The organism is Pseudoxanthomonas sp. UC19_8 (genome assembly GCF_042700505.1).
In the GTDB taxonomy this organism is placed as follows: Bacteria; Pseudomonadota; Gammaproteobacteria; order Xanthomonadales; family Xanthomonadaceae; genus Pseudoxanthomonas_A; species Pseudoxanthomonas_A winnipegensis.
The window spans coordinates 3150141-3374355 of sequence record NZ_CP170559.1 but is presented as its reverse complement, the minus strand read 5'-3'; the positions used below and the strand labels follow the sequence as shown (position 1 = coordinate 3374355).

Annotated in this window: 196 protein-coding genes and 12 pseudogenes (2 of these 208 only partly in view); 106 read left to right on the top strand and 102 right to left on the bottom strand. The window is 69.3% G+C overall.

The window, feature by feature from the left end:
* Positions 1–106, top strand: partial view of a BPSS1780 family membrane protein gene (locus ACFJIT_RS14980; RefSeq protein ID WP_130514829.1) — the end only. It extends 782 nt beyond the left edge of the window; 106 of the gene's 888 nt are visible here — the last part of the coding sequence; the start codon falls outside the window, past its left edge; it ends in the stop codon at positions 104–106.
* A gap of 419 nt (positions 107–525) precedes the next feature.
* Here ACFJIT_RS14980 and tatC read toward each other — a convergent pair whose 3' ends face one another.
* The 4 genes from tatC to ACFJIT_RS14960 all read right to left on the bottom strand — a co-directional run bounded on the left by tatC (position 526) and on the right by ACFJIT_RS14960 (position 3035).
* Positions 526–1290 carry a twin-arginine translocase subunit TatC gene (gene tatC / locus ACFJIT_RS14975; protein WP_130523913.1) on the bottom strand — a complete coding sequence of 255 codons (765 nt, stop codon included), beginning with the start codon at positions 1288–1290 and terminating at the stop codon, positions 526–528.
* Complete coding sequence (gene tatB, locus ACFJIT_RS14970) at positions 1271–1717, bottom strand: Sec-independent protein translocase protein TatB (RefSeq protein ID WP_379654090.1); 447 nt, start codon at positions 1715–1717, stop codon at positions 1271–1273. Before tatB ends, tatC begins: the two co-directional genes overlap by 20 nt.
* 63 nt (positions 1718–1780) lie before the next feature.
* Complete coding sequence (gene tatA / locus ACFJIT_RS14965) at positions 1781–2017, bottom strand: Sec-independent protein translocase subunit TatA (RefSeq protein ID WP_130514837.1); 237 nt, start codon at positions 2015–2017, stop codon at positions 1781–1783.
* 106 nt (positions 2018–2123) lie between these two features.
* Positions 2124–3035: a lipid-binding SYLF domain-containing protein gene (locus tag ACFJIT_RS14960; RefSeq protein ID WP_130514839.1), complete on the bottom strand. Its 912-nt coding sequence runs from the start codon at positions 3033–3035 to the stop codon at positions 2124–2126.
* Between the two features lie 166 nt (positions 3036–3201).
* Between ACFJIT_RS14960 and hemH the strand changes: the two genes are divergently transcribed.
* Together hemH and ACFJIT_RS14950 are read left to right on the top strand one after the other, a co-directional pair.
* Positions 3202–4194 carry a ferrochelatase gene (gene hemH / locus ACFJIT_RS14955; protein WP_130534996.1) on the top strand — a complete coding sequence of 331 codons (993 nt, stop codon included), beginning with the start codon at positions 3202–3204 and terminating at the stop codon, positions 4192–4194.
* Positions 4191–5045: an alpha/beta fold hydrolase gene (locus tag ACFJIT_RS14950; protein WP_379654089.1), complete on the top strand. Its 855-nt coding sequence runs from the start codon at positions 4191–4193 to the stop codon at positions 5043–5045. Before hemH ends, ACFJIT_RS14950 begins: the two co-directional genes overlap by 4 nt.
* Positions 5046–5221: 176 nt before the next feature.
* Here ACFJIT_RS14950 and ACFJIT_RS14945 read toward each other — a convergent pair whose 3' ends face one another.
* The 4 genes and pseudogenes from ACFJIT_RS14945 to ttcA all read right to left on the bottom strand — a co-directional run bounded on the left by ACFJIT_RS14945 (position 5222) and on the right by ttcA (position 8694).
* Positions 5222–6004 carry a M48 family metallopeptidase gene (locus ACFJIT_RS14945; RefSeq protein ID WP_379654088.1) on the bottom strand — a complete coding sequence of 261 codons (783 nt, stop codon included), beginning with the start codon at positions 6002–6004 and terminating at the stop codon, positions 5222–5224.
* A 55-nt stretch (positions 6005–6059) separates the two neighbouring features.
* Positions 6060–6959 (bottom strand): recombination-associated protein RdgC, encoded by a 900-nt coding sequence (locus tag ACFJIT_RS14940; RefSeq protein WP_130534929.1) that lies wholly within the window; start codon positions 6957–6959, stop codon positions 6060–6062.
* A gap of 135 nt (positions 6960–7094) precedes the next feature.
* Positions 7095–7781: a hypothetical protein gene (locus tag ACFJIT_RS14935; protein ID WP_379654087.1), complete on the bottom strand. Its 687-nt coding sequence runs from the start codon at positions 7779–7781 to the stop codon at positions 7095–7097.
* Between the two features lie 5 nt (positions 7782–7786).
* A pseudogene (gene ttcA / locus ACFJIT_RS14930) lies at positions 7787–8694 on the bottom strand (tRNA 2-thiocytidine(32) synthetase TtcA).
* Positions 8695–8810: 116 nt separating this feature from the next.
* Between ttcA and ACFJIT_RS14925 the strand changes: the two are divergent.
* The 5 genes from ACFJIT_RS14925 to ACFJIT_RS14905 all read left to right on the top strand — a co-directional run bounded on the left by ACFJIT_RS14925 (position 8811) and on the right by ACFJIT_RS14905 (position 11754).
* Entirely contained in the window at positions 8811–9017 is a 207-nt protein-coding gene (locus ACFJIT_RS14925; RefSeq protein WP_130514854.1) for a YdcH family protein, read from the top strand.
* Positions 9018–9210: 193 nt separating this feature from the next.
* Complete coding sequence (locus tag ACFJIT_RS14920) at positions 9211–9873, top strand: hypothetical protein (protein WP_130514856.1); 663 nt, start codon at positions 9211–9213, stop codon at positions 9871–9873.
* A 56-nt stretch (positions 9874–9929) separates the two neighbouring features.
* On the top strand, positions 9930–10553 hold the full coding sequence (locus ACFJIT_RS14915; protein WP_379654086.1) for a hypothetical protein: 624 nt from the start codon (positions 9930–9932) through the stop codon (positions 10551–10553).
* A complete protein-coding gene (locus tag ACFJIT_RS14910) occupies positions 10550–11164 on the top strand; it encodes a hypothetical protein (RefSeq protein ID WP_379654085.1) in 615 nt (204 codons plus the stop codon). Before ACFJIT_RS14915 ends, ACFJIT_RS14910 begins: the two co-directional genes overlap by 4 nt.
* Positions 11161–11754 (top strand): hypothetical protein, encoded by a 594-nt coding sequence (locus ACFJIT_RS14905; protein ID WP_379654084.1) that lies wholly within the window; start codon positions 11161–11163, stop codon positions 11752–11754. Before ACFJIT_RS14910 ends, ACFJIT_RS14905 begins: the two co-directional genes overlap by 4 nt.
* Here ACFJIT_RS14905 and ACFJIT_RS14900 read toward each other — a convergent pair.
* Genes ACFJIT_RS14900 through ACFJIT_RS14890 form a run of 3 tightly spaced genes read right to left on the bottom strand, consistent with a single transcriptional unit; the run spans position 11751 to position 16703 of the window.
* Complete coding sequence (locus tag ACFJIT_RS14900; protein WP_379654083.1) at positions 11751–13010, bottom strand: hypothetical protein; 1260 nt, start codon at positions 13008–13010, stop codon at positions 11751–11753. The genes ACFJIT_RS14905 and ACFJIT_RS14900 overlap by 4 nt on opposite strands.
* A gap of 10 nt (positions 13011–13020) precedes the next feature.
* On the bottom strand, positions 13021–15696 hold the full coding sequence (gene plsB / locus ACFJIT_RS14895; protein WP_379654082.1) for a glycerol-3-phosphate 1-O-acyltransferase PlsB: 2676 nt from the start codon (positions 15694–15696) through the stop codon (positions 13021–13023).
* Positions 15696–16703, bottom strand: a complete 1008-nt coding sequence (locus ACFJIT_RS14890; protein WP_379654081.1) for a hypothetical protein — start codon at positions 16701–16703, stop codon at positions 15696–15698. Before ACFJIT_RS14890 ends, plsB begins: the two co-directional genes overlap by 1 nt.
* A 777-nt stretch (positions 16704–17480) precedes the next feature.
* Between ACFJIT_RS14890 and ACFJIT_RS14885 the strand changes: the two genes are divergently transcribed.
* The 7 genes from ACFJIT_RS14885 to ACFJIT_RS14855 all read left to right on the top strand — a co-directional run bounded on the left by ACFJIT_RS14885 (position 17481) and on the right by ACFJIT_RS14855 (position 30274).
* Positions 17481–18512: a glucokinase gene (locus tag ACFJIT_RS14885; RefSeq protein WP_379654080.1), complete on the top strand. Its 1032-nt coding sequence runs from the start codon at positions 17481–17483 to the stop codon at positions 18510–18512.
* Entirely contained in the window at positions 18509–20839 is a 2331-nt protein-coding gene (locus ACFJIT_RS14880) for a beta-N-acetylhexosaminidase (protein WP_379654079.1), read from the top strand. Before ACFJIT_RS14885 ends, ACFJIT_RS14880 begins: the two co-directional genes overlap by 4 nt.
* A 174-nt stretch (positions 20840–21013) precedes the next feature.
* The gene (locus ACFJIT_RS14875) at positions 21014–24208 is read left to right on the top strand and encodes a TonB-dependent receptor (RefSeq protein ID WP_379654078.1); all 3195 of its coding nucleotides are present in this window, start codon (positions 21014–21016) and stop codon (positions 24206–24208) included.
* Positions 24209–24297: 89 nt separating this feature from the next.
* Positions 24298–25686, top strand: a complete 1389-nt coding sequence (locus ACFJIT_RS14870) for an APC family permease (RefSeq protein WP_379654077.1) — start codon at positions 24298–24300, stop codon at positions 25684–25686.
* 3 nt (positions 25687–25689) lie between these two features.
* The gene (locus tag ACFJIT_RS14865) at positions 25690–28374 is read left to right on the top strand and encodes a sugar-binding domain-containing protein (protein ID WP_379654076.1); all 2685 of its coding nucleotides are present in this window, start codon (positions 25690–25692) and stop codon (positions 28372–28374) included.
* A gap of 2 nt (positions 28375–28376) precedes the next feature.
* On the top strand, positions 28377–29429 hold the full coding sequence (locus tag ACFJIT_RS14860) for a LacI family DNA-binding transcriptional regulator (RefSeq protein WP_379654075.1): 1053 nt from the start codon (positions 28377–28379) through the stop codon (positions 29427–29429).
* Between the two features lie 8 nt (positions 29430–29437).
* Complete coding sequence (locus tag ACFJIT_RS14855; RefSeq protein WP_130534944.1) at positions 29438–30274, top strand: sulfotransferase; 837 nt, start codon at positions 29438–29440, stop codon at positions 30272–30274.
* Positions 30275–30361: 87 nt separating this feature from the next.
* Here the strand turns inward: ACFJIT_RS14855 and pyrF are convergent, their stop codons facing one another.
* Positions 30362–31081 carry an orotidine-5'-phosphate decarboxylase gene (gene pyrF / locus ACFJIT_RS14850; RefSeq protein WP_379654074.1) on the bottom strand — a complete coding sequence of 240 codons (720 nt, stop codon included), beginning with the start codon at positions 31079–31081 and terminating at the stop codon, positions 30362–30364.
* On the bottom strand, positions 31078–32004 hold the full coding sequence (locus ACFJIT_RS14845; protein WP_379654073.1) for a 5'-nucleotidase, lipoprotein e(P4) family: 927 nt from the start codon (positions 32002–32004) through the stop codon (positions 31078–31080). Before ACFJIT_RS14845 ends, pyrF begins: the two co-directional genes overlap by 4 nt.
* Positions 32005–32127: 123 nt before the next feature.
* On the opposite strand from ACFJIT_RS14845, the gene ACFJIT_RS14840 reads away from it, so the two are divergent.
* Positions 32128–32799, top strand: coding sequence for a YceH family protein (locus ACFJIT_RS14840; RefSeq protein ID WP_379654072.1), 672 nt, complete (start codon positions 32128–32130; stop codon positions 32797–32799).
* 63 nt (positions 32800–32862) lie between these two features.
* Positions 32863–34890: a hypothetical protein gene (locus tag ACFJIT_RS14835; protein WP_379654071.1), complete on the top strand. Its 2028-nt coding sequence runs from the start codon at positions 32863–32865 to the stop codon at positions 34888–34890.
* A gap of 538 nt (positions 34891–35428) precedes the next feature.
* Here the strand turns inward: ACFJIT_RS14835 and ACFJIT_RS14830 are convergent.
* Positions 35429–37408, bottom strand: coding sequence for a UvrD-helicase domain-containing protein (locus tag ACFJIT_RS14830; protein WP_379654070.1), 1980 nt, complete (start codon positions 37406–37408; stop codon positions 35429–35431).
* A 123-nt stretch (positions 37409–37531) separates the two neighbouring features.
* Here ACFJIT_RS14830 and ACFJIT_RS14825 point away from each other — a divergent pair, with 123 nt between their 5' ends.
* The gene (locus tag ACFJIT_RS14825) at positions 37532–38158 is read left to right on the top strand and encodes a thymidine kinase (protein ID WP_379654069.1); all 627 of its coding nucleotides are present in this window, start codon (positions 37532–37534) and stop codon (positions 38156–38158) included.
* A 16-nt stretch (positions 38159–38174) separates the two neighbouring features.
* Here ACFJIT_RS14825 and ACFJIT_RS14820 read toward each other — a convergent pair whose 3' ends face one another.
* The 5 genes from ACFJIT_RS14820 to ACFJIT_RS14800 form a co-directional block, all read right to left on the bottom strand.
* Positions 38175–38816, bottom strand: coding sequence for a hypothetical protein (locus ACFJIT_RS14820; RefSeq protein ID WP_379654068.1), 642 nt, complete (start codon positions 38814–38816; stop codon positions 38175–38177).
* Between the two features lie 20 nt (positions 38817–38836).
* The gene (locus ACFJIT_RS14815) at positions 38837–40981 is read right to left on the bottom strand and encodes a protein kinase (RefSeq protein ID WP_379654067.1); all 2145 of its coding nucleotides are present in this window, start codon (positions 40979–40981) and stop codon (positions 38837–38839) included.
* Between the two features lie 18 nt (positions 40982–40999).
* Positions 41000–41569 (bottom strand): ECF-type sigma factor, encoded by a 570-nt coding sequence (locus tag ACFJIT_RS14810; RefSeq protein ID WP_130514894.1) that lies wholly within the window; start codon positions 41567–41569, stop codon positions 41000–41002.
* 88 nt (positions 41570–41657) lie between these two features.
* Positions 41658–42470, bottom strand: coding sequence for a bifunctional DNA-formamidopyrimidine glycosylase/DNA-(apurinic or apyrimidinic site) lyase (gene mutM, locus ACFJIT_RS14805; protein ID WP_379654066.1), 813 nt, complete (start codon positions 42468–42470; stop codon positions 41658–41660).
* Positions 42471–42541: 71 nt separating this feature from the next.
* Positions 42542–43363, bottom strand: coding sequence for an ABC transporter ATP-binding protein (locus ACFJIT_RS14800; RefSeq protein ID WP_379654065.1), 822 nt, complete (start codon positions 43361–43363; stop codon positions 42542–42544).
* 132 nt (positions 43364–43495) lie between these two features.
* On the opposite strand from ACFJIT_RS14800, the gene ACFJIT_RS14795 reads away from it, so the two are divergent.
* The 5 genes from ACFJIT_RS14795 (at position 43496) to ACFJIT_RS14775 (ending at position 47930) form a co-directional block, all read left to right on the top strand.
* Positions 43496–44698: an acyl-CoA desaturase gene (locus ACFJIT_RS14795; RefSeq protein WP_379654064.1), complete on the top strand. Its 1203-nt coding sequence runs from the start codon at positions 43496–43498 to the stop codon at positions 44696–44698.
* A gap of 150 nt (positions 44699–44848) precedes the next feature.
* Positions 44849–45202 carry a hypothetical protein gene (locus ACFJIT_RS14790; protein ID WP_379654063.1) on the top strand — a complete coding sequence of 118 codons (354 nt, stop codon included), beginning with the start codon at positions 44849–44851 and terminating at the stop codon, positions 45200–45202.
* A 169-nt stretch (positions 45203–45371) separates the two neighbouring features.
* Complete coding sequence (locus ACFJIT_RS14785) at positions 45372–46229, top strand: EamA family transporter (RefSeq protein WP_337052915.1); 858 nt, start codon at positions 45372–45374, stop codon at positions 46227–46229.
* 228 nt (positions 46230–46457) lie between these two features.
* A complete protein-coding gene (locus ACFJIT_RS14780) occupies positions 46458–47366 on the top strand; it encodes a VOC family protein (protein ID WP_379654062.1) in 909 nt (302 codons plus the stop codon).
* 168 nt (positions 47367–47534) lie between these two features.
* Positions 47535–47930: a MerC domain-containing protein gene (locus ACFJIT_RS14775; protein ID WP_379654061.1), complete on the top strand. Its 396-nt coding sequence runs from the start codon at positions 47535–47537 to the stop codon at positions 47928–47930.
* A 34-nt stretch (positions 47931–47964) separates the two neighbouring features.
* On the opposite strand, the pseudogene ACFJIT_RS14770 reads toward ACFJIT_RS14775, so the two are convergent.
* From ACFJIT_RS14770 to zwf, 4 genes and pseudogenes are all read right to left on the bottom strand, one after another.
* Positions 47965–49675: pseudogene (locus tag ACFJIT_RS14770) on the bottom strand (ExeM/NucH family extracellular endonuclease).
* Between the two features lie 93 nt (positions 49676–49768).
* On the bottom strand, positions 49769–50287 hold the full coding sequence (locus tag ACFJIT_RS14765; RefSeq protein WP_130514913.1) for a cytochrome c5 family protein: 519 nt from the start codon (positions 50285–50287) through the stop codon (positions 49769–49771).
* A gap of 229 nt (positions 50288–50516) precedes the next feature.
* Entirely contained in the window at positions 50517–51224 is a 708-nt protein-coding gene (pgl, locus tag ACFJIT_RS14760) for a 6-phosphogluconolactonase (protein WP_379655781.1), read from the bottom strand.
* 2 nt (positions 51225–51226) lie between these two features.
* A complete protein-coding gene (gene zwf / locus ACFJIT_RS14755) occupies positions 51227–52711 on the bottom strand; it encodes a glucose-6-phosphate dehydrogenase (RefSeq protein WP_130534957.1) in 1485 nt (494 codons plus the stop codon).
* Positions 52712–52848: 137 nt separating this feature from the next.
* On the opposite strand from zwf, the gene ACFJIT_RS14750 reads away from it, so the two are divergent.
* A complete protein-coding gene (locus tag ACFJIT_RS14750; protein ID WP_130514919.1) occupies positions 52849–53598 on the top strand; it encodes a GntR family transcriptional regulator in 750 nt (249 codons plus the stop codon).
* 21 nt (positions 53599–53619) lie between these two features.
* On the opposite strand, the gene ACFJIT_RS14745 is transcribed toward ACFJIT_RS14750, so the two are convergent.
* Positions 53620–53883 (bottom strand): hypothetical protein, encoded by a 264-nt coding sequence (locus ACFJIT_RS14745; RefSeq protein WP_379654060.1) that lies wholly within the window; start codon positions 53881–53883, stop codon positions 53620–53622.
* A 458-nt stretch (positions 53884–54341) separates the two neighbouring features.
* Between ACFJIT_RS14745 and ACFJIT_RS14740 the strand changes: the two genes are divergently transcribed.
* Together ACFJIT_RS14740 and ACFJIT_RS14735 are read left to right on the top strand one after the other, a co-directional pair.
* Positions 54342–55484 (top strand): DUF3182 family protein, encoded by a 1143-nt coding sequence (locus ACFJIT_RS14740; protein ID WP_379654059.1) that lies wholly within the window; start codon positions 54342–54344, stop codon positions 55482–55484.
* Positions 55468–56310 (top strand): alpha/beta hydrolase family protein, encoded by an 843-nt coding sequence (locus ACFJIT_RS14735; protein WP_379654058.1) that lies wholly within the window; start codon positions 55468–55470, stop codon positions 56308–56310. Before ACFJIT_RS14740 ends, ACFJIT_RS14735 begins: the two co-directional genes overlap by 17 nt.
* Positions 56311–56373: 63 nt before the next feature.
* Here the strand turns inward: ACFJIT_RS14735 and ACFJIT_RS14730 are convergent, their stop codons facing one another.
* The 5 genes from ACFJIT_RS14730 to ACFJIT_RS14710 form a co-directional block, all read right to left on the bottom strand.
* On the bottom strand, positions 56374–56739 hold the full coding sequence (locus ACFJIT_RS14730; RefSeq protein ID WP_379654057.1) for a hypothetical protein: 366 nt from the start codon (positions 56737–56739) through the stop codon (positions 56374–56376).
* Positions 56740–56840: 101 nt separating this feature from the next.
* Positions 56841–60230 carry a GH92 family glycosyl hydrolase gene (locus tag ACFJIT_RS14725; protein ID WP_379654056.1) on the bottom strand — a complete coding sequence of 1130 codons (3390 nt, stop codon included), beginning with the start codon at positions 60228–60230 and terminating at the stop codon, positions 56841–56843.
* A 613-nt stretch (positions 60231–60843) separates the two neighbouring features.
* Entirely contained in the window at positions 60844–61638 is a 795-nt protein-coding gene (locus ACFJIT_RS14720; protein WP_379654055.1) for a siderophore-interacting protein, read from the bottom strand.
* 34 nt (positions 61639–61672) lie between these two features.
* Positions 61673–62023 (bottom strand): Fur family transcriptional regulator, encoded by a 351-nt coding sequence (locus ACFJIT_RS14715; RefSeq protein ID WP_130534963.1) that lies wholly within the window; start codon positions 62021–62023, stop codon positions 61673–61675.
* Positions 62013–62696 (bottom strand): PadR family transcriptional regulator, encoded by a 684-nt coding sequence (locus ACFJIT_RS14710; RefSeq protein ID WP_379654054.1) that lies wholly within the window; start codon positions 62694–62696, stop codon positions 62013–62015. Before ACFJIT_RS14710 ends, ACFJIT_RS14715 begins: the two co-directional genes overlap by 11 nt.
* Positions 62697–63060: 364 nt before the next feature.
* On the opposite strand from ACFJIT_RS14710, the gene aceE reads away from it, so the two are divergent.
* Complete coding sequence (gene aceE / locus ACFJIT_RS14705) at positions 63061–65754, top strand: pyruvate dehydrogenase (acetyl-transferring), homodimeric type (RefSeq protein WP_379654053.1); 2694 nt, start codon at positions 63061–63063, stop codon at positions 65752–65754.
* 246 nt (positions 65755–66000) lie between these two features.
* Here the strand turns inward: aceE and ACFJIT_RS14700 are convergent, their stop codons facing one another.
* The 3 genes from ACFJIT_RS14700 to ACFJIT_RS14690 all read right to left on the bottom strand — a co-directional run bounded on the left by ACFJIT_RS14700 (position 66001) and on the right by ACFJIT_RS14690 (position 67567).
* Positions 66001–66426 carry a type II toxin-antitoxin system VapC family toxin gene (locus tag ACFJIT_RS14700; RefSeq protein WP_379654052.1) on the bottom strand — a complete coding sequence of 142 codons (426 nt, stop codon included), beginning with the start codon at positions 66424–66426 and terminating at the stop codon, positions 66001–66003.
* Positions 66426–66686, bottom strand: a complete 261-nt coding sequence (locus tag ACFJIT_RS14695) for a type II toxin-antitoxin system Phd/YefM family antitoxin (RefSeq protein ID WP_379654051.1) — start codon at positions 66684–66686, stop codon at positions 66426–66428. The genes ACFJIT_RS14700 and ACFJIT_RS14695 overlap by 1 nt, the downstream gene beginning before the upstream one ends.
* A 218-nt stretch (positions 66687–66904) precedes the next feature.
* Entirely contained in the window at positions 66905–67567 is a 663-nt protein-coding gene (locus tag ACFJIT_RS14690; RefSeq protein ID WP_379654050.1) for a CPBP family intramembrane glutamic endopeptidase, read from the bottom strand.
* Between ACFJIT_RS14690 and ACFJIT_RS14685 the strand changes: the two genes are divergently transcribed.
* Positions 67546–68196, top strand: coding sequence for a hypothetical protein (locus tag ACFJIT_RS14685; protein WP_379654049.1), 651 nt, complete (start codon positions 67546–67548; stop codon positions 68194–68196). The genes ACFJIT_RS14690 and ACFJIT_RS14685 overlap by 22 nt on opposite strands.
* Here ACFJIT_RS14685 and ACFJIT_RS14680 read toward each other — a convergent pair.
* Together ACFJIT_RS14680 and ACFJIT_RS14675 are read right to left on the bottom strand one after the other, a co-directional pair.
* Positions 68189–68539 (bottom strand): hypothetical protein, encoded by a 351-nt coding sequence (locus ACFJIT_RS14680; RefSeq protein ID WP_379654048.1) that lies wholly within the window; start codon positions 68537–68539, stop codon positions 68189–68191. The two genes, ACFJIT_RS14685 and ACFJIT_RS14680, sit on opposite strands and share 8 nt — an antisense overlap.
* 1 nt (position 68540) lies before the next feature.
* Complete coding sequence (locus ACFJIT_RS14675; RefSeq protein ID WP_379654047.1) at positions 68541–68888, bottom strand: hypothetical protein; 348 nt, start codon at positions 68886–68888, stop codon at positions 68541–68543.
* 595 nt (positions 68889–69483) lie between these two features.
* On the opposite strand from ACFJIT_RS14675, the gene ACFJIT_RS14670 reads away from it, so the two are divergent.
* From ACFJIT_RS14670 to ACFJIT_RS14650, 5 genes are all read left to right on the top strand, one after another.
* The gene (locus ACFJIT_RS14670; protein WP_379654046.1) at positions 69484–70476 is read left to right on the top strand and encodes a hypothetical protein; all 993 of its coding nucleotides are present in this window, start codon (positions 69484–69486) and stop codon (positions 70474–70476) included.
* Positions 70464–71591: a hypothetical protein gene (locus ACFJIT_RS14665; protein ID WP_379654045.1), complete on the top strand. Its 1128-nt coding sequence runs from the start codon at positions 70464–70466 to the stop codon at positions 71589–71591. Before ACFJIT_RS14670 ends, ACFJIT_RS14665 begins: the two co-directional genes overlap by 13 nt.
* Positions 71588–72271: a hypothetical protein gene (locus ACFJIT_RS14660; RefSeq protein ID WP_379654044.1), complete on the top strand. Its 684-nt coding sequence runs from the start codon at positions 71588–71590 to the stop codon at positions 72269–72271. The genes ACFJIT_RS14665 and ACFJIT_RS14660 overlap by 4 nt, the downstream gene beginning before the upstream one ends.
* A 272-nt stretch (positions 72272–72543) precedes the next feature.
* On the top strand, positions 72544–73491 hold the full coding sequence (locus tag ACFJIT_RS14655) for a ParA family protein (RefSeq protein ID WP_379654043.1): 948 nt from the start codon (positions 72544–72546) through the stop codon (positions 73489–73491).
* 56 nt (positions 73492–73547) lie between these two features.
* Positions 73548–73925, top strand: coding sequence for a hypothetical protein (locus tag ACFJIT_RS14650; protein ID WP_379654042.1), 378 nt, complete (start codon positions 73548–73550; stop codon positions 73923–73925).
* Here the strand turns inward: ACFJIT_RS14650 and ACFJIT_RS14645 are convergent.
* Both ACFJIT_RS14645 and ACFJIT_RS14640 read right to left on the bottom strand, forming a co-directional pair.
* On the bottom strand, positions 73891–74562 hold the full coding sequence (locus ACFJIT_RS14645) for a hypothetical protein (protein ID WP_379654041.1): 672 nt from the start codon (positions 74560–74562) through the stop codon (positions 73891–73893). The genes ACFJIT_RS14650 and ACFJIT_RS14645 overlap by 35 nt on opposite strands.
* A 76-nt stretch (positions 74563–74638) precedes the next feature.
* Positions 74639–75586, bottom strand: a complete 948-nt coding sequence (locus ACFJIT_RS14640; protein WP_379654040.1) for an HNH endonuclease — start codon at positions 75584–75586, stop codon at positions 74639–74641.
* A gap of 276 nt (positions 75587–75862) precedes the next feature.
* On the opposite strand from ACFJIT_RS14640, the gene ACFJIT_RS14635 reads away from it, so the two are divergent.
* The 6 genes from ACFJIT_RS14635 to ACFJIT_RS14610 all read left to right on the top strand — a co-directional run bounded on the left by ACFJIT_RS14635 (position 75863) and on the right by ACFJIT_RS14610 (position 80773).
* The gene (locus tag ACFJIT_RS14635) at positions 75863–76249 is read left to right on the top strand and encodes an XAC0095 family protein (RefSeq protein ID WP_379654039.1); all 387 of its coding nucleotides are present in this window, start codon (positions 75863–75865) and stop codon (positions 76247–76249) included.
* The gene (locus ACFJIT_RS14630; RefSeq protein WP_379654038.1) at positions 76191–76724 is read left to right on the top strand and encodes a hypothetical protein; all 534 of its coding nucleotides are present in this window, start codon (positions 76191–76193) and stop codon (positions 76722–76724) included. Before ACFJIT_RS14635 ends, ACFJIT_RS14630 begins: the two co-directional genes overlap by 59 nt.
* 158 nt (positions 76725–76882) lie before the next feature.
* Positions 76883–77365, top strand: coding sequence for a hypothetical protein (locus ACFJIT_RS14625; RefSeq protein ID WP_379654037.1), 483 nt, complete (start codon positions 76883–76885; stop codon positions 77363–77365).
* Positions 77366–77392: 27 nt separating this feature from the next.
* Positions 77393–79201, top strand: a complete 1809-nt coding sequence (locus tag ACFJIT_RS14620) for an XVIPCD domain-containing protein (protein ID WP_379654036.1) — start codon at positions 77393–77395, stop codon at positions 79199–79201.
* Positions 79202–79389: 188 nt separating this feature from the next.
* Positions 79390–80325 carry an alpha/beta fold hydrolase gene (locus tag ACFJIT_RS14615; RefSeq protein ID WP_379654035.1) on the top strand — a complete coding sequence of 312 codons (936 nt, stop codon included), beginning with the start codon at positions 79390–79392 and terminating at the stop codon, positions 80323–80325.
* An 85-nt stretch (positions 80326–80410) separates the two neighbouring features.
* Positions 80411–80773, top strand: coding sequence for a VOC family protein (locus ACFJIT_RS14610; protein WP_379654034.1), 363 nt, complete (start codon positions 80411–80413; stop codon positions 80771–80773).
* 237 nt (positions 80774–81010) lie between these two features.
* Here the strand turns inward: ACFJIT_RS14610 and ACFJIT_RS14605 are convergent, their stop codons facing one another.
* On the bottom strand, positions 81011–82651 hold the full coding sequence (locus ACFJIT_RS14605; protein ID WP_379654033.1) for a tetratricopeptide repeat protein: 1641 nt from the start codon (positions 82649–82651) through the stop codon (positions 81011–81013).
* Between the two features lie 112 nt (positions 82652–82763).
* On the opposite strand from ACFJIT_RS14605, the gene ACFJIT_RS14600 reads away from it, so the two are divergent.
* Together ACFJIT_RS14600 and yjjJ are read left to right on the top strand one after the other, a co-directional pair.
* Positions 82764–82913, top strand: coding sequence for a hypothetical protein (locus ACFJIT_RS14600; RefSeq protein ID WP_379654032.1), 150 nt, complete (start codon positions 82764–82766; stop codon positions 82911–82913).
* Between the two features lie 335 nt (positions 82914–83248).
* Positions 83249–84628, top strand: coding sequence for a type II toxin-antitoxin system HipA family toxin YjjJ (gene yjjJ, locus ACFJIT_RS14595; protein ID WP_379654031.1), 1380 nt, complete (start codon positions 83249–83251; stop codon positions 84626–84628).
* A gap of 23 nt (positions 84629–84651) precedes the next feature.
* Here the strand turns inward: yjjJ and ACFJIT_RS14590 are convergent, their stop codons facing one another.
* A complete protein-coding gene (locus tag ACFJIT_RS14590; RefSeq protein WP_379654030.1) occupies positions 84652–85446 on the bottom strand; it encodes an EAL domain-containing protein in 795 nt (264 codons plus the stop codon).
* A gap of 321 nt (positions 85447–85767) precedes the next feature.
* Here ACFJIT_RS14590 and ACFJIT_RS14585 point away from each other — a divergent pair, with 321 nt between their 5' ends.
* Positions 85768–86514, top strand: coding sequence for a glucose 1-dehydrogenase (locus ACFJIT_RS14585; protein ID WP_379654029.1), 747 nt, complete (start codon positions 85768–85770; stop codon positions 86512–86514).
* Between the two features lie 159 nt (positions 86515–86673).
* Here ACFJIT_RS14585 and ACFJIT_RS14580 read toward each other — a convergent pair whose 3' ends face one another.
* Positions 86674–86829: a hypothetical protein gene (locus ACFJIT_RS14580; protein WP_379654028.1), complete on the bottom strand. Its 156-nt coding sequence runs from the start codon at positions 86827–86829 to the stop codon at positions 86674–86676.
* A gap of 145 nt (positions 86830–86974) precedes the next feature.
* On the bottom strand, positions 86975–88729 hold the full coding sequence (locus ACFJIT_RS14575; RefSeq protein ID WP_379654027.1) for an EAL domain-containing protein: 1755 nt from the start codon (positions 88727–88729) through the stop codon (positions 86975–86977).
* A 322-nt stretch (positions 88730–89051) separates the two neighbouring features.
* On the opposite strand from ACFJIT_RS14575, the gene ACFJIT_RS14570 reads away from it, so the two are divergent.
* Positions 89052–89870 (top strand): GAF domain-containing protein, encoded by an 819-nt coding sequence (locus ACFJIT_RS14570; protein ID WP_379654026.1) that lies wholly within the window; start codon positions 89052–89054, stop codon positions 89868–89870.
* Between the two features lie 108 nt (positions 89871–89978).
* Here ACFJIT_RS14570 and ACFJIT_RS14565 read toward each other — a convergent pair whose 3' ends face one another.
* Positions 89979–90200 carry a hypothetical protein gene (locus ACFJIT_RS14565; protein ID WP_130523854.1) on the bottom strand — a complete coding sequence of 74 codons (222 nt, stop codon included), beginning with the start codon at positions 90198–90200 and terminating at the stop codon, positions 89979–89981.
* A gap of 90 nt (positions 90201–90290) precedes the next feature.
* The gene (locus ACFJIT_RS14560; RefSeq protein ID WP_379654025.1) at positions 90291–90917 is read right to left on the bottom strand and encodes a YiiX/YebB-like N1pC/P60 family cysteine hydrolase; all 627 of its coding nucleotides are present in this window, start codon (positions 90915–90917) and stop codon (positions 90291–90293) included.
* Between the two features lie 177 nt (positions 90918–91094).
* Here ACFJIT_RS14560 and ACFJIT_RS14555 point away from each other — a divergent pair, with 177 nt between their 5' ends.
* A complete protein-coding gene (locus ACFJIT_RS14555; protein ID WP_379654024.1) occupies positions 91095–91550 on the top strand; it encodes a PA2169 family four-helix-bundle protein in 456 nt (151 codons plus the stop codon).
* 120 nt (positions 91551–91670) lie between these two features.
* Here the strand turns inward: ACFJIT_RS14555 and ACFJIT_RS14550 are convergent.
* The 5 genes and pseudogenes from ACFJIT_RS14550 to ACFJIT_RS14530 all read right to left on the bottom strand — a co-directional run bounded on the left by ACFJIT_RS14550 (position 91671) and on the right by ACFJIT_RS14530 (position 96908).
* Positions 91671–92135: pseudogene (locus ACFJIT_RS14550) on the bottom strand (GGDEF domain-containing protein).
* A 969-nt stretch (positions 92136–93104) separates the two neighbouring features.
* On the bottom strand, positions 93105–93755 hold the full coding sequence (locus ACFJIT_RS14545; RefSeq protein ID WP_379654023.1) for a hypothetical protein: 651 nt from the start codon (positions 93753–93755) through the stop codon (positions 93105–93107).
* Positions 93756–93903: 148 nt separating this feature from the next.
* Complete coding sequence (locus ACFJIT_RS14540; RefSeq protein WP_379654022.1) at positions 93904–94818, bottom strand: outer membrane beta-barrel protein; 915 nt, start codon at positions 94816–94818, stop codon at positions 93904–93906.
* 415 nt (positions 94819–95233) lie between these two features.
* Complete coding sequence (locus ACFJIT_RS14535) at positions 95234–96076, bottom strand: class I SAM-dependent methyltransferase (RefSeq protein ID WP_379654021.1); 843 nt, start codon at positions 96074–96076, stop codon at positions 95234–95236.
* A 55-nt stretch (positions 96077–96131) separates the two neighbouring features.
* Complete coding sequence (locus ACFJIT_RS14530) at positions 96132–96908, bottom strand: NAD(P)H-dependent oxidoreductase (RefSeq protein WP_379654020.1); 777 nt, start codon at positions 96906–96908, stop codon at positions 96132–96134.
* An 85-nt stretch (positions 96909–96993) separates the two neighbouring features.
* On the opposite strand from ACFJIT_RS14530, the gene ACFJIT_RS14525 reads away from it, so the two are divergent.
* The 3 genes from ACFJIT_RS14525 to ACFJIT_RS14515 all read left to right on the top strand — a co-directional run bounded on the left by ACFJIT_RS14525 (position 96994) and on the right by ACFJIT_RS14515 (position 101511).
* The gene (locus ACFJIT_RS14525; RefSeq protein ID WP_379654019.1) at positions 96994–97896 is read left to right on the top strand and encodes a LysR family transcriptional regulator; all 903 of its coding nucleotides are present in this window, start codon (positions 96994–96996) and stop codon (positions 97894–97896) included.
* A gap of 478 nt (positions 97897–98374) precedes the next feature.
* On the top strand, positions 98375–100588 hold the full coding sequence (locus tag ACFJIT_RS14520) for a M1 family metallopeptidase (RefSeq protein ID WP_379654018.1): 2214 nt from the start codon (positions 98375–98377) through the stop codon (positions 100586–100588).
* Between the two features lie 8 nt (positions 100589–100596).
* Positions 100597–101511 (top strand): hypothetical protein, encoded by a 915-nt coding sequence (locus ACFJIT_RS14515; RefSeq protein WP_379654017.1) that lies wholly within the window; start codon positions 100597–100599, stop codon positions 101509–101511.
* A gap of 88 nt (positions 101512–101599) precedes the next feature.
* On the opposite strand, the gene ACFJIT_RS14510 is transcribed toward ACFJIT_RS14515, so the two are convergent.
* Positions 101600–101767, bottom strand: a complete 168-nt coding sequence (locus ACFJIT_RS14510; protein ID WP_130536023.1) for an oxidoreductase-like domain-containing protein — start codon at positions 101765–101767, stop codon at positions 101600–101602.
* Between the two features lie 232 nt (positions 101768–101999).
* Between ACFJIT_RS14510 and ACFJIT_RS14505 the strand changes: the two genes are divergently transcribed.
* Positions 102000–103475 (top strand): SulP family inorganic anion transporter, encoded by a 1476-nt coding sequence (locus ACFJIT_RS14505; RefSeq protein WP_379654016.1) that lies wholly within the window; start codon positions 102000–102002, stop codon positions 103473–103475.
* Between the two features lie 40 nt (positions 103476–103515).
* Here ACFJIT_RS14505 and ACFJIT_RS14500 read toward each other — a convergent pair whose 3' ends face one another.
* Positions 103516–104046, bottom strand: a complete 531-nt coding sequence (locus ACFJIT_RS14500; RefSeq protein WP_130514985.1) for a M48 family metallopeptidase — start codon at positions 104044–104046, stop codon at positions 103516–103518.
* Between the two features lie 30 nt (positions 104047–104076).
* On the opposite strand from ACFJIT_RS14500, the pseudogene treA reads away from it, so the two are divergent.
* Together treA and ACFJIT_RS14490 are read left to right on the top strand one after the other, a co-directional pair.
* Positions 104077–105757: pseudogene (treA, locus tag ACFJIT_RS14495) on the top strand (alpha,alpha-trehalase TreA).
* 125 nt (positions 105758–105882) lie between these two features.
* On the top strand, positions 105883–106245 hold the full coding sequence (locus tag ACFJIT_RS14490; protein WP_379655780.1) for a response regulator: 363 nt from the start codon (positions 105883–105885) through the stop codon (positions 106243–106245).
* Here ACFJIT_RS14490 and ACFJIT_RS14485 read toward each other — a convergent pair.
* Positions 106242–109097, bottom strand: coding sequence for a PAS domain-containing protein (locus tag ACFJIT_RS14485; RefSeq protein WP_379654015.1), 2856 nt, complete (start codon positions 109095–109097; stop codon positions 106242–106244). The two genes, ACFJIT_RS14490 and ACFJIT_RS14485, sit on opposite strands and share 4 nt — an antisense overlap.
* 241 nt (positions 109098–109338) lie before the next feature.
* Here ACFJIT_RS14485 and ACFJIT_RS14480 point away from each other — a divergent pair, with 241 nt between their 5' ends.
* Positions 109339–110214 (top strand): DMT family transporter, encoded by an 876-nt coding sequence (locus ACFJIT_RS14480; RefSeq protein ID WP_379654014.1) that lies wholly within the window; start codon positions 109339–109341, stop codon positions 110212–110214.
* 19 nt (positions 110215–110233) lie between these two features.
* Here ACFJIT_RS14480 and ACFJIT_RS14475 read toward each other — a convergent pair whose 3' ends face one another.
* The gene (locus ACFJIT_RS14475) at positions 110234–111022 is read right to left on the bottom strand and encodes an SPFH domain-containing protein (protein WP_379654013.1); all 789 of its coding nucleotides are present in this window, start codon (positions 111020–111022) and stop codon (positions 110234–110236) included.
* A gap of 168 nt (positions 111023–111190) precedes the next feature.
* Here ACFJIT_RS14475 and ACFJIT_RS14470 point away from each other — a divergent pair, with 168 nt between their 5' ends.
* Both ACFJIT_RS14470 and ACFJIT_RS14465 read left to right on the top strand, forming a co-directional pair.
* Positions 111191–112159, top strand: a complete 969-nt coding sequence (locus ACFJIT_RS14470; protein WP_379654012.1) for a DNA ligase — start codon at positions 111191–111193, stop codon at positions 112157–112159.
* 99 nt (positions 112160–112258) lie between these two features.
* Positions 112259–113479 (top strand): aldose epimerase family protein, encoded by a 1221-nt coding sequence (locus ACFJIT_RS14465; RefSeq protein ID WP_379654011.1) that lies wholly within the window; start codon positions 112259–112261, stop codon positions 113477–113479.
* Between the two features lie 45 nt (positions 113480–113524).
* Here ACFJIT_RS14465 and ACFJIT_RS14460 read toward each other — a convergent pair whose 3' ends face one another.
* Positions 113525–113980 (bottom strand): MarR family winged helix-turn-helix transcriptional regulator, encoded by a 456-nt coding sequence (locus ACFJIT_RS14460; protein WP_130530384.1) that lies wholly within the window; start codon positions 113978–113980, stop codon positions 113525–113527.
* Positions 113981–114030: 50 nt separating this feature from the next.
* On the opposite strand from ACFJIT_RS14460, the gene ACFJIT_RS14455 reads away from it, so the two are divergent.
* Complete coding sequence (locus tag ACFJIT_RS14455) at positions 114031–115179, top strand: FAD-dependent oxidoreductase (RefSeq protein ID WP_379654010.1); 1149 nt, start codon at positions 114031–114033, stop codon at positions 115177–115179.
* 81 nt (positions 115180–115260) lie between these two features.
* The gene (locus tag ACFJIT_RS14450) at positions 115261–116277 is read left to right on the top strand and encodes an MBL fold metallo-hydrolase (protein WP_379654009.1); all 1017 of its coding nucleotides are present in this window, start codon (positions 115261–115263) and stop codon (positions 116275–116277) included.
* 30 nt (positions 116278–116307) lie between these two features.
* Here the strand turns inward: ACFJIT_RS14450 and ACFJIT_RS14445 are convergent, their stop codons facing one another.
* Positions 116308–117090, bottom strand: coding sequence for an alpha/beta fold hydrolase (locus ACFJIT_RS14445; protein ID WP_379654008.1), 783 nt, complete (start codon positions 117088–117090; stop codon positions 116308–116310).
* Positions 117091–117276: 186 nt separating this feature from the next.
* On the opposite strand from ACFJIT_RS14445, the gene ACFJIT_RS14440 reads away from it, so the two are divergent.
* The 4 genes and pseudogenes from ACFJIT_RS14440 to glpK all read left to right on the top strand — a co-directional run bounded on the left by ACFJIT_RS14440 (position 117277) and on the right by glpK (position 122384).
* Entirely contained in the window at positions 117277–118050 is a 774-nt protein-coding gene (locus ACFJIT_RS14440) for a DeoR/GlpR family DNA-binding transcription regulator (RefSeq protein WP_130515000.1), read from the top strand.
* A 333-nt stretch (positions 118051–118383) separates the two neighbouring features.
* On the top strand, positions 118384–119889 hold the full coding sequence (gene glpD / locus ACFJIT_RS14435; RefSeq protein ID WP_379654007.1) for a glycerol-3-phosphate dehydrogenase: 1506 nt from the start codon (positions 118384–118386) through the stop codon (positions 119887–119889).
* Positions 119890–120005: 116 nt separating this feature from the next.
* Positions 120006–120813 (top strand): annotated as a pseudogene (locus ACFJIT_RS14430) (MIP/aquaporin family protein).
* A 71-nt stretch (positions 120814–120884) separates the two neighbouring features.
* A complete protein-coding gene (gene glpK / locus ACFJIT_RS14425) occupies positions 120885–122384 on the top strand; it encodes a glycerol kinase GlpK (RefSeq protein ID WP_379654006.1) in 1500 nt (499 codons plus the stop codon).
* Between the two features lie 28 nt (positions 122385–122412).
* Here glpK and ACFJIT_RS14420 read toward each other — a convergent pair whose 3' ends face one another.
* Both ACFJIT_RS14420 and ACFJIT_RS14415 read right to left on the bottom strand, forming a co-directional pair.
* Positions 122413–124707, bottom strand: a complete 2295-nt coding sequence (locus ACFJIT_RS14420; RefSeq protein WP_379654005.1) for a hypothetical protein — start codon at positions 124705–124707, stop codon at positions 122413–122415.
* A gap of 454 nt (positions 124708–125161) precedes the next feature.
* Positions 125162–125470 (bottom strand): annotated as a pseudogene (locus ACFJIT_RS14415) (discoidin domain-containing protein); the annotation flags it as partial.
* Between the two features lie 296 nt (positions 125471–125766).
* Between ACFJIT_RS14415 and ACFJIT_RS14410 the strand changes: the two are divergent.
* Together ACFJIT_RS14410 and ACFJIT_RS14405 are read left to right on the top strand one after the other, a co-directional pair.
* Entirely contained in the window at positions 125767–126783 is a 1017-nt protein-coding gene (locus tag ACFJIT_RS14410; protein ID WP_379654004.1) for a hypothetical protein, read from the top strand.
* Positions 126784–126855: 72 nt separating this feature from the next.
* Complete coding sequence (locus tag ACFJIT_RS14405; RefSeq protein ID WP_379654003.1) at positions 126856–127614, top strand: AAA family ATPase; 759 nt, start codon at positions 126856–126858, stop codon at positions 127612–127614.
* 6 nt (positions 127615–127620) lie between these two features.
* On the opposite strand, the gene ACFJIT_RS14400 is transcribed toward ACFJIT_RS14405, so the two are convergent.
* The 3 genes from ACFJIT_RS14400 to ACFJIT_RS14390 form a co-directional block, all read right to left on the bottom strand.
* Positions 127621–129213 carry an EAL domain-containing protein gene (locus ACFJIT_RS14400; protein WP_379654002.1) on the bottom strand — a complete coding sequence of 531 codons (1593 nt, stop codon included), beginning with the start codon at positions 129211–129213 and terminating at the stop codon, positions 127621–127623.
* A 280-nt stretch (positions 129214–129493) separates the two neighbouring features.
* Positions 129494–130195: a glycosyltransferase gene (locus ACFJIT_RS14395; RefSeq protein ID WP_379654001.1), complete on the bottom strand. Its 702-nt coding sequence runs from the start codon at positions 130193–130195 to the stop codon at positions 129494–129496.
* A 173-nt stretch (positions 130196–130368) separates the two neighbouring features.
* Positions 130369–130947, bottom strand: a complete 579-nt coding sequence (locus ACFJIT_RS14390; RefSeq protein WP_130515013.1) for a hypothetical protein — start codon at positions 130945–130947, stop codon at positions 130369–130371.
* A 211-nt stretch (positions 130948–131158) separates the two neighbouring features.
* Between ACFJIT_RS14390 and ACFJIT_RS14385 the strand changes: the two genes are divergently transcribed.
* The 4 genes from ACFJIT_RS14385 (at position 131159) to ACFJIT_RS14370 (ending at position 136141) form a co-directional block, all read left to right on the top strand.
* Positions 131159–131497 carry a hypothetical protein gene (locus ACFJIT_RS14385; RefSeq protein WP_130530405.1) on the top strand — a complete coding sequence of 113 codons (339 nt, stop codon included), beginning with the start codon at positions 131159–131161 and terminating at the stop codon, positions 131495–131497.
* A 199-nt stretch (positions 131498–131696) separates the two neighbouring features.
* Complete coding sequence (locus tag ACFJIT_RS14380; protein WP_379654000.1) at positions 131697–131933, top strand: hypothetical protein; 237 nt, start codon at positions 131697–131699, stop codon at positions 131931–131933.
* A gap of 155 nt (positions 131934–132088) precedes the next feature.
* Complete coding sequence (locus tag ACFJIT_RS14375; protein WP_130523831.1) at positions 132089–133012, top strand: oxygenase MpaB family protein; 924 nt, start codon at positions 132089–132091, stop codon at positions 133010–133012.
* Between the two features lie 138 nt (positions 133013–133150).
* Positions 133151–136141 carry an EAL domain-containing protein gene (locus ACFJIT_RS14370; RefSeq protein ID WP_379653999.1) on the top strand — a complete coding sequence of 997 codons (2991 nt, stop codon included), beginning with the start codon at positions 133151–133153 and terminating at the stop codon, positions 136139–136141.
* Between the two features lie 21 nt (positions 136142–136162).
* Here ACFJIT_RS14370 and ACFJIT_RS14365 read toward each other — a convergent pair whose 3' ends face one another.
* Positions 136163–136561, bottom strand: a complete 399-nt coding sequence (locus ACFJIT_RS14365; protein ID WP_379653998.1) for an XVIPCD domain-containing protein — start codon at positions 136559–136561, stop codon at positions 136163–136165.
* A 142-nt stretch (positions 136562–136703) separates the two neighbouring features.
* Between ACFJIT_RS14365 and ACFJIT_RS14360 the strand changes: the two genes are divergently transcribed.
* Together ACFJIT_RS14360 and ACFJIT_RS14355 are read left to right on the top strand one after the other, a co-directional pair.
* Positions 136704–137948, top strand: coding sequence for a putative DNA modification/repair radical SAM protein (locus tag ACFJIT_RS14360; protein WP_130523828.1), 1245 nt, complete (start codon positions 136704–136706; stop codon positions 137946–137948).
* Between the two features lie 503 nt (positions 137949–138451).
* Entirely contained in the window at positions 138452–139873 is a 1422-nt protein-coding gene (locus tag ACFJIT_RS14355) for a UdgX family uracil-DNA binding protein (RefSeq protein ID WP_379653997.1), read from the top strand.
* Positions 139874–139887: 14 nt separating this feature from the next.
* On the opposite strand, the gene ACFJIT_RS14350 is transcribed toward ACFJIT_RS14355, so the two are convergent.
* The gene (locus ACFJIT_RS14350) at positions 139888–140199 is read right to left on the bottom strand and encodes a hypothetical protein (RefSeq protein ID WP_130536044.1); all 312 of its coding nucleotides are present in this window, start codon (positions 140197–140199) and stop codon (positions 139888–139890) included.
* 67 nt (positions 140200–140266) lie between these two features.
* Positions 140267–140671 carry a YciI family protein gene (locus ACFJIT_RS14345; RefSeq protein ID WP_337052851.1) on the bottom strand — a complete coding sequence of 135 codons (405 nt, stop codon included), beginning with the start codon at positions 140669–140671 and terminating at the stop codon, positions 140267–140269.
* 185 nt (positions 140672–140856) lie between these two features.
* On the opposite strand from ACFJIT_RS14345, the gene ACFJIT_RS14340 reads away from it, so the two are divergent.
* From ACFJIT_RS14340 to ACFJIT_RS14325, 4 genes are all read left to right on the top strand, one after another.
* Positions 140857–141276, top strand: coding sequence for a YciI family protein (locus tag ACFJIT_RS14340; RefSeq protein ID WP_379653996.1), 420 nt, complete (start codon positions 140857–140859; stop codon positions 141274–141276).
* Between the two features lie 24 nt (positions 141277–141300).
* Positions 141301–141729 (top strand): VOC family protein, encoded by a 429-nt coding sequence (locus ACFJIT_RS14335; RefSeq protein ID WP_130523822.1) that lies wholly within the window; start codon positions 141301–141303, stop codon positions 141727–141729.
* A 48-nt stretch (positions 141730–141777) separates the two neighbouring features.
* Complete coding sequence (locus ACFJIT_RS14330; protein ID WP_379653995.1) at positions 141778–142134, top strand: DUF1428 domain-containing protein; 357 nt, start codon at positions 141778–141780, stop codon at positions 142132–142134.
* A gap of 151 nt (positions 142135–142285) precedes the next feature.
* Entirely contained in the window at positions 142286–143548 is a 1263-nt protein-coding gene (locus tag ACFJIT_RS14325) for an RNA polymerase sigma factor (RefSeq protein WP_379653994.1), read from the top strand.
* A gap of 107 nt (positions 143549–143655) precedes the next feature.
* On the opposite strand, the pseudogene ACFJIT_RS14320 reads toward ACFJIT_RS14325, so the two are convergent.
* A pseudogene (locus tag ACFJIT_RS14320) lies at positions 143656–144136 on the bottom strand (Lrp/AsnC family transcriptional regulator).
* 116 nt (positions 144137–144252) lie between these two features.
* Here ACFJIT_RS14320 and ACFJIT_RS14315 point away from each other — a divergent pair.
* From ACFJIT_RS14315 to ACFJIT_RS14300, 4 genes are all read left to right on the top strand, one after another.
* Positions 144253–145182 (top strand): DMT family transporter, encoded by a 930-nt coding sequence (locus ACFJIT_RS14315; protein WP_379653993.1) that lies wholly within the window; start codon positions 144253–144255, stop codon positions 145180–145182.
* 233 nt (positions 145183–145415) lie between these two features.
* Positions 145416–146345: an ABC transporter ATP-binding protein gene (locus tag ACFJIT_RS14310; RefSeq protein WP_130515043.1), complete on the top strand. Its 930-nt coding sequence runs from the start codon at positions 145416–145418 to the stop codon at positions 146343–146345.
* Between the two features lie 8 nt (positions 146346–146353).
* Positions 146354–147115 (top strand): ABC transporter permease, encoded by a 762-nt coding sequence (locus ACFJIT_RS14305; protein ID WP_130524203.1) that lies wholly within the window; start codon positions 146354–146356, stop codon positions 147113–147115.
* A 57-nt stretch (positions 147116–147172) separates the two neighbouring features.
* Positions 147173–148816: a Na+/H+ antiporter gene (locus tag ACFJIT_RS14300; RefSeq protein ID WP_379653992.1), complete on the top strand. Its 1644-nt coding sequence runs from the start codon at positions 147173–147175 to the stop codon at positions 148814–148816.
* Positions 148817–148988: 172 nt separating this feature from the next.
* Here the strand turns inward: ACFJIT_RS14300 and ACFJIT_RS14295 are convergent, their stop codons facing one another.
* Positions 148989–149234, bottom strand: coding sequence for a DUF3297 family protein (locus ACFJIT_RS14295; RefSeq protein ID WP_130515047.1), 246 nt, complete (start codon positions 149232–149234; stop codon positions 148989–148991).
* A gap of 106 nt (positions 149235–149340) precedes the next feature.
* Here ACFJIT_RS14295 and ACFJIT_RS14290 point away from each other — a divergent pair, with 106 nt between their 5' ends.
* Complete coding sequence (locus ACFJIT_RS14290) at positions 149341–149871, top strand: hypothetical protein (RefSeq protein WP_130530433.1); 531 nt, start codon at positions 149341–149343, stop codon at positions 149869–149871.
* A gap of 137 nt (positions 149872–150008) precedes the next feature.
* Here ACFJIT_RS14290 and ACFJIT_RS14285 read toward each other — a convergent pair whose 3' ends face one another.
* Positions 150009–150293 (bottom strand): DUF4031 domain-containing protein, encoded by a 285-nt coding sequence (locus ACFJIT_RS14285; RefSeq protein WP_130524202.1) that lies wholly within the window; start codon positions 150291–150293, stop codon positions 150009–150011.
* A 101-nt stretch (positions 150294–150394) separates the two neighbouring features.
* Here ACFJIT_RS14285 and ACFJIT_RS14280 point away from each other — a divergent pair, with 101 nt between their 5' ends.
* Positions 150395–150799 carry an EF-hand domain-containing protein gene (locus ACFJIT_RS14280; protein WP_379653991.1) on the top strand — a complete coding sequence of 135 codons (405 nt, stop codon included), beginning with the start codon at positions 150395–150397 and terminating at the stop codon, positions 150797–150799.
* A gap of 10 nt (positions 150800–150809) precedes the next feature.
* Here ACFJIT_RS14280 and msrB read toward each other — a convergent pair whose 3' ends face one another.
* Together msrB and ACFJIT_RS14270 are read right to left on the bottom strand one after the other, a co-directional pair.
* Entirely contained in the window at positions 150810–151283 is a 474-nt protein-coding gene (msrB, locus tag ACFJIT_RS14275) for a peptide-methionine (R)-S-oxide reductase MsrB (RefSeq protein WP_130515053.1), read from the bottom strand.
* Between the two features lie 87 nt (positions 151284–151370).
* The gene (locus tag ACFJIT_RS14270; protein ID WP_379653990.1) at positions 151371–151937 is read right to left on the bottom strand and encodes a DUF3016 domain-containing protein; all 567 of its coding nucleotides are present in this window, start codon (positions 151935–151937) and stop codon (positions 151371–151373) included.
* A 460-nt stretch (positions 151938–152397) separates the two neighbouring features.
* Between ACFJIT_RS14270 and ACFJIT_RS14265 the strand changes: the two genes are divergently transcribed.
* The 4 genes and pseudogenes from ACFJIT_RS14265 to ACFJIT_RS14250 all read left to right on the top strand — a co-directional run bounded on the left by ACFJIT_RS14265 (position 152398) and on the right by ACFJIT_RS14250 (position 157082).
* On the top strand, positions 152398–152805 hold the full coding sequence (locus tag ACFJIT_RS14265) for a DUF3224 domain-containing protein (RefSeq protein WP_379653989.1): 408 nt from the start codon (positions 152398–152400) through the stop codon (positions 152803–152805).
* An 87-nt stretch (positions 152806–152892) separates the two neighbouring features.
* Positions 152893–153852 carry a Ku protein gene (locus tag ACFJIT_RS14260; protein ID WP_379653988.1) on the top strand — a complete coding sequence of 320 codons (960 nt, stop codon included), beginning with the start codon at positions 152893–152895 and terminating at the stop codon, positions 153850–153852.
* Positions 153853–153862: 10 nt separating this feature from the next.
* A pseudogene (ligD, locus tag ACFJIT_RS14255) lies at positions 153863–156320 on the top strand (DNA ligase D).
* An 84-nt stretch (positions 156321–156404) separates the two neighbouring features.
* Complete coding sequence (locus ACFJIT_RS14250; RefSeq protein ID WP_379653987.1) at positions 156405–157082, top strand: DsbA family oxidoreductase; 678 nt, start codon at positions 156405–156407, stop codon at positions 157080–157082.
* Between the two features lie 255 nt (positions 157083–157337).
* Here ACFJIT_RS14250 and ACFJIT_RS14245 read toward each other — a convergent pair whose 3' ends face one another.
* Entirely contained in the window at positions 157338–157550 is a 213-nt protein-coding gene (locus ACFJIT_RS14245) for a hypothetical protein (RefSeq protein WP_340649242.1), read from the bottom strand.
* A gap of 184 nt (positions 157551–157734) precedes the next feature.
* Between ACFJIT_RS14245 and ACFJIT_RS14240 the strand changes: the two genes are divergently transcribed.
* Complete coding sequence (locus tag ACFJIT_RS14240; protein ID WP_130515065.1) at positions 157735–158022, top strand: DUF3247 family protein; 288 nt, start codon at positions 157735–157737, stop codon at positions 158020–158022.
* A gap of 55 nt (positions 158023–158077) precedes the next feature.
* On the opposite strand, the gene ACFJIT_RS14235 is transcribed toward ACFJIT_RS14240, so the two are convergent.
* Both ACFJIT_RS14235 and ACFJIT_RS14230 read right to left on the bottom strand, forming a co-directional pair.
* A complete protein-coding gene (locus ACFJIT_RS14235; protein ID WP_165394625.1) occupies positions 158078–158341 on the bottom strand; it encodes a hypothetical protein in 264 nt (87 codons plus the stop codon).
* A gap of 147 nt (positions 158342–158488) precedes the next feature.
* Positions 158489–159145 carry an arylesterase gene (locus tag ACFJIT_RS14230; RefSeq protein WP_379653986.1) on the bottom strand — a complete coding sequence of 219 codons (657 nt, stop codon included), beginning with the start codon at positions 159143–159145 and terminating at the stop codon, positions 158489–158491.
* 28 nt (positions 159146–159173) lie between these two features.
* On the opposite strand from ACFJIT_RS14230, the gene ACFJIT_RS14225 reads away from it, so the two are divergent.
* From ACFJIT_RS14225 to ACFJIT_RS14190, 8 genes are all read left to right on the top strand, one after another.
* Entirely contained in the window at positions 159174–159896 is a 723-nt protein-coding gene (locus tag ACFJIT_RS14225) for an ABC transporter ATP-binding protein (protein WP_130523811.1), read from the top strand.
* Positions 159893–162400, top strand: a complete 2508-nt coding sequence (locus tag ACFJIT_RS14220) for an ABC transporter permease (protein ID WP_379653985.1) — start codon at positions 159893–159895, stop codon at positions 162398–162400. Before ACFJIT_RS14225 ends, ACFJIT_RS14220 begins: the two co-directional genes overlap by 4 nt.
* A gap of 212 nt (positions 162401–162612) precedes the next feature.
* On the top strand, positions 162613–164301 hold the full coding sequence (locus ACFJIT_RS14215) for an AarF/ABC1/UbiB kinase family protein (RefSeq protein ID WP_130530443.1): 1689 nt from the start codon (positions 162613–162615) through the stop codon (positions 164299–164301).
* A gap of 469 nt (positions 164302–164770) precedes the next feature.
* Positions 164771–165211 (top strand): EF-hand domain-containing protein, encoded by a 441-nt coding sequence (locus ACFJIT_RS14210; protein WP_379653984.1) that lies wholly within the window; start codon positions 164771–164773, stop codon positions 165209–165211.
* Positions 165212–165479: 268 nt separating this feature from the next.
* Positions 165480–166520, top strand: a complete 1041-nt coding sequence (locus ACFJIT_RS14205) for a class I SAM-dependent methyltransferase (RefSeq protein WP_379653983.1) — start codon at positions 165480–165482, stop codon at positions 166518–166520.
* Positions 166517–167227, top strand: a complete 711-nt coding sequence (locus ACFJIT_RS14200) for a pseudouridine synthase (protein WP_379653982.1) — start codon at positions 166517–166519, stop codon at positions 167225–167227. The genes ACFJIT_RS14205 and ACFJIT_RS14200 overlap by 4 nt, the downstream gene beginning before the upstream one ends.
* Positions 167224–167910 carry an HAD family hydrolase gene (locus ACFJIT_RS14195; RefSeq protein ID WP_379653981.1) on the top strand — a complete coding sequence of 229 codons (687 nt, stop codon included), beginning with the start codon at positions 167224–167226 and terminating at the stop codon, positions 167908–167910. Before ACFJIT_RS14200 ends, ACFJIT_RS14195 begins: the two co-directional genes overlap by 4 nt.
* Positions 167911–168010: 100 nt before the next feature.
* On the top strand, positions 168011–168829 hold the full coding sequence (locus tag ACFJIT_RS14190) for a plasmid replication/partition related protein (protein WP_379653980.1): 819 nt from the start codon (positions 168011–168013) through the stop codon (positions 168827–168829).
* Positions 168830–168847: 18 nt separating this feature from the next.
* Here ACFJIT_RS14190 and ACFJIT_RS14185 read toward each other — a convergent pair whose 3' ends face one another.
* From ACFJIT_RS14185 to otsB, 8 genes and pseudogenes are all read right to left on the bottom strand, one after another.
* Positions 168848–169651: an SDR family oxidoreductase gene (locus ACFJIT_RS14185; RefSeq protein ID WP_379653979.1), complete on the bottom strand. Its 804-nt coding sequence runs from the start codon at positions 169649–169651 to the stop codon at positions 168848–168850.
* A gap of 76 nt (positions 169652–169727) precedes the next feature.
* Positions 169728–170282: a DUF1415 domain-containing protein gene (locus ACFJIT_RS14180; protein WP_379653978.1), complete on the bottom strand. Its 555-nt coding sequence runs from the start codon at positions 170280–170282 to the stop codon at positions 169728–169730.
* Positions 170283–170292: 10 nt separating this feature from the next.
* On the bottom strand, positions 170293–170775 hold the full coding sequence (locus ACFJIT_RS14175; protein ID WP_340649231.1) for a YajQ family cyclic di-GMP-binding protein: 483 nt from the start codon (positions 170773–170775) through the stop codon (positions 170293–170295).
* Between the two features lie 68 nt (positions 170776–170843).
* On the bottom strand, positions 170844–171146 hold the full coding sequence (locus ACFJIT_RS14170) for a hypothetical protein (RefSeq protein ID WP_130515096.1): 303 nt from the start codon (positions 171144–171146) through the stop codon (positions 170844–170846).
* Positions 171147–171503: 357 nt separating this feature from the next.
* Positions 171504–172183: pseudogene (locus ACFJIT_RS14165) on the bottom strand (OmpW family protein).
* A gap of 819 nt (positions 172184–173002) precedes the next feature.
* Positions 173003–174370, bottom strand: a complete 1368-nt coding sequence (gene otsA, locus ACFJIT_RS14160) for an alpha,alpha-trehalose-phosphate synthase (UDP-forming) (RefSeq protein WP_379653977.1) — start codon at positions 174368–174370, stop codon at positions 173003–173005.
* A pseudogene (locus ACFJIT_RS14155) lies at positions 174367–176147 on the bottom strand (glycoside hydrolase family 15 protein). The gene otsA and the pseudogene ACFJIT_RS14155 overlap by 4 nt, the downstream one beginning before the upstream one ends.
* An 85-nt stretch (positions 176148–176232) precedes the next feature.
* A complete protein-coding gene (otsB, locus tag ACFJIT_RS14150; RefSeq protein ID WP_379653976.1) occupies positions 176233–176985 on the bottom strand; it encodes a trehalose-phosphatase in 753 nt (250 codons plus the stop codon).
* Between the two features lie 234 nt (positions 176986–177219).
* Between otsB and aceF the strand changes: the two genes are divergently transcribed.
* Positions 177220–178662 (top strand): dihydrolipoyllysine-residue acetyltransferase, encoded by a 1443-nt coding sequence (aceF, locus tag ACFJIT_RS14145; protein ID WP_379653975.1) that lies wholly within the window; start codon positions 177220–177222, stop codon positions 178660–178662.
* A gap of 15 nt (positions 178663–178677) precedes the next feature.
* On the top strand, positions 178678–180813 hold the full coding sequence (gene lpdA / locus ACFJIT_RS14140) for a dihydrolipoyl dehydrogenase (RefSeq protein WP_379653974.1): 2136 nt from the start codon (positions 178678–178680) through the stop codon (positions 180811–180813).
* Positions 180814–181169: 356 nt separating this feature from the next.
* Here the strand turns inward: lpdA and ACFJIT_RS14135 are convergent, their stop codons facing one another.
* Complete coding sequence (locus ACFJIT_RS14135) at positions 181170–181997, bottom strand: hypothetical protein (protein WP_130515111.1); 828 nt, start codon at positions 181995–181997, stop codon at positions 181170–181172.
* A 545-nt stretch (positions 181998–182542) separates the two neighbouring features.
* Here ACFJIT_RS14135 and ACFJIT_RS14130 point away from each other — a divergent pair.
* The 9 genes from ACFJIT_RS14130 to ACFJIT_RS14090 all read left to right on the top strand — a co-directional run bounded on the left by ACFJIT_RS14130 (position 182543) and on the right by ACFJIT_RS14090 (position 189935).
* A complete protein-coding gene (locus tag ACFJIT_RS14130) occupies positions 182543–182926 on the top strand; it encodes a hypothetical protein (RefSeq protein ID WP_234852646.1) in 384 nt (127 codons plus the stop codon).
* Positions 182923–183747, top strand: coding sequence for a F0F1 ATP synthase subunit A (atpB, locus tag ACFJIT_RS14125; RefSeq protein ID WP_379653973.1), 825 nt, complete (start codon positions 182923–182925; stop codon positions 183745–183747). The genes ACFJIT_RS14130 and atpB overlap by 4 nt, the downstream gene beginning before the upstream one ends.
* Before the next feature lie 64 nt (positions 183748–183811).
* Positions 183812–184090: a F0F1 ATP synthase subunit C gene (atpE, locus tag ACFJIT_RS14120; protein WP_130515115.1), complete on the top strand. Its 279-nt coding sequence runs from the start codon at positions 183812–183814 to the stop codon at positions 184088–184090.
* Between the two features lie 96 nt (positions 184091–184186).
* A complete protein-coding gene (locus tag ACFJIT_RS14115) occupies positions 184187–184657 on the top strand; it encodes a F0F1 ATP synthase subunit B (protein WP_130523792.1) in 471 nt (156 codons plus the stop codon).
* Positions 184658–184673: 16 nt separating this feature from the next.
* The gene (locus ACFJIT_RS14110) at positions 184674–185201 is read left to right on the top strand and encodes a F0F1 ATP synthase subunit delta (protein WP_379653972.1); all 528 of its coding nucleotides are present in this window, start codon (positions 184674–184676) and stop codon (positions 185199–185201) included.
* Between the two features lie 98 nt (positions 185202–185299).
* The gene (gene atpA, locus ACFJIT_RS14105) at positions 185300–186862 is read left to right on the top strand and encodes a F0F1 ATP synthase subunit alpha (protein ID WP_379653971.1); all 1563 of its coding nucleotides are present in this window, start codon (positions 185300–185302) and stop codon (positions 186860–186862) included.
* 116 nt (positions 186863–186978) lie between these two features.
* Complete coding sequence (gene atpG, locus ACFJIT_RS14100; RefSeq protein WP_130515123.1) at positions 186979–187842, top strand: F0F1 ATP synthase subunit gamma; 864 nt, start codon at positions 186979–186981, stop codon at positions 187840–187842.
* 119 nt (positions 187843–187961) lie between these two features.
* Positions 187962–189368, top strand: coding sequence for a F0F1 ATP synthase subunit beta (gene atpD, locus ACFJIT_RS14095; protein WP_130515125.1), 1407 nt, complete (start codon positions 187962–187964; stop codon positions 189366–189368).
* Between the two features lie 144 nt (positions 189369–189512).
* Positions 189513–189935, top strand: a complete 423-nt coding sequence (locus tag ACFJIT_RS14090; RefSeq protein WP_130515127.1) for a F0F1 ATP synthase subunit epsilon — start codon at positions 189513–189515, stop codon at positions 189933–189935.
* Positions 189936–190326: 391 nt separating this feature from the next.
* On the opposite strand, the pseudogene ACFJIT_RS14085 reads toward ACFJIT_RS14090, so the two are convergent.
* Positions 190327–190735 (bottom strand): annotated as a pseudogene (locus tag ACFJIT_RS14085) (GtrA family protein).
* Positions 190736–190806: 71 nt separating this feature from the next.
* On the opposite strand from ACFJIT_RS14085, the gene ACFJIT_RS14080 reads away from it, so the two are divergent.
* Entirely contained in the window at positions 190807–191745 is a 939-nt protein-coding gene (locus ACFJIT_RS14080; protein ID WP_379653970.1) for a glycosyltransferase, read from the top strand.
* Here ACFJIT_RS14080 and ACFJIT_RS14075 read toward each other — a convergent pair.
* Complete coding sequence (locus ACFJIT_RS14075) at positions 191696–192514, bottom strand: hypothetical protein (protein ID WP_379653969.1); 819 nt, start codon at positions 192512–192514, stop codon at positions 191696–191698. The two genes, ACFJIT_RS14080 and ACFJIT_RS14075, sit on opposite strands and share 50 nt — an antisense overlap.
* Before the next feature lie 219 nt (positions 192515–192733).
* Positions 192734–193288, bottom strand: coding sequence for a hypothetical protein (locus ACFJIT_RS14070; RefSeq protein WP_379653968.1), 555 nt, complete (start codon positions 193286–193288; stop codon positions 192734–192736).
* Positions 193289–193432: 144 nt separating this feature from the next.
* Between ACFJIT_RS14070 and glmU the strand changes: the two genes are divergently transcribed.
* Positions 193433–194803, top strand: a complete 1371-nt coding sequence (gene glmU / locus ACFJIT_RS14065) for a bifunctional UDP-N-acetylglucosamine diphosphorylase/glucosamine-1-phosphate N-acetyltransferase GlmU (protein ID WP_379653967.1) — start codon at positions 193433–193435, stop codon at positions 194801–194803.
* Positions 194804–195073: 270 nt separating this feature from the next.
* Positions 195074–195475 (top strand): RidA family protein, encoded by a 402-nt coding sequence (locus ACFJIT_RS14060; RefSeq protein ID WP_379653966.1) that lies wholly within the window; start codon positions 195074–195076, stop codon positions 195473–195475.
* 164 nt (positions 195476–195639) lie between these two features.
* Here the strand turns inward: ACFJIT_RS14060 and ACFJIT_RS14055 are convergent, their stop codons facing one another.
* The 21 genes and pseudogenes from ACFJIT_RS14055 to ACFJIT_RS13955 all read right to left on the bottom strand — a co-directional run.
* Positions 195640–196965 carry a sensor histidine kinase gene (locus ACFJIT_RS14055; RefSeq protein ID WP_379653965.1) on the bottom strand — a complete coding sequence of 442 codons (1326 nt, stop codon included), beginning with the start codon at positions 196963–196965 and terminating at the stop codon, positions 195640–195642.
* Entirely contained in the window at positions 196962–198302 is a 1341-nt protein-coding gene (locus tag ACFJIT_RS14050; RefSeq protein ID WP_130533844.1) for a sigma-54 dependent transcriptional regulator, read from the bottom strand. The genes ACFJIT_RS14055 and ACFJIT_RS14050 overlap by 4 nt, the downstream gene beginning before the upstream one ends.
* A 97-nt stretch (positions 198303–198399) precedes the next feature.
* Entirely contained in the window at positions 198400–198756 is a 357-nt protein-coding gene (locus ACFJIT_RS14045) for a hypothetical protein (RefSeq protein WP_306993784.1), read from the bottom strand.
* A gap of 46 nt (positions 198757–198802) precedes the next feature.
* On the bottom strand, positions 198803–199270 hold the full coding sequence (locus ACFJIT_RS14040; protein ID WP_379653964.1) for a nuclear transport factor 2 family protein: 468 nt from the start codon (positions 199268–199270) through the stop codon (positions 198803–198805).
* A 104-nt stretch (positions 199271–199374) separates the two neighbouring features.
* A complete protein-coding gene (locus ACFJIT_RS14035; RefSeq protein WP_379653963.1) occupies positions 199375–199806 on the bottom strand; it encodes a hypothetical protein in 432 nt (143 codons plus the stop codon).
* A gap of 29 nt (positions 199807–199835) precedes the next feature.
* Positions 199836–201077, bottom strand: a complete 1242-nt coding sequence (locus tag ACFJIT_RS14030) for an ABC transporter permease (protein WP_379653962.1) — start codon at positions 201075–201077, stop codon at positions 199836–199838.
* Between the two features lie 2 nt (positions 201078–201079).
* Positions 201080–202393 carry an ABC transporter permease gene (locus ACFJIT_RS14025; RefSeq protein ID WP_379653961.1) on the bottom strand — a complete coding sequence of 438 codons (1314 nt, stop codon included), beginning with the start codon at positions 202391–202393 and terminating at the stop codon, positions 201080–201082.
* A gap of 34 nt (positions 202394–202427) precedes the next feature.
* On the bottom strand, positions 202428–203654 hold the full coding sequence (locus ACFJIT_RS14020; protein ID WP_379653960.1) for an ABC transporter permease: 1227 nt from the start codon (positions 203652–203654) through the stop codon (positions 202428–202430).
* Positions 203655–203663: 9 nt separating this feature from the next.
* Positions 203664–204968 carry an ABC transporter permease gene (locus ACFJIT_RS14015; protein ID WP_379653959.1) on the bottom strand — a complete coding sequence of 435 codons (1305 nt, stop codon included), beginning with the start codon at positions 204966–204968 and terminating at the stop codon, positions 203664–203666.
* Positions 204969–204989: 21 nt separating this feature from the next.
* Positions 204990–206207 carry an ABC transporter permease gene (locus ACFJIT_RS14010; protein WP_379653958.1) on the bottom strand — a complete coding sequence of 406 codons (1218 nt, stop codon included), beginning with the start codon at positions 206205–206207 and terminating at the stop codon, positions 204990–204992.
* A 126-nt stretch (positions 206208–206333) separates the two neighbouring features.
* A complete protein-coding gene (locus ACFJIT_RS14005) occupies positions 206334–207650 on the bottom strand; it encodes an ABC transporter permease (RefSeq protein ID WP_379653957.1) in 1317 nt (438 codons plus the stop codon).
* A 15-nt stretch (positions 207651–207665) separates the two neighbouring features.
* Entirely contained in the window at positions 207666–208910 is a 1245-nt protein-coding gene (locus ACFJIT_RS14000; protein ID WP_379653956.1) for an ABC transporter permease, read from the bottom strand.
* 15 nt (positions 208911–208925) lie between these two features.
* Positions 208926–210230: an ABC transporter permease gene (locus tag ACFJIT_RS13995; RefSeq protein WP_379653955.1), complete on the bottom strand. Its 1305-nt coding sequence runs from the start codon at positions 210228–210230 to the stop codon at positions 208926–208928.
* Between the two features lie 15 nt (positions 210231–210245).
* Positions 210246–211481 (bottom strand): ABC transporter permease, encoded by a 1236-nt coding sequence (locus ACFJIT_RS13990; protein ID WP_379653954.1) that lies wholly within the window; start codon positions 211479–211481, stop codon positions 210246–210248.
* A gap of 121 nt (positions 211482–211602) precedes the next feature.
* A complete protein-coding gene (locus tag ACFJIT_RS13985; protein WP_379653953.1) occupies positions 211603–212907 on the bottom strand; it encodes an ABC transporter permease in 1305 nt (434 codons plus the stop codon).
* A gap of 15 nt (positions 212908–212922) precedes the next feature.
* Positions 212923–214149, bottom strand: coding sequence for an ABC transporter permease (locus tag ACFJIT_RS13980; RefSeq protein WP_379653952.1), 1227 nt, complete (start codon positions 214147–214149; stop codon positions 212923–212925).
* Positions 214150–214224: 75 nt separating this feature from the next.
* Positions 214225–215529 carry an ABC transporter permease gene (locus ACFJIT_RS13975; protein WP_379653951.1) on the bottom strand — a complete coding sequence of 435 codons (1305 nt, stop codon included), beginning with the start codon at positions 215527–215529 and terminating at the stop codon, positions 214225–214227.
* A 15-nt stretch (positions 215530–215544) separates the two neighbouring features.
* Positions 215545–216768, bottom strand: coding sequence for an ABC transporter permease (locus tag ACFJIT_RS13970; protein ID WP_379653950.1), 1224 nt, complete (start codon positions 216766–216768; stop codon positions 215545–215547).
* Positions 216769–216778: 10 nt separating this feature from the next.
* Positions 216779–218101, bottom strand: a complete 1323-nt coding sequence (locus tag ACFJIT_RS13965; RefSeq protein WP_379653949.1) for an ABC transporter permease — start codon at positions 218099–218101, stop codon at positions 216779–216781.
* Between the two features lie 17 nt (positions 218102–218118).
* Positions 218119–218838, bottom strand: a complete 720-nt coding sequence (locus tag ACFJIT_RS13960; protein ID WP_379653948.1) for an ABC transporter ATP-binding protein — start codon at positions 218836–218838, stop codon at positions 218119–218121.
* Between the two features lie 176 nt (positions 218839–219014).
* Positions 219015–220163: pseudogene (locus ACFJIT_RS13955) on the bottom strand (efflux RND transporter periplasmic adaptor subunit); the annotation flags it as partial.
* A gap of 696 nt (positions 220164–220859) precedes the next feature.
* Between ACFJIT_RS13955 and glmS the strand changes: the two are divergent.
* Both glmS and ACFJIT_RS13945 read left to right on the top strand, forming a co-directional pair.
* On the top strand, positions 220860–222689 hold the full coding sequence (gene glmS, locus ACFJIT_RS13950; protein WP_130533860.1) for a glutamine--fructose-6-phosphate transaminase (isomerizing): 1830 nt from the start codon (positions 220860–220862) through the stop codon (positions 222687–222689).
* 124 nt (positions 222690–222813) lie between these two features.
* Positions 222814–224215, top strand: the 5' portion of a protein-coding gene (locus ACFJIT_RS13945) for a diguanylate cyclase domain-containing protein (RefSeq protein ID WP_379653947.1). Its footprint extends 386 nt past the window's final position; only the first 1402 of its 1788 coding nucleotides appear in the window; it begins with the start codon at positions 222814–222816; the stop codon falls past the right edge of the window.

Here is a 224215-nt window from a genome sequence, read left to right as displayed (position 1 = left end):
GCTGCTGGCCGGCTGCGTGACCAGCGCCTGGAGCCAGCTGCTGGGCCAGCCTGGCGCCGTCGCGCCGACCGAGCCGCTGCCGCCGCCTTCGACCTTCGCGGCCTGACGTTCCTCCAAGCGGGTTTTTCTCTCGCCTGAGGGATCGCGATGTGTGGGCGTTCTTGGCTTCGGAAGGGCAGCGGTCCGGCGGGCGGTGGCCGCTTGTCCCTCAATCAGGGCATCCTGCCCTGATTCGGGCGCTCGGCATCCTGCCTCGCTAGGCGCGGCCACCGCCCGCCGGCCCGCTGCCGCAGGCGTTGCGCTAAGCGGCTTCGGCGCGCAAGAAGTCCTGATCCATCCTCAGCGGGGTCATCGGCCGGGTGCGACCCACGTGGGAGCAACCGTCTCCTGTAGAGCGGAGCTTGCTCCGCTGGGGCCTTCCCGACGAACCGAACGAAGAGCAGCGGAGCAAGCTCCGCTCTACACAGGCGGGCCGCTGCGGGACTTGGGGAGAGCGTTGCTCCCACAGGGGGGGGCAACGCCGCGTCAGGCTTGCGCGGCTTTGCGGGGGAGGACCCAGCGGCAGGCGAGGATGCCGAGCTCGTAGAGCAGGCACATCGGCAGGGCCAGCATCAGCTGGGAGACCACGTCGGGCGGGGTGATGATCGCCGCGATGATGAAGACGCCGACGATGGCGTAGCCGCGCGATTCTTTGAGCTGCTGCGGGGTGACCAGCCCCACCGCCACCACGATCACCATCGCCACCGGCAGCTCGAAGCTCAGGCCGAAGGCCAGGAAGATCACCACCACGAAGTCCAGGTACTTGGCCGGGTCCGGCGCCAGGGTGACCACGTCGGGGGTGAACAGCGTCAGCGCATGGAACACCGCCGGCAGCACGGCGAAGTAGGCGAAGGCGCAGCCGGCGAAGAACAGGGCGATCGAGGACACCAGCAGCGGCACCGCCAGGCGCTTCTCGTGCCGGTACAGGCCCGGCGCCACGAAGCACCAGGCCTGGTAGATCAGCCACGGCGAGGACACGAACAGGGCCAGGTAGAAGGCCAGCTTGATCGGCGCGAAGAAGCCCGAGGTCGGGTCGGCGGCGATCATCTTGGCGGCCTGATCGACCGGCAGCTGCGAGAGCAGGGGGCGCGCAAGGTGCTCGAAGATGCGCTTGGCGAAGGGCATGGCGATCACCAGCACCAGCGCCACGCCGGCCAGGCCCCGGATCAGGCGCGTGCGCAGCTCGAGCAGGTGCTCCATCAGGCTGCTTTCGGCCTCGTGCTCGGAACGGTCAGGCACGGGGGCGTTCATGGCCTGGCTCGGATGCGGCGGGTTCGGCGGCGGTCGACTCGGCGGCGGTGGATTCCACGGACGCATGCGGCGCGGAGGCGGCGGCCACGTCGGCGGCGGTGTCGGCGTTCGCCGCGGCGCCGTGATCGGTGCCGGCGTCCTTCACCGCGGTGCGCAGCTCGTCGAACTGCTGCTGCGCCTGGGCGCCGCCGCGGCGGGCCTGTTCCTCGGTGCGGCGCAGGGCCTCCTGGGCCTCGTGCAGATTGCGCTTGAGCTCCTCGGCGGCCAGCTCGCGCTCCAGTTCCTGCTTGACCGAGTCCCACTGGTTGCGCGCCCGGCGCACCCACAGCCCGGCGAAGCGCGCCGCCTTGGGCAGGCGCTCGGGGCCTAGCACCACCAGGGCGACCACGGCGATGACGATGAGTTCGGGAAAGCCGATCTCGAACATGACGCGGCCCTCAGCGTCCGCCGGGCCGGCGCGGGCAGGGGGCCAGCACGACCACGCCTGCGATCAGCGGGCGTCGCCGCTGCGTTCGCGCTCGCGCTCCTTGGCGGCGGCCTCGTCGGCGCCACGCGCCTCGTCGGACAGGCGCGCGACCGGCTTGTCCTCGTCGTCGCGCATGCCCTTCTTGAATTCCTTCACCGCGCTGCCCAGGTCCTTGGCGCCGCTGGTCAGCCGCTTGGTGCCGAACACCAGCAGCACGATGGCCAACACGATGATCCAGTGCCAGATGCTCAAACCGCCCATGTCGGACCCGCCGGGTAGAAGTGGACAGTCAGGATAGCCTACGCCGCGCGCGCTTGCGCTGACCGCGGCGACCGCAAGCGCGGTGCCGCGTGCCGGTCCTGTGCGTTCAGTTCAGCTGTTCGGTGCGGATTTCACCTTCGCCCACCGGCTGGAAGCCCTGCTGCGGCGCCGGCTGCGGCTGCGCGGGCTGCGGCTGGGCCGGCTGGCCGGCGCCGATCGGCGCGGTCTGCGCCTCGGGATAGGCCGGCGCGGCCGGCGGCGCGCTGGGCGTGCCGGTGGTCACCACCGGGCGCGCGTCGCCGCCACGGGCGGCGCGGGCGGCGGCGGTGGCTTCCTCCAGCTCGTCGCGGAAGCCCACCACCTGCGCGGAGGGGTGAGCGGTGCGCCCCTCGAAGATCGCGCGCGGCGTGGCGCCCGGCCCGTAGGCGGCCACGTTGGCATCGTCGTCGATGGACAGCACGGCGCCGTCCAGCGCGATGCCGGCGAACAGGCCGCGGGCGCGCGACCAGGACCAGATCTCGGCCTTGAGCTGGCCGTCGGTGGCGGCCGAGGCGTTGCGCCCGACCGGGCCGGCGGCCACGCCGGCGTCGGCGCCCAGGGTCACCTTGCCGTTGACGATGTTGTTGAGCGAGCGGTCGTTGCGGAACACCAGCACGATGTCCGAGGACTGCACGCCGGCCTGGAAGCCGACGCTGCCGCCGGTGAGCTTGACGAACACCGGCTGCGACCAGGTGCCGTCGGGATTCTTCACCGACATCAGGCCGTGGCCGCTGCGCCCGCCGAACAGCAGGCCGACCTTGAGCGAATCGGGGATGACGATGATCGCCTTGCCCTCGTCCAGCAGCTTGTCGGGGATGGACTCCTCGGGGATGCGCTGGATGTCGGTCAGCACGCGCGTGGCGTTGACGGCGCGGTCGTCCTGTTCGGTGCCGGCGAAGGCCTGCGTGGCGGCGAGGCTGGCCAGCAGCAGCACGCCCAGGCGGGCGAGGCGACGCGGCGCGAAACGGGACAGGGGCATGCGGGAGGCTCCGGGGGGAAGTGGCAGGACAACGCAGCGCGCGCCGACGATGCCATCGGCCGCCATGCAACGCCGCGAGCCTAGTGAGCGGCGAGTGAATCGGCCATGAGCCCGCGCGGCATCTGTCATCATGCCGCCCATGTCCGACGCCCCCCTCGCCACGGCCATGGGCCAGGCCGCCTCCTCCTCGTCCTCCGCCATCGCCGGCACCCTGGTGCTGGCCAATCTGGGCACGCCGACCGCGCCGACCGCGCCGGCGGTGCGCCGCTATCTGGCCGAGTTCCTCAGCGATCCGCGCGTGGTCGCCATTCCGCGCCTGCTGTGGCAGCCGCTGCTGCGCGGGGTGATCCTGCCGCTGCGCGGACCCAAGTCGGCCGAGAAGTACGCCAAGGTCTGGCTGGAAGGCGGCTCGCCGCTGGCGGTGTACACCACCGGCCTGGCCGCGCAGGTGCAGGCCCTGCTGCCGCACTGGCGCGTCGTGCCGGCCATGCGCTACGGCGAGCCCTCGCTGCGCGCGCTGCTGCAGCAGGCCCGGGACGAAGGCGGGCTGGTGCGGATGCTGCCGCTGTATCCGCAGTACTCGACCACCACCACCGCCTCGATGCAGGACGTGGCGCGCGCGGTGAATCCGGCCGCGCCGGACGCGCGGCTGCAGTGGGTCGAGGACTATTCGGACGATCCGGACTGGATCGCCGCGGTGGCCGAGTCGATCGCGCACTGGCGCGCGCGCCACGGCGCCGGCGCGCATCTGCTGTTCTCCTTCCACGGCCTGCCCCAGCGCGTGGCCAACAACGGCGATCCCTATCCGCAGCGCTGCGAGCGCAGCGCCGCGCTGATCGCCCAGGCGCTGGGTCTGGGCGAGGGGGAGTGGACGCTGACCTACCAGTCGCGCTTCGGCCGCGAACGCTGGCTGGAGCCGGCCACCGATACCGAACTGGCCGCCCTGGCCGCGCGCGGAGTGACCCAGGTCGACGTGGTCTGCCCGGGCTTCGCCGTGGACTGCCTGGAGACGCTGGAGGAAGTGGGCATGCAGTTCGCCGAGGGCTTCGCCCACGCCGGCGGCACGCTGCGCTATATCCCCTGCCTCAACGACGCGCCCGCCCATGCGCGCGCGCTGGTGGCGATGCTGGAGCGTCAGTTCGGGCCGATGCGGGCATGAGCCTGCGCCCGGTCACGGTGCCGACCCAGGTCGGTGCGCTGGCCGCGCTGCGCGGCGGCGATCCGCACGGGCCCAAGGTCATCGCCCTGCACGGCTGGCTGGACAACGCGGCCAGCTGGCTGCCGTTGTTCTCGCATCTGCCGCAGCCGCTGGACGTGCTCGCGCTGGACCTGCCCGGCCATGGCCACAGTCCGCACCTGCCGCCGGGCGTGGAGTATTCGCCGTTCGTGGCGATCAACGCCGTGCTCGACGCGGCCGATGCGCTGGGCTGGGCGCGCTTCGCGCTGCTCGGACATTCGATGGGGGCCGGGATCTCCAGCCTGATCGCCGCGGCCTGTCCGCGGCGCGTGCGTGCGCTGGTCTGCATCGAGGCGCTGGGCGGACTGGCCGAGGACGCGGCCGAGGCCGGCAGCCGCCTGCGCGATGCCATCGAGCGGGCGCGCCAGCCCGCGCGACGGCCGCTGCGCGTGTTCGCATCGCTGGACGCGCCGGTGCGCGCGCGCATGCAGGCCAACGGACTGAGCCAGGCCAGCGCGACCCTGCTGGTCGAGCGCGGCGTGCGCGCGGTCGACGCCGGCTGGGTCTGGAGCAGCGATCCGCGCCTGATGCTGCCCTCGCTGTATCGCGCCACGCATGCCCAGGTCGATGCCATCGTCGAATCGATCGACTGCCCGACGCGGGTGATCCTGGCCACGCCCGCCCAGCCCTACTTCCCCGAGCCGATCCGCAGCCAGCGCGCCGCGCGCCTGCGCCACGGCCAGACCTTCGTGCTGCCCGGCCACCACCATGTGCACATGGACGAACCCGCCGCCGTGGCGGCGTTGATCGGCGACATCCTCGCCAGCGATTGAGCCGGGTAGGTGGCAGCCACCGTCTCCCAATCGCGTTGCAGCCTCCTTGTAGAGCGGAGCTCGCTCCGCTGGGCCTTCCCGAAGGTCCGTCCGAAACGCAGCGGAGCAAGCTCCGATCTACAGGGTGGGGCCGCCATGACGGCTCCCGACCACATCACACCCGGGTGCCTGTTGCTTCAGGGCTGCAGCAAGGCGCGCAGCTGCGCCTTGAGGGCGCGGCCTTCCTGGTGGAAGTAGGCGCGCTCGGCGCGCCAGTCGGGGAAACGGCGTTCGACCTCGTCCCAGAACGCCTGCGAGTGGTTGGCCTGGGCCAGGTGGCACAGCTCGTGGACCAGCACGTACTCGAACGCGCTCGGCCGGGCCAGCACCAGCGACAGGTCCAGCGCCATCGTGCCGTCCGGGCTCAGCGAGCCCCACTGCGAGGACATGATCTTCAGCCGCAGCCGCGTCGGCGCGCGCGGCAGGCCGGGCAGGTGGCGCGGCATCCAGCGCGCCACGTCGCTGCGCGCCTGGGCCTCGTAGAACTCGCGCAGCGCGCGCGCCAGGGTGGCCTGCGAGCCGCGCGCCGGCCATTGCACGTGCAGGCCGTCCTCGCGCAGCTCCAGGCGCGCGTAGCGGCCGGGCTGCCAGTGCAGCGGGATCAGCGCGCCGCGCAGCGGCAGGTGCGTACTCTGGCCCGGCTGCAGCGGCTGCACCTCGCAGGCCTGCACGCTGCGGGCCAGCTGCTCGTAGAGCCAGTCGCGATGCAGGTCGAGGAAGCGATCGCCGGCGATGAGGCTGGCGCGCAGCGGCAGGGTCAGGCGCGCGCCGCGTTCGTCCACGCTGAGGCGGATGCGACGCGCGCGCGGATCGCGCACGCGCTGGATCTGCAGCGGGGCGCCGCCGTCGGCCGCCGGGTACAGGACGGTGTCGCGCTCGACGGTGCGGGTGGGTTTGGCGATGAGCCGGCGCAGCAGCATGGGGGCATTGTACGGACGCGCGTGACGGGTATTGGACCGCCCGCGCGCAGCGGCGCTACTCCACCTTGCTGAACTTCAGCGCGCCTTCCAGGATGAAGAACAGGCGCCGCACCTCGGCGCTCATCAGCGCGAAGCGCGCGTCCAGCTCGGCGCGCAGGTCGTCGATGTTGTCGTCCAGCTGATCGACCGCGCCATCGAGGAACTTGAGCTTGCGGATGATCAGGTCCTCGCCCAGGACGAAGGACACGTGGTCGTCGAGGTTGAGCGCCAGCTTGGTGACCTGCTTGCCGGCCTCCAGGTGCTTGTCGACTTCCTCGCTGCGCAGTTCCTGCTTCTGGCACTTCACCACCGCGCCGCCGTCGATGGGGTCCTTCATCTCGCATTCCTCGCCCAGGCTCAGGCCTTCGGGCAGGGGCTCGCCGGCGATCCAGCCGGTGAGGATCGCGCGCGGCGCGATCTCGGCGTTGATCGGCATGGCCGGGAAGCTGCCCATCACCCCGCGCAGCTCGGACACCACGTTCTCCGCGCTCTTGCGCGAGGACGCGTCCACGGCGATGAAGCCCGAGCGCGCGTCGATCAGTGCATCGGTGCGCGAGGGTTTGACGAAGGCGCGCGGCAGCAGCTCGTGCAGCAGGTCGTCCTTGAGCCGCTTGCGGGTCTTGCCGCCGGGGCGGCGCCCCTCCTTGGCCTCGATCTCGTCCAGCTTGCGCGCCAGCAGGTCGTTGACCACCGCGCCGGGCAGCAGCTTGTCCTCGCCGCCGACGCTGACCCAGATCGCGTCGTCGGCGCGATGGGTGGCGACGTCCTCCGAGCGGCCGAAGGGATTGATGAAGCCACGCGAGTTCATCTCCAGCGGGCCGACCGGCTTGAGCGGGGCCTGGGCGACCTGGGCGTCGAGTTCGGAGAAATCCAGCGAGGTGGGGAAGCGGAACAGGGTGAGATTGCGAAAGAACATGCGGGGGACCGGATGGGGCGCGCGGCGCGCTGGAAGCGGCGGACAGCGCGGCGAAAGGGATCGGGGATTATCACCGCTGCGGACCGCGCCGACAGCCTTGACACGTCGGTGCGGCGGCGGTGCCGAAAAGATTCTTCAGGGATGGGTGCCGACCAGCTGCACCGCGTCGATCGAGCCGGTCGGCGCGCCGGGCGTCACGGTCAGGCGCACGGCGCGGGTCTGGTAGGGCGTGGGCGCGAAGCGCGCCTGGAACCAGGTGATCTGCTGGGCGTCGCGCGGCGTGCGGTCCGGGCCGTTCCAGACCACGTGGCGCGCGCCGGTCTGATCGATCAGTTCGATCCGGCGCAGGCGGCCGGGCAGCCCGACCTGGCGCACGCGCACCGCGCTGGCCGACACGGCGGTGTCGTAGCGCAGCTCCAGCCATTCCGGCGCGCGGCGCTTGCCCGTGGCCTGCTCGGGCGCCCAGCCCTTCTCGGGATAACGCACGCTTTCGGCGTCGGGCGCGCCGGTGGCCGCCTCGGGCGTCCAGCGCCCGTCGTGGCCGGCCAGGGCGGTGGCATAGGTCGAGCTGGCCGTGGCGCTGATCGCCCATTGCCCGGCCGGATCGTCCAGATACTGCTGGCCGGCCAGGGCCTGCTCGATCTTGGCCTGGCGCTGGGCCGCCTGGCGGGCGCTCGCCGCCGGCGCGGCCAGGGTCGGGGTCGGCGTGGAGGTCTCGGGCGCGGCCACGGGCGCATCGGCGCCGGCGCGCGCGCAGCCGGCCAGCACGGCCAACGCCGACAGCGCGACCAGCGGGCGCGATGCGTTGTTCAGCCCACGCACCGCCATCAGTCCAGCCCGGGCGTCTCGCCGCGCAGCCAGGCGTGGGCATCGGGCTGCACGGCGCCCTCGGCATGGCCCAGGGCGGCGAAGTCGAACAGCTTGGCATCGGCCAGCTGCGAGGGCCGGATATCGCCCATCGCGCGGGCGATCTGCTCGATCCGGCCGGGGTGTTCCTTTCCCAGGCCTTAAGCATGTTGCCGACCTGGCGGCGCTGCAGGTTCTCCTGGCTGCCGCACAGGTTGCAGGGAATGATCGGGAACGCCCTGCGTTGCGCGTAGTCGACGATGTCGGCCTCGCGCACATAGGCCAGCGGGCGGATCACCACGTGGCGGCCATCGTCGGACAGCAGCTTGGGCGGCATGCCGGAGAGCTTGGCATGGTGGAACAGGTTCATGAAGAACGTGGCCACCATGTCGTCGCGGTGATGGCCCAGGGCGATCTTGGTGAAGCCGTGCTCGGCCGCGTAGGCGTAGAGCGCGCCGCGGCGCATGCGCGAGCATAGCGAGCACAGGGTCTTGCCGTCGGGCACCACGCGCGTGACCACCGAGTAGGTGTCCTGCTCGATGATGTGGAAGGGCACCCCCAGGTCTTTCAGGTAGGCCGGAAGTACGTGCTCCGGGAAGCCCGGCTGCTTCTGGTCCAGGTTGACCGCGACCAGCTCGAAGGGCACCGGCGCCTTGCGCTGCAGCTGCAGCAGGATGTCCAGCAGGGTGTAGCTGTCCTTGCCGCCGGACAGGCACACCATCACCTTGTCGCCGGCCTCGATCATCGCGTAGTCGGCGATGGCCTGGCCGACCTGGCGGCGCAGGCGCTTGGCCAGCTTGGTCTGCTCGCGGCGCGCGCGCGCATCGGCGCTGGCCGGCGTGGCCGGCGGCGCGCTGTCGATCAGCTGCAGGGGCAGGGGCGTGGACATGGGGGTCGGGCATTCTAGCCGGCCGCCGCCGTCCCTGCCCGGGCCGGCGCGCGCCGGGCGGTGCCGGGCGGACCCGTGCGCAACGCCCGCTGCGGTCTTCCGCGTATGCTTGGCCCGTGCACCAGGAGCTCACCAGCGATACGGTCAACCGGCTTGCCGCGCTGCGGCGGGAGCACCGCGATCTGGACGACCAGATCAGCCGCAGCATCGCCGAGCTGCACGCCGACGAGCTGACCATCAAGCGCCTGAAGAAGCGCAAGCTGTGGCTCAAGGACTGCATCACCCGCCTGGAAAGCGCGCTGATCCCCGACGAACCGGCCTGAGCCGCAGCGGCGGCTTGTGACCGCCACCGTCACTGGCGCTGTGCCCCGCGTTCCACGCAGGCTGGCGCGAAAACCCCGCATCGGCGCGCAGTTGCGTGTGCTCACCGGGTTTTGGCGGGAATTGGCCCGATGCTTGCTTCACAGTGGGTTACGGCCCTGCCTCGTCCGGGCGCTTGGTGTTGTTTGTCCGCCCATGTCTCCGATCGGCTCCGCCGCTTCCGCCATCGCCCTCCCCCCGACCGGGGCCGGGCTGCGCGTGGTGCGGCTCGGGCCGGGCCAAGCCGGGGCGCCGCTGCGGGCGATGCGCCGGCGCCTGGCGGCCGAACAGGGCCGTGAGCCCGAGCCCGACGACGCCCTGGAGGCCAGCGCCACCGTCGTGGCGGTGTTCGCCGGCGAGGCCATGGTGGCGGCGGTGCGCGTGCATGCGACCGATACCCCGCAGCTGCGGCGCGAGCTGGGCACGCTGCTGCAGCTGGACCGCTTCAGCGGCATCTGGGCGCCGGAGCACATCGTGGTCGGCTCGCGCCTGCAGGTGCTGGCCGACTTCCGCACCCGCCAGGTCATCGATGCGCTGCTGCGCGAGAGCTACCGGCTGGTGCGCGATTCGGACGTGCGCTTCGGCCTGATCGCCTGCGAGCCGGCGCTGCATGCGCTGTTCGCCTTCTACGGCTTCCGCGAATACCTGCCGCCGGCGATCCTGCCCGGCGATACCGGCGTGCTGCGCATGGCGCTGGTCTGCGAGGACGCCAGCACCTTCATCACCTGCGGCTCGCCGCTGGTGGATCTGGTCCAGCATCCGCAGCTGGGCCTGTCCGCGCGCGCCTGGCTGGAGCAGACCTTCCCCGTGCTGGTCTGAGCGTCGCCGCGGCGCGGGCGCGGTGCTAAGGTGCCGGCGCCGACGGAGCGCTGGATGTGGTTGGAAAGCAGGAACTCATCGACAAGGCACGCAATCCCTGGTGGCAGGCCGCCGCCGCGGTGGCCTTGCTGGCCCTGGTGCTCACCTTCGTCCTCGGGGGCTTCCGCGACGCCTCGGGCAAGGCGCATCCGCTGCCGCGCAGCGGCGCGGACAAGACGCTGCGCAGCGGGGCGATGGCGGTGACCCCGCGCCAGGCCTGGCTCGCGCACTACCCGCCGGGCGGCCGGGTCGATCCGGCCGATCCCCAGGCGCTGTATCTGGTGCTGGAGGCCGACGTCGAGAACCTCACCGAGCGCAGCTTCAACGGCTACGGCTTCCTGCGCGAGGACGTGGTGCTGGTCGATGCGCGCGGTGAGCCCACCCGGCCGGAGCTGCTCAAGCGCGCCGACGACCATAGCATCCTGACCGCCCTGCAGCCGCGCCTGCCCCAGCGGGTGGAGCTGGTGTGGCCGCTGCCGGCCGGCGCGACCGTGCCCGCGCAGCCGCTGTTCGGCCTGTTCGCCCGCGACTACGTGGCCAGGGCCTATCTCAACGACCAGGGTGGCTGGATGCAGGGCGCGCCGAAGGCCTTGATGCAGCTGCCCGTGCGCGACCTGCGCGATCGGGTGGTGGCGCCATGAACGCCGGGCCGTGGTCGCTGCCGCGCCTGCACTGGCGCCCGCTGCTGTGGGTCGCGCTGGCGCTGGTGGCGATCGTGGTCCTGCGCAAGCACCAGTCCAGCTACGAGCAGCGCGATGCGCCGCTGCTGCAGCCGGCGCCGGCGAGCGATGCGGTGGGGCGCAACTTCCGGGTCGAGGTCGGCGCGCTCAAGGTCGTCCATGCCTACCTGCTCAACGGCCCCTATCCAGGCGATGAGGCGCTGACCCTGCGCACGCCGGGCATCTGGCTGTCGGTCCTGGCCAAGGTCGAGGCCACCCAGACCCAGGGCATGCTCAACGCCCAGCTGCGCACCCGCAGCGGTCGGGTCTATGTCGCCTCCGGCGCCGAGCGTCCGCGCCTGCCGGCGTTCAACCTCTCCGGGCGCGAGCTGGCCCCGGGCCTGCAGGAGGTCGGCGCCTGGTTCTTCGAACTGCCGCCGGATCAGCTGCAGGGCGCGCACCTGCAGCTGTTCTGGGGCACCAGCCTGCCCGTGGGCGGCGACAGCCTGGTCGATGTCGACCTCGGCCTGGACGCGGCGCGCGCGCGGAGCATGCTCGAAGAGGCCAAGCCCGTCCTGGATCTGCGCCAATGAAGACAGCGGTCACGACCGGATGGTGGCGGCGCAACGCCGGCTGGCTGGCCGGCGCGCTGGTGCTGGGCGCCTTGGCGCTGTGGCTGCCCTACCGGCAGGCGCGCCAGGAGGCGCTGACCCTGCATCCGGACATCCCGGTGCGCGCGGCGCCCGGCCAATGGGCGAGCTTCGGCGGGGGGCGCTGGCGGCTGCTGGCGGCCGAGGTGGTGGAACCGGGCGACCGCCGCCTGCGCGGCTGGCTGCGCCAGGATGCGGTGGTCCTGCTGCTGCGCTACGAGGTTCTGCGCGCGCCCGGCGCCGATGTGACGCTGTTCGAGACCTGCCGTGGCGCGGTCACCGATGCGGCCGGGCGGCGCTGGGAAGCCGGCCCGAACGCCCTGCCGCGGCTGGCCGGCCCACGCCTGCCGACCGGCTGCGGGAGCGGCCTGGACGCGAACGGCAACCGGGTGACCATCGCGCCCGGCCAGCCGCTGCTGTTCCAGCACGCCTTCGTGCTGCCGCGCGGGCAGGAGGTGCACGGCCTGCATGCGCGGATCGAGCTGAGTCCGCGGGCCGGCGTGTCAGGCCACTATCTGGACGTGCCGCTCTAGCGCGCGGCCGGCAGCCGCGCGATGGCGCGGTCGAAGGTGGCCGCCAGCAGCACGGTGTGCAGCACGTCGGTCAGCAGTGAGGTGCGGAACGACAGCGGCGTGGTCAGGAACACCGCGTACAGCTGGCCCTGCACCTGCTGCACATCCGGCGACTGCGGCCCGATCAGCTGCCGCAACCAGTGCCAGGCCCAGGAGTCGACCCAGGCCAGCAGCTGCCAGCCCACGCACAGGGTCAGCAGCGCCGGCAGGCCCGCGCGCAGCACCAGGCGCAGGCTGTTGACCACCGGCACGCCCTTGTTGGTCCAGCCCTCGCTGACCTTGTCCACCAGCATGCGCAGGCCGAAGTGCAGCCCGCGGTAGCGCTGCACGAGCTGTTCCAGCCGGGTGTCGGCCTGGTCCAGGCGCTGGGCCTTCTTCAGGTCGATGCCGTAGATCAGCGCGGTGATCGCCAGCCAGATCAGCGGCAGCACCACCGCCCCGGCGGCCGTGGTCGCCACGTCCCAGAGCGGGTCCAGCAGGCGCCGGGCCGGCGGCAGCAGCGTGAACAGCGAGGCCGGGCTCTCCCACCAGCGCGTGGCCGCCACATAGACCGCCCGTTCGTGCCACCAGTCCATGGCCAGCCCGTGCAGCTTGCCGATGGCCGCCACGCCGACGAACACCCAGTACGCCTCGCACACGGTCACCAGCAGTTTCCAGCCCCAGCCCTCGCCGGCGGCAGCGCGGCGCTTGGCCGCCCAGCGCAGCAGCCAGGCGATGGCCAGCGCGATCCAGATGCCCTTCAGATGCAGGACGTTGGCCAGGTCCTCCTTGTCCCACACGCTGACCACATAGCCGGTGCGGAAGTCGCGGCGCAGGTTCTCCAGCAGGCCCCAGCCGGCGTAGTAGGCGAAGAACGGCAGCAGCGCCACCGCCAGCGCGCCGCTCCAGTGCGCGCGCGCCGGGTCCAGCTGCGGCGTGGTCGCGCCGCCGGCCAGCATCGGCAGCGAGGGCCGCAGCGACTGGAACATCATGATCGTGCCGGCCAGCTGGGTGACGATCAGCAGCGACAGCGCGGCGAAGGACAGCAGCGCGCTATAGCCGCCCAGCCGCACCGCCAGCTGCATCAGCGCGTCGTAGCACACGCGCATGGCGAAGAACCAGAACAGCAGCGCCGGCCAGTGTTGTACCAGCAGGCGCCCGGCCAGGCGCGGCACCTCCAGCCAGGCCGGCCCGCGGTCGCCGGCGATCTCGGAGCTTGCGGCGGGCTGGGACATCATGCGGCTGGCCTTATTCGGAGGGCGCCGGCGTCGGTTCCGGACGCGCGGCCTCGGGGCTGACGCGTTCGATGGTGTGGCGCAGCTCGCGACCCAGGATCACCTTGGCGTCGCGCGCCCACGCGTCCAGGCGCGCGTCGAACAGCAGCTTGCTGTGCTCGTCCGGCCACACCAGCTTGAGCTCGCGCAGCTTCTGGATGAAGCCGCGGAACAGCGTCCTGTCGAAGAACTCCGGCGCGGCCGGCGCGTAGAGCAGGCTCAGGCGCTGGGCGGCCTGCTGGCACAGGCTCTCCAGCTCGGCCGCGCCCAGCGTGCCGGGGCCGTTCTTCACCAGCACCGAGATGGCGATGTAATAGCGCTCGAAGGCCTGCTGCAGCGAGTGGCCGATCGCGCGCAGGCGGAACACCTCGTCGGTCTGCCCGGCGTTGCGCTGCAGGACGCCGCCATCGTCGTCGTTGACCCCCGATCCGGTCGGGGGCAGGTTCTGCTCGAGCAGGTGCGCCTCGATGAACACGTCGATGGTGTGCTCGATGCGCGAGGCGAACTCCTCGGCCGTCCACGGCAGGAACAGCTCGGCCTGTAGGAACGGATACAGCTGCTGGCCCAGCGCGATCAGCCGCGACCGCGCCATGCGCCGGTTGTTCTGGAAGCAGCAGGCGATCCACGACGCGGCGGTGAACAGGTGCAGCACGTTGTTGCGGTAGTAGCTCAGCAGCACCGCGGTGTCTTCGTCGACCACGTCCAGCACATCGCCCAGCGGATGGGAGATGCGGCGCAGCACGTTGATGTCCAGGCCGTGGGCGATGATCCGCTCGGGGCTGTGCGGGGTGACGGTGACGCGGTCCGAATACGGCAGGCGCGCCAGCAGGGTCTTGCTCAGCTCGATCTGCGCGATCAGATCGGCCTCGGCCATGGCGTGCTTGGGCGTGGACAGCAGCGCCAGCGCCAGCAGGTTGATCGGATTGACGTCGGCGGCGGCGTTGACGCGGGTGTTGATGGTGGTGGCCAGCGCATCGACGGTGTCCGACAGCCAGCGCGGCTTGTCGTCCTCGGGCAGCGGCTTGCCGTCCCATTCCGGCGCGTGCCGGGCCAGCATGTCGGTCAGCTCGATCGGCTCGCCGAAGTTCACCACAACCTGGCCGAAGTTGGAGCGCAGCACCTTGGGGATGGACCACAGCAGGCCCCAGATGGATTCCTTCTGCTTGGGCCGGCCGGACAGCTCGTCCAGGTAGCTCTTGCCCTCCATCAGCTTCTCGTAGCCGATGTACACCGGCTGGAACAGCACCGGCTTGCGCGGCTGGCGCAGGTAGGCGCGCACGGTCATCGAGATCACCCCGCCCTTGGGCGGCAGCAGCCGGCCGGTGCGCGAGCGCCCGCCCTCGACGAAGTACTCGATCGAATAGCCGCCGGCCACCAGCTGGGCCATGTATTCGGTGAACACCGCCGAATACAGCGGGTTGCCGCGGAACGAGCGCCGGGCGAAGAACGCGCCGCCCTTGCGCAGCAGCGTGCCGACCACCGGCAGGTTGAGGTTGATGCCGGCGAAGATGTGCGGCGGCACGATGCCGCGTTCGTACAGCAGGTAGCTCAGCAGCAGGTAGTCCATGTGGCTGCGGTGGCTGGGCACGTAGACGATCTCGTGCCCGGGCGCGGCGTCCTTGAACTTGTCCAGGTGATGCACCAGCACGCCGGCGTAGATGCGGTTCCACACGTGGCTGAGCAGGAAGCTGGCCGAGCGCACCACCGGGTTGGAGTAGTCGGCGGCGATCTCCCAGGCGTAGGCGTGGGCCTTCTTCCACGCCTCCTCGGGCTTGGAGTTGTCGCGGCGCGCCTGGTCGGCGATGGCTTCCTTGACCGGCTCGGCCGCCAGCACCTGGTCCACCAGCAGGCGGCGGGTGGACAGGTCGGGGCCGATCACCGATTCGCGGATGCGGTGGAAGTGCTTGCGCAGCACGCGCGAGAGCTTGCGTACCGTGCGCTCGGGCGGCAGCTGCTCGGCCACCGCATCGCGCACCGACACCGGCGCGGAGAAGCGCACGATGGTGCTGCGGCCGTTGAGCAGGATCGCCAGCAGGCGGCGGAACCGGCCCACCAGCGCCCAGTTCTCCGAGAACAGCACCGCGAACCAGCCGCTCTGCTTGTCCGGCGCGCGGCCGACGAAGATCGACACCGGCACCAGCTGCACGTCCAGCGCCGGGTTGGTGCGGTGCGCCTGCAGCAGGCGCGCCAGCGAATCGGAATGGGTCTTGGTGCTGCCGGCCTCGGGGATCAGCGAGCTGGCGATGCGCCGCGACAGGGCCAGGTAGGCGCGCTTGCGCCGCAGCGGGTCGCCCGGCACCGGCAGGGGCAGCAGCGGCGAGGGCAGGCCGGCGGCCTGGCAGGCGCGGTCCAGGATCAGGGCGTTGGACAGGCCGTAGTCTTCCAGCACGTAGCACACCGGCCGGCTGTCCAGCAGCGTGGACGGCGCCTCGGGTTCGATGTCCAGCTCGACCCAGGGGTCGACCACCTTGTGCAGCAGGCGTGCCCACAGCGGGGTCTTGCCGCTGCGGCCGATCGGGGCGGACACCGCCACCGGCAACTGCGCGGGGGCGGGCGCCGCGGCGTCCGCCCCCGCCGGCGGTGCGTCCTCGCGCTCGGGACGCGGGTCTTCGGGGAAGGGCAGGGGGTTCTGGTCAGGCATCGCGGTCATTATGCCCAATGGCCGTTGCCGGCCCCGGTGACCGTTCCGGCCACCTTGCCGTCCGGCGGCGGTGGCGAGGACGCCGGCGGTGCGGAGGGAGACGGCGCCTCGGGCGCCGGCGTATTCGGCGCGTCGGGCGCGGTGGGCGCCTGCTGTTCGAGGCGTTTGCGCAGGGCCGCGGCCTGGTCCATGTAATGGGCCACGTACCAGTGGCCGTCCTGGCGGCGCAGGGTCACCGTCAGCTGGATCGGCTTGCCGGCCAGCGGATAGGTCACCGCGACCTTGGCCAGGTCGCCCTCCTGGGTGACCTCGCCGACTTCCAGCTTGGCCAGGCTGTCGTCCAGCGACAGGCCGTAGTCGGCCAGCACGCCGCCGAGCGCGGCGAAGAACGGATCCAGCCGGGTCAGCGCGCCGGCCATCCCGGCCTGGGTCAGGTCGGCCTCCGAATCGATGCCGGTCGCGCGCGCGGCCGGCACCAGGGTGCGCAGGGCGGTGTGGGCGCGGGGGGCGTCGGCCAGCGGGGCGGACTGCGCCCAGGCGGTCAGCGCCGGCACGACCTGGCCGAAGTGCGCGCGCTGGTCGGGGGTGGACTCGCCCTGGCTGCGCACGTACTGGCCGATGAACAGGCCCAGGGTCTGCGCGGCGTTGCGCAGGTCGGTGACCTGGCCGGCCAGATTGCGGTCGTAGTCGATGCCCAGCTGGCGTTCGGCATCGTTGGCCGACAGCGCGGCCAGCATGGGCACCAGGCGTTCGGGCAGGGGCAGTTCGCTCAGCGGCCAGCGGCTGGCGCCGGCGGCCCAGCCGGCGGCGAAGGTCTGGTAGTCCTGGGCGGGCACGGCATCGCGGGCGAAGCCGGCCAGGTCGTACTGGCGCAGCTGTGCCGCCAGGTGACGCACGGTGGCGGCCGGGCCGTCCGGCCGGTCGTCGACCACCGGTTTGGGCGAGCGCTGGCACGCGGCCAGGACGGCCAGGGCACAGGCAAGGACAGCGGCGGGAATGCGCAGGGCCCGAGGCATGGGGGTTCTCTCCAGGTGGGGGGCATCTTGGCCGCTGCATGTGTCTGCGGGCAACACGCGGGGATGGGGCACGCTCAAAACCTTGCCGTCGCGCGAAGCCGGCCACCCGCCTCGACCCGGCCGGGCAATACGTCGCGTGCTCCTTGTAGAGCGGAGCTTGCTCCGCTGCTCTTCGGCCGGATCATCGGGAAGGCCCCAGCGGAGCAAGCTCCGCTCTACAGGCGGTGTCTTGCCCGCTGCCTATCCCAGAGACCGCGCAGCGTCCGATCTCTCGATCGGCAGAGGGATCAAAAAAAAACAGGCCCGGTCGAATGACGACGCACGGGCCTGGAAAATCCGGGTCGGGCCCGGAGGACATCGGTTGTGGCAACACTCCAGCCCAGGGGCCGGACGGCGCACAGCCTAACCGCTGAATAGAGGCAATGCAATACTTTAAGTATCTTTGCTTAAGTGTTTGTTTTTAGATAGAAATATCTGAACGACAGTGTGCCCCGAGGTCGGTGCCACGACGCGATCGGCAGTAGATGCGTCTCTCCGCGCACCGAACACGCTGCCGGGTCCGCGAAGCTGGCCTGATCCGGAGTGGGCCAAGCACCCCCATGCAGTTGAAGGCCCTCCGGGGATACCTCCCCAGCGACTTGGCTGTCCCTGATGAGCCCGGCCGCGCTGCTATCGGCACGGGCCGCGCTCACCCCTGGTCATGGCCGCGTCATCCCTCGTTGACACCGGTGTCATGTGGTGCTTAATCTCCCGCCGGGGCCTGTTGGGGAACACGGCATGGTGGTCACGGCATCGATGCGGTCGGTGGATCGGGGGAGCTCGGTGTTCCTGGCCGCCGACATTGGCGGGACCCATGCGCGGGTCGCGCTGATGCGCGCGTTGCCCGGCGAGGGCCACCGGCTCGAGACCCTGGCCTACCGCAGCTATCCCTGCGCGCAGTTCCCCTCGCTGGCCGCGCTGCTGCGCGCCTTCCTCGACACCGACACCCGGCAGCCGGTGCGCCACTGCGTGCTCGCCTGCGCGGGGCAGCTGGTCGGCGAGGAGGTCGTCAACGACAACCTGCCCTGGCCGATCGGCACCGGCGCCCTGCGCCAGGCGCTGGGGCTGGAGCATGTGGCGGTGCTCAACGACTTCGAGGCGCTGGGCTACGCGCTGGAAGGCTTCGCGCAGCAGCGTCGCCATCTGTGTGGGCCGACCGTCGCCGGCGATGGGCCGGTCCTGGTGATCGGCCCGGGCACCGGCCTGGGCGCGGTCGTCCATCTGCCGGGTGCGGCCGGCGGCGTGGTGCTGACCACCGAGGCGGGGCAGATGGCGTTCGCGGCGCATTCGCTGCGCGAGCGCGCGGTGCTCAGCGAACTGGCGCCGCAGGGCGGCTATGTCGAGGTCGAACGGATCGTGTCCGGGCGCGGCCTGCTGACGCTCTACGCGGCCCTGTGCGCGCTGGATGGCGTCGCGCCGCGCCTGCACGCGCCCGAGGCGGTGACCGCCGCCGCGCAGGACGATGCGCAGGCGGCCGAGGCGGTGTCGATGTTCTGCGCCGCGCTCGGTGGCCTGGCTGGCGACCTGGCCCTGGCGTTCATGGCGACCGGCGGGGTGTATTTGGCAGGCGGCTTCCTGTCCTCGATGCAGGCCGAACTGGCGCGCAGCGCCTTCCACCCGCGCTTCCTGCATGGCCGCAGCGCGCGCACCCTGCTGGCGCCGGTGCCGGTGTGGGTGGTCGAACACGGGCGCAACGGCGTGCTCGGCGCGGCGCGCTGGTATCTGGACAAGGGGCTGCCCGCGTTTCCTTCCGGCGGCCAGGCCGCATGAACGGCCTGCGCGCGGCGCTGCTGCGGCTGTGCATCGCCTTCGGCGGGTGCGCGGCCGGGCATGCCGCCGCCGCGCACGTCGCGACGCCCTGGCCGCTGCTGCCGGCGCCGGCGCAGGTAGTGCCGGCCGGCGCCGGGACGTTCGAGGTCGCCGACGGCGCCGCGCTGGCGGTGGAGGGGGCCGACGCCCGCGATGCGCGCTTCCTCGCCGACCATCTGCTGCAGCTGCTCGACGCGACCGGGGGCCCGCGCCTGCGCGTGGCCGGCGCGCACGGCGCGGCGCCAGCCATCCGCATCGTCATCGACCCGCGCGCCGCGCTGGACGAGGCCGGCTATCGCCTGCGCATCGAGGCGCAGGGCATCCTGGTCCAGGCGCGCACGCCGCGTGGCGCGTTCTACGGCGAGACCACGCTGTGGCAGTTGCTCACCCCACCGGGCCACGCGCGCGGTGCGGCGGTGGCGGTGGCGCAGGGCGCGATCGACGATGCGCCGCGCTTTGCCTGGCGCGCGCTGCTGCTCGATTCGGCCCGGCACTATCAGCGCGTGGCCGAGATCGAGCGCCTGATCGATGCCATGGCGCTGGCCAAGCTCGACGTGCTGCTGTGGCACCTCACCGACGACCAGGGCTGGCGCCTGCAGGTGCCCGGTTATCCCGAACTGACGCGCATCGGCGCCTGCCGCCCGGCCGCCGCCGACGGCAGCGAGCCGGCCGACCGCGCCGGTGCCTACTGCGGCAGCTACAGCGATGCGCAGATACGGCAGATCGTGCGCTACGCCGCGCGCCGCTACATCGAGGTCGTTCCCGAGATCGACATGCCCGGCCATGCGCAGGCGGCCATCGCCGCCTATCCGTGGCTGGGCGTCAGCGGGCGCCGCCCGGCGGTGTGGACCGACTGGGGCGTCAGCGCCTGGCTGCTGGCGCCCAACGCGCGGACGCTGCGCTTCGTCGATGCCGTGCTGGCGCATGCGACGCAGCTGTTCCCCTCACGCTACGTTTCCTTCGGCGGCGACGAGGCCGACCACGCGCAGTGGGACGCCTCGCCCGCGGTGCAGGCGCAGCGGCGCGCGCTGGGGCTGACCAGCAGCGATCAGCTGCAGGGCTGGTTCATGGCGCGGATCGCCGACCGGCTGCGCCGGCGCGGTCGCGTGCCGGTGGGCTGGGACGACGCGGTGGAGTCCGGCGTCGCGCTGCCGGACTCGCAGGTGGTGATGTCCTGGCACGGCCAGGATCACGAGCGCGTGGCCCTGGCCGCGCTGCGGCAGGGCCACCAGGTCGTGATCGCGCCGCAGGAGTCGCTGTACTTCGATCACGTGCAGTCCGCGCTGGCCGACGAATGGCCCGGTCCGCCGCCCGTGGTGAGCCTGCGCCAGGCCTACGACACGGCGGTCATTCCCGAAGGGGCCAGCCAGGCCGAGGCGCAGCGCGTGCTCGGCGTGCAGGGCGCGCTGTGGACCGAGCAGATGCCGAGCTTCGCCCACGTCCAGCACGCGCTGTTCCCGCGTCTGGCGGCGCTGGCCGAACTGGCCTGGTCGCCGGCGAGCAGCCACGACTGGGAGGGGTTCCTGGTGCGCCTGCCGGCGACGCTGGTGCGCGAGCGCGCGCTGGGCATCGCCGACGCGGACAGCGCCTTCGCGCCCGTCGTCGCGCTCGAGGCGCAGGCCGATGGCCGCATACGTGCGGTCGTGTCCAACCAGGTCCAGGCCGGCGCCATTCACTACACCATCGACGGCAGCACGCCCGACGCGCAGGCGCCGCTGTACACCGCGCCGCTGCTGCTCGCCCAGGGCACGACGCTGCGCGTGGCGACCTTCGATGCGTACGGCCAACCGCTCGCCGGCGTGCGCCGTCAGCAGGTCGACCGGCAGGCGCTGCGCACGCGTGCGGGCAGTGCGCTGGCGACGTGTTCGGGCGAGCCGCCCTCGCGGTTGAGCGGGGCCGTGCAGGCCGGCGCATCGCCGCCGGGGACGGTCTATTCGGTGGAGATCGGCAATGCCTGCTGGCGCTGGCCGCAGGCGCCGCTGGACGGCGCGCGCCGCGTAGCACTGGCGGCCGGGCGCGTGACCTGGCGCTTCGGCGACGAGGCCAAGGGCGCGGTGGTGCGGCGCCGGCATAGCCCCGACGGCGAATTCGAGCTGCATACCGGCGGCTGCGATGGCCCGCTGCTGGCGCGTCTGCCGCTGGACCACAAGGCGCAGTCCTCCGGACTGGCGCTGCTGGAGGCCGACCTGGTACTCCCCGATGCCGGTCGCCAGGACCTGTGCATCTTCGCCACGGGCGATCCGCGCCTGGGCCAGTGGGCGCTGGCCAAGATCCTGTTCTCCGGATAACGGCGGCGCACGCGCGGCGCACGCCGCGCCGCCGTCGCGCCGTTCGCGCGCGGCCAGAGGCAAGCCAGGACTTTCATCGTCTCCCGCGCAGGACCGCGCGACCCGGTCCCTCCCATCCCTGCAGTACCTCGGCTTCCTGGCGCCTGCCAAGCCACCATTACGAGGTCAATGCTCATGTCCACCGCTCACCGCATCCACCCGCTGGCCATCGCCGTCACCCTGTCCCTGTTCGCCGCGCTGCCGGCCGCGGCCGTTACGGCACCGACCGATCCCGCATCAGGCGAACAGGACACGCGCAGCGACGCCACGCAGGCCACGACGCCCGCCGCGGCGTCTACGCCGAAATCCAGCCAGAACCAGGACGGCAAGAATCCCGACGTCACCAACTTCACGGCGGTCACCGTCACCGGCGTGCGCGAGTCGCAGGCCCATGCCATCGACGTCAAGCGCGATGCGGCCAACATCCAGGACAGCATCACCGCCGAGAACATCGGCGCGCTGCCGGACACCACCATCACCGATTCCCTGCAGCGCATCACCGGCGTGCAGATCAATCGCGACGCCGGCGTGGGCACCTCGGTGGACGTGCGCGGCCTGCCGCAGGTGGGCACCATGCTCAACGGCGAGGTGTTCATCACCGCCGACCAGATCGACTCGCAGCAGCCGGACTTCACGATGCTGCCCTCGACGCTGTTCCAGGGCGTGGACGTGGTCAAGTCGGCCACCGCCAACGAGACCGCCTCGGGCATCAGCGGCGCCATCGACCTGCACACCTACCGGCCCTGGGACCTGCCCAGCGGCTTCACCTACAGCTATTCGGCCAATGGCGAGCGCGGCACCAGCAGCCGGCGCTGGGGGCCTGAGGCCAACGGGCTGATCTCCTACAACGACGACCACCACTGGGGCGTGCTGGCGTCGGTGGACTACTCGGACACCACGCGCTCGAACTCGCGCGAGGGCCTGGACCAGTACGGCGTGGTGCTCAACGGCGAGAACGCGGCCAGCGCCGGTGGCTACAACGGGTTCCTGACGCCGTGGAACGGCGCGCCGATCCCCTCGCAGATCGTGCAGAACGCCGACGGCACCGTGGACGTCAACGGCGACGGCAAGTCCAACGGCGTGTTCATGGGCAGCCAGGACATCAACCTGTGGCAGCAGTCCACGCGGCGCAAGCGCAAGTCCGGCAACCTGTCCTTCCAGGCCGATCTGGGCGGCGGCTTCAACCTGACCAGCGACTTCTTCTACTCCCAGCAGCACGAGTGGAACACCATCGCCGGCATCCAGTTCAACTCGACCAACTGGCAGGGCGCCACCTACGTGCCCAATGTCTCGCGCGACACCGGGCGCGCGGTCGCCGGCGCCTACGGCACGCCGGATCCGGACTGGGCCGGTTCGCAGATGTACACCACGCAGGTGTATCAGAAGTGGCCGGGCGATGTGGAGTCGTTTTCGGAGATCGCGCAGAAGGACTCGATCGCGCGCAACTTCAACCTGCAGCTGGACTACGACAACGGCGGGCTGTTCACCGGCAGTCTGCGCGGCCTGCATGCCAGCGCCACGCAGTCCAGCATCGAGACCGACGTCAACATCTCCAACTCCGACGGCGCGCTGTGGCCCAACCATCTGATGGACGGCGTGCCCGACGATGCGGTGCCGCCGGGCACGATGGTCTACCCGGCGCAGCTGGGCGGCAACCGCGTGTTCAACAGCAACGGCATGCCGCAGAACACAGTGCCGGTGCTGGCCGATTTCCGCGGTCGCTATCTGAAGATGGGCCTGCCGCAGGGGCTGGCCGACCAGTTCGCCAACCCGTACGGCTGGTCGCTCAAGACGCTCGAATCCTCGGGCGACTACGACCGCCAGGTCGCGCTCAACGCGCTGCGCTTCGACGGCAAGCTGCACTTCAACGATGGCCTGGTGCTGCAGTTCGGCGTGCGCAACAGCATCCGCAACGCCGGCAACCGCGGCTGGACGCTGGAGGCGCCGGTCTACGCCGGCATGGGCGCCAGCGATCCCAACGGCTGCCTGGTGCGCTACGTCGGCGCCGACGTGGTGCTGGACAGCGGCGCGTGTACCGCCGGCAACGACCAGGGTTACTTCCGCGCCGGTTCGCTGTCGGCGCTGCAGATGCCGCTGACGGCCGCGCCGCTGTCGCGGGCGTGGAAGAAGTACAACAACCTGCTCGGCTCTGGGCTCAACTTCTGGGCGATCAACCCGGATTCGATGATCAACCCGCTCGACTACTGGCAGTCGCTGTATCCGGGTACGGTCAAGGTGGGCGAGCCCGGCACCACCTGGGACGTGGGCCTGCACGAACTGTCCAGCTATCTGCAGCTGGACTTCGGTGGCGACCTGGGCCAGATGCCGTACAGCGGCAATGTCGGCGTGCGCGTGGTGCGCACCGGATTGAACGTCACCCAGTACCTCGGCGGCGCGCCGGGCGCCTATGGCGACGAGCCGGTCTTCGCCGGCACCGAGACCACCCATCGCAGCTATACCGACGTGCTGCCCGCGGCCAACTTCTCGCTGGACATCACCGAAGGGCTGAAGCTGCGCCTAGCCTACTCCAAGAACATGATGCCGCTGGACCTGAGCACCTGGGGCGGCGGCCTGCAGCTGGATTACTCGCTGATGGAGACGCCGGACGGGGCGATCTTCCGCGTCTCCAGCGGCCAGTCCAGCGGCAACCCCGATCTCAAGCCGTGGCGCTCGAGCAACTACGGCGCCTCGCTGGAGTACTACATCAACGCCAGCAGCATGCTCAGCCTGGCGCTGTTCCGCATCAACATGGAGAGCTTCATCAAGAACGGCTCGGTGACCAACTGCACCCTGCCCGACGAGGACGGGGTGGTGCGCAATCACTGCATCGTGATCACCGAGCCGGTGCAGGGCTCGGGCAACAGCATCCAGGGCGCCGAGTTCGACTACCGCCAGGGCTTCACCTTCCTGCCGGGCCTGCTGGCCAACACCGGCGTGGAGGTCAATGCGACCTATGCGCCCAGCGATTCGGGCGAGCGCGACCTGGCCGGCAAGAAGATCCCGTTCCAGGACAACTCGACCAAGTCCGGCAACCTGATCCTGTGGTACCAGGACGGCGCCTTCCAGACGCGCCTGGCCTACAACTACCGCTCGCGGCGCGCGGTGGGCGACAGCATCGGCGGCATCACCGGCATGGAGCTCTACGAGGCGCCGCAGAAGTACCTGGACGCCTCGGTGTCCTACAAGCTGAGCAAGTACGCCGAGCTGGTGATCAACGCCACCAACCTCACCAACGAATACCAGAAGTACTACCGCGTCTGGCCCGACCAGCCGGCGCATTCCAACTTCTCCGAGCGGATGTTCACCTTCGGCGTGCGCGGCCAGTGGTGAGCGCGCGCCGTGCGCGTGGCTTGAGGCGCTGCCGGCTCGCGGGCTGGCAGCGATAAACGGGAAGGCCCAAGACCTGGAAGAGGTGATGCATGCAGGACCACAACGCGCCCGAGGCGGGGCAGGGCGGCGGTTTCCACCGCTCCATCGGCCTGTTCTCGGGCACCGCGCTCAACATGACCCAGATGTGCGGCGTCGGGCCGTTCATCACCATCCCGCTGATGGTGGCCACGCTGGGCGGCCCGCAGGCGGTGGTCGGCTGGATCGCCGGTGCGCTGCTGGCGGTGGCCGACGGCCTGGTCTGGGCCGAGCTCGGCGCGGCCATGCCGGGCTCGGGCGGCACCTATGTCTATCTGCGTGAGGCGTTCCAGTACCGCAGCGGCAAGCTGATGCCGTTCCTGTTCATCTGGACGATGCTGCTGGCGATCCCGCTGCTGATGTCCACCGGCATCATCGGGCTGGTGCAGTACCTGGGCTACTTCGTGCCCGGGCTGGGCTGGTGGCCGGCGCATCTGATCGGGCTGGCGGCCACGGCGCTGGTGGTCTGGCTGCTGTACCGGCGCATCGAGTCGGTGCGGGCGATCACCATCGGGCTGTGGGTGATCATGCTGGTCGCGGTGGCCGGCGTGGCGGCGGCGGGGTTCTCCGACTTCGATCCGGCCCATGCGTTCGGCTTTCCGCCCGATGCCTTCGGCCGGCGCTTCTTCCTGGGCCTGGGCGCGGGGCTGGTGATCGGCATCTACGACTACCTGGGCTACAACACCACGGCCTACCTGGGCGATGAGCTGCGCGATCCGGGCCGCACCATGCCCGGCTCGATCATCATCTCGGTGGTGGCGATGATGCTGATCTATCTGGTGCTCAACATCAGCGTGCTCGGCGCCGCGCCCTGGCAGGAGATCGCGCGGTCCACCTCGGTGGCCTCGCTGGTGGTGGAGCGCAGCTGGGGCCATCTGGCGGCCGCGGTGATGACGGTGCTGATCGTGGTGACGGCCTTCGCCTCGGTGTTCACCGGGCTGCTGGGCGGTTCGCGCGTGCCGTTCCAGGCGGCGCAGGACAAGGTGTTCCTGGCGGTGTTCGGGCGCCTGCATGCCCGCCATGGGTTCCCGCACGTGGCCTTGCTGGTGATGGGCGCGGTGACCGCGGTCGGCACCTTCTTCGACCTCAGCGAGGTGATCAACATGCTGCTGACCGCGACCATCCTGGTGCAGTCGCTGGCGCAGATCGCCGCGCTGGTGATCCTGCGCCGGCGCCAGCCGGGGCTGAAGCGTCCTTACCGGCAGTGGCTGTATCCGCTGCCGTGCGTGGTCGCGGCGGCGGGCTGGATCTTCGTCTACGTGTCGGCCTCGACGCTGTCGCTGCTGCTGTCCAGCGCGTGGATCCTGGCCGGCATCGTCGCCTTCCTGATCTGGGCCAGGAAGACGGCGTCGTGGCCGTTCGCGCCGCTGCGCATCGAAGAACGCTATCTGGAGGAGCACTGAGCCATGCGACAGACCTGCAGGCACCTGCTGTGGTGGATGCTGGCCGCGGCCTCGACGGCCGGCGCGATCACGCCGTATTCCCCCACGAACGTTGGAGCGGACGCCGGGACCGTCACCCGCATCGCCCACTGGCAGATCCAGGACAGCACCAAGGCGCAGCAGCGCGGGGAGGAGATCTCGGCCGCCGACTTCTCCACGCAGGGCTGGTACGCGGCCAGTGCGCGCGCCACGGTGATGGCCGCGCTGCTGGAGAACGGGCTGTATCCCGATGTCTTCCATAGCGACAACCTGACCGCGGTGCAGGTGCCGGACGGCTCGGGCAATCTGGTGGTGACGCCGTGGTGGTATCGCAGCGAATTCGTCCTGGGCGCGCGCACGCCCGGGCAGCGCACGCGGGTGCGCACCAACGGCGTGATCGCCGCGGCCGACCTGTGGGTCAACGGCCATCTGGTGGCCGACCGCAGCGCCATCGCCGGCGCCTATCCGGTCAACGAATTCGATGTCACGCCGTGGGTGCACGCCGGCCGCAACGTGATCGCCCTGCGCGTGCATCCGGCCGATCCGCGCCAGAGCCTGAGCATCGGCTGGGTGGACTGGAACCCCACGCCGCCGGACAACAACATGGGGCCCTGGCGCGGCGTGGACATCGTGCAGAGCGGGCCGGTGGCGCTGGGCGACCCGCAGGTCGAGACCGCCCTGTCCGACGACCACGCCCGCGCCGCGCTGACCGTGCGGGTGGAGGCGCGCAACCTGGATACGGTCGCTCATGAAGTCGTTGTCAGCGGGCGCGTGGCCGACGTGCCTCTGACGCGCACCGTCACGCTGGCGCCCGGCCAGGTGCAGGAGGTCACCTTCGCGCCCGAAGACACGCCGGGCCTGGTGCTGGCGCATCCGCGCCTGTGGTGGCCGGCCGGCATGGGCGAGCAGCCGCTATACGCGCTGGCACTGCGCGCGGCGGTGGGTGGGACGGATTCGGATCGGGCGGCGACCGCCTTCGGCATCCGCAGCGTGGCGTCCGACCTGACCGCCGAAGGCTACCGGCGCTTCTCGATCAACGGCCAGCCGCTGCTGATCCGCGGCGCAGGCTGGGCGCCGGACATGTTCCTGCGCGACGACCCGGCGCGGCTGGAGACCGAGTTCGCCTACGTGCGCAACCTGGGCCTCAACACGCTGCGCACCGAGGGCAAGCTGGAGGACCAGCGCTTCTACGAGCTGGCCGACCGCGACGGCCTGCTGATCCTGGCCGGCTGGGAATGCTGCGACATGTGGGAGTCGGCGGCGCAGACCGGCGGCGTGCCCTGGGAGGCGCACGACTTCGACGTGGCGCGGGCCTCGATGGCCACCGAGGCGCGGCTGCTGCGCAACCATCCGTCGGTGATCGGCTTCCTGATCGGCAGCGACAACGCGCCGCCGCCGGCGCTGGCCAGGCTGTACCTGGATGCGCTGCATGCGGCGCACTGGTCGCTGCCCGTGATCTCGGCCGCCGCCGACAAGCCCGCCGAGGGCCTCGGCCCGTCCGGCATGAAGATGGCCGGGCCCTACGACTGGGTGCCGCCGGCGTACTGGTACGCCGACAAGCTGGGCGGGGCGTTCGGTTTCGATTCGGAGGTCAGCGCCGGCGCGGACATCCCGCGCATGGAGGACCTGCAGCGCATGCTGTCGGAGCAGGAGCAGGAGGCGCTGTGGAAGCTGCCCCTGCAGCGGCAGTACCACGCCTCGGCCGCCTGGTCGCCGTTCGCGGTGCTGACGCTGTTCGACCAGGCGCTGGCGCGTCGCTACGGCGCGCCGAGCGGGCTGGCCGATTACGTGGCCAAGGCGCAGCTGGACAACTACGACAACACCCGCGCGCAGTTCGAGGCGTTCAATGCGAGGATGGACGCCGACCATCCGGCCACCGGCGTCATCTACTGGATGCTCAACAACGCCTGGCCGTCCTTGCACTGGCATCTGTACGACTATGATCTGCATCCCGCCGGCGCCTACTTCGGCGCCAAGAAGGCCAACGAGCCCTTGCACATCCAGTACGCCTACGACTCGCGCGAGGTGGTGTTGGTGAACCACACGCTGCGCCAGGTCGAGGGCCTGCGCGCCACGCTCCGGGTGCGCGATCTGTCCGGCGCGGTGCGTTACCAGCGCCAGGTGGACGACATCGCGCTCGCGGGCAACCACACGCGCCGCATCGCCACGCTGCCGCCGCCCACCGGCCTGTCCACGACCTACTTCGTCGAACTGGACCTGGCCGCCGCCGACGGCGCCGCGCTCGGGCGCAACGTGTACTGGCTGTCCACCCGCGCCGATGTGCTCGACTGGGAGCACTCCAACTGGTACGCCACCCCGTCCAGCCAGGACGCCGACCTGCGCGGCCTGTCGACGCTGCCCCAGGTGTCCTGCCAGGTCGAGGCGGCAAGCCGGCGCGAGGGCGATCAGGAGCTCACCACCGTGACGCTGTCGCTGCCCGCCGGGGCGGCCGGGCCGGCGGTGTTCCAGCACCTCACCCTGCGCGATGCCGCCGGCCAGCCGCTCATGCCGGTGCTGTGGGACGACAACGACGTCACCCTATGGCCGGGCGAATCGCTCGTCCTGCACGCGCGCCATCCGCGCGCCGCGGCCGCGGCGGTCGTCGAGATCGAAGGCTGGAACAGCCCGCTCGCCCGCCTGCCCCAGGCCGCACCGGCCACTGCGCATTGAACATGGGCGGACCGGCGGCACGGGTCACCATCAACGACGTCGCCCGCGCCTCGGGCACGTCGAAGAAGACCGTCTCGCGCGTGCTCAACGACGAGCCCAACGTGCGCGAGGTGGTGCGCGCACGCGTGCTGGCGGCGATCGCCGAGCTCGGCTATCACCCGCTCGCCTCGGCGCGCAGCCTGGCCACCAACCGCTCGTTCACGGTGATGCTGCTGTACGACAACCTCTCGCCCAGCTACATCATGGAAGTGCAGGCCGGCGTGCTGCAGGCCTGCCAGGCGCAGGACTACAGCATGATGGTGCAGCCGCTGGCCTACCCCGCGCCGGAGCTGGTCGAGCGCGTGCGGCACCTGCTCTCGCGCCATCGGCCCGACGGCCTGATCCTCACCCCGCCGCTGACCGACCATCCGCAGCTGCTGGCGCATCTGCGCGCCACCGGGCTGCCGTTCGCCTCGATCGCGCCGGGCGACCCGCAGGGCTGCATCGGCGTCATGCTGCGCGAGCGGGAGGCGGCCGCGGAGATGGTCGATCACCTGGTGGCGCTGGGCCACCGGCGCATCGCCCACATCATCGGCGACCCGCGCCACGGCGCCGGGGTCTGGCGCCTGGCCGGCTTCCGCGATGGCATGCAGCGCGCGGGCCTGGAGGAGCGTGCGGACTACATGGTGCAGGGCCGCTTCTCCTTCGAATCCGGCGTGGCCGCCGCACGCCGCCTGCTGGCGCTGGCCGAGCGGCCCAGCGCGATCTTCGCCGCCGACGACGACATGGCCACCGGTGCCATCTGGGCCGCCGCCGAGGCCGGCGTGTCGGTGCCGCGCGAGCTGTCGATCTGCGGCTTCGACGACACCAACATCGCCACCCAGATCTGGCCGCCGCTGACCACCATCCACCAGCCGGTGCGCGAGATGGGCCAGTGCGCCACCGACCAGCTGCTGCTGCACATCCAGGGCCGCGAAGGCGCCAGCATGGTCGAGGTGGGCTACCAGATGCGCCTGCGCGCCTCGACCGCGCCGCCGCCGGACGCGTCCGGCTCCGACCCACGCTCCCGCCAGTGACCGCCGCCATGTCCGATCAGCCCGCATCGCCCCGCGCCTTCCATTTCATCTCCGGCCTGCCGCGCTCGGGCAGCACGCTGCTGGCCGCCATCCTCAACCAGAACCCGCGCTTCAGCGCCGGCATGACCAGCCCGCTGGCCGACATCATGGGCCTGGTGATGGCCGAGGCCAGTAGCCGCAACGACTTCGCCTTCGACGTCAGCGATGCGCAGCGCGCCGCGCTGCTGCGCGGGCTGGTCGAGAACTTCTACAGCGTCAATGCGGCGCCGCAGGTGGTGTTCGACACCAGCCGGCTGTGGTGCAGCCGCATGGGGCTGCTGGCCACGCTGTTCCCCGGCGCGCGGGTCATCGCCTGCGTGCGGCCGCTGGCCTGGGTGCTGGACAGCATGGAGCGCCTGGTGCGCGCCCAGCCGCTGAGCGTCAGCAAGGTCTTCCGCTACGACACCAACACCACGGTGTACTCGCGCGCGGAGGCGCTGACCGACCCGCGCGGCATGGTCGGCTTCGCCTTCCAGGCCACCAAGGAAGCCTTCTACGGGCCGCATGCCGCCCAGCGCCTGATGCTGCTCAACTACGACACGCTGGCGCGCGATCCGGGCACGGCGATGCGCGCGGTGTATGCGTTCCTGGGCGAGCCGTGGTTCGAGCACGACTTCGACCACGTGCACTACAGCGCCGACGAATTCGACGCCCGCGTCGGCATGCCCGGCCTGCATGCGGTCAAGCCGAAGATCCAGGCGATCGAGCGCACGCCGGTGCTGCCGCGCGAGATCTTCGCGCGCTTCGCCAACGAGTCGTTCTGGCTCGACCCCCGCAACAATCTCAACCAGGTCCAGGTGGTCTGAAGGCCGCGCGCCGCCGCGGCGGCGCGATTCCAGGTGACGTGATTGCGGTGCAGCGCGCCGCTGCGGCGCGCCCGCACCGGGCGACGCTTACGCGGTCTGCTGCGCGGCGAGGATCTGCTGCTGGATCGCCTCGGCCGCCGCGCGCGGATCGCTGGCCTGGCGGATCGGCCGGCCGACCACGATGGCATCGGCGCCGGCGGCGAAGGCCTGCGCCACGTCCAGCACCCGCTTCTGGTCGCCCACCGCGCTGCCGGCCGGGCGGATGCCGGGGCAGACGATGTCGAAGCCCGCGCCGGCCGCCGCGCGCACCGGCGCGGCCTCCAGGCCCGAGCAGATCACCCCGTCGATGCCGGCGGCCTGCGCGGCCAGCGCGCGCTGCACCACCACGGCCTGAGGATCGGCGTCGATGCCCATCGCGGCCAGGTCGCCGCGGTCCATCGAGGTCAGCACCGTCACCGCCAGCAGGCGCAGCTCGCCGCGGCGCGCCTGCGCGGCGGCCTGCATCATCGGCGCGTGCCAGCCGTGGATCGTGGCGAAGGTCACCGGCCAGCGCGACAGCCCGGCGATCACCCCGGCCACCGTGGCCGGGATGTCGAAGAACTTCAGGTCGACGAAAATCTTCTTGTCGCGCCTGGCCAGCGCGTCGAGCACGCTGAAGTAGTCGCCCGAGGCCAGCAGCTCCATGCCGATCTTGTAGAAGCCCACCGCATCGCCCAGACGATCGACCCAGTCCAGCGCCTGTGCGCCGGTGGGTTCGTCCAGGGCGACGATCAGGCGCTCGCGCGGGGCCAGCTGCAGCGCGCTCATGGCGCCACGTCCAGCTGCGCGCGCTTGGCGGCCCGACGCGCCTGCCGCGGCTGCTGCCAGTCGTTGTTGAACAGCGCCGGCTCCCACGAGCCGTAGGTCGGGCCGGCCAGCATCCACCAGCGCTCGCCGAACCAGTCGCGGTACTGGCCAAGCAGCTGCTCGCGGTCGGCCTGCGTGTTGGCCACCACCTGCACGAAGTCGCCCAGCTGATCGCCGAACTGCATCAGCACGCGGTACTGCTGCCCGGCCAGCTTGCGCCGGCAGTTCTTCTCGGTGCCGTTCTGCTCGCAGCCCGGCACGTTGGTGCCCAGGCCCAGGAACACGCTGTCGTCGGCCACCGGCAGGCCGACCGCCTTGAGGTTGGCGATGGTGGCGTCCTTGAGGTGCACGGCGCGGTTGGAGACGTACAGCAGGGTCACGCCCTTGGCGTTGGCGGCCTTGGCGAAGTCGACCACGCCCGGCACGGCCTTGGCCTTCTTATCGGCCACCCAGCGGTCCCAGCTGACCTCGTCGTATTCGGCGTTGTCGCGGATCAGGCGCGCCTGGTAGGGCGAGTTGTCCAGCACGGTCTCGTCCACGTCCAGGATCACCGCCGGCTTCAGGCCGGTGGCCGCGTTGCCGCGCTCCTCCGGCACCAGCGCGTCCCAGTGCTTCTCCTTCAGCGCGGCGTCCAGGTGGTCCGCGGCGGCGCGATAGGTCTGGATCGACAAGGCCTGGTATTCGACCGAACGCTGCACCCACAGCACCGCGTTGAGGTTGTCGTCGGCCGGCGCGGTGGGCGTGGTCGGCATGGGCTGGGTCGCCGCGGCGGTGGCCGGGGCCGGCGTGGAGGCGGCCGGCGCGGCGGCCGGTTCGGTGCGCTTGCAGGCGGCCAGCGCCAGCACGGTGCAGAGGCTCAGGAGCAGCGGTCGGGTTGCGGTCACTTGGGAGGGATCGACGCGAAGGAGACCGGCAAGTTTACCGGCTGGCGGTGACAGCCTCACTTCGGCGCCGGCCGCGCGCGGCGGCTATCCTTGCCGGCCCCTTGAACCGTTCCCAGGTGCCTTGTGACCGACGCCGCCGACCTGCCCGTGCTCGACACCGCCCAGGCCCGCCTGCTGGGCTGCCTGATCGAGAAGGAAGCCACCACGCCGGATGTCTACCCGCTGACGGTCAATGCCGCGGTCTCGGCCGCCAACCAGAAGACCGCGCGCGATCCGGTCATGAACCTGCAGGCCGGCGCCGTGCAGCACGCGCTGCGCGCGCTGGAGTCCCTGGGCCTGGCGCGCCAGCAGTTCTCCTCGCGCGCCGAGCGCTACGAGCACCTCACCGGCAAGGCCTTCAGCCTGCCCAACCAGCAGGTCGCGCTGCTCGGCCTGCTGCTGCTGCGCGGCCCGCAGACCGCGGGCGAGCTGCTGGCCCGCGCCGAGCGCCTGGCCTCGTTCGCCGATGCCGAGGACGTCCGTCATCACCTCGAGCGCCTGGCCCATCGCGAGCCGGCGCTGGTGGTGCAGATCCCGCGTGGCCCGGGCCAGCGCGAAGACCGCTGGATGCACCTGCTGGCCGGGCCGGTGGACGTGGCGGCGATCAGCGCGCGCGTCGCCACCGGCGCGGCCGGCGAGGGCGCGCCCAGCGCGCTGGAGCACCGCATCGCCGAGCTGGAGGCGCGCGTGGCCGACCTCGAGGCGCGCCTGGCCCAGCTGCAGCCCGCCGGGCCTTCGGTGCCTCAGCTGTCCTGAGCGCGCCGCCTTCGGCGTGACATTCCAGGACGCGCCCCGCGCGCTGCCCTCGGAATCGATCCAATGCGCACCCCTCTGACCGCCGGCGTCGTGCTGCTGCTGGCGCTGGCCGGCTGCGACCGCCCTCGGCCGGCCGCCGCGGCGGGCGATGCCGCGGCCGAGGAGGCGCTGCCGGACACGCCGGCCCCGCCGGTGACGGTGCGGGCCTCGTTCCAGTGCCCCAGGCCGGCGGTCGAGGGCGAGCCGGCCCTGCCGCTGGACGCGCCGCTGAGCGCGCTGCAGCGGCTGATCTGCGCCCAGCCCGACCTGGCCCTGCTGGACCGGCGCGTGCACGAGGCCTATCTGGCCACCCGCCTGCGCAGCGGCGTGGACCGCGGCAGCCTGGCCAAGCGGCAGACGCAGTGGCAGGCCGACCGCGACACCTGCCTGAAGGCGGCCGACCCGAGCGCGTGCGTGGACGAGGCGCTGCGCACGCGGCTGGTCGAACTGGCGCTGCAGGACCCGCAGACCGTGGCCGGCACGCGCGTGGCGTTCGTCTGCGAGGGCACCGGCACGCCGCTGACCGCGGCGTTCTACAGCCGCTTCGACCCGCCTTTCGCCGTGCTGGGCTTCGGCAAGCAGCAGGCGGTGGTGTTCCTGCGACCGACCAACGCCGGCCTCAAGTACGAGCGCAGCGGCGCCAACCTGTTCGTCCACCAGGGCCGGGTCGAGGTCGAGCTGTACGGCCGCACGCTGGACTGCGTGTTGCCGTCCTCGCCGCGGTTGCGGGCGCCGGCCCCGGCCCCGGCGGTGGCTGCGGCTGGGGCTGGGGCCGAGCGAACCGAAGCGGCGCCGGTGGCGGGAACCGTACGCGCCGAAGCAGCGCCTGCGGGCGGAGCAGCTGCCGTCCAGGGGAGGCCCGCGATTGGAGCAGCCTCCGTCCAGGCGACGCCCGCGACTGGAGCAGCGCCCATCCCAGCGGCGCCGGGGGCTGGCGCGGCATTGGCCAAAGCGACGCCTGGGGCTGGAACCGCATCGGCCAAGGCCGCGCCTGCGACTGGGACGGCGTCGGCCGAAGCCGCGCCTGTCGTGCCAACCCCGGCCGCTGCGTCCGCCAGGCCTGCCACCCCCGCCATCCCCGCGAGGCCTCCCGCGCCGGCGCTCATCGCGCCGACCGTCCCTGTGGTGACGCCCGCCGCTGTCGCGGCTCCGGCCTCTGCGGTCGCGGGCGCGCAGGGACCGCGCGCGACACCACCGCAGTCCGCAGCGCAGCGCCCGTCGACGCCCGCTTCGACCTCGACTTCGACACCCAGACCTGCGGCTACCAAGCCACCCACCACCGCGATCGCCACCGCTGCGCCATCCAGGCCTGCGCCAGCGGCCGTGTCAGCCGCTGCCGGTGCGGCGAGTGCCCCCGCGCCGGTCCGCGCACCGCCGACAAGACCGATCTCCGGCCAACCCCAGGCACCGTTGCTCGCACTGGCCTCCAGGCCGGCACCGGCCGCCTCGTTCTCCGCACCCGCGTGGTCGCTACCAGTTTCAGCCGCTTCGCCTGTCGCGGGCTCGGCGCCGACGGCCATTGCACAAGCCACGCCGCGCCACGCCGCTGCGCCAGCGCCAGTCCCAGCATCGGCACGCCCAACGACATCCGCCCCAAGCAGAGTCCCCACGGTGCTTGCACAACCCCCGTTGGCGCGTGCCTCCGCATTACCGTCACCGTCACCAGCATCACCGTCAGCACCCGATCTATCTGCGCCAACCGCGCCATCCGCAGCGAAGGCGCCGGTGGCCGCAACGCCCGCAGTCAATGCAGGAGCAGTGCCGAAGCCTGCGCCCCCGCTGCCTGTCGCCGTACCGATTGCCTCGGCCGCCTCGCCGATGGAGGCCCGTGCGGGTGGCGCAACTGCCGCGCCGATGGCACCCCCCAAACCGTCCAGGGCAGCTATCAACGCGGCGGCGGCTGCGGCTACGGCCGCGTTGATCCAGCAGGTGCTGGCCGAAGTGCAGGCCGGCTCGGCCGAAGCCGCGCGCGCCAGGTCTGCACCTGCTGCTGTGTCGGGTGCGGCCGCGGTGTCGTCTGCCGCGCCGACGCCCGTGCAGGCCGAGCCTTGAAGCCGCCGACAGCACCGGTGTCGTCGTTCGAAAGCCTGGAAAGCGAAAAGCAAAAGCACCCCACCCCGGCCCTCCCCTTCGCCTTCGGCGAAAGGGAGGGGGCAAAGCGCCGGCAGGCCAAACAGGACGGAGGTTAGTAGCAGGCTTCGCGGCTGGACGCTGCCGCTGGCCATCGCCGTATTCTCGCTGTAGCTGCTGGGCACTCACAGCTCAGCGTCCCTCCATTGCGCGCAGCGCAGCGGAGCTCGAGGTCGCGGCCAACGACTAAGGCGGGGGCCGGGCCTTTCTCAATTGGAAGAGGCCCCCAGCGATGCGCCCCCTCCCTTGCGCGTAGCGCAGGGGAGGGTTGGGAAGGGGTTAGGGGCTTTCCCGATTGAGCGTCAGCAACGACTGCGTCGGCGTTCCCGCGAAAGCGGTGAGTCCACGGGGACGTTGAAGACACCGGGTTTCCACCTTCGCAGTAGCGAAATGGTTTGTGCTGTCAGCGCCGAGTCTTAGCGCTTCTCAACACCTCAACGCCACTCCCAACCCCATCCCACTAATCATCAAACAACGCCTGGATCGCAGCCAGTCCCGCCTTGGCGCGTTCCTGCTTGTGCGCCGCGTCGGCCACCGGATCGGCACCGTCGCGCTGCAGTTCGGCCGCGGGCAGTTCGTCGAGGAAGCGGCTGGGTTGCAGGCGCATCAGCTCGCGGAACTTGCGCGTGGTGCGGCTGTGGCTCAGGTACAGGCCTTCCTTGGCGCGGGTGATGCCCACGTACATCAGCCGGCGCTCCTCCTCCAGCGAGCCTTCCTCCAGCGCGGTCTCGTGCGGCAGTACGCCGTCCTCGCAGCCGACGATGAACACATAGCGGAACTCCAGTCCCTTGGCAGCGTGCAGGGTCATCATCCGCACCTGGTTGCCGCCGTCGTCCTTGTCGTTGCGCGACAGCAGCGCCAGCTGCGCGGCCAGGTCGCCCGCGCTGGCGCCGCGCGGGCCGCCGCCGAACCAGTCGGCCAGCTCGTCCAGGTTGGCCTTGCGCCGCTGGAACGAGGCCTCGTCCTTGGACTGCACGCGCAGGTCGGCCAGCAGGCCAGAACGTTCGGCCAGCAGCCGCACCAGATCGGCCGCCGAGGTGCGCGGCGCCTGCTCGCGCAGGCTGCGCAGCGCGTCGTTGAAGCTGGCCAGGCCGTTGGCCGCGCGCGGCGGCAGCGCCTGCAGCGCGCCGGTGATCTCGGCCACGCGCGCCATCGGCAGGTGGCGCTGCTGGGCCATCTCGGCCAGGCGCGCCAGCGAGGTCGCGCCGACCTCGCGCTTGGGGTTCTGCACCGCGCGCAGGAAGGCCGCATCGTCGTCGGGATTGGCCACCAGCCGCAGCCAGCTCAGCGCGTCCTTCACCTCCTGCCGGTCCAGGAACGCGGTGCCGCCGGTGAGGTGGTAGGGGATGCGCAGCAGCTGCAGCGCCTTCTCGATCACGCGCGACTGGAAGTTGCCGCGGAACAGGATGCAGAACTCGTTCCACGGCACCTGCTTGGCCGCCTGCAGAAAGGCGATCTCCGCGGCGACCTTCTCCGCCTCGTGGTCGTTGTCGCGGCATTCCCACACGCGGATGCGCTCGCCATCGGCCTGGTCGGACCACAGCTGCTTGAGGTGCTCGTGCGGGTTGTGCGCGATCAGCGCATTGGCCGCGCGCAGCACGCGGTTGGAGCAGCGGTAGTTCTGCTCCAGCTTGATGATCTCCAGCTGCGGATAGTCGCGGCCCATCTGCAGCAGGTTTTCCGGGTTGGCGCCGCGCCAGGCGTAGATGCTCTGGTCGTCGTCGCCCACGCAGGTGAAGTCGCCGCGCGGCCCGGCCAGGGCCTTGAGCAGGCGGTACTGCGCGTCGTTGGTGTCCTGGCACTCGTCCACCAGCAGGTAGCCGATACGCTCGCGCCAGCCGGCGGTGATTTCGGCATTGCCCTCCAGGATCTGCACCGGCAGCCGGATCAGGTCGTCAAAATCCACCGCGTTGAAGCTCGCCAGCCGCGCCTGGTAGCGCGCGTACAGGGCGGCGGCCTCGACCTCGCGCGGGCTCTTGGCCAGCTCGGCTGCGGCCTCGGGCGAGAGGCCCATGTTCTTGGCGCGCGAGACCAGCGACTTCATCAGCTCGATCGCATCCGGCTTGGCGCCCGGCATCAGGTCCTTGATCTGCGCGGCCGAATCGTCGGCGTCGAAGATGGAGAAGTTGCGCTTCAGCCCGGCCGCGGCGTGCTCGATCTGCAGGAACTTCAGCCCCAACGCATGGAAGGTACAGATGGTCAGGCCTTCGGCCGCGTCGCCCTTGACCCGCTTGGCCAGGCGCTCGCGCATTTCCTTGGCCGACTTGTTGGTGAAGGTGATCGCCGCGATGCGCTTGGCCGGCATGCGCTTTGATGCGATCAGGTGCGCGATCTTCTCGATGATCACGCGCGTCTTGCCGCTGCCCGCGCCGGCCAGCACCAGCAGCGGGCCATGGACGTGCAGCACCGCGGCGCGCTGCGGGGGGTTGAGGAAATCCATGGGTCCAAAGCGCTACGAGAAACGAGGAAGGGCAGGAGCGTTCCCGCTGCGGGTATTCTCTCATCCCTTGAGGCGCGACCGCTGTCGCGCGTTTCTCGGCCCTTCCTCCTCGTTCCTCGCCTCATGGCCAAGCTCTATTTCTATTACTCGGCAATGAACGCCGGCAAGACCACCACGCTGCTGCAGTCGGCGCACAACTACCGCGAGCGCGGGATGCGGGTGCTGATCCTGACGCCGCGGCTGGACGATCGCGCCGGCACGGGCGTGGTGGCCTCGCGCATCGGCCTGCGCGCGGAGGGCAGAGCGTTCACGGCCGAGGACGACCTGCTGGCCGTGGTCGATGCCGATATCGCCGCGCACGGCGCGCTGCACTGCGTGCTGGTGGACGAGGCGCAGTTCCTCAGCCGCGCGCAGGTGTGGCAGCTGAGCGAGGTGGTCGACCAGCGCCGCATCCCGGTGCTGTGCTACGGCCTGCGCACCGATTTCCGCGGCGAGCTGTTCGAAGGCAGCCAGGCGCTGCTGGCCTGGGCCGACGAGCTCAGCGAGATCAAGACCATCTGCCACACCGGCGCCAAGGCCACCATGACCGTGCGCGTGGACGATCAGGGGCGCGTGGTCCAGGACGGGCCGCAGGTGGAGATCGGCGGCAACGAGTCCTACGTCTCGGTCAGCCGCGCCGAGTACAAGCGGATCACCCGCGGCGAGTCGTCCATGCAGCCGTTGCAGGTGCCGCTGCCGCTGCCCGAGTAAGCCGCCGGCACAAACCCTAGCGGTTGCCCGCCAGCAGGCGCGCATTGCAGGCCCGGGCGATGTCGTCGATCTCGCGGACCAGCGTGCCGCCTTCGGGCTGGGCCTGGTGCAGTTCGTCCTGCAGGGCCTTCAGGTCGGCCGCCGAGGGCGGCGCGGCGCCGTCGCAGCGCGATTCGGCCAGGTAGGCGCGGGCGCGCCAGACCAGGCGCTGGGTCTCGCTGGTGTCGACGGGCAGCTGCGCCACGGTGGCCAGCGCTGCCTGCGCCGGCGCGGTCTGGCCGAGCCGCGCCCGGTTGCGGGCCTGGGCCAGCACGGCGCTGCGCTGGCGCAGCGGCATCGCGGTCTTGGCCGCGCTCAGCCGCACGGCGCTGTCGAACCACGGCGCGGCCTGGTCCGGCGCGCCGGCGTCGGCCAGCGCCTGGCCGATCATGCGGTCGGCCTCGCCGACGATCTCGGACTGCGCGCCATAGCGCTCGACGCGCAGCTGGCGACACTCTTGGAACGCGCCCAGCGCCTGCTCGGGGTGGCCGGCGGCCAGCTGCGCCAGGCCGATGTTGAACAGGCCGCCGTGCAGCAGCCCCTCGTTGCCCGGCGCGCGCCAGATGGCGACGGCCTGTTCGATGTTGGTCAGCGCCTGGGCGCTGTCGCCGCGCTCCATGGCGATGATGCCCAGGCTGTTCAGGCCAGGCCGGTGTTGCGATGTTGTGGGCCCAGCCGCCGCTGCACGTTGGCCAGCAGGGTGCGCGCCTGACGCTCGGCCTGGGCGTAGCGTCCGCGATCCACGTCCAGCGCCATCAGATAGGCGCGCAGGTTGCCCACGGTCGGGTGCTGCGGGCTGTAGAACGCCTCGGCCAGGGTCAGCGCGCGGTTGAAGCTGGCCTGCGCCGCGTCGGTCTCGCCGCGCAGGCGCTGGGCCGCGCCGAAGCCGCGCAGCACGTCGATCTCCAGCGCCGTGTCGTTCTGGCCGTGCAGCTGGGCCAGCGCCTGGCGGTACAGCTCGAAGGCCGCCGGCTCGTCGCCGCGGTCGGTCGCCGTCTGCGCCAGGTCGAGCAGGCTCTGGGCCTGGTTGGTCGGCAGCCCGGCCAACTGCTGGCGCGCCAGCACCTGCTCGAACAGCGCCCGGGCCTCATCGCGCCTGCCGATCTGGCGCAGGCAGCGCGCGTACTGGGACAGGAACTCGTTGGCGACGCCCTGTTCGGCGCCCCGGCGCGACTGGGCCAGCGGTTCCAGCGGACCCAGCACGGCCACGCATTCAGCGCCGCGGTCCAACTGGACCAGGGCACGGCCGCGCTGGGTGGCCAGCTGCAGGCGCAGTTGCGCGGGCGGGTCGGGCGTGGCGTCCAGCAGCGCCTGGCCGCGCTTGAGCAGGGTCAGGGCCTGTTCGTAGTCGCCCAGGCCCAGGCGCAGGCGGCCGACCACGGCCAGCAGCTCGGCATGCGCCAGCGGCTGGCCGGCCAGCTCGCGCTCGCCGCGCGCCACGCCGTCCTCCAGCAGCTTGCGCGTGTCCAGCGCATCGCCGCGCGGGGCCGCGCCTGTGTTGTCGAACAGGCCGATCACGAAGTTCTGCATCGCCTGCGCGCGCTGCGCCTCGCGCATGGCCTCGCGCGCCTGGCGCAGGCTGACCGCCGCCGCGCCGACCAGCACGAAGATCGTCAGCGAGGCGGCTAGCAGCCACCAGCGCTGGCGGGTGGCGTACTTGCCCAGGCGGTAGGCCAGGCTCTGCCGCTGCGCCTGCACCGGCAGGCCTTCCATGTGCCGGCCCAGATCGGCCGACAGGGCCTCGACCGAGGGGTAGCGATCCTCCGGGCGCTTGGCCAGCGCCTTGAGCACGATACGGTCCAGGTCGCCGCGCAGGCGCCGCGCCTGGCGGTGCGCGTCCAGGCCGACCTCGCCGGTCTCGCTGGCGCTCAGCACCATCTGCGAGGGGCGCTGCGGGTCCACCGCGATGATGGCCTGCTCCCACTGCAGCGGGTTCTCGCCGCGCAGCCGATACGGCTTGTGGCCGGTCAGCATCTCGTACAGCACCACGCCCAGCGCGTAGACGTCGGTGCGGGTGGTGACCGGCTCGCCGCGGACCTGTTCGGGCGCGGCGTAGTGCAGGGTGAAGGCGCGCAGCTCGGTCCTGGCCACCGCACCATCGGGCGTGTCGAGCAGCTTGGCGATGCCGAAGTCCAGCAGCCGGGTCTGGCCGTGCACGGTGACCATGATGTTGGAGGGCTTCAAGTCGCGGTGCACGATCAGGTTGGCGTGCGCGTGGCTCACCGCCTGGCAGACCTGGCGGAACAGCGCCAGCCGCGCCTCCAGCGCCAGCCCGTGCTGGCGGCAGTAGTCGGTGATGGGCAGGCCTTCGACGTATTCCAGCGCCAGGTAGGGCTGGCCCTGGTCGCCGACGCCGGCATCCAGCAGGCGGCCGATGTGCGGATGCTCCAGCCGCGCCAGGATGTCGCGTTCGCGCGAGAAGCGCAGGCGCAGGCGGTGGTCGGCGAAGCCCGGGCGCAGCAGCTTCAGCGCCACCCGCCGCTGGTAGCCGCCCTCGGCGCGCTTGGCGCGCCAGACCATGCCCATGCCGCCTTCGCCCAGCACGTGTTCGAGCACGTAGGGGCCGATGCGCGTGCCGGGGCGCAGGGTGGGCTGCGGCTCGTGCAGCGGCGGCGGGAAGTTGTCGTCGGCGTCCTCTTCTAGCGCCAGCAGCGCGGCCAGCTCGTCGGCCAGTGCCGTGTCCTGCTGCCGCTGACGGGACAGCTCCTGCGCGCGCTGGGCCGGACTCATGTCCAGCAGCAGGTCCAACAGGGGCGACAGGCGCTGCCAGCGCGCGGGATCCATGGGTCTTGGGCTCGCGCGCTACTCGTCCTGCATCGCCGCCAGCAGGAACAGCCGCGCCTTCTGCCAGTCGCGGCGCACGCTGCGCTCCGAGCGCTGCATCAGCTCGGCGATCTCCAGCTCGGACAGGCCGCCGAAGTAGCGCATCTCCACCACCTTGGCCAGGCGCGGATCGGCATCGGCCAGCCGGTCCAGCGCGGTGTTGAGCGCCAGGGTGGTCTCGTCCAGGCGCAGCAGGTTGCTCTCCACGTCCTCCGGGATCTCGGCCACGCGCTTGAGGTCGCCGCCGCGCTTGCGCGCCAGCCGGCTACGGGCGTAGTCCACCACCACCGAGCGCATCGCCGAAGCGGCGTAGGCGAAGAAGTGCGCGCGGTCGTCGAAATGCGCCGCGCCCTGGGCGCCGAGCAGCTTCAGATAGGACTCGTGCACCAGCGCGGTCGCGTCCAGGGTGTGGCCCTGCTGGCCGGCCAGCTGGCGCCGCGCCATGCCGTGCAGCTCCTGGTAGAGCGTGGCCAGCACGCGGTCCAGCGCGGCGCGGTCGCCGCCGCGCGCCGAGTCCAGCAGCAAGGTGATATCGGTACCGACTTCCATGCGTCGACATCCTGAGTCGATCCCCACGAGGTCCGACTATAGCCGGTGGAACCGGAATCACCAGCACAGAATTTTCGTTACTTTTCCGCTACCGCTGGCAGCGCGGGCACCACACCGTGGTGCGCTGGCCGATCTGTTCGACCTTCAGCGCGGTGCCGCAGCGCTTGCAGGGCTGGCCCTGGCGCCCGTAGACCCACAGCTCCTGCTCGAAGTAGCCCGGCGCGCCGTCGGGGCTGATGAAGTCGCGCAGCGTGGTGCCGCCGCGGGTGATGGCATAGGCCAGGATGGCCTTGATCGCCGCGGCCAGGGCCTCGTAGCGCTCGCGCGAGACCTTGCCGGCCGCGCGCAGCGGGTGGACGCCGGCGCTGAACAGGCTCTCGGCCGCATAGATGTTGCCCACCCCGACCACGATGCGCTGGTCCATCAGGAAGGTCTTCACCGAGGCGCTGCGGCCGCGGCTGCGCGCGAACAGGTAGTCGCCGTCGAAGTCCTCCGACAGCGGCTCGGGCCCCAGTCCCTGCAGCAGCGGATGCACGCTGCCCGGTTCCTGCCACAGCAGGCTGCCGAAGCGGCGCGGGTCGTTGAAGCGCAGCACCCGGCCCCCGTCCAGGGCCAGGTCGACGTGGTCGTGCGCCTTCACCGGCGTGGCCGCCGGCAGCACGCGCAGGCTGCCGCTCATGCCTAAGTGCAGCAGCGCGCTGCCGGCCTGGGTGTCCAGCAGCAGGTACTTGGCGCGGCGGCGCACCGCGTCGATGCGCGCGCCGGGCAGCTGGGCGCGGACCTGCGGCGGGATCGGCCAGCGCAGGTCGTCGCGCCGCTGCAGCACCGCGTGCACCACCGCGCCCTCCAGGTGCGGGGCCAGTCCGCGGCGCGTGGTTTCGACTTCGGGCAGTTCGGGCATGGCAGGGCGCGCGAGGGGCGGGGCGGACTAGGCAAGATGGGTCTGCAACCGGCCCGCGGCAAGCCTGCCGCTCAGCCGGCGATGGCCCGGTACACGGCGCCGTCGCGCTGCACGCGCACCGGCGCGCCGTAGGCCTGCGACAGCCGCTGCGCGGTCAGCACCTGCGCGCGCGGGCCGTCGGCCAGGATCCGGCCCTCGCGCATCAGCACCACGCGGTCGATCTCCGGCACGATCTCCTCCAGGTGGTGGGTCACCAGCACCAGGGTCACGCCCTGCCGGGCCAGCTCGCCCATCAGCGCGCAGAACTGCTGCTGGGCCACCACGTCCAGGCCGGCGGTGGGCTCGTCCAGCAGCAGCGCCTGCGGCCGATGGACCAGCGCCCGGGCGATCAGCACCCGGCGCATCTGGCCGGTGGACAGCTCGGCCACCGGCCGGCCGGACAGCGCCTGGGCGCCGACCCGCTCCAGCGCCTCGACCGCCCGGGCGCGCATCTGCGCGGTGACGTCCTGGTCGATCGGCAGCACGAAGCTGGAGAAGAACCCGGTCACCACCGCATCGTCCACGCCCAGCTGCGGCATCTCCTGCAGCAGCGCGGTGGCATCGGAGGTGACCACGCCCAGGCGCGTGCGCAGCTGGGCCACGTTCCAGCGGCTCTGGCCGAACAGGCGCACCGGCGCCTCGCCCTCGCGCGCCAGCGGATACAGCTCGCGGTTGATCAGCTTGATGAAGGTCGACTTGCCGCAGCCGTTGGGGCCCAGCAGCGCGACGTGCTGGCCGAGCTGGATGCGCAGGTCCAGCGCCTCCAGCACGGGCGTGCCGCCGCGCACCACGGTGGCGCGGTCCAGTTCGATCAAGGGCTCGGAAAAGGGCGTTGAATCTGACGATGCTGACATAAGGCGGGCGCTGCGCCGGCGGGGCTGAACGCCATACGCGGGCGACGGGTGAAGTTTGCGGGGGCAGCCTGCATTATGGACGCCAGCGGTGGGCGTGTTGCCTGCGCTTTGGACTCCCTGGAGGGGGAACCCATGCATCCGTCCCTGATCGACTTCCTGACCGGCGGCCTGACCCAGTTCACCTGGTGGGAGCTGGCCCTGGTGCTGCTGGTGTGCACCCAGCTGACCATCTTCTCGGTCACCCTGTACCTGCACCGCAGCCAGGCCCACCGCGGCGTGGATTTCCATCCCGTGCTGAACCATTTCTTCCGGTTCTGGACCTGGCTCACCACCTCGATGATCACCAAGGAGTGGGTGGCGATCCATCGCAAGCACCACGCCAAGGTCGAGACCGAGGAAGACCCGCACAGCCCGCAGACGCGCGGCATCGGCAAGGTGTTCTGGGAAGGCGTGGAGCTGTACCGCGAGGCGCGCTGGAACCGTGGCGACATCGAGCAGTACGGCCGCGGCGCGCCGGAGGACTGGCTCGAGCGCCACCTCTACACCCCGCGCGCCAACTGGGGCCCGATCGTGCTGGCCGTGGCCTACGTGGTGCTGTTCGGCCTGCCGGGCGTGGCGATGTGGGCGATCCAGATGGCGTGGATCCCGTTCTGGGCCGCCGGCGTGGTCAACGGCCTGGGCCACTGGTGGGGCTATCGCAATTTCGAATCGGCCGACACCTCGACCAACCTGACGCCGTGGGCGTTCTGGATCGGCGGCGAGGAGCTGCACAACAACCATCACGCCTTCCCCAGCTCGGCGCGCTTCGCCATGCGCCGCTTCGAGTTCGACATCGGCTGGGCCGCGATCAAGGGCCTGGAGGCGCTGCGCCTGGCCAAGGTGCTGCGCGTGGCGCCGCGCCTGGACATCCGCCCCAACATCGCCGTGCCAGACGCCGACACGCTCAAGGCGCTGCTCTCGCACCGCTTCCAGGCCATGACCGACTACCAGCGCAACGTGTTCCGCCCGGTGCTGGCCGAGGAGGCCTCCATCGCCGGGCAGAAGCTGCGCCAGCTGCTGCCGCGCCGCCTGCGCCGCGGCCTGGTCGACGACGGGCGCTGGCTCAAGCCCGAGGCGCGCGACGCGCTGCAGCACTGGATCGCCCAGCGTCCGCGCATGGCCGCCCTGGTCGAGCACCGCAAGCGCCTGGCCACCCTGCTGGAGGCCCGCTCGCACGACGCGGCCGAACGCCTGCGCCAGCTGCAGGCCTGGTGCAAGGAGGCCGAGGAAAGCGGCATCGCCTCGCTGCAGGCCTATTCGCAGCGGCTGAAGGGTTACGCGCTGGCGCATCACTGATCGGGAGCAGGGGCCGGAGGCCAGGGGCCAGGGATCAGGGCTCTGTTTTTGCTCGTCATCCCCGCGAAGGCGGGGATCCAGTGGCTTTCCCGGCGCTCCCATCTCGCGCACGCGGCGTCCCAACCGCGCCATAGCTGCGACACTGCCGCCATGACCCGACGCCGCGTGATGCACGCCCCCCTGGCCGCCGCGCTGGCGCTGGCCTTCGTCCCCGGCGCGTCCGCGCAGCAGCCGGCCGGCACCGCCGACTACCTGGCGCGCATGGACAGCGACCACGACGGCCGGATCAGCGTCGAGGAGTACGTGTCCTGGATGACCTACGCCTTCGACGAACGGGACGCCAACCACGACGGCGTGCTCGAGGGCGCCGAGCTGCCCGGCAGCCGCGGCAAGCCGGTCACGCGCGCGGCGCTGGTGCAGCAGCTGCGAGCGCGCTTCGCCCGGCAGGACCGCAATCACGATGGCTTCCTCGACGCGCGGGAGCTGGCTGCCCCGCCGCAGTAGAAACACGGAAGCGGGCGACGCCTGACGAAGCGCCAGGCGCGTGGAGCTGAGGCGCTGCGCCTTGCGCGGGCTTCCGACCGCTTTCTTTTCGTCGCACACAATCCCGCCGCCCGAGCCAGCGCGCGCTGCGATAATGCGCGGCCCTGAAACACGCGCTCGGCGGTGATCGATGTGGTGGCTTGCCCTGGCGGTGCTGTGCAGCGTGGCGGTGTCGGTCCTGTTCCGCCTTGCGCCGCGCTGGCGGCTGGATGTGCCGCAGGCGGTGACCTGGAACTACCTGGCCGGCGTGCTGCTGGCGCTGGGCCTGCTGCATCCGCCGCTGCAGGCACTGGCCGGCGAACACGCGCCATGGCGCTGGTGGCTGCCGCTGGGCCTGCTGCTGCCCGGGCTGTTCCTGGTGCTGGCCGCCTCGGTGCGTCGCGCCGGCGTGGTGCGCACCGACATCGCCCAGCGCCTGTCGCTGCTGCTGTCGCTGATCGCCGCCTTCACCCTGTTCGGCCAGCGTGCCGGCGCGGCGCAGCTGCTCGGCCTGGCGCTGGGGCTGGTGGCCATCCCCTGCCTGCTGGCGCGCCCGCGCGGCGGGCCGACGCCGCAGTCCACCGAGTGGCGCCTGCCGCTGGTGGTGCTGGTGGGCTGGGCGACCACCGATGTGCTGTTCAAGCGCATCGCCGCCGATGGCGCGCCGCTGTCGGCCTCGCTGCTGGCGACCTTCGCCGTGGCCTTCGTGCCGATGCTGGGCTGGCAGCTGTGGCGGCATGCGCGCGGCGTGCGGCTGCAGTGGCGCAGCTTCGTCGGCGGGCTGGCGCTGGGCGCGCTCAACTTCGCCAACATCGGCTTCTACCTGGCCGCGCACCGCGCGCTGCCGCAGGCGCCGGCCACGGTGTTCGCGGCGATGAACATCGGCGTGGTGCTGCTCGGCACGGCCGTGGGCGTGGGCGTGTTCGGTGAGCGCCTGGGCCGGCTGAACCTGCTCGCCATCCCGCTGGCGCTGGCCTCCATCGTGCTGATCAGTCGCGGCATGGGTTGATCGTCGCGGCGCTGGCGGCGCCTCTTCGACGATCGCCCTCCCCCGAAAGAGGGAAGAGCCACCACACCGATCGTGGGTAGACGCCCCTGCGGCGGCGTTCGAGGATGCGTGACGCAGCGTCACCGTCCAGCTTTGGCATCGGTTGACGATTGCGTCCGTTCCGCACGGCGTTGAGTCCACTTCGCGTCGCGGCCGATGCGCCGATGTTTCTCTCGCTGGAGCACGCCCATGAAGCCTCGCCTACCGCTGCTGGCCGTCGCCCTGATCGCCATGGCCACGTCGTGGGCGCCGCCAGCGCGAGCCGGCACGCCTGCAGCCGACGCCTCCTATGCCGTCGGCCCGCAGTACGACTCCACCCACGTCTATGTGCAGGCGGAGGACTTCGATCGCTTCGTGCGCAGCTTCGTGGCGACCTTCGGCGGGACGGTCGGCAAGCAGGCCGTCGTCCAGGTCACGCCGACGCCGAGCCAGACGCTCTCGCAGCTGGTGCGCTCGCCCGTCGGCACGCTCTCGGTGTTCGGCTTCAAGACGCCGATTCCTTATCCCTTCGGCGTCGAACGCACCGGCTACCTGGTCACCGACATCGACGCGGCCACCGCCGCCGCCATCTCGCTCGGCGCCACGCGCCTGGTGGACACCTTCCCCGATCCGATCGGGCGCGACGTGGTGCTGCAATGGGCCGGCGGGGTCAACATGCAGTTCTACTGGCACACCGCGCCGTCGTCCTATGCCGCGCTGACCAGCGTGCCGGAGAACCGCATCTATCTCACCGCCGATGCGGCCGATGCGTTCATCAGGCAATGGCTTGCGTTCTCGCACGGGCGGGTCGTGTCCGATGAGGCCGCGGCCAGCGGGATGGAGATCGGCCGTCCCGACGCCACCGTGCGCCGGGTGCTGCTGCAGTCCGGCTACGGCAAGGTGCTGCTGCTGGTCTCCGATGGCCATCTGCCGTGGCCCTATGGCCGGGAGCTGACCGGCTACGAGGTGCAGGATCTGGCCGCCACCCTGGGCCGGGCCCGCGAAGCCGGCGCCGAGGTGCTGGTGGGGCCGTATGCGGTCGGCGGCCGGCGCGCGGCGATGCTGCGTTTCCCCGGAGGCTATATCGCGGAAGTCCACCAGCCCGGCGCCACGCCCTGACGACCAGCGCGTCGCGGCGGGGTGGATCGGCCAAGCAGCTGGCGACCGCTCGGGGACAGCCGAGCCCTATGACATCGCCCGCCTTGGTTTTGGTCGGCCGCCGCCCGTGTTGACATCGGGGCTTGACACCTCCTGTATTGTTACTAAGTAACAAATGGAGAAGTCGCCATGAAACTGTCCTCAACCCAGGCCGCCGATGCCTCGGCCATCGGCCTGTCGATGCTGTGCCTGGCCCACTGCCTGCTGCTGCCCGTGCTGGCGGCGCTGCTGCCGGTGTTCGGCGCCTGGGCGCACGCCGAATGGGTCCACATCGTGTTCGTCGCCATCGCCGCGCCGCTGGCCGGCTTCGCGCTGTGGCGCGCGCACCGGGCCCGGCCGCTGCCCTGGCCGCTGGCCGCGTTGGCCGCGCTGGGCCTGGCCGGGCTGCTCGCCGGCGCGGTCGGCTGGCCCTCGCACGAGGTCGAGACGCCCGTGACCGTGGCCGGCAGCCTGCTGCTGGCCAGCGCCCATGTCTGGAACTGGCGCCGCCGCCCGCACGCGCCGCCGTGCGAGGCCTGCCACTGAGCCTGCGCGGCCTCGTCGGCCGCGCGCTCACCCGCTAGAGATCGAACCCCAGCAGCATCGGGTCATGGTCCGAGCTGCGCCACGGGCCCGGCGTGGCGTCCCGCGCGTCGCCGCGCGGCTCGGGCTCGTCAGCGTTGACGTGCCATTCGGCCGCGCCGCGCAGCAGCGGCGCCAGCGCCGGCGAGAGCAGGGCGTGGTCCAGCCGCCCGCGCTGGCCGTCGTAGACATAGCTGTAGGGCGACGCCACGTGGGCCGCGGTGAAGGCGTCGGCCCAGCCGGCCTGGCGCAGCGTGCGCAGCGGCTGCTCCTGCGCATAGGCATTCAGATCGCCCACGATCAATGCGCGGGTCGCGCCGGTGCCGGTGGGGTCCGACTTGAGCCAGGCGTCCACACGCCTGGCCGACTCGGTGCGCGTCGCATTCCAGCAGCCGGCGCCGTCGTGCGCATCGGCGTCGCCGCCGCTGGCCTCATTGCAGCCCTTGGATTTGAAGTGGTTGGCCGCGACCACGAACAGCGCGCCGTCGCCGCGGCGGAAGGCCTGCGCCAGCGGCACGCGGCTGTGTTCGACGAACGGGCCGCCTTCCAGGATGACCGGCCTGCCCACCGGCGTGACCCGCGAGGCGCGGTAGATCAGGCCGACCCGGGATCGGGTTGTCGCCCGGGCCGCTGCCGGCATCGATGTAGCGCCAGTCGCCGCCGCCGGCGTTGAGCGCCTCGACGAACTGCGCCAGCGAGGACTGCGGCCCGTAGCCGTCGTTCTCCAGTTCCATCAGCGCGGCGATGTCGGCGCGCAGCGGCGTCAGCGTGGCCACCAGCCTAGCGACCTGGGCGCGGTATTCGGCCTCGGTTTTGGCGCCGCGCTTGGTCGGGAAGCCGCCGCCGGCGCCGTCGCCGTTGAACAGGTTCTCCAGGTTGAACACCGCGATCCTCACGCTGCCCGGCACGTCCGGCGCCGCCGGGCGCGCGGCCGCCTGCACCTGCAGCGGCGTCAGCGCCTGCAGGCGCCAGGCGCCGTGGCGGAAGTCGACCACCCCGCTCGCGCCGGTCGCGCTCGAGCCGCTGCGCACCGCGCCGCCGGGCAGGTAGGGCAGGACCGCCGGATCGCGGGCATCGCTGCCATCGTCCAGCAGCAGCCGGCGATGCGCGTTGTCCGCCGCGAGCGCGGCATAACCGGGCGTGCCCGGCACCTCTCGTTCGGACGGCGTCCACAGCGGCCCGCCGAAGCTGGCGATGGTCTGGCCGAAGCGGGTGTCGGTGCCGTTCAAGGTCAGCGGCGCGTCGATGCGCACCCGCATGCCTTCCAGCGCGGCCCAGTCGGCGGGCGGGGCGGTCAGCACAACGGGCGCGGGCGTGGCGATCGCCGCGCCGAGGGCCTTGGCGTCGGCGAGCTGCAGCGTGGTCAGGGTGTGCGGGCCATCGACGGTCTCGGCCACGGTGCCGGTGAGCTGCCAGCGCTGACCGGTGTGAATGTCCGGAAGCGCCCCGCCGGCGCCGGCCACGACCCACAGCGCATCGGAGGTCGCCGCATCGCCGTCGCCGGCGTCCTGCACGAAGAAGCCCTGCAGCCCTGCACGCAGGTCCGCGGTCACCGTGCCGGTGACCGTCACGGTCTGGCCCACCAGCGCACTGCGCGCCTGGCTGCCCTGGACCTGACCGATCGGCAGCGGCGTGTCTTTCGCGTAGGCCGGCAAGGTGCAGCACAGCGCCAAGGCGGAGGACAGCAGCAGCGGACGGATCGAAGGCATGCGGGATTTCCGTAAGACGCGAGCGAGGACGGCGGTGAACGCAAAAACGCCGCCCGAAGGCGGCGTTCTCGGCCAGGCATTGTGCCTGCGCGATTACTTCGATTGTTCGAGCATCCAATCCACGGTGGCGTGGATCTGCGCCTCGCTCAGCCCCGGGTTGCCGCCCTTGGGCGGCATCACCCCGCCGTCCGGGCCGGTGAAGCCCTCGATGGCGTGCTTGTAGAGCGTCTCCTTGCCCTTGGCCAGGCGCGCGCCGAAGCCGGCGGCGTTGAGCATCGGCGCATTGCCGATGCCGGCGGTGTGGCAGGCGGTGCACAGCTGGTCGAAGATGGTCTTGCCGTCCAGCGTGCCGCCGTAGGCGCCCTGCGCGGCGGCGGCGGCTTCGGCGGCCGCCTTGGCCGCGGCCTGGGCCGCCGCACCGGTGGCGCCGGCATAGACCGCGCCGACCGGCGCGATGCGCGCCTGGGTCTGCTTGGCCGCCACCGGCGAGACTTCGGCCGGAATGACCTTGGATAGGAAGAACGCGCCGACGATCAGGCCGACGGTGACCACCGCCAGGATGCCGATCACCATCGAAAAGCGCTTGAGGAACTCCAGGTCGTGATTGCGCACAGTCCACCTTTGGCAGCGCCGTTGCCGGCGTGGCTGAAAACACTCGTCGGTTGTTGCGAATGTTCCGGACGTGGGGGTGACCGGGATGCCGCACCGGCGAGCCGGGCGGCGGGGGGGATTATAAGCAGGCCCGTCGGGTGGGAGCGAGGAGTGCGTGGCAAGGCGAGGATCGAGCAAAGACCGATCCCGCTCTCGCTCACGCCTCACTCCTCTCCACGCACTCCTGGCTTCAAGGACACCAGTACGTCTGCACCGGCGTGCTGGCGGCACGCAGCATCACCGCGACCGGCGGCGGGTTCTGCGCGGCCAGGGCCTCCTGCAGCGTGCGCGCCTTCTGCTCGCCCTCGATATGCAGGTACAGGTGCCGGGCGGCGGCCAGCACCGGCAGCGTCAGGGTGATGCGCGCCTCGCCGGCGGCGGTGGCGTGCATGGGCAGCACGCGCGCGGTGCCGGCCGGGTCCAGCGCCTGGGCCAGGTAATCGCCGCCGGGGAAGAACGAGGCGGTGTGTCCATCGGTGCCCATGCCCAGCACGGCCACGTCCAGCGGCAGGGTCTGGGCCAGTTCGGCCTCCAGCTCGGGCAGGGCCGCCTCGGGGCCATCGTCGTAGCTGCGGTACAGCGGCACGAAGCGCGCCACCGCCGCCGCGCCGTACATCAGGTGCTGGCGCACCAGCGCGGCGTTGGAACGGGCGTTGGACTCGTCCACCCAGCGCTCGTCGACCAGGGTGATGGTGACCTGCTTCCACGGCAGCGGCTGCTCGGCCAGCGCCTGGAAGAAGCGCACCGGCGTGGTGCCGCCGGACAGGGCCACGGTGGCGCGGCCGCGCTCGGCCAGGGCCGCGCGCAGGTCGTCGGCCACCTGCGCGGCCAGCGCCTGCGCCAGCGCATCGTGGTCGGGCCAGGCGCGGACCTGGGTCAGGGTCTCATCGATCTGCAGGCTCACGTGCCGGCGTCCTCATGCCAGGTGCGGCCGTCGCGCTCGATCAGCGCCACGGCGGCGTTGGGGCCCCACGAGCCGGCCGTGTAGGACTTGGGCGCCTCGGGCAGCTGCTCCCACGCGTCCAGGATCGGGTCGATCCAGGCCCAGGCCGCCTCGACCTCGTCGCGACGCATGAACAGCGACTGGTTGCCGCGCACCACGTCCATCAGCAGGCGCTCGTAGGCCTCCGGCTGATGCACGCCGAAGGCCTCGGCGAAGCTCATGTCCAGCGGCACGTACTTCATGCGCAGCCCGCCCGGACCCGGGTCCTTGATCATCAGCCACAGCTTGACGCCCTCGTCCGGCTGCAGGCGCAGCACCAGCCGGTTGGGCTGGGCCGGGCCGACGCTGGCGTCGAAGATGGAGTGCGGCACCGGGCGGAAGGCCACCACGATCTCCGACACGCGCTCGGGCAGGCGCTTGCCGGTGCGCAGGTAGAACGGCACCCCGGCCCAGCGCCAGTTGGACACCTCGGCCTTGATCGCCACGAAGGTCTCGGTGCGCGAGTCGTTGCGGCCCAGCTCGTCCAGGTAGCCCGGCACGGCCGCGCCGCCAGAGGCGCCGGCGCGGTACTGGCCGCGCACGGTGACGTGGCTGACCTCGGCGGCGGTGATCGGCTTGAGCGAGCGCAGCACCTTGAGCTTCTCATCGCGCAGCGCGTTGGCCTGCAGCGTGGCCGGCGGCTCCATGGCCACCATGCACAGCAGCTGCAGCAGATGGTTCTGGACCATGTCGCGCAGCGCGCCGGAGGTGTCGTAATAGCCGGCGCGCTTCTCCAGACCGACGGTCTCGGCCACGGTGATCTGCACGTGGTCGATGCGGTTGGCGTTCCACAGCGGCTCGAACAGGATGTTGGCGAAGCGCAGCGCCAGCAGGTTCTGCACCGTCTCCTTGCCCAGGTAATGGTCGATGCGGAAGATCTGGTGCTCGGAGAACACCGCGCCGACCGCGTCGTTGATCGCCGCGGCGCTGGCCGAATCCTTGCCGATCGGCTTCTCCAGCACCACGCGCGCATTGCCGTCGTTGAGGCCGGCATCGCGCAGGCGCGTGCACAGGTCCACGAACAGGCTCGGGCTGGTGGACAGGTAGAACACGCGGATGCGCTCGGCCCCGGTCTGCTTGAGCAACTCGGCGAACTCGTCCCAGCCCTCGTCCTTGGTCGCATCCAGCGGGCGGTAGTCCAGCAGCTGCAGGAAGGCCGGGATGCGCGCGCGCAGCAGCGGATCGTCGCTGGCGACCTTCTCCAGCGCCTCGCCCACGCGGGTGCGGTAGTCGGCGCCGGTCTGCGGATCGCGCGCCACGCCGATGATGCGGCTGTCCTGCGGGATCTGGCCGTCGGCATAGCGGCGCAGCAGGCCGGGCAGCAGCTTGCGCAGGGCCAGGTCACCGGTGCCGCCGAAGATCACCAGGTCGAAGCTGTCCACGGGTACGGTCTTGGCGCTCACGGTGAAGCCTTGTCAGGATGCGGGGAGATCGGCACAGACGATACCACCGCCCTACCACGCGGCCCAGCCCTGCATATGAACGGGCCCGTGAGCGCCGCGTGATTGCACTCTTGGTATCCCATTGGTATTTTCGCGGCATGCTGTCTGCCATCGCCACCGAATACGCCCGCCTGCAGCAGGCCGAGACCAGCCGCACCCTGGCCTATCTGCGCCTGCGCCGCGCCCTGCAGCACCTGATCGACACCGGTGTGCTCGGCCCGGGCCACGGCCTGCCCAGCGAGCGCGACCTGGCCACTGGTCTGCAGCTCTCGCGCGTGACCGTGCGCAAGGCGCTGTCCGGGCTGATCGACCAGGGCCTGCTGAGCCAGCGCCAGGGCGCGGGCACCTTCGTATCCGAGCGGATCGTGCGCAGCTTCTCGCGCCTGACCAGCTTCACCGACGACCTGCGCGAGCGCGGGCTGGACCCGCAGGTGACCTTCCTCGAGCGCGGCATCGGCGGAGTCACCCCGGAGGAAGCGATGGCGCTGAACCTTTCGCCCGGCAGCGGCGTGGTGCGCCTGTACCGCCTGCGCCACGTCGATGGCGCGCCGATCGCGGCCGAACGCACCCTGGTACCGCACAGCCTGCTGCCCGATCCCGAGCGCATCGGCGCCTCGCTGTACGAGGCGCTGGACGCCTACGGCCATCGTCCGCGGCGCGCGCTGCAGCGCCTGCGTGCGGTGGCGCTGGAGCGCGAGGCCGCCACCCTGCTGCAGCTGGAGCCCGGCGCGCCGGGCCTGCTGGTCGAGCGCCGCGCCTTCCTCGCCGACGGGCGCGTGGTCGAGTTCACCCGCTCGTTCTATCGCGGCGATGCCTACGACTTCGTGGCCGAACTGCAGAGCGACTGAGGCGCCAGTCCGGCGGCGCGTTCAGCCCTGCGTGCCGGCACCGACTGGCAGCGGGCTGCGCTGGCCGGTGGACAGCAGCCGCTGCGCGTCCACGCCGACCGCATCGAAGATCGCATCGATCCGCTCGATCGCATAGCGCGCCTGGGCCGCGTTGTCCACGTGCGCCAGGATCGCCGAGGCCTGCGCCGCGCAGGCGTCGAAGAAGGCCTGGTCCAGGGGCGGCGCGCCGTCGGCCACCTTGTCGTGCAGGGCGTGCAATTGCCGGTCGAGTTGGTCCTGGCGCATCTGGGGCCTCCGGTGCGGGTGCGGCTTGAGGAAACACAGTGCCGCCTTTCGCGCGTTCGTGCGCACGCGGCGAGGCGTTTCTGGAACCCGTCTCACGTCGCGCCCTCGCTCGTCGCCACGTCCAGGTCGCGATGGTCATCAGCCCCGTCGCGATTGTCATGTCGGCGCCCGCGCGGCTTCGCACAGGATTTACGTGCCGCGGGAATACTCGGCGCCAGGGGATCGCGCCGCTGCGCAGGAAGCAGCAGGCAAGGCGGATCGTCCTGGCGTCACCGCAAGGGTCCATCGTCCAGTTCGCGCTCCACCCACGGTTGTACGCAGCCTCCCATCGGGCCCGTCGGCGGCCACCACCTGCAACACGCAGTCCCGCGCTCCACCGCCTGCGCCGCAGGCGCCTTCGCACCGGGCCGCTTCGTGTGGCCTGGCGCCTTCGCTCCTCCCACCCCCGAGGGAAGACCATGGTCGCCATCATCGAATCCCGTCCCGCGCCGGCCAACGCGATCACGCTGCCGCGTCCCTACGCGCCGGCGGTCACGCCGCTGTTCACCGATCCGCGCCGCGCCGCGCACGAACGCGCCAGCGTGGACTGCATGGGCCGCCGCCTGGCGCGGCTACTCGGGCGCGAGTTCCGTGCCCAGGCGCTGCCCGGCCTGCCCGGCTATTTCATCCCGATGGAAACGCTGACCCGCGAGGAAGCGGCGATGCGCGGCATCGGCTGCGCCGCGCATCTGTTCGGCGGGGTGGTGCCGCAGGCCTTCGTGGCCAGCAAGCTGGTCACCCATGGCCTGATCGAAGGCGGCGCACGCGCACCGGAGGGCTGGGCGCATGCGCTCGGCGAGGCACTGGGCGAGGCCGTGCTGCCGGGCTACTCGGTGTTCACCGACGCCGACCTGCGCAGCGCCGTCGCCCGCCTGCTGGAACGGGGCCGCGTGCGCTGCAAGCTCGCCCACGCGCGCGGCGGCAACGGCCAGCGCGTGGTCGATTCGCTGAGCGCGCTGGAGGCCTGGCGCGCCACGCTGGACGCCGATGAGATCGAAGCCGGCGTGGTGGTCGAGCTGAACCTCGAAGAGGCCGTCACCTTCAGCGTCGGCTGCGTGGAGGTGGGCGGCCAGTCCATCGCCTACTTCGGCACCCAGCACACGGTGCGCACGCCGCGCGGCGATGAGGTCTACGGCGGCTCGCGGCTGCGCGTGGCCCGCGGTGGCCTGGACCAGCTGCAGCACGTGCCGCTGCCGGCGCAGGCGCACGAGGCGATCGCCAAGGTGCAGCACTACGAGGCGCAGATCAGCGCGGCCTATCCGGGCTTCTATGCCTCGCGTCGCAACTACGATCTGGTGCATGGGTGCGATGCGCAGGGCCACGCGCGCTGCGGCGTGCTCGAGCAGTCCTGGCGCTTCGGCGGGGCCAGCCCGGCCGAGATCCTCGCCCTGGAAGCGCTGGCTGCGCAGCCGCAGGTCGCCTGGCTCGATGCGCTCACTCACGAGAGCTGGAGCGATGAGTCGGTGCCCGACGATGCGGTGGTGTACTTCGACGGGCAGGTGGGTTCACTCGGGAGACTGCTGAAATACGCTAGGGTCGCAGTCGATGGATGTCACCCTTGAGCACATCGCGTTCGAAGTAGAAGACGCCGCGCTGTCCGGCACGCTATTGGCGCCGGCGCGCGCGTTGCCCGGCGTGCTGTTCGTCCACGGCTGGGGCGGCAGCCAGGATCACGACCTGGCCCGCGCACGCGAGGCCGCCGGCCTGGGCGTGGTCTGCCTGACCTTCGACCTGCGCGGCCACGAAGGCGATGCGCAGATGCTGGAGCGGGTCACGCGCCAGCAGAACCTGGACGACCTGCTGGCCGCCTACGACTGGTTCGTGCAGCAGCCCAATGTCGATGGCAACGCGATCACCGTGGTGGGCATCAGCTATGGCGCCTACCTGGCCGCGATCCTGTCCTCGCTGCGGCCGGTGCGCTGGCTCGCCCTGCGCACTCCGGCGCTGTACAAGGACGAGGGCTGGGAGCTGCCCAAGCGCCAGCTGCACCAGGACCCGGACCTGATCCCGTTCCGTCATCGCCAGGTGGCCTGGAAGGACAACCGCGCGCTGCGCGCCTGCGCCGAGTTCCGCGGCGATGCGCTGATCGTGGAGGCCGAGCTGGACCAGATCATCCCGCACCAGGTGATCGAGAACTACATGGCCGCCTTCACCCGCGCCCGCTCGCGCACCTCGCGGGTGATCGCCGGCGCCGACCATGCCTTCTCCGAAAAGCCGGCCCAGCGCACCTACACCACGGTGCTGGTGAAGTGGCTGACCGAGATGGTGGTCGGCGCGCGCGAGCAGGCCGCCCGCGAGAAGATCGACGAGCGCAAGCGGGTGCGGGATGGGAAGGCCCCGTCCTCCTCGACGCACGCGGTGGCCAAGGCCGAGGCTTCGACGAAGTAGGGCGCGGACGCTCTACGCGCCGGGGCTTGCGGCGCGGATTGCCGGACGCGTGCGGCGCCTAAATCAGCATGAAGGCACCAGGTAGCGACGCAGCAGCGTGATCGCCTCCTCCAATGCCTGCGCCTGCGCATCCTGGCCGAGCTGTCGATAGGTGGCCGCGGCGTCGCGCCGGGTGCGGATTTCATCCTCGATCAGACGGCCCAGCGCAGCGTCGTCCAGCGACCGGCGCGGAACTTCCACCGCCGGGTCGCCGAAGGCATGGACCACGTAGGTCGCGTGGCGATCGCCCACCGCCACCGCCTGGGCATTATCGATCGCGGCGATCAGCTGACGCAGGGCCGCGACCTCGGCAGCGTTGCGGCTCCGCATCGCCACGGTCAGGTCGGCCTTGAGGCGCGCCACGAAGCGCTGGGCAGCATCGGCGGTCATCGCCGCATGATGGCCGCCCGGCGGAAGCGCACGCAACCGTGGCGCGCGCTCGATGCAGAACTCCCGCGCATCGGTGTGCCGTTGCGCGGGCCTGACTTGCGCTACTTCAACGACACCGGCACATGCGGGGCCAGCAGCTGGATCTCGGCCAGCTCGGTGCGCCCCGGTGCCCCCAGGCGCAGGCGGTACGCGTCGAAATTGCCCGGCTTGGCGATGCGGAAAGGCCGGGTCTGCAGCGTCCACGGGAAGGCCTCGTCGCTGCGTGTGTCGATTGCCTGCCAGTTGCCGTTGCCGCGCCGCGCTTCCAGCGTCCACTTGGCGTGCTCGATGGCGCGACCGCCGCTGGTGAGCGTGTAGAAGCTCGGCTGCGCGGGCTGGGTCAACGCGATGTCGATCTGCGCCTGCGCGCCGGGCAGGGCCATCACCGTGCTGCCGTCGTCGTCGACCAGGGCCGGCGCGTCCTTGCCCGCCACGGTCACGTGCGCGTCGCGGCCGATCACATCGGCCAGCGTGGTCGGCGCCTGGCCGGCCGGTGTCAGCGAGGGCGGCGCATCCTGCGGCGCGCTGCCCCACTTGGACGGCGTCGGCCCCATCACGAAGTCCAGCGTCGCGCCCTGCGCCAGCAGCGCGTGCGGGATCCAGGTCCGGGTCCACGGCTTGCCGTTGACCTTGAGCGACTGCACGTAGACGTTCGCGGGTGAGTTGTTCGCCGCGCGCACGATCAGCTCCCGCCCGCCGGGCAGCGCCAGCGTGGACTGTTTGAACAGCGGCGAGCCGATCACATAGTCCGGCGAGCCCATGCGCAGCGGATACAGGCCCATCGAGGCCAGCACATACCACGCCGACATCTCGCCGTTGTCCTCATCGCCCGGATAGCCCTGGCCGATCTCGCTGCCCAGGTACAGCCGCGACAGCACCTCGCGGGTGAGCGCCTGCGTTTTCCATGGCTGGCCGGCGTAGAGGTACATCCAGGCGATGTGGTGCGCGGTCTGGTTGCTGTGCGCGTACATGCCCATGCGCACATCGCGCGCTTCGGTCATCTCGTGGATCACGCCGCGGTAGGAGCCGCTGAACTTCGGGTCGGCCGTTTCCGGCGTGGCGAAGTACTGATCTAGCTTGCGCGCCAACGCCTCGCGACCGCCGTACAGCGCGGCCAGGCCGTTGCCGTCGTGCGCGGCGGTGAAGGCGAAGGTCCAGCCGGAGGACTCGGTGTAGTCGTTGCCCCACACGCGCGGATCGTAGTCCTTCGCGTCCACGCGCCAGTCACCGTCGGGCTTGCGGCCCTGGAAGAAGCCCACGCCGCGATCAAACAGATTGGCGTACTCGGCCGCGCGATAGCGGAAGTACTCGGCCTCCTCGTCGTAGCGCTGCCTGTCCTTGGCCGAAGACGCGGTCCTGGACAGGCCCTGGGCCATGGTGGCGATGCCGAAGTCGTTGAGCGTGCCTTCCAGCGTCCAGGACATGCCCTCGTGCGTCTCGGTGTCGGCGTAGCCACGGAACAGCGAGTGCGCCATGCCCTTGCGGCCGACATGCCGGTCCGGCGAGACCACCGTGGCGTTCTTCAGCGCCGCATCGTAGGCCAGCCTGGCGTCGAAGCCCTCGATGCCCTTGGCGTACGCATCGGCGAAGGCCACGTCCGAGCTGGTGCCCACCATCAGGTCGGCATAGCCCGGCGAGGACCAGCGCGCCACCCAGCCGCCCGCGCGGTACTGCTCCAGGAAGCCGTCGATCAGCGCGCCGGCATGCGGCGCATCCAGCAGGCCATAGGCCGGCCACGCCGTGCGGAAGGTGTCCCACAGCCCGTTGTTGACGTAGACCTTGCCGTCGCGGATCGGCGCGAAGCTGCGCACCGCGCTGCCTTCGGTGGCCGTGTCCGACCAGCTGTTCTGGCTGGCGTAGCGCCACTGCGGCTGCGCCTGGCTGCCCACGTTCTCGAAGGCGGAGTTGGGATACAGGTGCAGGCGATACAGGTTGGAATACAGCGTGGTGCGCTGATCCTCGCTGGCCCCGTCCACCTGCAGCTTGCCCAGCAGCGTGTCCCACTGTTGCTGCGCGCGCGCGGCCACGCTGGCCACGGTGTCGTCCTCGCGCACTTCCAGCGCCAGGTTGTGCCGGGCCTGGTCGAGCGAGATCAGCGAGGTGGCGATGCGCATGCTCACCTTGCGCGCGCCCTTGGCGAACTTGATGTAGCCGGTGGGCCGGCCGGTCTCGATGCGGCCACTGCGCTGCCAGGGCGCATCGAAACTCGCATACACGAACATGCGCGTGGCGCCGGTGGACAGGCCGCTGCGCACATCGGTATAGCCCGACAGCGTCTGCGTCTTGGCGTCCAGCGTCAGCCCGGCGCGCGCATCGACGTTGTCGAACAGCAGGTTGGCATCGCTGCCTTCGGGGAAGTCGAACTCGAACACCGCCGCATGATCGGTCGGCGCCAGCGCGGCGACGATGCCGTTGTCGAAGCGCACCCGATACTGCTGCGGGCGCGCCAGCTCGTTGTCGTGGGAGAAGGCCAGCGCCCGCTTGGCGCGGTCGGCCTCCGGCACGCCGCGCTCCAGCGACGGCATGATCTGGAAGGTCTGGCGATCGCCCATCCACGGGCTGGGTTCGTGGCTCAGCGCCAGCGCCTGCAGGCGCGGCCGGTTGGCGGCGTCGTTCTTCTCGTTCCAGTGGTAGAGCCAGGACAGCGAGCCGGCATCGGTCACCGGCGTCCAGAAGTTGAAGCCATGCGGCACCGCGGTGGCCGGGAAGTTGTTGCCGCGCGAGAAGGTGCTGTTGGCCTGCGTGCCGCGCGTGGTCAGCACCCAGTCGGTGGGCGCGCTGCGCTTGGGTTGCGCAAGCTCGCCCAGCGCGACATCGTCGATCCAGCCGCGCGCGGTCTTGCCGGCGCCGGGCTGCAGCTCCAGCTCGATCGCCACCACGCGCTTGCCGCGCAGCGCCGGCACATCGCCCAGCCGCACCGCCTTGCGCGCCCACTGCTGCGGATACAGCGACTTCGACTCGCCCTGCGCCTTGGCCCCCAGCGCGAAGCCGTGCTGATCGCGGGCCGGCGTGGCCGACACGCGCGTGCCATCGTCCAGCACCGCATCCAGCGAGACATAGGTGGAGGCCACCGTGTCGCCGTCGACGATCTCCGGCAGCACCAGCCACGACAGCGTGGTGTCCGCCCCGATGACCGTATCGACCTTGAACAGGGCCGTGCGCCCGCCGCTGCCGCTATAGCCCAGCGCCCTGACACCGCTGTAACCCGCATTGGCCTTGGCGGTGTACGGCGCCTGCGGCCCGCTGCCGATCCGCAGCTGCGTCCCGCTGCCTGCCGTCGCGACCGGAGCCGGCTGGCCCTCCTCGAACGACGTGGAGAACCCCGTCTGCGCCGAGGCGCCGACCGGAAGCCACAGCGCCGCCGCGACGGCCAGCGTCAGCAGACCGTGGCATCGAGCGTAAGCAGGCGCGCGACGAAGCGCGGACGAGGAAGGCGAGGCAGATGGGTGCATGTCAATTTAGATCGATTGAAATCGACCCGATCCTGCGTCAAACGCGCCCCACCTGCAATCCGCACTGCAGCGAAACTCCGCCTTCGCCCCCTCCCTTTCGCCGCAGGCGAAGGGGAGCTCGAAATCGCGGCTAGCGATTGAGGGGGAGGGGCGCTTTTGCTGTTGCCGTTGCTCCGCTTTGCGTGGACAGCGGCCGAGCGCAACAACAACAGCAAGAGCGACCCCCTCCCAGCCTCCCCCTTGCGCTACGCGCAAAGGGGAGGGGCCCCTCGGCGGCATCAGAGCGAGCTGGACCAGCCCCGGCTTCCGCCCCCTCCCTTTCGCCGCAGGCGAAGGGGAGGGCTGGGGAGGGGTTGGCTTTTGCTGTTGCTCCCACTCTTCGTCGGCAGCGGCCAAGCGCAACAACAGCAGCAACAGCAATAGCACCCCCTCCCAGCCTCCCCCTTGCGCTGCGCGCAAAGGGGAGGGGCGTGACTTCGGCTGCATCACGACGAGCTTCCAGGCTTCTCCTCTCCACGCACCTGGCTACGCACCGCACTCACGCTTACTCCTGCCCCCTTACCTCACCCACTCACACTTACTCCCCCCACTCACTCCACGCACTCGCACCCGCTCAATCTTCATCATCCTCACTATCCGCATGCTTCCAGTACCCGGTGGACTTGATCCACGTCTTGGGCACGCTGCGGTGGCCTTCGAGGAACTTGCGCATCACCCGCGCACGGCGCGATTCGCAGGCGATCCACCAGAACGTATCGCCGGCGGGCGACACATCGTCCAGCGCCTGCTCCAGCCGTTCGCTGCGCTGGGCGGGCACGCCGTTGCGCGGCAGCCAGTGCACGGTGGCCTCGGCCTGGGTGGGCAGATCCTGGCGGTCGGCGTCTTCGGGGATCTCGATCAGCACCGTGGCCTTGCGGCCGGCCGGCATCTCGCTCAGCCAGCGGCCGATGGCCGGCAGCGCCGTCTCATCGCCCACCAGCACGTAGTGATCGAAGTCGTCGGCCACCAGGAACGAGCCACGCGGCCCGCCCATGGCCAGCGCATCGCCCACCTTGGCCTGCGCGGCCCAGGTGCTGGCCGGGCCGTCGCCGTGCAGCACGAAGTCGATCGCCAGCGTGCCGGCCTGCGCGTCGTACAGGCGCGGGGTGTAGTCGCGCATCGGCGAGGGCGTCTTGCCGGGCGGGAACTCCGGGCCGTTGGGGCCGGGCGTGGGCGTGACGAACTCGCCGTCCGGGTTGGGGAAGAACAGCTTGACGTGGTCCTCCGGCGAGGCGCTCACGAAGCCTTCGAGCTCACGCCCGCCGACCACGATGCGGCGCATGTGCGGGGTAAGGTCGATCGCCTCCGTCACTTCGAGGCGGCGGAACACGACCGGGTGTTGAATCCTGCGGCTTTCATGCAAGGACATGGAATCACTCCAGAGAAAGGTAAGCCCGGCGCGGTCAGTGCAACGGCACCAGGCGATAGCCCAGCTCGGCGGCGAGCGAGCGCAACCAGGCGCTCGTGGCCGCCGCATCGAAGGGCGCGGAAGGCGCGGGCTGGCACAGGCGCCACAAGGTGCGGCCGTGCGGGCTGGCGATGGCAATCGCCAGCTGCCGGTCCTCCAGGACCCGCAGCAGGCGATACACGGTGCCCAGGCTCACGCGGCGGCCCTGGCCGCGCAGCTGCTGGTGCAGGGACATGGCGTCGCAGGCCACCGGCTGTTGGGCCAGCAGCGCCAGCAGCGCCCGGCGCGGCGCGGTCAGGCGCAGGCCGGCGGACTGCAGCGCCGCGTGGTAGGCGTCAGTCGCCACGGGGCACCTGCGCGATCTGCGCGGCGGCCTGCTGCAGGATCCGTGCGATCGCCTCGCCCGACTCCGCTGTCCAGTGACCGTGGTGGGCCAGCAGGGCGCGCTTGATCCCGCTCATGCCGCTGCGCACGGGCGCGGGCAGGCCGGCCTTGACCAGCGAGCGCGCGCTGCGCTCGGTGCGCAGGCGGGCGTGGTCCAGCGCCTCGGCATGGGTCTGGGCGAAGGCGCGGCCGGCATCGGTCAGCGCATGCAGGCGCCGCGCGCCGTCCTCGCTGCTCACCACCAGGCCGTCGTCCTGCAGCTGGGCCAGCGCCGGGTAGACCGCGCCGGCCGAGGGCGCGTACTGCCCCAGGAACATCTCGCCGATCAGCTGGATCAGCTCGTAGCCGTGGCGCGGCTGGGCCTCCAGCAGGCCGAGCAGCAGCAGACGCAGGTCGCCGTGGGCCAGCCGGCGCGGGCTGCGCGGCCCATCGCCGCGCTCGCCACGGCGGCCGTGACGCTCGCCGCGCTCATGGCGCTCGCGGCGTGCCTCGTCGGCTCCTGAGGCAGGGGCGCCCGCATCGGACAGGTCGGCGGCGGCGTCGCGACCGCGCCGCCCGCGACCCTCGCGCGGCGCGTGGCGGTCCAGGCCGTCCTCGTCGGGGATGCGGCCGCGATGGCGTGAACGTGGATGCATGGCAATCCCTCCTGGTCGGGCGCGGCACCGAAGGTCTGGGCACGGCGCGGGTGTTTGGACACCGGCATGGGCGAGGCCACAGGCCACGCCGCTCCGGCGGCGAACAAAAGATATATCTAAGTTTCGTAAAAAGATATATCTAATTGTGGCGCCGTCGCCACATCTGACACTTCCTCGTCATACGAAATCCTCACAACTGCAAGCTTCCCGACACCGTTGAGACGAAATCTCGTCAGAAGCGCCATCCCCAAGCGTCTACCTCCAAGGTCGAACCGACGCGCCCATGCGCCCTGGCTTACAATCGCCGGCTCAGACAGACACCGATGCCGCAAACACGTCGCGGCGCACAGGCGAGGAGATGGCAATGAATTGGTTGAACGAGATGCTGCAGAGCGATCCGGATCCGGCCGAGACCCAGGAGTGGATCCAGTCGCTCAAGGCGGTCATCGACGCCGAAGGCCCGCTGCGCGCCCACCAGCTGCTGGAGGATCTGGTCGAACTGACCCGCCGCTCCGGCGCCTACCTGCCGTTCTCGCCCACCACCGAGTACGTCAACACCATCGCCCCCAACCTGGAGGCCAAGAGCCCCGGCGACAGCGCGCTGGAGTGGAAGATCCGCTCGATCATCCGCTGGAACGCCATGGCCATGGTCGTGCGCGCCAACCGCAAGCCGGGCGACCTGGGCGGCCACATCGCTTCCTTCGCCTCGGCCGCCACGCTCTATGACGTGGGCTTCAACCACTTCTGGCGCGCCCCGTCGGAAAGCCACCCCGGCGACCTGCTCTACATCCAGGGCCACAGCGCCCCGGGCATCTACGCCCGCGCCTTCCTGGAAGGCCGCATCACCGAGGCCCAGCTGGACAACTTCCGCATGGAGTGCGAAGGCAAGGGCATCTCGTCCTATCCGCACCCCTGGCTGATGCCCGACTTCTGGCAGACCCCGACCGTGTCGATGGGTCTGGGCCCGCTGAGCGCCATCTACCAGGCGCAGTTCATGAAGTACCTCGAGCACCGCGGCCTGATCGAGAAGTCCGACCGCAAGGTGTGGTGCTTCATCGGCGACGGCGAGAGCGACGAGCCGGAGACCCTGGGCGCCATCGCCCTGGCCGGCCGCGAGGGCCTGGACAACCTGATCTTCGTGGTCAACTGCAACCTGCAGCGCCTGGACGGCCCGGTGCGCGGCAACGGCAAGATCATCCAGGAGCTGGAAGGCGTGTTCCGCGGCGGCGGCTGGAACGTGATCAAGCTGCTGTGGGGCTCGTACTGGGATCCGCTCCTGGCGCGCGACACCGACGGCGTGCTGCGCAAGCTGATGATGGAAACCGTCGACGGCGAGTACCAGAACTGCAAGGCCTTCGGCGGCGCCTACACGCGCGCCAACTTCTTCGGCAAGTACCCGGAGACCGCCGCCATGGTCGCCAACCTGTCCGACGACGACATCTGGCGCCTCAACCGCGGCGGCCACGATCCGCACAAGGTCTACGCGGCCTACCACGCGGCGGTGAACACCAAGGGCATGCCCACCGTGATCCTGGCCAAGACGGTCAAGGGCTATGGCATGGGCAGCGCCGGCGAGTCGCTCAACCCGACCCACCAGACCAAGAAGCTCGACGACGACGCGGTGCGCACCTTCCGCGACCGCTTCAACATCCCGTTGAGCGACAAGCAGCTGGCCGAAGCCGAGCAGGTGCCCTTCTACAACCCGGGCCCGGACTCGCCGGAAGTGCGCTACATGAAGGAGCGCCGCGCCGCGCTGGGCGGCTACCTGCCGCAGCGCCGCCGCAAGGCCGACAAGTCCTTCACCGTGCCGCCGCTTTCGACCTACGAGCGCCTGCTCAAGGACAGCGGCGAGCGCAAGTACTCCACCACCATGGCCTTCGTGCAGACGCTCAACATCGCCCTGCGCGACAAGGAGCTGGGCCCGCGCATCGTCCCGATCGTGGCCGACGAGGCGCGTACCTTCGGCATGGAGGGCATGTTCCGCCAGATCGGCATCTACGCCCCGTTCGGCCAGAAGTACAAGCCGGTCGACGCCGACCAGCTGATGTACTACCGCGAGGACCAGTCCGGCCAGGTGCTGCAGCAGGGCATCAGCGAGCCGGGCGCCATCTCGTCCTGGCTGGCCGCCGGCACCAGCTACTCGGTGTCCAACGTGCCGATGCTGCCGTTCTACATCTACTACTCGATGTTCGGCTTCCAGCGCGTGGGCGACATCGCCTGGCAGGCCGCCGACATGCGCACCCGTGGCTTCCTGCTGGGCGGCACCGCCGGGCGCACCACGCTCAACGGCGAAGGCCTGCAGCACGAGGACGGTTTCAGCCTGGTCATCGCCGGCTCCATCCCCAACGTGCGCAGCTATGACGCGACCTTCGGCTACGAGGTCACCGTCATCCTCCAGCACGGCATGAAGTCGATGATGGAAGAGCAGAAGGACGAGTACTACTACCTGACCCTGATGAACGAAAACTACACCCACCCGGAAATGCCGGCGGGTGCGGAGGAAGGCATCATCAAGGGCATGTACCTGCTGCGTGATGCCGGCAAGCCCAAGAAGGGCGAGCTGCGCGTGCAGCTGCTGGGCAGCGGCACCATCCTGCGCGAGGCCATCGCCGCGGCCGAGCTGCTGGACAAGGACTTCGGCGTGACCGCCGACATCTGGTCCTGCCCCAGCTTCAACGAGCTGCGTCGCGACGGCTTCGCCGCCGAGCGCTGGAACCGCCTGCATCCGGAAGGCGAACAGCGCAAGCCCTACGTCACCCAGTGCCTGGAAGGCCGCTCTGGGCCAGTCATCGCCGCCACCGACTACGTGCGCGCCTACAGCGACCAGATCCGCGCCTTCCTGCCCACCACCAACTACACCGTGCTGGGCACCGACGGCTTCGGCCGCAGCGACACCCGCGCCAACCTGCGCCGCTTCTTCGAAGTGGACCGCTACTACATCGCCCACGCCGCTATCGCCGCGCTGGCCAAGGACGGCAAGATGACCGGCAAGGACGTGGCCCGCGCGATCAAGCAGTACAAGATCGATGTGGAGAAGGTGAATCCGGACGGGGCTTGATGCCGCGTTGGGGTGAAACAGAAAAAGCGGCCTTCGGGCCGCTTTTTTCTTCTCTTCAGCGTGCGCCCATCTTTAGCGTGGAGCCCGACGGCTCCTTCTCCCCGCTTGCGGGGGAGAAGTGGCCCGCAGGGCCGATGAGGGGGGCTCTCGCTGGGGCCGGGAATCGGTCTCGACCGCCTTGTGCCTCGGCAGGCACGTATCAAAGCCGCTTCGCACATGGCGCCGGTGCATCCATGCCGGCGCTTGCTACGCCAGCTGATCCCAAGGATTGATCAGGGCAACGCCCAGCGCTGCGAAATCTTTGGTATTGCGCGTCACGACCGTCAATCCGTTCACAGCGGCGATGGCAGCCAGCTGTGCGTCGTTCTCCGGCCGATTGTGAGGGACGTGCATCTGGGCGCAGGCGCGCGCGCCTTCAAGATCCAGTGGCAGGATCCGGCCATCGAACCCGATCAGGATCCGCGTCTCGAACCAATGGCGCAGCACCTTGCCCTGCTGAGGGTCCTTTCGCTCCAGGTTGATCACCCCGCGCTCGATCTCCATGATCGTGATCACGGCCAGGTAGCACTGATCCAGATCGACCTGGTCGATCCAGCCCTGGAAGTTCGGATCGACTTTCGGCGATCCGCTGCGGCGCAGCTCGGAGACGACGTTGGTGTCCAGCAGGTACATCAGCCCAGATCGACCTCGCGCATCACCACATTCGACCGCACCGGCTCGAACTCGATATCGGCCACGTCAGGCATGCGCATCGCATCGCCAAGCGTGCGCTTGGGCTGGGCACCGATGAGCCGGTCGTAGTCCCGCTTGGTAAGCAGGACCAGTTCGACCACTTCGCGATTGGTCACAAAGACCGGCCCCTGGGCGACAGCGCGTTTCAGGGTGCCCGGCTCCTGGTTGTACTGGCGGCTGGTAAAGGTCTGGATACGCATCACGGCTCTCCCGCATCAATGTAGTTATGTTACTACCTTGGTGGCGCCCCGCAAGTCGCCGTCAGCCGGACTCCAACTCGCCACTCGGAGGGGAGGGTCTCCACGGGGGCACAATCTGGCGCGATTCCCGCAATACCGGCGCGATTCCGTCAGGATTTGGCGCGATTTGAATCGCTAAGGCCCCTTAGGTGTGGGAAAAGTGCACTTTGACCCCTGCTTCAGGCATAAGCCATCAGCGCAAGCAGGTCCATCAGCCCGTGGGCGATGATCGCGGGCCATAGCCGGCCGGTCCGCGCGAACCACCAGCCCAAAATCAGCCCCACGACGACCAGTGACATCGCGCCGATGGGGCCTTGATACAGATGGTACGAGGCGCGGATCGCCACGCTGACGTTCACTGCGAACGCCGGGCTGTGGCGTCGCTGCAGCACCCGGATCACATAGGCGCAGACGAACACCTCTTCGAAGATCGAATTGACCAGCGAGAGCGCCACCACCGCGGTCAGCGTCAGCTTTCCGGCCACCATCGCCTCCAGGGAAGGATTCACCCCCTCGGCCATGCCCGCGCCCAGCCACCTCAGCGGATAGCAGGCCACGATGCACGCCATCAGCAGGCCGATCGCCGGGTAGATGTCGCGCCCCTGCCACTGCAGCCCCAACGCCTGCGGCGTCCATCCGCGGAACCACAGCACGGGGATCAGCAGCGCCAGCACCACCAGTTCGTAGAACACCATGCCCCACAGGCCCGCCTCGGAAAACGACGGCTCGACGGTGGGCGCCAGCAAGGCCGAGAAGCTCGAGTAGATCAGCAGTCCCAGGGCGATCGCGATCACGACCACGAGTTCGCCCCAGCCGGCAGATGGCTTGTCGCTTCCTTGCATCGATCCCCTTTCTCATCCGGCTGTCCGCCGCGCAGTTCGCTGACGCGGCTGGCGCTCTAGTACAGCACGTCCTGCCTGCGTTTTGGCGGCGCCAGGTTTTAAGCGGCGGCACCAAAGTGGCCCTCGGCAGGAGGGGGGCAGAGTGCCTGCGCCAGTCAAGGCGCCAGGAGGACTTTCTACGCAGGGCCACGGCGCAGACGGCCGCGGCGGCGCAAGCCGATCCCACCTCCGTCGGCCTGATCCTGATGAACACCGCGCAGAGCCATTTCCCGGACGTGGCCTGGCTGATCGAGCGCTTCCCCGAGGCGCCGCGCGTCTTCACCAGCACCAGCCGCAGCGTGCAGGCGCAGATGTGCCTGCGCGGGCGCGGCCTGCCCGTGCTGCCGCGCCCGCCGGGCGATGCCACCACCGGCCTGCAGCGCATCGAAACGCGCGGCACCCCGCCCACCCGCGACACCCGGGTCGGCTATCACCAGGATCTCAGGGACATGGACCGGCTACGGGCCATGCTCGAGATCACGGACAAGCTGTTGGGCGGCGAGCCGCCTGGCAGCGGTCTGTTCTGCGCTGAAGGGCGTCGTGCGCGGATGCGCGCTTCAGTCGTGCGCCAGCGCTCGGGGCTTATTTAGAAGCCTTGCCCGTCGAGCGTGCGCCCGCGCGCTTGGCGACCTTCTTGGTCGTTTTCCTGGTCGCTTTCTTCGCGGTCTTCTTCGCCGTCTTTTTCACTGCCTTCTTGGCGGTCTTCTTGGCGGCTTTCTTCGCAGTCTTCTTGGTCGCCTTCTTGGCGGCTTTCTTGGTGGTCTTCTTCGCGACCGCCATGTTGTCGACCAGGTTGGGGTAGGGCCGGCCGGCCTTCTTCGCCCGGGACTTGGCCTGCGCCTTCTGGCCGCTGGAGAGCGTCTTGCTGGCCGACTTCTTGGCCGGGTTGGCCTTCTTCCAGGCGGCTTTCTTGGCTTGCTTGGTCGTCGCCATGTCAGGTCGCCTCCGCCTTGCGCATGCGCTGCTCGATCCGCTCGGCCCAGCGCTGGCCCGCATCGCCGCCCCACAGCAGCCAGGCGATATAGCCGGCGGACGGGTGCGTGCGATCGGCCCAGCCCTTGCCCTGCTTGTCCACGCCGTGGCGCGCGAAGTAGGAGGTCATGCGGCGCACCGTCGCCGGGGACAGCGTGGTCTGCGCCGCCAGGTCGCGCGCCCGCGCGACCCCCACCGCCGTGCCGCCCCGGCCATGCGCCTCCCGCAGCTTGAGGCCCCGGCTCGCCGCCTGCGCGGCGCCTTTGGGCGGGGTGAAGTCAATCGTGTCGTATCGGGTTGATCGGGCCACTGCGGAACCTCACATGTCGAAAAGTGAGCGTGAGTAGGTGGCTAAGGAGAGATCGTGAAAGAAGAGATCAGCGCAAGCTCCTATCGCGAAGTGTGACAGCGGCGTAGAAGCGAGGGCACCGTCCGACCCAGCCACAGCGACACACCCACCAATTTGAGTCACTCTGAGTAAGCTGTCCCTACATAACCCACGCCGCCATCGCCCGCGATATCCAAGCGCGGCAACATGGCCAGCAAGGGCGTGGTTCCCGCGATCAAGCGGGACATTTCGATGTGAGCAAGGTGAATCCCGACGGGTGTGAGGTTGCGTTGAGGCGGGACAAAGTAAGCCATCTTTTGGGCCGCACTCTATTCTAAAAAGATGATACTTTCACCGTGAGTGCCTGGCTTAGGCGTCGGAACGCTGAAGTTCAAAATACCAAGCGTGCCTCACAGACCTCCCACTTTCGCGGTGAAAGCTAGGCGTTACAAAGTTAGATCTTCTAGGAGGTGTTGCTTCTAGGTTTAGCCAAAATAAGTCCAGCCTTTCATAGACAGGTATGCAATTCGTGATTGGCTGAGTAACTGCTGATGGACAATGGAGTTATGAAGGGAATATGGCTGAGACTATAAATATTGCTGAAGTGGCGTCAAAAGTATGGAAAGAAGTCTTCAAGCCATTTGGATGGCATGCTCACCCACGACAAGATGACAATTTTTCCTGCGGCGATCCAAATCATCAAGGGAAAAATGAAAAATCAAAGAAAACGCATCCTACTGATGTTGTTTTCAGCTATCAAGATCCTTACTCCGGACGCCGGATCCATATTCTTACCGATCTAAAGAGCTACAAAGCGGACTCGATTACCAATCTAAAAATACGTAGCGCGCTGCAATCTTTGGCGATGGCCACCGAATGCGCCCAGGAGTCGGCTGAGTGGCGTGAGAAATATTCAGTTGACGTCGAGGAACTCAACGAAGTCCGAGGTATGCTGTTTGTCCATAATCATGACGGAGCATACGCAAAAAAATTCCATCAAGAAATGCGAAAAGTTAATGTGAGGACGCTCGAAATCCGTGCGGATGTGATCCTCCATTTCCTCGGGCCAGAGGATATAACTCGCTTGTTTAATGTTGCTAACGATGTATTGCGATTGATCGCAGGCGGCGACCTTCCCAAGGAATACACATTTTACTATCCGGACCTGGTTATGACCCGCCGCATAGGGGGGCTGTGGGAGCAACAGGCTACCTTCGAGGTGCTGGCCGGCCCTTTTATGATAATAAAGCATGAGTCTTGTGACGGCTGTCCGGCTGGATACTTGATTTACTACAATAGGTCGGGAGCCTCCGTAGAGGAATTCGAATATTTAATTGACTGCTTTTCTAGATATCAGATCCTTGACTCAGAAATGGGTATCCGAATAAGAGTCGTTGCGAACGACGTAGATGATGGATACAAATCAAAATTCCATAGCGCTTGCAACAAATATGTGAAATCCTGGGGCTTTGATCAAACGCGTGCTGAAAATCTTAGCAAGGTCACGATTGATAAAATAAATGCGGTATCGGCCGCGTATGACCCCGGAGACTGCGCATGGCGAGTCTGAATAAGTCACAGTTCGGTCCTTCTATATATTTTGCTACCGATAAAAATATCTTCGATGCTCTAAATGAGCATAAAGTTGATTCATCCACGATGGCGGAGCTGTTCTTAGACAGAAATACTATCGTGAGTGCCACGCGGGACAGAGTTTCGTTGGCATTTTACTTCTCAAAGATGAATCATGACTTCTACGATCACCAGAGGATCTCGCAACGATTAGGTGTAATTCCGCGTCGCGAAAGAATGACATCTGTTGAGCTGTTTGGTGATGTGGCCGCTGAAGAGCTTCGTGGTGCCATAGAAAAAATAAAGAACGACTACGAGGGTACCGGAGATAAGGTCACTGTTAGCAAGATGGCCGACGGATTTATGGTTGATATTCAATACTCTAAAATTGACTATAGAAAAAGCGAATTCAACCAGGTGCAGGTTCGGGACGGTTTTCTAGATATTCGTTCAAAAGACGGCAAGGTGATCATAAGAAGCAGCCAGAATTCTTACGTCGATGGATTCAGGGATAGTTTCGTAGGTAACTTGGAACGCGTAACGGATAAGGATCTCCAGAGATTTGATGTCTCACTCTTTGAGTTCACTTCGCCAAGTATTAGGTCTAAATTTTTTTACGATTTGTTCTCCGGATTGCCGGGATATGCTTTTCAGGACGTCACTGATGTATATGTTTACAAGCCTAGATCCGGAGTAATGAGCGGCGATGTCGACTTGGAGTCGCCTCAAGTTGAAAGAGTGGCGCTTAGGGGTAGCGGTGTAAGCAAGACAAAGATATTTAGAGATCTTGCTGCCGATGGGTATTACACCGTGCGCGTGACGTGGGTCGCTAAAAATATTTATGAGGAAGGACACCTCTATACTATTGAGGCGGTTTTCACAGATCCAGTTGCCTGCGCAGGCTTTTCATACGTCGTGCTAGGGGTTAATGAGCGTGACGGTGTCGAGTTTCGTAAAGCTCGCCGAACTCCAACCAAGGGTGAGTCATCGAGAATATCCAATGCAATAGAGGATTACGCTAGAACGTTGATTCTTGCACTCAAATCAAGTGAGCCTAAAGACGATAACAAGTCCATTGATCTTGGGGCCGACTCCGCTGAGGATGATGTATGAATTCCTACAGGTGGTATCGCCTGGGGGTCGGTCGAAGGCCTGTAAAGAGAGCAGAAGTACTTGCTCTATTTGAGCATCGTCCTCAATCCAGTTGCACGTTCTCACTGATTCGATCGGACAAAACAGGAATCTATGCTGATTTCAGTTGGCGACATTTCGTGATGCTAGAGCGCGTCAGTGACGAGGGGGAGTACTTTGAGGACCACTTGGAAGTTCGCTCTTCAATGCAGATCTCATTCCGTGGATCTTCTACCTTCCCTTTGCTTAGAGTGGTCGACGGTGGTCGAAACATACGAGTTCTGATAGACGCCCTCGAAGGTGCACTGGGGCATGAATTCTTTTTCGAATCAGTTCCATTTAACATGGATCTAGGTGCTTCTCTGGAGTCTAATAAACTCTTAGACAGTTGCAAGCTCGTAGGCGCGAAAGTCACAGACCTAAGAGTTGCGGATGGAGTTCTATCGCGAGTTGAATTCGCGGCGCGGCAGGGAATGAGTCTCTCATTGATTGATTTTCTGCGCGGAAAGGACTTCAAGATTGAGCTCATGAAGTACGAGGTCCTGCGATCTGGTATTCGTGGCGGCATTTCCTTTGGAAAATCTGGACGTGTTCTTGTTTCTGGGGCGTTGGAGGAATTTCTAGTTAACTTCGTGGAGTCGGAAGTAAATGCGGCTTCCTGAGGTGTTGCTCTGAATTTGGCGGAAAAGATGGGGATGAGAGTGCGGGATTTGTACCTGTTGGGTCGCCGGATTAGGACCGTGGCATCGGTCGACGGCGGGGCAGGCCGTTATAAAAGTGTATTCTGACTCACGCTCTAGCGTCGCCGGGGAGGGACGGCAAGATTACTATCATGGTTCGCGCGGTCGAATGGCATGCGATCGGCGGATAAGTAAGTCAGGACAGGGGTGCGATTTTTCAGTGATTCGCGCTCTTTATCACATAGGGAAGCTTTATGAAGGCGGCGGCTATAATAAATTTCAAAGGCGGAGTCAGCAAAACTACGTTGACTCTACATCTGGCTTGTCATCTGGCAAAGACGTCTCGTGTGCTAGTTGTTGACGTTGATCACCAGTCAAGTCTTTCTATAGTTGTCTTGGGGCAGCGTCTATGGGATAGACGCGTTGATAGTGGCTTAACGATTAATAGGGTTTTTGAGTCCTTTGCGAACCGCCGCATTCCCATGCCGGGTGATGAAATCGTCACTGCAAATGTATTTCATCAGCGTGATGATAGGTATAATATCTATCCTCGACTTGATTTCGTTTCTGCGCAGTTTGAGCTGGATGACACTGAGATTGATCTTGCCTCGACAAATTATGGTGTCGCTGCACTTTCAGACTGGGAGAAGCGAACGCTTGTCGCTACCTGGCTGGATAAAATAGACGCAGCTGCCAAGTATGACTATGTACTTTTTGACTGCCCTCCTGCCACCAAGATAGTCAGTCAAAATGCCCTCGCTGCGAGTGACTGCTACGTAGTTCCCGTTATTCCTGACGAGTTATCGAGTCGCGGCGTCACACATTTTCAGAATTTGGTAAAAAGGAAGATTGACGAAAAGCTTCTCTATCTTAGAGACTCGGCGAGAGTGCCCGAAGCCGAGGTGCCGGAAAGTTTTGTTGAAAGTACCGTCATGGCTGCTATTGTGCCCTCGCTTGTAAAGTCAGCTGGTAATGCAGCGTCAGGTATGACTAATATTCACACCGAACAACTTTCCGGTTTGCGTAGGAAATGGGGCTCGGCGATAACTAATAGTATCGGAAAGCACTATATAGGTGTGCCGGAAGCCATCAATGCGGGCTGGCCGGTGTGGGATTACTGGGGTGTAAATGCAACAGATGAGGTTAAGGCAATGATGATTTCTATTTGTACAGAGCTTAAAGAAAGGATTGATGCCTCGTGATCAGGCGTCGTTCCACAGAGAGTCCATATAGATTGATCGCGCGTCACTTGCGCGAAATGGCAGCGCTGATCGAGGTTTCAGGCGGCAAGGAGGAAGTGGTCTCTGCAATCGGAGAGTTGGCAACGTTCCTAGCCAAGGCGCCGATCTCGGAAATTGAAAAACTGGTATCTCGGAGACAACCAGAGCGAAAGCGAGTTTCTAGCCGGGAAGAGCTCGAGTCTCTTCGTTTTGAAGATATCGAAGGTATTGTAAGAGACCCGGAGACGCCGCGAAAGCTCTTAGAAGCTATCGCTGTGCTGAGGTTTGGTGTTCCTATAGGATCGATGAGAAGCTTCTCTAACATCTCAATACTTAGAGAGAAGTTAATTACCTTGATTGAGAACGAGCGTGCTCACACAGTTATTGAGGCGGCAGCGAGGCGGGGTGTGGACTAAATGCGATTTCAGTCGCAGGAGATCTGTCGATCGGGCTTCTATGCCTTTCGGAGAAGTCATTGATCTTTGAGATCCAGGCCTCACCGGATGCGTCAGCAATTCGTGCTGCGTCATCGAAAGAGAGTCCCGTCAGTGCGACGGCAAGTATTACGGTTGTAAGGGTTGCGTAAATCCATTGCGCGACTCCGCCTGAATTGTAAGCCTTAATCGCGGATGCGCTTCCGAGAAGGCATAAAAGGCTGTAGCGTAGCACTGGACCGTAGCGGCCCAGTCTGCGCAAGAAGGGATTGCGGTCTCGCTTGTAACGCCACTGAACAGTCTGAGTTGCCTCGTCGTATAGCAGGCGCGGCCACAGCGCGCATAAATCAAGCAGCGCTTTGCTGCTGTGGGAACTAGCGAGCGCGAGCCGGATGACGTGGGCCGGAAGGTAGGTTCCATAGAGCTGCCGGATGATCACTTCCAGCCAGAGATCATCATGTGCGCGGGCGTAGTCCCACCGCTCAAGGAAGTCCCGCCGATGCTCGCTCTTCTTTCCGTATAGCCCGAAGAATCCGCGAATGACATAAACGGCGACCGAGAACAGGATTGCAGGGATGAGTAGTCCCGCGCCGCCGGCCTCGACAAGATCCTTGAACATCCTTGCTCCTCCTTGCGTTTAGATCGGCTGGTTTTACGAGCTAACACTATGGTGACGTTGGCGCGGCGCGTTTTCTCTAGGCCTTGAGCTTTTCGTGGAAGCTACTTCGATGATGCCCTAGGAACACATGCTGCTCTCGCCTAAACGGCTCAACACGCGTTGCGCGGGGAATGCCCCATGCCTCCAGAACCTGGGGATCGAGTGAGGGATGCGTGTGCATTGCGCCGTCGTTCTCGAAGGTAATCAAGTGCTCGTCGAACAGGGCATCTACGTGGGGCGACAACATGATGCCGTTGAAGCCGTTAATTCGCTCCGTGTTGCTAGAGGCACGCCACGGCTTGATGTGGCTGGCGATCAGCAGGCGCGCATCCTCGACCCCAGTCACCTTGCATCTCGGGTCGACCAGCATCACGCACTTGCGGAAGAGTCCTTGGCCGATGCGCGCCTTCGCCAATTGCTCGCGCTGGGTCTCGGGCAGCGCGTGATCCCCTGCGATGTCGTCGAGATCGGCGAGCAGCTCGTTCCGAGGTTCGGGCTCCGCAACAAAAAAACTGGAGGCAAACACTGGATCCGCCTCGATCCCAAGCATGGCCAAGAGGATGTGGCCAAGCGCGTCAGAAATTCCGGCCAGATAGCACCCTTGATTGCCGTCGCCGTTCTTTTGGATGGGTGAGTACTTGTCTGGAAGTAGATCTCTCAAATTCTCAATATGCGCCTTGGGACTTAAAGGCTTGGGTGCAGAGCTGAAGTACACGCTCACCAGCCAGCCGTCATCTGACCAGTTGTCGCCGACGCTTCCAAACTCGGTGGGCTTGGGGCTGGCAGATGCGGATTCCAGGATCTGACCGACAGCGCTGATGCGGCCGTTCGCGTACGAGAACACGATGTCACCCCTGCGCACCAAACGCATGTTCTCGTAGGTCTGGTTGAATGCGCCGTTGGCGTTGCGCTTTGGCGACCATAGGTAACCGCCACGCACTTCGTGGTCACGTGTTTGCTTGTGGTTGACCCACCAGAAAGCCATCTTCTCCCCCTCTGGCTCCAGGATATAGCGGCCGCGCCTGTATTGCTTGACCAGGTCAAACTACGGGAGAGCGGCAGTGCCACGGGCGGTTGACACGCTGTGCTAGTGGATGCAATCTCGCGATTAAGGAGCGTCGAAACTCCGTACATAGCGGTACCCACCTCCGTCAAACCGGTGGGTTTTTGTGCCTGCATTCTTTGCAGGTGCAGCCGACGCGATGCCTGCGTCGGGAGGGCGGCTAATACAACACCCGCAAGGGGAATACGCCCGCCGACTATGTACGGTTTCGAACCTCCCGACTTCCCGTCCGCTACCCGCGGGCGGGCACTTCATGGTGACAAGGAGGCGACGATGAACGAGCGCGCGTTCGGCGAGCACGATGGAATGGGCTATCTGCTGCCCGAGGACAGCCAGCTGCGGTTGCGGCAGCTGCGGGACCATCTGGGATTTCTGACGCGACTGGCGTGGCCGCAGTCTGCCGATGGGTCGCCGCCGCGCCCGCCGGAGGTGCCCATCGGCGAATGGGGGTATTGCCCGGGGCCAGGTCTCCGAGCAACTCACGCGGGTTCTTGCGGCGTTGAAGGGGCCGGCCCGTTACGGGCCCATGCACGCAGAGGCGACGGCTGCCACGCAAGCACGCGATGCGCGCGGGCACGCTGGTGATGGCGAGCTTGTCGCTTACCGACTGGAAGAGGAGGGCGATCGAGCGCAGGCATCGCAATCCGCGCGCGCAAGCACACGCCACGCCGCGCCTGACGACCTCGCCGATGCGCCGCGCATGCTGTTCGGCGTCACGCTCGACCAGATCGATGCGCTCAACACCCTGGTCGAGACCATCCGGGCCTACGCCGACGCGGTCTCCGCCGAGGGCATGGCCGACTTCGCCGAGGGCACGCTGTCCCGGCTCGGCCATTCGATCTTCGACCGCGCCAGCGAGGCGCTGGCATTCCTGGGCGAAATCCAGGACCAGCCCCTGCCCGACGAACCGCGTGTGTCGCCGTTCTCCGTCCGTGAGGCGCCGGCCAGCTATCACGTGCAGCGTGCCGCTATGGATCGGGACGCGTTACCGACTTTGCCGGTGCTGACGAGTCTGGCGCCGGGCCTCCTTCGTTCACCTTCGGCAGCTTCGTTGCACTGAAATTGGAGATTGCAGTGCCGCCGCGCTGGAGCGCGACCTGGCGATTGTGCAGCGGCGCGATATGGACAGGGCGGTGCGTCGTGATCTAAGTTCCGCTCATTGATGAAGCGTATCTGGCGGGCCTCGGCCCGCCAGGACGAATGCAGGGAGTGCGCATGATGAACAAGTCGCGCTTGTGCCTTGGGTTGACCGCGATGTTCACGGCTGGCTGCGTCGGCGTCTCAGCTGGCGGCGTCGCGGCGCCCACCTCCAATGACGCTTTCTGTCAGCAGGCCAGTGCGTGGGGCGGTGGGACGCCGACGGCGACGCAGATCCCCCCCACCGTGACCGAGGGCGACGACGGCCGCTCCTACCACTTCGACCTGGGGGGCAAGGGAGGGTTGAAGGCGTTGGATGCCAGCTGTGGGTGGGGCAGCTATGCCGAATGCAGCTTCACGGCCCACCGACGTGATGGCGGGACTTACCAGTTCTCGGACCTTTCCTCCTTCGGCCTATGGGACGCGAACGGGCAGTTGTATCTGCTGTATCGCATCGTGTCACCGAAAGACGAGGCCGCCGCCCGTAAACGTCGCGTTGTGCAGCCGGGTCATCCCCCCGTGGAAGTGTGCAACCAGATCGGGGACTACTCGAACCTGATGTAGCGCTACTGCCTGATAAGGAAATCGCAGATGCCCATCGTCTATCGTGAATTGTCTCAGGAGCAGTACAACACGCTGACCGGCGACCTGATCAAGTTGACCGAGAGCCTGCATGCTCACGCACAGAACGTGGGGGATGACCGGGCAACCATCGGCTATGGCTACACATTCAACCGTGGCAACAACGTGGCGCTCTGGCGCGACTCCGGCATCGCGCTCAATCCCGGGCAATGGCGGCAGCTCGAGAGCATTGACGCCGCCGCGCCTGCAGATCGCACGCGGCTGGGCTTGCAGTTCGACAGGACGCTCAACGCGGAGGAGGCCGATCGGCTGCTGTCCGCATCCTTGCCGGAGTATGAGCGCCCCATCGCGGGCCTGAACATGCCGATGTCCCAGGAGCGCGCCGCCTTGGTGTCGTTGGTCTACAACAGAGGCGCAGGTTCCTACAACGCCAACATGCAGCCATTCCGCGACGCGATCACGGCAGGGGATCGCGCCGAGGCCTGGTTCGAGATGCGCTACAACGCTTGGGGGAGCAATGCGGCTGCGGAGGCGGGTCTACGCAAGCGACGTGTCATGGAGTCCGAACTCTTCGGTCTCTACAACGATCCCCAGAACGTCACGCGCGAGGAGGCCGTCTCGACATATCAGATGTACCAGTTGCACCGCGAGCGCATCACTGGTGATGAGGCGCGTTGGGGTGTGGACGTGGATGGCAATCCCGGGCAGCGTAATCTCATCGCGGAAGCAAACCGCGACTATGCGGCCTTGCTTGCCGGTCGAGGTCAGGTCCAGACGCTGGCGCAGTCGCTGGAGCCTGCCAGGACGCGGCTGTTGTCCGATCTGCGCGCGGACTACCCGGAGATCGCTGATCGCCTCACTGATGAGGCATTCAATGCAGGGTCCATCCATGTTGATCCTGGCAGAGCGTCAGCCGATGCGGCGGTAGACCCGAACCATGCGGCGACATTGGATGCGACGCGGCGGCAGCGTGGTCGCGAGGTCGCCAACAATGACCTGTTGTTGGGCATGGGCGGTAACGACACCCTCATAGGCGGTCAGGGCGACGATGTTCTGATCGGTGGCGAAGGGCGCGATGTGTTGCGCGGCGGGGCAGGTCGGGACACCTACATCGTCGGAAACGGGGATGTCGTACAGGACGTCGATGGCCGTGGCCAGGTGTTCTGGAATGGCCAGCCTCTCACGGGCGGAACGCGCCAGGCCGGGGATCCCGAGGGGGTGTTCCGGAGTGCGGACGGCAATTACAGCTATCGAATGCAGGGCGATGATCTGCATATACGTAATGCGCAGGACCAGTCGGTGGTGATCCGGAACTACCAACCCGGGACGCTGGACATCGATCTGGGCGAGGCGCGCCGGCAGGGCGCGGACATTCAGGACCCTGTGGAGCGCACACCCGCCGTTCGTCAGGGCGCTTTGGAGCGTCAAGGGCACGTGGAGGCTGACGCCGTTTCTCCGTTACTGGATCAGGCCCGTAGCGCTGTGCAGCGGCTGGATGCTTCGCTTGGCCGGACCTCCGATGAGGCGAGTGAGCGGATGAGTGCGAGCTTGGCTGGATTGGCACGGGAGAACGGCCTCACGCGCATTGATCATGTCGTGCTGAACACAAGAACCGAGCGCCATGCGGCGGGCGAGCATGTTTTCGTTGTACAGGGCGCCTTAAACGATCCCGCACACCTGCGCGCGCATATGGGAACCGAGCAAGCGACCGCCGCTCCCGTGCAGGAGTCGATACAGCGGTTACAGGAGCTGGAGCGCCGGCAGTCGTTGGCGCAGATTCCAGAACAAGGAGCTCCACAGCGCGGACTTGGCATCTAGAAGCAACAAGGGCGGAAACAGGGATCAGAGCTCACCTGTAAAAACCTCGCTGCACTGGGCCCTGCGACCCATGCAGCCACCTTGGCGGCGTTCTCTTGATGGACGCCATCATGCATTCATATGCCTGGGCACTTTAGGCTTCCGATCCGGGCTCCGTCGGCGCCTTGACCTGGGCACGATGACGGTGCGTGGCGTTTCGCCTGATTCCGGGCATTGGAGGATTCATGACCTTTACCCTCGCGACGCAGACCCTGGACATCGGCTATGCCTGCGGCGGCCCTGAGGACGGGTTCCCGGTGCTGTTGCTGCATGGCTGGCCCGATGACGTGCACGGCTGGGCGCAGGTGGCGCCAGCGCTGGAGGCCGCCGGCTATCGCTGGGTCGCGCCGTGGTTGCGCGGCTTTGGCCCGACGCGCTTCCGGTCTTCGGACACGCTGCGCGATGGAACGGGCGTGGCGCTGGCGCAGGACGCGATCGATCTGGTGGATGCGTTGGGCTGGGAGCGCTTCGCCGTCGTCGGCCACGACTGGGGCGGGCGCACGGCGTATGTGCTCGCGGCGCTCTGGCCCGAACGCGTCGCGGCCATCGCCTCGCTGGCGATCGGCTATGCGCCACGGGGGAAGTTCAAGATCCCGGCGTCCTTCGAACAGAGCCAGCGCTGGTGGTATCAGTGGTTCATGGTGGCCGAGGGCGGCGCGGCGGCCGTCGCGGCCGACCCCATCGGCTTCGCGCAGCTGCAGTGGCAAAACTGGAGTCCGCCGGGCTGGTATGAGGAGGCGGCGTTCGCGCGGACCGCGGAGAGTTTCCGCAACCCCGACTGGGCGGCCGTCACGCTGCACGGGTATCGAAGCCGCTGGCGCCCCGAGCCGCTGGACCCGCGCTACGCGGCGGCCCGGCAACGCCTGGCTGAAATCGAGATCCTGCGTGTGCCGACGCTCATGATCCAGGGCGAGGACGACCGCTGCGATCCACCGGCGGAGTCGGAGCACGACGGGCGCTTCTTTACCGGCGGGTATCGGCGCATCGTGCTGCCTGGCGTTGGTCATTTCCCGGCGCGCGAGGCGCCCGCCGCAGTGGCCGATGCGCTGGTCCGGCATCTTGGCGATCTGCGACGAAGTTGGTGACATTTTTGAGCGCTGCCCGTCAGCCCTCGCACGCATCGCTACCATCGCGGCAGCACCGCCTTAGGTGCGCCGTGGGGAGGCCGCAATGCGCAATGTCGATACAGGAACGACCAGGATCGCCCCTGGCAGGAACATCGCGATCAAGGTGCCGCTGTTCCGCTGGGAGGAGACGGTCGCCTTCTACCGCGACCGCGCCGGGCTTGAGGTCCTGCGCGAGAGCGAGAACACGGCGGCGCTGCGCTTCGGCGAGATGACGCTGTGGTTGGATCGCGTGCCGCATCAGAGCCAGGGCGATGTCTGGCTTGAGCTCTTCGCCGACGATCCCGACGCGGCGCTCGCCCAGCTGGGCGGGCCGGTCCGCGATGAGCTGGAGCCGCTCGATGGCGTGAGCGGGCACTGGACCTCCGATCCCAGCGGCACCGTCCTGCTCGTCCGCAAGTCGACGTGAGCGACAGGCGGCGCTGTTCGGCAGGATGGCCGCGCTGGTCGGCGCCGCGGTCGCAGCAGGCGCACCGAGGAGGGCGTGCGGGTTCCCTGCACTTCGGCATGGCGGGTGACAGCACTGGGCAACTGCTCGCGCGGCACGTGCCGCGCCGGGTCCCAACCGCTAAACGCGCGCATTCACTATCTCAGCCAAGACAGCATTCTTCACCGGCAACGAGACCCTCAGGTCGACGCGTGACGCTCAGTGCTCGGTTTGCTGGCGCGCCTGGATCAGTTGCGGACGTTCCGGTTGATCGGCATTGGGCGCTTGCGCCAGGAGTTTCTGGAAATAGGCGTGGGCCTTGACGCTGTCGCCTGTCCGCCTGGCGGCCTCTGCCGCGCCATAGAGCGACCAGAAGCGATTGGGCTCTTGCATGAGCGAGGCTTCGAAGGCCTGCAGGGCATCGGCCGATTGCCCTTGGGTCAATAGCATCTGGCCCAGCATTTCCCGGGCAGGTGCCAAGGGGCCGGGCGTAACGGAGGCCAGTTGGGTCTTGCCCTCCAGATCGGCGGCTGCGCGCATGCCCGCCAGCGCTTCGGGGACGTGTCCTTCCTCCAAGGACAGGATCGCGGCGACTTCGCGCCGCTGGATGTCGGTTTGTTGGGCCCAATAGTCCTCGCCTTGCGCGGCCAGCCTGTCGTGGATCTGGTCCAGCGAGCCGATCGCCGCGCGTGTGCCGGCGGCGTTCTTCAGATGCGCCGCGCCCAGGCCTCGTGCGAAATAGGTGATCGAGTCGGCATAGGGGAAGCGGCTCGGCACAGGCTCGAGCTTGGCGGCCTGCGCCCAGTCGCCGCGCTCCAGCGCGTAGCGCGCAGGAATCGCGGCGCGGGCGAAATACGCCGCTGAGGCCGGTGCGGCGCCATTGGCCTTCGCCGGATCGAACCGCAGGAACACCTGCGCCGAAGCATCGGCCAACTGCGCGGCGGCCCGGTCCTGCCCGGTCTGCAGATAGGCGTAAATCATGTAATCGCTGGCATGCAGTTCATCGGCCGGTTGGCCGGCGGCCCGCGCCGAAGCGGCCGAGGCCAGGTTGGTGTCGATGGAGGCCTGCCAGTCACCGATCCGCGTGAAGGTATGAGAGGGCATGTGCAGGGCGTGCGGGGTGGAGGGCGCGATGGCGCCATACCGCTTCGCGGCTTCCGCGGCGCGCGAGGCCAGCGCCGGCTCGTCATAGGCATGGATGATGTAGTGGGCCAGGCCGGGATGGTCGGGATACTGCGCGAACAGGGTCTCCAGGATGGCGCCGGCCTTGAGCTGCTTCGCATAGGTCTTGTCGGCGGGATCGGCGGCCGCAGCCAGTGCCAATGCGTAGAAAATGCGGGCTTCGGTGTCCTGGGGATAGTCGGCGGCCAGTTGTTCCATCGCTTGCTCGTAGGCCAGCGTTCGCGCGGGCTGGTCCAGACGGTCCGCGTTGACATACAAGTGGGCGACCGCTTCGATGTAGGCCTGCTCCCGCTGGGTCTTGGCCTTCAGCCGGCGTCCGGCGTCGACCGCCTTCAATCCCTGGTCGAGTTGGGCAGGAGACTTGAACCCGGCGAACGGATTGCTCCAGCTGCTCAAGGCGATGCCCCAGTAGGCGATGGCGCAGCTGGGGTCGGCTTCCAGGACGGATCGATAGCCTTCGATGGCCGGGCCGAACTGAAAGGAATGCATCAAGGCGACGGCGCGGTCAAACAGCGGCTGGGCCGCGGTGTTGCAACTGGTCTGGAAGCTGACCTTGCCCAGCCGCTCCATCGCGGCGTGTTCCATCGCGGCATGGTCATGCGGGACGGCTTGAGCCGACGCGTCGGCCGCACCCTGCCAGGCCAGGAGGAATGCGGCGATCAGAAACCTGGTGCTCATGACGCCCGACCTTTCAGATCCGGAACCTTGGGCATTAGATCCCTCATCCCGCTGGAAAGTCCATTGCGACCGAAGCGCTGCTCAGGGTGCCTGCCTCAAGCGCGCCCCCCCGATGTCCGCCAGCCGCTGCCGCGGGTTGAAATCGGCGCTCGCCCAGCTTGGCGGGCCGGTCCGCGATGAACTGGAGCCGCTCGATGGCGTGAGCGGACACTGGACCTCCGATCCCAACGGCACGGTGCTGCTCGTCCGCAAGCCGACCTGAGCGACACGCGGCGCCGCCTCGGCATGGTGGCTCGCTTGTCGGCGCCACGGTCGCGACAGCCCAGCCGAAGGAAGGCGTGCGGCTTGCCTGCACGTCGGCCGGATGCGCGGCGATGTTCATCGCCGCCTGCTCGCCGCCCCGCCCAGGGCCATCGCGTCGAGAGATCTCGCAGCCTGGGGGCAGGGAACCGGCTGCAAGGGTCCCGGTCGCGGTCCCGATATCTATTCATGAATTCCGCCGTGAGCGGCGAGGTGCTTGTTAGGAGTCCATTGAAATCAATGTCATGGGTCGGATGGTAGTTTGACTATCTATTCAATTATCTATTCAATTCGGTGATGGCTCCGCCCTCTTCCTCCGACCTGCTCGCGTTCCTGCGCCGCCAGGGTGTCGCCACTGCGGCGCAGATCGGTGCGGCCCTGGGGGTCAGCCAACCGTCGGTCTCTCGGCTGTTGGCCGGTGCGGGCGATGCGATCGTGCGCATCGGCAAGGCGCGCGCCTCACGCTATGCGCTGCGGCGCGAGGTCGGGCGGGCCGGTGGCCACTGGCCGCTGTTCCGGATCACGGCCGATGGCCAGGCGCAGACGCTGGGGCAGCTGCAGGCGCTGCACGGGGCGGGCATGGTGCTTGCGCCTGAGGTCCCGTGCCCGGCGCTGCTGCATGGCGACTTCGCCGATGGGGTGTTTCCTGACCTGCCCTGGTTTCTGGACGACCAGCGGCCTCAGGGATTCCTGGGGCGCGCGTTCGCGCGGCGGGTGGCGGCGGAGATCGGGGCGCCGCCCGATCTGGCCCGCTGGCAGGCGGACGATGTCGTGCTCGCGCTGCTGCGCCACGGCGGGGACGCGCCGGGTGACCTGGTCCTGGGCGAGCAGGCCTTGCAGCAGGCGCTGCGGGCCGTTGTCCAGCCGCGCGACACGATCACGCCCGCGCAGCGCGCGCTTGCCTACCCGCAACGCGCCGAGGCCGCGCTGCGCGGCGAGGACATCGGCTCGTCAGCCGCGGGCGAGCAGCCCAAGTTCACCGCCACGCTGGCGCTGGAAGGGGGCAAGGTGCAGCCAGTCATCGTGAAGTTCAGCGAACGCGGCGGGACGCCTGCGGCGGCACGCTGGGCGGACCTGCTGCGCTGCGAGGCGCTGGCGGGCGAAACCTTGCGCGCGCATGGCCTGGCGGCCGCGCAGAGCGAGCTCTTCGAGGCGCAGGGGCGGGTCTTTCTGCAATCCACGCGCTTCGACCGGACGCCGGAACATGGCCGCCGCGGCTTCGTGTCGCTGGCCGCGCTGGATGCCGCCTACTACGGGCATGGCCGCATCGACTGGTGGACGTTTGCCGCGCAACTGCTGCGCGATCGCTGGCTCGATCGGGACGACGCGCGGCGTCTGGCGCTGTACGGATGGTTCGGTGCCTTGATCGCCAACACCGACATGCATCTGGGCAATGCGGGGCTGGTGCTGGGCGATGCCCGTCCCCTGGCATTGGCGCCGGCTTACGACATGCTGCCGATGGCCTTCCGGCCGGCGGCGACGGGCGAGGTGGTGGCGCGCGAGGATGTCGCGCTACCGCTGCCTACGCCTGCACAGCGGGAGCACTGGCGCGACGCGGCCGATATGGCGCTGGCGTTCTGGCAGCGCTTGGTGGAGACCAACGCGATCTCGCCGGACTTCCGTGCGATCGCGCAGCGTGCGGGCGAGCAGCTTATGCGCGCGGTGCAGCGCCTTTAGACGATGTCAGGAGAGGCGCGGCTTCAGCCGTCCAGGCACTTGGCCCACAGCGCCGGCTCCACCTCGCCCAGCTGTTCGAGCAGCGGGCGGCCGAACAGATAGCCCTGGAACAGGGCGATGCCCAGCCCGTGCAGATAGCGGAATTCCTCCACGGTCTCCACGCCTTCGGCCAGCGGCTGGCAGCCCAGCTCGCGGGCGATGCCGACGATGCCGCGCACGATGGCCTGGCGGGCGGGGTCGCGGTCGATGTCGCGGATCAGGGCCATGTCCAGCTTGATCAGGTCGGGCTGGAAGTTGGCCAGCAGCTTCAGGCCGGCGTAGCCGGCGCCGAAGTCGTCCATCGCGGTGAGGAAGCCGCGCTCGCGATAGTCCTGGAAGATGCGGGTCAGGTGCGCCTCGTCGCGCACCTGCTCGGACTCGGCGGTCTCGAAGATCAGCCGCTCGGTCGGGAAGCCGTGGCGCCGTGCGGCCTGCAGGGTCAGCTGGATGCAGGTGGCCGGCTCGTACACGGCATTGGGCAGGAAGTTGATCGACAGATAGCCCGCAAGGCCCAGGCGCGCGGCGGTCTCGATGGCCTTGACCCGGCAGGTCTGGTCGAAGCGGTACAGCTGCTCGGGCGTGACGCGGGCCAGCACCTCGAGGGCGCCGCCGCCTTCGGCGGTGCGCACCAGCGCCTCGTAGCCGTAGATGGAGCGCGTGCGCGCATCGACGATGGGCTGAAAGGCCATCCGGATCTGGAAATCCAGTGGCTGGCCGGTGCCGCAATTGGCGCACGGCGCTGGGCTGCCTTTCGGGTTGGAGGGGCGCGCCGGTTCCATGCGATGTGTGCCTTCGGCAGCGACAAGTGACGCGCAGGATACGCTGGCCGCGTGCGGAAATCGGTGCATTGCGACTTTTGTTGCGCCGCTGTTGCGCAAGGGCCGCGTGCCCGTTCCCGGGAGGGCGCGCGATGCGGCGCCGCGCCGGCGCGATGGCGCGCATCGCATCATGCAAGCGCGCCGCGCTTATCCCGCAGACGGGATGCTTTTTCCCCGGATTGCCGGCTTATCTGGCCAGCCAGCGCGCCCCATTCTTTTGGCCGCACGCCGCCTGCATTTGGCAGGGCGCGCGTTTTCCCCCTTTTTTCAGGAAGCATCAAGATGAGCAAGCTCGCAGGAAAAGTCGCCCTGGTCACCGGGGCCTCCAAGGGCATCGGCGCGGCGATCGCCACGGCGCTGGGCGCCGCCGGCGCGTCGGTGGTGGTCAATTACGCGTCCAGCCGCAGTGGCGCCGATGCGGTGGTGGCGCGCATCACCCAGGCCGGCGGCCAAGCGCTGGCGGTGCAGGGCGATGTGGCCGATGCGGACCAGGCCAAGGCGCTGGTGGCCGCGGCCGTCGAGCGCTTCGGCCGGCTCGATGTCGTGGTCAACAATTCGGGTGTGTACGAGGCGGCGCCGCTGGAAGCCGTCACGCCGGCGCACTTCCATCGCCATTTCGACATCAACGTGCTGGGTCTGCTGCAGGTGACGCAGGCCGCGCTGCCGCATCTGGGGCAGGGCGCCAGTGTCATCAACATCGGTTCGACGGTCAGTGCGATGGAGCCGCCGGGCCTGGTGGTCTATACCGCGACCAAGGGCGCGGTGGATGCGATCACCGGCGTGCTCTCGCGCGAGCTGGGCCCGCGCGGGATCCGCGTCAACAGCATCAATCCGGGCATGGTCGATACCGAGGGCGCGCAGACCGCGGGCTTCATCGGCTCGCCGATGCAGACGCAGATCGTGGCGCAGACGCCGCTGGGCCGCGTTGGTGCGCCGGAGGACATCGCCGATGTCGCGGTGTTCCTGGCCTCGGACGAGGCGCGCTGGCTGACGGGCGAGCGCATCAAGGCGGGCGGCGGGCTGCGCTAAAGCTGTCTAGCTTGGTGGGAGCAACTGTCTCTCAGTTCAAGCCGCGGCCTTTTTGTAGAGCGGAGCTTGCTCCGCTGCTCTTCGTTCGGTTCGTGGGGGAAGGCCCCAGCGGAGCAAGCTCCGCTCTACAGGTGGGAGCCGCCATGGCGGCGAGGGGCTTTACCGGTAAAGCCTCATCGCCGCCATGGCGGCTCCCACGGGCTTTAGCGGCTTGCTGTTTTGGTGCTGCTCGATGTCGGCGCAAAGCAAAGGCAACAGCAACAGCAACGGCAACAGCAACGGCAACAGCAACGGCAACAGCAACAGCAACAGCAACAGCTACCCCTCCCCCTCAGTCGCTAGTTCGCGACTTCGGGCTCCGCTTCGCCTTCGGCGAAAGGGAGGGGGCAGAGCGATGCTTCGTTACGTCCTTTAGTGATCTGCTGACGGGGGCGTGGCGCTGGCGTTTCAGTCTTGCCGGTCAGGCGACCTGGCGCAGGCGGTCGATGTCACGGGGGAGCAGGGGGCGGGAGAAGATGAAGCCCTGCGCCTCGCGGCAGCGCAGGGTCTTGAGGGCCACGGCTTCTTCCTCGGTCTCCACGCCCTCGGCCACGGTGTGGAAGCCCAGGTCGTGGGCCAAGCCGATGATCGAGCGCACCATCGCGCCCTTCTGGATCGCGCTGGGGAAGCCCTGCACCAGGCTGCGGTCGATCTTGATGGTGTTGATCGGCAGGGTGGTGAGGTAGGCGAAGTTGCTGTAGCCGGCGCCGAAGTCGTCCACCGCGATGCGCACGCCCGTCTGGCTGATCTCGCTGAGCTGGCGCGAGACTTCGGGCGTGCGTTCGAGCCATTCGCCCTCGGTGATCTCGATTTCCAGCAGGCTCGGGTCCAGCCCGGTGCGCTTGAGCTGGGTCAGCAGGCGGTCGGGCAGGTCGCCGCGGCGGAAGTCGGCCGGGGAGACGTTCAGCGACAGCGTCAGGTTCATGCCGCGGGCGATCCAGGTCCGCATCTGTGACAGGGATTGCCTTATGACCCAGTCGGTCACTTGCGGCATCAGCGCGGTACGTTCGATCACCGGGACGAACTCGCCGGGCGAGACTTCGCCCAGCTCGTCGTGCTTCCAGCGCAGCAGGGCCTCGACGCCGACCATCCTGCGGGTGGCCAGTTCCACGCGCGGCTGGAACACCAGATACAGCTGGTCGTTGGCGATGGCCGCCGGCAGGTCCGCGGCCAGGCGGTAGTCGCGGCGCAGCTGGAGGTCGCGGTTGGGTTCGTAGCGCACCCAGGGCTGGCGCTGGTCCAGGGCCTGGTGCATGGCCACGAGTGCCCGGCGCAGCGCGTCCTGGGCGTTGGAGGCGTCGAAGGCGGTGATGCCGCCATGGCACATGGGCAGCATCTCCAGGCCATCGACCAGCACCGAGCGCGTGGCCACCAGGCGGACGCGTTCCAGGATCGCCTCGCGCTCGTCGCTGGACAGCTCGTTGAGCACGAAGGCGAAGCGCGACACGCCCACGTGGTAGAGCGGGGCGATGTCGGACAGCAGCTTGGACAGGCGCTCGCCGATCTGGCGGATCAGCGACTCCACCGGCGCCATGCCGCGCGCCTGCCCCAGCAGGTGCGCGGCGTGCACGTCGAAGACGTCCAGGATCATCAGCGTGTGGCGCTCGTACGGCCTGATATCGGCCAGCGCGGCCAGGTCCAGGGCGAACTGCTGGCGGTTGGGCAGGCCGGTGACCGGCTCGCGCCGGCCCACCGAGCGCAGCAGGCTGATCTGGTCGATGGTCAGCGTCGCCAGCGTCTGCAGCTGGTGACGCTGCTGTTCGGTGAGTTTGCGCGGCTTGTGGTCGAGCACGCACAGCGCGCCGATGGCGTGGCCGGAGGAGGTGATGAGCGGGGCGCCGGCGTAGAAGCGCAGGTGCGGCGCGTCCACCACCAGGCAGTTGTCGGCGAAGCGCGGATCCTGGGTCATGTCCTCGACTTCCAGGACCTCCCGGCCGCGGATGGTGAAGTCGCAGACCGAGGCGCTGCGATCGGTGGAACCGACGGGAAAGCCTTCGCGCGAAATGAAGTACTGGTGATCCTCACCGACGATGGAGATCAGCGCCATGGGCATGTCGAAGATCTCGCAGACCAGTTGGGTCATCCGCTTGAGTTCGGGCAGGTCGACGATCTTGAGCAGATCGAGGCTGCGGATCAGCGCCAATCGTTCCTCTTCGGTTTTCAGCGATTGGACCATGGGATTTCACCGGGCAAGACCACGAGGAGATCAGCAAGAAACATGCCATACGGGGAGGCAGCGATCGGTACGGACACGTGGCCTTCACTCGCCAAACTACGCGTCGGCGCGCGGGCTGGATGCGACCGTTCGGCGGCTTGTGCAGCGCGCCTCACTGCAGGCACCGGCTCGGGGTTCGGAAGCGCAGGCTGGGGAGGTGTCCGGGGGCTGGAAGTGCCGGCCCAGGCCGGTGGTCGATCCGATCGCATCGTCGGTCCAGGAATCGACGCAATTGGCGCGCCGCCCCGTTAAGCTAGGGCCTGTCCAACCGAAGAAGCCGCCGATGCCGCATACCCCGCCGATGCCGCATCTGCCGCTGATCGTAGGCTTCGAGGTGCCTGGCGCCGCCGCGGCGGCGCACGACGACGTGCTGGTGGCGCTGCTGGACGCCGCGCCGGGCGCCGACTGGCTGACCCAGCTGTCCAAAGACGCGGCCGATTTCAAGCTTCGGCACGGGCTCAAGGATGTGCGCTGCGTGGGCCGGCATCTGTGCCTGGTCGGGCCCAACCAGATCGTGCGCAGCGTGGTCTCGGCCGTGCGCGGCTTCGTCGATCATCTGACCATCCAGGTGCTGGCGGCGCGGATCCAGCGCGAGCGGGGCAAGCCGGCCCAGGCGGGCCAGGCGCGGGAATGGATCGATGCGCAGGTGGCCGAGCAGGTCGAGGGGGTGCCGCAGATGCTGCGCGCCATCCACGACCTCACCGGCATGCGCTTCACCGCGCTGTCCCAGGTCGATCAGACCCACTGGAACGCGCTGGCCTTCTACGACCAGCTGGATTTCGGCATGGCGCCGGGGCAGAAGCTGGAGCTGGAAGTCACCATCTGCGGGGATGCGCTCAAGTCGCGCGAGGTCATCGTCTTCGGCGCGGCGGCCGATCATCCGGTGTATGCCTGCAGCCCGCTGCCGGCGCTGTATGGCTTCAAGAGCTACATCTCGGTGCCGATCCTGCTGGAGGACGACACCGTCTTCGGTACGGTGTGCGCGCTGGACGCCGAGGCACGCACCGTCACCCCGGACATGATCCAGCTGATCCGCGCCTACGCGCGCAGGATCGCCAGTCAGGTGGAGCCATCCGCTGGTGAGCCGCTCCAGGCTGTTTGAAAGCGACGCAGCAAAACGCCGAAGCGCCAGCCCGTTGTAGCAGGGCGTGACGCTTCGGCGCGGAGGTGTCGCGATGCCGGGGCCGTTCGAGCCCCGGCCTTGAGGTGTCTAGCTTTCGCCGAAGCCGCGGCTGGATTGCGCGGCCGGCGTGGCCGGTTCCGGCTCCCAGCTGGCGGTGGCCGCGCCGATCAGCGGATCGCCGTGCGGCGGGGTGACATCGCCACGATCGTAGGCGGGGGCGGCCGCGGCATCGCGCGCCTGGCGGTCCTTCCACAGCTTGTAGGCGATGGCGCCGGCGGTGCCGAGGGCGACGAGGCGGAACAGTCCCATGTGCTTCTCCCGAGGATGGATGGATGCGCCGACCTTGGCACCGGCCGGGTCATCGACAGGTGACGGTGCGCTGTCACCGCGGCAAGCTGTTCAGGGCAACAGCACACCGATGCGCGCCAGCGCCGGCGAGGCGGACATGTCGTTGGGATTGGTTCCCGGCGCGTCCTGCGGCACGGCCATGCCCTTGCCGCGGTAGAAGTCGACCCAATACTGTGAAATCTGCCCGGTCTGCGGATTCTTGAAGTTCATCGGCTGCAGCGCGAAGACGTGGTGCGCGCGGAATGCGCGTTCGATGAAGTCCGAGCAGTAGTAGCTGTCCTCGTTCTGCACGTAGGTGAAGTTGTAGGGTTTGCCCAGCAGCGTGCGCGCCTGGGCGATGGCATCGGGAATCGCAGCGCGCTGCTCGCGCTTGAGTCGGTAGACGACGACCTGCCGCTGCTTGGCCCGCGCCTGGTCGAGGAACTCCTCCAGCGGCTGCGCGCGCGAGCCTTCCTCGTCGGCATGCAGCACCACCTGGGTGCGGCCGTCGTGTGCGACCAGGCCCACGTGGTCGTAGCTCGGCTGGCCCTGCTTGGCGGTGGCGTCGTCGATGGCGCCGCTCAGCCCGGTCCTGGCGGCGGTCACGAACAGCAGGTCGCCGTCCTTGGCCCGCACGCCGGCCTGCGCCGATAGCGCGAAGGTCAGGGTCAGTGCCAACAGCAACAGGAAGACACGCATCTGGGAGACCGCTGAGAAAGGGGCGCTCATTATCACCGCCCGGGCCTGCGCGGTTGCGTGGCGTTCATCGCGCGGGGCAGTCGTTTGCGCCGCGTCACGACGCGCGCAACAAGCGCTCACGGCCCGCTTCGGGCGCGTCGGCAGACTGGCCCTCCCTTTGAATGTCAGGAGACACCCATGTCCGTCGAGAAGCACACCGCCCACGCCGTCAACGACCTGATCGAGATCGCTCGCGACGGCGAGAGCTTCTATCGCGATGCCGCCGAGAAGGTGAAGGACGCCGAGCTGTCCGGTCTGTTCAGCCGCATCGCCGGCACCAAGGCCGACATCGTCAACCGCCTGACCAGCGTGGTGGCCGCCTCCGGCGAGAAGCCGGCCGAGCACGGCACCCTGGTCGGCAGCATGCAGGAGCTGTACGGCAAGGTCCGCGCCGCCTTCGGCGATACCCAGTATGGCTATGTGGCCGAGCTGGAAGAGTCCGAAGACCGCCTGCTGAAGGCGTTCAAGGACGCGGCCAACGACGCCGACCTGTCGGTCGCCGCCAAGCAGGAGATCGTCCAGCTGCTGCCCAAGGTGCAGGAGACCCACGCGGTCATGCGCGATCGCAAGCACGCGATGAAGCAGGCCAGCTGATCCAGCGCCGCGTGCCGGTCTCGCTTCATGAGACCGGCACGCGGCAGGCTGCACACGTTCCATGTTCCTTCGGCCGGTTCTCACCCCGGCCTTTTTTTTGCCTGTCGCCCGTAACGCGCGCTACCAGGCGGCGCGGTTGCCGCCCTGATGCTTGGCGCGGTACTGCGCCTGGTCCACGCGCTGCATCAGCGTCGCGGGCGTGTCGTGCTCGGCGGCCAGCGCCATGCCCAGCGAAGCGGTGACGCGCGGCGTCGTCTCCAGCGTCAGTGCGGCAAGCGCCACGCACAGCTGATCGGCGAAGTCCTGCAGCGCCGTGGAATCCAGCGACGGCAGGACGATCACGAACTCATCGCCGCCCCAGCGTGCAGCACAGGCATCGCGCGGGGCGCGCGCCTGGCAGCAGTCCGCCACCGCCTACAGCACCGCGTCGCCGGCCGCGTGGCCCAGGCTGTCGTTGATGGTCTTGAAGTTGTCCAGGTCGAACATCAGCAGCGCCACCGGCGCATGCCGCGCCAGCAGGTCCTGCAGCACGAGCTCGCAGAAGCGCCGGTTGTAGAGCTGGGTCAGCGCATCGCGGTTGACCATCGCCTCCATGCGCGTGCGTTCGTCCACCAGGTGGCGGATCCTGCCGGCCAGCCCTCGGTGCACCGGCAGCAGCACCATGATCATCACGAAGCACGGCCCGTAGGTCATGACCAGGTCGGCGCCGCGTGCACTGTGCAGTTCCTGCGGATGGGTGAACAGGTAGCCGAGCACGGGCCCGGCCACCAGCAGCCAGCACAGCACCAGCGTGGGAATCGCCTCGGCGCGGCGGCAGGAAGATCACCGTCGTCGCCAGCAGTGCCAGCAGCAGCGCACTGACCGGCGGGTAGGCCTCGATCAGCCGCAGTCCCGGGTGGGTGGCGGCCTGCCAGGTGTAGAACCAGGCAGGCGCGGACAGCGCCAGCAGCGAGACCAGCACGGCCAGGCGCATGGTCGTGGCCAGGTGCTGCGGCCTGCGCTTGAGTGCGACGAACAGGCCGGCGAAGGCCAGGGAGACCAGCGGCGGCACGACGACGTCCATGGGCGCCTTGATCGGCCGCAGCCAGTTCACCAGCGTGGTGGCGCCGGCGGTGAACGAGGTCAGGGCCAGCGTGACGAGGCCCGCGCGCCGGATGAAATGTTCGCGGGACAGCGTCGAGGGCATCGCGCGGCGGCCTGTTCTGCAGAGCCGGAATGTTAGCCCGGGGCCGGCGGGGCGGGTGCGGGGCGAGCGGGCGGACCGCCGGGTATTGGGTCCCGAGGTTCGCAAGCGTGCCGTCGCCGCGGTCGGCCGCGCGGGTGGGGCTGAATCAGCGGGGTGCGGTGCAGGGAGTTCGGCGTGCGCGTAAGTGGGCTGGTGCACGCTCAGCCGTGCAAGAGATGGTCGCGAGAGGCCGCCAGCTTCGCGGCGCCGTCAGGAGCCCGGTAAGGCGGAGCGAGCGGCCGCAGCAGTCGCCGGACGCTTTCGCCGCAGTGTTTGGAGGAGGGCGCTGGCCGCCTGCCCTGCGATGCCGGGCATCGCGGAGCGGCCGGTCACTGGTAGCGGAGGTAGTGGCCGCTCAGCGCCAGGTACTGGCCCATGTCCACGCCGCCGGTGGCGATGGTGACGCGCGGTCCGGCGACGGCCATGTCGTAGTCGCGCGTCGGCAGGCGCGCCGCGCTCGCGGTGCGGGGCGCGGTGTCGAGCCGTGTGTGCCGGACCGGCGGCGGGGCGACGATCTTGGGCGCGGCGGCCGCGATGACGACCGGTGGCGCCGGCGCGACGCTCGGCGCGGCTGGGATGAGCGGCGCCTGATCGTAGGACGGCACGGACACGGCGGCGCTGCGGCCGGCGTGGACCACGCGCGGGGACGTCGGTGCCGGCGTGGGTTGAACGGGGGGCGCGTCTTCCGCGAGCACCGTGCAGGTGGACGCGGGGGGCGCGGGTTGGGCTACGGTCGGCGCGGTCTCGAGCGTGGTCGCGGCAGTCGGCTCGGCGGGGGCCGTCGCCACGGCCAGGGCGTGCGGCACGCCGAGCCCGGCCGTCGCCGTCGCCGCCACCGGCGCGGTCGGCAGCAGGCGCGCGTGCGCGTCGCGGCGGGCCTTCAGCCAGGCGTCGAAGGCGGGCGAAACGGTCTGGGCACCGGCCGGCGCGGCAAGGCCGACGAGCAGGCAGGCCAGCAGCGCTGCTGTGGATGTCTTCATGGCGGGCTCCCCCCCGGACTGCAGGCTCGCACAGTGGCCGTGCGCCGGAAGGCTGTCAAGGCGAGCGCGTCCGCCGCGCGCGCGGCGCTTGAGCGGAATGCGTCTGCTGCCGGGGCGGGGTCTTTCCCCGCCAGCGGAGTGCGGAGGCTTAGAAACGCACCTCTAGCCCCAGGTTGAGCGCGTCCGCGTAGTTGGGGTCGTACTCGTCGTAGTCGTAGCTGTTGGAGTAGACGTAACCGGTGTAGTTCAGGCTCAGGCTGGTGTGGCGGTTGAGATCCACGCCGATGCCGAAACCGGCATAGGCACCATAGACGTGTTCGTGCGAGCTGTCGTATTTGATGTACGAGCTACCGTCTGGGCGATAGTAGCGGCCGCGCGTGTCGTACTGCGTCGTGTTGCCGTACCAGTAACCAAGGCGTGCAAGCGCGAACCAGGGGCTCCGACGCCCGAAGTTGAAGCGTGCGATGGCGCCCAGGCTGTAGAAATCGGAAGCGCCGTATTTATCGTCCTGCCGCTTCGTTTCCTGCAATTTGCCCGCCGCGGCCTCGATGCCGATCAAAGACACCGAACCGGCACGCCAGCGATAGCCGGCGGTGAGGCGGTACATGGTCTGGTCCACGTCCTCATACACCCAGCCCTTGCCCGCCTGCACGCCGACGAAGGCGCCACTGGCATTGCGGGGCTGCTCACGCGGCTTGCGCTGCACCGGCGGCGGCGGCGGCGGGGCTGGCGCAGGCACTGCCGCGTAGGTCGCAGGGGCGGAGGCGACGGCCACGGGCGCATCGGCGCGCGGGGCCATCGGCGGGACCGGTGCGGTCGGCGGCGGCGGCGCGGGAGTCGCCGGCGCGGGGCGCGCACTGGCATAGGCAGGGGCCTGGCTGGCCAGGTCCTCGGTCAGCGGGCGCTGCTCGGGCGAGGCAGGCGGTGTGGCCGGGCCCGGCTGGGCCGGCGCGCGACGCGACTTGAGCCAGGCGTCGAAGGCCGGCGACACGGTCTGGGCCTGCGCCTGCGAGGCCAGGCCGGCCAGCAGGCACGCCAGCAACAGCGCGGGAGACTTGTTCATGGCATTCCCTTCTCTTTGGTCTCGTCCTGGATGTGCGTCCCCGCGGCGGCGTGCCACTAACGACTTGCCGGCACGTCTTCGACAGACGCGCCCTGCAGGCCAGGAGGCACGCGGTTCCCCTTGCCAGCCCCGGCGCCCGCGCGACACCGTAGCCCCGCCGCATCGGCTTGCGCCGCACGGCTCTTGCAGTTCCCCTGGCTGCAGCTTCGCACAGTGGCGTCACACCCGGAGGCTGTCAAGACGAGCATGAACAGGCGGGTGCCTGGGCGGCCCTGCCGCCAGCCACTGCGGCGCGGTCAGCCACCTGCGGGCGCCTTTGCCGGCAAGGGCGCTTGTGCAGCGAGACGGAAAACCGAAGGCGCGCTCGGTCCAGGCCAGCCCTGCCACGCGGCCGGCGCGACCGCAGGTGTGCGGCCTAGCGCCGCACCGCCAACACACCATCCAGCGCCAGCTGCGCCTGGAAGCCGGCCTTCTCCAGGCGCCGGGCCACTTCCCGCGGCACGTCGCGGCCGCTGGTCAGCTTGTTGGGGCTGCCGGTGTAGTGGAACAGCCGGCCGCCGCGCCTGAGCACGCGCGCCAGCTGGTCGTAGAAGGTCTGCGCGTACAGCTCGCCGGCGATGCCGAAGCGGGGCGGGTCGTGCAGCGCCGCGTCGAAGGCCGCATCGGGCAGCGCGGCGATCTCGCGCGAGACATCGCCCAGCTGCAATTGCAGGCGGCCTCCGGCTTCGGCCGAATCCGGGTCCGGCGACCACGGGTTGAGCGTGCGCAGCCACAGCACGCTGTCGTTCTTCTCGAACGAGACGATGCGCGCCACGCCGTCGGCCAGGCAGCACGCGGCGAAGTAGCCCAGCCCGCCGCAGGTGTCCAGCACCGTCTTGCCGCGCGGGGCGACCAGGGCCACCTTGCGGCGCGCGTCGTCCAGCGGCGAGGCCTTGGACGTCGGCAGCATCTTGATGCCATCGATCTCGAAGGTCGGCACGTCCCACGGCGTGGGCACCAGCTTGATCAGCGCGCCGGCGAAGCGCGACACCGGGACGAAGTCCTCGCCGTCGAAGTAATACAGCGTGCGATCGCGCGTTTTGCCCGGATACGGATAGCGCACGCCGCGCCACTCCCAGTGGGACGCGCCGAGGCGCGCGGTGCCGGTGGAGCGGCCCAGGTCGAGCGAGCCCTGCCATTCGGACAGGCCGGCATCGCGCGCGGCGATCAAGGCCGTGGCGGTGGTCTGGGTGAGCAGCGGTGCGGTGGAATGGGGCACGTCATGGCGCGACAGCGGGAGCGGGCCGGCATCGTACCCGACAGGCGGCGAGGGCTCAGGCCGGGTCGGCGTCCAGGTGCACGGTCAATCCGCTGCGTCCGGGCGTGAGGTGATCGGCCAGCACGTGGCGGTCCGGGTAGTCGCCGCCGTTCTGCGGGCGAAAGGGAAGGGGCGCGTCATCGAACAGGCGCTCGACTCTGGTTTGCCAGGCCGCCGTCGCTTCGGCCACGCGGATCGCATCGAGCCGGCCGGTGTCGTAGACCGCGAAGCTGGGAAGCACCTGCATGCCCGGGAAGAACAGGGTCCCGTGCGTGATCGGGAACAGCAGCTCCTCGAGCGGCCCGTTGATGCCGCGCGGCCCGTAGTCCGCTTCCGGCCCGCCGACGCAGACGCCCAGCAGCGCGCGCTTGCCCGCCAGTCCCCCTTCGCCATAGCGATACGCGTTGCCGGCGCCGCGATAGCCGTAGGCGAGGCCGAAGGCCCAGACCCGTTCGATCCAGCCTTTCATGATGGCCGGCATGCCGAACCACCACAGCGGGAAGACCAGGATCAGCGCATCGGCCGCCATGAGCTTGCGCTGCTCGACCTCGACATCCGGCGACTGGCGCCCGTTGGCGAAGGCGTGGCCTGATTCCTGGACGAAGGACAGGCGCGCCGCGTCCAGGCGATCCGGAAAGTCGTCCGCATCGAACACCGCCTTCCAGCCCATGGCGTAGAGATCCGACTGCTGCACGGTGTGGCCCTGGGCCAGGAGCGTGGCCGCTGCGGTGTCGGCCAGGTGCCGGGTCAGGGAAGTCGGTTCGGGGTGGGCGTGGACGATCAGCACGTTCATGGCGGTGGGCACGGCAAGCGAGAAGCTCACCGTAGGCCCGGCCCCGCTATAGTGGAAATGAATCCTGCCAATGCCAGCTATAGCCATGCATGATCTGCGGCGCCTGGACCTCAACCTGCTGGTCACGCTGGATGCGCTGCTGGCCGAGCACAACGTCACCCGCGCCGCGCACCGCCTGCACCTGTCGCAGCCTTCGGTCAGCGTGCAGCTGGCGCGGCTGCGCGAACTGCTCGGCGATCCACTGCTGCTGCCCGGTCCGCGCGGCATGCGCCCGACCGCGCGCGCCGACGCCCTGCGTGAGCCGCTGCGGGCCGCGCTGGAGGCGTTGGGCCAGGCGGTGGCGCCGCCGGCGCCGTTCGACCCGGCCACCGCGACGCGCACCTGGCAGCTGGCCGCGAGCGACTACGCCGCTTCGACCATCGTGCTGCCGACGCTGGCGGGCCTGCGCACCGCCGCGCCCGGCACGCGACTGGCGGTGCGTGGGCTGGTGCCCCAGCAGATCGTGCAGCAGGCCGAGGCGGGGCAGATCGATCTGGCGTTCCACACCGTCGAGGGCGCGCCGGAGGGCATGCGTCAGCGCATCCTGTTCGACGAGCGCTATGTGCTGGTCGGCCGCGCCGGCCATCCGGGCCTGAAGCGGCGGCCGACGCTGGCGCAGTTCTGCAGGCTGGATCAGGTGATCGTCTCGCCCGACGGCGGCGGCTTCCACGGGCCGACCGACGCGGCGCTGGCGGCGCTGGGCCTGAAGCGCCACGTGGCCTTGTCGGTGCCGCATTTCCTGTTCGTGATGTCCGCGCTGGTGCGCACCGACCTGGTGGCGATGCTGCCCGAGCGGCTGGTGCGCGGACATCCAGCCCTGCGCGTGGTGCCCGCGCCGCTGGCCGTGCCCGGCTACCGGATGGCGATGCTGTGGCACGAACGCGTGCACCGCGACCCGGCTCATCAATGGCTGCGCGCACAGGTCGTGGCGGCGGTCGTAAAGCCTTAGCGCGGGCCGTGTGCCGTTGAGCGAAGACGCCCAGCGAAGCCTCACCGTTCTCTCAGTCGTCGGCAGCAACGCCCCTCCCCTTTCGCGAAGCGAAGGGGGAGGCCGGGAGGGGGTGCTTTTGCCTTTGCTTTTGCTCTCGCTCTTGCCTCCCCGCGAAGAGCACCCCTCCCCCTCAGTCGCTAGCCGCGACTTCGAGCTCCCCTTGGCCTTCGGCCAAAGGGAGGGGGCGAAGAGCTGCCAGTCGCACTCCCCCTAGCCCCTCACCGTGCCCTTGGTCTGCGTCCACTCGTCGGTGACCTTGCCGTCCGCGTCGAGGAACTGCAGGCGCGGCCTACCCAGGGACTGATGACAGTCCCCGGGCGCCTCCGTAGCCGGCCCGTGAGCGCTCGCGAACCTCCGCCGGGTTGCCAGGATCGGGCCAAGCCTTACCATCGTGTCATCGAACCGGCCCGCCTTGAGGCCGGCTGGGGACGTGGGGATGCACAAGCGCGGATGGGCCAGCGGGGTCGGACTGGCGCTGGCAGGGTGTGCGGCCTGGGCGCTGGCCCAGGCCATGCCGACGCCCACGGCCGTCGCGCCGCAGCCGGTCGCGGTCGCCGCCGATGGCATCGGCCTGGCCGGGGCCGACGCCGGCGCGGTCAGCACCCCCAGTGCGCCCGATGCCTGGGGCGGACCGCGCACCGGCCGCGAACCGACCCTGTCCGACCGCGTGGTCGACTACCGCATCAAGGTGCGGCTGGACGCGATCACCCACACCCTCGACGGCCAGGAGCGGCTGACCTGGCGCAACCGCAGCGCGGTGCCGGTCCGTGCGGTCTATCTGCATCTGTATCTCAACGCCTTCCGCAACACCGGCAGCACCTTCTTCCACGAGAAGAACGACCTGGGCCTGAGCTTTCGCAGCGATGTGCCGGTGCGCAAGGATGGCTGGGGCTGGATCGACATGACCAGCGTGCGCCAGGGCGGGGCGGCGGTGCGGCAGACCTTCGTCCAGCCCGATGGCGGGCCGGCCACCGACATGACCGTGGTCCGCCTGGACCTGCCCCAGGCGGTGGCGCCGGGGCAGAGCACGACGCTGGACATCGACTTCGCCGCGCAGCTGCCGCGGGTGATCGCACGCACGGGCTGGTTCGGCAGCTTCCATCTGGTGGGGCAGTGGTTCCCCAAGATCGCGGTGCTGGAGCTGCCCGGCGAACGCGGCGCCACCGCGCCGCGCTGGAACGCGCACGAGTTCCATCTGGACAGCGAGTTCTACGCCGACTTCGGCAGCTACGACGTCACCCTGGACGTGCCCTCGGACTATCGCGTGGGCGCCACGGGCGTGCTGCAGGGCGCGCCGGAGACCTTCCACCAGCGCACGCGCTACCGCTACGTGCAGGACGATGTGCACGACTTCGCCTGGACCGCCGACAAGCGCTTCGCCACGCCGCTGCGCGGCATCTGGACCGGGCCGGGCAGCCCGAAGGTGGCGGTGCAGGTGCTGTATGCGCCCGAATACGTGGCCAGCGCCGGGCCGGCGCTCAAGGCCACGCAGGACGCGCTGACGTATTTCTCGCGCACGCTGGGGCCTTATCCGTATCGCTCGGTGACGGTGGTGATCCCGCCGTACAACGCCGACGAGGCCGGGGGTATGGAGTATCCGACCTTCTTCACCGCCGAGGGTTACGCCAAGGTGCCGCCGGGCTCGTCCACCGCCGCGTCGCTGGACTTCGTCAGCATCCATGAGTTCGGCCACGGGTATTTCTACGGGATCCTGGCCTCCAACGAGTTCGAGGAGCCCATGCTGGACGAGGGACTCAACGAGTTCTGGGACCAGCGCATGCTGCGCGACGGCCACCGCCGCTACGACCTGCTGCCGCCGTGGTTGAACCGGCTGGGTGTGCACCTGCCGGTGACCGATCCGTTCGAGTTCGAGCGCCTGGGCGCGCAGGTGGACGACCCGAGCGATCCCACCGGCGCCAGTTCCTGGAACCGGCTGGACACCAGCGGCTATGTCTCGGTGTACTCGCGCACCGCCACGCTGATGCGCGACCTGGAGGCGGAACTGGGCCGGCCGGCGCTGGAGCGGGCGTTCAAGGACTACTACGCCACCTGGAAGTTCCGCCATCCCTCCATCGCCGACCTGCGTGAGTCGCTGGCCGTCTCCACCGGCAGGCGCGCCCTGATCGAGCGTGCGTTCGCCCAGCAGGTCTACGCGGTGAACAAGCTCGACGACAGTCTGGCCGATTTCACCAGCGAGCCGGTCGCACCGCTGGCCGGGCGCGTGGTCGAGGGCGGCAAGGCGGTCACGCGTGGCGAGGAGGAGACCGACGCGCTGGCCGATGCGCGCACGGCCGCCTGGCACAAGGCGCATCCGGATGCGGCGTCCGAGGCCGGGCCATTCGCCTGGCGCACCACGGTGAGCGTGCGCCGGCGCGGGGCGGCGGTGCCGCAGACGCTGGTGGTGACCTTCGCCGATGGCAGCACGCGCCGCTTCGACTGGGACGATGCGCTGCCCTGGAAGCGCTGGAGCTTCGTCGACCCGCGGCGTGCGGTTTCGGCGCAGTTGGATCCGCAGCAGCGCCACTTCCTGGACGCGGGCAAGCTCGACGACGGCCGGCGCATCGACGGCGACCACGCCGCGGCGCGGCGCTGGAGCGCCGATGTCCTGGCCTTGCTGCAGGCGCTGCAGGCCGCGCTGGTGAACCTGTGAGGGGCGCGATGACCGATTTCCATGGGCTCTCGGTGCTGGCGCGCGGTGCGATCCGCGCGCTGCACTGGCGCGCGCTGCTGCTGTGGTGGGCCAGCCTGTCGCTGGTCGCCCTGGTCGCGGCGCTGCCGCTGTATGCGCTGCTGGATGCGCAGCTCAGCCACGCCATCGACGCGCCGCGCTATGCGCACGCGCTGAGCCTGCTGGTGCTGGGCGAGGTGGTCGGTGGCGCGGCCAAGGACCGCGGGACGGTCTGGGGCGTGCTGGCCGCGCTGTGGGGCACGGCGCTGCTGTGGCCGTGGCTGACCGGGGTGATGGTGGCGGCGGTGCGGCTGGGCCGCGGTGTGCGGCTGTTCGCGCTGGCCGCCGAGGGCATGCGCGAATACGGCCGCCAGCTGCGCCTGATGCTGTGGTCGCTGCTGCCGCTGGCGCCGTTCGTGGCCGCCGGCGTGTGGCTGGTGCACGTGGCGCGCGAGCGCCGGTTCGACGCCGTGCTCGAGTCCACCGTCCACTGGACCGAGCGCGGCGCGCTGCTGGCCGCGGTGCTGCTGTGCCTGGTGCCGTACCTGCTGACCGAGCTGACCCGCGCGCGCATCGCCGCGCGCGACGACAGCCGCTCGGTGGTGGTGCACTGGTGGCGCGCGCTGAAGCTGTACCTGCGCCGGCCGCTGGCGACCTGGGCGTTGAGCCTGGCGATCCTGGTGCTGGGCGCGCTGCTGATCGCCGCGCTGGGCTGGCTGCGGATCGCCGCCTCCGGTGCCGGCTGGGGCGCCTGGTGGCTGGCGCTGGGCGTGACCCAGCTCATCACCCTGGCCGGCGGCTGGCTGCGCCTGGCGCGTTTGCAGGTGCTGGCGCAGCTGGTCGACGACGACGCGACGCGGCGGGCGATCGAGGCCGAGGCCTGGCGTTACGACGAAGCGGCCTGATCGGCATGCCACGCTCGCGCGCGGCGACGCTGCGGTCGTCGCGCAGCTGATCGCGCGGCGGTAGAGCCAGCGAGGCGCCTGGTCTCGATCAGCTGTCGGCTTCGGGATGGCGCGCGCGCCAGGCGGCGAGCAGGTCGCGGTAGCGCGTCATCTCCTCGGCGTGCAGGTCGTACACGCAAGGGTCGCAGCCGCTGTCGCAGCAGTCGCTGGGCAGCGGCGGTTCGGGCGGAACAGGGCGGGGATCGTCTTCAGGCATGCGCCGATTATCCCGCACCTGCTGTGCCGGGGCGGCGATCAGGCACCTGTGCCTCCGGCGCGGCCACGATGCAGTGGGGCCGCTCGCAAGGCGCGCGCGATCCGGCGCTCCGCGTGCGGTCTGCGGGACGCGCGATCGTGCGCCGGCTATGCGCGCTTGGCACAATGGGGCGCCCCGTCCCCTGTCCGACCGCGCTGAATCCGCGCGCGGCGCGACCGTTTCCAGGTTCTTCATGTCGCTGCTCTCCTTTGAACTGGCGCAATGGCGCCGCAGGCCCATGCGCGAGCTGCTCGCCGGCGCGGTCGCCACCTTCGCGCTGATCCCCGAAGTGATCGCGTTCTCCTTCGTCGCCGGGGTCGATCCGCAGGTGGGGCTGTACGCCTCGTTCGTGATCTCCATCGTGATCGCCTTCGCCGGCGGGCGCCCGGCGATGATCTCGGCGGCGGCCGGCTCGGTGGCGCTGGTCGCCGCGCCGCTGGTGGCCGCTCACGGCCTGCCCTACCTGCTGGCGGCCGGCGTGCTGGCCGGGCTGATCCAGGTCGTCTTCGGCCTGCTGCGCCTGGGCGTGATGCTGCGCTTCGTCAGCTCCTCGGTGCGCACGGGCTTCGTCAACGCATTGGCGATCCTGATCTTCAGCGCGCAGCTGCCTCAGCTGGCCGGCGCCGGCGTGGCCACCTGGGCGATGCTGGCGCTGGGCCTGGCGATCATCTACGGCCTGCCGCGGCTGTCGCTGCCGGGGCTGCAGGCGATTCCCTCGCCGTTGATCTGCATCGTGGCGCTGACCGTGCTGGCCGCGGGGCTGGGGCTGCCGCTTAAGACCGTGGCCGACCTGGGCCAGCTGCCCACCCGCCTGCCGTCCTGGCATGGCATCGGCGTGCCGCTGGATCTGCACACGCTGCGCATCGTCGCCGGTCCGGCGCTGGCCATCGCCATGGTCGGTCTGCTCGAGTCCATGCTGACCGCGCGCGTCGTCGATGAGCTTACCGACACGCCCAGCAGCAAGAGCCGCGAATGCGCGGGGCTGGGCCTGGCCAACATCGGCGCCAGCCTGTTCGGCGGCATCGCCGGCTGCGGCATGATCGGCCAGACCGTGGGCAACGTGCGCTACGGCGGGCGTGGCCGGCTCTCCACGTTGTTCGCCGGCGTGTTCCTGCTGGTGCTGATGGTGCTGCTGAAGGATTGGGTCTCGCGGGTGCCGGTGGTGGCGCTGGTGGCGATCATGGTGATGGTCTCGGCCTCGACCTTCGACTGGGGCTCGCTGCGCACGCTGTCCATCCATCCCCGGCTGTCCAGCGGGGTGATGGTGGCGGTGGTGGTGGCCACCCTGGCCTCGCACGATCTGTCCATAGGCGTGGGCGTGGGCGTGCTGCTGAGCGCGCTGTTCTTCGCGTGGAAGACCTCCAGCGCGCTGCAGGTGCGCCATGCCGAGCAGCGCGGCCGCGACGGTGCGCCGGAACATCGCTACATCGTGCAGGGGCCGGTGTTCTTCGCTTCGGCCGATGCGTTCGTCGAGGCCTTCGATCCGCGTCAGGCGGAAGGGCAGGCGGTGGTGATCGACGTGCAGCGTGCGCGCTTCTGGGACATCACCGCGCTGGCCGCGCTGGACAAGGTGCGTGCGCGCTTCGAGCACCACGGCTGCAGCGTTCAGGTCCTTGGACTGCGGGACCGCCCGCTGCTGGCCGACGGCATCGAGGACGTGGCGGGGTAGGGTGCGGCCCAGGCCCGGACCGGATCGCCAGGGAGACGGATCAGGCCTGGCCCAGCTCCAGCTGCGTCAGGTACAGGCGCAGGTCGAACTCCAGCTGGTGGTAGTCGGCGCTCATGTGGGTGCACAGCTGGTAGAAGGCCTTGTTGTGGTCGGCTTCCTTCAGATGCGCCAGTTCGTGGGCGACGATCATCTCCAGGAACGGCGCCGGCGCGTCGCGGAACACGGTGGCGATGCGGATCTCGCGGCTGGCCTTGAGCCGGCCGCCCTGCACGCGCGAGACCTGGGTGTGCGTGCCCAGCGCATGCTTGACTACCTGCAGCTTGGGGTCGTAGACGACCTTGTGCAGCGGCGTGCTCTGGCGCAGGTAGCGCTCCTTCATCGCCTGGGTGTAGTCGTAGAGCTGGCGGTCGGTGCGCACGGCGTGGGCGGTGTCATAGCGGCGAGCCAGCACCTCGCCCAGCTTGCCGGCGTCGATCAGGGCGCGGACCTGTTGCTGCAGGGGCTCGGGATAGCCGGCGAGGTACTTGAGCGGCGTCATGGCGCACACGATACCGCCGCGGCGCGCGGCCATGCGGCAGCGCGGCGTGACCGCCACGCGGGGCTGCGGTCCGATTGGCTATCTTCGTCGTCTTCTTCCTCGAACCCAGGAGCCGCGCATGGCGCCGCGCCACCGTGTCACCGCCTGCCTGCTGACCGCCGCCATCGCCTTGGGGCTCGCCGCCTGTGCCACGCCATCGGCGCAGGTGGCGCAGGCCCCCACCACGGCCAGGACAGCCGCGCCGGCCACGCCGGACCAGCTGTATCCGCAGCTGTTCGAGGCGGTGCAGATGGGCCGGGTGTTCGAGGACCAGAAGCACTTCGTGGACATGACCGTGCGCGGGGAGCCGGCGCGGGTCGAGGCCGAGTACCTGGCCGCGCGCGGTCAGCCGGGCTTCGATCTGAAGGCCTTCGTCGCCGCGCACTTCGACGAGGATCCGCCGCTGCAGGTACCGAAGCTGGCCCAGGACACCGATCTGCGCGGCCATATCGACGCGCTGTGGCCGGTGCTCACGCGCAGCTTCCGCCAGGTGCCGCCGTACAGCAGCGCGCTGGCGCTGCCGGAGCCGACGGTGGTGCCGGGCGGGCGCTTTCGCGAGGTGTACTACTGGGATTCGTACTTCACCATGCTGGGGCTGTTCGAGAGCGGCCGCGGCGCGCTGGCGCGGCAGATGCTGGACAACTTCGCCTACCAGGTCGACACCTACGGGCATATTCCCAACGGTACGCGCAGCTACTACCTCAGCCGCTCGCAGCCGCCGTTCTTCGCCTTCATGGTCAGCGAGGCGGCCGCGCAGCAGGGCGATGAGGTCCGGCGCCGCTACCTGCCGCAGCTGCAGGCCGAGTACGCCTACTGGATGCGCGGCAGCGAGGCGCTCAAGCCCGGCCAGGCCTCGGCGCGGGTGGTGCGCCTGGCCGACGGCAGCCTGCTCAACCGCTACTGGGACGACCGCGACATCCCGCGCCAGGAGGCCTGGGCGCACGATGTGGCCACCGCCGCGCAGGTGCGCGACGCGCGGCCGGCCGGCGAGGTCTATCGCGACCTGCGCGCGGCGGCCGAATCAGGCTGGGACTTCTCCAGCCGCTGGTTCGACGATCCGCGGCAGCTGGGCAGCATCCACACCACGCAGATCGTGCCGGTGGATCTCAACAGCCTGATGTACCACCTGGAGGCCACGCTGGCCGCGGCCTGTGCCCAGCAGCACGGCGCCTGCCGCATCGACTACGCCACGCGCGCCGCGCAGCGCCAGGCCGCCATCGAGCGGCATCTGTGGAACCCGGCCGGCTACTACGCCGACTACGACCTGCGCACGCGCGCCCCGCGCGACCGGGTGACCGCGGCGATGCTGTTCCCCCTGTTCGCCGGGCTGGCCTCGCCCGAGCACGCCCAGCGCACCGCGGCCATCGTGCAGGCGCAGCTGGTCGGCCCGGGCGGGCTGGTGACCACGCCGGTGCGCAGCGGCCAGCAGTGGGACGCGCCCAACGGCTGGGCGCCGCTGCAGTGGGTGGCGGTGGACGGCCTGCGCCGCTACGGCCAGGACGCGCTGGCCGAGCGCATCGGGCGCGCGTTCCTGGCGCGGGTGTCCGGCGTGTTCGACGCCGAGCACAAGCTCACCGAGAAGTACGACGTGCTGGTCACCGGCCAGCGCGCCGGCGGCGGCGAGTATCCCAACCAGGACGGCTTCGGCTGGACCAACGGGGTGACCCTGCGCCTGCTGGACCTGTACCCGCCGTCGGCGCGCTGACAGCCCCGCCACGCGTCTGCGCTTATGATCGGGCGCCCTCATGCGGGGCCGGCGCGGGAGCGGAGCCGGTCCTGCGACGCCACATGTGCCTCGGACCCATGACCCAGCTGCAGGAACGACGGGTGCTGCTCGTCGACGACAACGAACTCATCCGCGAGATGGCCGCCGACGTGCTGGCCGACGAAGGCCTGTTGATCGTGCAGGCCGGCGATGCCGAGCAGGCGCTGGACCAGCTGCGCACGCAGCCGGCCTTCGACCTGCTGCTGACCGATGTGCGCCTGCCGGGCATGAGCGGGCGCGACCTGGCCGACGCGGCGCGCGCGCTGGCGCCGGCGCTGCCGGTGATCTTCATGACCGGCTATGCCGAGGAAGCGCTGGAGCGCCCGGATTTTCTCGGGCCCTGCATGCAGCTGCTGCGCAAGCCGTTCTCGCTGGTCGACCTGCTGGCGATGGTGCGCGGTAGCCTGCCGCAGGCCGAGGCGAGCTAACTCGACGGGGCCAGGATCGCCTGCACGCGGCGCGCCAGCTCGGCCGCCTGGAAGGGCTTGGTCATCACCTCCATGCCGGCCTCCAGCTGGCCGGCGCCGACCGCGGCGTTGGCCGCGTAGCCGGTCACGAACAGCACGCGCAAGCCGGGCCGCAGCTGGCGGCCGGCGTCGGCGACCTGGCGGCCGTTGAGGCCGCCAGGCAGGCCGACGTCGGTCAGCAGCAGGTCGATCGGCGCGGCGCCGCGCAGGTATTCGAGCGCGGCGTGGCCGTCGGCCACCGCGGTGACGCGGCAGCCGGCCTCGCCCAGCACCTCGGCGATCAGTGCGCGTACCGGCGCCTCGTCCTCGACCAGCAGCACCTCGCCGCGGGTGTGCGGGTCCAGCGCGGCCGGTTCGACGCCGTCGGCCGCGATGGCGTCCTCGGCACCGTCCAGGCGCGGCAGCAGCAGCTGCATCGTGGTGCCGTGGCCCAGCCGCGAGGCCATGCGCACCTGGCCGCCGGACTGGCGCATGAAGCCGTAGATCATCGACAGCCCCAGCCCGGTGCCCTGGCCGATCGGCTTGGTGGTGAAGAAGGGCTCGAACACGCGCTCCATCACCTCGGCGCTCATGCCGGTGCCGGTGTCCTGCACGCCCAGGCGCACGTACGGGCCTGGCGCCAGCTCCAGCGACGCGGCGGCCTCGGCGTCCAGCTCGATGTTGTGGGTCTCGATGATCAGCTGGCCGCCTTCGGGCATCGCATCGCGCGCGTTGATGCACAGGTTGAGCAGCGCGTTCTCCAGCTGCGGCGCATCCACCAGCACGCGCCACAGCGGGCTGGCCAGCTGGAAATGCGTCTGGATCGAGGGCCCCAGCGTGCGCCGCAGGATGTCGCCCATGCCATCGACCAGCTGGTTGACGTCCACCGCCGTGGGCGCCAGCGTCTGCCGGCGCGAGAACGCCAGCAGGCGCTGGGTCAGGGAGGCCGCGCGCGAGGCGCCGGAGCGGGCCATCTCCAGGTAGCGCTCCAGCCGGTCGTAGCGGCCGGCCTCGATGCGCTGCTGCAGCAGGTCCAGCCCCATGGTGACGGCGGTGAGCAGGTTGTTGAAGTCGTGCGCCAGTCCGCCGGTGAGCTGGCCGACGGCCTCCATCTTCTGGCTCTGGCGCAGCTTCTCCTCGGCCAGCAGCAGCTCGTCGGTGCGCTCGCGCACGCGCTCCTCCAGCGAGGCGGTCAGCTCGCGCAGGCGGTTCTCCGCATCGCGGCGCGCGGTGATGTCGGTGGCCGCGCCGAACCAGCCGTGCAGCTTGCCCTCGGCATCGAACAGCGGCACCGCGCGCGACAGCGACCAGCCCAGGCTGCCGTCGTTGCGGCGCACCGGATGTTCCAGCGTCAGCGGCTGCCGGCTGGTCACCGCCTCGTGGACCGCGGCGACGACCCGGTGCTGATCCGAATCGGGGATGTGCCGCGCCATCCAGCGCTCGATCGGCGCGAAGCTGTCGCGGGCCGCACCGGTGCCGGTCAGCTGGCGCATCTGCGTCCAGTGCGCGTCGATCATGAACAAGGCGTCCGACGAGGCGCTGACCAGCGCCGTCAGGCGCGCCTCGCTGTCGCGCAGCGCGTCGATGGCCATGCGTTCGGCGGTGCGGTCGCCGAGCACCTTGACGAAGCCGATCGCCGTGCCGTCCGCGTTGCGCAGCACGGTGGTGGCGCTGCTGGCCCAGAAACGCTCGCCCGAGCGGCGCACCTGCCAGCGCTCGCGCACCACGCGACCGGTCTCCAGCGCGTCCAGCAGCTCGCGCTCGGCCACGCCATTGGCGATGTCCTGCTCGGTGAACAGCCGCTCGGTCGTATGCCCGCGCATCTGTTGCTCGCTCCAGCCCAGGATCAGCTGTGCGCCGGCGTTCCAGTGGGTGATGCGCCCCTGCAGGTCGGTGGCCAGGATCGCGTAGTCGGTGGCGCTGTCGATGACCTGGCGACTGTGCGCGTCCAGCGCGCGCATCGCGGCCTCGCCCTCGATGCGCGCGGTCACGTCCACGCCCTGCACGAACACGCCGGTGATCTGCCCGCGCTCGTCGCGGATCGGCTGGAAGACGATGTCCACGAAGCGCGGATGCACCGGCCCGCCCGGCTCGGCCCGCACCGCGTAGGCGGCGCTGTTGGCCGCGTAGACCTCGCCGGTGCGGTAGACCCCGTCCAGCAGGTCCAGATAGCCCTGTTCGACCGCGTCGGGCAGGGCCTCGGCCACGGTCTTGCCGACCACGTCGCGGTGGTCGATCAGGCGCAGGTAGCCGGGGTTGACCACCTCGATGCGATGCTCGGGCCCGCTGAGGAAGGCCATGAACATCGGCGCCTGCTCGAACAGCTGCGCCAGGCGCTCGTGCTCGCGCGCCAGGCGCCGCTCGGCCTGGATCTTCTCGGTGACCTCGTTGGTCAGGCAGAACGCGCCGCCGACGCGACCGTCTTCCAGGTAGATCGGGGTGAAGGAGAACGTCCACCAGGTGTCCTCCGGCACGCCGTAGCGCTGCATCTGGATGTACATCTCCACATGGCGCTCGGACTGCCCGCGGTAGGCGCTCTCGATCGGGCCGCGCACCGAGTCCCACACGTCGCCCCACAGCACGCGCATCGAGGCGCCCAGCGCGCCGGGCGCGCGCGGCCCCAGGATCGGGGCGTAGACGTCGTTGTAGAGGAAGGTCACCTCCTCGCCCCAGACCATGAACATGCACTCGGGCGCATTGACCATCAGGTTGACCGCCGCGCGCAGCGGCGCCGGCCAGGTCTCCACCGGGCCCAGCGGGGTGGCGGCCCAGTCGTGCGCGCGGATCTTGGCGGCCATGGCGCTGCCGCCGGCGGGGAACCAGGGCTGGCTCATGCCGCGTTCCCGTGTGCCAATCGCGAGCGCTGTCGGCATGAAGCGGCGGCGGGCCGGCAGCGGGGCGGGAGGAGCGGACGAAGCATGCAGGTGAAGACCGGCGGCGGGCGTGCGCCATTTCAGCACGGCCGGGCTCGGCCTGGCATGAAGTTTCGCAACGCCCATGCGCGGCGCCTGCCCGCGCTGCCCGTAGACTGTGGTGCCGGCGCGACGCGCCCGACGAGCTTGCGGAACCGACACGATGTTCAAGGGTGTGCTGCTGGGCTTCGCGTGCTACGCGGCCTATGCGATCAGCGATGCGTTCGTGAAGCTGCTCGACGGCAGCCTGCCGTCCCACGAGGTGGTGTTCTTCGGCGCCCTGCTCATGCTGGTGGCGGTGCCGTTCCTGAAGAAGCCGCAGGACCGCTGGCGCGACGTGGTGGTGGCCCGCAAGCCGGCGATCTGGCTGCTGCGCGCCTTCTGCGGCGCCGCCGGCAACCTGACCTCGGTGATCGCCTTCACCCAGCTGCCGATGGCCGAGGCCTTCGCCCTGATCTTCCTGATGCCGCTGTTCGTCACCGTGCTGTCGGTGATGCTGCTGCGCGAGGAGGTGCACTGGCGCCGCTGGACCGCGGTGGCGGTGGGCTTCATCGGCGTGCTGGTGGTGCTGCGGCCGGGCTTCCGCCAGCTCAGCCACGGCCACGTCGCCGCGATCCTGTGCGGCCTGACCGGCGCGGTGTCGGTGATCAGCCTGCGCATGGCCGGCCCGGAGGAGAAGCGCGTCACCCTGTACGGCGCCGGCGTGCTCGGCCCGCTGGTGGCCGGCGGCATCCTGATGCTGCCGCACTTCGTCTGGCCCAGCGCGACGCAGTGGGGCCTGATCGCCGGCTACGGGCTGCTGGCCGGGCTGGCGGCGATCCTGATGATGTATTCCACCCGGCTGGCGCCGGTCAGCGCGGTCGCGCCGACCCAGTACAGCCAGATGCTGTGGGCGATCGGCTTCGGCGCCTGGCTGTTCCACAGCCGCGTCGACGCGATCACCTGGGTCGGCATCGCCCTGATCCTGGCCTCGGGCCTGGTCACCTTCATCCGCTGGAACCAGATCGCCAGCTGGCGGCGGCGGATGCGGATCGTCTGATCCGCTCCGCACCTGCGTCCTACTTCGCCACCACGCTGGTGCCGCTGGGCACGACGTAGCAGGCCGCGGCCTTGGTGCAGGCCTCGGCGTTGATCTCGGCGATCTGGCGTGCCAGATACTGCTCGGGCGAGAGGTTCATCGCATTGCGGTAGGCGTTGTCCGCATCGGCCATGGCCTTCTGCTCCTTGGCGCGCTGCAGCTCGGCATTGGTGGCCTCGACCAGCGTCTTGACCCGCTGCTGCTGGGCCGCGGTGAGGTTCATCTGCTGCAGCACGTCGGGGTTGGGCTTGGCCCGGCCCAGGGTGATGTTCATGATCTCCACGTCCAGGCCCTGGTCCTTGACCACCTTGCGGATGGCATCGGTCACCGCGTCGTCGATGCGCTGGGCGGTGGCGACATCGCTCATCATGCTGGTCATGTCGAAGCGCTTGACCTGGTCGCGCACGATGGCCGCGTACTGGCTGCGGATGTTGTTCTTGAACCAGTCCGGGCCGAACTTGCGCAGCAGCCGCGGCGCATTGGTCACGCGGTACTGGATGGTGGTCTCGAAGTCGAGCAGGATGTTGTCCGACGAGGAGAAGTCGTCGAACGCCACCGCCAGCACCTGCGGGCTGACATCCACCACGATGGCATCGGTGGTCAGCCAGGTGTAGGCCAGGCCGGGCTTGATGGTTTCGTCGCGGATGCCGCCGTCGCCGAACAGGCGCGGGCGATCGATCAGCACCGCCTCCTGCCCGGGATCGACCTTGACCACCGTGCAGCCCGCCACGCTGACCACGCCGGCCAGTGTCCAGATGATGCGCTTCATGTTGTCCCCTTGGTGCGTCCCTGTGCCCGACGGCAGCCTTGGCCACCGGGTCGATCCGGATGATAAGACGGAAGGCCGACGCGGATCAGGCCGCGGCGTTGTCCTACGCCCGGATCGGACGCGCGCCGACGGACACCGTGGCCGCGCAGGGCCACGCTGGAGCCCGGAATGGACTTCGTGGAGCAGACGATGCGCGTCGTGGCGGGAATGGTGCTGGCGGCCTGTCTGGCCGGGCCGGGCATGGTGGACGCAGCGGCGCCGCAGGCGCCGCCGATGCTGGCCACTGCGTATCGCGGGCAGGGCGAGGTCGCCGCGTATCTGGTCAGCGAGAAGCTCGATGGCGTGCGCGGGCGCTGGGACGGCCGAGCGCTGTGGACGCGCGGCGGCGAGCCGATCGCGGTGCCGGCCTGGTTCACCCGGGGCTGGCCGCCGGTGCCGATGGAAGGCGAACTGTGGATCGGGCGCGGCCAGTTCGACGTGGCCAGCGCGCTGGTGCGCGCGGGCGATCCGCACGACCCGCGCTGGCGCGCGTTGCGCTTCATGGTGTTCGACCTGCCCGCCGCGGGCGGCGCGTTCGCCGCGCGCGTGGCGCGGATGGAGGCGCTGCTGGGCATCGGGGCGCATCCGCAGCTGCGGATGCTCGAGCAGCGCCGCTTCGACAGCCGGGCCGCGCTGGATGCCGAGCTGGACCGCGTGGTGCAGGCCGGCGGCGAAGGCCTGATGCTGCAGCACCGCGCGGCGCGCTACCTGCCCGGGCGCAGCGATGCGCTGCTCAAGTACAAGCGCCTGGACGATGCCGAGGCGCGCGTGATCGGGCATGTGCCGGGCCAGGGCCGGCACGCCGGCCGGCTGGGTGCCTTGCTGGTGGAGACGCCGGACGGGCGCCGCTTCCGCATCGGCAGCGGCTTGCGCGACGCCCAGCGCGACGCGCCGCCGCCGCTGGGCACGTGGGTGACGTATCAGTACAACGGCCTGACCGGGCGCGGCCTGCCACGCTTCGCCCGCTTTCTGCGGGTGCGGGAGGAAAGCAGGGGCCAGGGATCAGAGGCCAGGGACCAGAGGCCAGGGAACAGCGGTAGCCGGCGATGCGGCACTCAGCGCGCGCGCCAATGCACTGCTTTATCCCCAGGCCCCTGATTTCTGATCTCTGATCCCTGGCCCTGGCCTGTCCGCGTCGCCTGCGCCCGCATGCGGCTTGAGGCACACTGGCGCCCTCACCTGGGAGGGAGACATCGAATGCGTATCGCACTGCTGGCCGCCGTGACGGCGATGGGACTGGGCGCCTGCTCGCAACCGCCGGAAGATCCGGCCACGCGCGCCCAGCCCGATGCTTCCGGCGCCGCCGCGCCTGCGGCCTCGTCCGCGCCGGCCGCGGCCCCCGCGCATGTGGTCGCCAGCGACTTCGGCACGCTGCCCGATGGGCGCAAGGTGCAGAAGTTCGTGCTGGACAACGGCCACGGCATGACCGCTTCGATCATCACCTACGGCGGCATCCTGCAGGCGCTGACCGTGCCCGACCGCAACGGCAAGGACGACGACGTGGTGCTGGGTTACGACACGCTGGACGGCTACCTCAAGGACGCCGCCACCGTGCAGACCAACTTCGGCGCGCTGATCGGGCGGTACGCCAACCGCTTGGCCAAGGGACGTTTCACCCTGGACGGCAAGACCTACCAGATCCCGACCAACAACAACGGCAACACCTTGCACGGCGGTCCGGAAGGCTTCGCCACCAAGCTGTGGGAGGCCAGCCCCGCCAGCGACGGGACCCCGTCGGTGACCCTGCGCTACCGCTCGCCCGATGGCGAGATGGGCTTCCCCGGCACGCTCGACGTCAGCGTGGTCTACACCCTGCAGGACGATGGCCTGAAGCTGGACTACCGCGCCACCACCGACAAGCCGACCGTGCTCAATCTCACCAGCCACGGCTACTTCAACCTGGCCGGCGCCGGGGCCGCCTCGGTGCTGGATCACCGCGTGCAGATCAACGCCGCGCGCTATACCCAGACCGATGCGCAGCTGATCCCCACCGGCAAGCTGCTGCCCGTGGCCGGCACGCCGCTGGATTTCCGCACGCCGCATGCCCTGGGCGAGCGCATCCACGAAGACAACGCCGACCTGCGTCACGCCGAGCCCAAGCAGGGCGGTTACGACTTCAACTGGGTGCTCGATGCGCCGGGCCTAGAGACGCCGGCGGTCATCGTCGAGGAGCCCACCACCGGGCGCACGCTGACCGTGTTCACCACCGAGCCCGGCATGCAGCTCTACACCTCCAACGCCATCGACCGCATCGAAGGCGGCAAGGGCGGCAAGCCCTATCTGCACTGGGGCGCGCTGGCGCTGGAAGCCCAGCACTTCCCCGACAGCCCCAACCACGCCGACTTCCCCAGCACGCGCCTGGACCCGGGCCAGACCTACACGCAGACCACGATCTATCGCTTCGGCGTAGCCAAGTAGGCCTCCGTCGTGCCGCGCCGGCCCACACGCGGGCCGGCGCGGTGCCTACTCCAATGCGTCCAGGTTGCGGTTGATCCGCAGCATCAGCGTGGCGAACTGGGCCAGGTCCTGCGCGTCGAAGCCGGCCAGAGCCTGTTCGCCAGTGGCGTCCATCACCGCCTTGGCCTTGGGCAGGCGTCTGCGCGCCAGCGGTGTCAGCGAGATCAGCTTGCTGCGGCCATCGGCCGGATCGGGCGTGCGCTGGATCAGCCCGTCGCGCTCCATCCGGTTGAGCAGCTGGGCCATGCTCGGTTGCTCGACCCGCGCGCGCCGCGCCAGTTCGCCCTGCGACAGCGCATCGCCGTGCTTGAGCGCTACCAGCACCGGCAGCTGGCCCATGGCGAAGCCATGCTCGCGCAGCTGCGCGTCGACCAGCCGCGAGAACGTGCGATAGGCGATGCCGAGCAGCTTGAGCGGATCATGGCGGGCGGCCTGCTCGAGTTCGCTGGTTTGACTTTCCATAGGTGGCTATGTTTTAAATATAGGCACCTATTATATCCGGAGCAGCAGGCATGGCCAACCTTCCGCGTATCGCCATCGTCGGGGGCGGCCCGGCCGGTCTGACGCTGGCCCGCCTGCTGCAGCTGCAGGGGCTCGCGCCGGAGGTGTTCGAGCGCGAGGCGCATCCGCTGGAGCGCCCCCAGGGCGGCTCGCTCGATCTGCATCAGGGCTCGGGCCTGCTGGCGATCGAACGCGCCGGGTTGCAGGACGCCTTCGCGCGCATCGCCCGCTACGAAGACCAGGGCGAGCGCCTGCTCAACCACCGCGGCGAGGTGCTCTTCGAGGACCGGGAGGGCTTCGACCGCAGCCGGCCCGAGGTCGACCGCACCGCGCTGCGCGCGATGCTGCTCGATGCGCTCGCCCCCGGCACCGTGCGCTGGAGCGCGCCGCTGCAGGCCCTGCATGCGCTGGACGAAGGCCGCTGGCAGCTGGAACTGGCCAGCGGTCTGGCCGGCCCGTTCGACCTGGTGGTCGGCGCGGACGGCGCCTGGTCCAGGGTGCGCCCGCTGCTGTCGTCCTACCGCCCGCAGTACAGCGGCCTGACCTTCGTCGAGTTCGGCATCGACCAGGTCGATCGCGACCATCCGGCGCTGTCCGCGCTGGTCGGACCGGGCAAGCTCGACATCGAAGGCGAGGGCAGGATGCTCATCGCCCAGCGCAACGGGCATGCGCATGTGCGCGGCTACGCCATCTTCCGCGTGCCGGCGGACTGGGCGCAGCAGCGCTTCGACTTCAGCGATCCGCAGGCCGTGCGGGCCGGGCTGCTCGAGGAGTTCGCCGGGTTCGCGCCGGAGATCCTGGACCTGTTCCGCGCGGCCAACGACCACTTCGTCGCGCGGCCGATCCACGCGCTACCCGTGGGGCATCGCTGGAACCACCGTCCCGGCCTGACCCTGATCGGCGACGCGGCGCATCTGATGTCGCCCTTCGCCGGCGAAGGCGTCAACGCGGCCATGCTCGATGCCGCCGAACTGGCCGAGCAGCTGGCGCAGGGTGCGCTGCATGACGCGGTGTGTCGCTACGAGGCGTACATGTTCGAGCGCGTGGCCGAAGTGGCACAGGAATCGGCCGAGGCCGCGGCCACGCAGCTCTCGCATGTCGGGCTGGAACTGACCGCGGCGATGTACCGTCAGCATCAACAGGCCCATCGCGCGGGCTGATGGCGGGCGCGCGCCGCGTCGCACGCAGGATCGACAGCGCCTGGGCTTGTCAGGCGAGGTGGTTGTCCCCATGGTGCTGCCATGGCCGACTCCAACGAACCCGGATCCCGCGCTGCGTCGCTGCGGTCCAGCGCAGGGCGCTTCCGCAACGCGATCGCGATCCCGCGCACCGGGCTGCTGGAATCGCTGCGCCTGTTCCGCAGCGTGCTGTTCGACAAGCCGCGCACCAGCGTGCCGGACCGCCCGATTCCAGTCCGCCCGCTGACCCGTGCCGAACTGCTGGCCGCGCCGGATTTCAGCCTATACCGGCTCGGCCATTCGACCGTGCTGCTCAAGCTGCGCGGGCAGTTCTGGATCACCGACCCGGTCTTCGCCCAGCGCGCCTCGCCGCTGCCGTGGATGGGGCCCAAGCGCTTCCATGCGCCGCCGATCGCGCTGAAGGATCTGCCGCCGCTGAAGGGCGTGATCCTCTCGCACAACCACTACGACCATCTGGACAAGGCGGCCGTGCGTGCGCTGGCCGCCTCGGCCGAGCACTTCATCGCCCCGCTGGGCGTGGGCGACACGCTGGTGCGCTGGGGCGTGCCGGCGGCCAAAGTGCAACAGCTGGACTGGTGGCAGTCCACCGTCATCGACGGGCTGCGCCTGGTCGCCACGCCCGCCCAGCATTTCTCCGGGCGCGGGCTGCGCGACGGCAATGCCACGCTGTGGTGCTCGTGGGTGCTGATCGACGACGGGCTGCGCGTGTTCTTCAGCGGCGACAGCGGTTATTTCGATGGCTTCAGACAGATCGGCGAGCGCTTCGGGCCGTTCGACCTGACCCTGGTGGAGACCGGCGCCTACGATCGCCAGTGGCCGCACGTGCACATGCGGCCCGAGGAATCCCTGCAGGCGCATCTGGACCTGCAGGGGCGCTGGATGCTGCCGATCCACAACGGCACCTTCGACCTGGCGCTGCATCCGTGGTTCGAGCCGTTCGAGCGCATCAGCGCCTTGGCCGCCGAGCGCGGTGTCGCGCTGTCCACGCCGGTGATCGGCGAGCGCGTCGACCTGCGGCAGCCGACCGCGGGTTCGGCGTGGTGGCGCCTGCCCAAGTAGGCGCGCCAAGCCCGCGGGTGCCTGGTGCGCCTACCGCTGGGCGAGAAAGTTGCGCAGCAAGGCGTTGAACGCGTCCGGATGCTCCAGCGGCGGAAAGTGCCCGCACGCAGGCACGACCGCCAACCGCGCGTGCGCCATGCGATCCACGATCAACTGACCGGCCGCCGGCGGCGCGCTGGCATCGTCCGCGCCGGCGACGACCAGGGTCGGATGGGGCAGGGAGGCAATCGCCTCCTCCAGCGACAGGCCGGCGACCATGTCCCAGAGCTGGGCGTGAAAGGCCGGGTCGTTGCGCAGCAGCAGTTTGCCCAGCCGGTCGCCGATTTCGGGACGCGCCGCGAGGAACTCCGCCGGGAACCAGCGCGCGAGGTGCAGCGGCGCGATGCCTTCCATGCCGATCGCGCGCACGGTTTCCGCGCGCTGCCGCAGAAGATCCCTGACCGCATCGGAGAAGGTGCAGGAGGTGGCGACAAGCGTGAGCGAGCGCACCTGCGTCGGCGAGGTCACCGCCAGGGTCTGCGCGATCATGCCGCCGACCGAGATGCCGACGACATCGACCGGGCCGGTGCGCAGGGCGCCGAGCAGCGCGACCAGCGCCTCGGCGAAGCCGGCGAAGCTCGGCGCTTCCTGCCCATGCGGCGAGCGTCCGTGGCCGGGCAGGTCGATCGCGATCACATCGCGGTCGCGCGCGAAGGCGTGGATCTGCTGTTCCCATACCGAAAGATCCAGGCCGAGCGCATGCAAGAACAGCAGCGGCACGCCGCCGCGCGGGCCGGTCCGGATCATGTTGAGGCCTGGTGTGGCGTCGCTCATCGGGGATCCTCCACGCAGGCGCTCAGCCTAGTGGAGTCGCCCGCGCCGGGCAGCGCGATCGCGCGGACGCAGTGTGTTGTTCTTGCGTCGCAAGCGCCTGCGTGGCGCAGGCCTTGCGCGCTGCGGTGTTGCAATGCGCGCCGCATCGACGATCATGCGGGCACCTCGCAGGCACAGGCGGTACGCATGGAACATCCAGTCCTCAACCGGCGCCAGGAACAACTGGTGGCGCTGGTGCGCCAGCTCGGCTATGCCGAGGTGGACGGGCTGGCCACGCAGTTCGACGTGACCCAGCAGACCATCCGCCGTGACCTGATGCTGCTGTGCGAGGCCGGCCTGCTGCGCCGCTACCACGGCGGGGTGAGCCTGCCCTCCAGCGTGGAGAACACCGCCTACGCCACGCGCAAGTCCCTGCAGGCCGAGCAGAAGCGTCGCATCGCCCGGGAGGTGGCCACGCATGTCCCCGACCATTCCTCGCTGTTCATCAACCTGGGCACGACCAACGAGGACGTGGCCGCGGCGCTGATGCACAAGCAGGGGCTGCGGGTGATCACCAACAACCTCAACGTGGCGGTGCTGATGAGCACCAATCCCAGCTTCGAGGTGATCGTGGCCGGCGGCATGGTGCGCGCGCGCGACCAGGGTGTGACCGGCCAGCCGACCATCGATCTGGTGCGCCAGTTCACCGTGGACTTCGGGATCATCGGCATCTCCGGCATCGAACTGGACGGCACGCTGCTGGACTTCGACTTCCAGGAGGTGCGCGTGGCCCAGGCCATCGTCGAGCATTCGCGGCAGGTGCTGCTGGCCGCCGACGCCAGCAAGATTGGCCGCAACGCGCTGTGCCGGCTGGGGCCGATCGCGCTGGTGGACGACTGGTTCACCGACCGCGCGCCGCCGGACGTCCTGGCCGAGGTGCTGGCCGCGGGCAAGACCCGGGTCCACGTCGTCGGCGACTGACGGCGGGTTCGGGGCGTCTGGCGCTGGCCCCAGACCGGTGCAAAACCAGGCCGGCGCCCCCTCGGCAGGAGGCGGCTCGCCGGACATGCATTTTCACCGGAGGCTGCCCCGAACAGGCGGCCTGCGGGCGCGCCTTCGGCGGTGTCGAAACGAACTCCAAATCGGCGACGCCTTCGACCATCGTCTAACCCGGTGAGCGCAAGCGGGCATGCCGCGCTCACGAAATGTTCGTAAATGTTCGTTTAAGATCGTTGTTGTCCGTCTTTGTCCAGACGCGAACGGCGCCATGCGGCCGTCGTCGTGCGGGCGGCGGCCCGGTCGAGGAGCGGTGAGATGGTCGAACGCGTCGATGTGCTGGTGGTGGGCGGCGGGATCAACGGGGTGGGCATCGCCCGCGACGCGATCGGCCGCGGGCTGAGCGTGTGCCTGTGCGAGGCCGACGATCTGGCCGCGCATACCTCCAGCGCCAGCACCAAGCTGATCCATGGCGGTCTGCGCTATCTGGAACAGTACGAGTTCCGCCTGGTCGGCAAGGCGCTGGCCGAGCGCGAGGTGCTGCTGCGCCTGGCCCCGCACATCGCCTGGCCGCTGCGCTTCCTGCTGCCGCACCAGCCGCACCTGCGGCCGGCCTGGATGATCCGCGTCGGCATGTTCCTCTACGACCGCCTGGGCGGGAAGCGCACGCTGGAAGGCTCGCGCCGGGTCGATCTGCGCCGCTCGCCGGTGGGCGCACCGCTGAAGGAGGAGTTCACCACCGGCTTCGCCTACTCCGATGGCTGGGTGCAGGACGCCAGGCTGGTGGTGCTCAATGCGATGGACGCGGCCGAGCGCGGCGCATCCATCCACACCCGCACCCGCTGCGTCGGCGCACGCCGCGATGGCGCGCATTGGCTGGCCGAACTGGAAACCGCGCAGGGCCAGCGCATCGCCGTCGAGGCGCGGGCGCTGGTCAATGCCGCCGGTCCCTGGGCCGTGCAGTTCCTGGACCAGGTCGCGCATCTGCGGCACGACTATGCGCTGCGTCTGGTCAAGGGCAGCCACATCGTGGTGCCGCGCATGTTCGCGCACGAGCATGCCTACATCTTTCAGCAACCCGACCGCCGTATCGTGTTCGCCATTCCCTACGAGCGCGACTTCACCCTGATCGGCACCACCGACATGGAGTACAGGGGCGATCCGGCGCGTCCGCGCATCGACGCGGACGAGGTCGACTACCTGTGCGCGGCGGCCAACCGCTACTTCCGCAAGTCCATCGGCCCGGGCGATGTGGTGTGGACCTACAGCGGCGTGCGCCCGCTGCTGGAGGATGAGGAGGACAACGCATCGGAGGTCACCCGCGACTACCGGCTGGAAGTCGATGCGGACGGGCCGCCGCTGCTGAGCGTGTTCGGCGGCAAGCTCACCACCTATCGCAAGCTGGCCGAGCAGGCCGTGGACAAGCTCGAGTCGCAGCTGGGCCGCAAGCCGCAGCCCTGGACCGCGGACGGGGCGCCACTGCCGGGCGGGGACATGCTGCCCTTCGATCAGGCCCTGGCGCTGCTGCGCACGGCGCGGCCCTGGCTGCCCAAGGAACTGGCCTGGCGGCTGGTGCGCAACTACGGCTCGCGCACCGAGCGCATCCTGGGCGAGGCGACCACGCTGACCGACCTGGGCGAACACTTCGGCGCCGACCTCTATCGGGCCGAGGTCGACTACCTGCAGCGCCACGAATGGGTCGTCGATGCCGAAGACCTGCTCTGGCGCCGCAGCAAGCTGGGCCTGCGCCTGACCCCGGCCCAGCAGCGCCGCCTGGCCGAGGTGCTGCACGCCTCGGCCGCGACGGTGGCCACGCGCGCCTGATCCATCCACCCTGTTCGGCCGCACGCTCGCGCGCGGTCTTCACGTGACCACTGGGAGGTTGCCGACATGTCCACCAAGCCCCGCACCATCGCCGCAGGCCCGACGGGAGGCCGGCGATGAACCGCCAGTTTCTCGGTGAGCTGATCTCCGAGGCGGTGGCGATGGCGATCATCATCGCCTTCGGCGATTCGGTCGCGGCGATGTACACCCTCTACGATCCCAATCCCTATGCCGGCGGCTACTGGGGCGTCTGCATCGCCTCGGGGACTGGGCGTGACCATCGCCATCTACGCCACCGGCTCGGTCTCGGGCACCCATGCCAATCCGGCGGTGACGCTGGCGCTGGCGCTGTTCCGCGGGTTCTCGTGGAAGAAGGTGCTGCCCTACTGGGGGGCGCAGGTGATCGGCGCCATGGTCGGCGCGGCGATCGTCTACGCGCTGTATGCCCCGGTGATCGACCACTACAACGAGGTCAAGCAGCTCACGCGCGAAGCCGGCGGCGCGGCCGGGGTGTTCTTCACCGCGCCGGGGCTCGCGGTCACGCCGCTGCATGCGCTGAGCGACCAGGCCATCCTCACCGCGTTCCTGGTGTTCGGCATCTTCGCCATCACCGAGCAGTACAACGAGATGGCGCCGGGCGCCAACTCCGGCGCGCTGATCATCGGCCTGCTGGTGGCGACCATCGGCGCGTCGATGGGCTACCTGGAGGCCTGGGCGATCAACCCGGCCCGCGATTTCGGCCCGCGCGTGTTCGCGTTCTTCGCCGGCTGGGGCCCCTCGGCCTTCCCCTCGCCGCACAACTACTGGTGGGTGCCCATCGTCGGCCCGTTGATCGGCGGGGTGGTCGGCGCGGCCGCCTACCAGTGGCTGATCTATCCGTTCCTGCCGGCGCGCCAGCGCGCCGCGCAGAAGCCCGAAGCCTGAGCGCGGCACCGAGCCACCGCTTCCCGCCGCGCGCCTGGCGCCGGCCCTTCCAACATGCAGGGAGTCATCCGATGGACAAGCAATACGTGCTGGCGATCGACCAGGGCACCACCAGTTCGCGCGCCATGCTGTTCGACCGCAGCGGTGCGGTCAAAGGCATCGCCCAGCGCGAGTTCACCCAGATCTTCCCGCAGCCGGGCTGGGTCGAGCACAACCCGCGCGAGATCCTTTCCAGCGTGTTGACCACGATGACCGACGTGCTGACCCAGGCCAACGTCGAGGCCTCGCAGGTGGCGGCCATCGGCATCACCAACCAGCGCGAAACCACGGTGGTGTGGGACAAGCGCACCGGCCAGGCCGTGTACAACGCCATCGTCTGGCAGTCGCGCCAGTCGCAGAGCGTGTGCAAGGAGCTGCGCGAGGCCGGGCACGATGAACTCTTCCGCGCCAGATCCGGCCTGTTGATCGACCCGTACTTCGCCGGCACCAAGCTCAAGTGGATCCTGGACAACGTCGAGGGCGTGCGCGAGAAGGCCCTGGCCGGCGACCTGCTGTTCGGCACCATCGACAGCTGGTTGATCTGGAACCTCTCCGAGGACCACGCCCACGTCACCGACCAGACCAACGCCGGGCGCACGCTGATGTACGACATCCATGCGCTGCGCTGGGACGATGAGCTGCTGGATATCCTCGGCGTGCCGCGCTCGATGCTGCCCAGGGTGTGTTCGTCCAGCGAGGTCTATACCCATACCGCCGGCCGGCACTTCTTCGGCCAGAAGGTGCCGATCGCCGGCATCGCCGGCGACCAGCAGGCGGCGCTGTTCGGCCAGGCCTGCTACACGCCGGGCATGGCCAAGAACACCTACGGCACCGGTTGCTTCGTGCTGATGAACACCGGCGAGAAGGCGGTGAGTTCCAGGAACGGTCTGCTGACCACGATCGCCTGGGGCATCGATGGCAAGGTCGAGTACGCGCTGGAGGGCAGCATCTTCGTGGCCGGGTCCGCCGTGCAGTGGCTGCGCGACGGCCTGCGCATGTTCGGCAAGGCCAGCGACACGCAGGCCTATGCCGAGCGCGTGCCGGACACCGACGGGGTGTACATGGTGCCCGCGTTCGTCGGCCTGGCCGCGCCTTACTGGGACAGCGAGGTCCGCGGCGCGTTCTTCGGCCTGACCCGCGGTACCAGCAAGGAGCACTTCATCCGCGCCACGCTGGAGTCGATGGCCTACCAGACCCGCGACGTGCTCGAAGCCATGCAGGCCGACGCCGGGCTGGACCTCAAGGAACTGCGCGTGGACGGCGGGGCGATCACCAACGACTTCCTGGCCCAGTTCCAGGCCGACATCCTCGATACGGCGGTGGTGCGCCCCAAGGTGGCCGAGACCACCGCACTGGGCGCGGCCTACCTGGCCGGGCTGGCGACCGGCTTCTGGTCCAGCCGCGAGGAGATCGCCAACCAGTGGGCCATCGACGCGCGCTTCGAACCGACGATGCCGGCGGCCGATCGCGAACGGCGTTACCGCGGCTGGAAGAAGGCCGTGCAGGCGACGCTGGCCTTCCGCCCGGACTGAGCCTCGGGCCGGACCGCCGGCGCCGGTCTCACCACTGCGCCACCAGGGTGGAGAACGGCCGCGTCAGCGCGACGCCCTGCGCATCGAAGTCGCGCACGGCGCGGCCATCGACGGTGACGCTGCGCGGCCGCTGGCGGTTGGGCCAGTAGACCTTGAGCGCGCTGTCGGCCCTGAGCCCCTTGCCCAGCGTGATCGTCAGCCGCTGGCCTTCCTGCCGGGCCTGCATGGCCAGCGTGCCGTAGGCGGTGGGCAGGCCGTCGACCTTCAGGCCGGGGCCGGCGACCCAGGACGGCGGCGTGCCGGGCAGCAGCGACAGCGCGCGGTCGCCCTCGAACATCAGCATGCCGAACACGCTGCGCGCGTACTCGGCGCCGATCCAGGTGTGCGGCATGTCGCCCAGATAGATGGCGTGGCGCTTGTCCGAGTACACGACCTCGGCCAGTTCCTGCCACGCCGTCGGCCGGCGGTCGCGCACCACGTGCTCGAGCATGAACTGCGCATCGGCCGGCCGGTCCAGGTGGACGAAGGTCAGCACGTTGCGCATCTCGTAAGGGGTGTAGGCGTACAGCGCATCGGGGGCGTCGCGCTGGCGCACCTGCGCCAGGTAGGCATCTAAGGTGCGCTCCAGCGCGTCGGCCGGCAGCACGTCCTGCGCGCCGGTGGGATCGAGCGCGATCGACACGCTGGTCGGGTCGGAGCCGCCCTGGTCGGCATCGGCAGGAATCGTGTCGATGCCCTTCCAGCGCATGGTGGCGCGGATCGAGGCGGCCAGTGCATCGCGCAGCAGCGTGTACTGCGCGCGCGCCCACTGCGCCGTGGCGGTGTCGCCCCATTGTTCGGCCAGCCAGGCGCCGTCGTGCCAGCCGCGCAGCGCCCAGTAGTCGTCCCAGTAGCTGTGCGTAGGCACCGAATAGCCCTCGTGGCTGATCGACGGCGCGAGGATGCCGGCGAAGCGCTCCGGCGCCGGACGATCGGCCTGGTAGCCCGGCACCAGCGTGCGCTCGCGCAGTTGCTGGAGGAACTTCAGCGCGCGCTTCACCTGCGGCTGGTATTCGCGCACGGTCTGCGCGCCGCCGTCCAGGCGCGCGACCTCGGCCACCAGCCACAGGTACTGGCCCTGGGCGTCGTACTCCAGGTCCGAGCCGAAGCCGGTGTTGACGCTGCCGTCGTCGTTGAGGATCGGCGAGACCAGGCCGTTGTCGTGCACCGCGTGGGTGCTGTACCAGTGCAGGTAGTCGCGCGCGGTGTCGGCCATGCCCATGCGCAGCAGCACCGCGGCGGTGGCCGAGCCATCGCGGATGAAGGAGCGGTTGTAGTTGCGCGGGCCCGGCTGCATCGCCGGGCCGCTCTGGTTGAGCAGCATGTACGCGGCCTGCGCGCGCAGCATGTCCACCAGCGAGGGATCGGGCAGGGACAGGCCGATCCGGCCCAGCCGCTGCTGCCACTGCGCCGCCTGCGCATCGGCCAGGGCGTCGAACCGCGCCCCGGCATCGCCATTGCCCAGCAGGGCCTGCACGTCCAGCGCCGGCGCGGCCGGCCAGTGCGCGGCCTCGACCGCCTTGGCGTCGATCACCTCGTCGCCCAGCGCGAAGGCCAGCACGATGTCGCGCTGCGCGCCCGGCGCCAGGTGCACGCGCCAGCCGAGCAGGCCGGCGGCCAGTCCCTGCGGGTCGCTGGCCTGCTGCGCCTGCGGCGCGGTGCCGGCCGCGGCGAAGCGGGTGATCTCGTTTTCGCCATGCGCGCCGAACGCGGCCACGCCATGCAGGTCGGGCGCGCTCGCGCTCTGGAACAGCAGCCGTCCGTTGACGCGCACGCCGGCGCCGCCCCGGCCGGTCTCGACGGCGATATCGCGGATCGGCGACAGGCCGCCGTTCTGCCAGGGCGGGCTGACCTGCAGCGGCCGGGTCAGCAGCGAGAGCGTGCCGTCCACCGCGGTCGTGCCGGTGTTGCGCAGGCGATGGCGCACCAGCACCACCGGCGCGCCGTCGTGCTCCAGGGCAATGGCCTGGCTGGTGAGCTCCAGTCCGGGCTGGGCGGTCCACTGCGCCTGCGGCATCGGCATCCAGCCCTCGCGCAGGGCGTGCCGGATCGGCGTGTCCACCGTGGCCGCGGCCGCCTTGCCGCCGGCGTCGCGCCAGACCGGCTGCACCAGCGGCGCGCCCTTGAACGCCTCCAGGTTGCCGTACTCGTCGAACACCGCCTTCTGCCGCCCGGCCGGCACCCCCACCACCGTCCAGTACACCTGCTTCATCTGCAGCGAGGACGGGAACAGCGCCGCCTCCGGCCCGGCGGCGGCCAGCTGGTAGCGCTTCATCGGCGTCATCACCGCCTCGGGGGCCGAGCACGCGCACGCGGGTCACGCTGGGCGCGGTGCCGGCGTGGGCGAGCAGACGCAGCGCGCTGACCGTGCGCGGCGCATCGCCGGCCAGGTAGGAGGACGCGCCGAAGGCGTGCGGCTCCTGCGCCAGCGGCGCCCACCGGCCCGAGGCAGCGCGGCCTTCCAGCGCCACACTGGCCGGGGTCGTGCCCCAGTCGACCTGCAGCCCGGCCACGTCCTGCGGCTGCGGGAAGCGCACCTCCAGCCCGTAGCCGCCCTGCTGACGGCCCAGCGCGCGGGCCGGGCCACGGCTCCAAAGGGCCGCCGGGTCGCCCGTGCCGGCCAGGCCGGCGATGCGCGGCGCCTGCGCCACGGTGAGCGGCTGGAATTCGAAGATGCCCACGCCCCAGTCCGCCGTGCGCGCCGGCGCGGCCAGGCGCAGGTAGCGCGTGCGCACCGCCGGGAACAGCACGTACTCGGTGCGGCCCGGGCTGTCGGTGGTGGCGTAGATGGTGCGCCAGGCCTGGCCATCGTCGGAGGCCTGCAGCTGATAGGCGTTGGCGTGGCTGACGTCCCACTGGATGCGCACCCCGCCGAGGTCGGCGGCCGCGCCCAGATCCAGCTGCAGCCAGTGGCCGGGCGAGAACGGCCCGCCCCAGCGCGTGGCCGGGTCGCCATCGAAGGCATGCGCCGAGGCCAGGGCAGGGGCCTCGGTGGCCGAGCTGCTGGCCTTCCACTGGCTGCGCGGCGGCAGTCCGTCGGCGGCCATCGCCGGCAGGGCGATGCACAACCAGCCCATCAGCACGCCCCGGCGCAGCGCCGCGCCCGTCCGCCCGCGCATCCCCATGATCGCACTCGCTGTAACCGTTCTCATGCGGCGATGCTGGCAGGGCCCGACGGACCTGGCGAGCGGCACCGCAACATCACAGCGCCCTGGCCTTGCTGAATGCCGGGCGCATGCCGTGAAGGCGCGTAACGCAATGCCATCAATTCGGTGCGGACGCTTGCGCACAATGCCGCGCTTGATTTGCGCAATGGCGGGGACACTTGGCGGCAGTAGCACACATGGAATGGGACGAGTCGCGCCTGCGCGTCCCCGCGGCGCTCCTGAGCCTGGCGATCATGGCCCTCATCGCCCTGGTCCTGCTGCAGGCGCCGATGGCGCGACTGGCCCCGGCGCGCAGCCAGGAGCAGCGGCTGCGGCTGGAATTCATCGCCCGGCCACAGGCCGCCGCGCCCGCACGCCCGGCCGCATCGTTCGCCGAGCCGCCGCGCGCCGCCGCCGAGGCGACGCCCGCCGCGCCTTCACGCCCACCGCCGCCGGTCGCCGCCCACCAGCGCCCGCCGGCCACCATTCCGCCGCCGCTGGCTACGCCCCGGGTCACCGCGCCGGCCGATCAGGGCGAGGTCGCCCGCGCGGTGTACGACCGCGACGGGCGGGCCAAGCTGCCGCCCGGCGTCGTCGCCGAGCCGGGCCCGCCGCAGGGCAGCCCGCCGGGCCTGTCCAACGCCCGCGACGCGGCCAAGACCAAGGCGCTGATGGAGCGCCCCAATCCGGTGCAGTACAACGAAACCCGGTTCGAGAAGGACTGGGTGTCCAAGGGCACGCTGGGCGATGTCGCCGCGCAGAAGGTCAACCGCGCCATCGCCGACATGTTCAAGAGCGGGCGCAGCTCGCCCACCGCCCGGCCGCCGCCGGACACGCGCTTCAACCCCGCCCTGGCGCAGAACCGCGACGACCTCGGCAGCGAGGCCACCGGCGATGCCTACAAGGCCGCGCCGATCGCGTTCGAGAAGGCGCCGCAGCCCACCGGCGAGGCGACCAAGGCCATCCGCGCCCAGCTCGACGCGCTGCAGGGCCGCGCGCTGATGTGTCACGACCCGCGCAAGGACAAGTGGCTGGCCGACGTGCGCAGCAACCTGCAGGCGCTGGAACGCAGCGAGAACGCGCTGGCCCACGGCGCCGACCCGGCCCGCGCCCAATACCAGCTGCCGCAGGCCATCGACGCGGCCTACGACCTGTCGCGCCGCGCGCTGTGGTACGCCGACAAGCAGCTGTCGGGGTGTGGCAAGGCCGGCTGATCGCGGTGCGTGCGTTCGCGCAGGTGATCGGGTCATGCTTGCAGGCGGAGTCTCCGCCTCGAAGGATCGCCCATGCCCTCCTGGGATGCCACGCACTATCTGCTGGATGTCGCGCTCAAGCGCGAGAAGGATCCGCCGATGGACCGGTATCCCTTCAGCCTGCCCGGCATCCGCGGCCTGGCCGAGGAACGCCTGGTCTTCCACCCCGCGGTGACCTTCCTCGTCGGCGAGAACGGCAGCGGCAAGTCCACGCTGCTGGAGGCGATCGCGGTGGCCTGGGGCTTCAACGCCGAGGGCGGCACCAGAAACTTCAACTTCAGCACGGTCGCCTCGCATTCGACGCTGCACGACTACCTGCGCCTGGGGCGCAGCGGGAGGCGGGCCAGGGACGGCTTCTTCCTGCGCGCCGAGAGCTTCTACAACGTCGCCAGCAACATCGACACGCTGGGTGATGACGTCGTCAGGGCATACGGCGGAGAGTCGCTGCATGCCCAGTCCCATGGCGACTCCTTCATGTCGCTGGTCGAGCATCGCTTCAGGGGCAACGGGCTCTATGTACTGGACGAGCCGGAGGCCGCGCTCTCGCCCACCCGGCAGATGGCCCTGCTGGCCCGCATCCATGCGCTGGTCCGGCGCAACGCGCAGTTCATCATCGCCACGCATTCGCCGATCCTGATGGCCTATCCGGATGCGCAGATCGTGCAGATCGGTCCGCAGGGCCTGCAGCGCGTCAGCTATCGCGAGACCGAGCATTACCTGGTCACGCGCGCGTTCCTGGAAAATCCCGAACGCCAGCTGCACTACCTGCTCGGCGACGCCGAGGAGTCCTGAAGCCGCTCAGGGGCCCGCCTCGTTCTCCCGCGCCGCGGCGGCCGCGCGCGCCGCCTGCTGGTTCAGGTACAGCTCGATGAAGGTCATCGCCGGCACCGCCTTGCCGAACAGCCAACCCTGGCCGTAGCCCACGCCCTGCGCGCTCAGGAAGTCGGCCTGCGCGGTCGTCTCGATGCCCTCGGCCACGCAGTCCAGGCCCAGCTCGCGGGCCATGTCGATGATGTGCCCGGTCACCGCCGAGGTGGCCGCGCCGGTGCCGATGGCATCGATGAAGGTCTTGTCGATCTTCAGCGCGTCCAGCGGCAACCCTTGCAGGTATTGCAGGCTGGAGTAGCCGGTACCGAAGTCGTCGATCGCCACGCGGTGGCCCGCCAGGCGCGCCTGCTCGATGGTGCGGCGGGCCGCGGCGATGTCCACGAAGCCGCGCTCGGTGGCTTCCAGCCAGAGCTGCCGCGGGGCGATGCCGCTGCCTTCCAGCGCCTGCGCCAGCACCGCCAGCAGCCGGCCGCTGCGCATGTCCGCGGCGCTGAGGTTGAGGCTCACGTGCAGACACGGGTGGGCCGCCAGCAGCGGCCCGAGGTCGCACACGATCGCGGCCAGCACCTGGTCGGTGATCGCGTCGATCAGCCCGGTCTGCTCGGCCAGCGGGATGAACTGGTCCGGACGCACCAGGGTGCCGTCGGGCCGGCGCCAGCGCACCAGCGCCTCGGCGCCGACGATGGCCGCGTCCGCCAGCCGCACGATCGGCTGGTAGTGCGCGACGAACTCCTGCCGCTGCACCGCGCGGGTCAGGGCGCCGGTGGGCGAGAGCCTACGCTTGAAGCCCAGGATCACCATCGCCACCGCCACCGCGGCGATGAGCAGGCCGATCGGCAGCAGCATGCCCTGCTGGCGCGGCAGCCCGGCGGCGGCGCGTGCCATGGGCGCGCTGACCACCACCATCCAGCCATCGCGCCGCTTCACCGAGAACAGATGCGCCGCGTCGCTTCCGTTGTCCCGGCGCTGGCGCATGGCGCGCGACAGCGCCTCATCGCTGAGGTTGCGCTCGCTCAGCACCACGCCCTGGGCATTGCGCACCAGCAGGCCGATATCCGGTTCCAGCACCAGATCGGAGAAGCGCGCCGGGTCGATCAGGACGTTGTAGTTGTGCTGATGCAGGACCAGCATCTGCCGCCCGCCGCTGATCTGCGGCAGCACGCGCGCGTACAGGCGCAGCCCGTCCGGGCCGACCGCATCGGCGGGCAGGTCGTCGGGCACGCGCACCTTGGTCGGCCCCCACGACGTGCAGCGCAGCAGACCGCCCTGGAAGAAGCCGACTTCCTTGACCGCGGCCGAGTCCATCGCCGCCCGCCGCATCTGCGCGACATGCGCATCCGAACATGGCACCAGGCGGCTGCGCTGCATGGTGTGCAGCACCTGTGTCGCCTCGTCCATCGTGCTCTGCGCGCGCTCCAGCGCCAGCGCGGCGAACTGGTCCAGACGCTGCTGTTCGTTGCGCACGGCCAGATGCCAGGACATCGCCAGGGTGGCGATGATCGGCACGGCGATGCCCAACAGCGCCAGTCCCGTCGCCGCGACGATGATCCTCGCCCGCCCCATCGCCCCGTGCGCTCCATGTACCGTGTTCATTCCCCGGAGCGAACTCTAACCGCTCGGTTCGCTCGCACGCCGGACCTCGCGCACGCTTCCGATCAGCCGTGGCCAATTCGTGCAGATTCGCGAACGGTCGCGATTGCGGCACGTGCCATTGCGCAGAGGGAGCCGACGCGGCGGACGCCGTGCGCCGCGCTGTTGGACGCCTGCGCGCGATCCCTAAAGCCGGCGTCTGCACGCTTCATGTCGGCCGCTGCCACGCACCGACACGTGGCGGCCACGCGCGCTAGCCGCGCCGTCGCGGGCCGTACCAGAACGCCAGCCGGTCGCGGCTGTGCAGGAGCCCGCGGCCATGGCGCGCCAGGGCCAGCGCCAGGCGCAGGTGTTCCCACGCGCTGAAGGTCTGCAGCTTGCGCACCGAGGTCCACACCGTCTGGCGCAGCAGCACGAAGCGGCCCTGCCGGGCCAGCGCGCGGCTCATGGCCACGTCCTCACCGGCGAACAAACGCAGGTCGAAGCCGCCGCTGGCCTCGAAGGCCGCGCGCGTGCAGAACAGGAAGCAGCCCGGCGCGATCCGCGCCCAGCGCAGCAGCGTGCCGAAGACCGCTTCGCCCAGCCGCGCATGCCAGGCCACGGGGCGCTGCAGGCGCACCCGCGCGCCCCCGCCGACGGCGCCGCCATCAAGCGCCGCCAGCGCCGCGCGCAGCGCCTCGGCGTCGACGTGTGTGTCGGCATCGATGAAGCACAGCCGATCGCCGCGAGCGGCGGCCGCGCCGGCATTGCGTGCCGCGGCGATATGGCGCGCCTGGATCGACAGCACGCGCACGCCGGCCGCCAGCGCCAGCGCGGCGGTCGCATCGGTGGAATCGTCGTCGACCACCACGATCTCCGCCGCCACGCCGCACGTGGCGATCGCGCGCTGCAGACAGGCCAGCGTGTCCGGCAGCAGTGCGGCTTCGTCGTGGGCGGGCAGGATGCAGGACAGCATGGCCCATGCTGTCACGCGCGGATGTCAGAAGGAGGTGACCGCATCGGGCGCGTCAGGGCGCCGTCGCGGTACGGCCGTTGGCCTCCGCTTGGCGTGTCCGTGCCATGCGCCATCGCGCAACGGGCCGCCGCAAACAAGATGCCCGGCTTGTCGCCGGGCACCTGTGACGCACTTCAGTCGTTGCCGAGCGCCACCAGCTCGCGCGCCAGGTCGGCGTGGCGGTGCTGGCGACCCATCTCGCGCATGATGCGGATGTCCTCGTGGCGCAGCGGTCGGCGCGCGATCACGCGCTGCTTGTAGGCCAGCACCTCGGGATAGGTGCGCGCCAGTTCCAGCGCCTCCTGCACCTGCTCGACCGAATCGCTTTCGTTGCTCACCGGCTCGCGGCTGGAGAACGCGTTGACCCAGCGCGACAGACCCGCCTTCTGGTCGAAGACCTGCGCGATCAGCCAGAGCACGAACAGCATCGCGACCCAGATCAGCAGCACCAGGATGATCTTGGGAAAGCTGGGGTTGTAGCTGTGTTCCCACAGGTTGTCGGCGATGATCGCCAGCGCGGTCAGCGACGCGCCCAGCCACACGATCACCGAACCGGCCAGCCACTGGCCCTTGGCGATGTCCAGCAGATGGATCTCGTGTTCGATGCCGCGGTCGGTCTTGCTCAGCCAGTGCGCGGCCTGTTCCTCCAGCGGCTTGCGGTGCAGCTCGTTGTCCGCCAGCAGCAGGTTCAGGCCCTTGAAGAGTTGGCTCATGGTTCGATCCTCGCCTTGAACAGGTGGCCGGCCCGGCGCCGCCACCTTTGTGCGCAGCATAGGCCGGTGCGCCGCGAAGTTTCCGTGAGACGAAGGTAGAAGATGAACCGGGCAGCCAGCGCCGTGAATGTTGCGTTGCGACATTCTTCACGCATGCCTAAGCCGGGCCATCCGAAAGTCGAACCCGCCTCCACCCCCACGGATGCCCCCCATGGCCAGCGAACCGGGCCGCCGCGACGACGCGGCGTGCATCATCGTCAACATCGATCGAGAGCGCGATTTCTGGAAACGCCATTACAGCGAGCTGCCGTGCCGGCAGGCCGGACTGGGCTTCGAGGCGTGCTGGCCGCTGCTGATCCGGGCCTATCACGTCTACCTGCACCATCCCAACGCGGGGCGGGAAGTCGGCGCGGTGCTGTTCGCCAACTCGCCCGAGGCGATCGACCATGGCCTGGAGCCCAGCCTGGCGGGGCGGATCTTCGCCCGGGTGATGGATCGCATCCAGCGGGCGACCACGCGCCTGCAATATCCGATGCCCGCGCACGCCTGAGCCCGGCGTTGAGAAACCCGCGTTACGCCTCACGAGCGTCAAAACGCGATTTTATGAATCATCTCAATTCTGAACTGTGACGCCTGCAATGGTGTTCTCGTGGTTTAACGAGAATTTCATCGTCACTTCGACCTAACACTTACAAGTGGGCTGCAACCCTGTTGTTCGAGGCCATTCTTCCGAGCCAAGGACACGTCGCATGCACCCCCAGCAAGCAGAACACGGACGCGCCGTCCTGATCGATATCGACCGGGAACGCGATTACTGGCGCCAGCACTACGTCAACATGCCGCGCGCCTCGCAGCACCGCTCCTTCGAGCTGTACTGGCCGGCGCTCTCAAGCGCCTACGACGTCTATCTCAATCATCCGCATACCGACCAGGACACCGGTTCGGCGCTCTATGCCAACTCCGGGCGGTGCGTTCGCGCGGCCTGAGCCTGGAAGAGGCGCGGGCGATCTACGCCGAGGTCTGGCAGCGCATCACGCGCTGAAGCCGCCCTGGTGGTGGACCTGGAGGAAGGCGCCCGCGGGGCGCCTTCTTCGTTTGCGCCTCCACGAAGGCCGCGCCGGGTGGTCGGTAGGATGGGCGCATGTCGCTGCTCCGCACGCTCATCGCCCCCGCCGCCGCGCCGGTGCGACGCTGGGTGCTTGGCGCCTTCCCGCGCGGCCAGTCGGGGATCGACTACGACCTGCCGCACGGCGATCCGGGGCTGTTCGGCCCGGACAGCGTGACCTGGCGCATCCATGGCGATTTCCCCGGCATGCTGGCCGGCGGCCTGGCCGCGCTGATGCTGCAGGCGCTGCACCCGCGCGCGCTGGCCGGGGTCTACGAGCATTCCAACTTCCGCCAGGACCTGGTCGGCCGCCTGCGCCGCACCACGGCCTTCGTGGCCGGCACCAGCTATGCCTCGACCGCCGAGGCGCAGCGGCTGATCGCCCGGGTGCGGGGGATCCATGCGCACGTGCGCGGCACGCTGGCCGACGGCACGCCCTATGCCGCCGACGATCCCGACCTGCTGACCTGGGTCCACGTCACCGAGGCGCACGGCTTCCTGCAGGGCTATCGGCGTTACTGCCGGCCGGTGCCGCCGGAGATGGCGGATCGCTACTTCGACGAGGGCCGGCGCGTGGCGCAGGCGCTGGGCGCCCGCGAGGTGCCGGCCTCGCAGGCGCAGGTGGAGGCCTACTTCGCGGCGATGCGGCCGCAGTTGCGCTTCGATGCGCGCTCGCGCGAGGTGATGGACGTGCTGGCACAGGTCCGCTTGCCGGTGCCGGTGGCCGGGCTGTCGCGGGCGGTGTTCCTCGGCGCGGGCGCGGCGCTACTGCCGGACTGGGCACGGACGCTGCTCGAATTCGACACCGCCCGGCACGCACAGTCGGCGGCGGCTGCCGCCAGCCTGCGCGGCATGGCACCGCTGTTCCGCATCGCCCTGCCGGACGGCGCCTGCGCCCATGCCTGCGCGCGCATGGACGTGCCCGTGGCGGACATGCGGCGCTGGCCTGCGGGGGCCTGAGCCGGTCCTGTGGCGCGGGCTGTCGGCGGGCGGAGCCGCAGCGTATGCTTCGGGCGAGTCGCCGCGCGGGTTCGGGGGGCGCGGCTGGCCCCATGACCGTCCCGGGGTGGCAGGACCTCCGTCCAACAGCGGGTGCACATGGATCGTTCGGTTCTAGGCCCATCGCCGGTCAAGTCGGTCGTGCAGACCCGCACGGTGCTCGGGTTTGGCCTGCTGCTGGGCGCGGCGCTGGGGATCGGGCTGGGCTGGTGGGTGATCAGCGATCGCCAGAACCGCCTGCAGGCCGCCGAGCGCCAGAGCCAGGCCCTGGTCGTCGGCGTCGAACGCGCGATCGGCCTGGAGCTGCGCAACCTCGAGCGCGCCATGCGCGGCATCGCCGCCGACGCCACCGCGCTGCTGGCCTCCGCGCCGGACCGGGCGCCGGGGCTGATCGGGCAACTCATTAAAGGTGTGGCCTCGCGGCATCACGAGCTGGAAAGCGTCGTCATGGTCGATGCGCAGGGCCGCGCGCTGACGCCCGGCCGCGGCGATCCCAGCTTCCCACAGTGGAAGGCCGGTGCGACCGCAGGCCCCTCGGACCGCCTGCAGCTGGGGCCGCTGCAGTGGCTGGAAGACGGCCGCCCGGTGCTGCCGCTGGCCCTGCCGATGACCGTCCAGGGCGAGGGCGGACCGCGCTGGTTACTGGCGCGGCTGGATACCCGCGCACTGCAGGCCCTGATCGACGGCCTGGACTCCGGCCGCGATGGCGCACTCGGCGTGGTCGGCCCCAACGACCAGCTGCTGGTGCGCAGCCTGGGCGGCAGGCCCTCGCGCGAGGGCATCGGCACGCGCATCGCCGTGCCGCAGCCTGCCGAGCTGGCGCCGCAGGTCGCCGTCACCCAGCGCGTCAGCGAGGTGGACGGCCTGCGCCGGGTGGTGGCTGCGCGCGCGCTGCCCGGCTATCCGCTGCAGATCTGGGCGGGGCTCTCGACCCAGCAGGTGCTGCTGCCCTGGCATCGCTTCGTCGCCATCGCCTCGCTGCTCTATGTCCTGTACTGGGCGATGCTGGCGGTGCTGCTGCGGGTGGTGCGGCGCGCCGACCGCGACCAGCGCCACATGCTCGAACAGCTGCAGCGCAATTCCGAGCACCTGCACTTGGCCCAGCACACCGGCAAGGTGGGCGCCTGGGCGATGGAGCAGGGCGGGCGGCAGGTGGTCTGGGGCGCCGACGTCAGCCAGATGTTCGGCCTGGGCCAGGCCGAGCCGCCTTCGCTGTGGGCCTTCATCCGGCACGTGCACGTGCGCGACCGGCGCATGCTGGCGCGCCGCTTCGTCAGCGCCTGGCGCAGCCGCGGCGCGTTCTCCTGCGAGTTCCGCCTGGTCAGCCGGGACGGCGCGGAGCGCTGGGCCGTGGCGCGCGGCGGCGTGGTCGCCGGTGCGGGCGGTCACCTGCGCATGACCGGCACGCTGGTGGACATCAGCGAACGCATGGAGGCGCAGTCGCGCCTGAGCGATGCCGAGCGCCAGTTCCGCCTGATCTTCGATCGCAACCCGCTGCCGTTCTGGGTGCACGACGCGCGCACCCGGCGCTTCCTCGAGGTCAACCGGGCCGCGACGCTGCAGTACGGCTTCGGCCGCGAGGAATTCCTGACCATGCACCTGTCGGACATCTGCCCGGCCGGACTGCCCGGCGGCAGTGGCGTGGTGCAGGGGGTGGCCGCGGGATTCGAGGACGCGCACGTGTCCCAGCACCGGCGCAAGGACGGCTCGACCCTGCAGGCGCGCGTGTACGTCAGCGACATCCGCTTCGGCGGGCACGAGGCCAAGCTGGTGCTGTCCGAGGACATCTCCGAGCGCCTGGAGTACGAGAAGGAGCTGGCCTACCGCGCGCGCCACGACCAGACCACCGGCCTGATCAACGTGCAGACGCTCAGCGACCGCCTGGACCAGGGCCAGCATCCCGGTTATCAGGTGCTGTACCTGCAGCTGCGCGGGCTGCAGCCGATCCGCGACGCCCTGGGCCGGCAGACCGCCGACGACGTGCTGCGCACGCTGGCCGCGCGCCTGCAGCTGTGGGCCCAGCAGTTCGGCCTGGCCGCGCACCAGCCCGACGAGGACTTCGTGCTGGCGGTGCTGCATGCCGAGCGCCTGCAGGCCGCGATCGAGGCGGCGATCGAGGCGGTGCGCGAGCCGGTCGGCGACGGCGACGGCTCGATGCAGCGCCTGGAGGCGCGCTTCGGCCTGGCGGGCGACGAGGGCGGTGGCCTGCGCGCGGAGAACATCATCGACAACGCCGCGCTGGCCGCGCACGCGCTGGATTCCTCGGCGTTCGAGATCTCCCGCTACGACGGCGCGCTGGCGCGGCGCTACAGCGAACGCCTGCGCATGGCCGCGCGCCTGCGCACGGCGCTGGAGCACGGCGAGTTCGACCTGCATTTCCAGCCGATCGTGCGCACCGTCGACGGCAGCGTGGCCGCGCTGGAGGCGCTGGTGCGCTGGCCGCAGCGCGACGGCACCCAGATCGCGCCGGCCGACTTCATCCCGCTGTGCGAGGACATCGGCCTGATCGTGCCGCTGGGCAACTGGATCCTGCGCCGCGCCGCCCAGGCCCAGGCCTGGCTGCAGCGCCAGGGCTGCGACGACCTGCCGGTGGCGGTCAACGTGTCCACCCTGCAGGTGCTGCAGGCCGATCTGCCGTCCGAACTGGAGCAGGCCTGCGCGCTGGCCGGCATCTCGCCGCACGCGTTGCACATGGAGCTGACCGAGAGCGTGATGATGCACCGCCCCGAGCAGGGCATGGCGGCGATGCAGCGCCTGCGCGATGCGGGCGTATGCATCTCGCTGGACGACTTCGGCACCGGCTTCTCCTCGATGTCCTACCTGCGCCACCTGCCGCTGAGTTCGATCAAGCTCGACCGCACCTTCGTGCGCGACGTCGACCGCGATCCGCGCAACGCCAGCATCTGCAAGTCCCTGCTGATGCTCGGCCACAGCCTGGGGCTGGAGATGATCGCCGAGGGCGTGGAACGGCCCGAGGAACTGGAATGGCTGCGGCGCCACGGCTGCGAGCAGGTGCAGGGTTTCCTGCTGGGCCGCGCACAGCCGCTGGAGCTGGCCCTGCAGCGCGTGCAGGGCGTCGCGCTGGGCTGAACGCCTGCGAAGGGCGCGCGTTCAGCGCGACAGCTGCGGATCGGGGGGTGTCTGGACGGGCGTGGACAGCTGATGCTGCTCGTGCAGCTGGCGCAGGCGCTCGCGCGATTGCGCGGCGGGGATCGCCACGGCCTGCTCGGTGCGCATGTGCGCCCGCAGCTGTGCCGGATCGCCCAGCGCGCCCTGGACGACGAAGACCAGCTCGCCCTGGCCGACCTGCGCATTGCGCTCGGACAGCACGACGTGATCGATGCGGCTCAGCCCCTGCTCGCTGGCCAGCACCGCCAGGCTGGCGCTCAGGCGCTCGCTGTTGGCGTCGAAGGGCCGGCCCAGGTCGGCTTCCAGACGGCGCACGCCGGCTTCGGCCTGCTGGGATAGGGCTTCCGGGCTGGCGGCGGGGGCGGGATGCGGCGTGTTCATGGCGGGCGCCTCGGGGGAAACGGACGGCGGGCATGCTAGGTCCTGTGCGCCGCATGCGTCGAGGCGGGTACGCTGGGCGTGTTCAGTTGCCACTGCGCTTGCGTCTCACGGATTGAGACCCGCCTGCGGCAGGCTGCCTGGTGTGAACGTCACAGAGAAACTCGCGATCCTGGCCGATGCGGCCAAATACGACGCCTCCTGCGCCTCCTCGGGCGCGGACAAGCGCCATTCGCTGGGCACCGGTGGCATCGGCAGCACCGAGGGCATGGGCATCTGCCACTCCTACACGCCCGACGGGCGCTGCGTGTCGCTGCTGAAGATCCTGCTGACCAACTTCTGCGTCTTCGACTGCGCCTACTGCGTCAACCGCGTCACCAGCAACGTGCGCCGGGCGCGTTTCACGCCGGACGAGGTGGTGCGGCTGACGCTGGATTTCTACAAGCGCAACTACATCGAGGGGCTGTTCCTCTCCAGCGGCATCATCCGCAACAGCGACTACACGATGGAGCAGCTGGTGGAGGTGGCGCGCAGCCTGCGCCAGGACCACAAGTTCGCCGGCTACATCCACCTGAAGACCATCCCCGACGCCGCGCCGGAACTGCTGGCCGCAGCCGGGCGCTACGCGGACCGGCTCAGCATCAATGTCGAGCTGCCTACCGAAGGCGGCCTGGCGCAGCTGGCGCCCGAGAAGAAGCCCGGCGGCATCCGGGCCGCCATGGGCGAGCTGCGCTGGCGGATCGAGGAGAACAAGGAGCAGCGCCGCGAGGAAAAGAAGCTGCGCGCCAAGCCGCCGCGCTTCGCCCCGGCCGGACAGAGCACGCAGATGATCGTCGGCGCCGATGGCGCGGACGATCGCGCCATCCTGCAGACCAGCACCAACCTCTACGGCAACTACCGGCTGCGGCGCGTGTATTACTCGGCCTTCAGCCCGATCCCCGATGCGTCCAGCAAGCTGCCGCTGCAGCCGCCGCCGCTGCAGCGCGAGCACCGGCTGTACCAGGCCGACTGGCTGCTGCGCTTCTACGACTTCTCCGTGGACGAGATCGCGCCGACCGACGCCGCCAGTGGCATGCTCGACCTGGACATCGATCCCAAGCTGGCCTGGGCGCTGCGCCACCCCGAGCGCTTCCCGGTGGATGTGAACACCGCGCCGCGCGAACTGTTGCTGCGCGTGCCCGGCCTGGGCACGCGCAATGTCGAGCGGATCATCGCCTCGCGGCGCTTCCGCCGGCTGCGGGTGGAAGACCTGACCCGGCTGCGCCTGCCGATGAAGAAGCTGCTGCCCTTCGTGCAGGTGCTGGACCACCATCCGCGCGCGGCGCTGGACGACACGGCGAAGCTGCGCGGCATGCTGGCGCCGAAGCCGCGTCAGATGGGGCTGTTTTGAGGGCCTGCGCTGGAGTGCTGCCTCAGTGAGCGCGCTTTGCCCATCCGCCTCGAGCCTGCCGCGCGCTGCTCCTCGGCTTGGTCCATCATCCCCGATGGATTCGCCGCCGCTGACCATCGTGGTGTGCGGCCCGAAGCGTCCGACCGGGTGGCGCCCGCTCATCGAATGGATCAGGACTTCCTCCAACACGAAGTCGAAGAGCTCGACGCGCGCGGCAGCGGGCCGGCGGGCCGTGGCCGCGCCTAGCGAGGCAGGACGCCGAGCGCCCGAGTCAGGGCAGGATGCCCTGACCAAGGGAAAAGCGGTCACGGCCCGCCGGACCGCTGCCCCTCCGAAGCCCGAACGCGCACGCCCCGCCACCCCGCGTGCGGGAGATGTACCCACGCTGATGCATCCGCGCGTGGATCTCTTCGCCCAAATCAGCGTGAGCGCAAGAGATTCCTCGCGCAAAGCACGTGCCTTGCCCCAAGGCAGCAGCAGTGCTGCTCAGCGGATAGGCTGAGATGTTCAGCGCACGCGTGGAGCCGGCATGGAGCCTCGAGGCCTGGCGGGTAGCGGCCCGAGCGGCTTGGTGCGCGAACGTGGCCCCGGACCAGGTGGATTGGGAAGGCGGCGCTCAGGGCGGCCTGCTGGCGACGCCCGAAGTGACCACCCTGCCGGCCCAGCGCGAAGCGCCGCGGGTCTCCTCCGACTTCCTGGCGCTGGCCGGCGCCGTGCTCTGCCACTGCGATCCGCATCGGCATGGCCTGCTGTACCGCCTGCTGTGGCGGATGGGGCAGGGCGAGCGCGGCCTGCTCGCGCATGCGACCGACGCGGACGTGCATCGCGCCGGCGTGCTGGCCAAGGCGGTGCGGCGCGACAGCCACAAGATGAAGGCCTTCGTGCGCTTCCGCGAAGTGCCCGGCGAGGCCAACGCCTTCGTCGCCTGGTTCGAGCCCGAGCATCACATCGTCGACCGCGTCGCGCCGTTCTTCGCGCGGCGCTTCGCCGGCATGCGCTGGGCGATCCTCACCCCCTACCGCAGCGCGCACTGGGACGGCGATGCCCTGGCCTTCGGCCCCGGCAGCGTGCGCGCCGACGCCCCGGCCGACGATGCGCGCGAGGCGCTGTGGCGCACCTACTACGCCAACATCTTCAACCCCGCACGGCTCAACCCGACCATGATGCGTTCGGAGATGCCGCAGAAGTACTGGAAGCATCTGCCCGAGGCCGCGCTGCTGCCCGAGCTGCTGCAGTCGGCCGGCGCGCGCGTGCGCGAGATGGCCGAGCGCATGCCCGAGGCGCCGCGCCGCCGCATTCCCGAGGCCGCGCCCGAACCGGTCCTGCGCGCCGACGACTCGCTCGACGCGGTGCGCGCCGCCGCCGCCGCGTGCCGCCGCTGCGAACTGTGGCAGCCGGCCACGCGCACCGTGTTCGGCGAGGGCCCGCCCGATGCGCGCATCGTGCTGGTCGGCGAGCAGCCCGGCGACGAAGAAGACCTCAGCGGCCGGCCCTTCGTCGGCCCGGCCGGCAAGCTGCTCGATCGCGTCCTGGCCGAGCTGGGCATCGACCGCGGCGCGCTGTACCTGACCAATGCGGTCAAGCATTTCCGCTTCGAGCAGCGCGGAAAGCGCCGCCTGCACCGCAACCCGACCTCATCGCAGGTGGCCGCCTGCCGTCCTTGGCTGCAGCAGGAGCTCGCACGCCTGGATCCGCAGGCGATCGTCTGCCTGGGCGCGAACGCCGCGCGCGCGGTCCTGGGCGGCGACTTTCAGCTGATGGCCCAACGCGGCCAGTGGCGGGTGATGGCCGATGGCGCGCGTGCGCTGGCCACCGTGCATCCGTCCTGGGTGCTGCGCCAGCCCGATGCCGACGCGCGCGCGCAGGCGCTGGACGTGCTGCGCGGCGACCTGGCCCTGCTTCGCCCGCTGCTGGAAGCCGCGTAAGAGCTCGCGCGGCGCTAGGCCGCCGGAGCGTCGCCGTGGATGTGCTGCCAGACCTCGGCGATGATCCGTTCGGCCTGGGCGCGGCCGAGCTGTTCGTGCGCGGGCAGCAGCGCGTAGCGCCGGTGGATGTCCGGCCACAGCGCGTGCAGGCGCTCGTGCGGGTGCAGCAGATAGCTGTCGTAGGCGAACTTCAGCGTCGGCTCGGCCTGGGCGAAGCCGCCGCGCCCGGTCTGCTGATAGTGCTCGCGCCACCAGCGCAGCTCGTGCTGGATATCCACCACGATGGCGCGCGCGCCCGGCTCGGTCGATGGCGTGGAGACGGACATGCAGCCCTCCTTTGGCGTCGATGTCGGACGACATCGCACTTTAGGAGCGGCGGCGGTGAAGCAGCCGTCAAGCGCGCGCCAGCTCCAGCGCGCCGGGCGCGGCGCCCACCTCCTCGCGCACCCGGTTCATGTCGCGCACCGGGCGCAGCTCGATGCAGCCGTAGGCGGCCCAGGGGAACTTCCGCGCGATCGCCTCGGCCGCCGCCATGTCCGGCGCCTCGATCAGGTTGAAGCCGGCCAGCAGCTCCTTGGTCTCGGCGAAGGGGCCGTCGGTCACGCGCGTCTGGCCGCCGCGCACGCGCAGCGAACGCGCGGTCTGTGCGCCCTCCAGTTGCTGCGAGGCCAGCAGCACGCCCTGCCGCTGCAGCGCGTCGGCGTGTTCGAAGCAGCCGCGCATCAGGCGGTCGAACTCGGCCTGCGGCAGGGCCTGCATCAGCGCGGGATCGACGTGGATCAGCATGAGGAACTGCATGTCAGGCTCCTGGGCGAGGGCGTGCGCGCATGATGCCGCAGGCGCGCCGGTCGCGCCCGCAGCGCTGGCCTGGCGGTAATCGCGAATTCTCTTCGCGCCGCGATGTCGATCCGGCACGCGCTGGTGCGTCGTTCCATCACAGCGCGGGCCTTGCGGCCTGCGCATCCACCGAGAGGAGCGATGCGATGAAAGTGATGGTGATCGTCAAGGCCGATGCGGATTCGGAGGCCGGGGTGATGCCCTCCACCGAAGTGCTCGCCGCCATGGGCCGCTACAACGAGGAGCTGGTCAGCGCCGGGATCATGCTGGCCGGCGAGGGCCTGCATCCGTCCAGCCGCGGCGCGCGGGTGCGCTTCGACGGCAAGGCGCGCGAGGTGATCGACGGCCCGTTCGCGGCCAGTGGCGAGCTGATCTCCGGCTTCTGGCTGTGGCAGGTGCGCTCGCTGGACGAGGCTATCGAGTGGCTCAAGCGCGCGCCGTTCGACGGCGGGGCCGAGGTCGAGGTGCGCCCGCTGTTCGAGATGGAGGACTTCGGCCAGGCCATGACGCCGGAACTGCGCGAGCAGGAAGTCCGGCTGCGCGAACGCACCGCCGGACAGTCCTGATTCCCCCTCCCAAGGAGCAACCCCATGAACGTAGCCCCGTACCTGTTCTTCAACGGCAACTGCCGCGAGGCGATGCGCTTCTATGCCCAGACCCTGGGTGGCGCGGTGGTGGCGATGGCCACCGTCGGCGAGGCGCCGCCGGACGCCAGGATGCCCGGCATGCCCGACGAGGCGGTGATGCACGCGATGGTGATCGCTGGCGGCGTCACGCTGATGGCTTCCGACGCCTGCCCGCCGCAGGACTACACGCCGCCGCACGGCATGACCGTGAGTCTGCAGCTGGACGATGTGGCCCAGGCCGAACGCCTGTACGCGGCCCTGGCCGAGGGCGCACAGATCCAGCTGCCGCTGGGGCCGACCTTCTGGTCGCCGGGCTTTGCGATGCTCACCGACCGCTTCGGCACGCCGTGGATGCTCAACGTGGTCGTCCCTGCACCGGGCTGTGAGGTCTGAGCCCGGTTCCAACCCGATACGTCCCAGTCCAATGCGAAGGAGACCGACATGGCCTATGTCGATGGTTTCGTGATTCCCGTTCCCACCGCCAGGCTGGCCGCCTACCACGCGATGGCGCGGATGGGCAGCAAGGTCTGGATGGACCATGGCGCGCTGCAGTACGTCGAATGCATCGCCGACGATGTCAAACCGGGCAAGCACACCTCGTTCCCGCAGGCGGTCAGGCTCAAGCCGGACGAGGTCGTGGTGTTCGCCTACATCTTGTTCAGATCGCGCGCGCATCGCGATCAGGTCAACAAGCGCGCGATGGACGATCCACGCCTCAAGCGGTGGGGGCCGGAAAATCTGCCCTTCGACGGCAAGCGCATGTTCTGGGGCGGGTTCAAAACGCTCGTGCAGCGCTAGGCGCGTGGCGGCGTCGCGAGCATGGTCGGGACGCGTAGGGGAGCGCCGCGGGGCGTCCCCGCATCGATGCGCGCGGCGTCGCGCCAAGCCGCCGCATGCACCGCGCCGGCGCGGTTGCGCACGCCGCCGGCCGGTGGTCTGATCGCCGACCATGGCCGCCGACCTCCATCGCACCATCGACACGCTGTGGCGCATGGAAGCCCCCAAGGTGCTGGCGGTGCTGACGCGCATGCTGCGCGATATCGACCAGGCCGAGGAACTGGCGCAGGACGCGCTGGTCGCCGCGCTCGAGCACTGGCCGCGCGAAGGCCTGCCGGACAACCCGGCGGCCTGGTGGATGGCCACCGCCAAGCGCCGCGCCATCGACCGCCTGCGCCAGCGGCAACTGCACCAGCGCAAGCACGCCGATATCGCCTTCGAACTGGAGGGCCAGGTCGTGGCGGGGCCTGACAGCACCGCGCAGCTGGACGACGCCATCGGCGACGACCTGCTGCGGCTGATGTTCATCGCCTGCCATCCGGTGCTGCCGGCCGATTCGCGCGTGGCGCTGACCCTGCGCCTGCTCGGCGGGCTGAGCACCGCCGAGATCGCGCGCGCCTTCCTGCAGCCCGCGCCGACGGTGGCCCAGCGCATCGTGCGCGCCAAGCGCACGCTGGCCGTGCAGCAGGTGGCTTTCGAGGCGCCGGCGCGCGAGGACCTGCCCGAGCGTGTGGACGCGGTGCTGGACGTGCTCTACCTGATCTTCAACGAGGGCTATTCGGCCAGTGCGGGGGAGGACTGGATGCGGCCGGCGCTGTGCACCGAGGCACTGCGCCTGGGGCGGGTGCTGGCCGGGCTGATGCCGCGCGCGCCGGAGGTGTTCGGCCTGCTGGCGCTGATGGAACTGCAGGCCTCGCGCACCGCCGCGCGCGCCCTGGCGGATGGCACGCCTGTGCTGCTGGAGGCGCAGGACCGCGCGCGCTGGGACCGGCTGCAGATCGCGCGCGGGCTGCAGGCGCTGGAGCGCGCCGTGCGGCTGGGCGGCGCCGACGCGCCGTACACGCTGCAGGCGGCGATCGCGGCCTGCCATGCGCGCGCGCTGCGCAGCCAGGACACCGACTGGCCGCGCATCGCCGCGCTGTATGCGCGCCTGGCGCAGGTCGCGCCGTCGCCGGTGATCGAGCTCAATCGCGCCGTCGCGCTGGGCCGCGCCGCCGGTGCGCAGGTCGGCCTGGCGCTGGCCGACACGCTCATCCACGAGGCCGCGCTGCGCGAGTACCCGGCGCTGCCGGCGGTGCGCGGCGATCTGCTCGAGCGGCTCGGCCGCCTCGACGAGGCGCGCGCCTGCTTCGAGCAAGCCGCCGCACTGACCCGCAACGCGCGCGAGGCCGAGCAGATGCGCGCCCGCGCCGCGGCCTGTGCATCTTCGGCCTGAGCGTGCGGCCGTTGCGGCCTTGGTGGATCGATCGCGGCGCGGCGCAGGATCCGACAGCGGGTGCGTGCGGAGCGTCGGGATTCGCCGAAGCGGCTTCCTTCTTTCGTTCAGTCTGCTTCGACCAGCGGCGGAAGCCGCCGCGGGCACGGGGGTGGATTTCACGATCGCGGTACTGGTTTCCGCGCGCTCGGTGACCTTGGCCAGGATGTCGTCCAGATGCTGGATCGTGCGCAGGTAGAGCCGGCAGATGAAGCAGTCGTCGCCCGTCACCTTGTCGCATTCGACGAACTCGGGAATGCGCTGCAGCAGCTCCTCCACCAGGTGCAGCTGACCCGGTAGCGGCTTGACCCGCACGATCGCCTGCAAGGTGTAGCCCAGCGCGCGCGGATCGAGTTCGACCGCGAACCCGGCGATCACGCCCTGGTGCTGAAGCCGGCGTACCCGCTCGGCGGTGGCCGGCGCCGACAGGCCGATCTGACGGGCCAGTTCGCTGTTCGGCATGCGCGCGTCCTGGGCCAGTGCCGCGAGGATCGCGCGGTCGATGGCGTCCAGCGTGGCGACGCTGGGGGTTGGAAGGTGCTTTGCCATAACGGCCTTTCTTCCGAAAGAAGAATCAAGTTCTGGCGTAATTTTCAGCATGTATTCGAGCTGACCGGGTTCCTGAAATTTCAGCCGTCCGCAACGCTCGATAGGAACTCCCGGCAATGGCCTCCGACGAAATTCGCCGTGGCGCGGCCGAGATGGTCGTGGCCATGCTCATGTCCGGCACGATCGGCTGGCTGGTCGTGTCCTCGCAGCAGTCGCCGACCAATGTGGTGTTCTTCCGCTGCCTGTTCGGCGCGGCCACCCTGATCATCGTCTGCGCCGCGCTGGGCCTGTTGCGGCGCAAGGCGTTCTCGCCGCGGATGCTGGCGCTGGTCCTGTTCGGCGGGCTGGCGATCGTGGGCAACTGGCTGCTGCTGTTCGCGGCCTACGGGCGCGCCTCGATCTCGATGGCCACCGCGGTCTACAACACGCAGCCCTTCATGCTGGTCGGCCTCGGCGCGATCGTGTTCCGCGAGCGCATCAGCGCCTCGACCCTGGCGTGGCTGGCGCTGGCGTTCGTCGGACTGGTGGGCGTGGTGCGCGTGCCGCCGGCCGTCCTCGCGGTGCCGGGCGAGTATCTGCACGGGATCGCGCTGGCGCTCGGTGCCGCGTTCCTCTACGCGGTGTCGTCGATCGTCACCAAGCATCTGAAAGGCACGCCGCCGCACCTGCTCGCGCTGCTGCAGCTGGGCGTCGGCATCGTCTTGCTGGCACCGTTCGCTCAGTTCGATGCCTTGCCTTCCAGCCCGCGCCAGTGGCTCGATCTGGTCGTGCTCGGGGTGGTGAACACCGGGGTGATGTACGTGCTGCTGTACGGCGCTATCCAGAAGCTGCCCGTCGCGATGACCGGCGCGCTGTCGTTCGTCTATCCGGTGGTGGCGATCGCGGTCGACCGGATCGCGTTCGGCCAGTCGCTGGCCTGGACGCAGGTGCTCGGCGCGCTGCTGATCCTGCTGGCGGCGGCCGGGGTGAACTTCGGCTGGCGCCTGCTGCCGCGGCGGCGCAGTGCGCAACTGGTCCCAGGCGAGCCCGGGGCCAGCGAACGCTAGCAGGCGCTCGCCAAGGCCAAGAGGCAACGCCGGCGCGTTCAAGCGCACACGCGTCGACCCGTTGCCGCGCGCCCTTGATGACACCCGCGTCGAACGCAAGGAGCCCTCGCCAACCTGATGCCCGGACACAGCGTCGCGCCGGCCTGCATTGCCCGATCACGAGGCTTGCCGCAGGCTACGCCGCCGCCCGCACGCGCGGCGCGTCGTTCCATCCATGCAACACAGGAGCCACCATGACCTCGGCCATCTCGGTTAAGGGGCTGACCAAGACCTATGACGGCGGCTTCCAGGCGCTCAAGGGCGTCGACCTGGAGATCCGCAAGGGCGAGATCTTCGCGCTGCTCGGCCCCAACGGCGCAGGCAAGACCACGCTGATCAGCATCCTGTGCGGCATCGTCCGCCCGGGCGAGGGCACGGTGCAGATCGAGGGCCACGATGTGGTGCGCGACTACCGTACCGTGCGCAAGCTGGTAGGGCTGGTGCCGCAGGAACTGGCGACCGAGGCCTTCGAGACCGTCTGGGCCGCGGTGCGCTTCTCGCGCGGGCTGTTCGGCAAGCCGGCCGACCCGGCGCTGCTGGAGCGCGTGCTGCGCGATCTGTCGCTGTGGGACAAGCGCGATGCCAAGATCATGGCGCTGTCCGGCGGCATGAAGCGCCGCGTGCTGATCGCCAAGGCCCTGGCACACGAGCCGCGGGTGCTGTTCCTCGACGAACCCACCGCCGGCGTGGACGTCGAGCTGCGCCACGACATGTGGGAGTTGGTGCGCGCCCTGCGCGATCGCGGCACCACCGTGGTGCTGACCACGCATTACATCGAGGAGGCCGAGGAGATGGCCGACCGCATCGGCGTGATCACCGGCGGCCGGCTGGTGCTGGTGGAGGACAAGGCCACGCTGATGCACAAGCTCGGCAAGAAGCAGCTGGCCCTGACCCTGCAGCAGCCGCTGGAGGCCGTGCCGGCCGCCCTGGCCGACCTGCCGCTGGAGCTGCAGGCCGGCGGCACCCAACTGGTCTACACCTTCGACGTGCAGGCCGAGGAGACCGGCATCGCCGCGCTGCTCAAGCGCCTGGGCGAGCAGGGCATCGACTTCAAGGACCTGCATTCCTCGCAGTCCTCGCTGGAGGAGATCTTCGTCAACCTGGTGCGGGAGGCGCGCGCATGAATCTGGGCCTGAACTGGCATGCGGTGCTGGCGATCTACCGCTTCGAGATGGCGCGCACCTTCCGCACCATCACCCAGTCGATCGCCTCGCCGGTGCTGTCGACCTCGCTGTACTTCGTGGTGTTCGGCGCGGCGATAGGCTCGCGCATGGGGTCGGTGGAAGGCGTGAGCTACGGCGCCTTCATCATCCCCGGCCTGATCATGCTCTCGCTGCTCAACGAGAGCATCTCCAACGCCTCCTTCGGCATCTACATGCCCAAGTGGTCCGGGACGATCTACGAACTGCTCTCCGCGCCGGTCTCGTTCGTGGAGGTGGTGCTGGGCTACGTGGGCGCGGCGGCGAGCAAGTCGCTGATGCTGGGTCTGCTGATCCTGGTGACCGCGCGGCTGTTCGTGCCCTACGAGATCCAGCATCCGGTGTGGATGGTGGCCTTCCTGCTGCTGACGGCGCTGACCTTCTCGCTGTTCGGCTTCATCATCGGGCTATGGGCCGACGACTTCCAGAAGCTGCAGGTGATCCCGCTGATGGTGGTCACCCCGCTGACCTTCCTGGGCGGGGCGTTCTATTCGGTGTCCATGCTGCCGCCTGTATGGCAGAAGATCACCCTGTTCAACCCGGTCGTGTACCTGATCAGCGGCTTCCGCTGGAGCTTCTTCGGCCTGGCCGACGTGGACGTGGGCGTCAGCCTGGCGGCGATCTGCGGCTTTCTGGTGCTGTGCCTGGTGGCGGTGTGGGCGATGTTCCGTACCGGCTGGAAGATCAAGACCTGACGCATCGCCCGGTCCGGATCAGCAGACAGTGCATGTCGGTCTGGTAAGTTCACCGTCATGCACTCGATCGAAATCGTCCTGGCCATGCTGCTGGCCGTGGCCGCCAGTGGTTTCCTGGTCCGCGTCCTGCCGTTCTCGCTGCCGCTGCCGCTGGTGCAGATCGGGCTGGGCGCGGTCATTTCGATGTTCAACCACGGCGTGGAGCTGGACCCGGAGCTGTTCTTCCTGCTGTTCCTGCCGCCGCTGCTGTTCCTGGACGGCTGGCGTATCCCCAAGCAGGGGCTGTTCCGCGACCGCACGGTGATCCTTGAGCTGGCCCTGGGCCTGGTGGTGTTCACCGTGGTCGGGGCGGGCTTCCTGATCCACTGGATGATCCCGGCGATGCCGGTGGCGGTGGCCTTCGCCCTGGCGGCGATCCTCTCGCCCACCGACCCGGTGGCGCTGTCGGCGATCTCCTCGCGCGTGCCCATCCCCAAGCGACTGATGCACATCCTGGAAGGCGAATCGCTGCTCAACGACGCCTCGGGCCTGGTGTGCTTCCAGTTCGCGGTGGCCGCCGCGCTGACCGGCGCCTTCTCGCTGGCCCACGCCTCGCTGACCTTCCTGTGGGTGGCGCTGGCCGGCCTGGGCTGCGGCATCGGCGTGACCTGGGCGATCAACGTGCTGCAGCGCTGGATCATGCGTCACTTCGGCGAGGAGGCCGGCTCGTCGATCCTGGTCAGCCTGCTGACCCCGTTCGCCGCCTACGTGGTGGCCGAGGCGGTCAGCGCCTCGGGCATCCTGGCGGCGGTCTCGGCCGGCATCACCATGAGCTATGTCGAGCTCTCCGGCCGCGCCGCGGCCAGCGTGCGCATCCAGCGCACGGCGGTGTGGGACATGGTGCAGTTCACCCTCAACGGCATCGTCTTCACCCTGCTGGGCGAGCAGCTGCCGGGCATCGTGCGCAACGCCATCCGCAGCATCGACGAGACCGGCCACCTGCAGCCGTGGTGGCTGGCCATCTACGTGGCCGCCATCAGCCTGGGCCTGATCCTGCTGCGCCTGATCTGGGTGTGGGTGTCGCTGGGCCTGAACCTCCTGCGCGACCGCGCGCGCGGCGTGGAGCGGACCAGCCCCAACTGGCGGATCATCGTGGCGACCTCGCTGGCCGGCGTGCGCGGCGCCATCACCCTGGCCGGCGTGCTGACCCTGCCGCTGGCGATGGGCGACGGTTCGCCGTTCCCGGCGCGCGACCTGGCGATCTTCCTGGCCGCCGCGGTGATTCTGGTCTCGCTGCTGATCGCCTCGGTGGCGCTGCCGCCCCTGCTGAAGAACCTGCAGCTGCCCGAGGAGCAGGAAGACCAGCAGGAAGAGGACCTGGCGCGCAAGGCCGCCGCCCGCGCGGCGCTGGTGGCGGTGGAGAGCGAGCGCCAGCGGCTGGTGGCCTCGGCCGAGGCGGTCGAGGACCAGGAGCTCTACGGCGCCTGCGCCGAGCGCGTCAGCCAGCTCTATCAGCGCCACGTCGACCGCCTGGGCGGCGAGGCCGACATCGCCCCGGCGCAGGCGCGCCGGATCGAACAGGTCGAACGCCAGATGCGCCAGGCCGGCCTGCGCGCCGAGCGCGCCGAACTGTTCCGCCTGGCGCGCGAACGCAAGATCTCCGAAGAAGTCTCGCGCAAGCTCGTCCGCAACCTGGACCTGCTCGAAACCCGCCAGCGCTGAGCGCTATCGCCAGGTGGGAGCAAATCCCCCTCAAATCTTGCAGCCCCCTCCCTGTAGAGCGGAGCTTGCTCCGCTCTACAGGTGGGGGCCGCCATGGCGGCGAGGGGCTTTCTCGGGAAACCCTTGCTCTCATGGGCCAAAAGGCCCACAAGGGCCTATGGGAACGCGGCGATCAAGCCGCCTCGGTCTTGAAGTACGGCTCGACCTTGCCCTTGATCTTCAGCGTCATCGGCTGGCCGCGGCGATCCAGCGACTTGCCCACCTGCACGCGGATCCAGCCCTCGGACACGCTGTACTCCTCCACGTTGTCGCGCTCGACGCCGTTGAAGCGCACGCCGACGCCGCGGTCCAGCGCGGCCTGATCGTGGAAGCGGCTGGACGGATCGACGGCCAGGCGGTCGGGAGGGGTCTCGGACATGGTGGGACGGTCACTGCGCGCAACGAGGGCGCACAGGATAATGGCCGCCCCGGCTGCGCGCATCCCGTGCGAGGGCCGGCCCCTTTCCCGCACGCCGAGTTCCGCCATGCCCGACAACACCGCCGACTACGAAGACGACGCCGATCGTCTGGACCTGGACGAGGCCGACACGCCCGAGGCGCTGGCCTGGAATCTGCTGGTGCTGATCAACCCGGGCGACGAGGACACCGCCCTGCGCCAGTTCGACCTGCTGCGCGAACGCCTGGCCGCCGGCGACGACCAGCCCTTGCCCTGGCTGCTGCGCGACATCGTGGACTGGACCTCGGGCTTCTTCGTCGGCCCGGACGACATCGACGCCACGATGGAGGCGCTCGACGAGCTGGCCGCGCGCTACGGCCTGCAGATCGAGTGGGGCGGCGACCGCGACGACGAGGACTTCATGGAGGGGCTGGACGTGCCGCAGCTGCTGTCCATCGCCTACGACAGCCTGCGCCCGCACGGCTACACGCTGTGGTGCTGGAACGCCGATGCCGACGGCTACGGCGGCTGGATGGCGCTGCGCCGCGACGACGAGGCCATGCGCGCGCTGAGCCAGCTGCTGGGCTTCGACCTGCGCCTGGCCAGCGAGGCCGGCTGAGCGCGGCGCGCGGGAGCAAGCCGGATTTCCGCTTCGACCGATTGGGCGGGAGGTGGACGACCTTCATCCGGGCCGCTGAGCGGCCCCGCCGCCCGGGCACGCCCACGCGGGCGAAGGCCGGCGCGCGCCCGATAGCGCTACGGCGCCAGCCCGCGTCCCTGCGCCTTGGCCCGCGCGATCACCGCGCGCACCTGGGCGCGGTCGCGGTGGCGCGAGATCGCCACCGCGCCCAGCGTCAGGGCCAGCGCGCGGGTGTCCGCGTCGATGTCGTAGTGCGCGCCGCTGGTCTTGTCCTGGAAGCTGCGGCGCGGCATGCCCAGCCGCGCGGCGAAGGCGTGCAGTTCGTCCAGCGAGTCGGCCATCAGGTGCGCCCAGCGGCGGCCGCGCCAGGGCCAGACCGCATCGTCCACGTACACGCTCATGGGCACAGCATAGCCGGGCATGGGAATCGCCGGCGCCGGCTTGGCTGCGGCGGCGCGCGGCATGGCAGGATGGCGCCCTCGTCCCGCCTGGCGCGCCCGCGATGCCCCGTCTCCGTCCCGAACCGCTGCTCGGCCTGGTCCTGCTGGGCCTGGCCGCGTCCGTGCTGGCGCAGGTCTCGCAGGCGCGCTTCGATCAGCTCGATGCCGACCACGACGGGGTGGTGAACCTGGCCGAATACGACGCCGGCGCCCGCGCCTCCTTCGCCGCCCTGGACCTGGACCACGACGGCTTCATCACCCTGGACGAGATGCGCGCCTCGATCGATCCCAACACCGGCGGCATCGGCCGCGAAGGCACGGCCCGCGCGCGGATCGAGGCGATGGACAAGAACTACGACAAGCTGATTAGCGAGGCCGAGTTCGTCGATTACGCCGAACAGGCCATGGCCCAGTACGACCGCGACGGCGACGGGCGCCTGACGCGGTGGGACTTCAGCTGGCGCTGATGCGCCGCGCTCAGGCGGCCTGCGCCAGCTGCGCCTCGGCGCCGCCGCGATGCAGCGGGTCGGGCAGCGGCTGGCCGGCCTCGGTGAAGGCCAGCGAGACCGAATTGAGGCAGTGGCGCTCGTAAGTCGGCGGCGGCCCGTCGGGGAAGACATGGCCCAGGTGGCTGCCGCAGCGCGCGCAGGTGATCTCGGTGCGGATCATCCCGTAGCTGGTGTCGCGGATGGTCTTGACGTGGGCCGGATCGAACGGCTTGAAGAAGCTGGGCCAGCCGGTGCCGGAGTCGAACTTGGCGCTGGAGGCGAACAGCGGCAGCCCGCACAGCCGGCAGGTGTAGACGCCCTCGAGCTTGTTGTCCAGGAAGGCGCCGCAGAACGGCGCCTCGGTGCCGTGCTGGAGCAGGACATGTCGCTCCTCCTCGCTCAGCCCGGCGATCAGTTCGGCGCGCTGGAGGGTGTCGGGGGGCGTCAGGTCGAAGTCGGACATGGCGGGGCCTGCGGTCTCAAGGAGAAGGCGGAAAGATGGCGGCGGCGCGTGCAGGGTTCAACTGTACCCGCCCACGCGCCGCGGCCTTCACGGCGCGCCGGCCGCGCGCGTGTCCGGGCCCAGCTCGCGTCGCGTCCACTGGTCGATCATGCGCTTCTCGTAACGCAGCGGATCGCTGTCCATCGGCCGGGCGCCCATCAGATACGACAGGTCCACCAGCTTGGCCTGGCCCTGGTCGACGACCTTGCCGCTGGCGTCGTGCAGGGTGTAGTCGAAGCTCAGGCGCGGCGGATAGATGTCCTTGAGGAAGCGGATGTGATCGGCCGACCGCCCGTGCCAGGGCTCGTACTCGCCGGCGCGATGGATGTCGGTGATGCGCACATCCAGCGTCTGCCCGGGCGGCAGCTGCTTGGCGGCGGCCTGGCGCAGATAGCCGGCCAGGTCGGTGACCCAGGTGCCGCGCTGGGCTTCCCAGCGGTTGGGGCTGTTGCGGATGTCGGTGAACTGCGCCGGATCGGTCCAGGACACCGACACCGGTCCCTGCGCGGGCAGGGCGCGGGGCAGGTTCGGATCGGTGACGTTGGACTGCGCGGCCAGCGCCGGCAGGCTGAGGGCGGCCAGCAGCACGCTGGCGAAGAGGGCAGAGCGCTTCATGACGGAACTCCCGCCTTGGGGGATGCGCCGATGCTACGCCCGTGCCCCTGAAGTTGCGCCGGCCGCCGGGGCTTGCGCGCGTCGCGTTTGGCCGGCGTTATGCCGCGCCTTCCGCGCCCGGTGGGAGCAACTGTCTCCCAGCTCGAGTCGGAGCCTCCTTGTAGAGCGGAGCTTGTAGCAATCCCCTCTTGGGGACTCCGCTGCTCTTCGTTCGGTTCGCGGGAAAGGCCCCAGCGGAGTCCCCAAGAGGGGATTGCCACAAGCTCCGCTCTACGGGTGGGACCCTTGTGGCCTGTTTTGCCAATGGCGGCGATGTGGCGTTCCCGAAATTTCGGGCTTCCACCGGTAGAGCCCTATCGCCGCCGTGGCGGCTCCCACCAGACACTGAAGAGAAGACTGCGGCTTGGGCTAGACTCGGCGCCTTGCATCGATGTCATTCGCCTGCGCACGGGAGCCTGCCATGCATCACGCCACCGGGACCTTCGAGGTCAAGCTGCAGCCCCAGGGCGGGATCGGCCCGGAGACGGACGATGGCAACAGCCTCTCGCGCCTGTCGCTGGACAAGCGCTTCAGCGGCGACCTGGTCGGCACCGGCGTCGGCGAGATGCTGGCCGCGCGCGCCGCGGTGCCCACCTCGGCCTCGTACGTGGCCATCGAGCGGGTCACCGGTACGCTGGACGGCAGGAGCGGCAGCTTCGTGCTGGTGCATCGCGGCGTGATGCAGGGCGAGCGCCAGCAGCTGGAGGTGCAGGTCTCGCCTGGATCGGGCACTGGCGCGCTGGCCGGCATCACCGGCACGCTGGCCATCCGCATCGAGAATGGCCAGCACTTCTACGACCTGAGCTACGCGCTGCCCGACCCCGACTGAATCGCCGCCGGCCCGTCACGATCCATCCACGGGCGCAGTTCGCACACTCGGTGGCCTTGCGGCCCTGCCGCGTGCGAAGGACCCGTCATGGCCCGACCGATCTGGAGCGGCACCCTGACCTTCGGCCTGCTCAATGTGCCGGTGTCGCTGATGTCCGGCGAGCGCAAGGTCGACCTGCACTTCCGCATGCTCGATTCGCGCGACAAGTCGCCGATCCGCTTCGAGCGCGTCAACGCCGAGACCGGCGAGGAAGTGCCCTGGAAGGACATCGTCAAGGCTTTCGAGTACGACAAGGGCAACTACGTCGTGGTCGAGCAGGAGGACATCAAGTCCGCCGCGCCGGAAGGCCATGAGTCGGTCGAGGTGGAGACTTTCGTCGATGCGGCCGATATCGACGTGCGCTACTACGAGAAGCCCTACATCCTGGTGCCCGGCAAGAAGGCCGAGAAGGGCTATGTGCTGCTGCGCGAGACCCTGCGCGACACCGGCCAGGCCGGCATCGCGCGGGTGGTGATCCGCACCCGCCAGTACCTGTGCGCGGTGCTGCCGCAGGGCGACGCGCTGGTGCTGATGCTGCTGCGCTATCCGCAGGAGCTGGTCGCCCCGGACGACTACAAGCTGCCCAGCGGCAACGCCGGCGACTACCGCGTCTCGCCCAAGGAAATGGAAATGGCGCGCAAGCTGATCCAGTCCATGAGCGGGGAGTGGAAACCGGACGAGTACCACGACGAGTTCCGCGAGCGCCTGCAGGCCATCATCGCCGAGCGCATCCAGGCCAAGGGCGCCACGGCGAAGGTCGATGAGCCGGCGCAGCACGAGCGCGAGGGCGATGCCACCAACGTGGTCGACTTCATGGCCCTGCTACAGAAGTCGCTGGGCGAGAACAAGCGCACGCCGGCCAAGAAGACCGCCACCGACCAGGTCGCCAAGCGCCCGGCCAAGGCCACCAAGGCGGTGAAGAAGGCGGCCAAGAAGAGCGCCAAGAAGGCTCCCGCCAAGTCGGCCAAGAAGCCGGCGAAGAAGGCCCCGCTGCGCAAGGCGGGCTAGGTGATCTGACATGTCGCTGCACGAGTACGCGCGCAAGCGCCGCTTCGACCAGACGCCCGAGCCGCGCGGCGACGGCAAGGTCGCGCGCCATCGGCCGATCTTCGTGGTGCAGCTGCATCACGCCTCCTCGCGCCATTACGACTTCCGTCTGGAGGCCGACGGCGTGCTCAAGAGTTGGGCCGTGCCCAAGGGCCCCTCGCTGCGCCCGGGCGAGAAGCGCCTGGCGGTGGAGGTGGAAGACCATCCGCTGGACTACGCGACCTTCGAGGGCGATATCCCCAAGGGCCACTACGGCGCCGGTCACGTGGACGTGTTCGACCACGGGCACTGGGCCTGCGAGGGCGACCCGCTGGCGGCGATCGCGGCGGGCAAGCTGGACTTCGTGCTCAGCGGCGACAAGCTCGGCGGCGCCTGGAAGCTGGTGCGTACGCAGATGAAAGGCCGGCAGAAGCAATGGCTGCTGATCAAGCGCGACGACGCGTTCGCCGCCGATGCGGAAGCCGACGACCTGGTGGATGCGGCCGTGTCCAAGCCCGATGCTCCGGCGCGATCGAAGGCGCGTGCCAAGGCGGCGCGACCCGGCAAGGCCGCGCCGCGTGCCGCGAGCAAGCGCGGCGCCGATGTGCGCCGGCGCGCGCTGGCCCTGGAAGGCGCGCGCGACGCGCCGTATCCGGCCGGCTTCGCCGCGCAGCTGTGCACGCTGCGCGCGCAGCCGCCGGCCGGCGAGGACTGGCTGCACGAGATCAAGTGGGACGGCTACCGGCTGCTGGCCGACCTGGTCGATGGCCAGGTGCGGCTGCGCTCGCGCAACGGCCTCGGATTGGAACGCCACCTTTCCCGAGGTGGTCGAGGCCGTGCGCGCGCTGCCGGTGGACGACGCGCGCCTGGATGGCGAGCTGGTGGTGATCGACGAACAGGGCCGCAGCGATTTCACCGCCCTGCAGCGCAGCATCGAGGGCACCTCCAAGGCGCCGCTGCGCTATCTGGTGTTCGACCTGCCCGGCGTGGCCGGCGTCGACATCAGCCGCGCGCCGCTGGCCGAGCGCAAGGCGCTGCTCAAGACGCTGATCGGCCCCAAGCCCGGCCTGATCGCCTACAGCGAGCATGTGGTTGGCCATGGCCAGGAGGTCTTCGCCGCCAGCGGCAAGGCCGGGCTGGAAGGCATCGTCAGCAAGCGTGCCGATGCACCGTATGTGGGTCAGCGCAGCGGCACCTGGATCAAGACCAAGCACGAGCAGTCCGACGAGTTCGCCATCGTCGGCTACACCCCGCCCAAGGGTGCGCGCACCGGCTTCGGCTCGCTGCTGCTGGCGCGTCTGAAGGACGGGGCGCTGCAGTACGTGGGCCGCGTCGGCACCGGCTTCGACGACGCGACGCTGACCGCGCTGCTGAAGACCCTCAAGCCCCTGCACACCGACAAGGCCGCCGTGGCGCTGCCGGCGCACGTGCCGTTCAACGCGCGCTCCGTGCACTGGGTCAGGCCGCAGCTGGTGGCCGAGGTGGCCTATCGCGGCTGGGGCAAGGAGGGCCTGCTGCGCCAGGCCGCCTTCCTGCGACTGCGCGAGGACAAGTCGATGGTGGACATCAAGCAGGACGCCGCCGCGCCGGAGCAGGCGGTGACGATCACCCATCCCGAGCGTGTCGTGTACCCGGCCGACGGCATCACCAAGGGCCAGGTCGCCGACTACTACCGGCGCATCGCACCGCTGCTGCTGCCCGAACTGGCGGGCCGGCCGCTGTCCCTGCTGCGCTGCCCGGATGGCGCCGGCGGGCAGTGCTTCTTCCAGAAGCATCACGCCGCCGCGCTCGGCCCGGGCGTGCACGCGATCCCGCTGCGGCAGAAGAGCGGCAAGGAGGACTACCTCTACGTCGAGGACGTGGAGGGCGTGCTGGCGCTGGTGCAGATGAACACGCTGGAGCTGCATCCCTGGGGCTCGACCGTGGCCGCGCCGGAGCGGCCGGACCGGCTGGTGTTCGACCTCGATCCCGGGCCGGGCGTGTCCTGGGCGACGACCAAGGACGCCGCGCGCGAGGTGCGCGAGAACCTGCGCCAGGCCGGGCTGGAGAGCTTCGTGCGCCTGTCCGGCGGCAAGGGGCTGCACGTGGTGGTGCCGATCACGCCGGGGCCGGACTGGGACACGGCCAAGGCCTTCTGCGAGGCCTTTGCCAATGCGATGGCCCAGCACCGTCCGACGCTGTACATCGCCACGATGAGCAAGGCCAAGCGCGAGGGGCGGATCTTCATCGACTGGCTGCGCAACGGGCGCGGCAACACCAGCGTGTGCAGCTGGTCGCTGCGCGCCCGCGAGCACGCCACGGTGGCCGTGCCGCTGCGTTGGGAGGATCTGGGCCGGATCACCTCGCCGGGCCAGTTCACCCTGGACAAGGCGCTGCAGCGCGCCGCGCGCCTCAAGGCCGATCCCTGGGCGGACATCGGCAAGATCAGGCAATCCCTGCCCAAGGGCTGAGGCGACGGTCCGTCCCACCGGCGCCGTTGAGGCGCGCGCCGCGGCGCGCTGCAATGCGCATCTGACTTTGCACAGGAGAAGGGCATGAGCGCGGTTCCCGACAGCATCGGCCGCCCGGTGCGCGTGGATTTCGTTTCCGACGTGGTCTGCCCGTGGTGCGCCATCGGCCTGGCCTCGCTGCTGACCGCCGCCGAGCGCATCGAGGGGCTGCAGCTGGACCTGCATTTCCAGCCGTTCGAACTGGACCCGGATCTGGCGCCCGGCGGCGAGGACCTGCAGCAGCGGCTGATGCGCAAGTACGGCATGAGCGCCGAGCAGTACAGGGCCAACAGCGAGGCGATCCGTGCGCGCGGGGCCGAGCTGGGCTTCGTCTTCGACCTGGACAAGCGCACGCGCAGCTTCAACACCTTCGATGCGCACCGGCTGCTGCACTGGGCCGGAGAACGGGACGACGCCCAGGCGCAGCTGCGGCTCAAGCAGGCGCTGCTGACGGCGTACTTCACCGAAGGCCTGGACGTGTCCGATCACGCGGTGCTCGCCGAGATCGTCGCGCAGGCCGGACTGCCAGTCGACGAGGCGCGCGCGGTGCTGGGCAGCGACCGCTACGCCCAGGCCGTGCGCCAGGACGAGGCGCACTGGCGCCAGGCCGGCATCAGCGCGGTGCCCTCGCTGGTGTTCAACCAGCAGCACCTGCTGCAGGGTGGCCAGCCGGTGGACACCTTCGAGCAGGCCCTGCGGCAGCTGTCGGGGATCGTGGGGTAGCGCCGGCGCCTTCTGCATCAAGCGCTGGGCGAGGGAGGCGCCGCGGCGCTCGCATCGAGCAACCGCCTTCGTGCGATGAGGCGTCTCGACCAAGACGGCGACCGGCTTCGTGGGTCGCTACTTCGAGCAACGTCAAAGGCCGCCGCCCACCCACTACCGTCATTCCCGCGCAGGCGGGAATCCAGCGGCTTTCGCATTGGAGCCCGGCAACACCACCGCACCTCCGACGTCGCGGGGACGACGAACCCGCCGTCCCTACCCGTGCCGCGACACCAGCACCGCCTCGCAGCCGGCCATGTCCATCACCACCCCACTGCGGATGCCGTGGCGCTGGTGCAGGGCGGCGGCGATCAGCGCGGCGGTGTGCAGCGCCTCCTCGCGATCCTCGAAGAACTGGCGGCCTTGGTCGCCTTCGTAGAGCTGCCAGCCCTGTTCGCGCGCGGCGACGGTGAGCAGGAGACGCTGCATGGGGTCACCTCATGGCACCGGGGGATGCCGGAGGCCAGCGTGATCCGTGACGGAGTTGTCCACACTCGGGCGGCGCCCCGTCGCCGTGTAGGAAAAGTCCGATGCGTGCCGACCGCTGGCCTCGACGCGCCGTTACGGGGCCGTTCGCCAGCATCGCGGTCTTTCCCTCGACAAGACCCCGCGCATGAGCCAGCTCGCCGATCGCGTGCACACCGATCCGATCGAAATCGCACGTCTGGAAACTCTGATCACCGAACTCCCCTCCGAAGCCAGGGTCGTCCTGACCCTGGATGACGGGCGCGAGCTACGCGGCACCGTGACCGTGCGGCCCACCGTGCAGCTGTTCCGCGACTATGACGGCAACGAGGGCAATAACGCGCTGCTGCGCCTGGACGACATCGACCACCCCGCGCATGCGCAATACGTGTGGCTGGACCAGGTGCGCAAGGTCGTGCCGCTGGGCACCTCCTGAATCGCGCCGGCCCTAACGAATCCGGGCGGGCAGGGGGGGCGCCCGGATCGCGGGCTTACTCGACCGGCTGGGGCGAGGCCTCGAAGCGCCGCGCGTAGCCGCGCTCCTCGGCGACCCGCTGGACTTCCTCGCTGGGCAGGTCAGGCGCGCCGTAAACCGCGTAGACCACCGCGTCGTCCGGGGCGTGCTTGCCGACCAGGTGCAGGCGGTAGCGGGGATGGCCGGTATGGCCGTTCTCGGGGTAGTGGACCGGCGGCTGTGGGCCATCCAGATCCATTTCGCTGTTGTCCACGACGCCACCGACAAACAGGGCACGCAACATGGGAACGCTCCGCTGGGGAAGTCGGTCCGATCATGGGTGGGGCGATGTTTCCCAGGCATGAAGCGGGCATTGGAGAAATGCGAAGACGGTCCCAGGGGCGCTGCAGCGACGCAGCCCCGTGCCGGGGTCCGGCACGGGCGAACCTTACTTCAGCAGCGGCGCCAGCGCCGGCCAGACGTGGTCGCGGATCGCCGGCTGCGCGGCCGCGGTGGGGTGCAGGTTGTCGGGCTGGAAGTTGGCCCGATCGCTGGCGATGGGCTCGAGGAAGAACGGCACGAAGGCCGTCTTATGTTGTTTAGCCAGCGCACTGAACGTGTCGGCGAACCCCTGCGTGTAGTCGCGGCCCAGGTTGGGCGGCATGCGCATGCCCAGCACCAGCACCTTGGCCCCGGCGCCCTGCGAGGCCCGGATCATCTTGTCCAGATTGGCCTTGGTCTGCGCCAGCGGCAGGCCGCGCAGGCCGTCGTTGGCGCCCAGTTCGATCACCACCACTGCCGGCTTGACCCGCTGCAGCTGGGCGCCGATGCGCGCCGCGCCGCCGGCGCTGGTCTCGCCGCTGACGCTGGCGTTGACCAGCGTCCAGCCGGGCGCCTCGCGGCTGAGCTTGACCGCGGTCAGCGGCACCCAACCCTCGCGCGGGCCCAGGCCGTAGCCGGCCGAGAGCGAGTCGCCCATCACCAGCACGGTCTTGCCGCCGGCAGGCGTTTGGGCCAACGCAGGTGGCATGAATGTCAGCACGCACAGCGCCAGCGCCCATTGCATGGCGCGCGCGATGGCCGCATAAGCTGAAGGCATCGTCATCTTTCCCGTTCCCGAAGACTTTCTCATCATGGCCGACGCCGCCTTGCCGCACGCTGACACCTCCCTCACTTCCCGGCGCATGCCGGTGCTGCAGGTCCAGGCGCTGGGCAAGCAGGTTCGACTACCCGGCAGCACGCTGACCATCCTCGACGCTGTGTCCTTCGAGATCGCTCCTGGCGATACGGTGGCCATCGTCGGCGCCTCGGGCTCGGGCAAGAGCACGCTGCTCTCGCTGCTGGCCGGGCTGGACGTGCCCAGCAGCGGCACGGTCACGCTCGACGGGGCGGTGCTCTCGGCGCTGGACGAGGACGGGCGGGCGAAGGTGCGCGGGGAGAAGGTGGGCTTCGTGTTCCAGAACTTCCAGCTGCTGCCCTCGCTGACCGCGCTGGAGAACGTGATGCTGCCGCTGGAGCTGCGCGGCGATGCCGATCCGCAGGCCCCGGCCGAACGCATCCTGGACGAGGTCGGCCTGTCCGGGCGCCTGGGCCACTACCCGCGCCAGCTGTCCGGCGGCGAGCAGCAGCGCGTGGCGCTGGCGCGCGCCTTCGTGACCCGGCCGGCGCTGCTGTTCGCCGACGAGCCCACCGGCAACCTGGACCAGCGCACCGGTCATGCCATCGAGGAACTGCTGTTCGCGCTCAACGCCCAGGCCGGCACCACGCTGGTGCTGGTCACCCACGATGAGGCGCTGGCCGCGCGCTGCACGCGCGTGCTGCGCCTGGACAACGGCGTGCTGGTGGCCGGCGCATGAACACCTTGCGCCTGGCCTGGCGCCAGCTGCGGCGCGACCTGGCCGCGGGCGAGATCCGCATCCTGCTGGCCGCGCTGGTGCTGGCGGTGGTGGCGGTGAGTTCGGTGGGCTTCGTCACCGACCGCGCCGGGCGTGCGCTGGCGATCGAGGCCAACCGCCTGCTCGGCGGCGATGTGGTGGTGCGCGGCGATGCGCCCATCGGCGGCACGATCCTGGAGGCGGCCAAGGCCAGCGGCCTGCGCAGCGCGCAGACCACCGAGCTCAACACCATGATCCGCGTCGGGCAGGGCGAGGATGCGCAGCTGCGGCTGGGCGACCTGCGCGCGCTGGGCGCGGGCTTTCCGCTGCGCGGCAGCTTCACCCTGGTCGATGCGGCCATGCCCGGCGAACACGCGGCCCGCGGCATCCCCGCGCGCGGCACGCTGTGGATGACCCGCGCCGGCGCCGACACGCTGGGTGCGAAGCTCGGCGATCGCGTCAGCCTGGGCGATGCGACGCTGACGCTGGTCGCGCTGGTGACCCAGGAGCCCGATGCCGCGCTGGATTACTTCAACGTCGCGCCCAAGGTCTTCCTCAATGCCGACGACCTGCCCGCTACCGGGCTGGTGCAGCTGGGCAGCCGCATCGGCTACCGGCTGGTGGTGGCCGGTGATGCCGGCGCGGTGGAGCGCTTCACCGCGACCGCGCGTGAGGCGCTGGGACGCGGCCAGCGCCTGGAGACCATCCAGGACGCGCGCCCGGAAGTGCGCTCGGCGCTGGATCGCGCCAGCCGCTTCCTCGGCCTGGCCGCGCTGGTCTCGGTGATCCTGGCGGCCGTGGCCGTGGCCATGGCCGCGCGCCGGCACAGCGAGCGGCACCTGTCCGGTGTGGCGGTCATGCGCTGCCTGGGCGCGCAGCAGTCGCGGCTGGTCGGCATCCACGTGGGCGAGCTGGTCCTGCTGGGGCTGATCGCCTGCACCGTCGGCGTGGCCATCGCCTTCGCCCTGCAGTGGGCGATCGGCGGCTGGCTGGCGCAGGCCTTGAAGGTGGCGATCCCGCCGGCGGGCTGGCTGCCGGTGCTGCGCGGCTACGGCGTCGGCCTGGTCGTGCTGCTGGCCTTCGGCGCGCCGCCGGTGCTGGCGCTGCGCCGGGTGCCGGCGCTGCGCGTGCTGCGTCGCGACCTGGACCCGACCGAACCCAGTGCCTGGCTGGTCGGGCTGGCCGGCCTGATCGGCCTGGGCGCGCTGCTGTGGTGGCAGGCCGGCTCGGCCACGCTGGGCCTGGCCATGCTGGCCGGCATCGCCGCCACGCTGGCGGTGCTGGCCGGGCTGGCGCTGCTGCTGATCCTGGCCGTGCGTCGCCTGCGTCGCCGCCTGCGCGGCGCACTGCGCTACGGACTGGCCAATGTCAGCCGCCGCGCCGGCACCAGCATCGCGCAGATCGCCGCCCTGGGCCTGGGGCTGATGGCCCTGCTGCTGCTGACCTTCGTGCGCACCGACCTGCTCAACCGCTGGCAGGTGGCGCTGCAGGCCGATGCGCCCAACCGCTTCATCATCAACGTGCAGGACGACCAGGTGCCATCGGTGTCCGAGTTCATCGCCCGCCAGGGCCTGGGCGCGCCGACGCTGTTCCCGATGGTGCGCGGCCGCCTGGTGACCCATAACGGCGAGGCGACCAGCGGCGCCCGCTACGCCGACGAGGAGGCGCGGCGCCGCGCCGAACGCGAGTTCAATCTCTCCACCGCGGCCACGCTGCGCGAGGACAACAAGGTGACCGCCGGCCGGTTCTGGGGCGCGGCGCCGACGTCGGGCACCGAGCTGTCGGTCGAGGAGGGCTTCGCCGAGCAGCTGGGCTGGAAGCTCGGCGACACGGTCAGCTTCGATATCGCCGGTCAGACACTGGAAGGCAGGATCACCAGCCTGCGCAAGGTGGACTGGGAGAGTTTCAAGCCCAACTTTTTCGTGCTGGTCTCGCCCGGCGTGCTGCAGGACTACGCGGCCAGCCACATCACCGCCGTGCGCGTGCCGCCCGACCATCCGCGCTTCACCGCGCAGCTGGTGCAGGCCTTCCCCAACCTGTCGGTGATCGACATCGACCAGGTGCTGACCCAGGTGCGCAGCACCGCCGACCAGGTCAGCACGGTGGTGCAGGTGGTGTTCTGGTTCTCGCTGGCCGCCGGCCTGCTGGTGCTGATGGCCGCGGTCAGCGCCAGCCAGGACGAGCGCCTGCTCGAGGGCGGGGTGATGCGCGTGCTCGGCGGCAGCCGGCGCCAGCTGCGCGCCGCGCAGGCCTCCGAGTTCGCCGCCATCGGCCTGCTCTCCGGCCTGGTGGCGGCCATCGCCGCCTCGGTGCTGTCCGGAGTGGTCGCGGTGCGGGTGTTCGACCTGCCGTGGCAGCCGAACTGGACGCTGGCCGTGGTCGGCGGCGCACTGGGCATGCTGGCCGCGCTGATCGCCGGCCTGATCGCCACGCGCAAGGTGCTCGACGCCCCGCCGTCGGTGACGCTGCGCGAGCTGCAGGGGTAGGGCCGCTCCCCCGTAGAGCGGAGCTTGCTCCGCTGGGGCCTTCCCACCAGCCGAACCAAGAGCAGCGGAGTCCCCAAGAGGGGATTGCCACAAGCTCCGCTCTACAGGCAGGCTGCGAGGTGATGCTCCCGCAGCGCGGCGCCGCCGCCCGTTCACCCTGCACCGACTGCCGTCTTCACACAATCGCGGACCTGTCTCAAGGCCTGGCCCGCATGACCGAACCATCCGCGTCCGCTCCCGGCGATCCGTCCGCCGCCCCGCACAGCGAGGGCGCGATGGAGCGGCGCAAGCAGATCATGAAGTTCCTGTTCCGGTACCGCCGGTCCGGTGTGTTCTCCGGCTTCTCGCAGGACTCGCTGCTGCAGGCCGCCACCGTCGACGACGGCACGCCGGACGAGTTCAGCCGCGACCTCGAGGCGCTGGGCCCGACCTTCATCAAGCTGGGCCAGATGCTGTCCACGCGCCCGGACATCGTGCCGCCGGCCTATGCAGTGGCGCTGGAGCGCATGCAGGAGGACGTCTCGCCGGTGCCGGCCGAGCAGATCCGCCTGGCGCTGGAGGCCGAGCTGGGCGTGCGCCTGAGCAAGATCTTCGAGGACTTCGATCCCGAGCCGCTGGGCACTGCCTCACTGGCGCAGGTGCACCGCGCCGTGCTGCGCGACGGCACGGTGGTGGCGGTGAAGGTGCAGAAGCCCGGCGTGGCCCAGCGCCTGCTGTCGGACCTGTCGATGCTGCGCTCGATCGCCGGCGCGGCCGACCGGCTGACCAAGGTCGGTCGCAACCTGCGCTTCTCCGACTGGCTGGAGGAGTTCGGCCGCACCCTGGTGGCCGAGCTGGACTATGTGGCCGAAGCGGAGAACCTGGAGCGCTTCGCCACCCACCTGAAGGATCACCCGGAGCTGCTGGTGCCGCGCCCGGTGTGGGACCTGACCCGCCGCCGCGTGCTGACCATGGAACTGGTGCAGGGCGTGCGCGTGGACCAGATCTCGCCCCTGCGCCGCACCGAGCATTCGATGCTGCCGCTGTCGGCGGCGCTGCTGCGCGGCTACATCGACCAGATCTTCGTCTACGGCGAGATCCACGCCGACCCGCATCCGGGCAACCTGCGCGTCACCCCGGACAACCGGCTGGCGATCTTCGACCTGGGCATGGTCGCCAACGTGCCGCCAGGCCAGCGCGAGACCCTGCTCAAGCTGCTGTTCGCCGCGGTCGACGGGCGCGGTGAGCAGGTCGCGCGCGAGATGCTGGCCCTGGGCACGCAGCTGGAGGACTTCGACGGCGAGCGCTTCAACCGCGAGATCGGCCAGCTGATCAGCCGCTACTCCGCGCACAGCGCCACCAGCTCCGAAGGCCGCGTGGTGCTGGACCTGGTGCGTATCGCGATGGCCTGCGGCCTGCGCACGCCGCCGGAGCTGTCGATGCTGGGCAAGGCCCTGCTGAACCTGGACACGGTGTGCCGCGCGCTGTCGCCCGAGCTGGATGCCAAGGCCGTGGTCGAAGGCCATCTGCAGCACGTCATGCGCGCCCGCCTGCGCCAGTCGTTCTCCTCGCCCAACATGGCCAGCGAGCTGATGGACCTGCAGACGCTGGCCCGCGAAGGCCCGCGCCGCGTGTCGGACATCCTGGGCCTGCTTTCGGAGAACAAGATGCAGGTGCGCATCTCCGGGCTGGAGGAATCGCACCTGATGGAGAGCCTGCAGAAGATCGCCAACCGCGTGGCCGCCGGCGTGGTCACCGCCGCGCTGATCCTGGCCTCGGCGCTGATGATGCGCATTCCCACTGCCAGCACGCTGTTCGGCTATCCCACCATCGCCCTGATCCTGTTCTTCATCGGCGCCGTGCTCGGTGCCAGCATCGTGATCAGCGCGCTGCTGGGGGATCGGAAGGTCAGGAGCCGGTAGCTTTAAAGGTTGCTGCGTCATCTCAGCCTTGGTAAGGTCCGCCCGGACGTAGGCGGCTTTTAGACGGTAATCGTCAGGCAAGGAGTGCTTATGAAACGTTGGATTTCCCTGATTGGCTTGCTGGCTGTTTCGTTCAGCTCTGCATCTCAGGTGCTGACCTATCGGTCTAACGATCCGTTTGTGTTTTGTCGTTACGGAATTAAAAACGCGGATCGCTGTTGGTGGCCCGTGCCTTCCTACGTCGGTCAGTTTGCGCTCAATCCTCTCTGTGACATTCCAAATCCCTACGGGAAGACGTGGACGAACGATGACACCGTGTCTTTCGGTGAGTATCTCGCGGTCTGTCCTATCGCCAGGGACAGCGGTACTTGGAAGGGGTCGGGCGATGGCACTGAAACGCCTACCCGACATTGACCATGCGCACTGATGTGAGCATGACAAGATCCAAGTTTCCCTGAAGGAGTGACAGATGAAAACAAAAGGACTTGCGGAAGGCTTACTCGTCCTTTCCGTGCTGGTTGCACTGCCAGCGCTCGCCGATGACCGAACTCAGCGGTTCAAAGCAGCCGATCTGAACGGGGACGGCTACATCGATGCGGCAGAGAACACCAAGTTCATTCTTTCGAGTTTCGCAAGGGTCGACTCGAACGGTGATGGCTTCCAGGACAAACAGGAAATATTCGAAGATCTCAGGAAGCGGATGGACGGCGTGCCCGAAGGAAAGGGCAAGCTTCCTCCTTCGATGATGCTGGTGGTCGACAACGCGATCAAGGTGAAGGATCGGGATGGCGATGGCCGCGTGTCTCTCGAGGAATACAAGCTGGACGCGGAAAGCCGCTTCAAGGAACTGGATGCGAACGGCGACGGCAAGCTTTCGCTCGATGAGATGTTGAACAGCGCCCGTAAGTAGGCCGCTTCCCCAGCGGTGGATTGATCCCTGGATCTCTGCTGCCTTTGATCGGTTCGTATTAGGTCCTTCGCCTCCATGAGAGGCCCGGACGCTTCTGGTTGTGAGATGAGAGGCTGACTGCGGCCGGGCCTCAGCCTCGGCCGAGCGCAATGAACGGTTAGGCCAAGTCGCCAAGGTGGGACGGCGGTAGTTCCAACGGCCTGCTTTCCGTCCCGACTGGCGTATTCGATCTAAAATGGCGCCCCGTCGAACTCCCGCCTGATCCGCCTTGGCGACCCCTGATCTTCCTCTCGAGGCCCTCGCGCATGCCCTGAGCGCGAACCGCCTCGCCGGCCAAGCCGGCCAGACCCTCTTCCTGCGCGCGCGCCCCGGCGCGGCCTTGCGCGGCCTTGGGCTGGCGCTGCGGTGTACGCAGACCTTCAAGCCGGTGTTCGACGCGCTGCAACGCGACGGGTTCGAGGTCGAGGCCGAAGACGCGCCCGTCGCATCGGCACCGCTGGTCCTGCTCCTGCCCCCGCGGCAGAAGGAAGAGACGCGCGCGCTGCTGGCGCAGGCGGTGCTGCGCTGCGCGCCCGGCGGGCGGGTGGTGGCGAGCGTGGCCAACGACGAGGGCGCCAAGTCCGTGGAGAAGGATCTGGCGCGTTTGACTGGACTGGGTGGGGCGCTGGCCAAGCACCATTGCCGCGTGTTCTGGAGTCCGCCGCTGGATGGCGCGCACGATGCGGCACTGCTGGCCGAATGGCAGCAGCTGGACCGGATCCGGCCGATTCTCGGCGGGCGGTTCCGCAGCCGCCCAGGCGTGTTCGCCTGGGACCGGATCGATCCGGCCTCGCAGCTGCTGGCCGATGCGCTGCCGGCCAACCTGCGCGGCAGCGCGGCCGATCTTGGGGCCGGCTGGGGCTTCCTTGCCGATGCGCTGCTGACGCGCTGCGCAGGCATCGCCGCGCTGGATCTGTTCGAGGCCGAGCAGCGCGCACTGGCGCTGGCCGAGCAGAACCTGATGTCGCACGCCCAGCGCGTGGCCCTGGGCTTCCACTGGCACGACGTGGCCGCCGGCCTGCCGAAGAAGTACGACGTCATCGTCAGCAATCCGCCGTTCCATGCGCTGGCGCGCGGCGAGCGGCCGGACATCGGCCGGCGCTTCATCGAGGTCGCGGCGTCCTCGCTGAACCGCGACGGCCAGCTCTGGCTGGTCGCCAACCGGCATCTGCCTTACGAAGCCGTGCTGGAGGCGCGCTTCGAACAAGTGCGCGTGGCCGCCGAGAGCGCGGGCTTCAAGGTCATCGCCGCCACCGGGGCGCGCGCATGAAGATCGTGCGCCATATCGCCAACCTCGGCTACGGCAGCCGCAAGCAGGTGCAGGCCCTGTTCCGCGAGGGTCGCATCACCGATGCGGCCGGCGAGGTGCTCTACACCGACGATCCGGTCGACCACGACGCGATCCGCATCGACGGGGAGCCGCTCGATCCCGCGCCGGGCCTGTGCGTGCTGCTGCACAAGCCGGTCGGCTACACCTGTTCGACCAAGGACGCCGGGCGCCTGGTCTACGACCTGTTGCCCACGCGCTGGCGCCAGCGCGATCCGGTGCTGTCCACGGTCGGGCGCCTGGACCGCCAGACCAGCGGCCTGTTGCTGCTCACCGACGACGGCGGCCTGCTGCACCGGATCATCTCGCCCAAGGCGCAGCTGCCGAAGGTCTACGAGGCCACGCTGGCGCGGGATCTGCGCGGCGATGAGGCGCAGACCTTCGCCAGCGGCACGCTGCTGCTGGAATCCGACCCCAAGCCGCTGCTGCCGGCCGAATTGGACGTCATCGCCCCGCGCCAGGTGCGCCTGACCCTGCACGAAGGCCGCTACCACCAGGTGCGGCGCATGTTCGCCGCGGTCGGCAACCACGTCGAGACGCTGCACCGCAGCCGCATCGGCGGGCTGGCGCTGGGCGATCTGCCCGAGGGCCAGTGGCGCGCGCTGGACGCGGCCGACCTCAACACCCTGTTCGCCGGAGCCAAGGCATGAAGGCCGACGTCGCCGCACTGTCCTTCCTGCCCGAGGCGGTGATCTTCGACATGGATGGACTGATGCTCGACAGCGAGCGCGCCTCGCTGCGCTGCTGGAGCCGCGCGGCGTGCGAGGCGGGCTTCGAGATCGAGGACGACTACTGGCTGCGCATGGTCGGGCACAGCACCGCCGCCTGCGAGGCGATCCTGCGCGAGCGCCTGGACGACGCCCAGATCGAAGCGCTGCTGGCGCGCTGTCATGTGCTGTACCACGAGGAAGTCGAAGCTGGGGTTCCACTGCGGCCCGGCATCGTGGCGCTGCTGCAATGGCTGCAGCAGCAGGGCATTCCGCGTGGCGTGGCGACCTCCACACGGCGGCCGCTGGCGCCGCGCAAGCTGGAGAACGCGGGGCTGCTGGACTACTTCGATGCGGTCACCGCCGGCAACGACGTGAGCCGGCCCAAGCCGGCCCCGGACATCTACCTGCTCGCCGCACAGCGCCTGGGCGCCGATCCCGCGCGCTGCCTGGCGCTGGAGGATTCGCCGGCCGGCGTCACCGCCGCGCTGGCCGCGGGCATGACGGTGATCCAGGTGCCCGATCTGGTGATGCCGGACGAGGCCTTGCGCGCGCGCGGCCATCGCATCGTGGCCTCGCTCACCGACGCCCAACGCCTGCTGGAAGCGCGCCTGGCCGACGGCTGACGCCACCCGCGAGGACGCACGCCAGGGCGCGCGCAAATGCAAGGGCGACGTGCGCGCTGCGGCTGCCTACAATGCCGCCCCCTCGCACACCCGGCAGTCCATGAACATCGTCGTCAGAGAAGACCTCAAGGCCTACATCGATCCGCTCACGCCCGACGAGTACGCCGCGCTGGAGCAGAGCCTGCTGGCCGAAGGCTGCCGCGACGCGCTGGTGCTGTGGGGCGAGGTGCTGGTCGATGGCCACAACCGCTACGGCATCTGCCAGAAGCACGGGCTGCCGTTCAACACCGTGCAGAACACACGCTTTACCTCGATGGAAGACGTGCATCTGTGGATGATCGACCAGCACCTGGGCCGGCGCAGCGTGTCGGATTTCCAGCGCGGCGTGCTGGCGCTGCGCCGGCGCGACATCCTGCTCGAACGCTCGCGCCAGGCCGCGCCCGCGCCCGCGCCGGCGGCGCCGGAGCCCGCCGGCGAAGGCGATGCCGGGGCTCCGCCGTGGGACACCAGCGCGCCGGCCTCCGCCGCGCCGGTGGTGACCTCGGCGATGCTGCCCACGCGCGAGGAACTGGCCCGCGCCGCCAAGCTCAGCAACCGCCAGGTCGCGGCGATCGAAAAGATCCAGAAGCAGGCCACCCCCGAAGTCATCGCCGCGGTACGCGCGGGCGAGCTGTCGATCAACGCCGCCGCCGTGGTCGCCACCTTGCCGGCGCAGGAGCAGCAGGCTGCCGCGCAGGGCGGCGCGCAGGAGCTCAAGGAGGCCGCCAAGCGCGTGCGCGACGCCAAGAAGCGTCCCAAGTCCGCGGCCAAGCCGGTCGAGGCCCTGGAGCTGCCGCAGCTGCGCACGCGCCTGGCGCAGCTGCAGGAAGAGATCGCAGCCGTGGAAGCGCGGATCGCCGAACTGGAAGCCGCCGCCTGACGCAGGCGGCGCGCCACTTCAGGCGTACTGCATCTTGCACGTCATCCCACCGTCGACGATGAACTCCTGTCCGGTGACGAAGCCGGACAGCGTCGGCGCAAGCAACTGCACGGCCAGCGCGCCGATGTCTTCCGGCGTGCCGACGCGCCCGGCCGGGTGCTGGGCGTGATCGGCCTTGGAAAGCTTGGGCGTGCGTCGGCGTGAGGGGCCGCGCCAGGCCTCGGTGGCGATCCAGCCGGGGCTGATCGCGTTGACCCGCACGCGCGGGCCTTCGCTCAGGGCCAACGCATGGGTGAAGGCGACCAGCCCGCCCTTGGCGGCGGCATAGGCCTCGCTGTGCGGCTCGGATTGGTGCGCGCGAGTCGAGGCGATGTTGACGATGGCGCCCTCGCCGTGGGCGCGCAGCGCCGGCAGCGCATGCCGGCTGCACAGGAAGGCGCCGTGCAGGCTGGCCAGGCGCCGATTCCATTGCGCCAGGTCCAGCGTGTCCAGCGGCGGCACGTGCGGATCGGGCGGGCCGGCGTTATTGACCAGCCCGTCCAGGCGGCCGAAGCGCTTCAGGGCCGCGGCGACGAAGGCGGCCACACTGTGCTCGCTCGCCACGTCCAGGCGCTTGAAGAAGGCGTCCTCCCCGCGTGTCCATTCGGCCAGGCAGGCCTTGCCCGCGTCGGCATCCAGGTCGCCGATCGCCACGCGCCCGCCGGCGCCCAGCACGGCCTGCGCGATCCCGCGCCCGATGCCTTGCGCACCACCGGAGATCATCACGACGCGGCCGGCCAGCGGCGCGGGGTTCCAGGGCGTGATCGGCGGTGTCAGCGACATGGCGGTGTTCCGGTGGCGATGGCGCCACAGTGTCCTCGCCCCCGCATCTGCGGGGCGTGTGCGTTCCGCGATGCGCTCAGTCGTCCAGCAGGCGCCGCCAGCCTTCCACGCCGAGTTCGTCGAGGGTGGCGATGTTGCGCTCCACGATCACGTCCGGATCGGGAAAGGCCGCCACGGCGCGCTCGACGCTGTCCTCGCGCAGCAGGTGCAGCGTCGGCCAGGGGGAGCGGTTGGTGTAGTTGGACACATCGTCCGGCGCGGCGCCGGCGAACTGGTAATCCGGGTGGAAGCTGGCCACCTGCAGGATCCCCTGCAGGTCCAGCTGCTCAACGGCCATGTCGGCGTTGTCGAGGAAGTCGTTGTAGTCCAGGAAGTCGGTCAGCACGTCCGGGTGCACGATCAGCGTGGTGTCGATGACCTCGGCCGGGGTCTCCCGCAGCAGCACCAGCTCTTCCATCAGCTGCTCCAGCAGCGCCTCGGGCGTGGTGGCGTCACTCAGCACCATGCGCACCTGCTGCTTGACGTAGACGGCCTTGGCGAACGGGCACAGGTTCAGACCGATCACCGCGCGCTCGAGCCAGCGGCGGGTGTCGGCGAGCGGGTCGTGCAGGGCAGCGTGCTGGTCGGACATGCGTGGCGGGCTAGTCGCGGAAGTTGTCGAACTGCAGCGGCTGCTCGAACTCATGCTGCTTCAGCAGCGCGATGGTCTCCTGCAGGTCGTCGCGCTTCTTGCCGTTGACGCGCAGCTTGTCGCCGTTGATCTGGGTGTCGACCTTGATCTTGGATTCCTTGATCTTCGCCGCGATCTGCTTGGCCAGCTTCTGCTCGATGCCCTGCTTGACGGTGATCTTCTGGCGCGCGCCGGCCAGGTTGGTCTCCACCTCGCCGAACTCCAGGCAGCGCGCGTCGATGCCGCGGGCGATCAGGCGCGCGCGCAGGATGTCTTCCATCTGCTTGAGCTGGAAATCGCTCGGCGCCGACTGGTTGATCGTGTTGTCTTCCAACACGAACTTGGCGTCCACGCCCTTGAAGTCGAAGCGGTTGGACAGTTCGCGGTTGGCCTGATCCACCGCATTGGTCAGTTCGTGGGAATTGACCTCGGAGACGACGTCGAAGGAGGGCATGGCGCACCTGGCGCGAAAAATGAAGGCGCAAAGGGTAGCGCAGCGCGGCGGCGCCGTCAGGGCCGGATTCAGTACGGCTCGTCTTCCTCGTTGAGGACCTCGATCACCGCGCCGGTGACGAAGGCCACGCGTTCGGCGACCTCGCGCACGCGGCGCACGCCCTCGTCGTTGGGCGCCTCGACTTCGATCACCGAGTAGCTACCTGCCATGTCGTCGCTCAGGCCGGCCGAGCTGGAGTCGTCGTCGTCGCCGTGCGGCATCAGGTCCTCGATCTCCTCGATGTGCTCGATGCCTTCGATCGACTCCAGCGCATCGGTCAGCTGCAGGGTGGACGCGTCATCGCCGGTCACGCGCAGGCGCAGGGTGGGCATGGGGTTCTCCAGATGGTTCGTTACCGCAGGATGCTGACCACGCTTGCGCGAAGGCGCGGTGAGTACCAGGGACTTCGCGCACATCGAGGTTCTTCTCCCGAGCGACGGACTGCGGGCTGTGAGGGTTTCTTGGCTTCGGAGGCGCTGCGGTCCGGCGGGCCGCAGTGTCGGACGTCGGGTACAAGGCTTCGTTTCGAATGAAGTCCTGATCGATTCGTCGTGGGGCTTCAGACCGCAGGGGCGCGGCCGGTTGTCGAAGCGCGTTTACTGGCACGACACCTTGTCTAAACCCAAAAAAAAAGCGGCGGCCCCTGAGGGCCGCCGCCTTGTCGGTCGCGATGTCACCGACGCCTTGGATCAGAAGCGGGCGCCGATACCGAAGCCGACCGTCCACGGGTTCAGATCCAGCGACGCGCCGCTGCTCTTGCCATTGACGGTGAGATCCGGCGAACCGTCGAGGTAACGCGCGTCGAAGCGGGCGAACCAGGTCGGGTTGATGTTCATGTCCACGCCGACGGTGCCGATAGCGCCCTTGGCGTCTTCGATGCCCACGTGCGAGCCCGGGACGCTACCCAGCTTCTCGTTGCTGAAGTTGGACTCGTAGTAGCCCACGCCCACGAACGGACGGAACACCTGTCCGGAGTGCCGAAGTGGTACTGCGCGCTCAGCGCGAGCGGCATCTGCTCGACGCTGCCGATCTTGCCCTGGTCGTCGGTGACGTCATGCTTGAACTTGCCCGCGGCGCCCCACAGCTCGACGGCGATGTTGGGGGTAGCGTAGAAGCTGGCGCTCAGCGTCGGGGCGGTGGCGCCATCGACGTCGAGGGTGGTGCCCTTCAGCGGACGCGAGGACGGCTGCAGCATCGTGGCGCTGCCGACCACGGCCCAGCGCTTGAACGCTGCGTCAGCGTCGCCGCCGGTGGTGCTGTTGGTGGCCACGCCATGCGGCGTGGAATCGTTGACGGCTTCCTGCGCAAAGACCGGCGGGGCGGCGAGCAGCGGCACCAGGGCCAGGCCAACCAAACGGATCGACTTCATGGGGACTTCCTCTTCGTTCTTGTCTTGTGGGGCCCGCTCACTGGCGGGACGGCGCACACCGTAGGCGCGGCCAAATGAACGATTCCCTGCACGGCATGCGTGGTTCAGGCTCCTGCACAGCAACGCTTCATCTTGTTGGATGCGCGTGCAGGCGCAGCGCTAGGCGTGGTGTAGAAAAACGTTAAATCGCGGCGGTTTTCTTCACGCGCGGACGATGTGGTTTTGAACGGCGGCGTTCAGCCTGGGTGACGGTTTTGGCAACGATTTGCGCAAGCTCGGGCGCGTTCATCGTCGCCTCGACGGCTGCTGGCGGCTACCGCCGACGTTGGGATAGCCCGCTAGAACTGTCGTTGCGATCACACCGTCGTTCCCGCGAAAGCGGGAACCCAGGGACTTTGGCGCTCTTGCTTGAGGTGCATAGGTGGCCGCCTCTGCGGGAACGACAAGGAATGCATCGCCGCTGGTGCTTGATCGGGAAAGCCCCGACCCCTCCCCCTCAGTCGCTAGCCGCGACTTCGAGCTCCCCTGCGCTGCGCGCAGGGGAGGGGGCGGGTGGTCGCGAGCGTTCTGCGCACCGGCCAGGCCGCGAAATCGGCACCGAGCGCCGAAGTCCCAGTTCAGGAGGTCCGCCCCCTCCCTTTCGCCGAAGGCGAAGGGGAGGGCTGAGGAGGGGTGCTCTTGCTTCTGGCTTTAGATCACCGGGAGCGCTTGAGGCCGGAAGCGCCGACGCCCCTTCCTGCCGTCAGACAGCCGGCGCGCCGACCTGAGCAACAGCGCCGCAACACCACGCCCACGCCCGACCCAGCCCCACAAAGCCCCTCACCCCTGCTCCAGCGCCTCCAGATAGCGCTGCCGCCACTCGGAAATATCGTGTTTCTGCAGGTGCGCGAACATCGCCCGCCAGCGCTCGATGCGCTGGGCCTTGGGCATCGCCGCGGCCGTGGCGATCGCGTCGGCCACGCCGTCCAGGTCGTGCGGGTTGACGATCAGCGCCTGGCTCAGTTCGTCGGCCGCGCCGGCCAGGATCGACAGCACCAGCACGCCGGGATCCTCGGGATCCTGGGCGGCCACGTATTCCTTGGCGACCAGGTTCATGCCGTCGCGCAGCGGGGTGACCAGGCCGACCCGGGCCATGCGGTAGAAGCCGGTCAGCGTGGCGTGGGTGTAATTCTGGTTGACGTAGCGGATCGGGGTCCAGTCAGCCTCGGCATAGGTGCCGTTGACGTGGCCGGCGATCTGCTCGAGCTGGCCGCGCAGCAGGCGGTACTCGGCGACCTCGCCGCGCGAGACCGGCGCGATCTGCAGGAAGGTCAGGCTGCCGCGCTGGGCCTTGTGCCGCTGCAGGTAACGCTCGAACCCGTTGAAGCGCTCGGGCAGGCCCTTGGAGTAGTCCAGCCGGTCCACGCCGATGGCCAGCTCGCGCCCGCGCAGGCTCTCGCGCAGCGCGCGCACCGGCGCCTTGTTGGCCGCGGCGCGGGCCTGCTGGGCGATCAGCCCGGTATCGATGCTGATCGGGAAGTCGCCGGTGCGCACGCGACGCCCGTCCGGCGCCTCGATCAGGTCCGGGCCGAGCACCTTGCCGCCGGCGAACAGGCGCACATAGGCCTGGTAGCGCTCCACGTCGCGCCGGGTGTGGAAGCCGATCAGGTCGTAGGCGTAGAGCGTGCTGAAGATGCGCTGGTGATCGGGCAGGGCCACGATCAGGTCGGCCGAGGGCATCGGGGTGTGCAGGAAGAAGCCGATCCTGCAGCCCACGCCGCGCTCGCGCAGCAGCGAGGCCAGCGGGATCAGGTGGTAGTCGTGGATCCAGACCGTGTCGCTGTCCTTCAGCAGCGGCGCCAGCTTGTCGGCGAACAGCGCGTTGACGCGCGCATAGCCCTCGCGCTTGCTGCGGTCGTAGTCGACCAGATCCAGGCGGAAGTGCAGCAGCGGCCACAGCGAACCGTTGGCGAAGCCGGTGTAGTACGCGTCGTGGTCGGCACGGTCCAGGTCCATGGTGACGAAGGTGATGTCGCCCTCGCGCTGCTCGTGCAGCCTGCCGCTGGGCTCGCGCGTGACCTTGCCGCTCCAGCCGAACCACATGCCGCCGCGCTCGGTCAGTGCCGCGCGCAGGCCCGTGGCCAGGCCGCCGGTCTGCGGCTGGCCGGGCAGGGCGACGCGGTTGGAGACGACGACCAGCCGGCTCATGAGGCCTCCTGCCAGGAGCGCGACAGGCGCATGGCCGCGGTGATCAGGCCCACGTGCGAATAGGTCTGCGGGAAGTTGCCCAGGCCTCGCCGTCGTCGAAGGTCAGATCCTCCGACAGCAGGCCGACGTGGTTGCGGCGCGCCAGGATGCGCTCGAACATCGCCCGCGCCTCGTCCTTGCGGCCCATCGCCGCCAGCGCGTCGATGTACCAGAAGGTGCAGATGGTGAAGCTGGTCTCCGGCTCGCCGAAGTCGTCCGGCGCCACATAGCGGAACAGCGCGTCGCCCTTCTTCAGCGTGCGGCCGATGGCCTCGACGGTGCCGACGAACTTCGGATCGTCGGCCGCGATGAAGCCCACATCGGCCAGCAGCAGCAGCGAGGCGTCCAGATAGTCGCTCTCGAACGAGGCGCTGAACCAGCCCAGGTCCTCGCGCCAGGCGCGTTCCAGCGTGGTGGCGCGGATGGTGTCGGCGCGCGCGCGCCAGTGCGCGGCGCGTTCGGGCAGCTCCAGGCGTTCGGCGATCTTGGCCAGGCGATCGCAGGCGGCCCAGCACATCACGCTGGTGTAGGTATGCACCTCGGCGCGGCCGCGGAATTCCCACAGGCCCGCGTCGGGCACGTCGTACAGGGCGAAGGCGCGCTCGCCCAGCGGTTCGAGCCGCTCGAAGGTGTGCCGGTCGCCCGGATCGACCAGGCGCTGGTCGAAGAACAGCTGGGTCGAGGCCAGCACCACCGAGCCATACACGTCGTGCTGCTTCTGGATCCAGGCCAGGTTGCCGCGCCGCACCGGGCCCATGCCGCGATAGCCGGCCAGGCTGGGCACCTCGTGCTCGTGCAGCTCGACTTCGAAGTTGATGCCGTACATCGGCTGCAGCGTGCCGTCGTGGGTGGCGATGTTGAAGATGTAGCCGAGGAACTGCTCCATCGTGCGCGTGGCGCCCAATCGGTTGAGCGCGCGCACCACGAAGCCGGCATCGCGCAGCCAGCAATAGCGGTAGTCCCAGTTGCGCGGCGTGTCCGGCGCCTCGGGGATGGAGGTGGTCATCGCCGCGATGATGCCGCCGCTGTCCTCGTACTGGCACAGCTTCAGCGTGATGGCGCTGCGGATCACCGCGTCCTGCCAGTCCAGTGGGATGGACAGATAGCGCACCCACTCGGCCCAGTAGTGATGGGTGTTCTCCTGCGCCTCGCGCACGTAGCCGGGCAGCGAGCGGCGCAGCGATTCGTCCGCGCCCAGCACCAGGTGCACCGGGTGGTTGAGGACGAAGGCGGTCTCCTCGCGGATGAAGCGCACCGGCACATCGGTGGTCAGGCGCAGGGTGAACTCGGGCAGCAGCCAGCGCACGTGGTTGCTGCCCCAGGTCGACTCGGGCTTGCGCGCGCCCCAGTCAGCCAGCGGCCGGGCGCGCACGCGGATGCGCGGGTTGCCGGTGAGCGGGCGGATCTGGCGGATGATGCTGACCGGCCGGTAGAAGCGCTGGTTCTCGCGCCAGCGCGGGGCGAAGTCGATGATCTCCAGCGCGTTGCCGTGCGCATCGCGCAGCACGGTGCGCAGGATCGCGGTATTGGTCAGGTAGTGCTGCTCGCTGGAGGCCAGGTCCTCCAGCTCCACCGCGAAGTCGCCGCCGACCTGGTCCTTGGGGCCCAGCAGCGCGCAGAACGCCGGGTCGCCGTCGAAGGCGGGCATGCAGCTCCAGACCACGCGGCCCTGCTTGTCGATCAAGGCGCCAAAGCTGCCATTGCCGATCACGCCCATGTCCAGGTTGGGTTGTCGCATGCGGGCTCCGTGGGGATGTTGCGAAGGTGGGAGGAGAAAACGCGCGTGTTGCAGGCTTGCGATCAAGTCCGATCCGGAAGGCCCGTCACGCGTCCTGCAGGCTGGCCTGCAGCCAGGCATGCACGGCGGCCACATCGGGCAGCGCGTACATCGCATGGCTGTTGGCGCGGCGGCCGACCAGCACGCTCCAGCCGCCGGCGCTGTTGGCGGCCTCGAAACCGTACTCGTCGGTCAGATCGTCGCCGACGAAGACCGGGGTGCGCCCGGCGAACGGTGGCTGTTCGAGCAGCCTACGCACTGCGCGGCCCTTGTCCACATCGCTGGGCACCAGTTCCAGCACATGGTCGCCCGGCTGCAGGCGATAACCGGTCAGCTGCGGCAGGTGCCGGGCGGCCAGGTCGCGCAGCGGCTCGGCCGCGCGCGGCGCGGCGCGCCAGTGCAGGGCGATGTTGCTGCCCTTGTCCTCCACCAGCACGCCCGGATAGCGGTGCGAGAGCACCGTGGCCTCGCGGCGCAGCGCCGCCAGGGCTTCGGCCGGGACGGTGCGCGGGACCTGCGGGGCGCCGCGCAGCTCCTGCCCGTGCATGCCGGCCGCCGGCAGCGTGAGTGGCGCGAACACCAGGTCCAGCGCCTTCAGGGGGCGGCCGCTGACCACCGCCAGCGCGCCGTCCAACTGTGCGGCCAGGCGCGTGATGGTGTCCAGGCCGCCCTCCGGCAGGCGAACGGAGGTGGGATCGTCCTGGAAGTCCAGCAGCGTGCCATCCACGTCCAGGAACAGCGCGCAGTGGTCGCCCAGCGCGGGCGGGGCGGGGAAACGGTTGGGGGCAGTGGGGGCCATGGGGTGGCGCGATCGGCGGGGCGTCTTCAGCGTGCAAACGTCGGACGGCATTGTTCTCAACACGGGGTGAACGGGCGGTGTTGGGCGCGGGTCAGGGCGAAATTGGGTGGATAGGACGATATTTCGTCAAGGCCTGACAGAATTTCGGCTACGACCATCCGCCAAGGTTGGCGCGACGCATCGCAGACGTACAATGCCCGGCCCGTCCCACCCAATCCTTCGGAGTTCCCCAAGATGGCTCAAGCCCAGGAAGCGCGCGTCCCCGATATCGGCGACTACAGCGACGTGCCCGTGATCGAGGTGCTGGTGTCCGTCGGGGACACCGTGCAGAAGGATCAGGGGTTGATCACCCTGGAGTCGGACAAGGCCACCCTGGAAGTTCCGGCCGCCTTCGGCGGTGTGGTCAAGGAACTCAAGGTCAAGGTCGGCGACACGCTCTCGGAGGGGTCGGTCGTGGCCCTGATCGAGCCGGCCGGCGAGGGCGACGCGCCCAAGGCCGAGGCCAAGCCGGCCGAGGCGCCCAAGGCGGCGCCGTCGCCAGCCAAGCCGGCCGAGCCCGATGCGCCGGTCGAGCCGGTCGACACCGCCGGCTCGACGCCGGACAAGCTGACCCAGCGCGAGATCGCCCAGGCGCAGTCGCGCACCGCCTCCGGCGCCACCGCAGGCCAGGCAGAGCCGCCGTCGCCGCCGACCAGCACCCCGCCGGTCAGCTTCGACGCCTCGCGCGTGATGCCCGACAAGGTGCCGCACGCCAGCCCGGCGGTGCGCCTGTTCGCCCGCGAGCTGGGCGTGGACCTGAACCAGGTCAAGGGCAGTGCGCGCAAGGGACGCATCACCCGCGAGGACGTGCAGGGCTTCGTCAAGCAGGCGCTGTCCGGCGGCGGCGCTGGCGCCCCGGCCGCCGCGCCGGTGGCCGCCGGTGGCGGCAATGGCCTGAGCCTGCTGCCCTGGCCGAAGGTGGACTTCGCCAAGTTCGGCGAGATCGAGGTCAAGCCGCTCTCGCGCATCCAGAAGATCTCCGGCGCCAACCTGGCGCGCAACTGGGCCATGATCCCGCACGTCACCCAGTTCGACTCGGCCGACATCACCGATCTGGAAGACCTGCGCGTGACGCTCAACAAGGAGGCGGAGAAGTCCAAGTCCGGCGTCAAGCTGACCATGCTGGCCTTCCTGATCAAGGCCAGCGCCGCGCTGTTGAAGAAGTACCCGACCTTCAACGCCTCGCTCGATGCCACCGGCGAGAACCTGACGCTGAAGAAGTATTTCCACATCGGCTTCGCCGCCGACACGCCCAACGGGCTGGTCGTGCCGGTGATCCGCGACGTGGACAAGAAGGGCGTCAACGACATCGCCACCGAGACCGGCGAGCTGGCCAAGAAGGCGCGCGAGGGCAAGCTCGGCCCGGCCGACATGACCGGCGGCTGCTTCTCGATCTCCTCGCTGGGCGGCATCGGCGGCACGGCGTTCACGCCGATCGTCAATGCGCCGGAGGTGGCCATCCTGGGCGTGTCCAAGTCGGCCATCCAGCCGGTGTGGGATGGCAAGGCGTTCCAGCCGCGGCTGATGCTGCCGCTGTCGCTGAGCTACGACCACCGCGTGATCGACGGCGCGCTGGCCGCGCGCTTCACCGCTGATCTGGCCAAGGTGCTCGGCGACATGCGCCGGGTCCTGCTGTAACCGGAGGCTGCGCGCATGGCGAACACCATTGAAGTGAAGGTGCCGGACATCGGCGATTTCTCCGATGTGCCGGTGATCGAAGTGCTGGTCTCGGTCGGCGACACCGTGACCAAGGAGCAGGGCCTGGCCACGCTGGAATCGGACAAGGCCACGCTGGAAGTGCCGTCCTCGGCCGACGGCGTGGTGAAGGAGATCAAGATCAAGGTCGGCGACAAGGTCTCGCAGGGCAGCCTGGTCGTGGTGCTGGAAGCCGCGGGCGAAGCCGCCGCGGCGCCGGCTCCCGCCGCGCCCCAGCCGGCCGCGCCGGCTAAGGCAGAAGCGCCCAAGGCCGAGAAGGTCGAGCCCAAGCCCGAAGCCGCCGCGCCCGCGCCGGCCGCCGGCCCCATCGAAGTGAAGGTGCCCGACATCGGCGACTTCTCCGACGTGCCGGTGATCGAGGTGCTGGTCGCGGTCGGCGACACCGTGGCCAAGGAGCAGGGCCTGCTGACCCTGGAATCGGACAAGGCCACGCTGGAAGTGCCGTCCTCGGCCGCCGGCAAGGTCAAGGAGATCAAGGTCAAGGTCGGCGACAAGGTCAACCAGGGCGACCTGGTCGTGGTGCTCGAAGGCGAGGCCGCGGCCGCGCCTTCGCCGGCCCCGCGCGCCGCGCCGGTCAGCGCCTCGCCCGCCAAGCCCGAGGGCGTCCAGGCGCCAAAGGCCGCGGCCGGCACCGGCCGCAAGGCCGACATCGAATGCCGCATCGTGGTGCTGGGCTCCGGCCCCGGCGGCTATACCGCCGCGTTCCGCGCCGCGGACCTGGGCCTGGATACGGTGCTGATCGAGCGCTACGCCAGCCTGGGCGGCGTGTGCCTCAACGTCGGCTGCATCCCGTCCAAGGCGCTGCTGCATTCGGCCAACGTCATCGACGAGGCCGCCCATGCCGAGGAGTGCGGCATCGAGTTCGCCGCGCCCAAGATCCACCTGGACAAGCTGCGCAGCTACAAGGAAAAGGTCGTCGGTACCCTGACCAAGGGTCTGGCCGGCATGGCCAAGCAGCGCAAGGTGCGCGTGGTCCAGGGCGTGGGCACGTTCGTGTCGGCCAACGAGATCGAGATCGTCGGCAGCGACGGCAAGACCCAGCTGCTGCGCTTCGAGCAATGCATCATCGCCGCGGGCAGCCAGGCGGTGAAGCTGCCCAACTTCCCGTGGGACGACCCGCGCGTGATGGACTCCACCGACGCGCTGGAACTGGCCGAAGTGCCCAAGTCCCTGCTCGTGGTCGGCGGCGGCATCATCGGCCTGGAAATGGCCACCGTGTACAGCGCCCTGGGCAGCCAGGTGACCGTGGTCGAGTTCATGGACCAGCTGATGCCCGGCGCCGACAAGGACCTGGTCAAGCCGCTGGCCGACCGCCTGAAGAAGCAGGGCGTCGTGGTGCATCTCAAGACCAAGGCCGCCGGCGTCAAGGCCGAGAAGAAGGGCATCACCGTGACCTTCGAATCGGCCACCGAGGGCGCCAAGCCCGATCTGGAATCCGGCACCTGGGACCGCGTGCTGGTGGCCGTGGGCCGCGCGCCCAACGGCAAGAAGATCGGCGCGGACAAGGCCGGCGTGCAGGTCACCGACCGCGGCTTCATCCCGGTCGATCCGCAGATGCGCACCAACGTGCCGCACATCTTCGCCATCGGCGACATCGTCGGGAACCCGATGCTGGCCCACAAGGCCACGCACGAGGGCAAGCTGGCGGCCGAAGTCGCCTCGGGCGAGAAGAAGGAGTGGGTGGCCCGCGTGATCCCGTCGGTGGCCTATACCAACCCGGAGATCGCCTGGGTCGGCGTCACCGAAACCGAGGCCAAGGCCAAGGGGCTCAAGGTCGGCGCGGCCAAGTTCCCGTGGGCGGCCAGCGGCCGCGCCATCGGCATCGGCCGCACCGAGGGCTTCACCAAGCTGATCTTCGACGAGGAGACGCACCGCATCGTCGGCGGCGGCATCGTCGGCGTGCATGCCGGCGATCTGCTGGCCGAGATCGGTCTGGCGATCGAGATGGGCGCCGAGGCCGAGGACATCGGCCACACCATCCACGCCCACCCGACCTTGAGCGAGTCGGTCGGCATGGCGGCCGAGGTCTACGACGGCACCATCACCGACCTGTACATCCCGAAGAAGAAGTAAGCGGATTCCGTCGCTCCCGCGATCGCGGGAGCGCGGGTCTGCGACGCTTCGCGCGAAAGTCCCTGGATGACCAGACATTCGTCTGTTGTGGAGCGATTCCCGCCTTCGCGGGAATGACGATAGAAGTTTTGTCGGCAGTTCGAGGCTCCGCGCGAAGTTGACCAAAAGAAAAGCCCCGGCACGCCGGGGCTTTTTTGTGTCGCGAACCAAGCCTTTCAGCAAGCCCCGCCCACGCTCCGGCAGGAGAGCCCCCTTGAGTCAAGGGGGCGCGCCGAAGGCGCGGGGATGTGGGGACTGATAAGCCGGGGCCCGAAGTTTGCGCAGCAAACTTTGGGGTTCTAACGCGCATTCGCGCGTTAGAACGCAAACGTCAGACCCACCGTCGGGCCTTTGAACTCCAGGTCCAGACCGGCGCGACCGGTGATGTCGCCGGAGGTGTAGGGCTCGCTGTAGTTGATCTTGAACCAGTCGTAGCCGGCGAACACGCCGAAGTTCTGGGTGAACTTGTACTCGACCGTGGCGTTGGCGCGCTTGATCTTGCCGTCGTAGTCGAAGTTGCCCCAGTTCGCGTCCAGGTACTGGCCCTGCACGTTGATCAGCCAGCGATCGCCCGGGGTGGCGGTGAAGCGCACGCCGACCACGGGGGCGACGCCGTCTTCCTTCCAGGTTTCGCGGTAGCGGCCCAGCGTGCCGGCGTCGGCGGTGGCCTTGGCATCCAGCTTGGCCCACTCGGCGCCCAGCTCCAGGCCCATCGAGAACTTGTCGGTCTCCACCACCGAGAAGTCGTAGATCAGGCTGGCCAGCTGGAAGCGCGAATCCAGCTTGACGAAGCTGCCGCTCGGCACGGTGTTGCCCTGGTAGGAGATGTCCTCGGACAGGGTCTGCTTGTTGTCCTTCTGATAGCGGAAGTAGTCGAAGATCAGACGGTTGCGGTTGCTGATGTGCCACACGCCATCCACGCGCGGCGACACCTCGGCGCTGCCGAAGTCGAAATCGCGCTTGCCGCTCACGCTCTGGCCGAAGCCCTCGGCGCTGCCGCGCAGGGTGGCGTCGCCGTCGGCGTTCATGGCGCCCACGCGCAGGGTGAAGGTGTCGTTGTTCTCCTGCGCGCTGGCCGGGGCCGCGACGGCGCCCAGCAGCGCGAGGGACAGGCCTGCCAGGGCCAGGGACGGGATGGCTTTCATGGGGGGCTCTCTCTACGGATCGGATGTAATGCCGGTGACGCCCGGCTCAGGTGCGCACACGCTGCACGCGGCCCGGTGCACGTCCGGTGAAGAAATGAGACTCCAAGATTCATTCATGCGGACGGCGTGTGACGACCCGCCGCCGGCCTGGACGCGGCGTCCATGTGCCAGCGGCTACGCGTGCGCAGGCCTGGCATCGCTTCGGCGCCATGGGCTCGCACGGTGCGCAACAAAAGAGCCCCGGCGCGCGCGCCGGGGCTCGGGAAGGTCTGCGACAGAGCATCGACGAGGAAGTGGGTCGCAGACCTCGCATGCCCTTGACCGGCGCCAATGAGGAAAAGTTCCCCAGCCAACCTGGCACGCGCGTGACGCACTGCGGAAACGCTTTCAGCCAAGCCCGCACACGCACATGAGCGAACCGACAGCTTTTCTCAGGCAAATCAGACTTTTGAAGGTTGTCGCGAAAATCGCCGCGCTGCTATACTTTGGCGGCTTGACGGGGCCACTCGCACTCACCGTCTCTCGCACCCCACAAGGCCAACGACGTGCTGAACTCCGTAAACACGGGTCGGCAACTGGCACAGCGGGCGATAGCCTGGCAGGCTGCCGCCGCCGTGTTGGTCGCGCTGGCCTGGCTGGCGCACTCGCCGCAGCACGCCCTCGGGGCGCTGTATGGGGGGCTTGGCTTCACCGCCGGATCCTGGGCTGCCGCGAAAGTGGCGCTGGGCGGCGGGATCGCCCCGGCCGGCGTCGCCTTCGCGCGACTGCTGATGGGGGTGGCGGCGAAGTGGGTGGTGGTACTGCTGGTGCTGGTGGCGGGTCTGGCCGGATTTCGGTTGCCAGGCCTGGCGCTGATCACCGGCCTTGTAGGGGCCGCACTGGGCATGGTGCTGGCCAATCTGATCCAACGCAAAGGTGTCGCCACGTGAGTGAAGCCAACAATTCGGGCGGTCTGACCGAATACATCACCCATCACCTGGGTCACAACGCTGGCCAGGCGCTGGGCGGGATGTTCCATTTCGACAGCTGGCTGATCGCGCTGACGCTGGGCCTGATTTTTGTGGCCTGGTTCGCGTTCTTCGCCCGCCGTGCCACCGCCGGGGTGCCGACCAAGGGTCAGGCCTTCGTCGAGCTGGTGATGGAATTCGTCGACGGCCAGGTCAAGGACACCTTCCACGGCAACCGCAACTCGGTGACGCCGCTGGCGCTGACCATCTTCATGTGGGTGGTCTTCATGAACACGATGGACCTGATCCCGCTGGATCTGCCGTCGTTCCTGATCACCCACACCGCGGGCGCCGAGGCGGCGCACCACACCTATTTCCGCATGGTGCCTACCGCCGACCTGAACACCACGCTGGCGCTGTCGGTGACCGTGTTCTTCATCCTGATCGGCCATGCGCTGGCGGCCAAGGGCGGCTTCGGCTTCGGCAAGGAGCTGCTGACCGCGCCGTTCCATGCGCACGGCATCGGCGCGATCATCCTGGCGCCGGTCAACCTGGCCATGAACATCATCGAGTGGCTGGTCAAGCCGATCTCGCTGGCCATGCGGTTGTTCGGCAACATGTACGGTGGAGAGCTGGTGTTCATGCTCATCGCCGGCCTGATGAGCGGCTGGGTGACCTTCCTGCCGGGCGTGATCGCCAACGCGGCCTGGGGCATCTTCCATATCCTGATCATCCTGCTGCAGGCCTTCATCTTCATGATCCTCACCGTTGTCTACATCGCCGGTGCTCGTGAAGGCCACTAAAGCCGCTTCGACCGTTTTTCGCTTCACCCTTTCGTACTAACCAACCAATCGCTGGAGAGTTTTCATGGAATTCATCGCACACCTGCAGGGCATGACCGCCATCGCCATCGGCCTCATCATCGGCCTGGGTGCCCTGGGTGCCTGCCTGGGCATCGCCATCATGGGTTCCAAGTTCCTGGAATCGGCCGCCCGTCAGCCGGAGCTGATCCCGGTGCTGCAGGGCCGCATGTTCCTGCTGGCCGGCCTGATCGACGCCGCCTTCATCATCGGCCTGGCCATCGCGCTGTACTTCGGTATCGCCAACCCGCTGCTCACCGCTGTGCTGAACGCGCAGGGCGGCTAATCAGCCGTCGTCGCGATCCGCATTCGCGGATCGCCAGGTAACGCTCGCCATGCGGTCAGCGCATGGCGGGTTGAACGAACCCGTCGAGGACACGTCATGAACGTCAACATGACCTTCTTCGGCCAGATGCTTTCCTTCGTGATCCTGATTGTGTTCACGATGAAGTTCATCTGGCCGCCGCTGAATGCGGCGCTTGAAGAACGGCAGAAGAAGATCGCCGAAGGCCTGGCCGCTGCAGACCGCAGCCAGAAGGACCTGGCGCAGGCGCAGGAGAAGGCCAACGAGGCCCTCAAGGACGCCCGCGTCAAGGCCAACGAGATCATCGACCAGGCCCACGCCCGCGCCAACCAGATCGTCGAGGCCGCCCGCAACGAGGCGATCACCGAGGCGAACCGGCAGAAGGAACTGGCCCAGGAAGAGATCGCCGCCGCCGCCAACCGCGCCCGCGAGGAGCTGCGCAAGCAGGTCTCCGTGCTGGCCGTGAGCGGCGCCGAGAAGCTGCTGCACCGCGAGATCGATCCGGCCGCCCACAAGGCGCTGCTGGACGAACTGGCTGCGCAGATCTAAGGCGGATGATCCGATCATGAGTCAGTCCATCACGCTCGCCCGCCCCTACGCCCGCGCCGCCTTCGGCGCGGCGCAGGATGCGCAGCAGCTGCCGGCGTGGTCGCAGGCGCTGGGTTTCTCCGCCCAGGTCGCGGCCGATCCGCGCGTCGCCGCGCTGCTGCCCAATCCGCAGCTGACCCGCGAGCAGGCCCTGGCGCTGCTGGCGCCCGAAGGCGCAGGCGAGGAATTCACGCGCTTTCTGGGCGTGCTGGCCGATGCCGGCCGCCTGGCGCTGCTGCCCGAGATCGCCGCGCTCTATGAGCAGCTGCGCGCGCAGGCCGAGCACGTCGTGCTGGCCCGGGTCACCTCGGCGTCCGAACTGCCGCCGGGCGAGCTGGACGTGATCAAGGCCGCGCTGGCCAAGCGTTTCGGCCGCCAGGTCGAGGTGACCACCGAGGTGGACGCTTCGCTGATCGGCGGCGCCATCATCGATGCCGGCGACGTGGTCATCGATGGTTCGCTCAAGGGCAAGCTGGCGCGCCTGCAGACGGCGCTGGCGGGCTGATTCCAGGCGCCGCCGGACGCGCTGCAGCGACCGGCTGGCGACAGGCACACGCTTTCATTTATCCGCAGCCGCGCACCGGCTGCACAAGGAAAACCATCATGGCCACCACGCTCAACCCCTCTGAAATCAGCGACCTCATCAAGACCCGCATCGAGCAGGTCAAGCTGGCCGCCGAGTCGCGCAACGAAGGCACCGTGACCAGCGTGTCCGACGGCATCGTGCGCATCTTCGGCCTGGCCGACGTGATGCAGGGCGAAATGATCGAGCTGCCGCCCGCCGGCGAGGGCACGCCCACCTTCGCCCTGGCCCTGAACCTGGAGCGCGACTCGGTCGGCGCCGTGGTGCTGGGCGACTACGAGCACCTGCGCGAAGGCGACGTGGCCAAGACCACCGGCCGCATCCTGGAAGTGCCGGTCGGTCCCGAGCTGCTGGGTCGCGTGGTCAACGCGCTGGGCGAGCCGATCGACGGCAAGGGTCCGATCAACACCGCGCAGACCGCGCCGGTCGAGCGCGTGGCGCCGGGCGTGATCTGGCGCAAGTCGGTCGATCAGCCGGTGCAGACCGGTTACAAGTCGGTCGACGCCATGATCCCGATCGGCCGCGGCCAGCGCGAGCTGATCATCGGCGACCGCCAGACCGGCAAGACCGCGATGGCCATCGACGCGGTGATCAACCAGAAGGACTCGGGCATCAAGTGCGTGTACGTCGCCATCGGCCAGAAGGCCTCGACGGTCGCCAACATCGTGCGCAAGCTCGAGGAGAACGGCGCGCTGGCCCACACCATCGTGGTGGCCGCCACCGCCTCGGAGTCGGCCGCGATGCAGTACATCAGCGCCTATTCCGGCTGCACCATGGGCGAGTACTTCCTGGACCGTGGCCAGGACGCGCTGATCGTGTACGACGACCTGTCCAAGCAGGCCGTGGCCTATCGCCAGATCTCCCTGCTGCTCAAGCGCCCGCCGGGTCGCGAAGCCTATCCGGGCGACGTGTTCTACCTGCACTCGCGCCTGCTGGAGCGCGCCTGCCGCGTGTCCGAGGACTACGTCGAGAAGTTCACCCAGGGTGAGGTCACGGGCAAGACCGGTTCGCTGACCGCGCTGCCGATCATCGAGACCCAGGCCGGCGACGTCTCGGCGTTCGTGCCGACCAACGTGATCTCGATCACCGACGGCCAGATCTTCCTGGAAACCGACCTGTTCAACGCCGGCATCCGTCCGGCGGTGAACGCCGGTATCTCGGTCTCGCGCGTCGGTGGCGCGGCTCAGACCAAGATCATCAAGAAGCTCTCCGGCGGCATCCGCATCTCGCTGGCGCAGTACCGCGAGCTGGCGGCGTTCGCGCAGTTCGCCTCGGACCTGGATGAAGCCACCCGCAAGCAGCTCGAGCGCGGTCAGCGCGTGACCGAGCTGATGAAGCAGAAGCAGTACGCGCCGATGTCCATCGCCCTGCAGGCGCTGTCCATCTACGCGGTCAACGAGGGCTACCTGGACGACGTGCCGGTGAACAAGCTGCTGGCCTTCGAAGCCGGCCTGCATGCGCACTTCACCAACACCCAGGGCGCGCTGCTGGACAAGATCAACGGCACCGGTGCCTGGGACGGCGAGATCGAAGGCGCCTTCAAGCAGGGCATCGCGGAGTTCAAGCAGACCGGTAGCTGGTAACCCAGTTGCCGGGAATCGGGAATAGAGAATAGGGAATCGTAGGAGCGGGATCCGGGCTTTGCCCTTTCCCGATTCTCCATTCCCCATTCCCACAAAGCGAGTAAAGCGAGCGAGAGATGGCAGGCGGACGCGAAATCAAGAACAAGATCAAGAGCGTGCAGAACACCCGCAAGGTGACGCGCGCCCTGGAGATGGTCTCGGCCGCGAAGATCCGCCGCGCCCAGGACCGCATGAAGACCTCGCGCCCCTACGCGCGGGCGATGCGCCAGGTCATCAGCCATCTGGCCCAGGCCAATACCGACTTCCAGCACCCCTACCTGGTGGAGCGCGAGAAGGTCGAGCGCGTCGGCTACATCATCGTGTCCTCAGACCGCGGCCTGGCCGGCGGCCTGAACAACAACCTGTTCCGCAAGACCCTGGGCGAGATGCGCCAGTGGCAGGACAAGGGCGCGCAGATCGACGTGGTGACCATCGGCCAGAAGGCCTCGGTGTTCTTCCGTCGCCTGAAGGTCGACATGGTCGGCAGCCTGAGCCACCTGGGCGATGTGCCGCATGTGGAACAGCTGATCGGCGTGGTCAAGGTGATGCTGGAGGCGTACGAGTCGGGCAAGGTCGACCGCGTCTTCCTGGTCTACAACCACTTCGTCAACACGATGTCGCAGAAGGCCTCCTTCGACCAGCTGCTGCCGCTGCCGCAGGCCGAGGAAGACGTCGCCAAGCACGACTGGGACTACATCTACGAACCCGACGCCAAGACCGTGCTCGAGCACGTGCTGGTGCGCTACGTCGAGTCGCTGGTGTACCAGGCGGTGCTGGAGAACGTGGCCTCCGAGCATGCCGCGCGCATGGTCGCGATGAAGGCCGCCAGCGATAACGCCAGCAAGCTGATCGGCACCCTGCAGCTGTCCTACAACAAGGCCCGTCAGGCGGCGATCACCCAGGAAATTTCCGAGATCGTCGGCGGCGCGGCCGCTGTGTAGCCGGGAATGGGGAATGGTGAAACGGGAATGGTCGCAGCGATGCTTGATCCTCCCATTCCCGATTCCCCGTTCCCCATTCCCGACACCAGTTTCGAATAGACATTAGTGGAGTTATCCAAATGAGTCAGGGCAAGATCGTTCAGATCATCGGCGCGGTCGTCGACGTCGAATTCCCGCGCGGCGAGGTGCCGAAGGTGTACGACGCGCTGAAGGTGGACAACACCGAGATCACGCTGGAAGTGCAGCAGCAGCTGGGCGACGGCGTGGTCCGCACCATCGCGCTGGGCTCCACCGATGGCCTCAAGCGCAACCTGGTGGCCACCAACACCGGCAAGGCGATCTCCGTGCCGGTCGGCAGCGCCACGCTGGGCCGCATCATGGACGTGCTGGGCCGCCCGATCGACGAGGCCGGCCCGGTCGAAGGCAGCGACAGCTGGGAAATCCACCGCGCCGCGCCGTCCTACGAGGACCAGTCCTCCTCCACCGAGCTGCTGGAGACCGGCATCAAGGTCATCGACCTGATGTGCCCGTTCGCCAAGGGCGGCAAGGTCGGCCTGTTCGGCGGCGCCGGCGTCGGCAAGACCGTCAACATGATGGAGCTGATCAACAACATCGCCAAGGCGCACAGCGGTCTGTCCGTGTTCGCCGGCGTGGGCGAGCGTACCCGCGAGGGCAACGACTTTTACCACGAGATGAAGGATTCCAACGTCCTGGACAAGGTGGCGATGGTCTACGGCCAGATGAACGAGCCGCCGGGCAACCGTCTGCGCGTGGCGCTGACCGGCCTGACCATGGCCGAGTACTTCCGCGACGAGAAGGACGCCTCGGGCAAGGGCAAGGACGTGCTGCTGTTCGTCGACAACATCTACCGCTACACGCTGGCCGGTACCGAAGTGTCGGCGCTGCTGGGCCGCATGCCGTCGGCGGTGGGCTACCAGCCCACCCTGGCCGAGGAAATGGGCGTGCTGCAGGAGCGCATCACCTCGACCAAGTCCGGCTCGATCACCTCGATCCAGGCCGTGTACGTGCCCGCGGACGACCTGACCGACCCCTCGCCGGCGACCACCTTCGCCCACCTGGACTCCACCGTCACCCTGAGCCGCCAGATCGCCTCGCTGGGCATCTATCCGGCCGTGGACCCGCTGGACTCCACCAGCCGCCAGCTGGACCCGCTGGTGGTGGGCGCCGAGCACTACGACGTCGCCCGTCGCGTGCAGTCCACGCTGCAGAAGTACAAGGAACTGAAGGACATCATCGCCATCCTGGGCATGGACGAGCTGTCCGAGGAAGACAAGCAGTCGGTCTCGCGCGCGCGCAAGATCGAGCGCTTCTTCAGCCAGCCCTTCCACGTGGCCGAAGTGTTCACCGGCGCCCCGGGCAAGTACGTGGCGCTGAAGGACACCATCCGCGGCTTCAAGGGCATCCTGGACGGTGAGTACGACCACCTGCCCGAGCAGGCCTTCTACATGGTCGGCGGCATCGACGAGGCCGTGGAAAAGGCCAAGAAGCTGGCTGAGAAGGCTTAAGCGCCGGGATTCGGGATTCGGGATTAGGGATTTGCAGGGCGGTATCGAGGAGAAGGGCGTGGGAGTGAGGACGAAGCGGCGCGACCGCTTTACCGAATCCCGAATCCCGAATCCCCAATCCCGCCTCGCACCAGCGAGGTAACCATGAGCACCATCCGTTGCGACATCGTCAGCGCCGAGCAGGAGATCTACCACGGGGAAGCCACCCTGGTGGTCGCCACCGGTGAGCTGGGCGAGCTGGGCATCGCGCCCAAGCACGCGCCGCTGATCACGCGCCTGAAGGCGGGCAAGGTCGTGGTCACCACGCCCTCGGGCGAGCACCTGGACTTCGCCATCTCCGGCGGGATCCTGGAGGTTCAGCCGCAGGTGGTGACCGTGCTGGCCGACACCGCCATCCGCGCGCAGGACATCGACGAGGCCGCGGTCAAGGCGGCCAAGGACGAGGCCGAGCGCGTGCTGGCCAACCGTGGCGAGACCGAGGACCTGGCCGAAGCCCAGCGCAAGCTGATGGAAGCCGTGGTCCAGCTGCAGGCCCTCGAGCGCCTGCGCAAGACGCTCAAGCACTGAGCGCTTGGGCGGCCCGGCCTGAGCCGCAGACGCGGAAAATGCAAAACGCCGGCGCGAGCCGGCGTTTTGCGTTGTGGGGGGCGGTCCTGCCCCACGTTTGGTGGGAGCCGCCATCGCGGCGATGAGGCCTTACCTGTGAACTTCCTGGGTAAAGCCCCATCGCCGCCATGGCGGCTCCCACCTGTAGAGCGGAGCTTGCTCCGCTGGGGCTTGCCGATGATCCGGTCGAAACGCAGCGGAGCAAGCTCCGCTCTACAAAAAAGGCCGCGGCTTGAACTGAGAGACAGTTGCTCCCACCAAGCAGGGGGCTCTTCGGCGAGCGGCTAGCGAAGATCAGCAAGGCCAGCACGCCATTGGCCAGCAGGCCAGCTCCCACCAAGCGTGGTGGCGCTCAGCGATAGATCACATAGCGGCTGGCGGCGAAGGTCAGCACCGCCAGCACGCCCTCCACCAGCGGCTTGGCCAGCCAGGCCAGCTGCAGGCCCAGGCGCTGCTCGACCAGCAGAATCATCCAGGTGCTGAGCACCGTGGCGGGGGATCCACACCGCCAGGAACCGCGCGAACCGCGACCACCCCAGCCGCGCCCCGTTCTCGCGCGAGGCGAAGGTATACCGCCCGTTGAGCCAGAACCCCAGGATCGCCCCCGCCACGCGCCCGGCGAGGTTGGCCGGCACCGCGTCGAGGCCCAGCGCACTGAGCGCGACGAAGACGCTCCAGTCCAGCAGCAACTGCACGCCGCCGACGACGATGAAGATCGAGCCCTGCTTGAACAGCTGCGGCGGTAGCGAGAAGGAGCCCATGCGGCGCATTCTAGCCGGCCCACGCCTGCGGCCCTGTAAGATCGCGCGCAGTTTCCTGCCATGGAGGTCAGGTGCGCGTCGCCGTTCTGATTCCCTGTTTCAACGAAGCCACCACCATCGCCAAGGTGGTGGGCGATTTCCGCGCGGCCCTGCCGCAGGCCGAGGTCTGGGTGTTCGACAACGCCAGCACCGACGACACCGCCCAGCTCGCGCGTGCGGCCGGCGCGCAGGTGCGGCGCGTGCCGGCCAAGGGCAAGGGCAATGTGGTGCGCGCGATGTTCCGCGACGTCGAGGCCGATGCCTATCTGATGGTCGATGGCGACGACACCTATCCGGCCGGTGCCGCGGCGGCGCTGCTGGAGGAAGTCCGGCAGGGGCGCGCGGATATGGTCGTCGGCACGCGGCTGGAGGATTTCCAGCATGCCTCGTTCCGCCGCTTCCATGGCATCGGCAACCAGCTGGTGCGACGCTCCGTGGCGATGCTGTTCGGCAGCCCCGTGCGCGATGTGCTGTCCGGCTACCGGGCGTTCTCGCGGCGGTTCGTCAAGTCGATGCCGGTGCTCTCGCACGGCTTCGAGATCGAGACCGAGATGACCGTGTTCGCGCTGAGCAACGGCTTCGTGCTGGCCGAACGGCCGATCGCCTACGGCGTGCGCCCCCATGGTAGTCAGTCCAAGCTGAGCACCTACAGGGACGGCGTGCGCGTGCTGCGCACGCTGCTGTTCCTGTTCAAGGACATGCGGCCGCTGCTGTTCTTCGGCGGCGTGGCGGCGCTGATGGTGCTGGCCGGACTGGGCTTTGGCAGCGTGGTGATCGCCGAGTTCAGCCGCACCGGGCTGGTCACCCATCCCTCGACCGCGGTGCTGGCGGTGGCGCTGACGCTGGTGGGCATCGTCTCGCTGGCGACCGGGCTGATCCTGGATACGGTCAACCGCCGTGCCAACGAGATCCAGCGCCTGATCACCGACCAGCTGGTGGGGCAGCGCTCGCCTGCGGACACAGTACGCTGACCGCGCGCACCCGCTGCAGCGGACACAGCTCCAGCGGGCGCAGCGAGTCGGCCACGGGTTGGCACGCACCCGCCAGCGCCAGGCCGTAGCGCTTGTACTCGCTGGCGACGGGATCAGGTAGGTCGGTCCTGACCGCGCGTAGCAGATAGAACGCGCCGCGGTGCTCGCGGATACGCGCCTCGGCGCGCGCCTGCAGGGCCGTACAGATTTGCGGCCGCATGAAGTTGTTGGCGACCGAGATCGCCGGCACCGATGGGGGCAGGAAGGCCACCGCATGCCCCACTGGGGAAGTGCTCGAGATCACTACCAGCGCATCCCTCTCCATTGGCGGGAAATGCACCTGCACCATTGGCGTGGTGAAAGGACGAGTACGATCCCAATCAGGTCGCTTGGTCAGGCCGATCACCAGCGCCAGTCCGAGGATCAGCACGAAGCGCGGCCAGCGCTTGGGCAGGAACGCCGTCGCCGCGCCCGCCAGCGCGATCGCGCACAGCAACTCGACCGCGATCAGGTAGCGATAGATGCCATACAGCCTGGTCCAGACGACCAAGGTCACCAGGCAGAACAACAGCAGCAGCACCACATCGCCGCACGCACGGCGCTGCCTGCGCTGCACGAAAAGCGTCATGCCCATCGCCAGCAGGCCCAGCAGGATGCGCGGGTCGGCCAGCCTGGCCTCGGAGAAATGGAAGCCACGCTTGGTGAACTGGAACACCGTCAGCCAGGCATCCAGCCCATGCGGGATGAAGCGCGCGTCGTTGTAGGCCACCGCCTCGGGCGTCCGGCGACTGGAAAACCTGATTGAAGTACGGGAACAGCGGATTGCCGAAGGTCTGCCACAGCACCCAGGCCCATGGTCCGCCGGTTACGACGCCGCCGAGCAGGCCGCCGACCGCCACGGCCAGCACGCGCAGCGGTGCCTGGCGCAGGGGGCCGGCCAGCAGGGCGACAGCGCCCAGCGCGACGCAATAGATGACGCCCGTCAGCTTCAGGCCGGTGGCCAGGCCAGGATCAGCCCGGCAGGCAGCCAGGTCTTCCACAGGCCGGCCTGCTCGCGCGAGCGCAGCACCCACCACAGCGCCCCGGTCGCGCCGGCGGCGATGAGGGCGTCGTTGAAGGTCGAGCCGACGCTCGGGCCCACGGCCGCACCGGTCAGCGCCAACACGCCGGTCAGCACCAGGCGCATGCGGCTGCGCGCCTGCGGCCAGCAGCGGTCCAGCAGGCGCAGGGCGAAGAACAGCGCCAGCAGCGAGGGCAGGCTCAGCCAGAACGCGATCAGCCAACCCGGCCAACCGGCATGCACCATCCACACGAACGGCAGATCCGCGGCCGGGTTGTGCCAGGTCTGCAGCTGGGCGGCGGCGATGTCCTGTGTCAGACGCCCCTGCAGCAGCGCCGAGCCGGTGTAGAGGTGGTAGTTGCGCAGGTCCCAGTTGCGGTCCTGACCGTTGATCAGCGCGGTCAGCAGGGTCAGCAGCGCGGCCAGGCCGAGGGTGAACTTCCAGGACAGCGCCGGGGCGGTTGACGAACGGGATTCGGACAAGACGATCTTCCTTGAGGGTTGCGGCCTGCAGACGCGCGATTATCGCAGGCGAGGCGCAGCACTGCGCGCTGCCGGCACGCTGTGACGTGGGCGCGGGCCGGGACGATTAGAATCCTTCGCCATGTCTTCCAGCGACGCACGCCCATGACGCTTCCCCTGCACGTGATCATCCTGGCCGCCGGCGAGGGCAAGCGCATGCGCTCGGTGCGGCCCAAGGTGCTGCAGCCGATCGCGGGCCGGCCGATGCTGGCGCATGTGATCGATACGGCGCGTGCGCTGCAGCCCGAGGCGATCCACGTGGTCTACGGCCATGGCGGCGAGGCGGTGCGCGAGGCCTTCGCCGACCAGCCCGACCTGCAGTGGGCCGAGCAGGCCGTGCGCCTGGGCACCGGCCATGCCGTGCAGCAGGCGATGGAGCAGGTGCCCGACGCGGCCACCGTGCTGGTGCTCTATGGCGATGTGCCGCTGATCCGCGCCGACACGCTGCTGCGCCTGCTGCATGCGCCGGGCCGCCTGGCGGTGCTGGTGGCCGAGCCGGACGATCCGAGCGGCTACGGTCGCATCGTGCGCGATGCCAACGGCAAGGTCGGCGCCATCGTCGAGCACAAGGACGCCGACGACGAGCAGCGCCGCATCCGCACCATCAACACCGGCATCGTCACCGCCGAATCGACGGCGCTGCATCGCTGGCTGGCGCAGCTGTCCAACGACAACGCGCAGGGCGAGTACTACTTCACCGACATCTTCGGCATGGCCGCGGCCGAGTTCACCCCGGCCGAGATGGTGCTGGTCGCCGACCCGCTGGAGGCCGAGGGCGCCAACGATCCCTGGCAGCTCGCCCAGCTTGAGCGTACCTGGCAGATGCGACAGGCCAAGGCGCTGTGCCTGGCCGGTGCGCGGCTGATCGATCCGGCGCGCGTGGACCAGCGCGGCACCGTGCGCGTCGGCCTGGACGTGCAGATCGATGTGGACGTGGTGCTGGAGGGCGAGGTCGAACTGGGCGACGGCGTGCAGATCGGCCCCTTCGTGCGCCTGAAGAACGTCAAGCTGGGCCCGGGCACCGAGGTGCGCGCGCACTGCGACCTGGACGGCGTGGTCACCGAGGGCGCGGTGCAGATCGGCCCGTTCGCACGGCTGCGGCCGGGCACGGTGCTGGCCGACGGCGTGCATGTCGGCAACTTCGTGGAAACCAAGAACGCCGTGCTGGGCGTGGGGACCAAGGCCAATCACCTCAGCTACCTGGGCGACACGGTCATCGGCAGCCGCACCAACGTCGGCGCGGGCGTCATCACCTGCAACTACGACGGGGTGAACAAGTTCACCACCACCATCGGCGACAACGTGTTCGTCGGCAGCAACAGCGCGCTGGTGGCGCCGATCTCCATCGGCGATGGCGCCACCTTGGGCGCCGGCTCGGTCATCACCCGCGACGCCCCGGCCGGCGAACTGACCCTCGCCCGGGCCCGCCAGCAGACCCTGGAAGGCTGGACGCGGCCGGTCAAGAAGGAGAAGTGAGCGGGAGGCCTGAGGAGCGAGCAAAGGCGGTTGCGCCATCGCCCTCACCTCTGATTGCTCGCAGCTCCCCTTTCAAAAGCACTGGTCTTGGACGAGCAAGGCAGGTAAGTTCGCTGGGCGTTCAATGGGAGGCGTTGCGCGCAACGCGGTGCGAAGGCCGGTGCCCAGAAGCGGCGCCGGCGTGCGCATCTTCCGCTCCTTGTCCCTGGAACCCGACCCATGACGCCGTCACGCCTTCTGCTGTGCAGTACCGCACTGTTGACCCTCTCCGTGTTCGCTGCCGTCGCGCCGGCCGCGGATCTTGAATACTTCAGCCCCGCCGGCAGCAAGGCGCCGTATGCGGCGGCGGTGCGCGCGGGCGATGCGGTGTATGTTTCCGGCCAGCTGGGTGTCGATGCGGAGGGCAAGCTGCCGGACGCATTCGACGCCCAGGCGCGCAACACCATGGCCAATGTGGCCAAGGCGCTGCAGCGCGCCGGGCGGTCGATGGACGATGTGGCACGCTGTACGGTCATGATCACCGACATGGCCAACTGGTCGACCTTCAATGCCATCTACACCGCGGCGTTCAAGCCCGAGCGGCTGCCGGCGCGCAGCGCGATGGCGGTGAGCGCGCTGCCGATGAAGGCGCTGCTGGAAGTGGATTGCACGGCGTACGCGGGGAGCCGCTGAGGGGAGCAGGTGGGAGCAACTGTCTCCTCAGATCTCTAGAGCGGAGCTTGCTCCGCTGGGGCTTTTCCCACGCACCGAACGAAGAGCAGCGGAGTCCCCAAAAGGGGATTGCCACAAGCTCCGCTCTACAGGGAGGAGCCGCTCCAATCCACGTCAGCAACGGATCAGGTGGTTGGCAGGTGCAGGGTTACACATAGGCCGCCGCCTTCGCGGTTGTGCAGGGCGATGCGTCCGTCGTGGGCCTCGATGATCTCGCGGGTCAGCGCCAGCCCCAGGCCGGTGCCGTTGCGTTTGGTCGAATAGAACGGCACCAGCGCGTTCTGCAGCACGGCCTCGTTCATGCCGCTGCCGCGGTCCAGCACTTCCACGCGCACCTGGTTGCCCAGCGGCAGCACGCGCACGGTGACCTGGGCGGGATCGCCGCCGGATTCGTGCGCGTTCTTGACCAGGTTGAGCAGGGCCTGGCCGAACTGCGCCGGGTCGATGCGGCTGTGCGTGTCCTGCGCGTGACCTTCGATATTGAAGCCGATCTGCTGCTGCAGCCCACGCAGGAAGGCGCCCCATTCGATCGCCTGCTTCTGCGGCTGCGGCAGCTTGGCGAAGCGCGCATAGCCACGGATGAATTCCTCCAGATGCCGCGCGCGTTCCTCGATGGTGGCGAACACGTGCTCGAGCTGGTCGTGGCGGCCGCGCCGCACCAGTTCGCCGCCCGAGTGCGCCAGCGAGGCGACCGGCGCCAGCGAGTTGTTGAGCTCGTGGCTGATCACGCGGATCACCTTCTTCCAGGTCTGCACCTCCTGGCGGCGCAGTTCGGTGGTCAGGCGCCACAGCTGCAGCAGCTCCTGCTGGCGGCCGTTGAGCTGGAAGCGGCGCCGCGCCAGGTGATAGATCTGCTCCTCGCCGCCTTCCTCATCGGCCGGCACGGCGAACAGGCTGTCGCCGCCGCGCTGCAGGGCCTCGACCAGTTCGGGCTGGGCCTGCTGCAGCAATGGCTCGAACGGCTGGCCCTCCATGCGCCGCCCGCCGTAGAGCAGCGTGCGCGCGGCCAGGTTGGCGAACACCACACGCATGCCGCCATCGCCACCGGGCGCCAGCAGCAGCATCGCCACCGGCGAGTGCTGGACCATGCTGTCCAGCAGCAGCTCGCGCTGGGCCAGGCCCTGGCGCTGGCTGCGCAGCACCTGGCCCAGTTCCTCGTGCGAGGTCACCAGGCCGGCCAGTTCGTCGTGGCCCTGCCAGTGGATGCCGAAGTTGAACTCGCCGTCGCGATAGCTGTTGACCGAGCCGGACAGCGCGCGGAACAGCGACTGCACCGGCGCCAGCGCCTGGTGCAGCATCCACGCCGCCAGCGGCAGCAGGAGCGCGGCGCTGATCACGCCCACCAGCCAGTCGTCCTCGAGCCACTGCCGCAGGGTCAGCGGCAACGCGATGGCCGCCACGCCCAGCGGGATCAGCCATAGCAGCAGGCGGCCGGCGAGCGAGTGCTTCATGTCGGGCTCTTGATGCCGTGGCGCTCCATGCGCCGGTACAGGGCCTGGCGGCTCAGGCCCAGCTCGCTGGCGGCCTGGGCGATGACGCCGCCGGCGCGGGCGATGGCCGCTTCGATCTGGGCGCGGTCGGGTTCCTGGACCGGCGCATGCGTGCGCACGGGCGCGGTGGCGACCGGCAGATTCAGGTCGGCCGCCTCGATGTGGGCGCCGGGGCTGAGCAGGCTGGCGCGCTGGATCACGTTGCGCAGCTCACGCACGTTGCCGGGCCAGGGATGACGCAGCAGCGCGGCGCGCGCCGAGTCGCCGATGGGCTTGTCGGCGAAGTGCGCGGCCAGCGGCAGGATGTCGCCGGGGCGGTCGGCCAGCGGCGGCAGCGCCAGCTCGATCGCGTTGAGGCGGTAATAGAGGTCTTCGCGGAACGCGCCGTCGCGGATCATCGCCGGCAGGTCGGCGTTGGTGGCGCTGATCACGCGCACGCGCACGCTGCGCTCGCGGTTGGAGCCCAGACGCTCGAACTTGCCGGTCTCCAGCACGCGCAGCAGCTTCATCTGGCCTGCCAGCGGCAGGTTGCCGATCTCGTCCAGGAACAGCGTGCCGCCGTCGGCCGCCTCGAACTTGCCTTCGCGCGCCTTGTTGGCGCCGGTGTAGGCGCCGGCATCGGCGCCGAACAGCTCGGCCTCGATCAGCTCGCTCGGCAGCGCGCCGCAGTTGAGCGTGACGAAGGCGCCATGGCGTACCGCGGAGTTGGCCTGCACGATCTGCGCGATCTTCTCCTTGCCGCTGCCGTTGGGGCCGGTGATCAGCACCGGCAGGTCGCTGCGCGCCACCTGGCAGGCCAGCGCCAGCACGCGCTCGCTGGCCGGATCGTTGAACACCACGCCGCACAGGTCGTACTTCTGCTCCAGCTGCGCGCGCTGCAGGCGATCGCGCGCGCGGCGGCGGTCCAGTTCGGCGCGCGCCTCGGACAGCTCCAGCAGCGTATTGACCGTGGCAAGCAGGCGGCGGTCGTCCCAGGGCTTGCCCATGTAGTCGGCCGCGCCGGCCTTGACTAGCTCTACCGCCGCTTCCAGGTGTGTCCACGCGGTCAGCAGCACCACCGGCAGGTCGGGATGGCGTGCGCGGATCTGTGCGAACAGCGCCTGGCCCTCCTCGCCGCTGGTGGTATCGGCGGAGAAGTTCATGTCCTGGATCACCAGGTCCACCGCCTCGCGTTCCAGCAGCGCCAGGCCCTCCTCCGGGGTGGCCGCGTGCAGCGTGCCGATGTCGTGCAGCGAGAACAGCACGTTCAGCGCCGTGGCCACGGCCGGGTTGTCGTCGATGATCAGCAGAGTGGGCATGGTGGAGCGAGAAGTGAGTGGGTGGAGCGAGGAGTGAGGAACAAGCGAGGGCGCGCGCGGGGATCAGTGTTTCGACTCACGCCTCACCCCGCTCCGCTCACTGCTGCCTCAAGGCCTTGACCGTGGCGCCGCCCTGGACCAGCAGCAGGTGGCTGACACGGTCGGCCGCGTCGAAGGCGAACTCCACGCGCGCGGCCTGGCCGTCGGTGTGGAACGTGGTTTCCGAATCGGCGATCAGCGTCGTGGTCGACCCGCCCTCGGGCTGCAGCTTCAGCACGTTGCCTTCGCGCCACACGCGCAGCGCCAGCTTGTCGGGGGTGACGTAGCGGCCGGTATAGCCGTCCAGCGTGTCCTGCGAGATCAGCACGCCTTGGTCCGGCGCGGTCTGTGGCGCGGCATGCAGCGGCGCCGCGCTCATGGCGGCGGCAAGCAGGAAGCGCGCAGGCAGGCGCATGGAGGGAGTCCAGGAACGGGAACGGAGCCAGATCATGGCATGCGGCTCACTGGCTGCGGTGGCCATAGCTCAGCACGCGGGTGATGGTCCACTGGCCGTCGTGCTGGCGCCAGACGATGACGAAGTCCGCCAGCCCGTCGCACTGCTGCGATCCGGCCTGGCAGAAGCGATGCTGGCCCTGTTCGATGGCGCCGAAGTCCTTGACCGGATAGACCTTCAGGCTGCCGGGCACCAACTCGCGCGTGTAGCGGCCACAGGCATATTGCTTGGTGTTGGCCAGCATCGCATCGCGGGTCCAGGTCACCCCGCCGGTGTCGTGATAGAACTCCACGGCCGGATCGAAGTACGCCGCGTGCCGCGCCAGCTGCGCCGGATCCTGGCAGCGGTTGAACGCATCGAAGACCTGCGTATCGAGCGCGCTGATGGTGTCCTGCAGGGACGCTTCCGCGGCCGCCGCGCCGGTCGGCTGGCTCGCCGCGAGGGCCAGGAACGCGCTCAGGATGGTGGCCTTCATTGTCGGACTCCTATCCGGAAACCAAATTGGGTGCAGCTTAACGCGCAGGCCTTGGTGCAGCCGGGCGTGCGGGGCAACGACGCGGTGCATGTGAAGTACGCGCATCAGCGGATGGGGGCTGGCGGCGGCGGAGGGGGCGGCGGAGGCGGAGGCGGCGGTGCCAGGTCGGCGATCTCGCCGCCGGAGAGCTGCACCACGCGCACGCGTCCGTCGACCCCGCGGACCTGCAGGACCACGCTCTTGCCAGACCGAGCGCGCAGGGCCGCCAGCCACTGGCGGACGCTGCGCGCCGGCGTGTCTCCGACCCGGGTCACTACATCGCCCGGCTGCAGGCGCAGGGTATTGGCCTCCACGACGCGAACGCCGTCGGCGCCGTCGCGCATGGCCAGGCGCCGGCCATCGCTGTCCCAGGTGAGCGAGCTGTCGTCGACGCGCAGATGACTTTCGTGGTGGCTGGAGCGGTCGGCCGGAGCGGCGGCGAGCGCCACGGGCGCGGCGCAGGCCAGCAACAGGGCGATCAGGACAGGGCGTGGCATGGTCAAGGTCTCCTCGAGATGGACATGGCTCACCCGCCCCGCGTGGCGATGGCCGGCGGCACACGCGTAGCGCGCAGGGCCGGACCCAGCACGGCGAGCTGGCCCAGCGCCCACAGCAGCGCCGCGCCGATGGGCAGGTAGAACAGCGGCAGGCGATCAAGCTCGTACTGGCGCATCAGCAGCTGGTTCAGCCCGTAGGCCAACAGCATGCCCAGCACGACGCCGGCGCCCACGATCAGGAAGTTCTCGGCCTGGAAGTGGCGCAGGATGTCGCGCCGCGTGGCGCCCACGGCCCGGCGGATGCCGATCTGGCGGGTGCGCTGGCCGACCCAGAAGTTCGCCAGGCCGCCGATGCCCAGCGCGGTGACGAACAGCAGCGCCAGCGAGGAGCCAAGCAGCAGGCCGAGCATGGTGGTGTCGCGCTGGAAATAATCGTGGCGGATCTGCGTGTAAGTCCGCTGCCCGTCCTCCGGAATCAGCCTGACCGGCCCGGCCTTGTCCAGCGCGGCCGCGGCGGCGCGCAGGACGCGCTGGCGATCCTGCGGCGCGCTGCGCAGGACGTAGGTGCTGGAGATCTCCGCGCGGTTCTTCGAGGTCAGCATCACCATGTGCTGTTCGGCCGGCTCGTCGACGTAGGGCTTGAGCACGTCTTCGATCACGCCCACGACCGGCAGGGGCCCGCCGAAGCCGTAGAGTTGCTTGCCCACAGGGTTCTCGCCGGGCCACAGGCGCGCGCCCATGGTGCGCGAGACGATCACGGCGGTGGACTTGTCGGCATCACGCTCGGCGGGCGTGAAATCGCGACCGGCCAGCAGGTGCAGGCCCAGTGCTTCCAGCATGCCGTCCGAGCCGCCGTACAACGCCATCGACACGCATCCGCCGATGCTGTCGGTGCCATGGGCCGCCTTGGCCCGGTCCATCTCCGCCTGCGTGCCACAGGCCCCCGTCGTGCTCGAGCTGCGCGACAGCGGCAGGCTGCCATTGTCGATCGACGCGGCAACCTTGACGCCGTCGATGGCGCGCAGGGCCGCCAGGTCGGTGCGTTGCTGCGCCTTGGCGTTGGCAGCGTCATCGAGCCCGCGCACGGAGATGACGGAGAGTTCGTCCTCGGCCACGCCCGAATCGAGCGTGATGCGCTGGATCCGCTCCACCAGCAGGAAGCCAGCGTTGATCACGATGGCGCAGGTCAGCGCCACCTGCAGGGTCAGCAGCACGGCGGTGAGGCGGTGGTGGCGCAGTGCGGACAGGATGGGTTTGAGGGGCAGCGCCATGATCAGACCGCCTTGATCTGAAGAGCGGGAGAGATACGGCTGGCGCGCCACGCGGGAACCAGCCCGGCCAGCAGCGTGGCGACGATGGCCAGTGCGACCGAGGCGATCAGCAGCCCAGCGTCCATCTGCGCGATCCGGGCATAGCCATCCGGACGCTGGCGCACGCTCCACAGCCCGAACTGCGCCAGCGCCGTTCCCAGCAGGCCGCCGGCCACGCCGACCAGGGCCGCCTCACAGCCGAGTTGCAGCACGATGTCGCTGGCGCGCGCGCCCAGTGCGCGCCGCACACCGATCTCGCCACCGCGCCGCAGAAACTTGGCCAGCAGCAGCGCCACGATATTGACCAGGCACACCAGCAGGAAGCCGATCGCAAGCCAGAGTTGCAGTTGCACCTCGGATGGCACCAGCTTCTTGTAGGCCAGCCAGTCCATCAGCGGATAGAGCTTGGCGGTGTCGGGGCTGCGCTGGAAGCGCCCGCTGGCGTGCTGCTGGGCGGCATAGTCGTGCAGGAAGCGCCGGTAGTCGGCGATCTGCTGCGGCGTATCCAGCTGCACCCACATCTGCAGCCAGCTCATGCTGGGCGACTTCTGCATGTCCTCCGGAAGCGCGTCGTCCCAGTTGGCCTGATTGCCGGAGACGTCGTACTTGAGTTCCATCGCGGTGGAGAGCGGCAGGAAGAAATCATCGGTGTCGCCAAAGGACTGGCCGCTGCTCAGGTCCAGGTAGAAGCGCGGCTGCGGCGACCACTTGGCCGCGACCCCGACGACACGGAAGGCCGTGTCCTTCAGGCGCACGCTGCGGCCGACCACGTCGGTGCTGCCGAAGAGCTTCATCGCCAGGTCGTGCCCGAGGACCACCGTGCGGGCGTGACGTTCGTCATCGGCCGCGGTCCAGCCGCTGCCGTGCTCCAGCGGCACGCCGAACAGGTCGAAGAACTGCCAGGTCGTATAGCGTCCGCCATGTTCGGTAGGACGTCCGGCCGCATCCAGCGGCCATACCAACAGTCCGCCCCCGGCCATCACCGCCTGCCGCACCGGCTTGCCCTGGCGCATCAGCGCCATCGCGTCGGGCCAGGTCAGGTTGTCGGCCGGGTTGCCCCATTTGCCCGCCGGCCAGTCCGACGGCATCGGATCCAGCGTGGGATAGAACAACGCGCCGCTTTTCGCCGGAATCGGATCCTGCGTCATCACGTGCAGCACCGTGAGCATGGTCATGCTCGCGCCGATGCCCAACCCGATGGCGCAGACCATCAGCGCGGTCATCACCGGCGTGCGGCGCAGGCTGCGCAGGGCCAGGCGGAAGTAGTAGGCGATCACGTTCGGACTCCTCGCGGGATGCGGTGAACCAGCCTTACGCCGAGCGCGTGGCGATCGCCGGCGGCACCGCCGCGGCGCGGCGGGCAGGCCAAAGCACCGCGACCTGTCCGAGCAGCCACAGCAGCACCGCGCCCACCGGCAGGTAGCTCAGCGGCAGGCGCGGCAGCTCGTACCTGCTCATCAGCAGCTGGTTGATGGCGTAGGCCATCAGCATGCCCAGCACGATGCCGGCGCTGACCAGCAGCAGGTTCTCGGTCTGGAAATAGCGCAGGATCTGCCCACGCGTGGCGCCCAGCGCGCGGCGCACGCCGATCTGACGTGTGCGCTGCTGCACCCAGAAGCTGGTCAGCCCGACGATGCCGCCCGCGGTGACCAGCAACAGCACGACGCACACGCTCACCAGCAGCCAGGCCATGGTGCGGTCGTTGTTGTAGTACGCCTGGCGCGCCTGCTCGACGGTGCGTGCCTCCTCGCGAGACACCAGTCGTGTCGGGCCGCGCTTGGACAGCGTGTCCAGCGCGGCGGCGAGCACGGCCGCGCGTTGGCTCGGATCGGCCACGCGCAGCAGATAGGTGCCGCGGGTGTAAGGCAGGTTGGTCGGAAACAGCACGGCGTAGTCGTATTGGGCCGAACGCCCGTTGTCGCGCGGCTGCACCAGCCGATCGACCACGCCCACCACCGGATTGGTGCCGTCGATGTAAAGCGTCCTGCCCACGGCGTTCTGCCTGGGGAACAGCTGGTGGGCCAATGCCTGGCTCAGGATCACCGGCGTGCTGCCGCCCTCGGCCTCGGACGCGGGATTGGCGCGGAAGTCGCGGTATTCATCGTCATTGAAGTCGCGCCCGGACACGATCTTCAACCCCAGCGTCCGCAGGATCTGCCCGCCTCCGAGGTACATGGTCTCGGTCGCGGTGGGCTTGATCTGGTCGGGCCGCAGCTTGATCGCGGTGACGCCGAACGATGCGCCGAACACTGGCTGGTTGATGATCGAGGCCGAGGTGACGCCGGGGATCGCGCGCAATCCGGCCAGGTCGTCGCGCGTCATCGCCAGCGTGTCGCTCTGCTCGCCGATGCCGCCGACATTGACCTCGACCAGATGCGTCTCGTCCAGGCCCGTGGGCCGCTGCATGCGCTCCAGGCGCTGACCGATAAGGAACAGCGCGTTGCACACTACCGCGCAGCTGAAGGCGATCTCCAGCACGATCAGCGCGGTGGCGATCTTGTGCCGGCGCAACGTGGACAGGATGGGGCGCAGTTCCATGGGGTCTCCTTACTGCGACTTGAGCTGGATGGCCGGCGCGACTTGCATTGCGCGCCACGCGGGAAACGCGCCGGCCACGAGGCTGCTCAGCAGTGCCAGGGCGAAGGTGACCAGCAGCATCGTGGCGTCCATGTGCGCCAGCGACGCGTAATCGGCCGGCTGGCGGCGCACCACGGCCAGCCCCGCCAGGGCCAGCAGCAGGCCCAGCGCGCCGCCGCTCAGGCCGACGATGCCGGATTCGACCAGGTACTGGGCGAACACCGTGCGCCGGCTGGCGCCCAGCGCGCGACGCACGCCGATCTCGCCGCTGCGGCGCAGGAACTTGGCCAGCAACAGGCCGATGGTGTTGAGCAGGCAGATCAGCAGGAACCCCAGCGCCAGCCAAAGCTGCAGGCGCACGTCCGACGGCACCACGTGGTTGTGGTCCAGCCACGCCATCACATTGCGCAGCTGGACCTCGCCCGGATGACGGAAGCGGCCCAGGCTGTGCTGGTGGGCGATGTAGTTGTCCAGGGAGCGGCGGTAGCCGGCCGCGTCCGCGGCGCTGTCCAGCTCGGTCCAGTACTGCAGGAACGCACAGGGCGCCGACAGCGCGGTCCGGCCCTCGGGCGTGTCGCCCCAGCACCACATCGAACCGCTCAGTGCCAGCTTCATGTCCAGCGCGGTGGAGAAGGGGACGAAGAGGTCCTCGCTGTCGCCGAACTCGTTGTTGGTCAGATCGTAGAAGCGCGGATTGACCGCCCAGGCGCCCAGCACGCCGACTACGCGCAGCCCCTGGCCATCGACCTGGATGGTGCGGCCGGTGCTGTCGGCGCCCCCGAACAGCGTCTCGTTGAGCCTGGAAGAGATCACCGCCACCCGCGCGTGATCGCCATCGTCCTGCGCGGACCAGGGCTGGCCATAGCGCAGCGGCACGTCGAACATCGGGAAGAAGTCCGCGGTGGTATAGCGCGACTCGACCCGGAACGCGGATTGCCCGGCGGTGGCCGGCATGATCACCACGCGACCGGCCGACATCATCGCCTGGCGCTTGCCGCTCGCTTGCTTGAGCAGCGCCTCGGCGTCGAGGCGGGTCATCTGCAGCGACTCGCCTGCGTCGTCGGGATCGTACTGGCTGTCGGGCAGCACGTTCATCTGCACGGTGAACAGACGGTCGCTCTTGCCCGGGATCGGATCGCCGGAGATGACGTGGAACACCGTCAGGGTCGTCATGGAGGCGCCGATGCCCAACGCGATGGTCAGCACCATCAGCGTGGTCAGCGCCTTGTTGCGGCCGAAGCTGCGCAAGGCCAGATCGAGGTAGTAGGCGAACATGTGCGGCTCCTGCGTGGGCGCTTACGCGCTGCGCGTGGCGATCGCCGGCGGCACGGCCGCGGCGCGACGCGCGGGCCAGAGCACCGCGATCTGTCCGAGCAGCCACAGCAGGATCGCGCCCACGGGCAGGTAGACCAGCGGCAGGCGCGGCAGTTCGTACTTGCTCATCAGCAGCTGGTTGATGGCGTAGGCCAGCACCATGCCGAGCACGATGCCGAGCGTGGCCAGGATGAAGTTCTCGGTCTGGAAGTAGCGCAGGATCTGGCCCTGGGTCGCGCCCAGGGCGCGGCGCACGCCGATCTGGCGGGTGCGCTGGGCCACCCAGAAGCTGGCCAGGCCGATGATGCCCAGCGCGGTGACCACCAGCAGCGCCGCGCTCACCGCTACCAGCAGCCAGGCCATGGCGCGATCGTTGCGGTAGTAGCGCGCGCGCTTGTCTTCCAGCGTGCCGGTGCCGCCCTTGCTGATGATTCGGGTGGGGCCGTGCGCGGCGATGACCCGCTTGGCCTGCTCCAGCACCGCCGCGCGCCGGGCCGGGTCGTGCACGCGTAGGGCATAGGTGCCGCCATCGCTATAGGTGACGCGCGAGGGAAACAGCATGCTCATGTCGTACTCGGCCGCCGACGCGCCGCCGTCGCGCGGCCTGGGCAGGTGCTCGACGACGCCTACTATCCGGTGCGGCTTGTCGCCGAAGACATAGATCGACTGCCCGACCGCGCCCTGGTCGGGGAACAGGCGCTGGGCCAGCGCTTTGCTGACGATCACCGACGGAATCCAGCCGGCACCGTCGTCCACGTACTCCGACGCGGCGAAATCGCGGCCTTCCAGCAGGCGCAGGCCAAGGGTCTTGAGCCCGTCTTCGGACACCATGTAGTTGGTCGTGCTGAGGGTCGAATCCTCCTGCTCCGGGCGCAGCTTGATGCCACTCATCCACACCGAACCTCCGAACGGGATCTGGTTGATCACGGTGGCCGAGTCCACGCCGGGAATGGCCCGCATTCCGTCCAGGTCGGCCCGGGTGACGGCTCTGGCCTCCTCGTCCTTGGTGATGCCGCTGGCCTTCACGAACACCAGATGCGCCTCGTCGAAGCCGCTGGGCCGCTGCATGTGGTCCAGGCGATTGCCGATCAGGAACAGCGCGTTGCACACGATGGCGCAGCTCAGCGCGATCTCCAGCACGATCAGGGCGGCGGCGGTCTTGTGGCGTAGCAGCGTGGAGAGGATGGGGCGGATATCCATGGGGGCTCCTGGAGCGAGGAACGAGTGGAGAGGAACGAGAAACGAGTGGAAGTGGCGCTGTCGTGTGCGGGGAGAAGGAATCGCAAGGCATCCGCCTTCACTCGTTTCTCTCCGCTCGTTCCTGCCCTACTGCGTTTTCAGCTGGATCGCCGGCGTCACCTGCATCGCCCGCCATGCGGGCAGGACGCCGGCGATGAGGCTGCTGACGATCGCCAGGACGAAGGTCGCCACCAGCATCGGCAGATCGAGCCGGGCCAGGTCGGCGTAGTCGGTCGGCTGATGGCGCACCGCCCACAGGCCCAGCGTCGCCAGCCCCAGGCCCAGCACGCCGCCGGCCAGGCCGACGGTGCCGGCCTCGATCAGGCACTGCAGGAAGATGTCCCAGCGCGTGGCGCCCAGTGCGCGGCGCACCCCGACCTCGCCGCCGCGGCGCAGGAACTTGGCCAGCAGCAGCCCCACGGTGTTGAGCAGGCACACGCCCAGGAACCCCAGCGCCAGCCAGGCCTGCAGGCGCACGTCGCTGGGCACGACCTGATTGAAGTCCAGCCAGGTCATCACATCGCTCAGGCGCACGTTGGAGGGCCGCTGGAAGCGGCCGGCCGCGTGCTGGCGGTCGGAGTAGTTGGTCAGATAAGCGCGGTAGTCGGCGACCTTCTGCGGGGTGTCCAGCTGTGCCCAGTACTGCAGCCAGGCGCACGGCTGGTTCGGGCCGGTGGCGCCTTCCGGATCCTTGTCGTCGCCATCGCCCCAGCAGTTCATGTTGCCGCTGCTTCCCCAGTGCAGATCGCGCGAGGTGGAGAACGGCACGTAGATCTCCTCCGACTCGCCGTTGTAGCGGCCGTTGGTGAGGTCGTAGAAGCGCGGGTTGGGATTCCAGTCGCCGACCACGCCGATCACGCGGAAGGCGGTCTTGCCCAGCTGCAGCGTGCGTCCGGTCGGATCGGCATTGCCGAACAGCTTCTGCGCCAGCGCGCTGGACAGCAGCACCACCCGCGCCCGCGCCGCGTCGTCCTCGCCGGTCCAGGCCCGGCCCTGCACGACGGGCACGTCGAACATCGGGAAGAAGTCGGCCGAGGTGAAGCGCGCCTCCAGCACGAACGGCGTCAGCCCGGGCGTGTCCGGCTCGATCGCCACGTTGCCTGCGCTCATCACCGCCTGCCGGTCGGCACGCTTGTCGCGCAGCAGCGTCTCGGCGTCGAAGCGGGTCATCTGTTCCAACGGATCGCCGCCAGGCTTGTAGCCGGCCATCGGCCGCGGGTCCATCTGCACGTAGAACAGCTTGTCGCTCTTGGCGGGGATCGGGTTGCCCGACAGGATGTGGAACACCGTCAGCGTGGTCATCGACACGCCGATGCCCAGCGCCACGGCCAGCACCATCAGCGCGGTCAGGACCTTGTTGCGCCTGAAGCTGCGCAGGGCCAGGTTGAAGTAGTAGGCGAACATGGGCTCTCCGGAGGGTCAGGCGCTGCGGGTGGCGATGGCGGGCGGCACGGCCGCGGCGCGGCGGGCGGGCCACAGCACGGCCAGCTGGCCCAGTGCCCACAGCATCAGCGCGCCGACGGGCAGGTACCACAGCGGCAGGCGCGGCAGCTCGTAATGGCGCATCAGCAGCTGGTTGAGCGCATAGGCCAGGCCCATGCCCAGGACGATGCCCAGGGTGACCAGCAGGAAGTTCTCGGTCTGGAAGTAGCGCAGGATCTGGCCGCTGGTCGCGCCCAGCGCGCGGCGCACGCCGATCTGGCGGGTGCGCTGGGCCACCCAGAAGCTGGCCAGGCCGACGATGCCCAGCGCGGTGACCAGCAACAGCAGCGCGCACAGCGCCAGCAGCAGACCCATCATGTCGCGGTCCTTGCTGAAGTAGTCCTTGCGCCAGTCGTCGAAGGTGCGTTGATCCATGATCAGGCGACTGCGGTTGACCCGTTTGACCGCGTCGACCGCGTCGTGCAGGACCTGCGCACGCTGTGCGGGATCTTTGACACGCAGGACGTAGTAGCCGCCGTTGGTGTAGTTCTGACGCAGCGGCATCAGCATGGAATAGCTGGTGTTGCCGCCACTGGCACCGTTGACGTTCGGTCGGCGCAAGCGCTCGACTACCCCGACGATCATCAGCGGGATGTTGGCCATGTAGGCCTGGCGGCCCACGGCGGTCTGCCCCGGGAAGAGTTTCTCGGCCGTCTCGCGTGTGATGATCAGTGGCAGGGTCCGCGATGGCACGCCATTGCTGGTGGACAGCTGGGTCATCAGGTCCGACCAGTTCACGTACTCGTCGGGATTGAAGTCGCGCCCGGCGATCACCTTCAGACCCAACGTGCGCACGGTGCCTTCGTCTCCGGTGTACATGGCGGCGTTCAGGGTTGGAATCGCCTGGTCGGGCCGGGGTGCCAACGATGAGTTGTTGGATCCGTTGCGGAACGGCAGCTGGTTGACGATGGCCACGCTGCTCACGCCGGGCACGGCGCGCAGCGCGGCCAGGTCTTCCTGCGCCAGCGCATCGGCATTGGCCCGCTTGCCCACGCCGGCCAGGGAAAGCGTCACCAGTTCGTGCTCGACGATGCCGCTGGTGTCCTGCAGGTTCTGCCAGCGCTGGGACACGATGAACAGGGCGTTGCAGATGATCGCGCACGCCAGGGCGATCTCCACCACGATCAGCGCGGCGGCGGTCTTGTGGCGTCGCAGGGTGGACAGGATCGGACGGATCTCCATGTGCGCGGCCTTTTGTTATTGGGTCTTGAGCTGGACGGCGGGTGTGATCTGCATGGCGCGCCACGCCGGCAGCAGGCCGGCGAGCAGGCTGACCACCAGCGCCAGCACGAAGGTCATCGCCAGCATCGTCGTGTCCAGATGGGCCATGGACGCATAGCCGGTCGGACGCTGGCGCACGGCCCATAGCCCCAGCTCGGCCAGCCCCAAGCCCAGCACGCCACCGGCCAAGCCGATGCTGCCCGCCTCCACCAGGCATTGCTTGAAGATCTCCGTGCGGCTGGCGCCCAGCGCACGCCGCACACCGATCTCGCCGCTGCGGCGCAGGAACTTGGCCAGCAGCAGGCCGACCGTGTTGACCAGGCAGACCAGCAGGAAGCCCATCGCCAGCCATAGCTGCAGGCGCACGTCGCCCGGCACCGTGCCGTTGTAGTCGAGCCAGGTCATGACGTCGCGCAAGCGCGTGTTGGGCGGGCGCTGGAAGCGACCGGCATCGCGCTGTTGCTGCGAATAGCGATCCAGGTACGCCTTGTAGTCGGAGGCCTTGCCTGCGCTTTCCAGTTCCACCCAGTACTGGGTGAACGCGCAGGGCGCACCGCGCGCTGTGCCATCGGTGGTCGCGACCGGTCCGTAGCAGTTCATGCTGCCGCTGCGGTCCTGCTTGAGCGCCATCGCGGTCTGGAAGGGTTCGAAAAGCTGTTCTTCGGTCCCGAACGAGTTGAGGTTGAGATCGTAGAACATCGGCTTGGGACGCCAGTCGCCGATGACGCCGACGATCTGGAAGTCGTGTCCGTCCACGCTCAGCGTCTTGCCGGTGCTGTCGGCGCCCTCGAACAGCTTGTCGTTGAGCGCCTTGGCGATGACGACCACGCGCGCCTCGCCCTCGTCCTCGCGGGCGGACCAGCCGTGGCCGAACAGGAACGGCACGTCGAACATGGCGAAGAAATCGGCCGAGGCATAGCGCGCATCCAGCATGAAGGACTCGAGCGTGTCGCCGTCCGGTTCTACCGTCACGCTGCCACCGGTCATCATCGCCTGCCTCTTGGCCTGCTTCTGTCGCAGCAGCGCTTCGCTGTCGTCGCGGCTGAGATCGGCCTGCGGTTCGTCGCCCGGCGTGTAGCCGGCCAACATTTCCGGATCCAGCTGCACGTGGAACAGGCGCTCGCTCTTCTGTGGGATCGGGTCGCCCGACAGCACGTGGAACACCGTCAGCGTGGTCATCGACGCGCCGATGCCCAGCGCCACGGCCAGCACCATCAGCGCGGTCAGCACCTTGTTGCGCCTGAAGCTGCGCAGGGCCAGGTTGAAGTAGTAGGCGAACATGGACGCTCCGGACGGTCAGGCGCTGCGGGTGGCGATGGCCGGCGGGACGGAGGCCGCGCGGCGGGCGGGCCACAGCACGGCCAGCTGGCCCAGTGCCCACAGCATCAGCGCGCCGACGGGCAGGTACCACAGCGGCAGTCGCGGCAGCTCGTAATGGCGCATCAGCAGCTGGTTGAGCGCGTAGGCCAGGCCCATGCCCAGGACGATGCCCAGGGTGACCAGCAGGAAGTTCTCGGTCTGGAAGTAGCGCAGGATCTGGCCGCGGGTCGCACCCAGCGCGCGGCGCACGCCGATCTGGCGGGTGCGCTGCGCAACCCAGAAGCTGGCCAGGCCGACGATGCCCAGCGCGGTGACCAGCAACAGCAGCGCGCACAGCGCCAGCAGCAGACCCATCATGTCGCGGTCCTTGCTCATGTAGTCGCTGCGCCATTCGTCATAGGTCTTGCTGTCCATGATCAGGCGATTGCTGGCCACGCGCTCGAGCGCGGCGACCGCCTGACGCAGGACCGGCGCCCGCTGGGCCGGGTCGCGCACCCGCAGCGCGTACAGGCCGCCGCTGGTATAGGGCGTGCGTACCGGCAGCACCATGGAGTAGCTCGTGTCGCCATTCACCGCGTTAGGGCGGCGCAGCCGCTCGACCACGCCCACGATCAGCATCGGCACATTGGCCATGTAGACCTTGTGGCCGACCGCGCTTTCGCCCGGGAACAGCTTGTTGGCCGCCTCGCGCGAGACGATCAGCGGCATCGTGCGCAGCGGCACCCCTTTGTTGCCGTCCACCTGCTTCATCAGTTCGGACCAGTCCATGTACTCGTCCGGGGCGAAGTCGCGCCCGGACGTCAGACGCAGCCCGAGCGTCTTCAGCGTGTCCTCGCCGACGGTGTAGAACGCGGCGCTGAGCGTCGGGATCTTCTGATCCGGCTTGGTGGCCAGCGAGGAGTTGTTGGAGCCGCGACGGAAGGGCAGCTGGTTGACCAGCGCCACGCTCGCGACTCCGGGAATCGCGCGTAGGGCGCCCAGATCCTGCTGGGTCAGCGCATCGACATCGGTCTGCGGCCCCACGCCGCTGAGCGAGACGGTGACCAGCTGCCGCTCGTCGATCCCGCTGGTCTCGCGCAGCGCCTCCCAGCGCTGGCCGACGATGAACAGCGCGTTGCAGATGATCGCGCAGGTCAGCGCGATCTCCACCACGATCAGCGCGGCGGCCGTCTTGTGGCGGCGCAGGGTGGACAGGATGGGGCGGATTTCCATGGGAGTCCTGCGGCTGGAAAAGTGAGTGGTAAGGAATGAGGAGTGAGTCGGGGGAGGAGGCGATTGGAAGCGTTCGGCCGTCGCCTTGCTCACTTCCCACGCCTCTGCGTTCGCTCCTGCCTCACTGCGTTTTCAACTGCACGGCAGGCGTGATCTGCATGGCGCGCCAGGCCGGCAGCGCGCCGGCCAGCAGGCTTGACAGCAGCGCCAGCGCGAAGGTCAGCAACAGCATCGACCCATCCAGGTGGGCCAGCTCGGCGTACTGCGTGGGCCGGTGACGGACCACCCACAGGCCCAGCTCCGCCAGACCCAGGCCGAGCACGCCGCCGACCAGGCCGATGCTGCCGGCCTCGACCAGGCATTGCTTGAAGACCTCCGTGCGGCTGGCGCCCAGCGCACGGCGCACGCCGATCTCGCCGCTGCGGCGCAGGAACTTGGCCAGCAGCAGGCCCACCGTGTTGACCAGGCAGACCAACAGGAACGCCAGCGCCAGCCACAGCTGCAGGCGCACATCGCCCGGCACCGCCTGCTGGTAGTCCAGCCAGTCCATGACATCACGCAGCCGCGCATTAGGCGGGCGTTGGTAGCGGCCGGCGTCCTTCTGCTGCTGCGAGTACTGGTTCAGGTAGGTCTTGAAGTCCGCTGCCTGGGAGGCGCGCTCCAGCTCCACCCAGTACTGGACGAAGGCGCAGGGCGCTTCACGCGCTGTGGCGTCGGAAGTGACGTTGTCGCCGTAGCAGTTCATGTTGCCGCTGCGCGACTGATGCAGGCCCATGGCGGTCTGGAACGGCTCGAAGACCTGCTCGTGGGTGCCGTAGGTGCCCACGGCAAGGTCGTAGAACAGCGGCTGCGGCTCCCAGGTGTCGATCACGCCGACGATCTGGAAGTCGTGTCCGTCCAGGCGCAGCGTCTTGCCCGTGCTGTCGGCACCGCCGAACAGCTTGTCGTTCAAGGTCCGCGCGATCACCACCACCCGCGCCTGACCGCTGTCGTCCTGCGCGGACCAGCCGCGGCCGTAGACGAAGGGCACCTCGAACATCGCGAAGAAGTCGGCCGAGGTATAGCGCGCGCTGAGGACGAAGGGCTTGATCGCCGTGCCTTCCGGTTGGACGGTGACGCTGCCGCCGGTCATCATGGCCTGGCGCTTGGCGCGCTTCTGCGCCAGCAGCGTCTCGGCGTCGTAGCGGCTCATGTCCGGCTGCGGTTCCTCGCCCGGCGTGTAGCCGTCGATCGGAAACGGGTCGAGCTGCGCGTAGAACAGCCGGTCGCTCTTGCCCGGGATCGGGTCGCCGGAAAGAACATGGAACACCGTCAGCGTGGTCATCGACACGCCGATGCCCAGCGCCACGGCCAGCACCATCAGCGCGGTCAGGACCTTGTTGCGCCTGAAGCTGCGCAGGGCCAGGTTGAAGTAGTAGGCGAACATGGGCTCTCCGGAGGGTCAGGCGCTGCGGGTGGCGATGGCGGGCGGCACGGCCGCGGCGCGACGGGCGGGCCACAGCACGGCCACCTGGCCGAGCAGCCACAGCACCACCGCGCCGGCGGGCAGGTAGGCCAGCGGCAGGCGCGGCAGCTCGTAGCGGCTCATCAGCAGTTGATTGAGCGCGTAGGCCAGCAGCATGCCCAGACCGATGCCCATGCCGACCAGCAGGAAGTTCTCCACCTGGAAGTAGCGCAGGATCTGGGCCCGCGTGGCGCCCAGCGCGCGGCGTACGCCGATCTGGCGGGTGCGCTGGGCCACCCAGAAGCTGGCCAGGCCGATGATGCCCAGCGCGGTGACCAGCAGCAGTGCGGCGCAGACCACGCCCAGCAGGCCGATCATGTCGCGGTCGGCGCTGAAGTAATCGGCGCGGATCTCTTCGTAGGTGTCGTTGTTCAGCACCAGGCGGCTGCTGTCGATCCCGTCCAGCGTCGCCAGGGCGGCCTTCATCACCTCGTGGCGGCGCGATGGGTCGCCGACGCGGATGATGTAGCGGCCCATGCTGTTGTAGTTGTCGCGGATCGGCAGCAGCATCGAGTAGGTGCGGTTGCCCCCGTTCAAGGTCGGCCGGGTGAGGGTCTCGACCACGCCGACGATGTGCAGTGGCGTCTGCGACATGTAGACCGTCTTGCCGACGGCCGGCTCGTTGGGGAACAGCTTCTTGGCCGTCGCGCTGCTGACGATGATGGACGCGGCGACCTTGCTGAAATCGATGTCCGGCTTGTTCAGCTCGCTGCCGAGCAGGTATTCATCGGCGTTGAAGTCGCGTCCCGCGATGAGTTTCAGCCCGAAGGTCCTGATGGCGTCGCGGCCGACCCGGTACGCCGCCGCGTTGAGGGTGTGGTCCGCCTGATCGGGGGTGAGGCTGAGCCCGCTGTTCGAGGAGCCGTTGCGGAAAGGCAACTGGTTGGTGGTGGTGACGGCGATGACGCCGGGGATGGCGCGCAGGGCCGCCAGGTCTTCCTCGGTGCGCGCATCGGCGTTGTCGTCCTTGCCGACCCCGCTCAGGCGGATATGCAGCAGCTGGTCCTCGGCGATCCCGCTGGGCAGGTTCAGGTTGTCGATGCGCTGGGCAATCAGGAACAGCGCATTGCACACGATGGCGCAGCTCACCGCGATCTCGAGCACGATCAGCGCGGCGGCGGTCTTGTGCCGGCGCAGGGCCGAGAAGATGGGGCGGATTTCCATGGGATCCTCTTGCGGCGAGGCGTGAGTGGGTCGGGCGCGAAGGGCGATGCGGGGCTGTGGAGCGTCACTCCTGTCTCATTGCGTCTTGAGCTGCACCGCCGGCGTGATCTGCATCGCGCGCCAGGCCGGCAGCAGGCCCGCGAGCAGGCTGGCGAGCAGGGCCAGGACGAAGGTCAGCAGCAGCATCGACCCGTCCAGCTGCGCCAGCGCCGCGTACTGGGTCGGGCGATGGCGCACCGCCCACAGGCCCAGCTCCGCCACGCCGAGGCCAAGCACCGCGCCCGCCAGGCCGATGGCTCCGGCTTCCACCAGGCATTGCTTGAAGATCTCGCTGCGCGCCGCGCCCAGCGCGCGGCGCACGCCGATCTCGCCGCTGCGGCGCAGGAACTTGGCCAGCAGCAGGCCGACGGTATTGAGCAGGCACACCACCAGGAAGCCGAACGCCAGCCAGAGCTGCAGGCGCACATCGCCCGGCACCACGTGGTTGTAATCCAGCCACTGCATCACGTCGCGCAGGCGCGTGTTCGGGTCGCGTTCGAAGCGGCCCGCCGCCTTCTGCTCACGCGAGTAGTTGTCCAGGTAGGCCTTGAAGTCGGCCGCCTGCGCGGGGCTTTCCAGTTCCACCCAGTACTGCGTCCAGACGCAGGGGGCGTTGAGGTCGCGTGGGTCGTTGGTGGGATTCTTGCCGAAGCAGTTGGTGCTGCCGTTGCCCCACAGCTTCAGTTCGATCGCGGTGGAGTAGGGCGCGAACAGCTGCTCATCGCTGCCGTAGCTGCCGACGTTGAGGTCGTAGAAGTGGGGCTGCGGCGCCCAGTCGTCGGCGACCCCGACGATGCGGAAGTCGTGATCGCCCAGGCGGATCGTCTTGCCGGTGCTGTCGGCGCCGCCGAACAGCTTGTCGTTGAGCTTCCTTGTGATCACCGCCACGCGCGCGTGGGCCTGGTCGTCCGCCGCGCTCCAGCCGTGGCCGTACAGGAACGGCACCTCGAACATGGGGAAGAAGTCAGATGAGTTCCAGCGCGTGTCGATCACGAACGGCTTGAGGCTGCTGCCCGCCGCCTGCACCACCGCGCCGCCGCCGGTCATCAGCGCCTGGCGCTTGGCCTTGCCCTGGCGCAGCAGCGCCTCGGCGTCGAAGCGCGTCAGCTGCTCCTGCGGCTCTTCGCCAGGCTTGTAGTTCGCCGCCGGCTCCGGGTCGAGCTGGACGATGAACAGCCGGTCGCTCTTGGCGGGGATGGGATCTCCGGACAGCACATGGAACACCGTCAGCGTCGTCATGGTGGCGCCGATGCCCATGGCGATGGCGAGCACCATCAACGCCGTCAGCACCTTGTTGCGCCTGAAGCTGCGCAGGGCCAGGTTGAAGTAGTAGGCGAGCATGGCGGTCCTCGGGCCTCAGACAGCGCGGGTGGCGACGACGGGCGGGATCGACGCGGCGCGCAGCGCCGGCCCCAGCACGGCCAGCTGGCCCACGCCCCACAGCAGCAGCGCGCCGATGGGCAGGTAGCCCAGCGGCAGGCGCGCCAGTTCGAAGTACTTCATCAGCAGCAGGTTGCCGCCGTAGGCCAGCAGCATCCCCAGCACGATGCCGCCGCTGGCCAGCAGGAAGTTCTCGGTCTGGAAGTAGCGCAGGATGTCCGTGCGCGTGGCCCCCAGCGCGCGGCGGATGCCGATCTGCTTGGTGCGCTGGGCCACCCAGAAGCTGGCCAGGCCCACGATGCCCAGCGCCGTCACCAGCAGCATCGCGGCGATCACCGCCACCAGCAGCCCGGCCATGGCGCGGTCGGTCTGGAAGTACTGCGCGCGCAGCGAGGCGACCGGCGCGCTCGCGGCCTGATCGACCACCGCCTCGGGCACCGCGCGCGCCAACGCATCGCGCGCGGCCAAGGCGACACGCGGCAGATCGCGCGGATCGGCGCGCATCACATAGCGACCCGACAGCGCATCGCGCGCGACCGGCACCACGACCGACCATTCGGCCCCCGCCAGGCCCTCCTCGCTCCGGCCCGGATCGGTCACCGCCAGGTGCGGCAGGACACCCTTGACGCGGAAATGCGAGTCGCCCATCCAGAACTCGCGCCCTAATGCCGTCTGGCCCGGCCAGAGATGATCGGCCAGCGATTGGGTGATCCAGACCTGGCCATCGGCGGGCAGGAATTCGTCCTGGCCGATGGCCCGAAAGTCGTCGGGCGCGAACTTGTCACCCTGGGAGGGGACGAGGCCGAGCGCGGCGATCGCGCCGGCGTCGAACTTGTAGAAGTGCAGGACACCGCCGAAGTGATTGCCTTCCCGGTCGAGATTGATCCCCGCATAGCCTGCGCGCGGCCCGAAGGGCACGGTGTTGGCGACACCGACGGCGCTGACACCCGGGATGGCCGCCAGGGCCGCCACGGCCCGGCCGTTGACATCGGCGGCGCTGCAGCCGTCGCATCCGGAGAACGCCACCGTGGCCAGCGCGCGCTCGGGAATCCCGCTGTTCAGCCGCATCAGATCCAGCCGCGCGGAGACCAGGAAGATCGCGTTGCACAGCACCGCACAGGCCAGTGCGATCTCCATGGCGATCAGCACCGAAGCGACGCGGTGGCGGGAGAGGGCGGAAAGGATGGGCTTGATGTCCAAGGGCGGCTCCTCAAAGCGCCTTCAACTGCATGGCCGGTGCGATACGGCTGGCGCGCAGGGCGGGCAGCAGGCCGGCCACGATGCTGGCGAACACGGCCAGGGCGAAGGTCAACAGGAACATCGGCACGTCCAGGTGGACCAGGTCGGCATAGGCCACCGGCTGGCCTCGGATCAGGCCGACGCCGATCAGCGTCAGCAGCAGTCCGCCGATCCCGCCGGCCAGCCCGATGACCGCGGCTTCTGCCAGGCACTGGGCGAAGATCGCGCCCTTGGAGGCGCCCAGCGCACGCCGCACACCGATCTCGCCGCCACGCCGCAGGAACTTGGCCAGCAGCAGTCCCACCGTGTTGAACAGGCAGATGGCCAGGAACGCCAGGGCGAACCAGGTCTGCAGGCGCGCATCGCGCGGCACCACGCGGTTCTCGTCCAGCCAGTCCATCAGCGACAGCACGCGTGCGAGCTGTGGCTGGCGCACGCGTCCCAGCGCCTGCTGCTGGGCGGCATAGTCGGCCACGAAGCGACGGTAGGACGCCACCTTGGCCGGCGTGTCCAGCTGCACCCACAGCTGCAGCCAGACGCAGGGCGTGTTCTGCAGGTGGCCGGGGACCTCGGGCATGCCCCAGCAGGTGAACTGATTGAAGTGGCCGTCGTTGAGTTCAAGCCCGGTCTCGAACGGCAGGAAGACATCCTGCGTGCGTCCGTAGAAGTCGGCCGTATCGCCCTGGGAGAACTTGCCGCCGGCCACCCGATAGAACAGGGGCGAGGGCCGCCAGGGCGCCAGCACACCGACGATGCGGACATCGCCGTCGCGCACGCGCAGCATCTGCCCGACGCTGTCGTGGCCGCCGAACAACTTGACGTTGAGGTCGTGGGAGATCACCGCCACGCGGGCGTGCCTGGCATCGTCCTCTGCGCTCCAGCCGCTGCCATGGGCGAAGGGCACCGCGAACATGGGGAAGAAGTCGGCGTGCGTGGCCAGCATCTGCGTCATCAGAGGCGGCTGGCCGCCCTGTGGCGCCTGCAGCTTGACCTGGCTTTCCACCACCAGCGCCTGGCGATCGGCGCGCTTGGCCCGCCACAGGTCCATCGCCGAGGTGTAGTCCAGCATGTCGTAAGGACTGCGCTTGGGCTTCTCGCCGGGCGAAGCATCCACCTGGGGATAGAAGATCTGGCCGCTGCGCCCGGGCAGCGGATCGCCCGAGAGCAGGCGCATGACCGTCAGCGTGGTCATCGCCGCGCCGATGCCCACGGCGATGGACAGCACCATCAACCCGGTCAGCACCGGGTTGCGGCGCAGGCTGCGCAGGGCCAGGGCCAGATAGTAGCCGAACATCGCCGCGGACCTGTGGCTCAGGCCTGCGCGGAAGCGGTCGGCGCGGCGCCGGACATCAGCGACGCCTCGCGCACCAGGTCGGTGGCCTGGCCGTCGACGATGTGCACGTTGCGCTGCGCGCGGGCGGCCAGTTCCGGATCGTGGGTGACCATGACGATGGTGCTGCCAGCGGCGTTGATCTCCTCCAGCAGCTCCATCACGCCGCGGGCCATCTGCGAGTCCAGGTTGCCAGTCGGTTCGTCGGCCAGCAGCAGGCGCGGGCTGCCGGCCAGGGCGCGGGCGATGGCGGCGCGCTGCTGCTGACCGCCGGACAGTTCGGCCGGGTAGTGCTTCATGCGCGAGCCCAGGCCCACGCGCTCCAGCGACTCGGTGATGCGCTGCTTGCGTTCGGCCGCGGCCATGCCGCGATAGCGCAGCGGCACATCGACGTTGTCGAACAGGTTGAGGTCGGGGATCAGGTTGAAGCTCTGGAAGATGAAGCCGATCTTCTGGTTGCGCAGCTTGCTGCGCGCGTTGTCGTTGAGATGGCTCACGTCCTCGCCGTCCAGACGGTAGGTCCCGGAGGTGAAGGTCTCCAGCAGGCCGGCGATATTGAGGAAGGTGGTCTTGCCCGAGCCGGACGGCCCGGTGACGGCGACGAACTCGCCTTCCTTCACGTGCAGGTCCAGCGAGCGCAGGGCGTGGGTCTGCACCTGCTCGGTGCGGAAGACCTTGGAGACGGCGTGCATTTCGAGCATGGCGGAGTCCTTCGTTGGAATGAATGGCGTGGAGCGGTGGGTACTGCGATGTCTGTAGAGCGGAGCTTGCTCCGCTGCCGCATGACCGGCGGAGCTTGTAGAGCGGAGCTTGCTCCGCTGTGGCATGACCGGCGGAGCCTCAGCGGAGCAAGCTCCGCTCTACCGGGTGACGTGAATCAATGCACCGTCACCCGCGGTGCATCGCCAAACTGGTCGGCGCCGGAGACGACCACGCGGTCGCCGACCGATAGGCCGGAGAGGATTTCGGTTTCCGACAGGCTCGACACGCCCAGCTGCACCGGCTTGCGCTGGGCGCTGGAGCCGTCCATGACGTAGGCGTAGCGGCCGCCGGACTGCTCGACGAACGGGCCGCGCTCGACCTTGAGCACGTTCTTGCGCGTGTCCAGCAGGATGCGCGCGCTCATGCGCTGGCTCTGGCGCAGGCCCGGCGGCTGCTGGCCGTCGAAGCGCACGCGCGCGGTGACTTCGCCGGCGACGACCTCGGGCGAGACGGCCGAGATCTTGCCGGGGAAGGGTTCGCCGCTGCCGGAGGTCAGCTGCGCCGGCACGCCGATGGCGAGGTCGCGGGCGAAGCTCTCCGGCACCTTGATCTCCACTTCGAACTTGGACAGGTCCACCACCGACAGGATCGGCGCGTTGATCGCCACGTTGGTGCCCTGGGCGATCTGCACCTGGCCGACCTGGCCGTCGAAGGGCGCGCGCAGGGTCAGCGCGTCGACCTGGCGCTGCAGTTCTTCCACCACCGCCTGCTGGCGCTGGGCGAGCAGCTGCTTGTTGCGCGCATCCAGCTGCGCGGCCTGCTGCTTGAGCGAGGCGTCTTCCTGGGCGTGCTGCAGTTCGATCTCGGTCTTGGTCAGGGTGTCCTGGGCCTTGGCGAGTTCCACCTGCGGCAGCGCGCCGGCGTCGTAGGCGCGCTGATAGCGCTCGACGTCGCGCGCGGCGCCCTGGCGGTCGATCTTGCCTTGGTCGACCAGCTTGCTCGCCTCCGAGCGCGCCTTGGCCACGTCCAGCGTGGCGCGGCTGGCCTCGGCCTCCATGCCGGCCAGGGTGGATTCCTCCTGGGCCAGCTTGCTGCGCAGGGCCGGGCTGTCGATCACCGCCAGCGCGTCGCCCTTCTTGACCACGTCGCCGGCGACGACCTTCAGGCTGACGGTGCCGCCGTCGATGGCGTACAGGGTCGGGCTGTTGGCGGTGATGACGCGGCCGTCGGCGGCCAGGTCGCGCACCAGGTCGCCGCGGGTGACCGTGGCGATGCGCACGCGGCTGGCGTCGAACGAGCGCCCGCCCGCGGCCCAGCCCATCACCACCCAGACCAGGGCGGCGGCCAGCACGGCCACGCCGCCGCCGATCAGGCCCCAGCGTTTCCAGCGCTTGCCCTTGCCGGTGTCGACCACCACGTCTTGGGCGGCGGTGTCGCGGATACGGAAGGGGTTGTCGGTCTGTTGCATGGACACGGGGCACGCCTGCTGGGAAAGCTGCGCTTGACCACGCACGGGGCGTGCCAACTGCAAGTGCTTGATCTGCAAGCTGTCCGCGCCGCGGACAGTGTCCGACCGGACACTTGGGTTGTCCGGGCGGACAGCAGCGCGGTGTGTCCAGGAAGGCGCTGCATGCTGTTGCCCCCTCCCTTTGGCCGCAGGTCAAGGGGAGCTCGAAGTCGCGGCCTAGCGACTGAGGGGGAGGGGTTGCTCTTCGCGGGAAACGCAAAGGTAGAAGCCCCCTCCCAGCCTCCCCTCTTCGCTGCGCGAAAGGGAAGGTTCGATCACGGTGTGGGAGCCACCGTCTCTCGGATCAGGTCGCGATCTCCTTGTAGAGCGGAGCTTGCTCCGCTGCTCTTCGTTCGGTTCGTAGGGAAGGCCCCAGCGGAGCAAGCTCCGCTCTACAGGGGGGAGGCCGCCATGGCCGCGATGGGCTTTCGCGATGCTGCGCCAGAAGCCGCTCAGGTCCGCCCTGTAAACTGGCGTGGCTTCTTCAACGGCAGAACGGCAAAGGATTCACCCATGTGCGGCATCGTCGGCGCGATCGCGGATCGCGATGTGGTCCCTGTCCTGATCGAGGGCCTCAAGCGCCTGGAATATCGCGGCTACGACTCGGCCGGGATCGCCGTGGTCGAGGGGGAGGTCCGCCGCGTGCGCCGCACCGGGCGGGTGGCCGAGATGGAGGCCGCCGCGCGCGCCGAGCACTTCAGCGCCACGCTGGGCATCGGCCACACCCGCTGGGCCACCCACGGCGGCGTGACAGAGGCCAACGCCCATCCGCACATCAGCCGTGGCGCCCTGGCGCTGGTCCACAACGGCATCATCGAGAACCACGAGGCCCAGCGCGAGAAGCTCACCGCGCTGGGCTACGCGTTCGAGTCGCAGACCGACACCGAGGTCATCGCCCACCTCATCCACCACCACCAGAGCCAGGGCTTGGATCTGCTGGCCGCGCTGCAGGCCACGGTCAAGGAGCTCACCGGCGCCTATGCGCTGGCGGTGGTCTCGCGCGACGAACCGGGCCGCCTGGTCGCCGCGCGCATGGGCTGCCCGCTGCTGGTCGGCCTGGGGGAGGGCGAGAACTTCGTCGCTTCCGACGTGTCGGCCATCCTCCAGGCCACGCGCCAGGTGATCTTCCTGGAGGAGGGCGACACTGTCGATGTGACCCGCCAGGGCGTGACGGTGTTCGACGGGGCCGATGCGGCCGTGCAGCGCCAGGTGCATGTGTCCGACGTCTCGCTGGCCTCGCTGGAGCTGGGCCCGTACCGGCACTTCATGCAGAAGGAGATCCACGAGCAGCCGCGCGCGCTGGGCGACACCATCGAGGCCGCCATCGATGCCGGCGGCTTCCCGGCCAGCCTGTTCGGCGCGCGCGCCGGCGAGGTGCTGGCCGGCATCACCGGCGTGCAGATCCTGGCCTGTGGCACGAGCTACTACGCCGGCATGACCGCGCGCTACTGGATCGAGGCCATCGCCGGGCTGCCGTGCAGCGTGGAGATCGCCAGCGAGTACCGCTACCGCGCCGCCTATGCCGACCCGCGCCACCTGGTGGTCACCATCTCCCAGTCCGGCGAGACCCTGGACACGATGGAGGCGCTCAAGTACGCCAAGTCGCTGGGCCACACCCATACGCTGTCGATCTGCAACGTGCCCGAGAGCGCCATCCCGCGCGCCAGCGAGCTGGTCTGCTACACCCGCGCCGGCGCCGAGATCGGCGTGGCCTCGACCAAGGCCTTCACCACCCAGCTGGCCGCGCTGTTCCAGCTGGCGGTGGTGCTGGGCCGCCTGCACGGCAAGGTCGACGATGCGCAGGAGGCCGACTACCTGGAGCAGCTGCGCCACCTGCCCGGCAGCGTGCAGCACGCGCTCAACCTGGAGCCGCAGATCGCCGCCTGGGCCGAAGCGTTCGCCCGCCGGGACAACGCGCTGTTCCTCGGCCGCGGCCTGAGCTATCCGATCGCGCTGGAAGGCGCGCTCAAGCTCAAGGAGATCTCCTACATCCACGCCGAGGCCTATCCGGCCGGCGAGCTCAAGCATGGACCACTGGCGCTGGTGGACGACACCATCCCGGTGGTGTTCATTGCCCCCAACGACCGGCTGCTGGAGAAGGTCAAGTCCAACATGCAGGAAGTGCGCGCACGAGGCGGCGAGCTGTTCGTCTTCGCCGACCAGGACAGCCACTTCAGCGAGTCCGCCGGGGTGCACGTGATCCGCACCCCGCGCCACACCGGCGTGCTCAGCCCGGTGGTGCACACCATCCCGGTCCAACTGCTGGCCTATCACACCGCCCTGGCCCGCGGCACCGACGTGGACAAGCCGCGCAATCTGGCCAAGGCCGTGACCGTGGAGTGACCCGGGCCGCGGCCGGCGCGTCGAAACTGTGGGCCATTGCGCCGCCGTCACGCGCGCGGCCGCGGAAGATGCGAGAGAATCCGGTGCGCCAGGCCCACCCACCCTGGCTTTCCATCGAAGCGCCATGGCCGAGCACGAACAGGACTACGAGAGCGAACGCCTGCGGCGCCTGATGGACCTGCGGGTGATGGACAGCTCGCCCGAGCCGCTGTTCGACGCGCTGACCCGCGCCGCGGCCGAACTGACCGCCTCGCCGGTGGCGCTGATCACCCTGATCGAGCAGGACCGCCAATGGATCAAGTCCAACCACGGCCTGCCGGGGCTGGAATCGACCGCGCGCACGACCGCCTTCTGCGATTACGCCATTCGCAGCGACAAGCTGCTGGAGGTGCGCGATGCCCGGCGCGACGTGCGCTTCTCGCGCTTCGAGACCGTGGTCGGCGAGCCCTACGTGCGCTTCTACGCCGGCGCCCCGCTGACGCTGACCAGCGGCCACCGGGTCGGCACGCTGTGCGTGTTCGACACTGTGCCGCGCCAGCTCGAACCGGCCCAGAGAGCGGCGCTGGAGCAGCTGGCGCACGCGGCGGTGGCCGCCATCGAGTTGCGCGCCCAGCTGCTGCGCAGCCAGGAGGGGTTGACCCGCAGCACGCTGGAGCTGTCCACCGCCCTGCAGCGCAGCACCATGCTCGAGCGCCGTCTGCGCGACAGCGAGGCCTTCCTGGAGCGCACCGGCCGCGCCGCCGGCGTGGGCGGCTTCGAGGTCAACCTGGACACCGGACGGATCCAGTGGTCAGACCAGACCTGCCGCATCCACGATGTGCCGGCGGGCTTCGCCCCGTCGGGTCTGGACGAGGCGCTCTCGTTCTATGACGAACAGGTGCGCGACACCTTCCGCGACGCCGTGCGACGCGCGATCGAGCAGGGCGAGCCCTGGGACCTGGAACTGCCGCAGACCACCCGCGCCGGCCGCCGCATCTGGGTGCGCTCGGTCGGGCGGCGGGAAACGATCGACGGCCAGCCAAAGCTGGTCGGCGCCTTCCAGGACGTGACGCTGCGGCACAGGGCCGTGCAGGCGCTGGAGACCAGCGAGCGCCGTTTCCGCAAGTTGTTCGAATCCAGTCTGGGGCTGATCTGCACCCACGATGCGCAGGGCACCATCCTCAGCGCCAACCCGGCCAGCGCACGCTCGCTGGACATCGAACTGACCGATGTCCTGGGCCATCGCCTGATCGAACGGATCCGGCCCCAGCGCCATGCACAGTTCCATGAGTACCTGGAGCGGGTGTTCCGCGACGGCAGCGCCTCGGGCACGCTGGAACTGATCGCGCGCGATGGCAGTCTGCGCTACTGGGACTACCACAACGTGGTCGATACCGACGAGGGCGAGCCCTACGTCCTGGGCTACGCGCAGGACGTCACCGTCCAGGTCGCCCAGGCGCGCGTGCTGCGCGACCATTCCTTCCACGACCCGCTGACGCACTGCTTCAACCGCCGCTACCTGCACGAGCTGGAGAGCCGCTGGCAGG

What these genes read in the sequence shown, in the direction of transcription:
- tatC (WP_130523913.1), bottom strand. Translation starts at nt 1,290, where the DNA reads ATGAACGCCCCCGTGCCTGACCGTTCCGAGCACGAGGCCGAAAGCAGC.
- tatB (WP_379654090.1), bottom strand. Translation starts at nt 1,717, where the DNA reads ATGTTCGAGATCGGCTTTCCCGAACTCATCGTCATCGCCGTGGTCGCC.
- tatA (WP_130514837.1), bottom strand. Translation starts at nt 2,017, where the DNA reads ATGGGCGGTTTGAGCATCTGGCACTGGATCATCGTGTTGGCCATCGTG.
- ACFJIT_RS14960 (WP_130514839.1), bottom strand. Translation starts at nt 3,035, where the DNA reads ATGCCCCTGTCCCGTTTCGCGCCGCGTCGCCTCGCCCGCCTGGGCGTG.
- hemH (WP_130534996.1), top strand. Translation starts at nt 3,202, where the DNA reads ATGGGCCAGGCCGCCTCCTCCTCGTCCTCCGCCATCGCCGGCACCCTG.
- ACFJIT_RS14950 (WP_379654089.1), top strand. Translation starts at nt 4,191, where the DNA reads ATGAGCCTGCGCCCGGTCACGGTGCCGACCCAGGTCGGTGCGCTGGCC.
- ACFJIT_RS14945 (WP_379654088.1), bottom strand. Translation starts at nt 6,004, where the DNA reads ATGCTGCTGCGCCGGCTCATCGCCAAACCCACCCGCACCGTCGAGCGC.
- ACFJIT_RS14940 (WP_130534929.1), bottom strand. Translation starts at nt 6,959, where the DNA reads ATGTTCTTTCGCAATCTCACCCTGTTCCGCTTCCCCACCTCGCTGGAT.
- ACFJIT_RS14920 (WP_130514856.1), top strand. Translation starts at nt 9,211, where the DNA reads ATGTCTCCGATCGGCTCCGCCGCTTCCGCCATCGCCCTCCCCCCGACC.
- ACFJIT_RS14910 (WP_379654085.1), top strand. Translation starts at nt 10,550, where the DNA reads ATGAACGCCGGGCCGTGGTCGCTGCCGCGCCTGCACTGGCGCCCGCTG.
- ACFJIT_RS14905 (WP_379654084.1), top strand. Translation starts at nt 11,161, where the DNA reads ATGAAGACAGCGGTCACGACCGGATGGTGGCGGCGCAACGCCGGCTGG.
- ACFJIT_RS14900 (WP_379654083.1), bottom strand. Translation starts at nt 13,010, where the DNA reads ATGATGTCCCAGCCCGCCGCAAGCTCCGAGATCGCCGGCGACCGCGGG.
- plsB (WP_379654082.1), bottom strand. Translation starts at nt 15,696, where the DNA reads ATGACCGCGATGCCTGACCAGAACCCCCTGCCCTTCCCCGAAGACCCG.
- ACFJIT_RS14890 (WP_379654081.1), bottom strand. Translation starts at nt 16,703, where the DNA reads ATGCCTCGGGCCCTGCGCATTCCCGCCGCTGTCCTTGCCTGTGCCCTG.
- ACFJIT_RS14885 (WP_379654080.1), top strand. Translation starts at nt 17,481, where the DNA reads ATGGTGGTCACGGCATCGATGCGGTCGGTGGATCGGGGGAGCTCGGTG.
- ACFJIT_RS14880 (WP_379654079.1), top strand. Translation starts at nt 18,509, where the DNA reads ATGAACGGCCTGCGCGCGGCGCTGCTGCGGCTGTGCATCGCCTTCGGC.
- ACFJIT_RS14875 (WP_379654078.1), top strand. Translation starts at nt 21,014, where the DNA reads ATGTCCACCGCTCACCGCATCCACCCGCTGGCCATCGCCGTCACCCTG.
- ACFJIT_RS14870 (WP_379654077.1), top strand. Translation starts at nt 24,298, where the DNA reads ATGCAGGACCACAACGCGCCCGAGGCGGGGCAGGGCGGCGGTTTCCAC.
- ACFJIT_RS14865 (WP_379654076.1), top strand. Translation starts at nt 25,690, where the DNA reads ATGCGACAGACCTGCAGGCACCTGCTGTGGTGGATGCTGGCCGCGGCC.
- ACFJIT_RS14860 (WP_379654075.1), top strand. Translation starts at nt 28,377, where the DNA reads ATGGGCGGACCGGCGGCACGGGTCACCATCAACGACGTCGCCCGCGCC.
- ACFJIT_RS14855 (WP_130534944.1), top strand. Translation starts at nt 29,438, where the DNA reads ATGTCCGATCAGCCCGCATCGCCCCGCGCCTTCCATTTCATCTCCGGC.
- pyrF (WP_379654074.1), bottom strand. Translation starts at nt 31,081, where the DNA reads ATGAGCGCGCTGCAGCTGGCCCCGCGCGAGCGCCTGATCGTCGCCCTG.
- ACFJIT_RS14835 (WP_379654071.1), top strand. Translation starts at nt 32,863, where the DNA reads ATGCGCACCCCTCTGACCGCCGGCGTCGTGCTGCTGCTGGCGCTGGCC.
- ACFJIT_RS14830 (WP_379654070.1), bottom strand. Translation starts at nt 37,408, where the DNA reads ATGGATTTCCTCAACCCCCCGCAGCGCGCCGCGGTGCTGCACGTCCAT.
- ACFJIT_RS14825 (WP_379654069.1), top strand. Translation starts at nt 37,532, where the DNA reads ATGGCCAAGCTCTATTTCTATTACTCGGCAATGAACGCCGGCAAGACC.
- ACFJIT_RS14820 (WP_379654068.1), bottom strand. Translation starts at nt 38,816, where the DNA reads ATGGAGCGCGGCGACAGCGCCCAGGCGCTGACCAACATCGAACAGGCC.
- ACFJIT_RS14815 (WP_379654067.1), bottom strand. Translation starts at nt 40,981, where the DNA reads ATGGATCCCGCGCGCTGGCAGCGCCTGTCGCCCCTGTTGGACCTGCTG.
- ACFJIT_RS14810 (WP_130514894.1), bottom strand. Translation starts at nt 41,569, where the DNA reads ATGGAAGTCGGTACCGATATCACCTTGCTGCTGGACTCGGCGCGCGGC.
- mutM (WP_379654066.1), bottom strand. Translation starts at nt 42,470, where the DNA reads ATGCCCGAACTGCCCGAAGTCGAAACCACGCGCCGCGGACTGGCCCCG.
- ACFJIT_RS14800 (WP_379654065.1), bottom strand. Translation starts at nt 43,363, where the DNA reads ATGTCAGCATCGTCAGATTCAACGCCCTTTTCCGAGCCCTTGATCGAA.
- ACFJIT_RS14795 (WP_379654064.1), top strand. Translation starts at nt 43,496, where the DNA reads ATGCATCCGTCCCTGATCGACTTCCTGACCGGCGGCCTGACCCAGTTC.
- ACFJIT_RS14790 (WP_379654063.1), top strand. Translation starts at nt 44,849, where the DNA reads ATGACCCGACGCCGCGTGATGCACGCCCCCCTGGCCGCCGCGCTGGCG.
- ACFJIT_RS14785 (WP_337052915.1), top strand. Translation starts at nt 45,372, where the DNA reads ATGTGGTGGCTTGCCCTGGCGGTGCTGTGCAGCGTGGCGGTGTCGGTC.
- ACFJIT_RS14780 (WP_379654062.1), top strand. Translation starts at nt 46,458, where the DNA reads ATGAAGCCTCGCCTACCGCTGCTGGCCGTCGCCCTGATCGCCATGGCC.
- ACFJIT_RS14775 (WP_379654061.1), top strand. Translation starts at nt 47,535, where the DNA reads ATGAAACTGTCCTCAACCCAGGCCGCCGATGCCTCGGCCATCGGCCTG.
- ACFJIT_RS14750 (WP_130514919.1), top strand. Translation starts at nt 52,849, where the DNA reads ATGCTGTCTGCCATCGCCACCGAATACGCCCGCCTGCAGCAGGCCGAG.
- ACFJIT_RS14745 (WP_379654060.1), bottom strand. Translation starts at nt 53,883, where the DNA reads ATGCGCCAGGACCAACTCGACCGGCAATTGCACGCCCTGCACGACAAG.
- ACFJIT_RS14740 (WP_379654059.1), top strand. Translation starts at nt 54,342, where the DNA reads ATGGTCGCCATCATCGAATCCCGTCCCGCGCCGGCCAACGCGATCACG.
- ACFJIT_RS14735 (WP_379654058.1), top strand. Translation starts at nt 55,468, where the DNA reads ATGGATGTCACCCTTGAGCACATCGCGTTCGAAGTAGAAGACGCCGCG.
- ACFJIT_RS14730 (WP_379654057.1), bottom strand. Translation starts at nt 56,739, where the DNA reads ATGACCGCCGATGCTGCCCAGCGCTTCGTGGCGCGCCTCAAGGCCGAC.
- ACFJIT_RS14725 (WP_379654056.1), bottom strand. Translation starts at nt 60,230, where the DNA reads ATGCACCCATCTGCCTCGCCTTCCTCGTCCGCGCTTCGTCGCGCGCCT.
- ACFJIT_RS14720 (WP_379654055.1), bottom strand. Translation starts at nt 61,638, where the DNA reads ATGTCCTTGCATGAAAGCCGCAGGATTCAACACCCGGTCGTGTTCCGC.
- ACFJIT_RS14710 (WP_379654054.1), bottom strand. Translation starts at nt 62,696, where the DNA reads ATGCATCCACGTTCACGCCATCGCGGCCGCATCCCCGACGAGGACGGC.
- aceE (WP_379654053.1), top strand. Translation starts at nt 63,061, where the DNA reads ATGAATTGGTTGAACGAGATGCTGCAGAGCGATCCGGATCCGGCCGAG.
- ACFJIT_RS14700 (WP_379654052.1), bottom strand. Translation starts at nt 66,426, where the DNA reads ATGTACCTGCTGGACACCAACGTCGTCTCCGAGCTGCGCCGCAGCGGA.
- ACFJIT_RS14695 (WP_379654051.1), bottom strand. Translation starts at nt 66,686, where the DNA reads ATGCGTATCCAGACCTTTACCAGCCGCCAGTACAACCAGGAGCCGGGC.
- ACFJIT_RS14685 (WP_379654049.1), top strand. Translation starts at nt 67,546, where the DNA reads ATGGCTTGTCGCTTCCTTGCATCGATCCCCTTTCTCATCCGGCTGTCC.
- ACFJIT_RS14690 (WP_379654050.1), bottom strand. Translation starts at nt 67,567, where the DNA reads ATGCAAGGAAGCGACAAGCCATCTGCCGGCTGGGGCGAACTCGTGGTC.
- ACFJIT_RS14680 (WP_379654048.1), bottom strand. Translation starts at nt 68,539, where the DNA reads ATGGCGACGACCAAGCAAGCCAAGAAAGCCGCCTGGAAGAAGGCCAAC.
- ACFJIT_RS14670 (WP_379654046.1), top strand. Translation starts at nt 69,484, where the DNA reads ATGGCTGAGACTATAAATATTGCTGAAGTGGCGTCAAAAGTATGGAAA.
- ACFJIT_RS14665 (WP_379654045.1), top strand. Translation starts at nt 70,464, where the DNA reads ATGGCGAGTCTGAATAAGTCACAGTTCGGTCCTTCTATATATTTTGCT.
- ACFJIT_RS14660 (WP_379654044.1), top strand. Translation starts at nt 71,588, where the DNA reads ATGAATTCCTACAGGTGGTATCGCCTGGGGGTCGGTCGAAGGCCTGTA.
- ACFJIT_RS14655 (WP_379654043.1), top strand. Translation starts at nt 72,544, where the DNA reads ATGAAGGCGGCGGCTATAATAAATTTCAAAGGCGGAGTCAGCAAAACT.
- ACFJIT_RS14650 (WP_379654042.1), top strand. Translation starts at nt 73,548, where the DNA reads ATGGCAGCGCTGATCGAGGTTTCAGGCGGCAAGGAGGAAGTGGTCTCT.
- ACFJIT_RS14645 (WP_379654041.1), bottom strand. Translation starts at nt 74,562, where the DNA reads ATGTTCAAGGATCTTGTCGAGGCCGGCGGCGCGGGACTACTCATCCCT.
- ACFJIT_RS14640 (WP_379654040.1), bottom strand. Translation starts at nt 75,586, where the DNA reads ATGGCTTTCTGGTGGGTCAACCACAAGCAAACACGTGACCACGAAGTG.
- ACFJIT_RS14635 (WP_379654039.1), top strand. Translation starts at nt 75,863, where the DNA reads ATGTACGGTTTCGAACCTCCCGACTTCCCGTCCGCTACCCGCGGGCGG.
- ACFJIT_RS14630 (WP_379654038.1), top strand. Translation starts at nt 76,191, where the DNA reads ATGCACGCAGAGGCGACGGCTGCCACGCAAGCACGCGATGCGCGCGGG.
- ACFJIT_RS14625 (WP_379654037.1), top strand. Translation starts at nt 76,883, where the DNA reads ATGAACAAGTCGCGCTTGTGCCTTGGGTTGACCGCGATGTTCACGGCT.
- ACFJIT_RS14620 (WP_379654036.1), top strand. Translation starts at nt 77,393, where the DNA reads ATGCCCATCGTCTATCGTGAATTGTCTCAGGAGCAGTACAACACGCTG.
- ACFJIT_RS14610 (WP_379654034.1), top strand. Translation starts at nt 80,411, where the DNA reads ATGCGCAATGTCGATACAGGAACGACCAGGATCGCCCCTGGCAGGAAC.
- ACFJIT_RS14605 (WP_379654033.1), bottom strand. Translation starts at nt 82,651, where the DNA reads ATGAGCACCAGGTTTCTGATCGCCGCATTCCTCCTGGCCTGGCAGGGT.
- ACFJIT_RS14600 (WP_379654032.1), top strand. Translation starts at nt 82,764, where the DNA reads ATGTCCGCCAGCCGCTGCCGCGGGTTGAAATCGGCGCTCGCCCAGCTT.
- yjjJ (WP_379654031.1), top strand. Translation starts at nt 83,249, where the DNA reads ATGGCTCCGCCCTCTTCCTCCGACCTGCTCGCGTTCCTGCGCCGCCAG.
- ACFJIT_RS14590 (WP_379654030.1), bottom strand. Translation starts at nt 85,446, where the DNA reads ATGGAACCGGCGCGCCCCTCCAACCCGAAAGGCAGCCCAGCGCCGTGC.
- ACFJIT_RS14585 (WP_379654029.1), top strand. Translation starts at nt 85,768, where the DNA reads ATGAGCAAGCTCGCAGGAAAAGTCGCCCTGGTCACCGGGGCCTCCAAG.
- ACFJIT_RS14575 (WP_379654027.1), bottom strand. Translation starts at nt 88,729, where the DNA reads ATGGTCCAATCGCTGAAAACCGAAGAGGAACGATTGGCGCTGATCCGC.
- ACFJIT_RS14570 (WP_379654026.1), top strand. Translation starts at nt 89,052, where the DNA reads ATGCCGCATACCCCGCCGATGCCGCATCTGCCGCTGATCGTAGGCTTC.
- ACFJIT_RS14565 (WP_130523854.1), bottom strand. Translation starts at nt 90,200, where the DNA reads ATGGGACTGTTCCGCCTCGTCGCCCTCGGCACCGCCGGCGCCATCGCC.
- ACFJIT_RS14560 (WP_379654025.1), bottom strand. Translation starts at nt 90,917, where the DNA reads ATGCGTGTCTTCCTGTTGCTGTTGGCACTGACCCTGACCTTCGCGCTA.
- ACFJIT_RS14555 (WP_379654024.1), top strand. Translation starts at nt 91,095, where the DNA reads ATGTCCGTCGAGAAGCACACCGCCCACGCCGTCAACGACCTGATCGAG.
- ACFJIT_RS14545 (WP_379654023.1), bottom strand. Translation starts at nt 93,755, where the DNA reads ATGAAGACATCCACAGCAGCGCTGCTGGCCTGCCTGCTCGTCGGCCTT.
- ACFJIT_RS14540 (WP_379654022.1), bottom strand. Translation starts at nt 94,818, where the DNA reads ATGAACAAGTCTCCCGCGCTGTTGCTGGCGTGCCTGCTGGCCGGCCTG.
- ACFJIT_RS14530 (WP_379654020.1), bottom strand. Translation starts at nt 96,908, where the DNA reads ATGAACGTGCTGATCGTCCACGCCCACCCCGAACCGACTTCCCTGACC.
- ACFJIT_RS14525 (WP_379654019.1), top strand. Translation starts at nt 96,994, where the DNA reads ATGCATGATCTGCGGCGCCTGGACCTCAACCTGCTGGTCACGCTGGAT.
- ACFJIT_RS14520 (WP_379654018.1), top strand. Translation starts at nt 98,375, where the DNA reads ATGCACAAGCGCGGATGGGCCAGCGGGGTCGGACTGGCGCTGGCAGGG.
- ACFJIT_RS14515 (WP_379654017.1), top strand. Translation starts at nt 100,597, where the DNA reads ATGACCGATTTCCATGGGCTCTCGGTGCTGGCGCGCGGTGCGATCCGC.
- ACFJIT_RS14510 (WP_130536023.1), bottom strand. Translation starts at nt 101,767, where the DNA reads ATGCCTGAAGACGATCCCCGCCCTGTTCCGCCCGAACCGCCGCTGCCC.
- ACFJIT_RS14505 (WP_379654016.1), top strand. Translation starts at nt 102,000, where the DNA reads ATGTCGCTGCTCTCCTTTGAACTGGCGCAATGGCGCCGCAGGCCCATG.
- ACFJIT_RS14500 (WP_130514985.1), bottom strand. Translation starts at nt 104,046, where the DNA reads ATGGCCGCGCGCCGCGGCGGTATCGTGTGCGCCATGACGCCGCTCAAG.
- ACFJIT_RS14485 (WP_379654015.1), bottom strand. Translation starts at nt 109,097, where the DNA reads ATGAGCCAGCCCTGGTTCCCCGCCGGCGGCAGCGCCATGGCCGCCAAG.
- ACFJIT_RS14480 (WP_379654014.1), top strand. Translation starts at nt 109,339, where the DNA reads ATGTTCAAGGGTGTGCTGCTGGGCTTCGCGTGCTACGCGGCCTATGCG.
- ACFJIT_RS14475 (WP_379654013.1), bottom strand. Translation starts at nt 111,022, where the DNA reads ATGAAGCGCATCATCTGGACACTGGCCGGCGTGGTCAGCGTGGCGGGC.
- ACFJIT_RS14470 (WP_379654012.1), top strand. Translation starts at nt 111,191, where the DNA reads ATGGACTTCGTGGAGCAGACGATGCGCGTCGTGGCGGGAATGGTGCTG.
- ACFJIT_RS14465 (WP_379654011.1), top strand. Translation starts at nt 112,259, where the DNA reads ATGCGTATCGCACTGCTGGCCGCCGTGACGGCGATGGGACTGGGCGCC.
- ACFJIT_RS14460 (WP_130530384.1), bottom strand. Translation starts at nt 113,980, where the DNA reads ATGGAAAGTCAAACCAGCGAACTCGAGCAGGCCGCCCGCCATGATCCG.
- ACFJIT_RS14455 (WP_379654010.1), top strand. Translation starts at nt 114,031, where the DNA reads ATGGCCAACCTTCCGCGTATCGCCATCGTCGGGGGCGGCCCGGCCGGT.
- ACFJIT_RS14450 (WP_379654009.1), top strand. Translation starts at nt 115,261, where the DNA reads ATGGCCGACTCCAACGAACCCGGATCCCGCGCTGCGTCGCTGCGGTCC.
- ACFJIT_RS14445 (WP_379654008.1), bottom strand. Translation starts at nt 117,090, where the DNA reads ATGAGCGACGCCACACCAGGCCTCAACATGATCCGGACCGGCCCGCGC.
- ACFJIT_RS14440 (WP_130515000.1), top strand. Translation starts at nt 117,277, where the DNA reads ATGGAACATCCAGTCCTCAACCGGCGCCAGGAACAACTGGTGGCGCTG.
- glpD (WP_379654007.1), top strand. Translation starts at nt 118,384, where the DNA reads ATGGTCGAACGCGTCGATGTGCTGGTGGTGGGCGGCGGGATCAACGGG.
- glpK (WP_379654006.1), top strand. Translation starts at nt 120,885, where the DNA reads ATGGACAAGCAATACGTGCTGGCGATCGACCAGGGCACCACCAGTTCG.
- ACFJIT_RS14420 (WP_379654005.1), bottom strand. Translation starts at nt 124,707, where the DNA reads ATGACGCCGATGAAGCGCTACCAGCTGGCCGCCGCCGGGCCGGAGGCG.
- ACFJIT_RS14410 (WP_379654004.1), top strand. Translation starts at nt 125,767, where the DNA reads ATGGAATGGGACGAGTCGCGCCTGCGCGTCCCCGCGGCGCTCCTGAGC.
- ACFJIT_RS14405 (WP_379654003.1), top strand. Translation starts at nt 126,856, where the DNA reads ATGCCCTCCTGGGATGCCACGCACTATCTGCTGGATGTCGCGCTCAAG.
- ACFJIT_RS14400 (WP_379654002.1), bottom strand. Translation starts at nt 129,213, where the DNA reads ATGGGGCGGGCGAGGATCATCGTCGCGGCGACGGGACTGGCGCTGTTG.
- ACFJIT_RS14395 (WP_379654001.1), bottom strand. Translation starts at nt 130,195, where the DNA reads ATGCTGTCCTGCATCCTGCCCGCCCACGACGAAGCCGCACTGCTGCCG.
- ACFJIT_RS14390 (WP_130515013.1), bottom strand. Translation starts at nt 130,947, where the DNA reads ATGAGCCAACTCTTCAAGGGCCTGAACCTGCTGCTGGCGGACAACGAG.
- ACFJIT_RS14385 (WP_130530405.1), top strand. Translation starts at nt 131,159, where the DNA reads ATGGCCAGCGAACCGGGCCGCCGCGACGACGCGGCGTGCATCATCGTC.
- ACFJIT_RS14380 (WP_379654000.1), top strand. Translation starts at nt 131,697, where the DNA reads ATGCACCCCCAGCAAGCAGAACACGGACGCGCCGTCCTGATCGATATC.
- ACFJIT_RS14375 (WP_130523831.1), top strand. Translation starts at nt 132,089, where the DNA reads ATGTCGCTGCTCCGCACGCTCATCGCCCCCGCCGCCGCGCCGGTGCGA.
- ACFJIT_RS14370 (WP_379653999.1), top strand. Translation starts at nt 133,151, where the DNA reads ATGGATCGTTCGGTTCTAGGCCCATCGCCGGTCAAGTCGGTCGTGCAG.
- ACFJIT_RS14365 (WP_379653998.1), bottom strand. Translation starts at nt 136,561, where the DNA reads ATGAACACGCCGCATCCCGCCCCCGCCGCCAGCCCGGAAGCCCTATCC.
- ACFJIT_RS14355 (WP_379653997.1), top strand. Translation starts at nt 138,452, where the DNA reads ATGTTCAGCGCACGCGTGGAGCCGGCATGGAGCCTCGAGGCCTGGCGG.
- ACFJIT_RS14350 (WP_130536044.1), bottom strand. Translation starts at nt 140,199, where the DNA reads ATGTCCGTCTCCACGCCATCGACCGAGCCGGGCGCGCGCGCCATCGTG.
- ACFJIT_RS14345 (WP_337052851.1), bottom strand. Translation starts at nt 140,671, where the DNA reads ATGCAGTTCCTCATGCTGATCCACGTCGATCCCGCGCTGATGCAGGCC.
- ACFJIT_RS14340 (WP_379653996.1), top strand. Translation starts at nt 140,857, where the DNA reads ATGAAAGTGATGGTGATCGTCAAGGCCGATGCGGATTCGGAGGCCGGG.
- ACFJIT_RS14335 (WP_130523822.1), top strand. Translation starts at nt 141,301, where the DNA reads ATGAACGTAGCCCCGTACCTGTTCTTCAACGGCAACTGCCGCGAGGCG.
- ACFJIT_RS14330 (WP_379653995.1), top strand. Translation starts at nt 141,778, where the DNA reads ATGGCCTATGTCGATGGTTTCGTGATTCCCGTTCCCACCGCCAGGCTG.
- ACFJIT_RS14325 (WP_379653994.1), top strand. Translation starts at nt 142,286, where the DNA reads ATGGCCGCCGACCTCCATCGCACCATCGACACGCTGTGGCGCATGGAA.
- ACFJIT_RS14315 (WP_379653993.1), top strand. Translation starts at nt 144,253, where the DNA reads ATGGCCTCCGACGAAATTCGCCGTGGCGCGGCCGAGATGGTCGTGGCC.
- ACFJIT_RS14310 (WP_130515043.1), top strand. Translation starts at nt 145,416, where the DNA reads ATGACCTCGGCCATCTCGGTTAAGGGGCTGACCAAGACCTATGACGGC.
- ACFJIT_RS14300 (WP_379653992.1), top strand. Translation starts at nt 147,173, where the DNA reads ATGCACTCGATCGAAATCGTCCTGGCCATGCTGCTGGCCGTGGCCGCC.
- ACFJIT_RS14295 (WP_130515047.1), bottom strand. Translation starts at nt 149,234, where the DNA reads ATGTCCGAGACCCCTCCCGACCGCCTGGCCGTCGATCCGTCCAGCCGC.
- ACFJIT_RS14290 (WP_130530433.1), top strand. Translation starts at nt 149,341, where the DNA reads ATGCCCGACAACACCGCCGACTACGAAGACGACGCCGATCGTCTGGAC.
- ACFJIT_RS14285 (WP_130524202.1), bottom strand. Translation starts at nt 150,293, where the DNA reads ATGAGCGTGTACGTGGACGATGCGGTCTGGCCCTGGCGCGGCCGCCGC.
- ACFJIT_RS14280 (WP_379653991.1), top strand. Translation starts at nt 150,395, where the DNA reads ATGCCCCGTCTCCGTCCCGAACCGCTGCTCGGCCTGGTCCTGCTGGGC.
- msrB (WP_130515053.1), bottom strand. Translation starts at nt 151,283, where the DNA reads ATGTCCGACTTCGACCTGACGCCCCCCGACACCCTCCAGCGCGCCGAA.
- ACFJIT_RS14270 (WP_379653990.1), bottom strand. Translation starts at nt 151,937, where the DNA reads ATGAAGCGCTCTGCCCTCTTCGCCAGCGTGCTGCTGGCCGCCCTCAGC.
- ACFJIT_RS14265 (WP_379653989.1), top strand. Translation starts at nt 152,398, where the DNA reads ATGCATCACGCCACCGGGACCTTCGAGGTCAAGCTGCAGCCCCAGGGC.
- ACFJIT_RS14260 (WP_379653988.1), top strand. Translation starts at nt 152,893, where the DNA reads ATGGCCCGACCGATCTGGAGCGGCACCCTGACCTTCGGCCTGCTCAAT.
- ACFJIT_RS14250 (WP_379653987.1), top strand. Translation starts at nt 156,405, where the DNA reads ATGAGCGCGGTTCCCGACAGCATCGGCCGCCCGGTGCGCGTGGATTTC.
- ACFJIT_RS14245 (WP_340649242.1), bottom strand. Translation starts at nt 157,550, where the DNA reads ATGCAGCGTCTCCTGCTCACCGTCGCCGCGCGCGAACAGGGCTGGCAG.
- ACFJIT_RS14240 (WP_130515065.1), top strand. Translation starts at nt 157,735, where the DNA reads ATGAGCCAGCTCGCCGATCGCGTGCACACCGATCCGATCGAAATCGCA.
- ACFJIT_RS14230 (WP_379653986.1), bottom strand. Translation starts at nt 159,145, where the DNA reads ATGACGATGCCTTCAGCTTATGCGGCCATCGCGCGCGCCATGCAATGG.
- ACFJIT_RS14225 (WP_130523811.1), top strand. Translation starts at nt 159,174, where the DNA reads ATGGCCGACGCCGCCTTGCCGCACGCTGACACCTCCCTCACTTCCCGG.
- ACFJIT_RS14220 (WP_379653985.1), top strand. Translation starts at nt 159,893, where the DNA reads ATGAACACCTTGCGCCTGGCCTGGCGCCAGCTGCGGCGCGACCTGGCC.
- ACFJIT_RS14215 (WP_130530443.1), top strand. Translation starts at nt 162,613, where the DNA reads ATGACCGAACCATCCGCGTCCGCTCCCGGCGATCCGTCCGCCGCCCCG.
- ACFJIT_RS14210 (WP_379653984.1), top strand. Translation starts at nt 164,771, where the DNA reads ATGAAAACAAAAGGACTTGCGGAAGGCTTACTCGTCCTTTCCGTGCTG.
- ACFJIT_RS14200 (WP_379653982.1), top strand. Translation starts at nt 166,517, where the DNA reads ATGAAGATCGTGCGCCATATCGCCAACCTCGGCTACGGCAGCCGCAAG.
- ACFJIT_RS14195 (WP_379653981.1), top strand. Translation starts at nt 167,224, where the DNA reads ATGAAGGCCGACGTCGCCGCACTGTCCTTCCTGCCCGAGGCGGTGATC.
- ACFJIT_RS14190 (WP_379653980.1), top strand. Translation starts at nt 168,011, where the DNA reads ATGAACATCGTCGTCAGAGAAGACCTCAAGGCCTACATCGATCCGCTC.
- ACFJIT_RS14185 (WP_379653979.1), bottom strand. Translation starts at nt 169,651, where the DNA reads ATGTCGCTGACACCGCCGATCACGCCCTGGAACCCCGCGCCGCTGGCC.
- ACFJIT_RS14180 (WP_379653978.1), bottom strand. Translation starts at nt 170,282, where the DNA reads ATGTCCGACCAGCACGCTGCCCTGCACGACCCGCTCGCCGACACCCGC.
- ACFJIT_RS14175 (WP_340649231.1), bottom strand. Translation starts at nt 170,775, where the DNA reads ATGCCCTCCTTCGACGTCGTCTCCGAGGTCAATTCCCACGAACTGACC.
- ACFJIT_RS14170 (WP_130515096.1), bottom strand. Translation starts at nt 171,146, where the DNA reads ATGCCCACCCTGCGCCTGCGCGTGACCGGCGATGACGCGTCCACCCTG.
- otsA (WP_379653977.1), bottom strand. Translation starts at nt 174,370, where the DNA reads ATGAGCCGGCTGGTCGTCGTCTCCAACCGCGTCGCCCTGCCCGGCCAG.
- otsB (WP_379653976.1), bottom strand. Translation starts at nt 176,985, where the DNA reads ATGGCCCCCACTGCCCCCAACCGTTTCCCCGCCCCGCCCGCGCTGGGC.
- aceF (WP_379653975.1), top strand. Translation starts at nt 177,220, where the DNA reads ATGGCTCAAGCCCAGGAAGCGCGCGTCCCCGATATCGGCGACTACAGC.
- lpdA (WP_379653974.1), top strand. Translation starts at nt 178,678, where the DNA reads ATGGCGAACACCATTGAAGTGAAGGTGCCGGACATCGGCGATTTCTCC.
- ACFJIT_RS14135 (WP_130515111.1), bottom strand. Translation starts at nt 181,997, where the DNA reads ATGAAAGCCATCCCGTCCCTGGCCCTGGCAGGCCTGTCCCTCGCGCTG.
- atpE (WP_130515115.1), top strand. Translation starts at nt 183,812, where the DNA reads ATGGAATTCATCGCACACCTGCAGGGCATGACCGCCATCGCCATCGGC.
- ACFJIT_RS14115 (WP_130523792.1), top strand. Translation starts at nt 184,187, where the DNA reads ATGAACGTCAACATGACCTTCTTCGGCCAGATGCTTTCCTTCGTGATC.
- ACFJIT_RS14110 (WP_379653972.1), top strand. Translation starts at nt 184,674, where the DNA reads ATGAGTCAGTCCATCACGCTCGCCCGCCCCTACGCCCGCGCCGCCTTC.
- atpA (WP_379653971.1), top strand. Translation starts at nt 185,300, where the DNA reads ATGGCCACCACGCTCAACCCCTCTGAAATCAGCGACCTCATCAAGACC.
- atpG (WP_130515123.1), top strand. Translation starts at nt 186,979, where the DNA reads ATGGCAGGCGGACGCGAAATCAAGAACAAGATCAAGAGCGTGCAGAAC.
- atpD (WP_130515125.1), top strand. Translation starts at nt 187,962, where the DNA reads ATGAGTCAGGGCAAGATCGTTCAGATCATCGGCGCGGTCGTCGACGTC.
- ACFJIT_RS14090 (WP_130515127.1), top strand. Translation starts at nt 189,513, where the DNA reads ATGAGCACCATCCGTTGCGACATCGTCAGCGCCGAGCAGGAGATCTAC.
- glmU (WP_379653967.1), top strand. Translation starts at nt 193,433, where the DNA reads ATGACGCTTCCCCTGCACGTGATCATCCTGGCCGCCGGCGAGGGCAAG.
- ACFJIT_RS14055 (WP_379653965.1), bottom strand. Translation starts at nt 196,965, where the DNA reads ATGAAGCACTCGCTCGCCGGCCGCCTGCTGCTATGGCTGATCCCGCTG.
- ACFJIT_RS14050 (WP_130533844.1), bottom strand. Translation starts at nt 198,302, where the DNA reads ATGCCCACTCTGCTGATCATCGACGACAACCCGGCCGTGGCCACGGCG.
- ACFJIT_RS14045 (WP_306993784.1), bottom strand. Translation starts at nt 198,756, where the DNA reads ATGCGCCTGCCTGCGCGCTTCCTGCTTGCCGCCGCCATGAGCGCGGCG.
- ACFJIT_RS14040 (WP_379653964.1), bottom strand. Translation starts at nt 199,270, where the DNA reads ATGAAGGCCACCATCCTGAGCGCGTTCCTGGCCCTCGCGGCGAGCCAG.
- ACFJIT_RS14035 (WP_379653963.1), bottom strand. Translation starts at nt 199,806, where the DNA reads ATGCCACGCCCTGTCCTGATCGCCCTGTTGCTGGCCTGCGCCGCGCCC.
- ACFJIT_RS14030 (WP_379653962.1), bottom strand. Translation starts at nt 201,077, where the DNA reads ATGGCGCTGCCCCTCAAACCCATCCTGTCCGCACTGCGCCACCACCGC.
- ACFJIT_RS14020 (WP_379653960.1), bottom strand. Translation starts at nt 203,654, where the DNA reads ATGGAACTGCGCCCCATCCTGTCCACGTTGCGCCGGCACAAGATCGCC.
- ACFJIT_RS14015 (WP_379653959.1), bottom strand. Translation starts at nt 204,968, where the DNA reads ATGTTCGCCTACTACCTCGATCTGGCCTTGCGCAGCTTCGGCCGCAAC.
- ACFJIT_RS14010 (WP_379653958.1), bottom strand. Translation starts at nt 206,207, where the DNA reads ATGGATATCCGCCCCATCCTCTCCACGCTGCTACGCCACAAGACCGCC.
- ACFJIT_RS14005 (WP_379653957.1), bottom strand. Translation starts at nt 207,650, where the DNA reads ATGTTCGCCTACTACTTCAACCTGGCCCTGCGCAGCTTCAGGCGCAAC.
- ACFJIT_RS14000 (WP_379653956.1), bottom strand. Translation starts at nt 208,910, where the DNA reads ATGGAGATCCGTCCGATCCTGTCCACCCTGCGACGCCACAAGACCGCC.
- ACFJIT_RS13995 (WP_379653955.1), bottom strand. Translation starts at nt 210,230, where the DNA reads ATGTTCGCCTACTACTTCAACCTGGCCCTGCGCAGCTTCAGGCGCAAC.
- ACFJIT_RS13990 (WP_379653954.1), bottom strand. Translation starts at nt 211,481, where the DNA reads ATGGAAATCCGCCCCATCCTGTCCACCCTGCGCCGCCACAAGACGGCC.
- ACFJIT_RS13985 (WP_379653953.1), bottom strand. Translation starts at nt 212,907, where the DNA reads ATGTTCGCCTACTACTTCAACCTGGCCCTGCGCAGCTTCAGGCGCAAC.
- ACFJIT_RS13980 (WP_379653952.1), bottom strand. Translation starts at nt 214,149, where the DNA reads ATGGAAATCCGCCCCATCTTCTCGGCCCTGCGCCGGCACAAGACCGCC.
- ACFJIT_RS13975 (WP_379653951.1), bottom strand. Translation starts at nt 215,529, where the DNA reads ATGCTCGCCTACTACTTCAACCTGGCCCTGCGCAGCTTCAGGCGCAAC.
- ACFJIT_RS13965 (WP_379653949.1), bottom strand. Translation starts at nt 218,101, where the DNA reads ATGTTCGGCTACTATCTGGCCCTGGCCCTGCGCAGCCTGCGCCGCAAC.
- ACFJIT_RS13960 (WP_379653948.1), bottom strand. Translation starts at nt 218,838, where the DNA reads ATGCTCGAAATGCACGCCGTCTCCAAGGTCTTCCGCACCGAGCAGGTG.
- glmS (WP_130533860.1), top strand. Translation starts at nt 220,860, where the DNA reads ATGTGCGGCATCGTCGGCGCGATCGCGGATCGCGATGTGGTCCCTGTC.